General features: G+C 71.1%; 217 protein-coding genes, 5 tRNA genes, 1 pseudogene and 1 riboswitch (2 of these 224 only partly in view). Of the genes and pseudogenes, 109 read left to right on the top strand and 114 right to left on the bottom strand.

Annotated features, from left to right (window positions below):
* Together O7631_RS06590 and O7631_RS06585 are read left to right on the top strand one after the other, a co-directional pair.
* On the top strand, positions 1-1,879 hold the 3' portion of the coding sequence (locus tag O7631_RS06590) for a SpoIIE family protein phosphatase (RefSeq protein ID WP_278143458.1). 197 nt of this gene lie to the left of the window's left edge; the window shows 1,879 of its 2,076 coding nt (coding positions 198-2,076); its start codon lies beyond the left edge, outside the window; its stop codon occupies positions 1,877-1,879.
* Between the two features lie 148 nt (positions 1,880-2,027).
* Positions 2,028-2,459, top strand: a complete 432-nt coding sequence (locus O7631_RS06585) for a hypothetical protein (RefSeq protein WP_278143457.1) — start codon at positions 2,028-2,030, stop codon at positions 2,457-2,459.
* A gap of 3 nt (positions 2,460-2,462) precedes the next feature.
* Here the strand turns inward: O7631_RS06585 and O7631_RS06580 are convergent, their stop codons facing one another.
* The gene (locus O7631_RS06580; RefSeq protein ID WP_278143456.1) at positions 2,463-3,821 is read right to left on the bottom strand and encodes an FAD-binding oxidoreductase; all 1,359 of its coding nucleotides are present in this window, start codon (positions 3,819-3,821) and stop codon (positions 2,463-2,465) included.
* 96 nt (positions 3,822-3,917) lie between these two features.
* Here O7631_RS06580 and O7631_RS06575 point away from each other — a divergent pair, with 96 nt between their 5' ends.
* Together O7631_RS06575 and O7631_RS06570 are read left to right on the top strand one after the other, a co-directional pair.
* On the top strand, positions 3,918-6,014 hold the full coding sequence (locus O7631_RS06575; RefSeq protein WP_278143455.1) for a S9 family peptidase: 2,097 nt from the start codon (positions 3,918-3,920) through the stop codon (positions 6,012-6,014).
* Positions 6,015-6,090: 76 nt separating this feature from the next.
* Entirely contained in the window at positions 6,091-6,267 is a 177-nt protein-coding gene (locus tag O7631_RS06570; protein WP_278143454.1) for a hypothetical protein, read from the top strand.
* Between the two features lie 25 nt (positions 6,268-6,292).
* Here O7631_RS06570 and O7631_RS06565 read toward each other — a convergent pair whose 3' ends face one another.
* From O7631_RS06565 to O7631_RS06540, 6 genes are all read right to left on the bottom strand, one after another.
* A complete protein-coding gene (locus O7631_RS06565; RefSeq protein WP_278143453.1) occupies positions 6,293-8,416 on the bottom strand; it encodes a bifunctional polysaccharide deacetylase/glycosyltransferase family 2 protein in 2,124 nt (707 codons plus the stop codon).
* A 2-nt stretch (positions 8,417-8,418) separates the two neighbouring features.
* Positions 8,419-8,838 carry a hypothetical protein gene (locus O7631_RS06560; protein WP_278143452.1) on the bottom strand — a complete coding sequence of 140 codons (420 nt, stop codon included), beginning with the start codon at positions 8,836-8,838 and terminating at the stop codon, positions 8,419-8,421.
* Between the two features lie 112 nt (positions 8,839-8,950).
* Entirely contained in the window at positions 8,951-10,483 is a 1,533-nt protein-coding gene (locus O7631_RS06555) for an FtsX-like permease family protein (protein ID WP_278143451.1), read from the bottom strand.
* Positions 10,480-11,181, bottom strand: a complete 702-nt coding sequence (locus O7631_RS06550; protein ID WP_278143450.1) for an ABC transporter ATP-binding protein — start codon at positions 11,179-11,181, stop codon at positions 10,480-10,482. Before O7631_RS06550 ends, O7631_RS06555 begins: the two co-directional genes overlap by 4 nt.
* Positions 11,178-11,714, bottom strand: a complete 537-nt coding sequence (locus tag O7631_RS06545; protein WP_278143449.1) for a PadR family transcriptional regulator — start codon at positions 11,712-11,714, stop codon at positions 11,178-11,180. Before O7631_RS06545 ends, O7631_RS06550 begins: the two co-directional genes overlap by 4 nt.
* 173 nt (positions 11,715-11,887) lie before the next feature.
* Positions 11,888-12,472 (bottom strand): TIGR03086 family metal-binding protein, encoded by a 585-nt coding sequence (locus tag O7631_RS06540; protein ID WP_278143448.1) that lies wholly within the window; start codon positions 12,470-12,472, stop codon positions 11,888-11,890.
* 31 nt (positions 12,473-12,503) lie between these two features.
* On the opposite strand from O7631_RS06540, the gene O7631_RS06535 reads away from it, so the two are divergent.
* Positions 12,504-13,313, top strand: coding sequence for an AraC family transcriptional regulator (locus O7631_RS06535; protein ID WP_278143447.1), 810 nt, complete (start codon positions 12,504-12,506; stop codon positions 13,311-13,313).
* Positions 13,314-13,323: 10 nt separating this feature from the next.
* Here O7631_RS06535 and O7631_RS06530 read toward each other — a convergent pair whose 3' ends face one another.
* The 6 genes from O7631_RS06530 to O7631_RS06505 are packed head-to-tail and all read right to left on the bottom strand — an operon-like array spanning position 13,324 to position 18,921.
* A complete protein-coding gene (locus tag O7631_RS06530) occupies positions 13,324-14,853 on the bottom strand; it encodes a SpoIIE family protein phosphatase (RefSeq protein ID WP_278147862.1) in 1,530 nt (509 codons plus the stop codon).
* A 13-nt stretch (positions 14,854-14,866) separates the two neighbouring features.
* Positions 14,867-16,228: a sensor histidine kinase gene (locus O7631_RS06525; RefSeq protein ID WP_278143446.1), complete on the bottom strand. Its 1,362-nt coding sequence runs from the start codon at positions 16,226-16,228 to the stop codon at positions 14,867-14,869.
* Positions 16,225-17,238: a SpoIIE family protein phosphatase gene (locus O7631_RS06520; protein ID WP_278143445.1), complete on the bottom strand. Its 1,014-nt coding sequence runs from the start codon at positions 17,236-17,238 to the stop codon at positions 16,225-16,227. The genes O7631_RS06525 and O7631_RS06520 overlap by 4 nt, the downstream gene beginning before the upstream one ends.
* Complete coding sequence (locus tag O7631_RS06515; RefSeq protein WP_088986823.1) at positions 17,235-17,654, bottom strand: anti-sigma regulatory factor; 420 nt, start codon at positions 17,652-17,654, stop codon at positions 17,235-17,237. The genes O7631_RS06520 and O7631_RS06515 overlap by 4 nt, the downstream gene beginning before the upstream one ends.
* Complete coding sequence (locus O7631_RS06510) at positions 17,651-18,061, bottom strand: STAS domain-containing protein (protein ID WP_088986824.1); 411 nt, start codon at positions 18,059-18,061, stop codon at positions 17,651-17,653. The genes O7631_RS06515 and O7631_RS06510 overlap by 4 nt, the downstream gene beginning before the upstream one ends.
* Complete coding sequence (locus O7631_RS06505) at positions 18,061-18,921, bottom strand: STAS domain-containing protein (RefSeq protein WP_278143444.1); 861 nt, start codon at positions 18,919-18,921, stop codon at positions 18,061-18,063. Before O7631_RS06505 ends, O7631_RS06510 begins: the two co-directional genes overlap by 1 nt.
* Before the next feature lie 163 nt (positions 18,922-19,084).
* On the opposite strand from O7631_RS06505, the gene O7631_RS06500 reads away from it, so the two are divergent.
* Positions 19,085-19,441, top strand: a complete 357-nt coding sequence (locus tag O7631_RS06500) for an STAS domain-containing protein (protein ID WP_088986826.1) — start codon at positions 19,085-19,087, stop codon at positions 19,439-19,441.
* A gap of 13 nt (positions 19,442-19,454) precedes the next feature.
* Here O7631_RS06500 and O7631_RS06495 read toward each other — a convergent pair whose 3' ends face one another.
* Positions 19,455-20,735 carry an MFS transporter gene (locus O7631_RS06495; protein ID WP_278143443.1) on the bottom strand — a complete coding sequence of 427 codons (1,281 nt, stop codon included), beginning with the start codon at positions 20,733-20,735 and terminating at the stop codon, positions 19,455-19,457.
* A 50-nt stretch (positions 20,736-20,785) separates the two neighbouring features.
* Between O7631_RS06495 and O7631_RS06490 the strand changes: the two genes are divergently transcribed.
* From O7631_RS06490 to O7631_RS06475, 4 genes are all read left to right on the top strand, one after another.
* On the top strand, positions 20,786-21,493 hold the full coding sequence (locus O7631_RS06490; RefSeq protein WP_278143442.1) for a FadR/GntR family transcriptional regulator: 708 nt from the start codon (positions 20,786-20,788) through the stop codon (positions 21,491-21,493).
* A 39-nt stretch (positions 21,494-21,532) separates the two neighbouring features.
* Complete coding sequence (mscL, locus tag O7631_RS06485) at positions 21,533-21,994, top strand: large conductance mechanosensitive channel protein MscL (RefSeq protein ID WP_278143441.1); 462 nt, start codon at positions 21,533-21,535, stop codon at positions 21,992-21,994.
* Positions 21,995-22,075: 81 nt separating this feature from the next.
* Entirely contained in the window at positions 22,076-22,327 is a 252-nt protein-coding gene (locus tag O7631_RS06480; protein ID WP_278143440.1) for a hypothetical protein, read from the top strand.
* A gap of 244 nt (positions 22,328-22,571) precedes the next feature.
* Entirely contained in the window at positions 22,572-22,943 is a 372-nt protein-coding gene (locus O7631_RS06475) for a hypothetical protein (RefSeq protein ID WP_088951050.1), read from the top strand.
* A gap of 149 nt (positions 22,944-23,092) precedes the next feature.
* On the opposite strand, the gene O7631_RS06470 is transcribed toward O7631_RS06475, so the two are convergent.
* Positions 23,093-24,460 (bottom strand): benzoate/H(+) symporter BenE family transporter, encoded by a 1,368-nt coding sequence (locus O7631_RS06470; RefSeq protein ID WP_278143439.1) that lies wholly within the window; start codon positions 24,458-24,460, stop codon positions 23,093-23,095.
* 55 nt (positions 24,461-24,515) lie between these two features.
* Between O7631_RS06470 and O7631_RS06465 the strand changes: the two genes are divergently transcribed.
* The 7 genes from O7631_RS06465 (at position 24,516) to O7631_RS06435 (ending at position 30,405) form a co-directional block, all read left to right on the top strand.
* Positions 24,516-25,076, top strand: a complete 561-nt coding sequence (locus O7631_RS06465) for an XRE family transcriptional regulator (protein ID WP_278143438.1) — start codon at positions 24,516-24,518, stop codon at positions 25,074-25,076.
* A 92-nt stretch (positions 25,077-25,168) separates the two neighbouring features.
* Entirely contained in the window at positions 25,169-25,888 is a 720-nt protein-coding gene (locus O7631_RS06460) for a protein phosphatase 2C domain-containing protein (protein WP_278143437.1), read from the top strand.
* A gap of 100 nt (positions 25,889-25,988) precedes the next feature.
* On the top strand, positions 25,989-26,327 hold the full coding sequence (locus O7631_RS06455; protein ID WP_278143436.1) for a PadR family transcriptional regulator: 339 nt from the start codon (positions 25,989-25,991) through the stop codon (positions 26,325-26,327).
* Positions 26,324-27,169: an ATP-binding cassette domain-containing protein gene (locus O7631_RS06450; protein ID WP_278143435.1), complete on the top strand. Its 846-nt coding sequence runs from the start codon at positions 26,324-26,326 to the stop codon at positions 27,167-27,169. Before O7631_RS06455 ends, O7631_RS06450 begins: the two co-directional genes overlap by 4 nt.
* Entirely contained in the window at positions 27,166-27,858 is a 693-nt protein-coding gene (locus O7631_RS06445; protein ID WP_278143434.1) for an ABC transporter permease, read from the top strand. The genes O7631_RS06450 and O7631_RS06445 overlap by 4 nt, the downstream gene beginning before the upstream one ends.
* Positions 27,859-27,951: 93 nt before the next feature.
* Complete coding sequence (locus O7631_RS06440; RefSeq protein ID WP_278143433.1) at positions 27,952-29,142, top strand: GNAT family N-acetyltransferase; 1,191 nt, start codon at positions 27,952-27,954, stop codon at positions 29,140-29,142.
* 78 nt (positions 29,143-29,220) lie between these two features.
* On the top strand, positions 29,221-30,405 hold the full coding sequence (locus tag O7631_RS06435; protein ID WP_278147861.1) for a hypothetical protein: 1,185 nt from the start codon (positions 29,221-29,223) through the stop codon (positions 30,403-30,405).
* Positions 30,406-30,439: 34 nt separating this feature from the next.
* Here O7631_RS06435 and O7631_RS06430 read toward each other — a convergent pair whose 3' ends face one another.
* The gene (locus tag O7631_RS06430; protein WP_278143432.1) at positions 30,440-31,522 is read right to left on the bottom strand and encodes an NAD-dependent epimerase/dehydratase family protein; all 1,083 of its coding nucleotides are present in this window, start codon (positions 31,520-31,522) and stop codon (positions 30,440-30,442) included.
* Positions 31,523-31,832: 310 nt separating this feature from the next.
* Positions 31,833-32,135, bottom strand: coding sequence for a hypothetical protein (locus tag O7631_RS06425; protein ID WP_278143431.1), 303 nt, complete (start codon positions 32,133-32,135; stop codon positions 31,833-31,835).
* A 211-nt stretch (positions 32,136-32,346) separates the two neighbouring features.
* Here O7631_RS06425 and O7631_RS06420 point away from each other — a divergent pair.
* Together O7631_RS06420 and O7631_RS06415 are read left to right on the top strand one after the other, a co-directional pair.
* Positions 32,347-32,421, top strand: a tRNA-Lys gene (locus O7631_RS06420).
* A 120-nt stretch (positions 32,422-32,541) separates the two neighbouring features.
* The gene (locus O7631_RS06415; protein WP_278143430.1) at positions 32,542-32,715 is read left to right on the top strand and encodes a hypothetical protein; all 174 of its coding nucleotides are present in this window, start codon (positions 32,542-32,544) and stop codon (positions 32,713-32,715) included.
* A 168-nt stretch (positions 32,716-32,883) separates the two neighbouring features.
* Here the strand turns inward: O7631_RS06415 and O7631_RS06410 are convergent, their stop codons facing one another.
* Together O7631_RS06410 and O7631_RS06405 are read right to left on the bottom strand one after the other, a co-directional pair.
* On the bottom strand, positions 32,884-33,390 hold the full coding sequence (locus O7631_RS06410) for a hypothetical protein (protein ID WP_278143429.1): 507 nt from the start codon (positions 33,388-33,390) through the stop codon (positions 32,884-32,886).
* A 224-nt stretch (positions 33,391-33,614) separates the two neighbouring features.
* Positions 33,615-34,184: an NADAR family protein gene (locus O7631_RS06405; RefSeq protein WP_278143428.1), complete on the bottom strand. Its 570-nt coding sequence runs from the start codon at positions 34,182-34,184 to the stop codon at positions 33,615-33,617.
* A 153-nt stretch (positions 34,185-34,337) separates the two neighbouring features.
* On the opposite strand from O7631_RS06405, the gene O7631_RS06400 reads away from it, so the two are divergent.
* From O7631_RS06400 to O7631_RS06390, 3 genes are all read left to right on the top strand, one after another.
* Positions 34,338-35,108: an IclR family transcriptional regulator gene (locus O7631_RS06400; RefSeq protein WP_278143427.1), complete on the top strand. Its 771-nt coding sequence runs from the start codon at positions 34,338-34,340 to the stop codon at positions 35,106-35,108.
* A gap of 304 nt (positions 35,109-35,412) precedes the next feature.
* Positions 35,413-36,843, top strand: a complete 1,431-nt coding sequence (locus O7631_RS06395) for an extracellular solute-binding protein (protein ID WP_269681582.1) — start codon at positions 35,413-35,415, stop codon at positions 36,841-36,843.
* A 74-nt stretch (positions 36,844-36,917) separates the two neighbouring features.
* Entirely contained in the window at positions 36,918-38,882 is a 1,965-nt protein-coding gene (locus O7631_RS06390; RefSeq protein ID WP_278143426.1) for an ABC transporter permease subunit, read from the top strand.
* A gap of 75 nt (positions 38,883-38,957) precedes the next feature.
* Here O7631_RS06390 and O7631_RS06385 read toward each other — a convergent pair whose 3' ends face one another.
* From O7631_RS06385 to O7631_RS06370, 4 genes are all read right to left on the bottom strand, one after another.
* Positions 38,958-39,851 (bottom strand): CDP-diacylglycerol diphosphatase, encoded by an 894-nt coding sequence (locus tag O7631_RS06385; RefSeq protein WP_278143425.1) that lies wholly within the window; start codon positions 39,849-39,851, stop codon positions 38,958-38,960.
* 147 nt (positions 39,852-39,998) lie between these two features.
* Positions 39,999-40,889: a helix-turn-helix domain-containing GNAT family N-acetyltransferase gene (locus O7631_RS06380; protein WP_278143424.1), complete on the bottom strand. Its 891-nt coding sequence runs from the start codon at positions 40,887-40,889 to the stop codon at positions 39,999-40,001.
* Between the two features lie 9 nt (positions 40,890-40,898).
* A complete protein-coding gene (locus tag O7631_RS06375) occupies positions 40,899-42,062 on the bottom strand; it encodes a low temperature requirement protein A (protein ID WP_278143423.1) in 1,164 nt (387 codons plus the stop codon).
* Between the two features lie 73 nt (positions 42,063-42,135).
* Positions 42,136-42,924: an SAM-dependent methyltransferase gene (locus tag O7631_RS06370; RefSeq protein WP_278143422.1), complete on the bottom strand. Its 789-nt coding sequence runs from the start codon at positions 42,922-42,924 to the stop codon at positions 42,136-42,138.
* Positions 42,925-43,069: 145 nt separating this feature from the next.
* Here O7631_RS06370 and O7631_RS06365 point away from each other — a divergent pair, with 145 nt between their 5' ends.
* Positions 43,070-43,534: a hypothetical protein gene (locus O7631_RS06365; protein ID WP_278143421.1), complete on the top strand. Its 465-nt coding sequence runs from the start codon at positions 43,070-43,072 to the stop codon at positions 43,532-43,534.
* Between the two features lie 53 nt (positions 43,535-43,587).
* Here O7631_RS06365 and O7631_RS06360 read toward each other — a convergent pair whose 3' ends face one another.
* Positions 43,588-45,987 (bottom strand): glycosyl hydrolase family 65 protein, encoded by a 2,400-nt coding sequence (locus O7631_RS06360; protein ID WP_278143420.1) that lies wholly within the window; start codon positions 45,985-45,987, stop codon positions 43,588-43,590.
* Between the two features lie 170 nt (positions 45,988-46,157).
* On the opposite strand from O7631_RS06360, the gene O7631_RS06355 reads away from it, so the two are divergent.
* Positions 46,158-46,778 carry a phosphatase PAP2 family protein gene (locus O7631_RS06355; protein WP_278143419.1) on the top strand — a complete coding sequence of 207 codons (621 nt, stop codon included), beginning with the start codon at positions 46,158-46,160 and terminating at the stop codon, positions 46,776-46,778.
* 22 nt (positions 46,779-46,800) lie between these two features.
* On the opposite strand, the gene O7631_RS06350 is transcribed toward O7631_RS06355, so the two are convergent.
* A complete protein-coding gene (locus O7631_RS06350) occupies positions 46,801-47,481 on the bottom strand; it encodes an A24 family peptidase (RefSeq protein WP_278147860.1) in 681 nt (226 codons plus the stop codon).
* Between the two features lie 929 nt (positions 47,482-48,410).
* Here O7631_RS06350 and O7631_RS06345 point away from each other — a divergent pair.
* The 12 genes and pseudogenes from O7631_RS06345 to O7631_RS06290 form a co-directional block, all read left to right on the top strand.
* On the top strand, positions 48,411-48,872 hold the full coding sequence (locus O7631_RS06345) for a hypothetical protein (protein ID WP_278147859.1): 462 nt from the start codon (positions 48,411-48,413) through the stop codon (positions 48,870-48,872).
* An 83-nt stretch (positions 48,873-48,955) separates the two neighbouring features.
* Complete coding sequence (locus O7631_RS06340; protein ID WP_278143418.1) at positions 48,956-49,825, top strand: hypothetical protein; 870 nt, start codon at positions 48,956-48,958, stop codon at positions 49,823-49,825.
* A complete protein-coding gene (locus O7631_RS06335; protein ID WP_278143417.1) occupies positions 49,822-50,490 on the top strand; it encodes an SAF domain-containing protein in 669 nt (222 codons plus the stop codon). Before O7631_RS06340 ends, O7631_RS06335 begins: the two co-directional genes overlap by 4 nt.
* Positions 50,491-50,492: 2 nt before the next feature.
* The gene (locus tag O7631_RS06330; RefSeq protein ID WP_278143416.1) at positions 50,493-51,293 is read left to right on the top strand and encodes a ParA family protein; all 801 of its coding nucleotides are present in this window, start codon (positions 50,493-50,495) and stop codon (positions 51,291-51,293) included.
* Positions 51,283-52,824, top strand: a complete 1,542-nt coding sequence (locus O7631_RS06325; protein ID WP_278143415.1) for a CpaF/VirB11 family protein — start codon at positions 51,283-51,285, stop codon at positions 52,822-52,824. Before O7631_RS06330 ends, O7631_RS06325 begins: the two co-directional genes overlap by 11 nt.
* Positions 52,825-52,828: 4 nt before the next feature.
* Positions 52,829-53,728 carry a type II secretion system F family protein gene (locus O7631_RS06320; RefSeq protein ID WP_278143414.1) on the top strand — a complete coding sequence of 300 codons (900 nt, stop codon included), beginning with the start codon at positions 52,829-52,831 and terminating at the stop codon, positions 53,726-53,728.
* Positions 53,728-54,597, top strand: coding sequence for a type II secretion system F family protein (locus O7631_RS06315; RefSeq protein ID WP_278147858.1), 870 nt, complete (start codon positions 53,728-53,730; stop codon positions 54,595-54,597). Before O7631_RS06320 ends, O7631_RS06315 begins: the two co-directional genes overlap by 1 nt.
* Before the next feature lie 22 nt (positions 54,598-54,619).
* Positions 54,620-54,829 (top strand): hypothetical protein, encoded by a 210-nt coding sequence (locus O7631_RS06310; RefSeq protein ID WP_278143413.1) that lies wholly within the window; start codon positions 54,620-54,622, stop codon positions 54,827-54,829.
* Positions 54,830-54,837: 8 nt separating this feature from the next.
* The gene (locus tag O7631_RS06305) at positions 54,838-55,284 is read left to right on the top strand and encodes a TadE/TadG family type IV pilus assembly protein (RefSeq protein WP_278143412.1); all 447 of its coding nucleotides are present in this window, start codon (positions 54,838-54,840) and stop codon (positions 55,282-55,284) included.
* Complete coding sequence (locus O7631_RS06300) at positions 55,281-55,751, top strand: TadE/TadG family type IV pilus assembly protein (RefSeq protein ID WP_278143411.1); 471 nt, start codon at positions 55,281-55,283, stop codon at positions 55,749-55,751. Before O7631_RS06305 ends, O7631_RS06300 begins: the two co-directional genes overlap by 4 nt.
* Positions 55,748-56,200, top strand: a complete 453-nt coding sequence (locus tag O7631_RS06295) for a pilus assembly protein TadG-related protein (RefSeq protein WP_278143410.1) — start codon at positions 55,748-55,750, stop codon at positions 56,198-56,200. Before O7631_RS06300 ends, O7631_RS06295 begins: the two co-directional genes overlap by 4 nt.
* 14 nt (positions 56,201-56,214) lie before the next feature.
* A pseudogene (locus tag O7631_RS06290) lies at positions 56,215-57,249 on the top strand (LysM domain-containing protein); the annotation flags it as partial.
* 674 nt (positions 57,250-57,923) lie between these two features.
* Here O7631_RS06290 and O7631_RS06285 read toward each other — a convergent pair.
* Positions 57,924-58,778, bottom strand: a complete 855-nt coding sequence (locus O7631_RS06285; protein WP_278143409.1) for a DUF2231 domain-containing protein — start codon at positions 58,776-58,778, stop codon at positions 57,924-57,926.
* Positions 58,779-58,944: 166 nt separating this feature from the next.
* Here O7631_RS06285 and O7631_RS06280 point away from each other — a divergent pair, with 166 nt between their 5' ends.
* A complete protein-coding gene (locus tag O7631_RS06280; RefSeq protein WP_278143408.1) occupies positions 58,945-59,745 on the top strand; it encodes a crotonase/enoyl-CoA hydratase family protein in 801 nt (266 codons plus the stop codon).
* Position 59,746: 1 nt separating this feature from the next.
* Here O7631_RS06280 and O7631_RS06275 read toward each other — a convergent pair whose 3' ends face one another.
* From O7631_RS06275 to O7631_RS06235, 9 genes are all read right to left on the bottom strand, one after another.
* Positions 59,747-63,433, bottom strand: coding sequence for a discoidin domain-containing protein (locus O7631_RS06275; protein ID WP_278143407.1), 3,687 nt, complete (start codon positions 63,431-63,433; stop codon positions 59,747-59,749).
* A gap of 92 nt (positions 63,434-63,525) precedes the next feature.
* Entirely contained in the window at positions 63,526-66,417 is a 2,892-nt protein-coding gene (locus O7631_RS06270) for a discoidin domain-containing protein (RefSeq protein WP_278143405.1), read from the bottom strand.
* Between the two features lie 134 nt (positions 66,418-66,551).
* Complete coding sequence (locus O7631_RS06265; protein WP_278143403.1) at positions 66,552-68,189, bottom strand: glycoside hydrolase family 13 protein; 1,638 nt, start codon at positions 68,187-68,189, stop codon at positions 66,552-66,554.
* 101 nt (positions 68,190-68,290) lie between these two features.
* A complete protein-coding gene (locus O7631_RS06260) occupies positions 68,291-69,178 on the bottom strand; it encodes a carbohydrate ABC transporter permease (protein ID WP_278143402.1) in 888 nt (295 codons plus the stop codon).
* 11 nt (positions 69,179-69,189) lie between these two features.
* Positions 69,190-70,146, bottom strand: coding sequence for a sugar ABC transporter permease (locus O7631_RS06255; protein WP_278143401.1), 957 nt, complete (start codon positions 70,144-70,146; stop codon positions 69,190-69,192).
* An 89-nt stretch (positions 70,147-70,235) separates the two neighbouring features.
* On the bottom strand, positions 70,236-71,615 hold the full coding sequence (locus tag O7631_RS06250; protein ID WP_278143400.1) for an extracellular solute-binding protein: 1,380 nt from the start codon (positions 71,613-71,615) through the stop codon (positions 70,236-70,238).
* A 432-nt stretch (positions 71,616-72,047) separates the two neighbouring features.
* Entirely contained in the window at positions 72,048-73,052 is a 1,005-nt protein-coding gene (locus O7631_RS06245) for a LacI family DNA-binding transcriptional regulator (RefSeq protein ID WP_269681608.1), read from the bottom strand.
* Entirely contained in the window at positions 73,049-73,258 is a 210-nt protein-coding gene (locus O7631_RS06240; RefSeq protein ID WP_278143399.1) for a hypothetical protein, read from the bottom strand. The genes O7631_RS06245 and O7631_RS06240 overlap by 4 nt, the downstream gene beginning before the upstream one ends.
* 333 nt (positions 73,259-73,591) lie before the next feature.
* On the bottom strand, positions 73,592-75,067 hold the full coding sequence (locus O7631_RS06235; RefSeq protein WP_278143398.1) for an FAD-dependent oxidoreductase: 1,476 nt from the start codon (positions 75,065-75,067) through the stop codon (positions 73,592-73,594).
* Between the two features lie 91 nt (positions 75,068-75,158).
* Here O7631_RS06235 and O7631_RS06230 point away from each other — a divergent pair, with 91 nt between their 5' ends.
* Complete coding sequence (locus O7631_RS06230; RefSeq protein WP_278143397.1) at positions 75,159-76,223, top strand: serine hydrolase domain-containing protein; 1,065 nt, start codon at positions 75,159-75,161, stop codon at positions 76,221-76,223.
* Positions 76,224-76,229: 6 nt separating this feature from the next.
* Here O7631_RS06230 and O7631_RS06225 read toward each other — a convergent pair whose 3' ends face one another.
* Both O7631_RS06225 and O7631_RS06220 read right to left on the bottom strand, forming a co-directional pair.
* Entirely contained in the window at positions 76,230-77,555 is a 1,326-nt protein-coding gene (locus O7631_RS06225; protein ID WP_278143396.1) for a deoxyribodipyrimidine photo-lyase, read from the bottom strand.
* Positions 77,552-78,475, bottom strand: a complete 924-nt coding sequence (locus O7631_RS06220; protein WP_269681612.1) for a phytoene/squalene synthase family protein — start codon at positions 78,473-78,475, stop codon at positions 77,552-77,554. Before O7631_RS06220 ends, O7631_RS06225 begins: the two co-directional genes overlap by 4 nt.
* Before the next feature lie 64 nt (positions 78,476-78,539).
* On the opposite strand from O7631_RS06220, the gene O7631_RS06215 reads away from it, so the two are divergent.
* From O7631_RS06215 to O7631_RS06180, 8 genes are all read left to right on the top strand, one after another.
* Positions 78,540-79,682: a polyprenyl synthetase family protein gene (locus O7631_RS06215; protein ID WP_278143394.1), complete on the top strand. Its 1,143-nt coding sequence runs from the start codon at positions 78,540-78,542 to the stop codon at positions 79,680-79,682.
* Positions 79,683-79,710: 28 nt separating this feature from the next.
* Positions 79,711-81,192 (top strand): phytoene desaturase family protein, encoded by a 1,482-nt coding sequence (gene crtI, locus O7631_RS06210; RefSeq protein WP_278143393.1) that lies wholly within the window; start codon positions 79,711-79,713, stop codon positions 81,190-81,192.
* The gene (idi, locus tag O7631_RS06205) at positions 81,189-81,806 is read left to right on the top strand and encodes an isopentenyl-diphosphate Delta-isomerase (RefSeq protein ID WP_278143392.1); all 618 of its coding nucleotides are present in this window, start codon (positions 81,189-81,191) and stop codon (positions 81,804-81,806) included. The genes crtI and idi overlap by 4 nt, the downstream gene beginning before the upstream one ends.
* Positions 81,796-82,740 carry a MerR family transcriptional regulator gene (locus O7631_RS06200; protein ID WP_278143391.1) on the top strand — a complete coding sequence of 315 codons (945 nt, stop codon included), beginning with the start codon at positions 81,796-81,798 and terminating at the stop codon, positions 82,738-82,740. The genes idi and O7631_RS06200 overlap by 11 nt, the downstream gene beginning before the upstream one ends.
* 75 nt (positions 82,741-82,815) lie before the next feature.
* Positions 82,816-83,595 (top strand): polysaccharide deacetylase family protein, encoded by a 780-nt coding sequence (locus O7631_RS06195; protein WP_278143390.1) that lies wholly within the window; start codon positions 82,816-82,818, stop codon positions 83,593-83,595.
* Positions 83,596-83,749: 154 nt separating this feature from the next.
* A tRNA-Glu gene (locus O7631_RS06190) sits at positions 83,750-83,822 on the top strand.
* A 31-nt stretch (positions 83,823-83,853) separates the two neighbouring features.
* A tRNA-Asp gene (locus O7631_RS06185) sits at positions 83,854-83,927 on the top strand.
* Positions 83,928-84,026: 99 nt separating this feature from the next.
* Positions 84,027-84,100: transfer RNA gene (locus tag O7631_RS06180), tRNA-Phe, on the top strand.
* A gap of 368 nt (positions 84,101-84,468) precedes the next feature.
* Here the strand turns inward: O7631_RS06180 and O7631_RS06175 are convergent.
* Positions 84,469-85,509, bottom strand: coding sequence for a hypothetical protein (locus O7631_RS06175; RefSeq protein ID WP_278143389.1), 1,041 nt, complete (start codon positions 85,507-85,509; stop codon positions 84,469-84,471).
* Positions 85,510-85,665: 156 nt separating this feature from the next.
* Here O7631_RS06175 and O7631_RS06170 point away from each other — a divergent pair, with 156 nt between their 5' ends.
* Entirely contained in the window at positions 85,666-86,190 is a 525-nt protein-coding gene (locus O7631_RS06170) for an SRPBCC family protein (RefSeq protein ID WP_278143388.1), read from the top strand.
* Positions 86,191-86,225: 35 nt separating this feature from the next.
* On the opposite strand, the gene O7631_RS06165 is transcribed toward O7631_RS06170, so the two are convergent.
* Positions 86,226-86,933: a DUF2786 domain-containing protein gene (locus tag O7631_RS06165; RefSeq protein WP_278143387.1), complete on the bottom strand. Its 708-nt coding sequence runs from the start codon at positions 86,931-86,933 to the stop codon at positions 86,226-86,228.
* Positions 86,934-87,064: 131 nt separating this feature from the next.
* Between O7631_RS06165 and O7631_RS06160 the strand changes: the two genes are divergently transcribed.
* Complete coding sequence (locus tag O7631_RS06160) at positions 87,065-87,505, top strand: hypothetical protein (protein WP_278143386.1); 441 nt, start codon at positions 87,065-87,067, stop codon at positions 87,503-87,505.
* A gap of 53 nt (positions 87,506-87,558) precedes the next feature.
* Here the strand turns inward: O7631_RS06160 and O7631_RS06155 are convergent, their stop codons facing one another.
* Entirely contained in the window at positions 87,559-87,948 is a 390-nt protein-coding gene (locus O7631_RS06155) for a hypothetical protein (RefSeq protein ID WP_145778165.1), read from the bottom strand.
* A 156-nt stretch (positions 87,949-88,104) separates the two neighbouring features.
* On the opposite strand from O7631_RS06155, the gene O7631_RS06150 reads away from it, so the two are divergent.
* Entirely contained in the window at positions 88,105-89,448 is a 1,344-nt protein-coding gene (locus tag O7631_RS06150; RefSeq protein ID WP_278143385.1) for an ABC transporter substrate-binding protein, read from the top strand.
* Between the two features lie 66 nt (positions 89,449-89,514).
* On the opposite strand, the gene O7631_RS06145 is transcribed toward O7631_RS06150, so the two are convergent.
* Positions 89,515-90,258 (bottom strand): enoyl-CoA hydratase/isomerase family protein, encoded by a 744-nt coding sequence (locus tag O7631_RS06145; RefSeq protein WP_278143384.1) that lies wholly within the window; start codon positions 90,256-90,258, stop codon positions 89,515-89,517.
* The gene (locus O7631_RS06140; protein ID WP_278143383.1) at positions 90,255-91,112 is read right to left on the bottom strand and encodes a 3-hydroxyacyl-CoA dehydrogenase family protein; all 858 of its coding nucleotides are present in this window, start codon (positions 91,110-91,112) and stop codon (positions 90,255-90,257) included. Before O7631_RS06140 ends, O7631_RS06145 begins: the two co-directional genes overlap by 4 nt.
* A gap of 177 nt (positions 91,113-91,289) precedes the next feature.
* On the opposite strand from O7631_RS06140, the gene O7631_RS06135 reads away from it, so the two are divergent.
* The gene (locus tag O7631_RS06135; protein ID WP_091396025.1) at positions 91,290-91,577 is read left to right on the top strand and encodes a hypothetical protein; all 288 of its coding nucleotides are present in this window, start codon (positions 91,290-91,292) and stop codon (positions 91,575-91,577) included.
* Between the two features lie 44 nt (positions 91,578-91,621).
* On the opposite strand, the gene O7631_RS06130 is transcribed toward O7631_RS06135, so the two are convergent.
* On the bottom strand, positions 91,622-92,401 hold the full coding sequence (locus O7631_RS06130) for a class I SAM-dependent methyltransferase (RefSeq protein WP_278143382.1): 780 nt from the start codon (positions 92,399-92,401) through the stop codon (positions 91,622-91,624).
* 53 nt (positions 92,402-92,454) lie between these two features.
* Between O7631_RS06130 and O7631_RS06125 the strand changes: the two genes are divergently transcribed.
* Positions 92,455-92,844, top strand: a complete 390-nt coding sequence (locus O7631_RS06125) for a PPOX class F420-dependent oxidoreductase (protein WP_278143381.1) — start codon at positions 92,455-92,457, stop codon at positions 92,842-92,844.
* 77 nt (positions 92,845-92,921) lie between these two features.
* Here O7631_RS06125 and O7631_RS06120 read toward each other — a convergent pair whose 3' ends face one another.
* Entirely contained in the window at positions 92,922-93,131 is a 210-nt protein-coding gene (locus tag O7631_RS06120) for a BldC family transcriptional regulator (RefSeq protein ID WP_007073996.1), read from the bottom strand.
* Between the two features lie 251 nt (positions 93,132-93,382).
* The gene (locus O7631_RS06115; RefSeq protein ID WP_278147857.1) at positions 93,383-94,222 is read right to left on the bottom strand and encodes a hypothetical protein; all 840 of its coding nucleotides are present in this window, start codon (positions 94,220-94,222) and stop codon (positions 93,383-93,385) included.
* A gap of 193 nt (positions 94,223-94,415) precedes the next feature.
* On the opposite strand from O7631_RS06115, the gene O7631_RS06110 reads away from it, so the two are divergent.
* Together O7631_RS06110 and O7631_RS06105 are read left to right on the top strand one after the other, a co-directional pair.
* Positions 94,416-95,498 carry a Glu/Leu/Phe/Val dehydrogenase gene (locus O7631_RS06110; protein WP_278143380.1) on the top strand — a complete coding sequence of 361 codons (1,083 nt, stop codon included), beginning with the start codon at positions 94,416-94,418 and terminating at the stop codon, positions 95,496-95,498.
* 301 nt (positions 95,499-95,799) lie between these two features.
* Complete coding sequence (locus O7631_RS06105) at positions 95,800-96,015, top strand: DUF3073 domain-containing protein (protein WP_030332207.1); 216 nt, start codon at positions 95,800-95,802, stop codon at positions 96,013-96,015.
* 136 nt (positions 96,016-96,151) lie between these two features.
* On the opposite strand, the gene amcA is transcribed toward O7631_RS06105, so the two are convergent.
* The 5 genes from amcA to O7631_RS06080 form a co-directional block, all read right to left on the bottom strand.
* Positions 96,152-96,379 (bottom strand): multiple cyclophane-containing RiPP AmcA, encoded by a 228-nt coding sequence (amcA, locus tag O7631_RS06100; RefSeq protein WP_269681628.1) that lies wholly within the window; start codon positions 96,377-96,379, stop codon positions 96,152-96,154.
* Entirely contained in the window at positions 96,360-97,451 is a 1,092-nt protein-coding gene (gene amcB / locus O7631_RS06095) for a cyclophane-forming radical SAM peptide maturase AmcB (protein ID WP_347403537.1), read from the bottom strand. Before amcB ends, amcA begins: the two co-directional genes overlap by 20 nt.
* A gap of 131 nt (positions 97,452-97,582) precedes the next feature.
* Positions 97,583-98,737: a phosphoribosylformylglycinamidine cyclo-ligase gene (purM, locus tag O7631_RS06090; protein ID WP_088986889.1), complete on the bottom strand. Its 1,155-nt coding sequence runs from the start codon at positions 98,735-98,737 to the stop codon at positions 97,583-97,585.
* Positions 98,738-98,794: 57 nt separating this feature from the next.
* Positions 98,795-100,333 (bottom strand): amidophosphoribosyltransferase, encoded by a 1,539-nt coding sequence (purF, locus tag O7631_RS06085; RefSeq protein ID WP_278143377.1) that lies wholly within the window; start codon positions 100,331-100,333, stop codon positions 98,795-98,797.
* 158 nt (positions 100,334-100,491) lie between these two features.
* Positions 100,492-100,854 carry a sterol carrier family protein gene (locus O7631_RS06080; RefSeq protein WP_278143376.1) on the bottom strand — a complete coding sequence of 121 codons (363 nt, stop codon included), beginning with the start codon at positions 100,852-100,854 and terminating at the stop codon, positions 100,492-100,494.
* 161 nt (positions 100,855-101,015) lie between these two features.
* On the opposite strand from O7631_RS06080, the gene O7631_RS06075 reads away from it, so the two are divergent.
* Positions 101,016-103,046: a carboxypeptidase regulatory-like domain-containing protein gene (locus O7631_RS06075; protein ID WP_278143375.1), complete on the top strand. Its 2,031-nt coding sequence runs from the start codon at positions 101,016-101,018 to the stop codon at positions 103,044-103,046.
* Positions 103,047-103,322: 276 nt separating this feature from the next.
* Here the strand turns inward: O7631_RS06075 and O7631_RS06070 are convergent, their stop codons facing one another.
* The 4 genes from O7631_RS06070 to purS form a co-directional block, all read right to left on the bottom strand.
* Positions 103,323-104,078, bottom strand: coding sequence for a 2-phosphosulfolactate phosphatase (locus O7631_RS06070; protein WP_278147856.1), 756 nt, complete (start codon positions 104,076-104,078; stop codon positions 103,323-103,325).
* Between the two features lie 4 nt (positions 104,079-104,082).
* The gene (purL, locus tag O7631_RS06065; protein WP_278143374.1) at positions 104,083-106,761 is read right to left on the bottom strand and encodes a phosphoribosylformylglycinamidine synthase subunit PurL; all 2,679 of its coding nucleotides are present in this window, start codon (positions 106,759-106,761) and stop codon (positions 104,083-104,085) included.
* An 88-nt stretch (positions 106,762-106,849) separates the two neighbouring features.
* Complete coding sequence (purQ, locus tag O7631_RS06060; protein WP_278143373.1) at positions 106,850-107,533, bottom strand: phosphoribosylformylglycinamidine synthase subunit PurQ; 684 nt, start codon at positions 107,531-107,533, stop codon at positions 106,850-106,852.
* Positions 107,530-107,793: a phosphoribosylformylglycinamidine synthase subunit PurS gene (purS, locus tag O7631_RS06055; protein ID WP_030491392.1), complete on the bottom strand. Its 264-nt coding sequence runs from the start codon at positions 107,791-107,793 to the stop codon at positions 107,530-107,532. Before purS ends, purQ begins: the two co-directional genes overlap by 4 nt.
* Before the next feature lie 356 nt (positions 107,794-108,149).
* Between purS and O7631_RS06050 the strand changes: the two genes are divergently transcribed.
* On the top strand, positions 108,150-108,833 hold the full coding sequence (locus O7631_RS06050) for a trypsin-like serine protease (protein ID WP_278143372.1): 684 nt from the start codon (positions 108,150-108,152) through the stop codon (positions 108,831-108,833).
* Between the two features lie 24 nt (positions 108,834-108,857).
* Positions 108,858-109,421, top strand: coding sequence for a YbjQ family protein (locus tag O7631_RS06045; protein ID WP_278143371.1), 564 nt, complete (start codon positions 108,858-108,860; stop codon positions 109,419-109,421).
* 90 nt (positions 109,422-109,511) lie between these two features.
* Here the strand turns inward: O7631_RS06045 and purB are convergent, their stop codons facing one another.
* From purB to O7631_RS06025, 4 genes are all read right to left on the bottom strand, one after another.
* Positions 109,512-110,936 carry an adenylosuccinate lyase gene (gene purB / locus O7631_RS06040; protein WP_278143370.1) on the bottom strand — a complete coding sequence of 475 codons (1,425 nt, stop codon included), beginning with the start codon at positions 110,934-110,936 and terminating at the stop codon, positions 109,512-109,514.
* 60 nt (positions 110,937-110,996) lie between these two features.
* Entirely contained in the window at positions 110,997-113,486 is a 2,490-nt protein-coding gene (locus tag O7631_RS06035; RefSeq protein ID WP_278143369.1) for a hypothetical protein, read from the bottom strand.
* Positions 113,446-114,453 carry a glycosyltransferase family 2 protein gene (locus O7631_RS06030; RefSeq protein ID WP_278143368.1) on the bottom strand — a complete coding sequence of 336 codons (1,008 nt, stop codon included), beginning with the start codon at positions 114,451-114,453 and terminating at the stop codon, positions 113,446-113,448. The genes O7631_RS06035 and O7631_RS06030 overlap by 41 nt, the downstream gene beginning before the upstream one ends.
* A gap of 155 nt (positions 114,454-114,608) precedes the next feature.
* Positions 114,609-115,901 carry an acetyl-CoA C-acetyltransferase gene (locus O7631_RS06025; RefSeq protein ID WP_278143367.1) on the bottom strand — a complete coding sequence of 431 codons (1,293 nt, stop codon included), beginning with the start codon at positions 115,899-115,901 and terminating at the stop codon, positions 114,609-114,611.
* Between the two features lie 55 nt (positions 115,902-115,956).
* On the opposite strand from O7631_RS06025, the gene O7631_RS06020 reads away from it, so the two are divergent.
* From O7631_RS06020 to O7631_RS05995, 6 genes are all read left to right on the top strand, one after another.
* A complete protein-coding gene (locus tag O7631_RS06020) occupies positions 115,957-117,339 on the top strand; it encodes a 3-oxoacyl-ACP reductase (protein WP_278143366.1) in 1,383 nt (460 codons plus the stop codon).
* 140 nt (positions 117,340-117,479) lie between these two features.
* On the top strand, positions 117,480-118,343 hold the full coding sequence (locus O7631_RS06015) for a MaoC/PaaZ C-terminal domain-containing protein (RefSeq protein WP_278147855.1): 864 nt from the start codon (positions 117,480-117,482) through the stop codon (positions 118,341-118,343).
* 93 nt (positions 118,344-118,436) lie between these two features.
* Entirely contained in the window at positions 118,437-119,189 is a 753-nt protein-coding gene (locus O7631_RS06010; RefSeq protein WP_278143365.1) for an NUDIX domain-containing protein, read from the top strand.
* Positions 119,186-120,157, top strand: a complete 972-nt coding sequence (locus O7631_RS06005) for a serine/threonine protein kinase (RefSeq protein WP_278143364.1) — start codon at positions 119,186-119,188, stop codon at positions 120,155-120,157. The genes O7631_RS06010 and O7631_RS06005 overlap by 4 nt, the downstream gene beginning before the upstream one ends.
* Before the next feature lie 9 nt (positions 120,158-120,166).
* Entirely contained in the window at positions 120,167-121,126 is a 960-nt protein-coding gene (locus O7631_RS06000) for a hypothetical protein (protein ID WP_278143363.1), read from the top strand.
* Positions 121,123-122,391 carry an adenylosuccinate synthetase gene (locus O7631_RS05995; RefSeq protein WP_278143362.1) on the top strand — a complete coding sequence of 423 codons (1,269 nt, stop codon included), beginning with the start codon at positions 121,123-121,125 and terminating at the stop codon, positions 122,389-122,391. The genes O7631_RS06000 and O7631_RS05995 overlap by 4 nt, the downstream gene beginning before the upstream one ends.
* Here the strand turns inward: O7631_RS05995 and O7631_RS05990 are convergent.
* Complete coding sequence (locus tag O7631_RS05990; RefSeq protein WP_278143361.1) at positions 122,383-122,877, bottom strand: Lrp/AsnC family transcriptional regulator; 495 nt, start codon at positions 122,875-122,877, stop codon at positions 122,383-122,385. The genes O7631_RS05995 and O7631_RS05990 overlap by 9 nt on opposite strands.
* A gap of 107 nt (positions 122,878-122,984) precedes the next feature.
* On the opposite strand from O7631_RS05990, the gene O7631_RS05985 reads away from it, so the two are divergent.
* The 3 genes from O7631_RS05985 to O7631_RS05975 all read left to right on the top strand — a co-directional run bounded on the left by O7631_RS05985 (position 122,985) and on the right by O7631_RS05975 (position 125,493).
* Positions 122,985-123,914 carry an SMP-30/gluconolactonase/LRE family protein gene (locus O7631_RS05985; protein WP_278143360.1) on the top strand — a complete coding sequence of 310 codons (930 nt, stop codon included), beginning with the start codon at positions 122,985-122,987 and terminating at the stop codon, positions 123,912-123,914.
* Positions 123,911-124,795 (top strand): ammonia-dependent NAD(+) synthetase, encoded by an 885-nt coding sequence (gene nadE / locus O7631_RS05980; protein ID WP_278143359.1) that lies wholly within the window; start codon positions 123,911-123,913, stop codon positions 124,793-124,795. Before O7631_RS05985 ends, nadE begins: the two co-directional genes overlap by 4 nt.
* Before the next feature lie 77 nt (positions 124,796-124,872).
* Positions 124,873-125,493, top strand: coding sequence for a DedA family protein (locus tag O7631_RS05975; RefSeq protein WP_278143358.1), 621 nt, complete (start codon positions 124,873-124,875; stop codon positions 125,491-125,493).
* Between the two features lie 36 nt (positions 125,494-125,529).
* Here O7631_RS05975 and O7631_RS05970 read toward each other — a convergent pair whose 3' ends face one another.
* Positions 125,530-126,171 (bottom strand): response regulator transcription factor, encoded by a 642-nt coding sequence (locus O7631_RS05970; RefSeq protein ID WP_278143357.1) that lies wholly within the window; start codon positions 126,169-126,171, stop codon positions 125,530-125,532.
* Entirely contained in the window at positions 126,168-127,319 is a 1,152-nt protein-coding gene (locus O7631_RS05965; RefSeq protein WP_278143356.1) for a histidine kinase, read from the bottom strand. Before O7631_RS05965 ends, O7631_RS05970 begins: the two co-directional genes overlap by 4 nt.
* Before the next feature lie 167 nt (positions 127,320-127,486).
* On the opposite strand from O7631_RS05965, the gene O7631_RS05960 reads away from it, so the two are divergent.
* A complete protein-coding gene (locus O7631_RS05960) occupies positions 127,487-128,134 on the top strand; it encodes a DedA family protein (RefSeq protein ID WP_278147854.1) in 648 nt (215 codons plus the stop codon).
* A 10-nt stretch (positions 128,135-128,144) separates the two neighbouring features.
* On the opposite strand, the gene O7631_RS05955 is transcribed toward O7631_RS05960, so the two are convergent.
* On the bottom strand, positions 128,145-128,783 hold the full coding sequence (locus O7631_RS05955) for a TetR/AcrR family transcriptional regulator (protein ID WP_269681648.1): 639 nt from the start codon (positions 128,781-128,783) through the stop codon (positions 128,145-128,147).
* A gap of 67 nt (positions 128,784-128,850) precedes the next feature.
* Between O7631_RS05955 and O7631_RS05950 the strand changes: the two genes are divergently transcribed.
* From O7631_RS05950 to O7631_RS05940, 3 genes are all read left to right on the top strand, one after another.
* The gene (locus O7631_RS05950) at positions 128,851-129,303 is read left to right on the top strand and encodes an SCP2 sterol-binding domain-containing protein (RefSeq protein ID WP_278143355.1); all 453 of its coding nucleotides are present in this window, start codon (positions 128,851-128,853) and stop codon (positions 129,301-129,303) included.
* A 1-nt stretch (position 129,304) separates the two neighbouring features.
* A complete protein-coding gene (locus O7631_RS05945; RefSeq protein ID WP_278143354.1) occupies positions 129,305-130,519 on the top strand; it encodes an acyl-CoA dehydrogenase family protein in 1,215 nt (404 codons plus the stop codon).
* Between the two features lie 158 nt (positions 130,520-130,677).
* Positions 130,678-132,240 (top strand): AMP-binding protein, encoded by a 1,563-nt coding sequence (locus O7631_RS05940; protein WP_278143353.1) that lies wholly within the window; start codon positions 130,678-130,680, stop codon positions 132,238-132,240.
* Here the strand turns inward: O7631_RS05940 and purD are convergent.
* From purD to O7631_RS05920, 3 genes are all read right to left on the bottom strand, one after another.
* On the bottom strand, positions 132,231-133,496 hold the full coding sequence (gene purD, locus O7631_RS05935) for a phosphoribosylamine--glycine ligase (RefSeq protein WP_278143352.1): 1,266 nt from the start codon (positions 133,494-133,496) through the stop codon (positions 132,231-132,233). The two genes, O7631_RS05940 and purD, sit on opposite strands and share 10 nt — an antisense overlap.
* A gap of 87 nt (positions 133,497-133,583) precedes the next feature.
* The gene (locus O7631_RS05930) at positions 133,584-133,985 is read right to left on the bottom strand and encodes a DUF559 domain-containing protein (protein ID WP_278143351.1); all 402 of its coding nucleotides are present in this window, start codon (positions 133,983-133,985) and stop codon (positions 133,584-133,586) included.
* Between the two features lie 703 nt (positions 133,986-134,688).
* The gene (locus O7631_RS05920) at positions 134,689-135,978 is read right to left on the bottom strand and encodes an adenylosuccinate synthase (protein WP_088986913.1); all 1,290 of its coding nucleotides are present in this window, start codon (positions 135,976-135,978) and stop codon (positions 134,689-134,691) included.
* Positions 135,979-136,102: 124 nt separating this feature from the next.
* Here O7631_RS05920 and O7631_RS05915 point away from each other — a divergent pair, with 124 nt between their 5' ends.
* Positions 136,103-137,146, top strand: coding sequence for a hypothetical protein (locus O7631_RS05915; protein ID WP_278143349.1), 1,044 nt, complete (start codon positions 136,103-136,105; stop codon positions 137,144-137,146).
* Between the two features lie 70 nt (positions 137,147-137,216).
* Positions 137,217-139,448 carry a chromosome partitioning protein gene (locus O7631_RS05910; RefSeq protein ID WP_278143348.1) on the top strand — a complete coding sequence of 744 codons (2,232 nt, stop codon included), beginning with the start codon at positions 137,217-137,219 and terminating at the stop codon, positions 139,446-139,448.
* A gap of 211 nt (positions 139,449-139,659) precedes the next feature.
* On the opposite strand, the gene O7631_RS05905 is transcribed toward O7631_RS05910, so the two are convergent.
* Positions 139,660-140,088, bottom strand: coding sequence for a DUF3151 domain-containing protein (locus O7631_RS05905; protein ID WP_088986916.1), 429 nt, complete (start codon positions 140,086-140,088; stop codon positions 139,660-139,662).
* Between the two features lie 249 nt (positions 140,089-140,337).
* Here O7631_RS05905 and O7631_RS05900 point away from each other — a divergent pair, with 249 nt between their 5' ends.
* Entirely contained in the window at positions 140,338-141,531 is a 1,194-nt protein-coding gene (locus O7631_RS05900; RefSeq protein ID WP_278143347.1) for a hypothetical protein, read from the top strand.
* A gap of 51 nt (positions 141,532-141,582) precedes the next feature.
* On the opposite strand, the gene fbaA is transcribed toward O7631_RS05900, so the two are convergent.
* Entirely contained in the window at positions 141,583-142,608 is a 1,026-nt protein-coding gene (fbaA, locus tag O7631_RS05895; protein WP_145778202.1) for a class II fructose-bisphosphate aldolase, read from the bottom strand.
* A gap of 137 nt (positions 142,609-142,745) precedes the next feature.
* Positions 142,746-143,138: a phage holin family protein gene (locus tag O7631_RS05890; RefSeq protein WP_278143346.1), complete on the bottom strand. Its 393-nt coding sequence runs from the start codon at positions 143,136-143,138 to the stop codon at positions 142,746-142,748.
* A gap of 114 nt (positions 143,139-143,252) precedes the next feature.
* On the opposite strand from O7631_RS05890, the gene O7631_RS05885 reads away from it, so the two are divergent.
* Positions 143,253-143,465 (top strand): hypothetical protein, encoded by a 213-nt coding sequence (locus O7631_RS05885; protein ID WP_269681660.1) that lies wholly within the window; start codon positions 143,253-143,255, stop codon positions 143,463-143,465.
* Positions 143,466-143,469: 4 nt separating this feature from the next.
* Here the strand turns inward: O7631_RS05885 and O7631_RS05880 are convergent, their stop codons facing one another.
* On the bottom strand, positions 143,470-144,534 hold the full coding sequence (locus O7631_RS05880; protein WP_278143345.1) for an LCP family protein: 1,065 nt from the start codon (positions 144,532-144,534) through the stop codon (positions 143,470-143,472).
* Positions 144,535-144,536: 2 nt separating this feature from the next.
* A complete protein-coding gene (locus tag O7631_RS05875) occupies positions 144,537-145,016 on the bottom strand; it encodes a SigE family RNA polymerase sigma factor (protein WP_278143344.1) in 480 nt (159 codons plus the stop codon).
* A gap of 182 nt (positions 145,017-145,198) precedes the next feature.
* Between O7631_RS05875 and O7631_RS05870 the strand changes: the two genes are divergently transcribed.
* Positions 145,199-146,782, top strand: coding sequence for an LPXTG cell wall anchor domain-containing protein (locus tag O7631_RS05870; RefSeq protein WP_278143343.1), 1,584 nt, complete (start codon positions 145,199-145,201; stop codon positions 146,780-146,782).
* A 128-nt stretch (positions 146,783-146,910) separates the two neighbouring features.
* Positions 146,911-147,735, top strand: coding sequence for a DedA family protein (locus tag O7631_RS05865; protein WP_278143341.1), 825 nt, complete (start codon positions 146,911-146,913; stop codon positions 147,733-147,735).
* Between the two features lie 170 nt (positions 147,736-147,905).
* Here O7631_RS05865 and O7631_RS05860 read toward each other — a convergent pair whose 3' ends face one another.
* The 10 genes from O7631_RS05860 to O7631_RS05815 all read right to left on the bottom strand — a co-directional run bounded on the left by O7631_RS05860 (position 147,906) and on the right by O7631_RS05815 (position 156,977).
* Positions 147,906-148,283 (bottom strand): metalloregulator ArsR/SmtB family transcription factor, encoded by a 378-nt coding sequence (locus O7631_RS05860; protein WP_030332125.1) that lies wholly within the window; start codon positions 148,281-148,283, stop codon positions 147,906-147,908.
* 57 nt (positions 148,284-148,340) lie between these two features.
* A complete protein-coding gene (pyrE, locus tag O7631_RS05855) occupies positions 148,341-148,877 on the bottom strand; it encodes an orotate phosphoribosyltransferase (RefSeq protein WP_269681664.1) in 537 nt (178 codons plus the stop codon).
* A 169-nt stretch (positions 148,878-149,046) separates the two neighbouring features.
* Entirely contained in the window at positions 149,047-149,856 is an 810-nt protein-coding gene (locus O7631_RS05850) for an SDR family oxidoreductase (protein ID WP_278143339.1), read from the bottom strand.
* A 10-nt stretch (positions 149,857-149,866) separates the two neighbouring features.
* Positions 149,867-150,532 carry a hypothetical protein gene (locus O7631_RS05845; protein WP_278143338.1) on the bottom strand — a complete coding sequence of 222 codons (666 nt, stop codon included), beginning with the start codon at positions 150,530-150,532 and terminating at the stop codon, positions 149,867-149,869.
* Between the two features lie 72 nt (positions 150,533-150,604).
* Positions 150,605-151,369, bottom strand: a complete 765-nt coding sequence (locus O7631_RS05840; RefSeq protein ID WP_278143337.1) for a hypothetical protein — start codon at positions 151,367-151,369, stop codon at positions 150,605-150,607.
* Positions 151,370-151,459: 90 nt separating this feature from the next.
* A complete protein-coding gene (locus tag O7631_RS05835; RefSeq protein ID WP_278143336.1) occupies positions 151,460-152,044 on the bottom strand; it encodes a DUF4178 domain-containing protein in 585 nt (194 codons plus the stop codon).
* 170 nt (positions 152,045-152,214) lie between these two features.
* Positions 152,215-153,093 carry a hypothetical protein gene (locus O7631_RS05830; RefSeq protein ID WP_278143335.1) on the bottom strand — a complete coding sequence of 293 codons (879 nt, stop codon included), beginning with the start codon at positions 153,091-153,093 and terminating at the stop codon, positions 152,215-152,217.
* Between the two features lie 69 nt (positions 153,094-153,162).
* Entirely contained in the window at positions 153,163-153,543 is a 381-nt protein-coding gene (locus tag O7631_RS05825) for a hypothetical protein (RefSeq protein WP_278143334.1), read from the bottom strand.
* A 111-nt stretch (positions 153,544-153,654) separates the two neighbouring features.
* Entirely contained in the window at positions 153,655-156,246 is a 2,592-nt protein-coding gene (clpB, locus tag O7631_RS05820) for an ATP-dependent chaperone ClpB (RefSeq protein ID WP_278143333.1), read from the bottom strand.
* Between the two features lie 86 nt (positions 156,247-156,332).
* Positions 156,333-156,977, bottom strand: a complete 645-nt coding sequence (locus O7631_RS05815) for a TetR/AcrR family transcriptional regulator (protein ID WP_278143332.1) — start codon at positions 156,975-156,977, stop codon at positions 156,333-156,335.
* A gap of 85 nt (positions 156,978-157,062) precedes the next feature.
* Here O7631_RS05815 and O7631_RS05810 point away from each other — a divergent pair, with 85 nt between their 5' ends.
* The 3 genes from O7631_RS05810 (at position 157,063) to O7631_RS05800 (ending at position 160,098) form a co-directional block, all read left to right on the top strand.
* Positions 157,063-158,199 (top strand): epoxide hydrolase family protein, encoded by a 1,137-nt coding sequence (locus tag O7631_RS05810; protein WP_278143331.1) that lies wholly within the window; start codon positions 157,063-157,065, stop codon positions 158,197-158,199.
* Positions 158,200-158,386: 187 nt separating this feature from the next.
* Complete coding sequence (locus O7631_RS05805; RefSeq protein WP_088986935.1) at positions 158,387-158,887, top strand: TrkA C-terminal domain-containing protein; 501 nt, start codon at positions 158,387-158,389, stop codon at positions 158,885-158,887.
* Between the two features lie 5 nt (positions 158,888-158,892).
* On the top strand, positions 158,893-160,098 hold the full coding sequence (locus O7631_RS05800; protein ID WP_278143330.1) for a cation:proton antiporter: 1,206 nt from the start codon (positions 158,893-158,895) through the stop codon (positions 160,096-160,098).
* 9 nt (positions 160,099-160,107) lie between these two features.
* On the opposite strand, the gene O7631_RS05795 is transcribed toward O7631_RS05800, so the two are convergent.
* The gene (locus tag O7631_RS05795) at positions 160,108-160,572 is read right to left on the bottom strand and encodes a GNAT family N-acetyltransferase (protein ID WP_278143329.1); all 465 of its coding nucleotides are present in this window, start codon (positions 160,570-160,572) and stop codon (positions 160,108-160,110) included.
* Between the two features lie 172 nt (positions 160,573-160,744).
* Between O7631_RS05795 and O7631_RS05790 the strand changes: the two genes are divergently transcribed.
* Complete coding sequence (locus tag O7631_RS05790) at positions 160,745-161,176, top strand: hypothetical protein (protein ID WP_269681676.1); 432 nt, start codon at positions 160,745-160,747, stop codon at positions 161,174-161,176.
* Between the two features lie 155 nt (positions 161,177-161,331).
* Here the strand turns inward: O7631_RS05790 and O7631_RS05785 are convergent, their stop codons facing one another.
* The 5 genes from O7631_RS05785 to dnaK all read right to left on the bottom strand — a co-directional run bounded on the left by O7631_RS05785 (position 161,332) and on the right by dnaK (position 166,073).
* On the bottom strand, positions 161,332-161,514 hold the full coding sequence (locus O7631_RS05785) for a hypothetical protein (protein WP_278143328.1): 183 nt from the start codon (positions 161,512-161,514) through the stop codon (positions 161,332-161,334).
* 136 nt (positions 161,515-161,650) lie between these two features.
* Positions 161,651-162,091, bottom strand: a complete 441-nt coding sequence (locus tag O7631_RS05780) for a helix-turn-helix transcriptional regulator (RefSeq protein WP_088991285.1) — start codon at positions 162,089-162,091, stop codon at positions 161,651-161,653.
* Positions 162,092-162,121: 30 nt separating this feature from the next.
* Positions 162,122-163,303: a molecular chaperone DnaJ gene (dnaJ, locus tag O7631_RS05775; protein ID WP_278143327.1), complete on the bottom strand. Its 1,182-nt coding sequence runs from the start codon at positions 163,301-163,303 to the stop codon at positions 162,122-162,124.
* Between the two features lie 85 nt (positions 163,304-163,388).
* Complete coding sequence (gene grpE / locus O7631_RS05770; protein WP_269681679.1) at positions 163,389-164,147, bottom strand: nucleotide exchange factor GrpE; 759 nt, start codon at positions 164,145-164,147, stop codon at positions 163,389-163,391.
* Between the two features lie 48 nt (positions 164,148-164,195).
* Complete coding sequence (gene dnaK, locus O7631_RS05765; RefSeq protein WP_278143326.1) at positions 164,196-166,073, bottom strand: molecular chaperone DnaK; 1,878 nt, start codon at positions 166,071-166,073, stop codon at positions 164,196-164,198.
* A gap of 221 nt (positions 166,074-166,294) precedes the next feature.
* Between dnaK and O7631_RS05760 the strand changes: the two genes are divergently transcribed.
* The 3 genes from O7631_RS05760 to O7631_RS05750 are packed head-to-tail and all read left to right on the top strand — an operon-like array spanning position 166,295 to position 171,099.
* On the top strand, positions 166,295-168,136 hold the full coding sequence (locus O7631_RS05760) for an ABC transporter (protein WP_278143325.1): 1,842 nt from the start codon (positions 166,295-166,297) through the stop codon (positions 168,134-168,136).
* Positions 168,133-169,818 (top strand): GTPase, encoded by a 1,686-nt coding sequence (locus tag O7631_RS05755; protein WP_278143324.1) that lies wholly within the window; start codon positions 168,133-168,135, stop codon positions 169,816-169,818. Before O7631_RS05760 ends, O7631_RS05755 begins: the two co-directional genes overlap by 4 nt.
* Before the next feature lie 57 nt (positions 169,819-169,875).
* Positions 169,876-171,099: a hypothetical protein gene (locus O7631_RS05750; RefSeq protein WP_269681682.1), complete on the top strand. Its 1,224-nt coding sequence runs from the start codon at positions 169,876-169,878 to the stop codon at positions 171,097-171,099.
* Positions 171,100-171,290: 191 nt separating this feature from the next.
* On the opposite strand, the gene O7631_RS05745 is transcribed toward O7631_RS05750, so the two are convergent.
* On the bottom strand, positions 171,291-171,914 hold the full coding sequence (locus tag O7631_RS05745) for a phosphatase PAP2 family protein (protein WP_269681683.1): 624 nt from the start codon (positions 171,912-171,914) through the stop codon (positions 171,291-171,293).
* A 125-nt stretch (positions 171,915-172,039) separates the two neighbouring features.
* Between O7631_RS05745 and O7631_RS05740 the strand changes: the two genes are divergently transcribed.
* The 6 genes from O7631_RS05740 to O7631_RS05715 all read left to right on the top strand — a co-directional run bounded on the left by O7631_RS05740 (position 172,040) and on the right by O7631_RS05715 (position 180,605).
* Complete coding sequence (locus tag O7631_RS05740; protein ID WP_278143323.1) at positions 172,040-172,852, top strand: hypothetical protein; 813 nt, start codon at positions 172,040-172,042, stop codon at positions 172,850-172,852.
* A 636-nt stretch (positions 172,853-173,488) separates the two neighbouring features.
* Entirely contained in the window at positions 173,489-174,664 is a 1,176-nt protein-coding gene (gene pdhA, locus O7631_RS05735; protein WP_278143322.1) for a pyruvate dehydrogenase (acetyl-transferring) E1 component subunit alpha, read from the top strand.
* The gene (locus O7631_RS05730; protein ID WP_278143321.1) at positions 174,664-175,653 is read left to right on the top strand and encodes an alpha-ketoacid dehydrogenase subunit beta; all 990 of its coding nucleotides are present in this window, start codon (positions 174,664-174,666) and stop codon (positions 175,651-175,653) included. The genes pdhA and O7631_RS05730 overlap by 1 nt, the downstream gene beginning before the upstream one ends.
* Positions 175,650-177,131, top strand: a complete 1,482-nt coding sequence (locus tag O7631_RS05725) for a dihydrolipoamide acetyltransferase family protein (RefSeq protein WP_278143320.1) — start codon at positions 175,650-175,652, stop codon at positions 177,129-177,131. The genes O7631_RS05730 and O7631_RS05725 overlap by 4 nt, the downstream gene beginning before the upstream one ends.
* A 218-nt stretch (positions 177,132-177,349) precedes the next feature.
* A complete protein-coding gene (locus O7631_RS05720) occupies positions 177,350-177,487 on the top strand; it encodes a hypothetical protein (protein ID WP_167393602.1) in 138 nt (45 codons plus the stop codon).
* A gap of 343 nt (positions 177,488-177,830) precedes the next feature.
* Positions 177,831-180,605, top strand: coding sequence for a hypothetical protein (locus O7631_RS05715; RefSeq protein WP_278143319.1), 2,775 nt, complete (start codon positions 177,831-177,833; stop codon positions 180,603-180,605).
* Between the two features lie 142 nt (positions 180,606-180,747).
* Here O7631_RS05715 and O7631_RS05710 read toward each other — a convergent pair whose 3' ends face one another.
* Together O7631_RS05710 and O7631_RS05705 are read right to left on the bottom strand one after the other, a co-directional pair.
* Entirely contained in the window at positions 180,748-181,872 is a 1,125-nt protein-coding gene (locus O7631_RS05710; RefSeq protein WP_278143318.1) for an IS30 family transposase, read from the bottom strand.
* A 136-nt stretch (positions 181,873-182,008) separates the two neighbouring features.
* Positions 182,009-182,254, bottom strand: a complete 246-nt coding sequence (locus O7631_RS05705) for a hypothetical protein (protein WP_278143317.1) — start codon at positions 182,252-182,254, stop codon at positions 182,009-182,011.
* A 170-nt stretch (positions 182,255-182,424) separates the two neighbouring features.
* Between O7631_RS05705 and O7631_RS05700 the strand changes: the two genes are divergently transcribed.
* Positions 182,425-182,607 carry a hypothetical protein gene (locus O7631_RS05700; RefSeq protein WP_278143316.1) on the top strand — a complete coding sequence of 61 codons (183 nt, stop codon included), beginning with the start codon at positions 182,425-182,427 and terminating at the stop codon, positions 182,605-182,607.
* Between the two features lie 67 nt (positions 182,608-182,674).
* On the top strand, positions 182,675-184,513 hold the full coding sequence (locus O7631_RS05695) for an NHL domain-containing thioredoxin family protein (RefSeq protein ID WP_278143315.1): 1,839 nt from the start codon (positions 182,675-182,677) through the stop codon (positions 184,511-184,513).
* Positions 184,514-184,545: 32 nt separating this feature from the next.
* On the opposite strand, the gene O7631_RS05690 is transcribed toward O7631_RS05695, so the two are convergent.
* From O7631_RS05690 to O7631_RS05680, 3 genes are read right to left on the bottom strand one after another with little or no spacing between them, the layout of a single operon-like run.
* Positions 184,546-185,295: a 5-oxoprolinase subunit PxpA gene (locus O7631_RS05690; RefSeq protein ID WP_278143314.1), complete on the bottom strand. Its 750-nt coding sequence runs from the start codon at positions 185,293-185,295 to the stop codon at positions 184,546-184,548.
* On the bottom strand, positions 185,279-186,142 hold the full coding sequence (locus tag O7631_RS05685; protein ID WP_278143313.1) for a biotin-dependent carboxyltransferase family protein: 864 nt from the start codon (positions 186,140-186,142) through the stop codon (positions 185,279-185,281). The genes O7631_RS05690 and O7631_RS05685 overlap by 17 nt, the downstream gene beginning before the upstream one ends.
* Positions 186,139-186,903, bottom strand: a complete 765-nt coding sequence (locus O7631_RS05680; RefSeq protein WP_278143312.1) for an allophanate hydrolase subunit 1 — start codon at positions 186,901-186,903, stop codon at positions 186,139-186,141. Before O7631_RS05680 ends, O7631_RS05685 begins: the two co-directional genes overlap by 4 nt.
* A gap of 107 nt (positions 186,904-187,010) precedes the next feature.
* On the opposite strand from O7631_RS05680, the gene O7631_RS05675 reads away from it, so the two are divergent.
* Positions 187,011-187,688 (top strand): hemolysin III family protein, encoded by a 678-nt coding sequence (locus O7631_RS05675; RefSeq protein ID WP_278143311.1) that lies wholly within the window; start codon positions 187,011-187,013, stop codon positions 187,686-187,688.
* A gap of 424 nt (positions 187,689-188,112) precedes the next feature.
* On the opposite strand, the gene O7631_RS05670 is transcribed toward O7631_RS05675, so the two are convergent.
* On the bottom strand, positions 188,113-188,400 hold the full coding sequence (locus tag O7631_RS05670; protein WP_088986955.1) for a DUF6458 family protein: 288 nt from the start codon (positions 188,398-188,400) through the stop codon (positions 188,113-188,115).
* Between the two features lie 112 nt (positions 188,401-188,512).
* Here O7631_RS05670 and O7631_RS05665 point away from each other — a divergent pair, with 112 nt between their 5' ends.
* Positions 188,513-189,052, top strand: coding sequence for a histidine phosphatase family protein (locus O7631_RS05665; RefSeq protein WP_278143310.1), 540 nt, complete (start codon positions 188,513-188,515; stop codon positions 189,050-189,052).
* 52 nt (positions 189,053-189,104) lie between these two features.
* On the opposite strand, the gene O7631_RS05660 is transcribed toward O7631_RS05665, so the two are convergent.
* The 4 genes from O7631_RS05660 to O7631_RS05645 all read right to left on the bottom strand — a co-directional run bounded on the left by O7631_RS05660 (position 189,105) and on the right by O7631_RS05645 (position 193,497).
* Positions 189,105-189,374 carry a DUF6458 family protein gene (locus O7631_RS05660; RefSeq protein ID WP_030332052.1) on the bottom strand — a complete coding sequence of 90 codons (270 nt, stop codon included), beginning with the start codon at positions 189,372-189,374 and terminating at the stop codon, positions 189,105-189,107.
* A gap of 275 nt (positions 189,375-189,649) precedes the next feature.
* Complete coding sequence (locus tag O7631_RS05655; RefSeq protein ID WP_278143309.1) at positions 189,650-191,506, bottom strand: acyl-CoA dehydrogenase; 1,857 nt, start codon at positions 191,504-191,506, stop codon at positions 189,650-189,652.
* A 129-nt stretch (positions 191,507-191,635) separates the two neighbouring features.
* Positions 191,636-192,760: a PP2C family protein-serine/threonine phosphatase gene (locus O7631_RS05650; protein WP_278147853.1), complete on the bottom strand. Its 1,125-nt coding sequence runs from the start codon at positions 192,758-192,760 to the stop codon at positions 191,636-191,638.
* Between the two features lie 104 nt (positions 192,761-192,864).
* Positions 192,865-193,497: a septal ring lytic transglycosylase RlpA family protein gene (locus O7631_RS05645; protein WP_278143308.1), complete on the bottom strand. Its 633-nt coding sequence runs from the start codon at positions 193,495-193,497 to the stop codon at positions 192,865-192,867.
* Positions 193,498-193,684: 187 nt separating this feature from the next.
* Between O7631_RS05645 and O7631_RS05640 the strand changes: the two genes are divergently transcribed.
* The 3 genes from O7631_RS05640 to O7631_RS05630 all read left to right on the top strand — a co-directional run bounded on the left by O7631_RS05640 (position 193,685) and on the right by O7631_RS05630 (position 195,808).
* Positions 193,685-194,236: a phosphoribosyltransferase family protein gene (locus tag O7631_RS05640; RefSeq protein ID WP_278143307.1), complete on the top strand. Its 552-nt coding sequence runs from the start codon at positions 193,685-193,687 to the stop codon at positions 194,234-194,236.
* A 33-nt stretch (positions 194,237-194,269) separates the two neighbouring features.
* A complete protein-coding gene (locus tag O7631_RS05635; protein ID WP_278143306.1) occupies positions 194,270-195,310 on the top strand; it encodes a questin oxidase family protein in 1,041 nt (346 codons plus the stop codon).
* Between the two features lie 66 nt (positions 195,311-195,376).
* Positions 195,377-195,808, top strand: coding sequence for an ASCH domain-containing protein (locus tag O7631_RS05630; protein WP_278143305.1), 432 nt, complete (start codon positions 195,377-195,379; stop codon positions 195,806-195,808).
* Between the two features lie 8 nt (positions 195,809-195,816).
* Here O7631_RS05630 and O7631_RS05625 read toward each other — a convergent pair whose 3' ends face one another.
* Positions 195,817-196,698, bottom strand: coding sequence for an LLM class flavin-dependent oxidoreductase (locus tag O7631_RS05625; RefSeq protein WP_278143304.1), 882 nt, complete (start codon positions 196,696-196,698; stop codon positions 195,817-195,819).
* A 56-nt stretch (positions 196,699-196,754) separates the two neighbouring features.
* Here O7631_RS05625 and O7631_RS05620 point away from each other — a divergent pair, with 56 nt between their 5' ends.
* The 4 genes from O7631_RS05620 (at position 196,755) to O7631_RS05605 (ending at position 198,848) form a co-directional block, all read left to right on the top strand.
* On the top strand, positions 196,755-196,949 hold the full coding sequence (locus tag O7631_RS05620) for a hypothetical protein (RefSeq protein ID WP_278143303.1): 195 nt from the start codon (positions 196,755-196,757) through the stop codon (positions 196,947-196,949).
* Between the two features lie 31 nt (positions 196,950-196,980).
* Entirely contained in the window at positions 196,981-197,400 is a 420-nt protein-coding gene (locus tag O7631_RS05615) for a hypothetical protein (protein ID WP_278143302.1), read from the top strand.
* Between the two features lie 75 nt (positions 197,401-197,475).
* Positions 197,476-198,177, top strand: coding sequence for a dihydrofolate reductase family protein (locus tag O7631_RS05610; RefSeq protein WP_278143301.1), 702 nt, complete (start codon positions 197,476-197,478; stop codon positions 198,175-198,177).
* A gap of 26 nt (positions 198,178-198,203) precedes the next feature.
* A complete protein-coding gene (locus O7631_RS05605) occupies positions 198,204-198,848 on the top strand; it encodes a dihydrofolate reductase family protein (RefSeq protein ID WP_278143300.1) in 645 nt (214 codons plus the stop codon).
* Between the two features lie 24 nt (positions 198,849-198,872).
* On the opposite strand, the gene O7631_RS05600 is transcribed toward O7631_RS05605, so the two are convergent.
* On the bottom strand, positions 198,873-199,241 hold the full coding sequence (locus O7631_RS05600) for a VOC family protein (RefSeq protein WP_278143299.1): 369 nt from the start codon (positions 199,239-199,241) through the stop codon (positions 198,873-198,875).
* 156 nt (positions 199,242-199,397) lie between these two features.
* Between O7631_RS05600 and O7631_RS05595 the strand changes: the two genes are divergently transcribed.
* Together O7631_RS05595 and O7631_RS05590 are read left to right on the top strand one after the other, a co-directional pair.
* Positions 199,398-200,342 (top strand): ATP-binding cassette domain-containing protein, encoded by a 945-nt coding sequence (locus tag O7631_RS05595; protein ID WP_278143298.1) that lies wholly within the window; start codon positions 199,398-199,400, stop codon positions 200,340-200,342.
* On the top strand, positions 200,339-201,088 hold the full coding sequence (locus O7631_RS05590; RefSeq protein ID WP_145778250.1) for an ABC transporter permease: 750 nt from the start codon (positions 200,339-200,341) through the stop codon (positions 201,086-201,088). The genes O7631_RS05595 and O7631_RS05590 overlap by 4 nt, the downstream gene beginning before the upstream one ends.
* Here the strand turns inward: O7631_RS05590 and O7631_RS05585 are convergent.
* Entirely contained in the window at positions 201,072-204,209 is a 3,138-nt protein-coding gene (locus O7631_RS05585; protein WP_278147852.1) for a BTAD domain-containing putative transcriptional regulator, read from the bottom strand. The two genes, O7631_RS05590 and O7631_RS05585, sit on opposite strands and share 17 nt — an antisense overlap.
* A 239-nt stretch (positions 204,210-204,448) precedes the next feature.
* Between O7631_RS05585 and O7631_RS05580 the strand changes: the two genes are divergently transcribed.
* On the top strand, positions 204,449-205,735 hold the full coding sequence (locus tag O7631_RS05580) for a hypothetical protein (RefSeq protein ID WP_278143297.1): 1,287 nt from the start codon (positions 204,449-204,451) through the stop codon (positions 205,733-205,735).
* 199 nt (positions 205,736-205,934) lie between these two features.
* Here the strand turns inward: O7631_RS05580 and O7631_RS05575 are convergent.
* A tRNA-Gly gene (locus tag O7631_RS05575) sits at positions 205,935-206,008 on the bottom strand.
* Between the two features lie 204 nt (positions 206,009-206,212).
* On the opposite strand from O7631_RS05575, the gene O7631_RS05570 reads away from it, so the two are divergent.
* The gene (locus O7631_RS05570; RefSeq protein WP_278143296.1) at positions 206,213-207,193 is read left to right on the top strand and encodes a zinc metalloprotease; all 981 of its coding nucleotides are present in this window, start codon (positions 206,213-206,215) and stop codon (positions 207,191-207,193) included.
* A gap of 67 nt (positions 207,194-207,260) precedes the next feature.
* Here the strand turns inward: O7631_RS05570 and O7631_RS05565 are convergent, their stop codons facing one another.
* Positions 207,261-207,818 (bottom strand): pyridoxamine 5'-phosphate oxidase family protein, encoded by a 558-nt coding sequence (locus O7631_RS05565; RefSeq protein ID WP_278143295.1) that lies wholly within the window; start codon positions 207,816-207,818, stop codon positions 207,261-207,263.
* 99 nt (positions 207,819-207,917) lie between these two features.
* Between O7631_RS05565 and dcd the strand changes: the two genes are divergently transcribed.
* A complete protein-coding gene (gene dcd / locus O7631_RS05560) occupies positions 207,918-208,496 on the top strand; it encodes a dCTP deaminase (protein WP_030332009.1) in 579 nt (192 codons plus the stop codon).
* A gap of 59 nt (positions 208,497-208,555) precedes the next feature.
* On the opposite strand, the gene O7631_RS05555 is transcribed toward dcd, so the two are convergent.
* A complete protein-coding gene (locus O7631_RS05555; RefSeq protein WP_278143294.1) occupies positions 208,556-209,596 on the bottom strand; it encodes an NlpC/P60 family protein in 1,041 nt (346 codons plus the stop codon).
* 13 nt (positions 209,597-209,609) lie between these two features.
* Positions 209,610-209,745, bottom strand: a riboswitch (cyclic di-AMP (ydaO/yuaA leader).
* A gap of 236 nt (positions 209,746-209,981) precedes the next feature.
* On the opposite strand from O7631_RS05555, the gene O7631_RS05550 reads away from it, so the two are divergent.
* Entirely contained in the window at positions 209,982-211,961 is a 1,980-nt protein-coding gene (locus tag O7631_RS05550; RefSeq protein ID WP_278143293.1) for a peptidoglycan recognition family protein, read from the top strand.
* 55 nt (positions 211,962-212,016) lie between these two features.
* Here the strand turns inward: O7631_RS05550 and O7631_RS05545 are convergent, their stop codons facing one another.
* The 5 genes from O7631_RS05545 to O7631_RS05525 all read right to left on the bottom strand — a co-directional run bounded on the left by O7631_RS05545 (position 212,017) and on the right by O7631_RS05525 (position 218,300).
* Positions 212,017-213,030: a C40 family peptidase gene (locus O7631_RS05545; protein WP_278143292.1), complete on the bottom strand. Its 1,014-nt coding sequence runs from the start codon at positions 213,028-213,030 to the stop codon at positions 212,017-212,019.
* A 167-nt stretch (positions 213,031-213,197) separates the two neighbouring features.
* Complete coding sequence (locus O7631_RS05540; RefSeq protein WP_278143291.1) at positions 213,198-214,199, bottom strand: hemolysin family protein; 1,002 nt, start codon at positions 214,197-214,199, stop codon at positions 213,198-213,200.
* Positions 214,192-215,511, bottom strand: coding sequence for a hemolysin family protein (locus O7631_RS05535; RefSeq protein WP_278143290.1), 1,320 nt, complete (start codon positions 215,509-215,511; stop codon positions 214,192-214,194). Before O7631_RS05535 ends, O7631_RS05540 begins: the two co-directional genes overlap by 8 nt.
* A 111-nt stretch (positions 215,512-215,622) precedes the next feature.
* A complete protein-coding gene (locus O7631_RS05530) occupies positions 215,623-217,821 on the bottom strand; it encodes a (Fe-S)-binding protein (RefSeq protein WP_278147851.1) in 2,199 nt (732 codons plus the stop codon).
* Positions 217,822-218,036: 215 nt separating this feature from the next.
* The gene (locus O7631_RS05525; protein WP_278143289.1) at positions 218,037-218,300 is read right to left on the bottom strand and encodes a cell division protein CrgA; all 264 of its coding nucleotides are present in this window, start codon (positions 218,298-218,300) and stop codon (positions 218,037-218,039) included.
* A 223-nt stretch (positions 218,301-218,523) separates the two neighbouring features.
* Between O7631_RS05525 and O7631_RS05520 the strand changes: the two genes are divergently transcribed.
* From O7631_RS05520 to O7631_RS05505, 4 genes are read left to right on the top strand one after another with little or no spacing between them, the layout of a single operon-like run.
* Positions 218,524-219,324 carry a DUF881 domain-containing protein gene (locus O7631_RS05520; RefSeq protein ID WP_088986972.1) on the top strand — a complete coding sequence of 267 codons (801 nt, stop codon included), beginning with the start codon at positions 218,524-218,526 and terminating at the stop codon, positions 219,322-219,324.
* Entirely contained in the window at positions 219,321-221,084 is a 1,764-nt protein-coding gene (locus tag O7631_RS05515) for a class E sortase (RefSeq protein ID WP_278143288.1), read from the top strand. The genes O7631_RS05520 and O7631_RS05515 overlap by 4 nt, the downstream gene beginning before the upstream one ends.
* A 3-nt stretch (positions 221,085-221,087) precedes the next feature.
* Positions 221,088-221,369: a hypothetical protein gene (locus O7631_RS05510; RefSeq protein ID WP_278143287.1), complete on the top strand. Its 282-nt coding sequence runs from the start codon at positions 221,088-221,090 to the stop codon at positions 221,367-221,369.
* Between the two features lie 2 nt (positions 221,370-221,371).
* Entirely contained in the window at positions 221,372-222,022 is a 651-nt protein-coding gene (locus O7631_RS05505) for an aminodeoxychorismate/anthranilate synthase component II (RefSeq protein ID WP_278143286.1), read from the top strand.
* Positions 222,023-222,435: 413 nt separating this feature from the next.
* Here O7631_RS05505 and O7631_RS05500 read toward each other — a convergent pair whose 3' ends face one another.
* The 6 genes in view from O7631_RS05500 to O7631_RS05475 are tightly spaced (at most 30 nt apart) and all read right to left on the bottom strand, a layout consistent with a single transcriptional unit that may run on beyond the window.
* Positions 222,436-223,128: an ElyC/SanA/YdcF family protein gene (locus tag O7631_RS05500; RefSeq protein ID WP_278143285.1), complete on the bottom strand. Its 693-nt coding sequence runs from the start codon at positions 223,126-223,128 to the stop codon at positions 222,436-222,438.
* Positions 223,129-223,150: 22 nt separating this feature from the next.
* The gene (pknB, locus tag O7631_RS05495; protein WP_278143284.1) at positions 223,151-224,965 is read right to left on the bottom strand and encodes a Stk1 family PASTA domain-containing Ser/Thr kinase; all 1,815 of its coding nucleotides are present in this window, start codon (positions 224,963-224,965) and stop codon (positions 223,151-223,153) included.
* The gene (locus O7631_RS05490) at positions 224,962-226,371 is read right to left on the bottom strand and encodes a serine/threonine-protein kinase (RefSeq protein ID WP_278143283.1); all 1,410 of its coding nucleotides are present in this window, start codon (positions 226,369-226,371) and stop codon (positions 224,962-224,964) included. Before O7631_RS05490 ends, pknB begins: the two co-directional genes overlap by 4 nt.
* Positions 226,371-227,876 carry a penicillin-binding protein 2 gene (locus O7631_RS05485; protein ID WP_278143282.1) on the bottom strand — a complete coding sequence of 502 codons (1,506 nt, stop codon included), beginning with the start codon at positions 227,874-227,876 and terminating at the stop codon, positions 226,371-226,373. Before O7631_RS05485 ends, O7631_RS05490 begins: the two co-directional genes overlap by 1 nt.
* Positions 227,873-229,363: an FtsW/RodA/SpoVE family cell cycle protein gene (locus tag O7631_RS05480; protein WP_278143281.1), complete on the bottom strand. Its 1,491-nt coding sequence runs from the start codon at positions 229,361-229,363 to the stop codon at positions 227,873-227,875. The genes O7631_RS05485 and O7631_RS05480 overlap by 4 nt, the downstream gene beginning before the upstream one ends.
* Positions 229,364-229,393: 30 nt before the next feature.
* Positions 229,394-230,686, bottom strand: partial view of a protein phosphatase 2C domain-containing protein gene (locus O7631_RS05475; protein ID WP_278143280.1) — the 3' portion only. It continues 177 nt past the right edge of the window; only the last 1,293 of its 1,470 coding nucleotides appear in the window; its start codon lies beyond the right edge, outside the window; the stop codon is at positions 229,394-229,396.

The following is a 230,686-nucleotide window of genomic DNA, read 5'->3' as shown; positions in this document are numbered from 1 at the left end:
CGCCCGTACCGAGCTGGACATCGAGGTCGTCGCCGACGAGATCGGGCTGACCGTCACCGTCTCCGACTTCGCGCCCGGCTCCGGCGACGAACTGACCGTCGGTGCCCGCAACGACTCCACCGAGATCAACGAGGTCTCCGAGCGGGGCCGTGGCCTCCTGCTGGTCGACCACTTCGCCAGCCGCTGGGGCACGACGTACCTGCCCACCGGGAAGGGCGTCTGGTTCCGGCTGGACCGCCCCGGCGCCGAGGCGTCGGCCGAGGCCCTCGCCGCCGGCGCGTCGGCACCGACCAGCGCCGGCCCCGGTACGGCGGCGGACAAGTCCGCGCCGAGCGCCAGCGCGATGAGCGAACTCATGCAGACCGCGCCCGACCTGTACGCGGACGACCCCCTGCCCGACTTCGCCACCAGCCTCCTCAGCCGGGTCGCCGAGATGGTGGGCGCGGCCGGCGGCACGATCCGCCTGGACCGGGGCGACGGGCAGGGCCGGCAGGTGTTGGCCCGGTTCGGTCGACCGCCCCGCCCCGGCAGTGAGCTGCTGCGGGTGCCGCTGACCGTGCACCGCCCGTACGCCGGTGAGCTGGAGTTGGACGCCGCGCCGTCGGCGTACGCCCGGCCGTTGGCGGTGCTGACCGCCGAGCGCCTGTCGCTGCACCTGGAGAACGACAGACTGCGCCGGGCCGACGTCCGCCGGCAGGTGTGGCTGACGTTCCTGGCCGAGGCGAGTGAGCTGCTCGCCCAGTCGCTGGACGTCGACCTGACCATGGCGCTGGTGCCGCAGTTGGTGGTGCCTCGGCTCGGCCAGTGGTGCGCGGTGCACACCACCGACGAGTGGGGCCGGCTGCGGTTGGCGGCGGCCAGCCACGCCGACGAGTCGACGCTCCCGCAACTGCACAAGGTGTTGGCGGAGACCGGGCCGGATTCGATCCAGGCCCGCCTGCGCGAGGCGTCGCGCAGCGCGGCGCAGATCCCCCTGGGCGGGCCGATGGAGGGCTTCGCGGTCCCGCTGATCGCCCGTGGGCAGCGGCTCGGCACCCTGGCGGTGGGGCGGCACCAGCGGCACCGGCACGACCCGGACGAGGTGGCCGTGCTGGAGGACGTGGCCCGGCGGGCCGCGTTGGCCATCGAGAACGCGCGGATCCACGCCGAGCGCCGCCGTGTGGCGCAGACGCTTCAGCAGTCCCTGCTGCCGCCGGTGCTTCCCGTCGTGGACGGGATCGGTTTCGCCGCCGAGTACGTGCCGACCGGCGACGACGCCGAGGTGGGGGGCGACTTCTACGACGTGGTGCCGCTACCCGACGGGCGTTGGCTGGTGGTGATCGGTGACGTCTCGGGCAAGGGTGTCCAGGCCGCCGCGGTGACCGGGCTGGTCCGGGATGTGATCCGGGTGCTGGTCGGTGACGGTAAACCGTTGCCGGAGGTGTTGGCGCGGCTCAACGAGACGCTCGTCGAGCGCGGCGGCGGGCGATACTGCACGTTGGCGCTGGCGGCGGTGGGGCCCGGCGAGGGCGACACACTCGAGGTGTCACTGCACCTGGCCGGGCATGACCGTCCGGTGCTGCTGTCGGCGGCGGGCGGTGCGGGGTTCTTCGGCACCGGCGGCACCGCGCTCGGCCTGCTCGACACGATCACCTCACCGACGGCGCAGATCGCGCTCGCGCCCGGCGACTCGCTGATCTTCTACACCGACGGCGTCACCGAGCGGCGACGGGGTCGGGAGCTGTTCGGCACCGACCGTCTGCGGGATGCCGCAGCGCCTCTGGCCGGTTATTCGGCCGACGTGGTTGCCGCCCGACTGCGCTCCGCCGCGATCAACTTCTCGGCCGAGCCGCCCCGGGACGACATCGCCGTCCTGGTGCTGCGCAACGACGCCGCCTGACCCGCCGCAGTCGGCCTGAGCCCTCCGCACGCCGCCTGGCCCGCCGCACGCGGCTCGGCCCGTCGCACGCCGCCCTGACTCCCCGCACGCGGCTCGGCTCGCCGCACGCGGCCCACGAAGTCCGGGGCCGCTCGGTAGATTGACGCTCATGTCCATCGCCGCGCAGGCCACGCCGTACTCCCGGCGGGCGGTTCGGGCCCTGGTCACCGCGCAGCTGGCGACCATCGGCGCGTTCCTCGCCGTGCTGCTGCTCTACCTGGGTCGGATGGCGACCGCCGGCGTCGGCCCGGCCGAGATGGTGACCGGCGCCTACGACCCGAAGGACATGGTCCCGTTCGGGATGGACGGGGTGAACCCGTTCCTCTGGCTCTACGCCGTGGTCGGGGTGCTCTACCTGGCCGGCGCGGTGCTCGGTCTGCCGTTGGCGATCGCCGCGGTGGCGGTGGTCGCCCGGGAGCGCGAGGCCCTGCCCCGGGTGACGCGGGCGCTGCTGCTGACCGGGGCGGTTGGCGGCCTGCTGGTGCTGGTGGCCCGCTTCACCCCACCGCTGCTCGACATGCACAGCTGGTGGCTGGACTGACTGTCACAGACCACCCGGGAGACGCCCGGGCGCGAGCCGGTGCTCCGGATCGAGGTGCTCCTTGGCCGCCCGTAGTTGGGTCAGGCCGGCCAGCTCGCCCCAGAGGTCGACGGCGCGCCGCACCGCCGGCGGGGCGGAGACCACCACGCAGCGGCCCTGCCGGGCCAGCAGCACGCCTCGGACGGCGGCCAGGATGGACGCCACCCGGTCGGGGGCCAACGCTCCGGGCAGTGCCGCGTGCACCACGCCCAGGCCGGCGGACCCGCGCACCGGCACCGGCGCGCCGGCCGCGTCGCGCAACGCGTAGACGGCGGCGTGCAGGTCGCCGATCGGCACCTCAAGTCGTAGTGCGGTGTCGCCCGGGGCGAACGGGTACCGACGCCACCACGTCGGCGCGGAGTGGGCGATCGTCGCCTCCCCGTGCAGCAGACCGACCAGACGCTCGGCGCGTTCGGTGACGTCGGCGGGCCCGCCCTCCAACAGCACCACCAGGCTGCCCGCCCGCGACGGCGCACCGGCCCGGCCGGACATCGACGGGTGGCGCTCCCGAGCGGTGGCGGCCGGATGACCCGGCGGGTACGGATGGCGGGGTCGAGGCATGCCTCCGGGCAGGTCCAGTTCGATGGCCGCGGGCTCAAGTCGGGCGGCGAGGATCGTCCGGACCAGGTCGTGCACCTCCAACGGCGTCCACACCGGACGGGACACCCACAGCCGGCTCGCCGGGACCGGCTGCACCCGCAGTGTCGCCGAGACCAGCACACCGAGCGCGCCCTGGGAGCCGCAGAGCAGCCGGGCCAGGTCGAGCCCGGGCGCGCCACCGCCGGCGCTCACCAGCTCACCGTCGGCGGCGAGGTAACGGACACCGAGCAGTTGGTCGCACGGGCTGCCGTGACGGTGACTGAGTGGGCCCGCCTCGCCCGCGGCGAGCACCCCGCCGACTGTCGCGCCGGGCGAGGGGGCGTCCATCGCCAGCCGCTGCCCGGTGCGCTCCAACGTGGCCTGCACGGCCCGCAGCGGGGTGCCGGCGCCCACCTCGGCGACCAGCGCGCCGACCGGCTCGTGACCGATGCCGGCCAGCCGGCCGGTGTCGAGCATGATGTCGACCTGCACCGGCGTGGCCCCCCAGTCGATCTTCGTGCCGGCACCCCTGGGCACGACCGCCAGGTCGTGCGCGGCAGCCAGCCGCAGCACCTCGGCCGCGGCGTGCGGACCGCCCGGCACCGCCACCCAACGCGCCGGCCGCCCGGCGACCTCGTCGGCGGGCCCACCCGACCGGGAGAACGCCGGACCACAGATGGCCGCCAATCGTCGGGTGATGTCGAGGGCTCCGGACCGGCCGAGGGAACTCGCTGCTGCCGCCATGGCGGCTATCGTACATGTGTTCGAAAGACGTGGTGAGGGCTATCAGGATGCCGCTGGTACGGCGCACGACGGGTGGCTGCCGGTAACGTGGCCGCCGTGACCACCGAGACTGCCCCGCCCGCGGCGAAGCGGGTGCCCAGCGAGCGCACCCACCACGGCGACACCGTCATCGACGAGTACGCCTGGCTCGCCGCCAAGGACGATCCGGAGACGATCGCTTACCTGACCGCCGAGAACGCGTACACCGACGCGCGCACGGCACACCTGGCCGAACTACGCGCCGCACTGTTCGAGGAGACCCGCCAACGCACCCGGGAAACCGACCTGTCCGTGCCGACCCGCAAGGGCGGGCACTGGTACTACACCCGGACGGTCGAGGGGCAGCAGTACGGGGTGCACTGCCGTCGCGCGGTCCGCGACGGTGAGATCGACCCGCCGGTCAGCGCCGACGGCGCCCCGCTCGACGGCGAGGAGGTGCTGCTCGACGGCAACCTGCTGGCCGAGGGGCACGACTTCTTCTCGCTGGGCGCGTTCGACGTCAGCCCGGACGGTCGTTGGCTGGCCTACTCCACCGACTTCTCCGGCGACGAGCGGTTCACCCTGCGGGTGAAGGACCTGACCACCGGCGAGTTGCTGCCCGACGAGGTGCCCGACACCTTCTACGGCACCGCCTGGTCGTCCGACGCCTCGGTGCTGTTCTACGTGACGGTGGACGACGCCTGGCGGCCGAACCGGGTGTGGCGGCACAGCGTCGGCTCGGCCGCCGACGACGACGTGGTGGTCCACCAGGAGGACGACGAGCGGTTCTGGGTCGGCGTGGAGCTGACCCGCTCGGAGAAGTTCATCCTGATCGACATCCACAGCAAGGTGACCAGCGAGGTGCTGGTGATCCCCGCCGGCAACCCGACCGGCGCGCCGGCCGCGATCGCCCCCCGACGTCAGGGCGTCGAGTACGCGGTGGAGCACCACGGGCACCGTTTCCTGATCCTGCACAACGACGGCGCGGAGGACTTCGCTCTGGCGTTCACCTCGGCGGATGCCCCCGGCGACTGGGTGCCGGTGATCGAGCACACCCCCGGCACCCGGCTGGAAGCCGTGGACGCCTTCGCCAACCACCTGGTGGTGTCGCTGCGCACCGACGGACTCACCGGGCTGCGGGTGCTGCCCGTCGGCAGCGACGACTCGTACGACATCGACTTCCCGGAGCCGCTCTACAGCGTCGGGCTGGACGCCAACCCGGAGTACCGCACCGGGCAGGTCCGCCTGCGCTACTCCTCCCTCGTCACCCCCGACTCGGTGTACGACTACGACCTGGTCACCCAGCAGATGGTGCTGCGCAAGCAGAAGCCGGTGCTGCCCGGGCCGGACGGCCGGCCGTACGACCCCGCCGAGTACGAGCAGCACCGCGACTGGGCGCTCGCCGACGACGGCACCCGCGTGCCGATCTCCCTGGTCTGCCGCGTCGGTACGCCCCGGGACGGCTCGGCCCCGTGCGAGCTGTACGGCTACGGCTCGTACGAGGCCAGCATGGACCCGTGGTTCTCGGTGGCCCGACTGTCCCTGCTGGACCGGGGCGTGGTCTTCGCCGTGGCACACACCCGGGGCGGCGGCGAGCTGGGCAGGCGCTGGTACGACCAGGGCAAGCTGCTGGCCAAGAAGAACACCTTCACCGACTTCGTCGCCTGCGCCCGACACCTGGTCAAGGCCGGCTGGACGGCCAGCGACCGGTTGATCGCCCGGGGCGCCTCGGCCGGCGGCCTGCTGATGGGCGCGGTCGCCAACATCGCGCCGGACGCGTTCACCGGGGTGGTGGCGCAGGTGCCGTTCGTGGACGCCCTCACGTCGATCCTCGACCCGTCGCTGCCGCTGACCGTCACCGAGTGGGAGGAGTGGGGCAACCCGCTGGAGGACCCCGAGGTGTACGCGTACATGAAGTCCTACACGCCGTACGAGAACGTCACCGCCGTCGACTATCCGGCGATCCTCGCGGTCACCAGCCTCAACGACACGCGGGTGCTCTACTCGGAGCCGGCGAAGTGGATCGCCCGACTGCGGGCGGTCTCCCCGGGCGGTGACTACCTGCTCAAGACCGAGATGGGTGCCGGGCACGGCGGTCCGAGCGGTCGCTACGACGCCTGGCGCGAGGAGGCGTTCATCAACGCCTGGATCCTGGACCGGATCGGCCGCGCCTGACGTGTCTGATCGACTCCGGGTCGGGTTGCCGTGACATCCCGACCCGGAGTCGATCTGCTCCGCCTAGACTTCCGACGTGAGCGACGAGGCAGGCGAGGGGGCCGGCGACGCGGGCACCCGGGGCGCGGCCCGGAGCATGTCCGGTTGGATGATCCTCGCCGTCGTCGCCGCCGCACTGCTCGTCTGTTGTTGCTCGGCCGCCGTCGGGCTGCTGATCTCCTGGTCCGCCGGCCTCTTCCACGTCCCGACCTGAGCAGCGCGCTCAGCGTGGCAGGGTGTCATACGCGACCGGCACCCACCAGGGCGGCCGCCTCGCCGGTGCGCACCATCCGCTGCCAGCGCAGCCGGTTGCCGATCAACGCGGTGACCACCGACTGCACCACCACCAGATACATCAGCTGCCGGTAGACCAGTTGCTGCAACGGCAGCGCCCACAGTGGGCCGTACCGTTCCCGGTCCAGGTGCAGCGCGTAGCCGGCGGTGGCGGCCTGAAGCAGCAGCAGTCCGGCCCAGGCCAGCGCGAGGGTCGACCAGGGCAGGAAGAGCAGGCCGTAGACGGCGAACACGTCGACCGCCGGCGCGGTCAACGGCAGCACGATCTGGAACACCGTGAGGTACGGCAGGCCGCGCCTGCCGAGCTTGCCGCCGGCACCCGACTCGCGCAACGCGTGCCGGTGCTTCCACATCGCCTGCATGGTGCCGTAGCACCAGCGGTAGCGCTGCCGCCAGAGCTGGCGCAGCGACGACGGGGCCTCGGTCCAGGCGATGGCTGATTCCTCGTAGACCACCCGCCAGCCGGCCCGGAGCACCTTCATGGTCAGGTCGGTGTCCTCGGCCAACGTGTCCGACGGCACCCCGCCGACCCGCAGCAGCACTTCGCGACGGAACGCACCGATCGCGCCGGGGATGGTCGGCATGCACTCCAGCACGTCGTACATCCGCCGGTCGAGGTTGAAGCCGATCACGTACTCCAGGTGCTGCCAGCGGCCGAGCAGCCGACGGCGGTTGGCGACCTTCGTGTTGCCGCTGATCGCGCCGACGGACGGATCGGCGAAGCCCTGGACCAGCCGGTGGACGGTGTCCGGTTGGAACACGGTGTCCCCGTCCACCAGCACCAGCCGGTTCGCCCGGGCGGCTCGGATGCCGGTGTTCAGCGCCGCCGGCTTGCCAGCGTTCGGCTGCCGGATCACGCGTACCCCGCGCAGCCGCATTCGCTCGACGATGTCGGCGGTGCCGTCGTCGGACCCGTCGTCCACCACGATCACCTCCAACGCCGGGTACGCGCTGGCCATCAGGGAGCGGACCGTGGAGGCGATGTTCGCCGCCTCGTTGTACGCGGGAACGATCACCGACACGGGCACCCGCACCTCGGGCCGGCCTGGTCGGGCACGCCGGACCCGGCGTACGTGCCGCTGGGCGCAGAACACCTGCACCGCCAGGCGCGCCACCCCGAGCACGAGCGCGGTGGCGAGCAGCAGGTTCATCACACCGGCGGACCATCGGGCACCGGTCTGGGCCCACCGCAGCGCGGTGCCACTCAACCGGGCACCGGCACCCGCGGGGACCATCGACGACGAGGTGTCGATGCCGGCGGACACGGTGGTGAACCGGTAGCCACGATCGGCCAGCGCGGGCAGCAGCCGGTCCAACGCGGCAAGGGTCTGCGCTCGGTCACCGCCTCCGTCGTGCATGAGCACGACCGCCCCACGCCCTCGCTGCGGGGTTGCCGCTCGGACGATCTGCTCCGGGCCTGGACGCTGCCAGTCTTTCGTGTCCAGGTCGGCGAGTACCGCCACATGCCCGACCTCGGCGGCACCGCGCAGAGCCGTGTACTCGGGCTCGGTCAGAGCGCCCGGCACGGACGAGAACGGTGGTCGGAACAGCGTCACCTCGCGGCCCGTGGCCGCCGCGACGGCCTTGCGGGTCAGCGACAGCTCGAGGTCGCGCCGCCACGGCGACACGCTGGCGAGGTCGGCGTGGGTGAATGTGTGCGACCCGATCTCGTGGCCCTCGGCAAGAATCCGCCGGACGATTTCCGGGTGCTCGTTGACCCGGGAACCCACCACGAAGAAAGTGGCGTGCGCGCCGTGTCGGCGCAGCACGTCGAGGATCTGTGGGGTCCAGCGTGGGTCCGGCCCGTCGTCGAAGGTCAGCGCGATGGTCCGGTCCGGAAGCGTCCGACTTTCCGGTTCGGGCCGGTCCAGCCGCAGCACCGGCCCGCCCGAGCCGACGGCGGCCGGAACGTCAGGCGTCGGTTGGCCATCGGCGACGGGCGCACCGGAGCCACCGGCGAGACCGGTCACCAGGCCGTTCACGGTGAGCGCCGCGAGCAGCAGGAGCAGCCCGAGCAGGAGTAACAGCCAGTGCGCGCGAGGATCACGCCGGGCCACGTGTCTCGCCATCGTCACTGCGGCTTTCCGGGCGATCTGGTCGGTTTCGCGGTGTTGCGATGCTCGTCTCCACGACCCGGTCGGTCACTGGCCGGCGGCGTTCCGCCAGCCGTGACGGGGGTTCGGTCGCTGGCGGTCGGGGTTGGCCGCAGCAGAGGTGCCGAGGTACGGGGCGACGGCGACGGAGACGGCGGCTTGACCACCCGGGGCTGGTTGATCCCATCGACACCGGCCTCCACCGGGCGGGTTCCTCGCGGGGTGTCCGACCAGCCGGGCAGCGGCACCGAGGTGTCCAGGAAGATCCCGGCGATGATCAGCGCGAGGCTGGCGAGCAGACCGACACCCACTGCGGTGCCGGCGATGACGGTCAGCCGACGACGCCGCCCGGTGCCGTCGACGAACACCGGCGGGGCTGACCCCGATTGACTGTGCATTACGGTCTCCTGCCGACCACGCACCGCGACCGTCCGGCCCCGGCACCGGAGACCCGATGGGCCGAGCCTCCGGTGCAGACAGCGGTACCGCCAGCAGGGGTGTTACATCGACTCAGGTAGTGCGCAACTCGTCCAGCGCGGTGCTGGCGCGGAGGAAGAGCAGGCCGACGCCGACCGTCACCAGCACCGCGCCCACCCCGCCGGCACCGAGCCAGGCCAGGTGCTCCAGCGGTACGGGAACGGCGCGGTGCACTTCGGGGAAGTGCACGATCCGGGTGTACTGCCCACTGGTGGCGGGGTCGGCGCAGAGCGCCGCAGTGGCCTCACAGACCATGGCCGACCCACCTCCCCCTGACACCTCCGTGACGAGCCCTCGGCCGAGCAGGGCGCCCACGGTGAGCGCGAGCAGGATCGCCGGCACCGCCGGGGCGAACGCCTGCCAGGCCACCGAACGGCTCAGCGCGGCTCGGGGCACCCCGGCGGCGACCAACGCGGCGTACGCCCGCCGCCGGGCGACGATCCCCTCGACCAGCGCCACGATCAGGCCGCCGGCTGCGATCAGGATGGCCACCGCCACCGCCGCGTCGACCAGATCCATTGTGGACAGGTAGAACGAGTCGGAGAGTTCGGCCGCACCGGCGAGCCGGCTCTGCTCCCGATCGAGCTGGTCCTTGGTGGCGAAGTAGGCGCGCTGGACGGCCGCACCACCGCCGAAGATCAGGGCAGCGAGCAGCGCCGCGAACGTGCGGCTGCCCGCCCACGGGTCGGCCATTAGCCGGCCCGCAGCGAGCAGGGCCGGGGGCCGACTGGCGTATCGCCGCATCAGCTTCCCGCAGTGGTACGAGATCCAGCCGGTGCCGATCACCACACCGATCATCGCCGCGAGGGCACTCACCGCGAACATCAACGGGACCAGCCGGCCGAGCACCGCGGCGTTGTCGCCGAACCGCTCGTACATCGGGCGGATCGCCGCGAACGACACCACGCCGAGCCCGATCAGATAACCCGCCCACGGCCTCGGGCCGCGCTCGCGGGCGGCCTTGCGGCTCACGCCGAGCGGGCTGGTCGTGACCGTACGCAGCATCAGTGCGGTGGCCAGCGCGGCGACGACCGGCAGACCGAGCACCACTGCGGTCACCGCCCCGGATGACGGCAGCACATCGGTGGGCAGGGCCAGTTGGCCGCGCGCGTCCGGCCGGTGCAGCACCTCGCGGCCGACCAGGTAGACGCCCAGCCCGGCGACCGTGCCGAGCAGGGCCGCCAGGCCGGTCTCCAGGACGGCCAGCCGGGTGACCTGGCCGGGGGTGGCGCCGGCGAGCCGGATCGCGGCCAGCCGGCGGTCCCGCGCCGGCGCTCCGAGCCGGGCACACTGACCGGCCAGCGCCAGCACCGGAACCATCAGCATGAGCAGCGCGAACGTCGTGCCGCCGCGCAGTCCCGGTTCGCTCAACAGCGCGTTGTGGTACTGCTCGGACAACCTGTCCGGGTTCTCGGGCGTCGCCGCCGGCGTGCTGATGGCCAGCACGGTCAGCGCCGAGAGGCCGGCCAGGGTCGCCAACAGGGCGCTGAGTGCGGTGAGCACCACCCGGGCGACGTCGGTGCGACTCCCGGCGAGCGCCAGGCGCACCAGCGTCGCCGCTCTCACCGGGTGCCGCCGACCATCGGCACGTCGAGCCCCAGGCCCGTGTGGTCCACCACACCGTCCCGCAGCACAATCTCCCGATCGGCGTACGCGGCGATCCTCGGCTCGTGCGTCACCAGCACGACTGCGGTCCGCTGTTCGCGGGCGAGCCGGACCAGTTGGGTGAGGACCTGCTCACCGGTGAGCGTGTCCAGCGCGCCGGTCGGCTCGTCGGCGAAGAGCACCCGTGGCTCGGTCACCAGCGCCCGCGCCGTGGCGCAGCGCTGCTGTTGACCGCCGGACATCTCACCCGGTCGCACGTCGGCCACCTCGGCCACCCCGAACCGGTCCAGCCAGGTGAGCGCCGCCGCCCGTGCCTCTCGCCGCCCCGTGCCGGCGAGGAGCAGGGGAAGAGCGACGTTCTCCGCCGCGGTCAACTCGGCCACCAGCTGGCCGAACTGGAACAGCACCCCGAACTCGGTGCGCCGCAGCCGGGACCGGGCCGCCTCCGACCAGGTGTCGATGCGCTGGCCACGCCAGACGACCTCGCCGGCGTCCGGGCGGAGGATCCCGGCCAGGCAGTGCAGCAGGGTCGACTTGCCGCAGCCGCTCGGGCCGGTGATGGCGACGATCTCACCTTCGGCCACGTCGAGCGTCACGCCGCGCAGCGCGGGTGTCGGGCCGTACGCCCGAACCACGCCGCGAGCCTGGAGTTGCGTCACGGGTGCACCTCCCGGTGCCAGTCGGCGACCCGGCCCAGGGTGGTGTGCAACCACCGCAGGTCCGCGTCGAGATGGGAGATCGCGAAGTCCGCCGCGACCACGTCGCTGAGGGTGGCGGTCGGGTCGGCCTTGACGGTGGTCAGCTCACGCAGCCGCGCGGTGTGCGCGGCGCGCTGGGCGATCAGGTAGGACCGGGCCCGGTCGACGTCGGCGACCAGGAGCGCCACCACGACCTTGGCGAAGAGCGTGCTCGCCACGTACGGCATGGGCTGCTCCACAGTGGTCAGCCACTGGTCCAGTGTGGTCCGCCCGTGGTCGGTCAGCGCGTAGGCCGTGCGATCCGGTCCGCCCGCGCGATCCTGCCCGGCGGCGGCCACCAGGCCGTCGCGTTCGAGGCGACCGAGAGTGGCGTAGACCTGCCCGAAGGCCAACGGCCGCGCCCTCGGCAGCCGCTCGTCGTGCGCACGCTTCAGCTCGTAACCGTGCCGGCTGCCAGCAGCCAACAACCCGAGGAGAACATGCGGCGTGGACACGCCCCCCACTATTCACCCAGCGAATACCCGAGTCAACAACCCCACCAGACCCGCGCCACGCCGGGCCCCCGGCCCTCCGCCCCCGGTGATCAAGAGCTTTGCGTCAAGAACGAGCCGCAATCTGACGCAAACCTCTTGATCACCAGAGCGGGGGCGGGGCCCGGGGTTGGGGGTTAGGGGACTGGGGTGGGCCAGGTGGGGATGCGGCCGGTCTGGGTCAGGAGGTGGGCCAGGTCGGGGCCGTCGGTCGGGGTGGTGGGGTGGGTGACCGGGTCGGCGAAGACGCCCATCTTGCGGGCGGTCGGGCCCAGTCGCTCGACCAGCCCGTGCAGCTCGGCCACCGCCTCCGGGGCGGGCTGGTACGGCTGGTCGGTGGCGACGGCGAGGTCCCAGCCGTGCACGGTCAGGTCCAGCAGAGCCATCCCGCCCACGACTGTCTGCGGCAGGCCCATGCCCGGAGACACACCCTCCAGTGTGGACGGATCCGACCACGCCGCTACCAACCGGTCCGTCTCCATCTCGAACCGGTCCCGCCAGCCGTCACCGAGGTGATCGGGCTTCTCGGCCCATTCCACCGGCCGTTTCGCGGCCAGCCCCTGAAAGTTGACCACCACTTCGAAGAGGTGGTTGAGCAGGTCACGCACCACGTAGTCGCGGCAGGGCGTGGGCAGGTCGAGCTGGTCGTCGGTGATGCCCCGCACCACGTCGACGGTTCGCGGCGCGGCAGTCGCCAGCAGATCGCTAGTCTGAGTGGTCATAGGGCCAGCGTATGAGGGTGGTCTTGAACAAATGCGACAGCGACCGCGTGGCGACAGCCGGGGAATTCTCGACCCCGGGCGCATGCTGCGCGAGGTGCGCTTCCGACGGCACCTGCCGGCGGAGCCGCTACGCCCCTGGGTCGAGCACTACTGGTTGATCGACTGGGCGTTGCACACACCGTTCGAGCAACGGATCGTGCCGCACCCGGCGGTGAACGTGGTGTTCCGGCGCGACGGCAGCGGCAGCGGCGACGGGGCCGCGTCCGGCGAGGTCGCGGGTGTGGGTCGTGACTTGTTCCGGATCACCCTGACCGGCACCGGCCGCGTCTGCGGGGTGCAGTTCCGCCCCGGCGGCTTCCACCCGTTCTGGCAACGTCCGGTGAGTGAGCTGACCGGCCGGCGGGTGCCGCTGCCCACGGGCCGCCTGGCATCCCCCGGGATCGGCATGTGCGCGGGCACCGACGAGGAGCGTTGCGAAGCCCTGGACGCCCTGCTCAGCGCCTGGGAACCCACACCCGATCCGATGGCCGAGGAGACCACCCGGCTGGCCGAGGCGATCCGCACCGACCGGACGGTGCTGCGGGTCGGCGACCTCGCCGCGCGGCACGACGTCACGGTCCGCCGGTTGCAACGGCTGTTCCTGGAGTACGTGGGCGTCGGGCCGAAGTGGGTGATCCGCCGCTACCGACTCCAGGAGGCCGTCGAACAGGCCGCCGGCGGCCCTCTGAGCTGGGCGGACCTTGCCGCCGACCTCGGTTACAGCGACCAGGCCCACCTGGTGCGCGACTTCACCGCGGTGGCCGGGGTGTCTCCCGCCGCGTACGCCCGGTCGGTGCGCTGACCACCAGCGCTCAGCGGCGACGCAGGACGACCACTGCGACGTCGTCCTGGATCTCCGGTGGGGCCAGCTCCACCAGCAAGCGGGCGCAGAAGCGGTCCAGATCCTCGTCGACGGTGGTGGAGACCCCGGCGAGGGCCGCCAGCCCTTCGTCGATCGTCGCGTCCCGTCGCTCGATCAGCCCGTCGGTGTAGAACACCAGCGTGGCCCCGGCCGGCAGCACGAACTCCAGGTCGGGCGGGCGAGGTGCCCGGACGCCGAGCAGCGGCGCGGAGTGCTGCACGAACTCGACCTTGCCGTCCATGCTGAGCACCGGCGGAAGGTGCCCGGCACTGGCCAGCCGGACCCGACCGGTGGGTGGGTGCAGCAGCAGTACGCAGAGCGTGGCCAACTCGTTCGGCAGCAGTGTCCGCATCAGCTCGTTGACCCGGTGCAGGATCTCGCCGGGCTGATGCCCCTCGACCGCGTACGCCCGCACCGCGTGCCGCAGCTCCGCCATCACTGTCGCCGCGTGCAGCGAGTGGCCGGCCACGTCCCCGATCGCCAGCAGCAGGTGCCCGTCGAGCATCACCAGTTCGTAGAAGTCGCCGCCCACCTCGGTCTGGGCGCTGGCCGGCTCGTAGCGCACGGCGAGGTCCAGCCCGGCCACGTCGGGCAGGCCGCGCGGTAGCAGGCTGCGCTGGAGGGTCACCGCGATCCGGTGCTCCTCGTCGAACGAGCGCTGCCCCTCCACGGCGGCGGCGACCGCCTGCGCGAGCTGCACGAGCACCGGGGTCCGAGCGGTCTGGGTGGCGGTCGGCACCACCACGTAGAGCGGGGCCCGGTCCTCCCGCAAGCGGGCGGCGGCGACGGTCACCGTGTCGTCCGCCGGCCAGTCGACCAACGCCCAGGTCTCGGCCGTCTCGACCCGGACCGTGGAGCCGGTCGGCACGCCGGTGTCGTCGACCACCCACGGCACCACGGAGGCCGGGGTGCCGGGGCCGGCGCAGATCCCCGCGAGACAGTCCCCGTCGAACGTCTCCGCGATCACCGCCGCCGGACTCTTGAAGATCTGTGCGGCACCCTCGGCGGCCGCCTCCAGCAGGCGCGCGAAGGTCGGGGCGGCGTGCACCGCCACTGTCGTGTCGGCCAGGCCGAGCAGCCGCTCGGCGAGCAGTTCGGCGCGTTGCCGGGCCTGGTAGTAGCGCAGGACCGCCCGGGTGGTCGCGATCAACTCTTCCGGCTCGATCGGCTCGGTCAGGTACGCGTCCGCGCCCCGGGTCAGTCCCTGGGCGCGGTCGGCGACGTCGACGGCGTGCGCCGACACGTGGATCACCGGCATCGCCGGGTGACGAATCTTGATCTGTTCGCAGACCTCGTAGCCGCTGAGGTCGGGCAGCCGGACGTCGAGGACGACGAGGTCGATCCGGTCCACCTCGACCCGGGCCAACGCCTCGGCGCCGTTCTCGGCCTCGAGCACTGTGAACCCAGCCCGGGTCAGCCAACTGACCAGCAGGTAGCGCTTGGTACGACTGTCATCGACCACCAGGACGGTCGTCGGCATGCCGTCCACGCCGTCACGCTCCGCCAACGGGTAGCGAGACGTGGAATGTGCTGCCCCGGCCCGGCTCGCTGGTCAGCTCCAGTGTCCCGCCGAGCAGCGTCACCAACCGCCGGGCGTACGGCAGACCGAGGCCGGTGCCGCCGACCCGGGTGGCGCCCGGCACCTGGTAGAACTCCTCGAAGATCCGGTCGTGCAGCTCGGGCGCGATGCCCAGCCCGGTGTCGCTGACCTCGAACGTCCACCTGTCGCCCTGCTGGTGGGCACGCAGTCGCACCTCGCCGCGCTCGGTGAACTTCAACCCGTTGTGCAGCAGATTGCGCAGCACCTGGCCGAGCAGCACCTCGTCGGTGCGCAGCAGAGCCGGTGCGCTGGGCTCCTCCACCACCAGCTCCACCTCCGGACGGGTGGCCAGCGCGCGCAGTGTGCCGCGCAGTTGACCGAAGAGCGGGCGCAGGTCGACGTCCGACAGGTCCAGTTCGATCCGGCCGGACTCCGCCTTCGCCAGGTCCAGCAGCTCGTTGACCAGATTGAGCAGGTCGGCCGCCGACGAGCGGATCAGCTCGACCTGACGGCCCTGCTCATCGGTGAGCGGATCGGAGGCGGAGTCGGTGAGCAGTCGCCCCAACCCGATGATCGCGGTGACCGGGGCGCGCAGCTCGTGGCTCACATTGGCGAGGAACCGGCTCTTCGACTCGCTCGCCGCCCGCAGTTGAGCCGACTTCTCGTCCAGCTCGGCGTAGAGCGCGACGACCCCTCGGTTGGTCTCCTCCAACTCCTCGGTGAGCTGGTTGTAGAGCGCCAGCACACCACGGTTGGTCTCGGCCAGTTCTTCGTTGAGCACGGCCAGCTCGTCACGTTGGCTGCGCACCTCGTCGAGTGCCGCGATGAGCTGCCCGTTCTGCGCCGTCAACTCGTCCAACGCGCTGGCCGGGGCGATACGGCCGAGTTCGCTGCGGAACTCGGCCAACCGCTCCGGAGTCGGGATCGGCGCGTTGGCCGGGACTCGTCGGGACATCCTCACGACCGTAACCCCCTCGACGGTCGCCACGCCCAACGTGTCGACCAGCCGGGACACCGCACCGGACTGCGGCTGGTATTGACCGTCGGGCAACGGGGTCACCGGGGCGAGGTCGGCGAGCAGGTGGTATCGGCCGTCGGCACCTGCGTCGATGTGGAAGGTGACGTCCGCGCCGCCGACAGTCCCCAGCAGGTCCCGGGCCACCTCGCTGAGCGCGGTGGCGATCCGAACCTGGTCCTGGCGTTCGAGGCCCACCACGGCCGCCACCTCGCGGCCCCGCTGACGGATCACGAAGATGTCCTGCTCCACCCGCAGCGCCATCTGGAGCAGCGGCTGCGCGGCCGGCTCGCCGGTCATGCCCAGGACCTTGCCACGAGCACGCAGGCGTCGTCGCGTCGCACACCCGCGTCGCGCAGGAGGGTTGCCGCTACGACGAGCGGAGAGCGCTCCGCCAGACCCGGGTAGTCCTCCAACCGCCACCGGTCGGCCACCCCGTCGGTGTGCATCACCAGGCGGGAACCGGGACCGAGCGGGTAGTCGTACTCCCGGATCGCCGGCCGTTGGTGGCCGGCGATGCCGGGAAGCGACACCAGCCCGCGACGGCGGCCGTCCTCTTCGACGATCACACCGGCGATGTTGCCGAGCCCGGCGTAGCGCAGCACGCCTGCCTCCGGCGCGAGTTCGGCGACGGCGAGCGCGGCACCTCGGGTGTGCGACATGCTCCGGTGCAGGTGAGCGACCACCGTTGCCGGTGGGCCGGCCGGGGCGTCGCGGAACGCGGCGAGCGCCGCGTCCGTGGCGGCGGCGGCCAGCGGGCCGTGCCCCAGCCCGTCGCTGACCAGCACCTGGTGCCGCCCGTCGGCGACCCGGACGATGTACCCGTCGCCGCTGACCGTCTCGCCGGTGATCGGCCGGGTCAGGGCACCGGCCCAGGACGGCCGCGCGGGCTCCGCCGGCCAGACCTGTACGGCGAACACCGTCCCTCGGCCGGGCAGCGAGTATCCGTCGAACCAGCTCGCCTGCCGGACGATGGCGCCCAGACCGATGCCGAGCGTTCCGGTGGTGGAGTGCCCGTCCTGGGACGAGACGGTCAGGTCGGCCATCCCCGGCCCGGAGTCGATCGCCACCAACTCCACGCCGGCCTGCCCGGCCCGCCGCACCGGCCGGAGCAGCAGCATCCCTTCGTCGGCGTGCTTGACCAGGTTGCTGGTCAGCTCGGCGGCGACGATGGCCAGGTCGGCGATGCGGATCTCACCGATCCCGACCTGCGCACCGAGGCGTTCGGCGGCCCGCCGGACGGCACTCGCCGCGCTGCTGGCCTCCACCCGGAACCAGATGCCACTGTCGGTGACTGCCTCGGCGTTCACCGCGACCACTTGGTGACAGTGATGCGCGTGCCGGTCTCCGGCGAGGTCTCGATCTCGAACTCGTCGACGAGGCGGCGGGACCCGCTGAGGCCGAGGCCGAGGCCACCCCCGGTGGTGTAGCCGTCGGTCAGGGCCAGATCCAGGTCGGCGATGCCGGGCCCGGAGTCGGCGAAGACGATCCGGATGCCCTTGCGCCGGCCGTTGTCCACGGTCGCCACCTCGACCGAGCCACCGCCCCCGTACACGAGGGTGTTGCGGGCCAGTTCGCTGGCCGCGGTGACCACCTTGGTCTGGTCGACGAGGGACAGCTTGACGGCGACCGCCACCGACCGGACCAACTGCCGGACGCGTACCACGTCCTCGTCGCTGCGGACCGACTGCGCCTGCGGGTGGCCCAGGTCGATGCCCGCGGTCACGGCGTGGCCGTCTCGGCGTCCGGCTCGTCCTCAAGCTCGTCGTCGAACCCGTCGTCGTGCGCCGCCGCGATGAGCTCCATGCCGCGCTCGACGTTCAGCGCGGTACGGATGCCGTTCAGCGACAGCCCCAGTTCGACGAGGGTGATGGCCACGGCGGGGCGCATTCCGACCACCACCGTCTCCGCGTCGAGCACCTTGGAGATCGACGCGATGGTGGAGAGCATCCGGCCGACGAAGGAGTCGACGATGTCCAGCGCGGTGATGTCGATGATGACGCCGTGGCAGCCGGTGTCCACGATCCGCTCGGCGAGGTCCTCCTGGAGCGCGACCGCCGTCTGGTCGGACATGTCCACCTGGATGGAGACGAGCAGGATGTCGCCGATCTTGAGGATCGGTACGCGTTCCATCAGTTGCCCCGACGCGGTTGGCGGCGGGCCGTCTCCACCCCGGTCAGCCGCAGCACGTGGCGCAGCGCGTCGGCGAGGCTCGCCTTGGTGGCGATGTCGCCGAACTCGATGCCGAGCGCCACGATGGTCTGCGCGATCTGCGGCCGGATGCCGGAGATGATGCAGTCGGCGCCCATCAGCCGGGCCGCCACCACGGTCTTCAGGATGTGCTGGGCGACCTGGGTGTCGACCGCCGGGACACCGGTGATGTCGATGATCGCGTACGGGGAGCCGGTGTCGACCAGGGTCTGCAGCAGCCGCTCCATCACGACCTGGGCGCGGGCTGAGTCCAGCGTGCCGACCAGCGGGACGGCGACCACGCCCTCCCAGAGCTTGACCACCGGCGTGGAGAGTTCGAGCAGCTGCTCGGCCTGATCGGCGATCAGGCTCTCCCGGGTGCGGACGAAGCTCTCGAAGGTGTAGAGGCCCATGTCGTCGACCAGCTTGGCGAAGGCGACGAAGTCGCTCAGCGCGTTGCTGCCGCCGGCCTCCTGCAACAACTCGGCGAGCACGTCCTTGAGGGCGAACACGCTGATCGTGGTCTCGGTGGCGGAGAAGCCCTGCCGGGCGCGACCACGGGACAGTTCGGAGAGCGCGGCACGCAACTCGGCGGCGTTGTCCGCGGACAGATCGATCACGCCCTGCTCGCCGGTGACGAGGATGGCGCGGTGCAGGTCCTGGACCTGCCGGCGCAGTTCGGCCTGACTCAGCCGGCCTCGCAACGAACTGGTGACGATCTCGGTCCACCGAGTCGTGACCCGTTCGTCCTGCTCGCTGAGCAGCGCGGCGAGTCGACCACTTTCTTCGGTGCTCAACGCCATTTCGAACCCCCTTGACCTGGACCGGGCGGACTCTATCACCGGGGTCTGATCAACTACTTGCCCCGTAGCAACGGAATGACGACGGCCACCGGATACCGGCTCCCGTTCTGCGTTCGCCCCCCGTCGTGGGATACCGTTCCCCCGATAACAGGAGGTCTGGCGAATGTCCTTGACGGTGCACACGGAACAACGCGGCGACATGGTCGTCGTGTCGGTCGCGGGCGAGCTCGACATGGCCACCGCACCGCAGCTCCAGGACCAGATCACCGACCTGCTCGACAAGGGGCGTAGCCGGTTGGTGTTCGACCTGGCGGACGTCTCGTTCTGCGACTCGACCGGTCTGTCGGTCTTCGTCCGCGCCAAGAACAGCTGCGACGAGGCTGGCGGCGTGGTGCGGTTGGCCGCACCGCAGCGCGGGGTGCTGCGCATCCTCGAGGTGAGCGGGCTGGTCGAGGTGCTGCACACCTACCCGACGGTGGACGAGGCAGTCGCCGGCGAGTCGACGCCGGCTTCCTCCTGACCGCTGCCGTTCCTCACTCGTCCTCGACGTAGCGGGGACGGGCGATCGCCATGCCCGCCGTGGTCTGCACGGCGAGAGCGCCCAGCAGGAACCCGATCGGGGCGGTCCAACCGCCGGTAGCCTCGTAGAGGATGCCGACCAGCAGCGGGCCGAGGGCGGCGATCACGTAGCCGGTGCTCTGCGCGAACGCGGAGAGCGCCACGGTGCCCTCGGCGGTGCGGGCGCGCAGGCCGATGGCGGTCAGGATCATCGGGAACGCGCCCTGACCGATGGCCAGGAGAGCGACCCAGAGCAGCGCGGCACCGCGCGGAGCCAGCGCCAACCCCAGGTAGGCCAGCGCCGACGCGGTGGTCAGCCCCAGCACCAGCGGCCGCAGACTGCCCAGCCGACCGGCCAGGGTGGGCATCAGCAGCGCGATCGGCACGCCGAGTGCGGTCACCCCGGCGAGCAGCAGCCCGGCGGACTCCGGCTGGTAGCCGGCGTCGCGGAACAACTGGGCCAGCCAACCCATGATCGCGTACCCGCTGAGCGACTGCGCCCCGAAGTACACGGCCATCGCCCAGCCGAGCCGGGTTCGGGCCGGCCGGATCCGCGCCGGGGTGGCGACGACCGCCGTCGGGGTCGCCCGCCGCGCGCCGGTCCGGGTCCGCAGCGCCAGCGGCACCCACGGGAGTACGGCCACCGCGGCCATCGCGGCCCAGATGCCGAGCCCGGCCCGCCACGACCCGAAGGCGTGCGCGATCGGCACCGCGGTGGCGGCGGCCACCGTCGTGCCCACCGTCAACGCCATCGTGTACGCCCCGGTGACCAGGCCGGTGCGGTGCGGGAAGTGCTGCTTGACGAGCATCGGCAGCAGGATGTTGGCGACCGCGATGCCGGACAGCGCCAGCGCGCTGGTGAGCACGAAGACCCAGATCGAGTCGGTGACGACCCGGAGCACCTGACCGACGGCCAGGGCGAACATGGCGACCACCAGCACCCGGGCCGGCGCCACCCGGCGTACCAGCCACGGGGTGAGCGCGCCGAGACCGGCGAACGCGATGGTCGGCAGGGTGGTGACCAGACCGGCGGTGGCACCGGAGAGGCCCAGTCCGTCGCGGACCTCGTCGAGCAGCGCGCCGAGGCTCGTCACCACGGCACGGAGGTTGACCGCGACCAGCAGCATCCCGACCAGCACGAGCGCGCCACCGGTCGCCGGGTGCGTCCGTCGGACCGCACCGGGGTCGCCGGCCGGGCGGGTGTCGACGGCGGCGGGGGCGGGCAGCGCCGGAGCGGCGGTGGGTGGCGGGGTCATGACCTCTAACCTACAATCATGGGATGAATTTGGGACCGGTGATGTAACCAGTGCCACCGTCGGTCGATTCCTCCTCCGCGCCCCCAAGCGGCCAGCCCGCCGTGCCGCCACGCGGCCACCGCGTCCGGCAGACCATCGAGCAGCTCCGGGCCCGGATCCTCGGCGGTGAGTGGCCGATCGGCGGGCGCATCCCCACCGAGCCGCAGCTGGTCGCCGCGCTGGGCGTCGGGCGCAACACGGTCCGCGAGGCGGTCCGAGCCCTGGTGCACGCCGGGGTGCTGGAGTGCCGGCAGGGCTCCGGCACGTACGTGGTCTCCACCGATGAGCTGGCCCCGGTGGTGGCCCGCCGCCTCGGCGACGACCGGATGACCGAGGTGATCGAGGTACGCCGCGCCTTCGAGGTGGAGGCCGCCCGTCTCGCCGCGCTGAGGCGTACACCGGAGGACCTGGCGGCGCTCGACGGCGCGCTGGCGGAGCGCGAGGCCGCGTGGCACGACGGCCGGGTCGACGCGTTCGTCGAGGCCGACGCGGCGCTGCACACGGTGGTGGTCGCCGCCGCGCACAATGCCATGCTCGCCGAGCTGTACGCCTCGGTCGGCAGCGCCCTGCGCAGCACCGTCGCCCAGGCGATGGGTGACGCGCTCACCCCGGAGCGCTACGTCGACCACAGCCGACTGGTCGAGGCGATCCGGGCCGGCGACCCGGGCCGGGCCGCGCTCGAGGCCGGCGCTTTTCTGGAGCCCGCCGAGCGGGCATAGGTTGTCCCCGACAGAAAAGCGGACACCTCGGGAGTACGAATGCTCAAGGGCTTCAAAGACTTCATCATGCGCGGCAACGTCGTCGACCTGGCGGTCGGTGTCGTCATCGGCGCGGCGTTCACCGGCGTCGTCACCGCCTTCACGAACTCCTTCCTCAAGCCGATCATCAAGCTGGTCGGCGGCGGGGACGACCAGTTCGCCGGCCAGTGGGAGATCAGCAAGGGCAACCTGATGGACTGGGCGGGCTTCATCAACGCCCTGATCACCTTCCTGCTCACGGCTGCGGTCCTGTACTTCCTCGTGGTGTTCCCGATGAACAAGCTGGCCGAGCGGCGCAAGCGGGGCGAAGAGCCGCCGCCGGCGGCGCCGAGCGAGGAGGTCAAGCTGCTCACCGAGATCCGGGACGCGCTGGTCTCCGCCGGCCACACCACCCCGGGTCAGCAGCGTGGGGCGCTGGACGACGTGCTGGGCCGCCGGACGGAACCGCCGACGCAGCGCTGACTCGACCGGAAGCACATCGGCCCCTGTGGGAATCCCGCAGGGGCCGCACCTTCTCGTACGTGTGTTCGATAGAGTCCCGCCATGGAGCAGCGGAAGCACTGGTGGAACGGGAAGTGGGGGCGGCTGGCCCGGCGGGACGTCTTCCTGCGGGTGGACGCCGACCGGTGGCACGTCGAGCAGCGCGCCGGCGGAGCCGAGGGCATCTCACGGTTCTACGAGTACGGCAGTGCGGACGAGGCCGAGGACACCGTCCGGGCCCTCCTCGACGGTCCGGACACCTGGCGGGAGCTGTCCCCCCGCCCACCGGGCAGCTGGACCCTCCCGAACACCTGACCAACCACCACAGCCGCGCGACGTCGCCGTCAGCGCGATCCGGGTGGGTGGCGGGCAGCGCCGCCACCCGGCGCCATGTCCGATCCGGAGGCGGTACCGCTCTCAGCGGTGATGCCGCTGTGGCATCTTGATGCCACAGCGGCATCACGCTCTCCGGCCATCCCCGCGCGCCGCCGCCACGGGGCCGGCCGCCACCGGCATGCGGCCGCGTTTAGCGGCGCACCGCCCCGGGAACCGCTGTGGGATGGACCAGCAGGACGAGCAGCAGGCGACCATTTCGCGGATCACCACGGGGATGCCGGTGATCGACTCAGCCGGCACCGAGGTCGGAACCGTGGACCTCGTCCAGCGGGGCGACCCGAACGCGGTGACCGTCCAGACCTCGACCGCCGACCCGGGCAGCAGCCTGGACGAGCTGATCGAAGCGACCGCTGTCGAGGAGCCGGACGTCCCGGCCGACCTGGCCGCGCGGCTGCTGCACAGCGGCTACCTGAAGGTGTCGACGGAGTTGACCCGCACCGGCGCGGTCTACGTACCGGCCGACCGAATCGGATCGGTGGCCGACGGCCGGGTCCTCCTGGCCGTCGGCGTGGCCGACCTGCCGCCCGAGGAGTAGCCCGGCAGGCAGGTCGGACTGATGATCGACCCCCAGATCGCCGACGTGGCGGTATTCGAGCTCGGGTATACCGCCAGCTCGGCGACCTGGTGTGGATCATGGAGGCCGCAGCTCGACGGGAGCACCCAGCCTGACGGGAAGGGCGCGGTTCACTGTGGTTGCGGTGTCCGGTCGTCGTCGACAGCGCGGATTCCTTGATCGCGAGTGGATCTTGGTGGCGCGCCCGGCCCAGCCTGGTCCGGCGCGGGTTGGTCCGGCGCGGGCTGGTCCGGCGCGGGCTGGTCCGGCGCGGGTTGGTCCGGCGCGGGCTGGTCCGGCGCGGGCTGGTCCGGCGCGGGCTGGTCCGGCGCGGGCTGGTCCGGCGCGGGGCGGCGGCGGAAGAGCAGCAGCATCAGGCAGCCGGCGACCAAACCCCAGAACGCGCCGCCCACGCCGATCAGCGTCACCCCGGAGGCGGTCACCACGAAGGTGACCACCGCTGCCTCCCGGGTCGCCGGGTCGGCCACCGCCGAGGCGAGCGCGGTCGCCAGGGCGCCCAGCAGGGCCAGCCCGGCGACGGCCTCGATGAGGATCGGTGGGGCGACCGCGACCAACGCGGTGGCCGCTCCGGCGCCCAGCCCGAGCAGCGCCAGCCCGAGGCCGGCGGTGACCGAGGCGATCCACCGACGGTCCGGGTCCGGGTGCGCGTCAGGGCTGGCGGCAAGCGCGGCGGTGATCGCCGCCAGGTTCACGGCATGCCCACCGGCCGGGGCGGCGAGCAGGCTGGCCAGGCCGGTGGCCCGCAGGGCGGCGCCGAACGGCGGCCGGTAGCCGTAGCCGACCAGCACTGCCATGCCGGGCACGTTCTGCGCGGCCATGGTGACCAGGAACAGCGGAAGGGCCAGCCCGACCAGCGCGGACGCGTTCCAGGCCGGCGTGGTCAGCGTGACCGACGGGACCAGCGCGGCACCGGTCAGGCCGGCCGGCGGCGCGGTCAGCGCGATCGCCGCCACCGCTACCACCAGCGCGCCGGGCACCGCCCAGCGGCGGGCGAACCGGTGCAGCAGCAGCCAGGCCACCACCACCGGACCGGCCACCAGGGGCAGCTCGACCAGTGCGCGGACCGGGGCCGTACACAGTGGCAGCAGGACCCCGGCGAGCATCGCGCCGGCCACCGGCTTGGGGATGGCGGCCACCGCGCGGCCGAGGGGCGGGAACAGCCCGGCCGCGACGATCAGCGCTCCGGAGACGAGGAAGGCGCCCACCGCGACCGGCCATCCGCCCCGGGGCGGCCCGGTCGCGACCAGCAGCGCCGCGCCCGGTGTGGACCAGGCGACGCTCATCGGTATCCGGTGCCGCCAGCCCAGCCACGCGGCGGCGAGCCCGCACGCCACGCAGAGGGCGAGCAGCCCGGAGGCGGCCTGCGCGTCCGACGCGCCGGCCGCGCGGAGCCCGGCCAGCACGACGGTGAACGAGCTGGCGAAGCCGACGAGCGCGGTCACCACACCCGCCAGCAGTGGTTGCACACGTCCGGCCATCCAACTCCCCCGACTGTTCCGTTTACGGAACGACAGCGTGTAGCACCATAGTCGGGTGCCGCAGCCACCACCAGTCCGCCGACCGGGCCTCGACGTGGATCCCGTCGTCGTCGGCCGCCGGGTCCGTGCCCTACGCGAGGAGCGGGGCATCTCGCTGTCCACACTGGCCCGGCTCGCGGGTGTCGGGAAGGCCACCCTCTCCGGCCTGGAACACGGCACCCGCAACCCCACGCTGGAGACGCTCTGGGCGGTCACCGCGCAGCTCGGCGTGCCGTTCACCGCGCTGTTGGCCGAACCGGCGGCCGAGCCGATCGTGCACGGCACCGCCGTCACCGCCACCCTGCTGGAGGTGTTCGACGACACCGACGCGACCTACGAGCTGTACCGGATGCGCGTCGCGCCGGGCGTCGTGCAGACCTCCCCCGCCCACCAACCAGGCGTGACCGAGCACATCACCGTCTTCGCCGGAGTGCTGCGCGCCGGGCCGGCCGACGCGCCGCTGACCGCCCCGGCCGGTGGCCACCTCCGCTGGGTGTCCGACGTGCCGCACACGTACGCGGCGGTGGGTGACGAGGAGGTCGCCGCCAGCCTGCTGCTGCGCTACCCGCGCCACTGAGACCGGCTCCGGGCGCCCATATCTCAATCATTTTCGCCCCACGCAGTAGTGCGTAGAGACGAAGGCAGGGTCTTCTTGGCAAGCTTGACCCCATGACGCTGATCCTCCGCTCGGCCATCCTCAACGACATCGGCCTGGTTCGCACCAACAACGAGGACTCCGCCCTCGCCGGTGACCGCCTGATCGCCGTCGCCGACGGCATGGGCGGGCTGCCCGCGGGCGAGGTGGCGAGCGAGATCGTGATCCGGATCCTGGACGAGCTGGCCCCACCCACCGACCCCGACGGCGCTGCCGACGCCCTGCGCGCCGTGGTCAGCACCGCCAACCAGCGCATCCACGCCGCCATCACCGTCGACCCGACCCGGGAGGGCATGGGCACGACGCTCACCGCGGCGTTGCTGGCCGGGGAGACGCTGGTGCTGGCCCAGGTCGGTGACTCCCGGTGCTACCTGCTGCGCGACGCGGAGCTGACCCAGCTCACCCGGGACGACACGTTCGTGCAGGCGCTCGTCGACCAGGGCACGCTCTCCCCCGACCAGGCCCGTCACCACCCGCAGCGGTCGCTGGTGACCCGGGCCGTGCAGGGTGCCGACACCCCGCCGGCAGTCGGAGTCCTGACCGTGGTGCCCGGTGACCGGCTGCTGCTGTGCAGTGACGGGCTCTCCGACTACGTCGAGGACGACGCCATCGCGGCGGCGCTGGGCATGTACTCCGACCGCCAGCAGTGCGGCGAACAGTTGGTGAAGCTGGCCCACCACGCCGGCGCTCCGGACAACGTGACGGTCGTCGTCTCCGACGTCGTCGCCCGCTGACCGGTAGGACACACTCCGCGGTTCACGAACCCGCCGGATCGGGTCCGGCCACCCAAGTAGGTAGTTGTGCCATCTAGCTTGCACCGCTACTGTCCGACGGGTGGATTCCGACCGGCGCGGGCAGTGGCTGCGTGGGGTGCTCGACATCTGCGTGCTGGCCCTGCTGGCCGACCGCGAGTCCTACGGCTACCAGCTCGCCCAGGCGCTCGACGCCTCAGGTGTGGGGCCCATCCAGGGCGGCACGCTCTACCCGGTGCTGCTGCGCCTGCAGAAGACCGGCCTGGTCACCGCGCAGTGGCGGGAGGGCAGCGCCGGGCCGGCCCGCAAGTACTACCGGCTCACCGACGACGGGTACGCGGCGCTCCGCTCAGGCGGCAGCGCCTGGCTCGCCTTCGTCCAGCCGGTGAACGACATCGTCACGAAGGGGGTCACCCGGTGAACGCCGACGATTGGCTGCGGACACTCACAGCCGAGTTGCACCAGCGCCGGGTAGCGCCGGACGCCGCCCGACACGTGGTCGCCGAGGCCGCCACACACCTGCGTGACGGCGGCGGTGACCCCTGGGTCGTCTTCGGTCCACCCCAGCAGTACGCGGGCGCGGTCGTGGAGAGCATCGGCACCGCGCCCGGACCACGCCCCGGACCGGTCCGGCTGCACGCGACGGGCATCACCAAGCGGTACGGGCGACGAACGGTCCTGCGTGACACCACGCTCACCGTCCGGGCCGGACAGATCGCCGCCGTCGTCGGCGCCAACGGCTGCGGCAAGAGCACCTTCCTGCGCATCTGCGCCGGGCTGATGTCCCCGGACGCCGGAGAGGTGACAGTTTCGGGGCGGCTCGGCTACTGCCCACAGTCCGGCGGCACCGCCGACTTCCTGCTCGCCGACGAGCACTTCGTGCTGGTCGGGGCCGGTCAGGGCGTGGCGCGGGGTCCGGCCCGTCGCGCCGGTCGGGCGGCGGCACGTCAACTCGGGTGGGAAGCGGGCGGGGACGTGCAGGCCCGCCACCTGTCCGGCGGCACCCGGCAGAAGCTCAACCTGACCATGTCCACGCTCAGCGCCCCCGACGTCCTGCTGCTCGACGAGCCGTACCAGGGCTTCGACCAGAGCACCTACGTCAACTTCTGGGACCAGCTCAGCAGGCTGCGCGACGCCGGCACGGCGATCGTCGTGGTGACCCACCTGCTCAACCAACTCGACCGGGTGGACATCGTGCTCGACCTGACCCCGGCACGTGAGACCGAGTGGCACGCGCCCGGCGTCCAGGGAGGTCACCGGTGAACCGGCTCGTCACCGTCGCCGAGATGACAGTGCGGGAGTTGCTGCGGCGTCGGGGCGTACTCCTGCTGTTGTTGTTGATGCCGTTGACCTTCTACCTGATCCGGCGGGACGCCTACCTCGGGCAGTCGGTCCGGTCGCTGCTCCTCGGTGTGGGCTGGGCGGTGAGCACCGCCGCACTGTTCGCCACGACTGCGGCTCGTGAGGTGGAGCCCAGGCTGCGGCTGGCCGGCTACCGCCCACATCACCTCTACCTCGGTCGGGTGCTCGGTCTGTGGGCGGTGGGGCTGATCATCTCCGTACCGTTCTTCCTGCTGCCGATGATCGACGGTGCGGAGCTGCGGTACGGCGGCCTGGCCGCCGCGCTGCTCTGTTCCGTCGCGGTGGCGGCGCCGTTCGGGATGCTGATCGGCACGTTGCTGCCCCGGGAGATGGAGGGCACCCTGCTGCTGCTCACAGTGGTCACGGTGCAGATGTTGATCGACCCCGCCGGGTCCGGGGCGAAGCTGACCCCGTTCTGGTCGACCCGGGAGATCGCCACCTGGGCGGTCGACCACACCGACCAGGGCTACCTCTCCCGAGGGGTGCTGCACGGGCTCGTCGTCACCGCCCTGTTGGTCGTCGGCGTGGCGGCCGTGGCCAGCATCCGTCTGCGCCGCCGCCGGCACCTGCGGCATCTGCCGGTCGGCTGACCGCCGCGCTCGTTCGACGGCGGGTTGCCTGTCGACGCCGTGGATCGGGCCAATCCGGTTGCTGTCACCTGCACGGCAGGCTGAGATGGGCGAATGACCATCCGCCGGGTGACCGCCGACGACCGTCTCACCACCAGCTTTCCGCTGGCCGCGTACGCCTTCGAGTCCTCGCCGCTCGGTGCGGCACGAATCGACGAGTTCCGCGACTACCTGCCCTACCAGGAGGGCAACCGGACGTTGATCGCCGAGGAGGGCGGTGCCACGCTGGCCGCCGTCTCGTCCATTCCGATGCGGCAGAACCTGCGCGGTGCGGTGCTGCCGATGGCCGGCGTCGCCGGGGTGGCGACCCATCCGCTGGCCCGCCGGCAGGGGCACGTCCGGACGTTGCTGCACCAACTGCTCGACGAGGTACGCGACGACGGGCACACACTCAGCGCGCTCTATCCGTTCCGGCCCAGCTTCTACGCCCGCTTCGGCTACATCGGGCTGCCCAAGCCGCGTCGGGTCACCTTCACCCCGGCCCACCTGGGCTCACTGCTCCGTGTGGACCTGCCCGGCGAGGTGAGCTGGGAGCGCATCGCGGCCGGCTATCCGGCGTGGCGGGCGTTCACCGAGCGCAACCTCCAGGAACGGCACGGCTTCTCGATCTTCCCGGACTACCGGGCGGTCGGAATGCGCGACCGGGACGAGTACTGGCTGCTGACCGCCCGGGTGGGCGGGGAGGTCACCGGCGCGGTGACGTACCGGATCGACGGGCACGGCGGCACACTGCACGGCAACGAGATGCTGTGCGTCGACCCGCTCGCCCGGACGTTGCTGTTGCAGTTCTTCGCCCGGCACGTCGACCAGATCGAGCGGGTCAGCGTCCAGGTCCCGCCCGACGAGTTGCCGGAGCTGTGGCTGACCGACCTGGACGTGCACGTCGAGGCACGGACGGCCGTACCGGCTTCGTCGGCCCCGATGGCCCGTCTACTGGCGATGGACGCGTTACGCGGGCTGCCCGCCGGGCCCGGTCGGGTACGCGTCGAGCTGACCGGTGACCGTTGGCTGGCCGGCACCCACCTGCTGGACGGCACCACCGGCGTGTTGGAGCTGGTCGACGACACCACCGGCCGTACGCCCACCGCCACCCTCACCGCCGCCGGGCTCTCCGCCCTCGCGTACGGGGTGCTGGACCCGACCGAGCTGCCGTTGCGGGGCCTTGGTGAGGTGCCGGCGGACGCCGCCGCCGAGCTGCGCGGCATCTTCCCCCGCCGGGTGCCGTACCTCTTCGCCGACTTCTGATCTCCCTTAACCGGGGGTTAAACCGGCACGGCGGATTCGTCGTGGCACCGGCACGGCTCCTAGCATCACCTGGTGCGCATGACGTCGCTTGCCGCCCTGCTCGTCCTCGGTGTCGCCACCGCGACCCTGCCCGCCTGCGCGGCCGACGACCCGGCGCCCGCTTTCCAGTCCGGCTCCTCCGCCGCGCCGACGGCAGTGGCGACCGGCGACCAGAGCGCCTCGCCGGAGGCCCGTGACGGGCTCGGTGGTCCGGGTGCCAGCGCCAGCCCCAAGCCCGCCGAGAAGGTCCTCGCGGCCGGAAACCCGAACGGCAAGGCCAGCGTGCCGGCCGAGGGGCGGGCGGTGGACACCTCGAAGCCGACCCGGACCATCGGCACCGGCACCCCGGCCAGCTGCACCTCCGCGGCGGTCGTGAAGGCCGTCGCGGCGGGCGGCGTCATCACGTTCAACTGTGGCCCGGCACCGGTGACGATCAAGATGGCCGCCACCGCGAAGGTGCGCAACGCCAACGGGCCGAAGGTCGTGCTGGACGGCGGCGGCACCGTCACGCTGAGCGGCCAGGGCCAGCGCCGCATCCTCTACATGAACACCTGCGACGAGGCGCAGGGTTTCACCACCTCGCACTGCCAGAACCAGGATCACCCGCAGCTCACCGTGCAGAACCTGACGTTCGCCGACGGCAACTCCACCGGCGAGAAGGCCGAAGGTGGCGGCGGTGGGGCGATCTTCGTACGCGGGGGTCGGTTCAAGGTGGTCAACTCACGCTTCGTCCGCAACCGCTGCGACCGCACCGGCCCCGACCTCGGAGGCGCGGCCGTGCGGGTGCTGAGCCAGCACGAGAACAAGCCGGTGTACGTGGTGGGCAGCACCTTCGACGGCGGTTCCTGCTCGAACGGAGGGGCGCTGAGCAGCATCGGCGTGTCCTGGGTGGTGCTGAACAGCCTGCTCAGGAACAACGAGGCGATCGGCAACGGGGCCAACCCGGCCAAGTCCGGCACGCCGGGCGGCGGCAGCGGCGGCGCGATCTACTGCGACGGCAACGAGTTCACAGTGCGGATCGCCGGCACGATCATCGAGAACAACAAGGCCAACGAGGGCGGCGGCGCGATCTTCTTCGTGAGCAACAACCGCACCGGCACGATGCGGATCGAAGGCTCGACCCTGCGCCGCAACCCCAGTGGCAAGTTCGAGACCCGAGGCTTTCCCGGCATCTTCTTCCTGGGCGCCCGGAACCCCACTGTCACCGGCTCCAAGCTGACCTGACCCCCGCCCAGGTGCTGCTCCCGTGCGGCCCCGGTCAGTAGGGGTTGCCCTGGCCCGGAGGACGGGCCTTCAGGAGGGCGGTGGGGCGGCCGGGCAGGTCGCGGATGCCGGACAGCGGTGGGCTCCCCGCGTGGTCGCCCTCGGCCATCCCGGCGAAGAGTTCCTTGAGGGCCGCCAACGCATCGATCTTCGGCTGCCAACCCAGCTCGGTCTCGGCGCGTTCGCTGGACATCAGCGGTGCATTTAGCCCCAACTCCACCCACCCGGCGTCGACCGGTTGCAGCCGCGCCCGCCAGCTCAGCGCCGCCGCCGCCCGCAACACCGGCGCGGCGACCGGCACCGTCCAACCGTGGAAGTGCCGGGCCACCAACTCCGGAGTCAGCACCGGGTCCGCGGCGACGTTGAAAGCGCCGCGCGCATCACCCACCACCGCCCGGGTGTACGCATCTGCGACGTCGTCGGCGTGCACCGCCTGCATCCGCAAGCGGCGGTTCGTCGGCACCAGCGGAATCCGACCGAAGCGCAACAGCCGCACCGGCGCCAGCGGGCCCAGGAAGTAGCGGGTGATCTCCACCCCGGCGGCCCGCTGGAAGATCAATCCGGGTCGCATCCGCACCACCCGCAGCGTCGGGTGCTCCCGCTCGACCTCGTCCAGCAGCGCCTCCACCTCCGCCTTGTGCTCGCTGTACGACGAGCCGGGCACACCGGTGGCCGGCCATCGCTCGCTGATCGGGTGGTCCTTCGGGCCGGGCGCGTAGGTGCCGACCGACGAGGCGTACACCAGGGCCGGCACCCCGGCCCGGACCACCGCGTCGATCACCGCCCGGCTGCCGTCGACGTTGGTCCGCCGCAGCACCCGCTGGTCATGGCTGGGCTGGATCTGCCAGGCCAGGTGCACCACAGCGTCCGCACCCGCGAACACCTCGGAAAGCTGCCCCACCGCGCTCGGCGCGCCGATGTCGCAGGAGTGCCACTCCACCTGGTCGTACGGCTCACCGGCATCCGGGCCGGGCAACCGCCGGACCACCCCGGCCAACTCCACGCCTCGCTCCCGGCGCAGCCGCCGCAGCAAGGCCGTACCGACGTTGCCGCTGGCCCCCACCACCACGATCCGCATGCCCGACCCCGTACCCGCCCAGCAGCAGCTCAACCACCGACCCCCGTGCGGCTCGGCCCGGCGCTGGCCCCGGCGCGGCCTGTCTGCCGGGCGCGGCCTGCCTGCCCGGCCCGGTCCTGGGCCCGGCGCGGTCAGTCCGCCCGGCCCGGTCCGCCGGACGCGGTCCGTGCGCCCGGTGCGGTCCGCGCGGTGGCTTGATCCACTCGCCTTTCTGAAAGTCGCGGTATGCGGTGGCTTGATCCACTCGCCTTCCTGAAAGTCGCGGTATCCAGGTGGGGACGACAGCCCGACTTCCGGAAACCCGAGTCGATCAGGGTCGAGGGGAGTGCCGGACCCAGCCGTGCTTCTCCGTCCCCCGTCGGCCGGTGGTCGCGGCCAGACAACGTGGGCAGATCCAACCAACCGCGTCCGCGTCGGTGAGCACGTCGGTGCCCGAGTAGTCGAAGCGCACATGAGGGAAGCGACGCAGCCGGGTCCGACTGAGGGCCAGGCCGCAGACCGTCTGGTTCTGACCGGGCTGCCAGGCGTGCACCTCGCCACCCGGCTGGCGTACACCGTCCGGCCCGACCTCGTCGCCAGACGCCGCCACAGCCGGGCTGCCACTCCGTCTCATGCCCAACCGATTCCCCAGACGCCCCCGACCATGCGCATCCGCCCAGGGCGCACATGATCCACTCCACATCCCCGACCTGGCGGTTTCCCCCGTCGCGGACACCGCCAGATCGCCGACCTCGTGATGATCAGGTTCGCCTGACGACAGGCATCGACGCCCGGCCGGAAGCCGAGAGCCGGCATCGCTCACCGTCAGGTAACCTGAGCGCGCGGGGCCGCTAGCTCAATGGCAGAGCTGTGGACTTTTAATCCATAGGTTCAGGGTTCGAGTCCCTGGCGGCCCACCATTCAGCGCCTCTGAGCTGCGACAACTCGGACGTGGTGGCGCAGGAGTGCCGCAAGGAGTGGAAGAGTCCTCCCTTCGGCCACCCGGCCGCCTGACGCCAGTTCGCCCACAACTCCGACCAGTGGGTATCCGTCAGGAGCTTGCCGCGGGTCGAGGTGAACTGAACTGCCGCTGGCCGCGTCAGACGCTCGCCGGTGGTGATGCCGGGCAGCTCGAACTCAACGGCACCGACCTCATTGAGATCGACGGCAAGTTCCTCTGCGACCACCTCGTCCAGGTCGACCATCCTGGTTGATCCGCTATTGGGAGGCGACAGATTGAAGCCGCTGAAGTGCTCCGTCGAGTGCCATAGCTGCTGGACGCGCTGATCGCGGCATGACAGCAATCTCGTCGCCGGATCCAGGGCGGATAACAGACGGAATGCCGCCGCCCGAATAATGATCGCTATAACGTAGACGGAAGATCAAGCTGCGTCGGCGGCGACCGATTCCCGCGTCGACCGCGGTGCCCGTCGGGACTCCCAACGACCGGCCAGCCACACCAGGTTCCCCCAGTAACCTTCGACCCTGTACCTGTTGCGCAGCTCGACGATGTGCGGGCTTGCTATCTCCCGAATCTCCGAGATGGACGCTCCCCAGTTGTCGACGATGAAGTTCTCGTCGGCCATATTGGCGCGAACGAACATGCCCGCCACATCGAAGCCGTTACACCGAACCGTGACTGCTGTCTTCTGCTCCTCGGTCCATTGACTGTAAGGCACTTCGATGACCGACGGCAGCACCCGGGCGGCGGACCGCATTTCGGGCGAGGTAATCAACTTGACCACTTCCATCGTTCCTTGAACCTGTTGTGAACGGTACGCCGCCTCGACCTGTCGCCCGGCGTGCCGGGCCTGGCGAGCTCCGACCAGCAGCGCCAGTGCGACGATTAAAGTGGAAACGACTTGGGAGATGGCGATGACCATATTCACGCCGCCGATTATCGCTCACAACACGCCACGGAGGTAGCGCGGGGCGTGAGGCACTGCTGCTCAACAATGGTCGCCGGAGAAAGCCTGTCGGGCGACCCGTCCAGCCGGAACGAGGCAGCGGTGGACGGATACGCGGGCTCATCCGCCCGCCGTCGGCTCCGAACGAGAGCACTGGCGCGACGGGAGGTGGCTGGTCACGCGGGAGGCTTGAGTCAACCTTGCGGTCAGCGGGTGTCGAGGTGCGCGCGGGCGCGCATCAGCGCGAATCCGAGAAGGTTCGGGCCGCGCCACCGGGCAGGGTCCTCGGCACGCGGATCCGTGGCCGCCAGTCCGATGCCCCAGACGCGATCCAGAGGGCTGGCTTCGACGAGTACCCGGTTGGCCGTGCGGGACAGGTACAGCCCGAGGTCGGGATGCTGGCTGAACTTTGCCACATTGCCGGCGACGACCAGGTCGAAGCGGTGCGCATCCCAGATGGCCTGGTCGAAGTCGCGTACCTGCCGACCCAGGGCCTTGACGGCGTTCGGGTGCGACGCCGTCGCCATCCGCGAGGCGATCGCCTCGTCACCGAACAGGCGAGCCTTGCCGACCATCATGTAGTGCTCGGCCGTCGGGTAGCGGACGCCGTCCACTGTGAACGGCGCCGGCCACCACTGGCTCAGGCACCCCGAGCCGATGCTGCCGTCGGGTTGGGGCTGGTGGCCCCAGAAGAACAGGTACTTGGGACGCCCGCCATCGGCGACCAGCGCCTGCAGTGCGGGCAGGTCGTACGGCAGGGAATCCGTCTCGGGCACGTCCAGCAGCGTGCCAGACCCGTAGGACGATATTGAGCGCCAGGGTCGGGGTGCTGTGAAGCCTGGCGCCCAGGGCCGACGCCGTTATCCTCTTCAAGTGCCGGCTCGTGGAGATCGTTGACGCGGTGGCGGCACTGCGAAGGGACTATCGACATGCCCCGTGTGGTACCGGCGGTCAACCGCGCACTCGACGTCCTCGAACTGTTCGTGGACTGCCCTGAACTGTCGGCCCGCCAGGTGATGGAGCGGCTCGACCTGCCCCGCACCACCGTCCACGAGCTGCTCGTCACGCTTGAGGCTCGCTCGTACCTGATCTCCGTACCGGGGCAGCCGGTGCGTTATCGGCTCGGCATGCCGCTGTTCCAACTCGGTGCGGCGTTCGCCGGCCGGCTTGATCTGGTACGTGAGGCGCAGTGCGTCGCCCGGGACGTGGCCGCAGCGTGCGACGAGGCGGTCCACGTGGCAGTGCTCGACGGTGCGGATGTCATCTACCTGGTCAAGTTCGACAGCACGCACCCGGTTCGGATGGTCTCCGCGGTCGGGCGGCGGCTGCCGGCCCACTGCACGGCGGTCGGCAAGATCCTGTTGTCCGATCTCGATCCGGCCGGCCTGGACGCCGTCCTGACCAACGGTGCCCTGCCCGGGATGACGCCGGCCAGCATCACCGACCCGGAGCGCCTACGCGCACATCTCGCGCGGGTGCGGGCGGACAGCGTCGCCGTGGACATCGGGGAGTCCGACACGGCCATGCGCTGCGTCGCCGCGGCGATCCGAGACCACTCCGGTGCGGCCATCGCCGCGATGAGTCTGTCCGCGCCGATCATCCGTTGGACGGCGCAGGCGTACCGGGAGTGGACCGAGCTGGTTCGCGAGGGCGCGGCCACGTTGTCCACCCGGATGGGCTACCGGGCGTTGCCTCGGTAGCCAACCTCCCGTTTTCGGTTCGAAACATCATCGAAACATTGACATTCTTCTCAGGGCTGTTCTAGCGTCGCGTCCACTTGATGCGGTATTTCGAACTGAGTTCGAAATTTCGAACGGCGGTGGTTCCGTGGCCCGACCGAACTGGAACATCAGCGCCCCCTTCTCGGCCTGGTCGCCGATCGCCACAACGCACTGACCGATGCGGGCGACGCGCATCCGTGGTCGCCGTCATGAAGACACACCTGTTGCACGGCCTACGCCCTCGGCGTGCCGTGCCGCGGGGACTTGAGGGAGGCGAATGTCCATGGGATACAACCCAGCCTGGTCACGACGCGGCTTTCTGGGGATGGGAGTGGGGGTGCTCGGCGCGGCCGGTCTGGCCGCGTGTGGGGGCGAGTCCGACTCGCCCCCAAAGGTGCAGCCGGAGGTTCCGCAGGAGCTGATCGACGCCGCGGCGGCGGTGAAGGGCTCCTCGATGGGGATGCTGTCGCAGAAGCTGTACTCGACGGCGGCGAACGAAGCCCTCGACAGCTCGATCAAGAAGTTCGCCGACACCACCGGGACGAAGATCGAGAACAGCCTGGTCCAGGCCGACGCCGGGGACGTCGTGGCCAAGATCCACGCCGAGGTCGAGGGTGGCGTCGCTCGTGACCTCGCGTTCATGACCGACTCACGCTTCGTCGCCCAGTTCCAGGCGTTGGGTGACCTGGAGGACGTGACGGACGTCGTCCAGGCGCTGACGGCCAAGTACGGGGAGCCCTGCGCCGAGGCCAAGAACTTCTGCGTCTTCGATGGCAAGTGGTTCGCGATCCCGTACCACTTCATCGGGATCGGGTCGTTCCTGCGCAAGGACTGGATGCAGGACAAGGGCATCACCCCGAAGGACATCTACAGCTGGGAGGAGCTGCGGGACGTCTGCCTGGAGATCTCCGATCCGGCCAAGCGTCGGTTCGGCTGGGGCATGACGGTGAACCGGTCCGGTGACGGCAACGGCATGATCGAGGCGTTGATCAACGCGTACGGCGGGTCGATCGCCTCCAACGACGGCCGCAAGGTCACCTTCAACTCCCCCGAGACGGTGCAGGCCGTCACCTTCCTGGGCGACATCTACACCAACGAGAAGTACAAGCGGATGCTGCCGCCGGGGATCGCGAGCTGGACCGACACCAGCAACAACGAGAACTGGCTCGCCGGGATCCTCGGCTACACCCGCAACCAGTTCAGCGTCTACGCGGACTCCCGGACCAAGAAGAACCCGGTGCACGCCAACACCCACGTGTTCTCCGACTGCATCGGACCGGCCACCAACAACCCCCTGCTGCTCGGCCAGTCCCAGGGCTTCGTCGTCTTCAAGGGCGCCAAGAACCCCACGCTCGCCAAGCTCCTGGCGCAGTACCTGGTCAGCGCGCCCGCGCTGCTCGGCGTCGCGAAGGAGGCGCCCGGCCTGGTCATGCCCGCCTGGGAGAAGGTCTGGGACGCCGACCCGTTCTTCACCAGCGGCGACCCGGCGTTCCCCATGCTGCGCAAGATCACTGAACTCAAGCTGCCGCTGAACACGAAGAACGGCCTCGCCTTCCCGCAGAAGGCCAGCGCCGGTCAGCAGGCCGTCGGCTCGGCCTACGTCCTCACCGACATGATGCAGCAGGTCGTGCAGGGCACCGCGCCGGCGCAGGCAGTGACGACCGCCCACGCGAAGATGGTGCAGATCTTCAACCAGCAGGGGCTGCCGCAGTGAGCTCGGTCCGTCCTGCGCGGGTCCCGGCGGCAAAGAGAGCGAAAGCCTCGCCGTCGGGACCCGGATCGCTCACCGTGACCCAGCGGCGGCTGGGTCGGGACTGGCGGCTGGCGACACTGTTCCTGGCACCGATGGCCCTGCTGGTCGGCGTTCTCGTGCTCGTGCCGATCGGCAGGTCGATCCTCACCAGCACCACCGAACGGCACGGACCGGACACCGTGTTCGTCGGCCTGGACAACTACCTGGCGCTCGTCGGCGACGACCAGTTCCACACCGGCGTGGTGAACTCGTTCGTCTTCACCGCGTACGCCGAGATCTTCAAGGTCGTGCTGGGTCTGTCCGCGGCCCTGCTGCTGCATCATCGCCGTCGCGGGCGGGCCCTGCTGACCGGGCTGCTGCTGGTCCCGTGGGTGGTGCCGACGGTGGTGACGGCGTTCAGCTGGCGCTCCCTGCTGGACCCGATCTTCGGCAGTGTGAACACGCTGCTCACCGCGACCGGAATCGGGCCGTTGCTGGCCAGCGCGCACCTGGTCGACAGCTGGCCGGCGGGTTGGCTGTCCGACCCGGAGCTGGCCATGCCGTCGGTGATCCTCGTCAACGTCTGGAAGGGGGTGCCGTTCTTCACCGTGTGTTTCCTCGCGGGGTTGAAGGCCATCCCGGCGGACCTGTACGAGGCGGCGACCATCGACGGTGCCTCGTCGGTGCAGCGGTTCATGAACGTGACGCTGCCCGGGTTGCGTCACGTGCTCACCGTGACGGTGACCCTGTCGTCGATCTGGACGTTCAACAACTTCGACCTCGTCTGGCTGCTGACGCAGGGCGGCCCGGGCGACGTGACAGCGCCGTACGTGCTCATCGCCTACTCGAAGGCGATCCTCCAGTTGCAGTACGGCGCCGGCGCGGCGGTCACGCTCGTCATGCTGCCGATCATCGGCGGGCTGGTGTTCGTCCTGGTCAGGTTGTTGCGCCAGGACACCAACATCAGACTGCCCCGACAACGCCAGGCGGCGTGGCGGATCGGCGCGCGGCGGTGGGCCGGGACGGTGCGGAAGGCGCTGCCGTGGGTCGTCACCGCGGTGGTCACCGGCCTGCTCTTCTGGGCGTCGCCGGAGATCTTCTGGAAGGCGGCGGTGGTCCTCGGGGTGATTCTGCTGATCGCGGTGGCGGTCGGCCGGGTGGTCTCGACCCTCCAGTCCCGGGGCGGTCGACGGTCGTCGTCGGCGGTGTCGGGTCTGGGGTCCTGGGTGGCGCTGGCCGGGTTGCTCTTCTTCGTGCTGGGCCCGCTGTACTGGATCGCCGTCACCGCCTTCAAGTCCGAGGGCCAGGTCGTCATGCGCACCGACGACCTGTGGCCGACGCCGTGGACGATGGAACAGTTCACAGCGCTCTTCGCCAACCAGCCGTTCGGCCGCTGGTACCTCAACACCATCCTGGTGTCCGCGGCGTCCACCGCGGTGGCGCTGATCTGCGCCGCCCTGGCGGGCTACGCGCTGGCCCGGCTGCGGTTCCGCGGGGCGCAGGGCTTCACCGTCACCGTCCTGCTCACCTACGTGATGCCGGGCGCGCTGCTGTTCATCCCGCTGTACCAAATGCTCATCGGCGCGCGGCTCACCGACTCGTTGTGGTCCCTGGTGGTGACGTATCCGACCTTCACACTGCCGTTCGCCACCTGGCTGCTGGTCGGTTACTTCTCGTCGATCCCCATCGAGTTGGAGGAGGCCGCACTCGTCGACGGCTGCACCCGCCTCCAGGCGTTCGGCCGGGTGGTGCTGCCGCTGGCCAAGCCGGGGCTGCTGGCGGTCGCGCTCTTCACCCTGACCAACGCGTGGAACGAGTTCCTGTTCGCCTTCGTGTTCATCACGAAGGACGAGTACAAGACGCTCCCCGTCGGGATGCAGTCGATGATCGCCGGGGACGTCGTCCCACAGGGACAACTCGCCGCGGCGTCGCTGCTCGTCAGCATCCCGGTGGTGGTCATGTACGCCCTCGGGCAGCGCTTCCTGACCGAAGGGCTCACCGCGGGCGCGGTGAAGGGCTGATCGTCTGCCGTCGCGGCAGCACCTCGGGACCGCTGCTGCGTGCCGCCGTGGCGTCGGCGGCACGCAGCAGCCCGGTCAGGTGTACGCGAGCAGCAGGTCCACGGTGCCGGTACCGCCCGGCTGACCCGGTGGGGTCTGGAGGCCGGGTTCGCTGTTGAGGACGTAGAACCCGCCGTTGCCGATCAGGCGCGGGGTGACCGCCATCGCCTGGTTTCTCATGTCCGCACCGGTTGGTCGTACGACGCTGTCGCGCAGCAGCGTGAACAGGTTGGTGTTCAGGTTCGAGACCTGGAGAACGCGGTAGGACCGGGGCGCGGGCGCCCCGGTGCTCGTGAGGCCCCAGATCGGAATGATCTGGTTACGCCAGTTCGCCGGGTTGTTGGTGATCGCGCTGTCGTAGTTGTTGAGCTGCGTCTGGATGCCACTGTGGATGCCCGCCAGGTGGATGTGCAACTGGTCCTGCTGGCGGGCGTCGGCGGAGTTGATCCCGAGCCCGATGTTCGGGTAGACGACGTGTGACGGTCGCCCCGGTTGGGCGTTGAGCCAGGCGTCCAGCCAGTAGTTCGGCGCGGCGGGGGTCGCGATGAACGGGCACTCGATGCCGCTGACCCGGCAGGTCGGCACGAGCAGGAAGTTGTGGTTGTTCTGCGGTCTGCCGTTGAGCACCACGTAGTCGGATGTCGTGGTCAGGCACGTGGTCGGCGGCGTGGTCCGCGTGCCCAGGCAGACCTGCACCCGATCCCAGAGGTCGTACCTGCCACCGGTGTCGGCGCGGAAGCCGCACAGGGCCGATTCGGTCGGGCAGTTCGCGCCCCCGGGGGGCAGCGGTGACGGGTCGGGTGGCTGACCGCCGTCGGCCATGCCGCCGTCCGCGCCGGCCAGCGCGAGGAGTCCGCCGGCGCTGGCCACGCCGGACAGCTTGACGAACTGACGCCGGTGGATCAGATCGGTCCGCTTGTTGCTGCTCAATTGGCACTCCCGCACGACGAACGCCCCGCCCGAAATTCGGACGCGAGGGCCGGAATGCATTCACGTTAGGACGAATCACCACCACGCCACCGGGTCAGCGACGGGTGTCCCCTGATCGTGTCCCCCGTGCGGCAGCACCCCACAAGGTCAGAGTTCCTTCTCGAACCAGTGGTGCGCGTAGCGCTCGGCGTTGTACGCCTCGATCTCCCGGTAACCCGCCGACCGGTACAGGGCGATGGCCTCGGTGAGGTTGCGGTTGGTGTCCAGCCGGACGGCCCGTGCGCCCCGCTCGGCGGCGTACCGTTCCAGGTCGCCCAGCAGCCGCCGCCCGACGCCGAGCCCGCGTACGGTCTCCGCCACCCAGACGCGCTTGATCTCGGCCGGCGCGTCGCGGTGGAGTTTGACGGCGCCGCAGCCGACAGGTTCGGCGTTGAGGGTGGCGAGCAGGAACACCCCGGCGGGTGGGACGAGGTGCTCGTCGTGGACGGGATTGCTCAGCGTGGGGTCGAACCCGTCATCGAATCGTCGCGCGATCTCCCGTTCGTACGCGCGCAGGCACGCACGGGCCTGTGGATCGTTCGGCCGGCACGGTTCGATGACCACCATCGACCCCATGAGCAGCCGTTCGACCTCGGCCATGGCGGTGACGAGCCGATCGCGACGCGGCGCGGTGAGTGGTTCGAGGATCGAGGCCGCCAGTTCGTCGGATCGCTTGTCGAGCTGGGTCCATTCGGTCCGGCCGGCGTCGGTGAGCCGAGCTGTGCGTACCCGGCGGTCGCCACCGGTCTGGACGGCCGGTCCGACGGTGACCAGCCCTTCGGATTCCAGGGTGCGCAGAAGTCGGCTGAGATAGCCGGAGTCCAGGCCGAGCCGCGCACGCAGTGCCGCGACCTCGGCGCCCGCCGGGCCGATCTCCCACAGCAGGCGGGCCTGCCCGAGGGGCCGCCCCTGGGCCATGTACTCGTCGTCGAGGGCACCGACCCGCTGGGTGACCGTCCGGTTGAACCGCCGCACGGCGGCGATGAGTGCAGCGTCCATAACCTGACTTTAGTCAGGATTGTGGACCTGACGGTAGGACAGGATGCCGGCGCGGTCCAGGACGACCACCACGAGCACCACCACCAGGGCGACCGCGCTGAGCGCCAGCAGCGGGGGCCGCAGGGCGGCCGCCCCGCCGCCCAACACGAACAGGGCGGCCACCCGGGGCCAGGAGATCCGCCGGTGGATCGTCAGGGAGAACAGGATCCGCCCGACGAGGAACAGCGTGGGGCCGCCCAGAATCATCAGGGCCGCGGTCGTGTCGCTGGTCTCGGTGGGGTGGGCGATGCTCAGCTCGGCCCCGACGGCGGTGACCACCAGCCCGGCGATCATCACCAGGTGCAGGTGCCCGGTGATGACGCCGATCCGGGCCGGGTCGGTGTGCTCGATGGCCGGGCCCAGGCGCTGCCCGGCGGGCGTCACGTAGAGCAGACCGATCAGCACCGCAGTCGCGAAGACCACCAGGAAGGCGGCGGTCTCGGGAACGTGGAGTCGAGTGTCGGCGTACGAGAGACCGGCGACCAGCACGAGTTCACCGAGCGCAATGATCATGATCTGTTGGTACCGCTCCGCGAAGTGCTCGCCGACGAGATGCAGTTCCTTCCGTTCCGCACGACCCAACAGCGGCGTGGGCCAGCCGATCCGCGGGCCGGTGAGGTCGATCGAGAGGGCGAGCACCCAGAGCGGCACCCGCCCGTCCGCCCAGAAGCCGCCCGCCAGCCACGGTACGGCGGCGAAGGTGTACCAGCTGAGGATCCGCAGGGCCCGGCGTTGTCGAGGGTGCCCCCTCAACGTCACGGCGGTGACCACGCTCCGGCCGACGTGCAGCGCGACGTACGCGCCGGCGAAGAGCATCCCCCGGCCGTCGAAGGCCTGCGGAATCGCCACCCCGGCCAACAGGCTGGCCAACGCGGCGGCGATCAGCAACCCCCGAACCGCCGCGCTCTCCGGGTCGTACCAGTCGGCGAACCAGGTGGTGGTCACCCAGAGGGTCCAGACCCCGGTCAGCAGGAGGGCGGTACGCAGCGCACCGGCCAGGGTGAGGTCGTGCAGCAGGTGCTCGGCCAACTGGCTCAGAGTCAGAACGAACGCCAGGTCGAAGAACAGCTCCAGGAACGAGGCGCTCAGCGGCGCCTCGCTCCCGCGGAGCAGCCGTTCGGGCTTGCTGGCCATCGGCGGCTCCTCCCGGTGGCACGCCCTGCGTCCGTCGTACCACCCGGGAAGGACCACCGGAGGCGAAAGCCGGTCAGCGGCGCACACCCACCCCGGCGTAGCCGTGCGAGTCGACGAGGTCGCCCTCGCCGTCCGGCCGCCACCGGGTGGTCTCCACGAGACCGGGTTCCGCCAGGTCGTACCCGGTGAAGAAGCGCAACGTCTCGGCGTGCGCACGGGGTACCAGCGGCGCGCTGCTGTTGCGATAGACCGCCTGCCCGCGCTCGGCCAGCTCGGGCGGGATGCCGTCCAAGGTCAGGTGGGACAACACCAGGTGGCTGCCGGGCACGGTGGCGTCGCGCAGTCGGGCGACCGCCGCCCACGGGTCATCGTCGTCCGGCACGAAGTGCAGCACCGCGAGGAGGAGCACCGCCACCGGTTGGTCCAGGTCGAGCGTGGCCCGCACGTCCGGGTGCGCCAGCAGGTCGTCGGGCTCGCGCAGGTCACCCTGAACGACGGCCGCGCCGGGCACGTCCGTCAACAACTGCCCGGCGTACGCGACGGCCACCTCGTCGTAGTCGACGTAGACCACCCGGGCGTCCGGTGCCACCGCCCGCACCACCTCGTGCACGGGCTTCTGGGTGGGCAGCCCGGCACCGATGTCCAGGAACTGGCGTACGCCCTGCGCGACGGCGTGCCGCACGGCCCGGCGCAGAAAGTGCCGGTTGGCCTGGGCGGCGACCCCGGTCTCCGGGAAGATCGTCAACACCCGTTCGGCGGCGGCCCGGTCGGCGGCGAAGTTGTGGCTGCCGCCGAGGAAGTAGTCGTACATCCGGGCGACGTTCGGTGTGTTGGTGGCGTCGGGTGCCGGCTGCTCGCTCACGAGAGATCCCTTCGACAGCGAAGTCGGACCTCGATGTCTAACACCCGCGGCGACGACCCACTGCCCCCTCGTGTCGTTGATCCGGCAGCGCCCATGGTCGTCGCTGACCACGGTGGGGGCACCGACTCAACGAGGAGGTAAGCCGATGACCGCTCAGCGCGAGACCGTGCAGGTCGACCACGACCTGTTCCGCGCCGTGTACGACTCGCCCGCGTCACTGCCCGGCCGACACCGCTGGACCACCCCGGAGTCGGACGTCCGGCGGTTGGAGAAGCTGCTCGGCATGCCGGCGCGCAGCATCGGGGCGCCGCTCTGGGTCAGCGGCGACGAACCGGACTGCCCGAAGTGTGGCCGACGGGTCACCTGGTACGACATCGTCTCGTCGGCGCTCTCCGGGCTGCACGACAAGGCCATGATCGCCACGGTCATCCTCGGCGACCGCAAGTACGTCAACACTGAGATCCCCGATGCCATCGCCGGTGTGCGCTGCTCCGACTGCCACACCGCGATCGACGGCCTGCGCAGCTTCAAGTGCCACAACTGGGCGTACGCCTTCGAGGCGCTGGAGGCCGTCCGCGAGCGGATGGCCGGGGGTCCCGTGCCGGCCTGAGCCGGGGTCGGTCGGCCTGAGCCGGCGGCCCGTGCCGGCCTGAGCCGGGTGGCTCAGTCGGCCGAGCGACGGGTGGGGCGGCGGCCGGGCGGGGAGGCCGGTTCCGGCCCGGGGTCGGGCACCTGCGGCATCGGCACGGTGACCGCCTCGGCACCGGTGATCCGTACCGACTCGCCGTGGTGCCACACCTCGACCTCGGTGTCGGAGGCGGCGTCGGGCAGTTCGTAGCGGGCCTCGGTCGGAGTCAGCGTGACCCGCAGCCGGTGGCCGCGCCATCGCAGGCTGAACGCCAACCGGTCGATCCGACGCGGCAGCCGCGGGTCGAACGACAGCACCCCGCGGTCGTCGCGCAGCCCGCCGAAGCCCTGCACGAGTGCCAACCACGCGCCGGCCAGCGAGGCCAGGTGCAGCCCGTCGGCGGTCTTGTCGCCCAGGTCCGCCAGGTCCTGCAGGACCGACTCGGCGAACAGGTCGTACGCCAGGTCCAGGTGCCCGACCTCGGCGGCCAGGACGGCCTGCGGCGCGGCCGACAGCGACGAGTCGCGGACCGTGCGGGCCTCGTAGTAGGTCAGGTTGCGCGCCTTCTCCGCGGCCGTGAACTCGCCGGGGCGGAGCTGCATGGCGAGCACCAGGTCGGCCTGCTTCACCACCTGCTTCCGGTACAACTCCAGGTACGGGAAGTGCAGCAGCAGCGGGTAGTCGTCCTCGCCGGTGTTCGCGAAGTCCCACTCGGGCTGCTCGGTGAAGCCGGCAGCCTGCTGGTGCACCCCGCGCTCGTCGTCGTACGGGACGGCCATCGCATCGGCGGCGGCCCGCCAACCGACCACCTCGTCGTGGTCCACGCCGATCCGGCCGGCCAGATCGGGGTGACGCTCGGCGGCGTCCGCCGCGCCCCGCAGGTTGCGCTTCGCCATCAGGTTCGTGAAGACGTTGTCGTCGACCAGCGCGGCGTACTCGTCCGGGCCGGTCACCCCGTGCAGGTGGAAGCCGCCGTCGTCCGACCAGTGGCCGAAGCCGTGCCAGAGCCGGGCCGTCTCCACCAGCAACTCCAGCCCCGCGTCGGCGAGGAAGCGCTGGTCGTCGGTGGCCGCCAGATAGCGCAGCACCGCGTCGGCGATGTCGGCGTTGACGTGCAGCGCGGCCGTGCCGGCCGGCCAGTAGCCGGAGCACTCCCGGCCGCCGATGGTGCGCCACGGGAAGGTGGCGCCGGTCAGCCGCAGCTCGCGGGCCCGCTCCCGGGCCTCCGGCAGGTGCGCGTGCCGCCAGGTCAGCGCCGAACGGACCACCGCCGGGGCCAGGTAGGTGAGCACCGGCAGGACGTAGCTCTCGGTGTCCCAGAGGACGTGCCCGTCGTAGCCGTTGCCGGTCAACCCCTTGGCTGAGATCGTCCGGTCCGAGTCCGGCCGGCCGGCCTGAATCAGGTGGAACATCGCGAACCGAACGGCCTGCTGGAGCTCCTGGTCGCCGTCGAGCCGCACGTCGGCGACCTGCCAGGCCGCGTCCAGGGCGGCACGCTGGTCGGTGAGGAGAGCCTCGAAACCGTCCGCGCGGGCCGCGTCCGCCTCGGCGGAGACCAGGGCGGCCAACTCGTCGGCGGGTACGCCGTCGACAGCCGCCCACTCGTACGCGGCGAACTTCGTCAGCCGCAGCCGCTCCCCCGGGCGCAGGCGACCCGTCACGGTCAGCCGTACCCGGTCCGGGGTGCAGTCGCCGGTGGTGGTGATCGTGTCCGGCCCGTCCACGAGGTGACTCACCGCGACCGCCACGCGCTGGCCGCTGCGCTCGGTACGGTGCACCAGCACCCCGTCGAGGCCGCTCGCGTCGTACGACTCGGCGGTCAGCGGGTCGGTGGGCACCGAGGCCGCTCGGGGGTCGTCCGAGCGCTCCGGCACCTTCTCGTTGGCCAGCAGGTCGGAGCAGACCCGCAGCTCGACGGGGGTGTCCAGCGCCTCGACCTCGTACCGGACCGCCGCCACCGGGCGGCGCGGCAGGGACACCAGCCTGGTGCTGCGGATCCGCACCCCCTTTCCGGCAGGGGAGATCCACTCGGTGTCCCGACGCAGCACACCGGCACGCAGGTCGAGCACCCGTTCGTGGTTGCGCAGCGTCCCGGTGCGGATGTCCAGCGGCTCGTCGCCGACCCAGAGCCGGATCAGCGCGGCGTTCGGCGCGCTGATGACCGTGTCGCTCTCCTGCGGGAACGCGTACCCCTGCTCGGGGTAGCTCAGCTCGCGACGCTCGTGCAGGCCGTTGAGGTAGCTGCCCGGCATCCCGCACGGCGCGCCCTCGTCCAGGACACCGCGCCATCCGACCCACCCGTTGCCCAGCGCGAAGATCGACTCGGTCTCGCCGAGCCGGTCCAGATCAGCCGCCGTACGCCGGATTCGCCACGTCTCGTCGTCTCCCGTCCGGGCGGCGGGCGGCGGTTGCTCGGTGGCCGAACTGGTGTGCACGAAGCCTCCTGTGGGTGCCGACGTCCCTGACCAGCCAAGCAGAGCCGGCTGTACGAATGCTGGACGAAGGTCGTGCCGGTGGCCCGACCTTCGACAGCGGCGATGCCCTCTGCCGCGTTCCTAGGGTGTCTCCAAGATGAACGGGGTATGAACATGGAGTGAGGTGAGGCATGGCCGACAACGGCAGCATTGACGTTCCGGAGATCAGCGCCGAGTGGTACCGCGACGTCGTCGACGCCGCCGCCGCCAGCCCAGAGCCGGTGCAGTGGTTCGTCGGGCACGCGACCGAGGGGGTGATCCTGCTGCTCGGCGCGCTACTGCTGATCGCCGCGCTGGGTCTCCGCTCCGGCGGCCCGCGCGACCGGGCACTCGCCCTGATCTCGCCGCTTCCGGCCCTCCTGGCGTACGTGGGCAGCGAATGGTTCAAGACCGTGGTGGACGAGGATCGCCCCTGCCGGACGGTCGGCCGGGCGATCATCGCGGGTGCCTGCCCGCCCCCGGGTGACTGGTCGTTCCCCAGCAATCACGCGACGGTGGCCGGAGCGCTGGCGGTCACCACGCTGCTGCTGTCCCGCCGGCTCGGACTGGTCGCGCTGCCACTGGCCGCGCTCGGCGCCTTCTCCCGGGTCTTCGTGGGCGTGCACTACCCGCACGACGTGATCGCCGGCGTGCTGTTCGGCGCTCTGGTCGCCGTGGTGGCAACCCCACTCCTGGCCCGACCCACCACCGAGTTGCTGCGTCGCCGATCCCGGACCCCGATCCCCAAGCTGGCCGGCCGCCCCCACCCCTGACCGCCACGCGCCGGGCGGGGGGTCAGAGTGACAGCAGAAGTGCGCCCGCCGTGCCGAGCAGGAGGAACGGGCCGAAGGGCAGATGTGTGTTCCAGTGCGCCCGGCGGGCGGCGAGCAGACCCACGCTCAGCAGTGCGGACAGCCCGAAGGCGAGCAGCAGCCCGATGACCAGCACCGGCCAGCCGTACCAACCGAGCAGGGCTCCCACGCTGAGCGCCAACTTGGCGTCGCCCAGCCCGAAGCCACGCCGCCCGAGCAGCAACGTGGTGCTGGCGAAGAACAACGCCAGCCCGGCCCCGGCGAGGACCGCCCGCAGCCAGTGCCCGGGCTCGGCGTCGAGAGCGGCGAGGCCGAGCAGGAGCCAGGTCCCGGCAGCCGCCGGCAGGGTGAGCCGGTCCGGCAGGCGGTGCACGGCGAGGTCGACGAGGACCGCCGGGATCGTCCAGCCCAGCCACCAGGCCAGCGCCGGCAGCGCCCCGCCCGAGGCGCCCGCCAGAGCGAGTAGCAGCGCCACCGCGGCGAGCACTGACACCTCGACCGCGCCGGGAGGCGGGCCGACAGGCGCCCGGCAGCGACCGCACCGGGCCGTCGGACCGAGCGCCGGCCAGGGCCGGGTCAGGCCGATCGGCGCGCCGCAGGCGTCGCAGCCGGTCCGGCTGGGCATGCCCGGGGGTACGGCGTAGCGCAGCGCGGCCATGCGCATCAGCGGGCCGACCGCGAGGATCGCGAGCACCGTCGACAGCCGCGTGCGGGCCGCCGCCGGAACGTGGTCCGTCGGGCGGCCCCGACCAACCGCCGAAACGCCCTCCGTCGGGCGGCCCTGGCCTGTCGCCGGGCGAGCGGGTGCCGTCGTGCCGCCGGTCGGTGGGTCCGCCGGGCTCCGATCGGGTGGGTTCTCCCGCCCAGGGACGGCTGCCGGGGGGCCGGTCAGCGCCATGTCGCCTCCGGTACGCAGGCGCGCTCCCCCATGAAGGTGAACACGGATCGTGACTGGACGATCGCCACGGTGTGGCGGATGGCGCGGAAAGCGACAGTGCCGCCCGGTCGCCGACGGGCACCGTCGACCTGATCCGGGCCGGCCAGCTCGTCGCCCGAGCCAGACCCGCAGCGGGCCGACGACGCCGTTGGGATGCCGGGATCAGGCCGCGATGTCCCACTCCTGGGGACGACGACGGGGCATCGGCGACAACCCCCGCTCCGGCGACGCCCGATCTCCGAAGGCCCCTCGCCCGGCCATTGCCCGGTGCATGGTGCGGACACCCACCACCACCACCTGTCATCACTCAGAGTGTTCGCTTGAATTGCCTCTGTTGCATCGGCGAGCGTCAGCCTATGCTCGCCCCTTGGGTGTGACGCAAGCCTCACCTCGACAACCGGAAGACACGGGACCTTGCATTTGTAGAAGATCCGTAACGGTGAATGCAGAAGCGCAATGAACGGCTCCGGATGTGCTGATCCGGGCGCGTTTCCGCATGCCCGACGGCGGTGACCCCTCACCGCTGCGGGCGACCACGAGGAGGCTCGACGGTGCGCGGACGGCAGCTCAGAAGAGCGGCAATCTGCCTGCTGGCGGTCGTGGCGGCAGCGCCGCTCACCGCCTGCGCCAGCGGACGGGAGTCGGTCGAACGACCGGTGGCACCCCGTTCGGACGAACAACGGACCGATCCCGAGATCGATCGCCAGGCCGCCGAAAAGGCGGCACTTGACGCGTACTCCGGTTATCTCGCAGCCTCGCGCACGGCGAGCGGACGCAGCGATCCACGGGCACCGGAACTCACCCGGTATCTCGCTGATCCACTTCTCACCCGGGTCCAATTGTCCATTCGCGACGCTAAGGAGCACGGCGCTGTGCGTACCGGGACGGTGAAGTCGGACCCGGCCGTGATCGCGGTCAGTCTGGACGCGAAGCCGGCCACCGTGGAGATCCAAGACTGCCTGGACACGACCGGCTACCGGCTGGTCTACGCCAAGGACAAGCGAGTGGTCCCCGGCAGCGGAGGCGGCAAACACTTCGCCACCGCCACCGCGACCCGCTATCCCGACGGACGCTGGCTGATCAACTCTGGCACCACGCACCGGGACCAGCCGTGCTGACGCCCGGAGCACGCTCACGACGCTTCCGGGTAGCCTGGCGGGCCCTCGCCGGGGTCGGTCTCGCCCTGCTGCTAGTGGTCGGCGTGACCCCATCGGTACCTGCCGCTGCCGGACGCGCCGGCCCGGGGGGTAACTGCACGCCGGACCAGCCGGACTGCAACGTCTGGGACGACGAGCCCGGCAACCCGGGTGACCCGGGCGGCGGCGGTGACGACGGTGGTGGAGACGACGGCGGCGGCGGGGGCGGCGGAGGCGTCTGCCGGTGGGACGGCCGGACGGTCCCCTGCTACGACGAGTTCAAGGGCTGGTTCAACAGCGGGGACGGCTGCTACTACAAGCTGTCGGTGCCCCAGCGTGAGGCACCCGAGGGTCAGCAGTGGTACGTGCAGACCTGCAACGGCGGCGCGGACGTGGGCAACCAGACCGAGGTGTTGCTGGACGAGGCGCCGGCCGGCTTCGGCGCACCCCCCAACCCGGAGGAGCTGGCCCGTCGCGCCCTCGCCTCGATCAAGTTGCTGCCGGCGCCCCTGAAGGTCGCACCCCGCAAGAACATCGGCCCCGGCCTGGTCGGCCTGCCGGTCTGGATGTGGGCGGATCCGGGGCCGAACTACTTCGGCCCGATACACGCCGACGAAAGCGACCGTGGCCTGACCGTCTACATCGAGGCGAAGGTCGACCGGATCGTCTGGGACATGGGCAACGGCGACAAGGTCACCTGCGACGACGCCGGGACCGAGTACACGTCGACGGGTCAGCGGGCGGGTAGCACCTCGCCCGACTGCGGCTACGACAAGGGCTACCAGAAGGCCGACACCTACCGGGTCACCGCCACCACGCACTGGTCGGTTTTCTGGTGGACCAACACCGACCCCACCAGACGGGTGATCCCGCAGACCCGGAACAGCGGCGTCGTCCAGATCCAGATCAACGAACTCCAGGTGGTCACCAGATGAGCCTCGCGACGCGCAACGGCGACCCACCGGTCGACGCGCCGGTCACCCCGCCGACAGTGGTCCGGCAGCGGCGGGTACGCCCCGGGCTGCTCGGTCTCGCCGTACTCCTGATCGCCCTCGGTGGGCTCGGTGCGGCGTTCGCGGTCACCTCGGTCCGGGCCACCGGCAGCTACCTGGCGGTGGCCCGACCGGTCGAGGTGGGTCGCGAGATCAGCGCCGCCGACCTGGTCAGCGTGCAGGTCGCCGGTGGTCAGGGGTTGCGCCCGGTGCCCGCCGGGCGGCTCGACGAGGTGGTTGGCAAACGCGCCGCGGTGGCGCTGGTCCCCGGCACCCTGCTCACGCTGGGGCAGGTCACCGACGACCCGTTGCTCGGCCCCGGCCAACAGCAGATCGCGCTCGGTCTGAAGACCGCCCAGGTGCCGGCCCGCGAACTGCACCCCGGCGACAAGGTCCTGCTGGTGAGCACCCCCGACCGCAGCAACACCACCACCGGGGACGCGGCAGCCGCCGCCGGCACGAGGTTCTCGGCCACCGTGATCGACATGGTCAGCCCTGCAAACAACGACAAGGTCCTGTACCTGGCGCTGGTCACCCGCGACGTGCCGGCGGTGGTGGCGCTCGCCGCACAGAACCGGCTCGCCGTCGTACTGACCGAGACGGCCTGAGCATGGCGATCATCGCGCTGGTGTCGGCGAAGGGCTCGCCCGGCGTCACCACCTCGGCGCTCGCCTGCGCGCTGACCTGGCACCGACGGCTGGTCCTCGCCGAGTGCGACCCGGCCGGCGGCTCGATCCTCGCCGGCTACCTCGGTGGTCAACTGGACGGGCCACGCGGCCTCGGCGAGCTGGCCGTCGGGGAGCTTCGCGACGGCAACCTGGAGACCGCGTTCTGGTCGCAGCTCGTCGACCTGGACGCACCCCGTCGGGAACGACTGCTGCTGCCCGGGCTCGTCGACCCCGCCCAGGGCGGCAGTGTCACCCCTCTCTGGCAACGCTTCGCCGACTACTTCGACGCACTGGACCGTGGCACCCCCGGCTACGACGTCCTGGTCGACTGTGGTCGGCTGCACGTCAACGGGCCGCCCTGGCCGGTGCTCCGGGCCGCGTCGGTGGTGCTGCTGGTGACCCGGGCGCACCTGCCGGACCTCTCCGGCACCCGCGCGGTGGTCACCGCCATCGAACGGGACTTCGCCGAGCACCGGGTGCCGCCGGGCACCCTGCGGCTGCTGCTGGTCGGCGACGGACATGGACGAGCCGAGATCAGCCGCGCCCTGAAACTGCCGGTGATCGCACGGCTGCCGCAGGACCCGCGTACCGCCGGGGTGTTGGACCTGGGTGGAACCGTGCGGGCCGGACGGCCGCTGATGCGCGCGGCCGGCGCGCTGGAGGTGCCGATCGGCGCGCTGTTGGAGCGACGGCGCGCCCGGTTGGCGTGGCCCGTTCAGCAGGGGGTGCCGGATGCGGTTTGAGCCGGTCTCCGCCGACCCCCGTCAACAGCCACCGGGCGTCACCTCCACCACGCCGCCCCTGGCCGGCCCGAACGGCCGGCACCACCAGCACGGCCCGGTGCCGCAGCCGCAGCCCACGGCCACCGCGCAACCGGAACTGGCACCCCGACCCCGGATGGACTTCCAGGTGGTCCGGGAACTGCGTCGGGAACTCACCGAACGGCTCACCCTGTGGCAGCGTGGCCGGGAGTTCACAGTCGACGAGGAGGACACCGAGCGGGCCCGACTCGCCGTCGCTGTGGTCGCCGCGTACGCGGACTCCGTACGTCGGGCCGGCACTCCGATGGCCGCCGGCGAGGAACGACTGCTGCTCGACCAGGTGACCGCCGAACTGGTCGGGCTCGGCCGGCTACAGACCCTGCTGGTCGACGACACCATCGAGGAAGTGCACATCCTCGGCTGCGACCAGGTGCGCATCACCCGGCACGGCGGCGGGGTCGACTGGGCCGAGCCAATCGCCGACAGCGACGCCGAGTTGGTGGAGATCCTCCAGGCGGCGGCCCGTCGGGCGGGCGCTACCGAGCGGTCCCTGTCCACCGTGAAACCCACCCTCGACCTGCAACTGCCCGACGGCAGCCGGCTGGCGGCGGTCTTCCTGGTCAGCCACCGTCCGTACGCGGTGATCCGCAAGCACAACACCCTGGACGTGGGCCTGGACGACGTGGCGGGCGCCCGGGGCGACCTGGACGAGATGATCGATCCGCTGCTGCGCGACTTTCTCCGCGCGGCGATGCGCGCCGGCCTGAACATCATGGTCGCGGGCTTGGCGGGGGCCGGCAAGACCACGATCATCCGGGCCCTGATGAACGAGATCCCGCCGGACGAGCCGTACGTGCTGCTGGAGGAGAGCCGCGAGCTGCTACCGGCCCGCCGCCGGGAGCGACACCGGGCGGTGATGAGCTTCGAGGCCCGGGAGGGGCACGGCGAGCGCGGCTTCGACGGCCGCCCGGCCGGCGAGGTGACCATCGCCGACCTGATCCCGCTGTCGCTGCGGATGGGTGTGCTGCGCATCATCGTGGGTGAGGTGCGGTCCCGGGAGATCGTGCCGATGCTCCAGGCGATGACCACCAGCCGTGGCTCGATGTGCACCATCCACGCCCGCACCGCCGCCGGGGTGGGTGAACGGATCGTCGAGTTGGCGCTGGCGCACGGCCGGGAGATGACCGTCGACCAGGCCCGCCGGATGGCCGGCAACGCCCTCGACCTGATCGTCTACGTCACCGTCGAGGACGAGACAGCGATCGGCGGACGCAAGCACCGGTTCGTCTCGCACGTCGAGGAGGTGATCGGGGCCGGCGAGGCCGGTCGGATCACCACCACCACCGTCTTCGGGCCCGGCCCGGACGGCCGCGCGGTCCCGAGGCACCTGCCGGAGCGGGTCCGTGACCAGCTGCTGCGGGTGGGGTACGACGTGCGGCTGCTGACCAGGTGGATCGAGGCCGGTGCCGGTGCCTGGCGGCGACCCCGGCAGACCCGACTGGCCCGGCGGTGACGTGATGGGCAGCCTGGAACTGATCGCGGTGATCTCCGGGGCCGCCTGTGTGGCGGGCCTGCTGCTGGCCGTGGTGGCGTTGGTCGGCACCCGTCGACCCCCCGGGCCGCGGCCGGGTGGTGGGTCCAGCCTCGGTCGGCTGTGGCGCGGACCTGGCAGCACGCCCGCCGAGCAGAGGTCGTACCAGGCGCTGCTGGTCGCCGCGCTGGTCGCGGGGGCGTTGGCGTTCCTGTTGACCGGGCTGCCCGTGGTGGGTCTCCTGGTGGCCGTCGCGGTGCCCGGCACCCCGTGGCTGTTCGGCGTGGGCAAGGCCGAACAGCGGGCGATCGCCCGGATCGAGGCGGTCGGCGAGTGGACCCGCCGACTCAAGGACGTCTCCAGCACCGGGCAGGGCCTCCAACAGTCGATCATCGGCACGATCGGCAGTGTGCCGCCCGGCATCGAGGACGAGGTACGGCTTCTCGCCGCCCGTCTACAGGCCGGCTGGATGGCCCGCTCCGCGCTGCTGGCGTTCGCCGACGAGATCTCCGACCCCGTCTGCGACCAGGTGGTCGCGGCGTTGATCCTGCACCTCTCCGACCGGGGTGAACGGCTCGGTGACGTGCTCGGCTCGATCGCCGGCGCGGCGTCGGCGGAGGTGGCCACCCGCCGGGAGATCGAGGCCAAGCGCACCCAGCCCCGGTTCGCGGTCCGCTTCCTCACCGGAATGACCCTGGCGACCCTCGCGTACGGGCTGATCAACACCGAGTACATCGAGCCGTACGGCACGCCTGTCGGTCAGGTGGTGATGGCCGTCCTCGGTGCCGCCTTCATCGGCCTGCTGGCCTGGGTGCGGTCGATGAGCCAACCGCAGCGGCCGGCCCGGTTCCTCCCGGCGCCCGACCCGAGCGAGGTGATCGCATGATGGTCAACTGGCAGTTGGTCATGGCGGTCTGCGGCGGCGCCGGCGTCGGGTTGGGCGTGTTCCTGGTGATCCGGGAGTTGGTACCGGCGACTCCTGCGCTCGGTCCGGCGCTGCGCCGACTGCACCAGCCGCCCGGGACCGGCCAGGTCGCCGCGCCCACCTCCCGGCGGTTGGACTGGTTGACCGGGTTCTCCCGCTGGCTGCGGCCACCTCATCGGCAGCTCGCCCTGATCGGTCAGACCTCCGAGCAGTACGCGCTGTCGGTGCTGCTCTCCGCACTGATCGGGCTGGCCACACCGACCCTGCTCGGGGTGGCGATGTTGGCGGTCGGCGTCTCGATCCCGCTCGTCGTACCGGTGCTCGGCAGCCTCGGACTGGCGCTGATCGGCGGTCTGCTGGCCCACCGTGCCGTGTTGACCAAGGCCGACGCCGCCCGCGACGAGTTCCGCCAGGCGGTCTGCACCTATCTGGATCTGGTGGCGTTGCAGCTCTCCGCGGCGCACGGCCCGGTGCAGTCGCTGGAACGGGCCGCGGCGGTCTGCGACGGCTGGGTGTTCGACCGGCTCCAGGAGTCGCTGCGGATCGCCCAGATGCAGATGCACGCTCCCTGGGACGAGCTGCGCGACCTCGCCGACAAGATCGGCATCCCGGAGCTGGGGGACGTCGGCGCGATCATGCGCTCCTCCGGCAGCGAGGGCGCGCAGGTGCACGAGACCTTGCGCAGCCGGGCCGACTCCCTGCGAGACCAGATCCGCACCGACAACCTCGCTCGCGCCGAGGCGGTGACCAGCAAGCTCGACATCCCGGGCGCACTGCTCGTCTTCGTGCTGCTCGGGTTCGTCGTCTATCCGTTCGTCGCCCGTATCTGACCCCATCCCGAAGGAGTACGCCATGTCCATCATCAGCTACCTACACGTCGCGTTGACGACGCGCCTGGCCGAGCTGCGCCGCGACGGCGAGCGCGGCGACAGCCCGGTGCCGACCGCGGTGATCATCTTTGGTCTCGTCTTCGTGGCCACGGTCGTCACCGGAGTGGCCCTGAGCAAGGCCGAGAACTGGATGGACAACATCCCGGGCTTCTCGAACCCCACCGCCCAGTAGTAGCCAGCTTGAGCACAGCAGCGCGCCCGAGGTCACGCCGGACGGTCACCGCCGCCCGGCGTCACCTCGCGGGCGTCGACCGGGAGCGAGGGGCCAACCCGGTGGAGCTGGCCGTGATGATGCCGCTGATCCTGGTGCTGCTCTTCGCGTCGATCCAGATCGCGGCCGTCTTCCTCGCCCGCTCGACCGCGTTGAACGCCGCGCAGAGCGGCGTCAACGCCCAGCGGTCCTACCAGGCGGCGAACGGCGCCGGGGTGGACACCGCCACCCAGTTCCTGAACGCCGCCGGCGATTGGCTGGTGGGCTGGACGGCACCCGGCCCGAGCTGCGTGGTCATCGACGACGTCGAGGTGACCTGCACGGTCAGCGGCCGGTCCCTGTCGGTGATACCGGGCGTGGACTTCGCGGTGCAGCAGACCGCTCACGGGACTGTGGAAAGGGTGACCCCGCCGTGAACCGCACCACCGAGCGCGGCTCGGTCTCCATCGAGGTGGCGGTGCTCGCGCCCGCGTTCATCGCGTTGATGGTGCTGGCCGGCATGGCCGGGCGTACCGCGCTCGCCGCGGAGGCGGTCGAGGCCGCCGCTCACGACGCCGCCCGGGCCGCCTCGATCTCCCGGGGGTCGAGCGCCGCGGAGACCGCGGCGCGGGACGCCGCCCAGCAGCAGTTGGACTGGCACGGTCTGGCCTGCAGGGGCGAGTTGGATCCCGAGTTCAGCAGTTCGGTGGGCGCGGTGACCGCCGCCGATTTCGACCACGCTTTCAACAGCGATGTCGGTCAGGACGCCACAGTGACGGTGGAGATCGTCTGCCTGGTGTCGTTCGACGACATCCTGCTCGGCATCCTGCCCGGGATGCCCGGCGAGAAGGGGGTCTCCGCGACGTTCACCTCGCCGCTGGATCGCTACCGGAGCCGGCAATGACCGCCAGCGGGCCCGCATCCGACCACTCGCACTCGGGTGAGCACGGCCGGGTGAGCATCTTCCTCGCGGTGACGATGATCGGAGTGCTGGCCATCATCGGCCTCTCCTTCGACGCCGCCGGGCAGCTCCGCACCCTGCAACGCGCCCAGAACCTGGCTGCCGAGGCGGCGCGGGCCGGCGGCCAGGCCATCGACCGGGCCACCGCCATCGAGGGCGGACCGAAGCGGATCGACCAGCAAGAGGCGGTCGTGGCGGTCGACAACTACCTGGCCGTCGCCGGCACCGCCGGTCACACCGTGAGCTTCCCGCAGGTCGGCGGGGAAACCCGGATCCGGGTGACGGTCACCATCACCTACCACCGCTCGATGCTCGGACCGTTCGTCAGTAGCAAGACCGTCGCCGTCACCGGCGAGGCGACCGCGAGTGCCATCACCGCCGCAGCACCGTAGGAAGGAAGGCAGCCATGCCCGCATCGGGTGGGTCCGTCGTACGACGGACCGGACGGATCCTCACCGGCGTCGGCGCGCTGGCCGTGCTCCTGTTGCTGCTGGTCGGTGCGCCGATCGCGTTGCTGGCCTTCGCCGGTAACCCCCTGCCCGACCACCTCCCCACTATCGGCGAGGTAGGCAGCGCCCTGACCAGCCGGGACGACGGGCAACTCTTCCTGCGCGCGCTTGCCGTGGCCGGTTGGTTCGGCTGGGCCACCTTCGCCTTCTCCGTTGTCGTCGAGCTGGGCGCGCAGACCCTGCGTCGACCTGCGCCGAGGCTGCCCGGGATGGGCCGCCAGCAGAAGGCCGCCGCGGCGCTGGTCGGCTCGGTGGCGCTGATCCTCGTCGCCAGCCCGGCCGCCGCCAGCGCTGCCGCGATCTACGGCCCCCCGGCGTACACAGGCTTGGGCACGCCGACGGTGGCCACCCTGGCCGCGCCGACCCGCGCGGGCGCGACACCGGACACGGCAGCCCCGCTGGCCCGTGGCGGGCCACTCGGGTTGGCCGGGACGGAGGTGGCCGCACCGAGCGGATCGGCGGCGAACGGCGAGGCCGCACCGGTGTACCGGGTCGCCCGAGGCGACTACCTCGGTGAGGTGGCCGAGCGTTATCTGGACGAGTTCGGTGACTACCGACAGCTCGCCAAGCTGAACAAGCTCGACGACCCGGATCGGATCCGGCCCGGCCAACTGCTCCGGCTGCCGTCGGAGGCCGCCGACCAGGGGGCCCGCGAGCACGCGAGCGGCAGACTGGTCGGCCAGCCCGCAGCGCCCAAGCCGCCCGCGCCCCGGCCGGCGCCCGAACGGGCCGCACCGGAGCGGGTGGAGCCGGCACCACCCAGCGGTACGCAGTCAGCGGGCCAAGCTCCTGCGATGACTGTCGGCGCAGCCCGAGCCGGTGCGGACGACCGGGTGAACCGACCGCTCGCGGTCTCCGCTGTACTGGCCGTGGCGAGCATCGTCGGCGCGCAGATCGGCGCGGTCCTGGGTCTGCGCCGACGCCCGTCCACGGCCGGGGCGGCTCCCCGGTTGGCCACGTCCTCCCGCAAGCCCCGGGACAGCACGTCGCGGCGCACGGGCAGCACCTCGCGGAGCACGGGCGGCGGCAGCGCGACGCGGAGCAGCGGCAGCAGCGGCAGCGGGGGCCGAACCACGAGCGCCGCCGGACGGACCACCGGCGGAGCGGCTGGAAGCGGGGCGGCCTGGGCTGCCAGCCGGGCAGCCGCAGCCATCGAGGCTCCGACACCACCGACCGGTCGGACTGCCGCGGCGAGCGACATCGACACCACGCCCCGCGGCAACGGGATGGCTGCCCCCGGCAGCACGGCGTTCCCCGGCGGCGGGGTCGATCCCGCCGGCGCGCCGGATTGGGGTGATGACGACGGTTGGGCTGGTGACAGCAGCGAGCGTGGGCTGTTCACCGGCGGGCACGGTCTGGATTCCGTACCGGACGGGCCACCGGTAGGCCGCCACCGACGCAGCTGACCCGGGCCGGCCCGGGACAAGCCGGGCCGGGCGCGATCTGATGCCCTCGTCGCGCGACGGCCCTCGCCGCGGGCACCGGGCCGAGGTGCCTGGAGAGCGATATACCTGTGAGTCATAGATATGACTCACAGGTATAGGCGTGGAGAGCACCACCACCACGTCCCGGAGCGGCGCAGACCGCCGAGACGTGAAGGCAGCCGTCAGGGCAGGCGGGTCTGGAGCACGCCGTTCTGGATCCGGGTGGGCAGGATCTGCTGGTCGTTGCCGGACGGCCCCTGCACGACCTCACCGCCGTTGAGGCGGAACGCGCTGCCGTGCCACGGGCAGACCACACAGGCGTGACCGTCGATCTCCTGCACCTCGCCCTCGCCGAGGGGCCCGCTCTGGTGCGGGCAGCGCTCCAACATCACGGTCACCTCGTCACCGTGCCGGTAGAGGATCACCGAGATGTCGTCGTCCACCTCCCGGGTGATCAGGGTGCGCTGCGGCAGCGTCGCCATGTCGACGAGCGAGTGCCAGCCGTCGGTCATCCGGCGCAACTCGGAGATGCTCTGGTTGACCTGCGCTCCCTGCTTGTACGCGAGGTGACCCCCGATGTACGCGCCGAGGCTGACGGTGGAGAGGCCCAGGAAGCCGAGAGCTCGACCGACGCCGTGCCGGCCGGACATCCGCGCGGCCAACGAACCGGCGTAGAGCGTCAGACCGACGGTGTTGGCAGCGGCGTGCACCAGGCCGACGCGGCGCTGGTCCCGGGCGAGTGCCGCCCAGTCGTTCAGCCCGGCGATCGCCGCCGGCACCGCGCTGACGGTGCCCAGGCCGACCAGCATGGTGGCGGGTCGGCGTTGCCCGGGCATCAGGTCCAGGACCGCGGCGCTGATCCACGCGCCGACCGGCACCTGCACCATCGCCGGGTGCAGTGGATGCCCGATGGTCACCCCGTGCAGCAGGTCCCGCAGCCGGCGCGGACGCAGCGTGCTGAGGACGACTCGCTGCAACCGGTCACCCGTCCGGTCCAGCCTGGATGCCTGCTCAACTTTCGTCAAAAGTGCTCGCACCCGTACCGACTTCCCGGCGATGGGGGTCGCAAACCGGTCTCGGGCGACAAACTGTCACACAGTGCGATCATGTCGTCGCGGCTCGGCGATCACGGGCGCAACGGCGGCCGAGGTCGCAAGATCGATCGGGATTGTGGGCGCCGGACGACGCGGGCATGCTGAGCCGATGGGTGTACGGGTGGAGCGTTCCGGGCCGGTGACGACTGTCGTGCTGGATCGGGCTGCTGCTCGCAACGCCGTCGACGGGCCGACCGCCAGGGCGCTTGCCGACGCCTTCCGAGCCTTCGAGGCCGACCCGGACGCGTCGGTCGCCGTGCTCTGGGGCGCCAATGGCACGTTCTGCGCCGGGGCGGACCTGAAGGCGATCGGCACGCCGAGCGGCAACCGGGTGGAGCCGGAGGGAGACGGGCCGATGGGTCCGACCCGGATGGCGCTGAGCAAGCCGGTGATCGCGGCGATCTCCGGGTACGCGGTGGCCGGCGGGCTCGAACTGGCGCTCTGGTGCGACCTGCGGGTCGCCGAGTCCGACGCGACGCTCGGGGTGTTCTGCCGCCGCTGGGGGGTGCCGCTGATCGACGGCGGCACCGTCCGGCTGCCCCGGTTGATCGGTGAGAGCCGGGCGATGGACCTGATCCTCACCGGCCGCCCGGTGTCGGCCGACGAGGCGTACACCATGGGGTTGGTCAATCGGGTGGTGCCACCCGGCCAGGCGCGGGCGGCGGCCGAGGAGTTGGCGGCGACGATCGCCCGGCACCCGCAGACCTGCCTTCGCAACGACAGGGCGGCGGTGCTGACCGGCGCGGGGCGAGGAGAGGCCGAGGCGCTGGCGACCGAGTTGGCGTACGGGATGGACTCGCTGGCGGCGGACGCGCTGGCAGGTGCGGCCCGGTTCGCCGCGGGCGAGGGCCGACACGGCACGACGCCGCCGGGAGGGTGGGACTTCCCGACGGCGTCGGCTACCGGGTGACTCAGTTGCGGATGATGGTGAACGTCGAGGTGGGGTTCTGGATGTCCACCGCGTTGTTGCTCAACCGGAGGTTGTTGAAGGTGACCGAACCGACGGCCGGCCCCTGCCCGGCCTCCGGCATCGGGTTCGCCCAGATGGCGTAGCCGGACTTCGCGTCGTAGGCGTCCCCGCTCTTGCGGGCACCGCTGATCGAGACGTTGGTGAAGACCGTGTCGGTGATCGGGTTCTGCGGCTGCCCACCGACGTAGTTGGTCTGGAACATGATGCCGCTGTAGGTGGGATCGATGATGTCGACATCGCTGACCCGGATGCCCTGGAACACCTTCGAGGCGGAGAAGACCCAGATCGCCGGGAAGGTCTGCCCACCCCAGAAGTGCCCGCCGGCCCGCACGATCGAGATGTTCTCGAACCTCGTCGGCGGGTTGGCACCGAAGCCGTTCATCGGGTAGCCGAAGTCGAGCGAGCTGATGGTGATGCCGGAGTAGACAAGCGTGTCCGCGATGTAGATGTTGCGGAACGTGTTGCCGTAGCCGCCGTACACGGCGACACCGGCGGCCCGCCAGGTCAGGGTCGAGGTCAGGTTCTCGTAGATGTTGTCCTTCATGTCGGCGCCGCCCGCGTCGATGGCCGAGAACAGCGCGAAGCTGTCGTCGCCGGTGGCCCGGGCGTCGTTGTTGCTGACCAGGTTGTTGGTGCTCCCGTTGGTCATGTTGATGCCGTCGGCGAACATGTTCCGGATCCGGGAGTTCTTGATCGTCATGTAGTCGGTGTTGGCGCCCCAGTAGAGGCACACCATGTGCTCGTTCCAGATGTTGTCGATCACGATGTTCGACACGTTGGCGAAGTCGAACACCTTGCCCGGACCGTCGATCCGGGAGGTGTAGTTGCCGAAGTAGGCGAAGTTCTTGAAGGAGGAGTTCGCCGCCGAGGCCTCGGCCCGGAAGCCGATGTCGGTGTTGTCCTGGCCCGACGGAGCGTTGAACCGGGTGTACCAGGGGCCGGCGCCGGTCACCTGGACGGCCTTGCCGTACACCTGGAACTTCGACGAGGTGGAGTAGTTACCGGCCGGCAGGTACACCCCGACCAGGTTGCCGGTGGTGTCCATCCGCACCCGGTCCAGGGCGTTCTGCACATCCTGGTGGGTGAAGCCGGCCGGCGTGGTGTAACGGGTCGGGTCCGGGTTGGCGATCGGCGCCACCTGCTCGGTGTTGATGAAGTCGATCGCGTACGTGGTGGTGTTGGCCGGGTCCTTCTGCAGGCGGATCTTGCTGCCGGCCGGGACTGTGGAGTTGAGCATGACGTTGGCTTCGTCGTAGATGTGCCGTGGTCCGCCGGCGCTCGGCGAGTTGCCCGGGCTGGCCTCGTTGCCGTAGAGCCAGGCGTACCGGGACGTCAGGTCGATGGCCTTGTGGAAGGTGCCGTTGACGTAGACGTTCAGGGTCGAGTTGATCCCACCGCCACCCGGCGCATCCGGGATGGAGAACCGGGTGACCAGCGTGTTGGTGCTCGCCCGGGTGGTGAACTCGACGTAGCTGCCCGTCGAGTTGAGGGTCACCGCGCGACGGCCGGACGCCTCGCCGGCCAGGTCGCCGATCTCCCGGTTCGGTCCGACGACGCTGGCACCGCCGCCGATCGCACCGTCCTCGGCCTCGTACATGTCGTACGGCATGTTGGCACCGCGACCGACGAAGAGCGGTCGGTCACTGGTGTTGTTGGTCTGCTTCACCGGCAGCTCGTTGCCGTCCACGGCGAGCACCACCCGGACGGTGTACTTGCCGTTCGCGGCGGTCCAGGTGCCCAGGTTGATCGGGCCGACCGTCGCACCGGCGTTGATCACACCGGAGTACGAGCCGGTCAGGGTACGGACCACGGTGCCGGACTCGTTGAGCACGGTCAGGGTGATGCCGTGCGCACCGGACGCGGACGCCTGGTTGCCGGCGTTGCGGATCGACACGGAGAAGGTGACAGTGTTGCCGGCTGACGGGTTGCCCGGCGACCAGGCGACCGACGAGGCGACCAGGTCGGAGCTGGCGACCGCGGCGACCACCAGCGGGCTGGGGTTGGTGTAGCTGTTGTTCGTGTCGTCCTGCTCGACGACGGTGTTCGACTCGTCGACCTTCGCGCTGAGCGGGTAGCTGCCCGAGTCGCGGGTGCCGATGCTGGCGCTGACGGTGGTCGACGCACCGGCCGCGAGGCTGCCGACCGACGCGGTGCCGACCCGGGTGGAGCCCAGGTAGAAGTTGACGTTGGTCGCGCCGGAGGTCGCCGAGCCAGCGTTGCGGACGGTGGCCGAGAGGGTGATGGTGCTGGTCTCGACCGGTGCGGACGGGCTGAACGACATGCCGGTGACGGTCAGGTCCGGGTTCGGCGCCGGGGTGCCGAAGACCTGGAACTCGGCCACCTGCCCGGCCGGTGCGCCGGTGTTCGAGGCGATCGAGAGCCGGACGTCGGCCGCCGCGCCGGAGACCGGGATGGTCACCGTGTTGCCGCTGCCCGGGTTGAAGGCGTAGTTCGCCGCACCGACGAGGGTCGTGAAGCTCGACGAGCCCTGGTCCCGGCCGAGCACCGTGATGTTCTGCGTACGCGCGCCCCAGGCCGAGTCCGGGTTCAGCTTGATCACGACCTGGCTGAGGCTGGCGTTCGCGCCGAGCTGCACGGTCAACGTGCTCGGGTTGCCGTTGCCCTCCCAGTAGGTGGCCACGTTGTTGTCGTTGGCGTTGGTGGCCACGAACGTGTGCACGAACCCGGAGGCGGTGATCGGCTTACCGATCGCCAGGTTGGTCCCGGTCGGCGGGTTGCCGGTGCCGGTACGGGTCACCGAGTTGCTGTTCGCCGACTGGTTTCCGGCCGCGTCCTTGGCCCGGACGTAGTACGAGACGGTGGCGCTGTCCGCCTGGCTGTCGGTGTAGGTGAGCGTCGATCCGCTGACGCTGCCGCGCAGCGCGCCGTTGGCGTAGATGTCGTAGCCGGTCACTCCGACGTTGTCGCTCGACGCCGACCAGGTGAGCCGGATCTGCCCGCTGGCCGGCTGGGTGTACGCCAGGTTGCCGGGGGCGCTCGGGGCCTGGGTGTCGGTGCTGCCGGTGGCGCCGTACACCTCGACCTCGGAGAACTGCGCGGCCGGCCAGCCGGTGTTGCCGGTGACCTGCACCCGTACGTAGCGGGTGCTGGCGGCGGTGAAGCTGACGGTCGCGGTGTTGCCGCTGCTCGGATTGAAGGTGTAGCCGGCGGACGCCTTCAGGGTGGTGAAGGAGGAGCCGTTGGTGGAGCCGAGCACCGACAGCGTCTGGGTACGGGTCTGCCAGTCCGACGACGGCGGCAGCTTCAACACCACCCGGTCCACGCTGACAGTGGCGCCCAGGTCCGCCTGGATCCACTGCGGGAACGCGTTGTTGTTGCTCTCCCAGTAGGTCGAGGCGTTGCCGTCGTTGGCGTTGCCCGCCACGTAGTTCTGGTTGTAACTGCTGGCGGTCATGGTGGCGGAGAGCCCGGCGAGCAGGGCCACCCGCGCCGCGGCCGCCGACGCGTCGACGGCCGGTGCCGCGCTCGCCGCGGGGACGGCGACCGGGGCGGTGGCGAGGAGCATCCCGGCGAGCACGCCGGCCAGTAGCCGGCGGTGGCCGGTGCGGGGGACGGGATTGGGCGCGCCGGGTGGCGGCGTGCCTCGTCTGGTGCCGTTGCTGGACATGGGGTCGCTACACCTCTTTCGGGGGTGGGTGTGGGGTGCGTTGCCCGGTGACGGGTGCAGGGGTACGCCCGTCGTTCCGCGACAGGTGGGGGCTAGCTGGAATAGACCTCGAACTCGCTGAGCTGGCCGGCCGGCCAGCCGCTGTTGCCGGTGACGGTGAGGCGCAGGTACCGCTGGTTGGTCGCCGTGAAGGTCACGGTGGCCGTGTTGCCGCTGGCCGGGTTGAAGGTGTAGCCGGCGGACGCCTTCACGGTGGTGAACGTCGAGCCGTTGGTGGAGCCGAGCACCGACAGCGTCTGCGTACGGGTCTGCCAGGCCGACGACGGGGGAAGTTTCAGCACGACCCGGGACACCGAACGCTCGGCGCCCAGGTCCACCGTCAGCGACTGCGGGAACGCGTTGTTGGCGCTCTCCCAGTAGGTGTTCGCGTTGCCGTCCACCGCGTTGGGGGCGGCGTACACGTCGGAGTGGCTGGTCTCGGTGACCGATCGCCCGGCCGCCAGGTTGCCGCTGGGCGGCGGGGTGGTCGTGGGTGGCGGGGTGGTCGTGGGTGGCGGGGTGGTCGTCGGCGGTGGCGTGGTCTGCGTGCCGCCGTACACCTCGACCTCGGAGAGTTGCGCCGCCGGCCAGCCGGTGTTGCCGGTGACGGTGACCCGGATGTAGCGGCGGTCACCGGAGGGCAGCCCGATCGACACGGTGTTGCCCGAGCGGGGGGCGAAGACCCGACCGGCGGACGACGCCAGCGTGGAGTACGACGAACCGTCGTTGGAGCCGAGGACCGAGAGCGTCTGGGTGCGTTGCTCCCAACCGCTGGGCAGCTTGAGCACCACCCGGTCGACGGACCGGGACGCGCCCAGGTCGATGGTGACCGACTGCGGGAACGCGTTGTTGGCGCTCTCCCAGTAGGAGCCCGCGTTGCCGTCCACCACGTTGCCCGCCACGTAGCTCTGGTTGGTGCTGGTGGCGGTCGTCGACCGGTTCAGCGCCAGGTTCCCGCCGGTGGGAGGCGGCGTGGTCGGGGGCGGCGTGGTCGGCGGCGCGGTGGTGGGAGGCGGGGTCGTGGTGGGCGGCGGCGAGGTGGGTCCGCCACCCCACTGCGGGCTCGGCCACGGGCCGCAGTACGGGGTCGGGGTGTACCAGCCGGAGTTGCCCGAGCCCTGGGTGATCTGGAAGCCACCGCCCACGCAGTTGTGCATCGGGTTGCTCTGGGCGATGTTGGTGGCCCGCACGTTGGTGAAGGACACCTGGCTGGGTGCCTGCACCTGGAGCGCGTACGTGCCGGCGCCGTCGATCCGCACGTTGGAGAGGTTGATCCCGCTGGTCTGGCCCTCGATCCAGTGCAGCGCCGCGTAGGAGCTGTCCAGGATGTCGGTGTCGGTGATGTTGATGGTGGCCTGCTGGAACGACTCGTTGAGGGCGGAGAACCAGATCGCCCCGACACCGAAGTTCCAGTTGTAGTCCGAGTTGCCGTTGCGGATCAACGTGTTGCGGGCGATCGTCCAGGTGCCCCGGACCGCGGTGTCGCCCTGCACGCCCGGATAGCGGTTCGCGACGTGGATGCCGCCGCCGTTCGTCAGCGAGTCGGCCGTCACGTTGTCGGTGATGGTGATGTCCCGACCGCCGTAGCTGACCAGGTGGTTCGCCAGCAGCGTCACGCCGATGGTGTTGCGGGTGAAGGAGTTGTTGACGTTCGGCACGCTCTGGGCCCACATCGCCAACGCGTCGTCGCCCGTGTTGCGGACGAACGTGTTGGTGACCGTCGAGTTGGTCACGCCGGTGTGGAAGTTCACGCCGTCCGCGGTCTGGTCCAGGATCCGGCTGTTGCGGATGGTGAAGTTGTCCATCGGGCCGTCCATCCACGCCCCGACCTTGGTGTTCTCCAGCCACAGGTTGTCGACCACCGAGTTGGTCATCGCCCCGCCCAGCGCGTTCACCTGGTCGTCGTCGACCCGCTCGCGGATGTCGCCGATGATGGCGAAGTCCCGCAGGGTGACGTTGCGGCTCGGCCCGTTCGCCTCGTGCGCGCGGACCGGCCCGGTGTAGCCGCCACCGGGGACGTACTTGCCGTAGATGCCCACGGACCGGTTCCGCTCGGTGGGGTGCCGACCGCCGAGCACCGAGTACCAGGGGCCCGCGCCGCGCAGGGTCACCCCGTCGACCACCACGTGGTCCCAGAGGGTGAAGGCGCCGGTCGGGATCCAGACCGCCCGGCCCTGGGCCTTACCGGCGTCGACAGCTGCCTGGAACTTCGCCGTCGAGTCGGTCGCGCCGCTCGGGTCCGCGCCGAAGTCGGTGACCACGTCGATGACACCGGAGGGCTTGGCGATCGGCGCCACGAGCTCGAAGTCGGCCAGGTCGATGGTGAACGTGGGCGACTGCGCCGTCGAGGAGACCTGGAGCCGGATCTTCGTGCCGGCCGGCTGGGTGCTGCCGAACAGCGCCCGGGTCTCGTCGTAGAAGTGGTGCGGGTTGGTGTCACCCGGGTTGTTGTTGAACGGGTAGCCGCCGTAGTACCAGCCGTACTTCGACGTCACCGGGACCGACTTCAGCAGCGACCCGTTGGCCCGCAGGTCGATCGTGGCGTCCCGGCCGGTGCCGGCCGAGTTGTCCGGCAGGCTGTACCGGAAGGTGACAGCGTTGGCCGGGGCGGTGAGGGTGAACTCGACGTACTCGCCGACGGCGTCGAGGGTGACCGCCTCCCGGCCGGACGCCTCGGACGGCAGCGTGCCGTACCGCCGGTCCGGGCCGATCTTCGTGCCGTTGTGGGCGACCTTCTCCGCCTCGTGCTCGATGAACGGCACTGTCGCGCCCCGGTTGGGGATGTCGAAGGGGGACAACCCGGCCGCCGAGGCAGGAGTTGCCGTGCCGGTGACCGCGAGAGCTGTCAACGAGGTGGCGGCGAGCAGAGCGGCGGCAATGGCGGCCAACCCTGCCCGGGTCGGGTGTCGAAGGTGGTGCGGCGTGCCGGTGGTGTGGTTGGCCATGAGCTGCGCTCTCCCTTTCGTCAGGCAGGCCAGATCCCCCGTGTCGGTGCGGCGCGTCCCCCTCGTTCCTCCTTCCGTTCGGGTGGCGTGGTGCCGGCGGCCGGGACGGGCCGCCGGCACCACGACGAGCAGGATCAGGTCAGGTCGGCCGCCGTGGCGGTACGCAGCCAGACCGCGGTGTCGGACGGCAGCAACCCGTCGTCGAGTGGTCCACTGGCCAGCAACAACTCCCCCTGAGCTGGCATCGGCACCGGCGCGGCGGACAGGTTGACGACGCAGGCGAAGCCGCCACCGCGGCTGAACGCCAGCACCCCGTCCGGGGCGGGCAGCCAGGTAAGCTCCCCGTCACCGAGCGCCGGTTCGGCCCGCCGAGTCTGGATCGCGGCCCGGTACAGCTCCAGCATCGAAGCCGAGTCGCCGGTCTGCGCGCTGGCCGTCCGGTCCTTCCAGTCGGCCGGCTGCGGCAGCCAGGGCGCCGCGGCACCGGCCGGGCTGAACTCGAACGGCGGCTCGTCGCCAGCCCACGGCAGGGGTACGCGGCAGCCGTCCCGACCCGGGTCGATCCGGCCGGACCGTTCCCACATGGGGTCCTGACGCATCGCGTACGGGATGTCCTCGACCTCGTAGAGGCCCAGCTCCTCGCCCTGGTAGACGTAGGCGGCACCGGGCAGCGACAGCGAGAGCAGCGCGGCGGCCCGGGCTCGGCGGGTGCCCAGCTCCAGGTCGGTGGGGATGCCCTCGCGCTTGGCCGCGAAGCTGAACCTGGTGTCGGCCCGCCCGTAGCGGGTGACGTGGCGGGTGACGTCGTGGTTGGAGAGGACCCAGGTGGCCGGCGCGTTGACCGGAGCGTGCGCGCTGAGCGTCCCGTCGATGCTCTCCCGCAGGGCGGAGGCGTCCCAGGCGCAGCCCAGGAAGTCGAAGTTGAACGCCGCGTGCAGCTCGTCCGGGCGCAGGTAGTTGGCGAACCGCTGCCGGTCCGGCAGCCACACCTCACCGATCAACGCGCGGTCGTCGTACTCGTCGGCGACGCGCCGCCAGCCCCGGTAGATGTCGTGCACCCCGTCGAGGTCGTGGAACGGGTGCGGCTGGTCCGGGTGGACCTCGGGCAGCGTCCCGTCCTTGACCAGCAACCCGGCCGAGTCGATCCGGATGCCGTCCACGCCCCGGTCGAACCAGAACCGCAGGATGTCCTCGAACTCCGCCCGCACCCGGGGGTGGTCCCAGTTGAAGTCCGGCTGCTGCGGGGCGAAGAGGTGCAGGTACCAGTCGCCGGGGGTGCCGTCCGGGTTGGTGGTGCGGGTCCAGGTCTCGCCGCCGAACTCGCCGACCCAGTCGGTGGGCCGTTGGTCACCGTTGGGGCCCCGGCCGGGCCGGAACCAGAACAGGTCCCGCTCGGGTGCGCCGGGCCCGCCGGCGAGGGCCGCCTGGAACCAGGGGTGCGCGTCGGAGCAGTGGTTCGGCACCACGTCGACGATGGTCCGGATGCCCATCGCGTGCGCCTCGGCGATCAACGCCTCCACCTCGACGAGGGAGCCGAAGACCGGGTCGATGTCGCGGTAGTCGGACACGTCGTAGCCGGCGTCCGCCATCGGCGAGGGGTACCACGGGCTGAACCAGATCGCGTCGACGCCGAGCGCGGACAGGTGATCCAGCCGCGACCGGATGCCGGCGATGTCGCCGATGCCGTCGCCGTTGCCGTCGGCGAAGCTCCGGGGATACACCTGGTAGATCACCGCTCCACGCCACCACGGACTGCTGTCTGCTGTGGACACGAGCACCTGCTTTCTGGGTCAGTACGTCGGCGGGTTCGCCGGACCGGTATGTGTGTCGGACGAACTGTCGTTGTTCGCCGCGCGGGGTTTTGCGGTCGTGGCTAGCCCTTGATGCTGCCCGTGGTCAGACCGGACATGATGTTCCGTTGGAAGATCAGGAAGATGATGACTGTCGGGATCGCCGCGATGACCGAGGCGGCGATCACCACGTTCATCGGCGTACCGCCGGCGAAGGCGTAGATGCCGACGCTCACCGTCCGGGTCTCCGGCGACGGCATGACCAGCTTCGGCCAGAGGAAGTCCTTCCACACCGCCGTCACGGCGAAGATCGAGACGACGCCGAGGATGGGGCGCGACAACGGCAGGATGATCGACCAGAGCGTGCGCAGCGACGACGCCCCGTCCATCAGGGCGGCGGCCATCAACTCCTCCGGGATCGAGTCGAAGAACCGCTTCAACAGGAAGATGTTGAACGCGTTGGCGACCAGCGGCAGCCAGATGGCGAACGGCGAGTCGAGCAGGTTGATGTGCAGGATCGGCAGGTCGATCACCGTCACGTACTGCGGAACGATGAGCACCATCGCCGGGATCATCAGCGTTCCCAGCATCAGGGCGAGGATCACGTTGCCGAAGATCGGCCGAAGTTTCGACAGCGAGTACGCGGCGGCGGTGTCGAGGACCAGTTGGAAGAGCACCGCGCCGATGGCGTAGTAGAAGGTGTTGAACAGCAGCTTGGCGAGGGCCAGGTTGTTCCACGCGTCGATGTAGTTCTGCGGCTGCGGGTCCTTCGGGAACAGCGAGGGTGGGGTCTGCGCGATCTCCTGGCCGGACTTGAGCGCGCCGGTGACCATCCAGTAGAGCGGTCCGAGGAAGACGAGCGTGAACCCGGTCACGACCAGGACCAGCAGCGTCCAGTAGATGACCCGACCACGTCCCCGGCTGATCTGGGTCTGGGAGATGAGGGTCCGGGTTCCGGAATCCTGTGCCATTCCTCGCCGTCCTAGTCCTGTTTCGCAGTCAGCCGCACGTACACGGCGGAGAAGCCGGCCAGCACCACGAGCATGATCACGCCCAGCGCGGCGGCGCCGTTGAGGTCGTTCTGGAAGAACCCGTGCTGGTAGATGAGGTACGCCACCGAGGTCGCGGAGTCCTCCGCGCCCGCGCCGTTGGCGAGGATCAGTGGCTCGATGAAGAGCTGCATCGTGGCGACGATCTGGAGCATCGCCATGAGCGCGAGGATCAGCCGGGTCTGCGGGATCGTGACGTGCACGATCCGCCTCCAGATCCCGGCGCCGTCCAGCTCGGCGGCCTCGTACAGCTCACCGGGGATGTTCTGCAACGACGCCAGGTAGATCAGCACCGCCCCGCCCATGTTCATCCAGGTCGACGCGACCACCATCGCCGGCATCGTCATCTCGGGCGACTGCATCCACTGCGAGGTGGGCAGGTGCAGCGCCTTGAGGATCGCGTTGAAGAGACCCGCCTCGCTGGGGTCGTACGCGTAGAACTTGAAGAGGAACAGCGCGGAGGCCGGCGGCAGCATCACCGGCAGGTAGACCAGGATCCGCAGGTAGCCCTTGGCGTGGCGGAACTCGTTGAGCACGATCGCCACGAAGAACGGCACCACGTAGCCGAGGACGAGCGCGAGCACGGTGAAGTAGAACGTGTTCTTCCAGGCCGTCCAGAAGCTCGGGTCGGCGATGATGCGGGAGTAGTTGTCCCAGCCCACCCAGGTGGTCTCGCCGCGCCGGGTCCGCTGGAAGCTCATGACGATGCCGCGGATCATCGGGTACCAGGAGAAGACGACGAAGCAGAGCACGGCCCCGATCAGGAACGCGTGACCGGTGAGGTTGTCCCGTACCTTGCGGCCGAGGCTCGTGCGCTGCGGCCTCGCCGAGTACGGCGACGGCGGGCGGCCCGGTTTCCTGGAGGTCTCCGGGACGGTGGTGATCGCCAAGGCAACTCCTGGGTGAGTCGGTGACGTCGACGACGTGGTGCGGCTGGTGTGTGGGGGCCGGGTCGGCGTCCCGGCCCCCACACGCTCGGTCAGCTCTCCGCGGCGAGGAGCTGGTTGACCTTCTCCTCGGCGGTCTTGAGCAGTGCGTCGATGTTCGAGTTCGGGTTGGTCAGCACACCGGACATCGCCGCGTCGAGCACCGCGTAGATGGCCTGGGCGTTGCGCGGCTCACCCTTGATCGGCACCGGGGTCGCCTCGAAGATCGCGAAGTTGGTGGTGTCGACGTTGGCGTTCGCCTTGCGCAGCTCCAGTTCCTGCTTCTGCGCGTCACTCCCGTTGGCGAAGAGCAGCGGCTGGGGCAGACCCACCGGGTAGTTCTGCGGCTTGGCCCGGACGTAGTCGAACTGGCCCTTGCCCGGGGTGAGCTTCTGGTACGCGATCCACTTCAGGCCGGCCTTGACCTGCTCGGGAGTGAGGTCCTTCTTGAAGAAGTAGCCCTCGCCGCCGCCGAGCGTCCCCTTCGCCGCGCCGTCCTGGCCGGGCAGCGGAGCCATCGCCCAGTCCTGGAACTTGCCCTGGAACTGGCTGACGATGGCCTGGGTGGCGTCCGGTGCTCCGATGAACATGCCGACCTTGCCAGCGCCGGCGTTCGTCAGCAGGTCGCCCCACTGGAGCAGCTGACGGGCACCCATGCTGTTGTCGCCGTACCGCATGTCCTTGAGGTTCTGCAGGACCTGCTTGCCCATGGCGTTGTTGAAGTCGGCCTTCTTGCCGTCGGCCGTGAGCACCTGGCCGCCCTGCGAGTAGAGCAGCGAGGTGAAGTGCCAGCCGCCGGTGTTGCCGGCGCTGTACTCGGAGTAGCCGGCGATGCCGTTGCCGAGCGCGGAGATCTTCTTGGCGGCGGCCCGAACGTCGGCCCAGGTCTTGGGCGGGTTGTTCACGTCGAGCCCAGCCTGCTGGAACAGGACCTTGTTGTAGATCAGCCCCATCGAGTAGTTCTTCACCGGGACGGCGTAGAGCTTGCCGCCGTCGGTGAAGACCTCCTTCAGCGCGGGGTCGATGCTGTCCCAGGTCGGAACGGTGTCCTTGTTGGCGTACTGGGTGATGTCCATCGCCTGACCGGAGTCGAGCACCTGCTGGACGTCGGTCATGTACCCGTAGAACACGTCGGTCACGGTGCCGCCGGCCAGCCGGGCGGTGAAGTCCGGCGGGTTGTTGCACTGCTCGCCGACGCTGACGCTCTTGATGATGATGTCCGGGTTCTGCTTCTGGAACTCGGCGACATCGTCGTTCCAGTTCTTCAGCAGCTCTTTCTGGGCACCGACGGGCTGGCAGTCGACAGTGATGGTGACCTTGCCGCCGGCGGTCGCGCCCTTGTCGTCGCTCTTCGTGGAGCACGCCGTGAGGCTGAGCCCCAGGCCGGCCACGAGCGCGACCGCCGCAGCCTTTCGGTATTGCGGTACGGACATCTGTCCATCCCTTCGGGAACGGGTGTCTCCAATGACGTTCGCTGATCTGCGGTGATGCGACCTGACGCCCAGTAGCTGCGTCGGAGCCAGGTGTGAGTGGAGTCACTGTAGCGAGGCCGACTCATTTCAGCAAGGTGTCGACCCTGAGACGAAAGGACACGACGTGATTACGTCAGATGTTGGCAGACCATTGAAAGCACCCCAACAAAACAGGCCTTAAGCCGTCATACCGGCCCATTCGACAAGGTCGATACGGCAAGCCCTGACCAACCCCGTCGATCATGGAGTTGTGGTGCCTGATTCAGAGGCTTTACGGGCGTTATGCCACCCACCACAACTCCATGATCGACGGAGCATCGCATGGTGTGGAGACAGAGAACGGCCGCCGACCGCGTGGGCGGTCGACGGCCGGGGGCTTGTTCGGTGTGGTTCCTAGCGACCGGGGGCGGGCGCGGTCGAGCCGCGTACCACCAACTCAGGCTCGAACAGCAGCTCGTCCTGGAGCACACCCACACCTTCGATCTGGGTGACCAGCAGGTCGACGGCAGCCTGCCCCATCGTCTCGATCGGCTGCCGAACCGTGGTCAACGGCGGGTCGGTGCAGGTCATGAACGCGGAGTCGTCGAAGCCCACCACCGAGATGTCGGTCGGCACCGAGTGACCCAGCCGCCGGGCCGCACGGATCGTGCCCAACGCCAGTACGTCGCTGGCGCAGATGATCCCGGTGACGCCACGCTCGACCAGTTTCGTCGCGGCGACCCGCGCGCCCTCCATCGAGAAGCTGGAACGTTCGACGCACTCGGCGTCGCCCTCGCCCCAGCCGGCGGCCCGGGTCATCGCATCCAGCTTGCGGCGCGACGGCACGTGCCCCTCCGGACCGAGCACCATCCCGATGCGCTCGTGCCCCAGCGAGCGCAGGTGCCCGTACGCCTGCTCCACCGCCACCGCGTCGTCAGTCGAGACCCGGGGGAAACCCAACTCGTCCACACCCGCGTTGACGAGCACGACCGGAAGACCCCGATCGGTCAGCCGACGGTAGTGGTCGTGCCGGGCGTCCGCGAGCGCGTACGAACCACCGGCGAAGATCACGCCGGAGACCTGGTGGTCGAGGAGCATCTCCACGTAGTCCATCTCGGAGACACCACCGATGGTCCGGGCGCAGAGAGCCGGGGTATAGCCGCGCTGGGCCAGTGTCCCGGTGACGACCTCGGCCAACGCCGGGAAGATCGGGTTCTGCAACTCGGGCAGCACCAGCCCGACCAACCGGGCGCGTTCGCCACGCAGCTTGGTGGGTCGCTCGTAGCCGAGCACGTCCAGCGCGGTCAGCACCGCGGTCCGGGTCGCCTCCGAGACTCCGTCCCGGCCGTTGAGCACCCGGCTGACGGTGGCCTCGCTGACGCCCGCCTTCTTGGCAACTTCAGTCAACCGCTTGGTCACGGGCGCAATCGTACGTCGCTCTCATGAAAGAAATGAACAGCAAAATGCCCTACGCTTGCCGTCCAGCTGCCGCATTCTTCCCATCGGCCAACAAATAGGCGCTTCAGCAGGGGCACGCGGTAGGTCTTCGCGGTGGGCGCGACCAGGTCGAGCCGCCCCGTCGCCTGCATCGCCAGTGCCAGTACCAGTACCAGTGCCAGGCCCAACGCCACACTCCGCGCAGCGCCCGACACAGCCCGGGTCGTCCTCCGGCGGCCGCCCGCACCGCCACAAGCGGTATGACTCTGAGGCATAAATATGCCTCACAGTCATAGTGCCTTGCGACGTGTCCCGGCTGACGCCGAATGCTCCCTGCCTGCCAAGATCCGCGCAACAACAGGGATATTGGTGTCTCCCGACCGTCGGAGGCAGCAACATCCGGGAAGTTGCGCGGATCTTGGGCCGGCGCGCGGATCTTGGGCCGGCGCGCGGGGGCGCGGCGCGCGGGGGCACGGCGCGCGGGGGCACGGCGCGCGGGGGCATGCCGCGTGGGGCGGTCGTCAGGACAGGTCGCGCAGCGCGTCTCCGATGGCCCGGTGGAAGGTCGGGTACGCGTAGATCATGTGCCGGAGCTGGCTCAGCGGAACCGCCGCGTGCACCGCCACCACCAGTGCGGACAGCACCTCGCCGCCGGCCGGGCCGACGGAGGTCGCGCCGATCAGCACGCCCTGGTCGGCATCCGCGACGACCTTGATGAAACCCTCGTCGCCGACCTGGTGGATCCAGCCCCGGGTGGAGCTGCTCAGCTTGGTGAAACCGACCTGCACGTTGATGCCGCGGTCGCGGGCCTGCTGCTCGGTGAGCCCGACCGCGCCGACCTCGGGGTCGGTGAAGGTCACCCGGGGCAGCGCGCGGTAGTCGGCGCGGGGGATCGTGCCGGCCGAACCGCTCGAACCACTGGCGGCCAGCGAGCTGGACGCGCCCATCGCGCCGCCGACCACGCTCGACGTGCCGCTGGCGTCCGCCCCGGCCTTCGCCTGTCGGGCGCGGGCCAGGATGTCGGCGATCACGATCCCCGCCTGGTACATGGCGATGTGCGTGAAGGCGCCCTCGCCGGTCAGGTCGCCGACCGCCCAGACGTGGTCGGTGACGTGCAACCGGTCGTCGACCGGTAGGTAGCGCTGACTCGCGTCCAGGCCGATCGTGTCCAACCCCAACTCGCCCAGGTGCGCCTTGCGCCCGGTCACCACCAGCAGTTGGTCGGCGGTGTACGCCGCACCGCCGCTGCCCCGCAGTGTGAACCCGGTGCCGTCGTGTTCGACACGTTCGGCGCGTACCCCGGTGTGGATCTCCACGCCGTCGGCGCGCAGCGCGGCGGCGGCGACCTCGGACGCCTCCGGTTCCTCGACGGCCAGCACCCGGTCGAGCGCCTCCACCACAGTCACCCGGACCCCGAAGCGGGCGAAGACCTGCGCCAGTTCCAGGCCGATCGCGCCGCCGCCGAGCACCAGCAACGACTCCGGCAGCTCCTCGACCTCGATCGCCTGATGGTTGGTCCAGTACGGCGTGTCGGCCAGGCCGTCGATCGGCGGCACCGACGGGCGGGTCCCGGTGCTCAGCACGACCCCGTGCCGGGCCTCGAAAACCTGGTCACCGACCCGGACCCGGCGGGGACCGTCGAGACGGCCACTGCCCCGCACGAGCCGGCCGCCCTTGCTGGCGAACCGTTCGGCAGCGACAGTGTCGTCCCAGGTGTCGGTGGCTTCCTCGCGGATCCGCTTCGCCACCGGCGCCCAGTCGGGCTGGACCTGCGCCGTCCCGGCGAGCCCGTCGACCCGGCGGGCCTCGGCGAGGGCGTTGGCCGCCCTGATCATCATCTTGCTCGGGATGCAGCCCCAGTACGGGCACTCCCCGCCGACCAGGCCCCGTTCGACGCCGACAACGCTCAGGCCGGCTTCGGCGAGGCGTTCGGCCACCTCCTCGCCGCCCACCCCGAGCCCCACCACGACCACATCCACCAGCTCCGGATCTGCCACCGGAACAGCATCCCCCAGCGACACCGCCCGAACCACCGGGGTCGGAGAAAAGTCGGCGCGCTCACCGGTCCGGGCCTCCTACCGTGTCGGGATGCACTCACGCTTCGCCCCGGTCCGGGACTGCTTCCACGACCTGCTCAGCTCCGGCCGGGAGACCGGCGCCGGTCTGGTCATCTGGCACGACGGGCAGCCCGTCGTCGACCTGGTCGGGGGCCACCGGACCGGTGCCGAGCCGTGGCGACCGGACACGCTCGCCAACGTCTACTCGGTGGGCAAGCCGGTGGCCGCACTCTGCCTGCTGATGCTCGTCGACCGGGGGCAGGTCGACCTCGACGCGCCGGTCGACAGGCACTGGCCGGGTTTCCGCACCCCGGCCACCGTGCGTCAGGTGTTGACGCACACCGCCGGGCTCCCGGCGTTCCCGGTGCCCCGGCCGGCCACCGCTGTCGCCGACTGGGCGCTGCTCACCGACGACCTGGCCGCGGCCGAGCCCGAGTGGGCACCGGGCTCGGTGGCCGCGGAGCACGCCTGGACGTACGGGCACCTGGTGGGCGAGCTGGTCCGGCGGGTCGACGGGCGGTCGGTGGGCCGGTTCCTGGCCGAGGAGGTCGCCGACCGGTGGCAGCTCGACCTCGGTTTCGGGCTGACCGACGCGGACCAACGCCGCTGCGCGGAAATGCGCTACGGCGACCCGCGGTGGCCGGCTCGGAAGCTCGGCGAGCCGGGGTCACTGCGGGCGCGCGCGTTGGGCAACCCGGCCGGTGGGCTGGACCTGGCCGTGTTGAACAGCCCGCTGTGGCGAGCTGCCGAGATGCCCGCTGTCAACCTGCACGCCACCGCGTCCGGTCTCGCCCGGCTCTACGCCGGTCTGCTCGCCGGGGGCACCCTGGACGGGGTCCGGTTGTTCAGCCCGGAGCTGGTGACGGAGGCGACCCGGGTGCAGTACGACGGGCCGGACCTGCTGCTGGACCGCCAGGTCCGGTGGACGCTGGGCATGCAGTGGGAGCCGGACGGCAGTTGGGGCATGGGCGGAATCGGCGGCAGCAGCGCGTGGGCCGACCCGGAGCGCGGTTACGCCTTCGCGTACGCCACTGCGCACCTGGCCGAGCACGACCGGGTGGACGAGCTGGTCGAGGTGTTGCACTCCTGCCTCTGACGCGGGTCAGCGCAGCCAGACGGGGTCGGTGCCGGGCACCGAGAGTGGCGGCGGATAGTCGAGCGTCCGGCGGAGCGCCTCGGGCAGTCGCCACGGTTGGTGGATGGCCTTGCCCTGCACCCCCGCCAGCTCCGGCACCCACCGGCGTACGTAGTCACCGGCCGGGTCGTACCGCTCGGCCTGCCGGACCGGGTTGAACCCCCGGTACGGCTTGGTGTCGTTGCCGGTGCCGGCGACCCACTGCCAGTTGCCGGAGTTGTTGGCCACGTCCCCGTCGAGCAGCCAGCGGAAGAAGACCGCCACCCCGGGTCGCCAGTCCTGCCCGAGGTGCTTCGTCAGGTAGCCGGCGGTGATCAGGCGGGCCCGGTTGTGCATCCAGCCCTGCGTACGCATCTGCCGCATCCCGGCATCGACGATGGGCATCCCGGTCCGTCCTTCGGTCCAGGCCGCCAACGCGTCGTCGTCGTAGCGCCACTGCTCGGTGGCGCCCCGCCGGTACGCCGAGGTGGAGATGTCCGGGAACGCGGCGGTGACCTGGTAGTAGAAGTCCCGCCAGCAGAGCTGCCGGACGAACGGCCCGGACCGGTCACCGGCGCGGTTGGCCACGGCCAGTGGGGACACGCACCCGAAGCGCAGGTACGGGCTGAGCCGGGACGTGTCGTCGCCGGCCATGTCGTCGTGCTGGTCGTCGTACCGGTGCAGGTCGGGCAGCCAGTCGGTGAGCCGCTGGCGGGCAACCCGTTCCCCGCCGACCGCGGCGTCCGGCGAGTCTCCCGGCGGCGGTTTCGGTAGGCCGCCCACCCGCACACCGCCGGGCAGTGCCACCCGGTCCGGCGCGGCCAGCTCCTCGCGCCACTGCCGGGCGGCCCAGGACCTGTGGTACGGGCTGAACACCCGGTAGTGGTCGCCTCCGCCACCGGGCTGGAGGGCACCCGGCTCGACCACTGTCAGCCCGGGAAACAGTCGCAGGTGCAGCCGATGCTGGTCGCACTCGGCGCGTAACCGCCGCTCCCGACGGCGGGCGTAGTGGCTGACGTCGGCGGAGAGCGCGACGGCGGTGGCACCGACCTCGCCGGCCAACCGGATCGTCTCGGCCACCGGGTCACCGTGCCGTACCACCAGGTCACCGCCGCGCTCGCGCAGCTCGACGCGCAGGTCGGCGAGCGCCTGGTGCAGGAACCGGGTGCGGTTGGCCGACAGGCCGGCCAGCGCCGGGTCGAGGACGTACAGCGGTACCACCCGGTCGAAGGCCGCGCAGGTGGTGGCCAGCGCCGGGTGGTCGTGCACCCGCAGGTCGCGGGTGAGGAGCACGATCGCGGTGCTCGCGGTCACCGGGGCTCCGGTTGGACCGTCGGCCCGGGGATGGTGACCGGCGTACCGGTCGAGGTGAGCAGGGCACGGGCGGCAACCGCCATCCGCCGCCGCTGCGGCACCAGGGCCCGGCGGGCGAAGACGTCGTAGCCCTGCGCGGCCACCTCGTCGAGGATGCCGCCGTACAGGGCGTACGCGGTGCGCATGCAGGCCTGCGAGGCGGGCGCCAGCATGGTGATGCCCGGGGCGGCGGCGGCGTAGTGCGCCTGGGCGCGGGTCACCTCGTACTCGATCAGCTCACGGGTCCGCTGGGTGCCGCGGCCCCGGGCTCTGGCCTCGGCCAGCTCCTCGCGGGTCACGCCGAACTTCGCCAGGTCCTCGTCCGGCAGGTAGGTGCGGCCCCGGTCGAGGTCCTCGGCGACGTCCCGGATGAAGTTGGTGAGCTGGAAGGCGAAGCCGAGCTGCCGCGCCGGCTCCCGCGCCGCCGCCGGGTCGGAGCTGCCCAGGATCGGCAGCATCATCGTGCCGATCACCGCCGCCGAACCCTCCATGTAGTCGAGCAGGTGGTCGTACGTCGGGTACGCGGTGACTGTCAGGTCCATCGCCATGCTCTTCAGAAACGACGCAAAGTCGTCCCGGTCGAGATCGAAGACGGCGATCGTGTGCAGGACGGCCGGCAGCAACGGGTCGTCGACGGGGGCACCGTGCAGGCCGGACATGAAACGGCTGGCCCAGTCGTCCAGGAGGGCGGCCCGCTCGACCTGGGGAAGGTCCTCGGTGCGGTCCACGATCTCGTCCGCGTACCGGGTGAACCCGTAGAGGGCGTGCACATGTCGTCGTTTCCAAGCGGGGAGCAGGCGGGTGGCGAGATAGTAGGTGCGGCCATGGCGTTTGTGCAGCTCACGGCACCGGTCATAGGCAGCGGTGAGATCAGTGTCCACCGGCCCTCCTCAATTATCGACGCACCAATCGACGCAACTCGTAGCCTAGGGTACGCTGAATCGCATGGCCAACGACGCAGTTGCGGGCAACGCGACCCGCGTGGCGCCGACAGGGCCCGGGGACGGGGACGATCCGGTCCGCGCCGTCCTGGCCGCGTACACCCAGGACCTGATCGCGGCGGTGCACGAGACCCTGAGTACGTTCCTCAACGCCGAGGTCGACACCCTCGCTGAGATCGACACGTCGATGGGCCGCTTCGCCGCAGCCGCGCGGGACGCCGTCCTCGTCGGCGGCAAACGGATCCGCTCCACGTTCGCCTACTGGGGGTGGCGCGGTGCGGTCGGCGGCGTCGAGGCACTGCCCCCCGTGCTGCCCGCGCTGGCCGCGCTGGAGCTGCTGCACACCTTCGCCCTGGTCCACGACGACGTGATGGACGCGTCCACCACCCGCCGGGGCCGGCCCACCGCGCACGTCGCGCTCGCCGAGCAGCACGTCGCCGCCGGCCACCGAGGTGATCCCGGCCGGTTCGGCGAGGCGGTCGCCGTGCTCATCGGTGACCTCTGCATGGTCTGGGCCGATCGCCTGCTGGCCCAGGCCACGGTGCCGTCGGCCCGGCTGTTCGAGGTTCGCCGCTGCTACGACCAGATGCGGGTGGAGACGGTCGCCGGGCAATACCTCGACGTGCTCGGCGAGAACGACCCGGCCAACTGGTCGGTCGACCGGGCGCTGCGGGTGGCCCGCTACAAGACCGCCAGCTACACCGTCCAGCGACCATTGCTCTTCGGGGCCTGCCTGGCCGGCGTCCCCCTCGACGATCCACTGGTCTCCGCGTACACCCGTTACGGCCTGGCCGTTGGCGAGGCGTTCCAGCTGCGCGACGACCTCCTCGGCGTCTACGGCGACCCGGCCGCCACCGGCAAACCGGCCGGTGACGACCTCCGCACCGGAAAGCCGACCACGCTGCTCATGCTGGCCCGGGAGCTGGCCACGCCGGCGCAGTTCCAGGCGTTGGAACGGGCCGCCGACGGGCCGGTCGACCGGCTCGCCGAGCTGGTCGTCGAGACCGGCGCCGTGACCCGGGTCGAGCGGATGATCGCAGAGCGGGTGAGTGACGCGCTGGCGGCGCTCGACGCCGCACCCGTGGACCGGACGGCGCGGACCGCGCTGACCGGGCTGGCCACCGCCGCCACCAACCGGCGGGCCTGATGAGCGACTTTCTCGAGGAGGTGGTCACGTGCGGACGGTGACAGGACGGACGGACCGGGTGGTGGTCGTCGGGGCCGGGCTGGGTGGGCTCGCCTGCGCGCTGCACCTCGCCGGCAGCGGCCGGCAGGTGACAGTGCTGGAACGCGAGCCGGTGCCCGGTGGGCGCGCCGGTCGACTCTCCGTGGACGGCTACGAGTTCGACACCGGTCCGACGGTGCTCACCATGCCCGACCTGATCGCCGAGGCGCTCGGTGCGGTCGGTGAGGACATGCGCGACTGGCTCGACCTGACCCCGCTCGACCCGGCCTACCGGGCGTACTACCCGGACGGCTCGACCCTCGACGTGCTCACCGACACCACACGGATGGCCGCCGAGATCTCCCGGGTCTGCGGGCCCCGTGAGGCCGACGGTTACCTGCGCTTCGTCGACTACGCGCGGGAGCTGTGGCGTCTGGAGCGGGCCGACTTCATCGAGCGCAACCTGGACGCGCCGACCGACCTGCTCACCGGCAACCTGCTCAAGTTGCTCGCCGGTGGGGCCTTCCGGCGTCTCCAAACAAAGATCAACCAATTCTTCCGGGACCCGCGTACCCAGCGGATCTTCTCCTTCCAGGCGATGTACGCCGGCCTCGCGCCGCACGACGCGCTGGCCATCTACACGGTCATCGCGTACCTCGACTCGGTGGCCGGGGTCTATTTCCCGCGCGGCGGCATCCACGCGGTCTCCAGGGCGATGGCCGGCGCGGCCGAGAAGCACGGCGTGCAGATCCGGTACGACACCACGGTGACCCGGGTGGAGACCGCCAACGGCCGAGCCACAGGTGTGCTCACCGCGGACGGCGAACTGATCCGGGCGGACGTCGTGGTGCTCAACCCGGACCTGCCGGTCGCCTACCGGGATCTGCTCCCGGCCGCTCCGGCACGACGGCTCACCTACTCACCGTCCTGCGTCGTTCTGCACGTCGGCTCCCGACAGGCATATGACAAGATCGCCCATCACAACATCCACTTCGGACGCGCGTGGAAGGGCACCTTCGATGAGGTCATCCGGCGGGGTGAGTTGATGACCGACCCGTCGCTGCTGGTGACCAACCCGAGCCGGACCGACCCGTCGGTGGCCCCCGCGGACCGGCACACCTACTACGTGCTCGCCCCCGTGCCCAACCTGCACCGGGCCCCGTTCGAGTGGCGCGGCGACCTGACCCAGCGCTACAGCGACCAACTGATCGGCACGTTGGAGGAGCGCGGCTACGTCGGCTTCGGCGCCGGCGTAGAGGTGCTGCGGGCGATCACCCCGGCCGAGTGGGAGGAGCAGGGCATGGCCGCGGGCACGCCGTTCGCCGCCGCCCACACCCTCTTCCAGACCGGCCCGTTCCGTCCGTCGAACCTGCACCGCGACCTGTCGAACGTGGTCTTCGTCGGCTCCGGAACACAGCCCGGGGTCGGCGTGCCGATGGTGCTCATCTCCGGCAAACTCGCCGCCGGCCGGATCACCGGGGAAGGCCGATGAGCAGTCGCGAGGGGCATCTCGTCGAACTGGTCGACGAGACCGGCGAGGCGCACGGCGAGACGACGGTCTCCGCCGCGCACCAGCCGCCAGGGCAGCTCCACCGGGCCTTCTCGGTGCTGCTGGTGGACCCGGACGGTCAGGTGCTGCTCCAGCGCCGGGCCGCCGTCAAGACCCGGTTCCCGCTGCGCTGGGCCAACTCCTGCTGCGGCCATCCCCGTCCGGGCGAGTCACTCGCCGAGGCCGCCAACCGGCGGCTCCGCGAGGAGTTGGGCGCGGGCCCGGTCGAGCTGACCGAGGTCGGCGTCTACGTCTACTACGCCGAGGATCCGGCGACCGGTCGGGTCGAGTTCGAGTACGACCACGTGCTGCGGGGTGACTTCCTTCCCTCCGCTCCGCTGCTGCCGGACCCGGGCGAGGTGGCCGAGCTGCGGTGGGCCGACCCGACCGCACTGGAGACCGAGCTGGAGCGCGACCCCCGGTCGTACGCGCCCTGGCTGGGCGGGGTGGTGAACCGGTTGTTGCGCCCCTCGGGGTCCACGTCCGGCGCACCCGGCCTGGCCGTGACCCCGCCCGGCCCGGCGGACGACACGGCGGAGCGGTCGGGTGGTCGATGAGGCGCTGAGCGCGGGTGCGGTCGCACGCCGGCTGGGGGTCGCGGTCACGACCCTTCGCACCTGGCACCAGCGCTACGGGCTCGGGCCCAGTGAACACGTCCCCGGCCACCATCGCCGCTACACGCCGGCCGATCTGGCCCGTCTCGAAATCATGCGACGGCTCACCGCCGAGGGGGTGAGCCCCGCCGAGGCGGCCCGCTGGGCCCGCCAGGCACCGGACTCGCCACCAAACGGCACCGTCGCTCTCCGCCGCACCCAGCCGCCCAGCCGCGACGGCGGTGGAAGCATCCCGGTGGGCCGCGCCGGCCCGGCAGCCCGTGGGTTGGCCCGCGCCGCCCTGCGCCTGGACGCCGCGGCGATCAGCGAGACGATCGCGCACGCCCTGGCCACCAACGGGGTCGTCGCCACCTGGGAGGGCCTGCTGCGTCCGGTGCTCGCCGGCATCGGCGAACGCCACGCCGCGACCGCTGGCCTGATCGAGGTGGAACACCTGGTTTCCCGCTGCGTCTCGGAGGCCCTCGCGGCGGCCAGTCGGGCCCGGGTGCCCAACGGCCCGGCCCGCATCCTGCTCTCCTGCGCCGACGAGGAGCAGCACACCCTGCCGCTGGAGGCGTTGGCGGCGGCTCTCGCGGAGGCCGGGGTCAGCTACCGGATGCTCGGCGCCCGGGTGCCGGCGGCCGCCCTCGTCGAGGCGGTCAACCGGACCGGACCGGCCGCCGTGGTGCTCTGGTCCCACACCCGCGCCACCGCCGACCCGGCCCAGCTCAGCGCGTTGCTCGCCGCACCCCGCCGCCCGCTGTTGGCGCTCGCCGCCGGCCCCGGCTGGCGAGCCGACAGCCTGCCCGCCGGGGTCGTACGGCCGGTGGACCTGGCCGAGGCGGTCTCGCTCGCCGCCGCCGTCCGTGACTCCCTGGACCAGTCGGCGCGTGACTGATCGCACTGTCGCCCGCTGACCGTGTGAACTACCGTCGGGCGGGTCCGCCCTACCCCGACCCCCGGGAGCAAGCAGATGCAAGCGCGCGCCGTCCTGGCGTCCGTCCTCGCCGTGGCGCTGGTCCTGTCCGGCTGTGCGCAGCCGGAACGCACCATCGCGCCCGCCAGTGCGCCGCAGCCGTCGGTGACGCCGAGCACGTCACCGTCACCGCATCCGGCGGTCAGCAAGCCACCCAAGCCTCCGCTGCGTCCGCTGCCGGCGAAGCTCCCGGCCGGCCTGCGACGCAACACCGGCGAACGCCCGGTGGTCCTCACCTTCGACGACGGGCCCAGCCCAGCCTGGACACCCAAGGTGCTCGACCAACTGCGTGCCGCCAAGGTGACCGCCACCTTCTGCGTCGTCGGTCGCGAGGTGCAACGCCACCCGGACCTGGTCCGACGGATCGTCCGCGAGGGGCACCAGCTCTGCAACCACAGCTGGCGACACGACCTCGACCTGGCCCGGCGGCCGGTCGACGAGATCCAGGCCGACCTGGCCCGCACCAACAAGGCCATCCAGAAGGCGGCTCCCGGCGCCAAGGTGCCGTTCTACCGGCAACCGGGCGGTCGGTGGACCTCGGAGGTGCTGACCGTCGCAAAGGGTCTCGGCATGCGCCCACTGCACTGGTCGGTGGACCCACAGGACTGGGACAAGCCCAACGCCGCCACGATCGGCAAGCGCATCCACGCCGCCGCCCGCCCCGGCGCCATCGTGCTGCTGCACGACGGGGGTGGCAACCGGGCCGCGACCCTCGCCGCCTGCCCTCACCTGATCGCCGACCTGAAGAAGCGCTTCGGCATCACCAAACTCAGCTAGACCACCTTTGACCTGCTGTTATGCCCCATTCCCAGCCCTTGCCGATACCGATTTTGTCGACCGACCAGGCATCACGTATGCTTTCGAAGCCTCCGGCGGGGCCGGATGGGAGCAAGTCCGCTTGAAGTTGCGAGTGTGCAATGATGGCGGGGCCGCCCTCATCGTCTAGCGGCCCAGGACGCCGCCCTTTCAAGGCGGTAGCACGGGTTCGAATCCCGTTGGGGGCACGACCGGCGCAAGCCGGAGCAACACAAGCTAGGTCCTGTGGAGCAGTTGGAGTGCTCGCCGCCCTGTCAAGGCGGAGGTCGCGGGTTCAAGTCCCGTCAGGACCGCAGCGCTGACGCCGCGCCCCGCGCGGCGTTCTGCGTATCGGAGCAGGTCGCCCTGCCACCGGTTCGTCCGGTAGCCGGGTAGCATGAGCCGAGCGGCACGGCCAGGTAGCTCAGTTGGTACGAGCGTCCGACTGAAAATCGGAAGGTCGGCGGTTCGACCCCGCCCCTGGCCACATAGCCTTTCGCCGGGCTACAGAGGTCCCCACCAGCGAATACGCAGGTGGGGATCTTGCTGTTTGCGCCGGTACGCCCCGCGCTCCCGCCGACGGCCTCCACCCCGGGGTCCGTCTCTGCGTGATCCACACGGCCCAATGGGGTCCGTCTCTGCGTGATCCACACGACTTCCCCGAAATCGCGGTATCCCAGGGCCTCCGACACCGCAATTTCCCCGAACCCGTGTGGATCAGGGACCCCGGGGGGGCAGGGCGGAGGCCTGGATCGCCGGGGCGGGGCGGGGGTCTGGATCGCCGGATCGCCGGGGCATCGCAGGGGCGAGACGGACGCCGGATCGTCGAGGCGAGTCGCCGACCGGGTCGGGACGTCATTCGTCGCGGTGGCTCTGGGGGCGGTGCTGCGCGATGCCACCCTGGATCGCCTCCCACACGCTGCGTCCGGCCTGTCGCAGCGTCTCCCCGGCCTGCTCGGCGAACTGCGCCGCGTTCTGGGCGGCAGCCTGCGCCGCAGTCGACAGACCGCCGTCACCGTCGCCAGACGGAGCCGGACCAGACGGGGCCGGACCAGACAGGCCGGGACCAGACGGGGCCGGGGCGGACGGGCCAGCACCAGACGGGCCAGCACCAGACGGGCCAGGACCAGACGGGGCCGGTTGGTCGGGCCGGTCACCGGATCGCCCCGCTGTGCCTTCCGGCCGTTCCCCACTGCCCGATCGCTCCCCCTCGGGGCGACGCGGCGCCTCGTGCTCCGGACGCCGTTCCGCCGGTCGCGCCTGCCCGGGCCCTCCAGTGCGCGGCCCCGGACCCGCAGCCATCCGCTCCGAACCGACCGGACCCGGCTCCGAGCCGACCGGCCCCGGTTCCGGACGACTCCGCTCCGGTTCCGAACCGACCGGACCCGGTCGTTCGGGACCAGTGCGGTCAGCACCGGGCTGGGCGACACCGGGTAGCCCTCGGTCGGCGACCGCAGTCCGTTCGTCGAGTACGCCGTCCGAGCGCCGCGCCGACGCCCGGAACTCCGCCGCACCTGCCGCCAACTGCTGCGCGCTGCGGTTCACGTCGTCGACGGCGGTGGCCGTACGCGCGAGCGATTCGATGATCTGCGGGTTGCTGTCGAGGGTGTCCAGCGCCCGCCCCAGGATGTTGGTCAGCTGCTCCAACCGCACCCGTAGCTGCGCTTCGGCCTGCACCCCGTTGATGTCCAGCTCGACGCCGCTCAGGTGCACCCGTACGCCGGCGTCGACCTGGAGGAGGTTGGCCACCCGGGCTCGCAGCGACAGGTCGGCGTCCAGGCCGTCGACCGCCAGCCGGATCGAGTCGACGGACACCTTCGGAATGTCGAGCAGGACATCAGGGTCCACGTTGTCGACGTTCCGGTCCGCGCCCCGTTGCTGCCCGTTCTCGCTCATGATCTCCCGCCCCGCCTGCACAGACTTCCGGTCGTCGGCGCGGTTACCCGCTTTCCGGCTGGGCATCCCGTGCGTGACGGCTCGGCAACCCTCTGTCTGGAACCGGGCACCGCGCGAAGCTGCACACCCGGGCATCAGCCGGTATGGTCCGGGCCTATGGGACAGGAAATGACTGATCCGGCCGACATCCGGCAGGACGTCGACCAGTTCTCTCTGCGGTGCAGTCTCCTCGTCCCGAGTTCGGCCGAGCATGCGTTCGCGGTCTTCACGGCCCAGCTGACTGACTGGTGGGTCACCGAATACACCTGGTCCGGCCCGGACGCTCTCGACGAGCTGGGCATGGAGCCACGGGCCGGCGGCATGCTCTACGAGATCGGCCCGTACGGCTTTCGCGCCGACTGGGGTCGGGTGCTGACCTGGGACCCGCCTCGGCGGCTGGTCTTCGCCTGGCAGATCGGCCCCGACCGGGCACCGGTGCCGGATCCGGCCCGGGCCAGCGAGGTCGAGGTGCTGTTCCTACCGGAAGGGCCGGAGCGCACACGGATCGAGTTGGAGCACCGGCACTTCGACAGGCACGGCGAGGCTGCTGAGGGTTACCGCAAGGCGCTCACCGCTGGCTGGCACGAGCTGCTCACCCGCTATGTGGGCACGCTGTCGCACCACCCCGGCATCTCCACCTGACCGACCGCCGACCAGCAGGGGAACGGCGCGTCGGCTCACCGGCCGAGTCGCCGATCAGCAGCGGAATGACCAGCCAGGTCTCGGCCACCCAGGTTCGCGCGTTGGCCGGCCTCCGCACCCGAACCGAACCCGGTGCCGCCCAGTCGACGCGGTGGGGCGGTGCGCAGCCGTGGGTACTCCTCACTGAGCCGTCGCTGCACCCGGTCGGAGCGGTCGGCCAGCACCAGCGCCACCGACGGCGTGCCCGACTCGCTGGCCGCCGCCGTCTCCGCCTCCCAGAGTCGGCCCCCGATCACCTCCGCGAAACCGGCCAGCCAGGAGCGGCGGAAGGCCGCGGGATGGTCGTCCTCCGGCACCGGGGTGGCGGCCAGGCCGTGCGCCGCCTGCACGAGCAGTGAGGTGAAGAGCAGGTCGACCCGCTCCAGGTCACTGGCGAAGCCGAAGAGGTGCAGCGCGAAGCCGTTGCCCTGCCGGCGGCGTACGCAGCGACAGCGCAGCGGCTCGGCGACGGCGGCGAGCAGACCGACCTTGTCGCGGGCGTACGGGGCGACGACGTCCAGCACCCGGTCGCCGACCGGATCGGTGGTCGGGTCGTGGACGGCCAGCAGCGCTCGGTCCACGCCGTAGCGGGCGATCAACTCGGTCGCCTTGGCGGTGAACGCGGCGGCTTCAGCGGGCGTGCAGGCCGGGTCCTCGGCCTGGGCCAGCAGCTTGCGCACCTTGCTGAGCATGGCCTCGGACATGCCTACAGAGCTACCACATGGGGCGGACATCAACGGGGCCACGACAGCATCGATCGATACGTATCATCGTCACCGTCCGATGATCAGTCCGATCCGGACGGTCAGTTACCTGTTCCCGGAGGCTTGTCCGCATGCCATCCCCGACCGCACGCCTGTTCGCCGTCGCCACGGCCACCGCGCTGCTCTTCGCCGGCGCACCCGCACAGGCTGCCCCATCCGCGCCGGTCACGCTGGCCGCGCCCGGCACCAACGCCTTCGCCCCGCTCGCGACGTGTTACGGCGGGGCGGTCCGGTCGTACTTCGAGAGCGGCCGCTACGGCGGCTCCGCCGGCCAGTACCGGACGACGACCCGCTGTCGCGACATCAACGTCCGCAACGCGAGCGTGTACGCCACCGAGGCGTGCGTGATCTTCGTCGACAAGACGAGCGCCTGCAACTACTGGACGTACCTGCCGGCCAACTCGGGCTGGATCACGGTGGCGACCAACGTCCGGGACGGGGTCAACTTCCGGGTCCGCTTCGAGAACCTGCGGTACGAGTACGAGCCGCTGATCGCGTACCACGCGTTCTGAGTGCCGCGCGCGGTCGCGGCGTCCGCCCCCCGACGGACGCCGCGACCGCGCTGTCACCCGGCGCGACTGCGCAGTGTGGCGATCGTCGAGCCGGCGAGGGTGAGCAGGCAGTCGGGCAGCAGACCGTCGGCTGCCGCAGCCCCGAAGAGCGCCTCGCCGGTCGGCTCGTCCCGATTGGCGTACGCGCTGACGAACCGGGCCACCCACCGGGTGTCGTACTCCGCCTGGTCGATCCCCGGGAAGTCCAGCGCCGCCCCGCTGGCCGCCGGGGTGTCGCCGAGCATCGTCGCGGCAAGGCACCAGGCGACCCCGTACGCGCCGCTCAGGCCGGCCCGGTCGACGACCGCGTCGAACGCTCCCACCACCGCGTCTCCATCCCCGGTCAGCGCCGAGCGGAGCACGGCGGCTGCGTCGTCGAACGTCTGCTGTGGTAGGTCCGTCACCCAGCGCACAGTAGGACGGGCGGTCAAGCACTCCCACCAATCGCTACTCTCCGTGTTCAATGCGAGCTACCTGCGCTTTACGCCACCTCCACGGTCCCACCGTCGGCCTCGGCACGCTAATGTGCGCAGCGGACCTTCGCCGGAGGAAGGACGACCATGCTCGTTACACGCCGATCGCGGGTGGCCACACTGGCTGCCTGCGCGACGATCCTGCTCGCCACAAGCGCTTGCGGGGATGACAAGGCCAAGGAGGCCAGTGCCCAACAGGTGCGCCTCTACGGCACGGACGGCAACATGCTCAACTCCTATCCTGCGGAGTTGAAGGAACGCGCGAGCCTCGTGGACGGGATGAAGGGCACCACGCCACTCACCCCGCTGCCGGAGGACTTCAAGAGTCGGCTGAAGGCCGTCGATCCGGCGCTGACGGACTACCTGTATTCCGCCGAGTCGTACGACGCGGTGGTGATCGCCGTGCTCGCCGCCCAACTGGCCGGGAGTACGGATCCGGCGGCCATCGCGAAGCAGATCGTCGCGGTGACGAACGACGGGCAGCGCTGCGAGGATCCGGCGAGTTGCCTCGCGCTGGCCCGTAACGGGCAGGACATCGAGTACCGCAGCGTGTCGCTCACCCGGGCGGGCTTCACCGACAAGGGTGAGCCGGCCACCGCGAGCTACGCCACCTTGACCTTCGACGGCCAGCAGATCAACGACGGTAAGACCGAGTTCGTCGGCGCGGGCATCGAGTCGGCGGCGAGCACCAAGACACCTCCGAAGCCGAAGAAGCAGCGCCCGGGTGGCGACCCCGACCAGGAGCCGCTGAAGTTGGGCGGCCTGCTGCCCAAGACCGGTGACCTGGCGATCGCGTACCCGCCGATGGCCGCCGGTGCCGCGCTGGCGATCAAGGAGGTCAACGCCGCTGGCGGCGCGCTGGGCAAGCCGGTGACCTGGGTCGAGGGTGACGACGGCACCAACCCGGCGGTGGCCAAGGCCACGGTGGCCAAGCACGTGACGAGCGGCGTCAGCGTGATCATCGGCGCGGGTGGTTCCGGCATCTCCCGGGAGGTGCTGCCGGACGTGGTCCGGGCCGGGAAGATTCTCTTCTCCCCGTCCAACACCGACAGCGGCCTGACCGACGTCGAGGACAACGGCCTCTACTTCCGCACCGCTCCGCCGGACAGCCTCCAGGGCCGCGCGCTGGCCGACGTCATCCTCCGCGACGGGTCGCAGAAGATCGTGATCGTCGCGCGTAAGGACTCCTACGGTGAGGGCCTTCAGGCCACCGTCCGTGACGAGCTGGAGAAGGCCGGCGTCGCCGCCGACCGGCTCAAGCTGATGACGTACGACCCGCCGGCCGATGCCAAGGCGCCACCGGTCGACTTCGGTGGCGGGGCGAAGGAGATCAAGGAGTTCGGCGCGGACGCCGTACTCATCATCGGTTTCGGTGAGTCCGCCCAGGTGATCCGCGGCCTGGCCGACGCCGGGGTGCAGATCCGGCAGTAGCAGGACCACAGAACCACGACGGCCGCACCGGCGCTCTCGCCGGTGCGGCCGTTTCGTGTCGGGGAGTCACCGTGGCCGGCGGCGCTCCAGGAACTCGGTCATCCGCCGATGCTTCTCCTCGTCCTCGAAGAGCACCGCCTGACTGACCAGGTCGAGATGCGGGTGCGCGGCGGCGGGCGCGTCCACCGCGAGCTTGGTCAGCCGCAGCGCCAGCGGCGATCCCAGGGCGATCTCGTCCAGCAGGGCGTGCGCCACAGTCAGCAGCTCGGCGGGCTCGTCCACGACCCGGTTCACCAGACCGATCCGCAGCGCCTCCTCGGCGTCCACCCGTCGTCCGGTGAAGAGCAACTCCTTGGCCCGGCCCTCACCGACCAACGCGGGCAGCCGGTGGGTGGCGCCGGCGCCGGCCAGGATGCCCAACCGCACCTCCGGCTGACCGAAGACCGCCCGGGCCGTGCACACCCGAAGATCGCAGGCGTACGCCAGCTCCGCGCCACCGCCCAGCGCCGGGCCGTCGACGGCGGCCACGGTCGGCATCGGCAGTGCCCGGATCCGCGCGAAGGCGGCGGAGTTGATCGCGGCGAGGGCGTCCGTGCGGCCTCGTTCGCGCAGTTGGCCGATGTCGGCGCCGCCGGCGAAGATGCCCTCTGCGCCACCGGTCAGCAGCAGGAGCCGAGGGTGCGCCTCCAGTTCGGCGCAGACCTGGTGCAGCTCGGCGATCAGGTCGGCGTCGATGGCGTTGCGCTTCTCCGGCCGGTCCAGGGTGACCAGCAGCCGGTCCGGCCGTTCCTCGATCCGCAGACCGCTCATTGCTTGACACCGCCTTCCCACCGGTAGAAACCCTGCCCGGACTTCTTGCCCAGCCGCCCCTCGGCCACCATCTCCACGAGCAGGGGCGGCGGCGCGAAGCGGTCCCCGTACGCGGCCTGGAGGGTGCGGGCGATGTCCAGCCGCACGTCCAGACCGACGAGGTCGGTGAGTTCCAGCGGGCCGATCGGGTGCCGGTAGCCCAACACCATGGCCTTGTCGATGTCGCCCGGGCTGGCCACCTCGTCGGCCACCATCCGGATCGCCTCCAACCCGAGGGTGACGCCGAGTCGCGACGTGGCGAAGCCGGGCATGTCGCGTACCACGACGGGGTCCTTGCCCAAGCGGCCGGCGAGCGCGACGGCCGCAGCGGTGGTCTCGTCGGCGGTGGCCGGGCCGACCACGATCTCCAGCAGCGTCATCGCCCAGACCGGGTTGAAGAAGTGCAGGCCGAGGAAACGCTCGGGCGCGTCCAGCCCGGCGGCCAGCTCACCGATGGCGATGCTGGACGTGTTGCTGCCCAGCAGAGCCGGACGCAGCGCGGCAGCCTCCCGCAGCACCGCCCGCTTCAGGTCCAGCCGCTCCGGCACCGCCTCCACGATCACCTCGGGGGCGGGGGCGACGTCGGTGAGCGTCGGCCGCAGCGTGATCCGTTGCCGGTTCGCTGCGGCCTCGTCGGCGCTCAGCTTCCCGCGCTGCACCGCCCGCTCCCACAGGTCGGCGAGCCGGTTCAGCGCGGAGGCGCCCCGCTCGGGGTCGACCTCGACCAACTCCACGGCATGTCCGGCTCCGGCCGCCACGTACGCGATGCCGAGGCCCATCGTGCCGGCACCGACGACCACGAAACGATCGCTCATCACGCCTCCCTGTCCGACAAGTCGGCGCGCGGGGTCTCCGCCATGCCGACCCGGGTGTCCCGCCCGGTCCGCTCGCTCATGGTGCGACCCTATGCAGCACGCCGATCCTCGCCATGCGTGGGGGAGCGCGAGATCGGGTAATGACGGCTCGTCAACCGAGGGAAGGACCGCATCGACATGAGCCAGGCACCGGAGAGCGTCACCGACGGGGAGATCGTGGAGACCCGGGGCGACGAGCGGGTCGAGCTGCTGCGCGCCGACACCAACAACGACGGCAAGACCGACGTGTGGGTGGTGGACACCGACGGCGACGGCAAGGCCGACCTGTTCCAGTTCGACACCGACGGCGACGGCAAGGTGGACATCACCATGGTCGACATCGACGAGGACGGCCAGCCGGACGAGGTGGTCGACGGCGACGGTGGTCTGCCGCCCGAGCAGCTTCCCCCGACCGTCCAGGTCTGAGCGGTACGACGGCCTCTGCGCGGGTGAGGCGCAGAGGCCGTCGGTCAGCCGGCGAGGCGCAGGGTGGCGAGGTAGTAGGGCGCGTCCCGGTCGTCCACATCGGTCAGCCGCCAGCCGGTGCCGTGCACCAGCGAGGCGAACTCGTCCGCCGAACAGACCAGGTAGTCGAACCACTCGGTGCCCAGCTTCCGGTACCGAAGCCGGAGCCGGAGCTGACCGCCGAGCCGACCCCGGCGGCGGTTGCGTTCGTGGTAACCGGTGTGCACCGGGTCGCGGGTGCCGTAGGGGTCGGTGCCGTGCGCGATGATCTGCGCGCCGGGCCGGGCCAGAGCCGCGAGCGCGGCCAGGAACTCGGGGGCACGCTCCCGACCCTCGAACAGCCCGAGGTTGTTGCCGAGCAGCAGGAACGTGTCGTACCGCTGACCATCGGCCACGTGCGTGTCGACGGTGCCGTGCACCAGCCGACGGACACCGCGACGCCGGCTCACCGCCAGCGCGCCGGCAGAGGTGTCCAGGCCGGTGACGGGTACGCCGCGCTCCTGAAGCAGGAGGGCGATCCGACCGGCGCCGGTGCCGATGTCCAGTGTCTCGCCGCGGGCCCGGTCCACCGCGCGGTGGTCGTACGGCTGCCAGTCCTGCGGCCCGTCGAGGTAGTGCGCGGCCGGCGCACCGTTGATCAGCCCGTCGTCCCGTTCGATGATCTCGATGACCGGCCGGGGCAGTCGTCCACCCACCAGTGGCCGGGGGCCCACCCCGCTGGCCACCGCGAGAGTGTCCCGCAGCAGCTCACCGACCACGTCACCGATTTCAGGCTGCACCATCACGGCGTTCACGCTATCCGGCCACTCAGTAGCCGCAGCGGTCGTATCCTGGCGGCGTGACCATGCTGGACCGGCTGTCGGCCGAGAAGTACATCCTGCTCACGACCTTCCGCAAGGACGGTCGGGCGGTGCCGACCCCGGTCTGGTCGGTACGCGACGGTGACGCGTTGGCGGTCTGGACCCGGGCCGACTCGGGCAAGGTCAAGCGGATCCGCCACAACGGCGAGGTGACTGTGGCTCCGTGCGACGTGCGGGGCCGCCCACACGGGGCGGAGGTGCCGGCCCACGCGACGATCTACGGGAGCGGCGACACCGGTCGGGTTCGTGACCTGCTCAAGCACAAGTACCGCCTGATCGGTCGATTCAGCCTGCTGGCCAGCCGGTTTCGCCGGGGCGAGGGCGGCACGGTCGGCATCCGGGTGACGCTGGCCGAGTCGCGGCGCTGAGTCGGGTCGACGCGGGCGTGGAAAGGGGCGGCGGATCGAGATCCACCGCCCCTGACCAGAAAGAAAACTGTGCCGACTCAATCGCCCTGTCGCTGCTGCGGGATCTGACCCTGCAACAGCGCCCTGACCTCCGACTCGCGGTAGCGACGGTGGCCACCCAGGGTGCGGATGGCGCTGAGCTTGCCAGCCTTGGCCCACCGGGTCACCGTCTTCGGGTCGACACGGAACATCGACGCCACCTCGGCCGGTGTAAGTAGCGGCTCTGGTTCGTGCGTTCGCGATGCCATCGGTCACTCCTCCACATGTATAGACATCGGCCGGGGTCCCGCCGGCCGACGCGTCTCCCATGGTCCGGCTAGTCCCCGATGTCCGACATGGGCCGAACGGATGAAGGTCCCTAGACGGACGGATGAACCATGCCCGATTTTTACGACTTTTACACGGCAGAAAGTACCTTATTCGGACTCATGATCACGGTTCGTGATGCGTCAACTACGAGCACACCTCACCTTGGGAGCGCTCCTACGGCGATTTGCCCCTAGTTGCACCGCTCCAGCAGCTGCACCGCGCGCCAGCGGGCCACCAACTTGTCGTACGCGGCCGACGCCTCGTCGGCCTCACCGCGCGACAGCCCCGCGAGGCCTCCGGCAACCAACTCGGGAGAGTCGTCGGCTTCGAGCGTCTCGTCGGACAGAAGATCCACCAGACCGCCGTAGTCCAACTCGACCACCGAGCGGGGATGGAACTCCTCCAACCAGCGAGCCGCCTCCTCCACCGCCTCGGTGATCGGCGCGTCACCCACCGACTTGCGCAACACCGACAGGGCACGGGAGGACCGACGGCGGGCCTTCGAGATCTCCGTGCGGTAGCGCAACGCGCGTCGCCCCGGCTGGGTGACCAGGTCCCGTTCCGCCGGGTCGAAGAGCACGAACCACCGCAGCGGAACCCCCCAGGTGGCGATCTGCTCGTGCACACGGGGTACGCCGTGCTCCAGCACCCGCGCACCGCTGCGCCAGTCGTCGACGACCGCCCTGGCCTGCCCGGCGAGCACCGGTGGCACGAAGGCGTCGGCGAGCACCGAGGGCACGCCGTCCCGAGCGCTGAGCGCCGCCTCAGCGACCCTGATCCGCAGGTTCCACGGGCAGACCAGGAGGCTGTCGTCCGTCTCCAGGACGTACGCCTCCTCCGGCAGGTCGGGCAGCCGGGTCCAACCGGCGCCCAGCGCCTCGATCACCGCCGTCCGCTGCCGGCCGGGCCCCTCGACGGGGGCGATGGCCCGCCCCTCCGAGACGTATCGGCGCCAGTAGCTCTGCCGGTCCCGGTCGAAGGCGGTCAACGGTTCGTACACGCGCAGGTAAGAAGCGAAGAGCGACGGCACGGCGCGATCCTCCCACGAACCGCAGCCGTACGCGGTCAGCGGCCGGACCACGCGCGCCGCAACGTGGGACGGCGGCGGCGCGTCGAGCACCCGCACGGCGGCCGATACTAGGCTCGATCACACCGGCAGCATCCCCGCCGGGGTCCACCAGGTCCGCGTCCCACAAGGGCGCACACCACTCCAGGAGCCAATCATGGGCGTATTCGCGAGCACCGACGACCCGATATCGACAGGTCACGAACAGGTCGTGTTCTGCCAGGACAAGCAGAGCGGCCTGAAGGCGATCATCGGGATCTACTCCACCGCGCTGGGGCCGGCGCTCGGCGGCACCCGCTTCTACCCGTACGCCAGCGAGGAGGACGCCCTCGCCGACGTGCTGGACCTGTCCCGCGGAATGGCGTACAAGAACGCGCTCGCCGGCCTGGACCTGGGTGGCGGCAAGGCTGTCATCTGGGGTGACCCGGAGCAGATCAAGAGCGAGGCGCTGCTGCGCGCGTACGGACGCTTCGTGGAGTCGCTGGGCGGCCGCTACTACACCGCCTGCGACGTCGGCACCTACGTGGCGGACATGGACGTCGTGGCCCGGGAGACCCGTTACGTGACCGGTCGCAGCGTCGAGCACGGCGGCGCGGGCGACTCGTCGATCCTCACCGCCTGGGGTGTCTTCCAGGGCATGCGGGCCGCCGCCGAGCACGTCTGGGGCACCCCGAGCCTGCGTGGCCGCCGGATCGGCGTGGCCGGCCTGGGCAAGGTCGGCAAGTACCTCACCGGGCACCTGCTGGAGGACGGCGCAGAGGTGGTCGCCACCGACGTCAACCCGAAGGCGCTGGAGTGGGTGCGCAGCAACCACCCGCAGGTCACCCTAATGGACGACGCCAGCGCGCTGGTCGCGGCGGACATCGACGTGTACGCGCCGTGCGCACTGGGCGGTGCCCTGAACGACGACACCGTCCCGGCACTGCGCGCCAAGGTGGTGACCGGCGCGGCGAACAACCAGCTCGCCCACCCCGGCATCGAGAAGCTGCTGGCCGACCGGGGCATCCTCTACACGCCGGACTACGTGGTCAACGCCGGTGGCGTGATCCAGGTCGCGGACGAGATCGAGGGCTTCAACTTCGACCGGGCGAAGCTCCGGGCGACCCGGATCTACGACACCACCCGCGAGATCCTGCGTCTCGCGGACGCCGAGGGCGTGCCGCCCGCGGTGGCCGCGGACCGGCTGGCCGAGCGGCGGATGGCGGACATCGGCCGGCTCCGCGGGATCCACCTGCGCTGAGCCTTCCCGGAGGCGGGTCGACGGGATCCGCCTCCGGGCCACCCGTATGGGCGCGGCTGGGTAAGCTGAGGCCGGATCGAATTTTGGTGCGGTTTGTCCGGTGTCACGGGCGCTAACCGTTCCGCTCCTTACCCGGTACACTGGGTGACGGCCGGATCGACGCGACGCGCAGAGCCGGCTGACGGTAACCCGAGGTGCCGAACGGTGGCATCCCCATGTACCGTAAGAGCCACGAGAGATGCCTGACGTCATCGGGGCCCGCCTTCGGGCTGCCCCGCATTCTGTGCGAGGGGGTCGAGCCATGGGGCGCGGCCGTGCTAAGGCCAAGCAGACGAAGGTGGCCCGGGAGTTGAAGTACCACTCCCCGAACACCGACCTCACCGCCTTGCAGCGCGAACTGGCGGGTGCTGGTAAGTCTGAGCACCACTTCGACGACGACTCTAAAGAGTTCGTCGACGACGATGATGAGGATCACGCGGACGACGATCCGGATCCCTGGGTCCGTCCGACCCGCTGACCTCTCGACGCAGCTGAGCACGCGGTGATCCCCGCGTGCTCACGCACGTCCCGTGCAGGTGCAGTCGCCGACGATCAGGGGCCTGACCCGACCGGAAACACTCCGGCCGCCCGACAGGCCCCTGTTCACGGCCCCCTCAGCGCGGGCGGTTGTTCCAGTTGTAGAACGTCGGGATGTTCTCGAAGTGGTTCCAGGCACAGACCGCGCTCGCGCCGTCGCCGCCTGACACCTCCGAACGCAGACGTCGCGCAGCCTCAGCCTCACGCAACAGCGCGACGAGGGCAGGAGCAGCCTCCCGCACACGCTCGTTGACTCCGTCATCCGCTGTGCGCTCGGGCCGCCGGTCACTGGTGCTCTCGGGCATGCTCCAACACTCCCTCCAATAGACGGATCTTGCTGTTGCGGCAGTGCTCGGTCTCCGTACCGTCAAAACGCCCCAGCTCGAAGTAACGGTTGGCGGCATGACCACCGCCGCAGAAGCCGAAGTAGGGGCAGGACACCCGACACGCCTCCACACCGCTGAGGAACTCCCCCACCCACGGCGTCGCCGCCGCCGCGCCGAGGATCTCCGCCAGTGGGGTTCTCAGGACGTTGCCGCTGCTGAAGTCGCCGTAGCGGGGGTGGGTGAAGCCAGCCAACTCCGGGGACAGCACGGTCACCGAGCCGTCGTGACCGATCGTCGGGATCGGGTCCAGATGGCGGGGCAGCACACCGTCAGCCGAGCCGTCGAGCACCGCTGCGGCGTACCGCAACGACCACTCGACCTCGCGGAGGTGGATCCGGGGCGCACGCCGCCAGGCCGCGACCAACTCCGCCCAGAACGCGGTCACCTCCGACGCGTCGTGACGGTTGCCCCGGGTGTTGACGCCCTCGGTCTCCTCGATGTTGATGCCCAACACGTCGCAGCCGAGGTCGAGGAAGTAGTCGTACAGCTCGGTGGCCAACCCCCGCTCCGGGCGGGACACCACGGCCAGGGCGGAGAAGGGCAGACCGCGCCGGCGCAGCGCCGCGACACCGCGCACGATCCGGTCGTACGCCGGCTGGCCGCCCCGGTTGACCCGGTCACCGTTACGCGCCCGCGGCCCGTCGACGCTCACACTCACCCGCATCTCGTGCCGGGCGAAGAAGTCGCACCACTCGTCGTCGATCAGGGTGGCGTTGGTCTGCACGTGGTGCTCGACCTCGGGCCCGAACGGCGCGATCAGGTCGCCCAGGTGCTCCGGGCCGGCGGCCAACGGTTCGCCGCCGTGCCACACCACGGAGAACCGACCGGCCACCGCCCAGGGGTTGACCGCCACCGCCACCGCCTCGGCCACCGCCACCGGCATGCGCTGGTCGGTGGCCCGAAACGGCAGATAGCAGTACGCGCAGTCGAGGTTGCACAGGGTCGTCGGCTGCATGACGACGTACGACGGGACGGCGGCAAGGCCGCGCATCCCGCTGAACGACTGTCCCCGAGCAGCCATCGCCCTCCTCCGCCGGCTCTGAAGGGTGCCCTTCAGGCTAGGCGGCATTGGCCACTCGGGTGAAGCCCTGATCAGGTGCCCGTACGATCACCAGAGGGTGATCATCCCCGGGTGTGCTGACCCACCATCTGCACGTTGCCGGTGCCCTCGATGATCTCGCCGGCCTGCCACGCCTCGACACCACGGCCGGTCAGCGTGGCCAGCGCCCGGTCGGCGTCCTCGGCCGACACGATCGCGAACATGCCGACACCCATGTTGAAGGTGGACTCCATGTCCTGGTCGTCGATGCGACCCTTCGTCTGGATCAGGTCGAAGATCGGCTGCGGCTTCCAGGTGGACCGGTTGACCACCGCGTCGACGTGCTCGGGCAGCACCCGGACCAGGTTGCCGGGGATGCCGCCGCCAGTGATGTGGGACAGAGCCCGCACCTCGGCCTCGGCGATCAGCTTCAGGCAGTCCTTGGCGTAGATCTTGGTGGGGGTGAGCAGCTCCTCGCCCAGGGTCCGCTGCCGACCAAAGTCGTCGATCACGATGTCCAGGCGCATCCGGGCCGCACCGAGGAGCACGTGCCGGACCAGCGAGTAGCCGTTGGAGTGCAGGCCGGAGGAGCGCATGGCGATCACGACGTCGCCGACCTCGACCCGCTCCGGGCTGAGGATGTCGGCCTCCTCGACCACACCGACACCGGTCGCGGAGATGTCGTACTCGTCCGGGCGGAGTACGCCCGGGTGCTCGGCGGTCTCCCCGCCCAACAACGCGCAGCCCGCGTAGCGGCAGCCGTCGGCGATGCCCGCTCCGATCTCGGCGACCTTGTCCGGAACGACCTCGCCGGTGGCGATGTAGTCGAGCAGGAACAGCGGCTCGGCACCGCACGCCACCAGGTCGTCCACGACCATCGCCACCAGGTCGATGCCGACCGTGTCGTGGATGTCCATCTGCTGAGCGATCACCAGCTTGGTGCCCACCCCGTCGGTGGAGGACGCCAGGATCGGGTTCTTGTACTTCTTCGTGTCCAGGCGGAACAGGCCGGCGAAGCCGCCGAGGTCACCCAGCACCTCCGGCCGGCGGGTCTGGCGCACCTTCGACTTGAGCAACTCCACCGCGCGGTCACCCGCGTCGATGGAGACCCCGGCATCGGCGTACGAGACCGAGCGTTTGCGCGCCTGGCGGCCAGCACCGCCCGTCCACGGCTGACGGTCGCCGCCGGCGCCGGTCGGGCTGCTTCCTGCGCCGCTGCGCTCGGACACGTGCGTCACGGTTCTCCCCTTTGGTTCTCGGTGCCGCCGGCGGTAGCCGGGCCGCGCCGGTTGGTGCTACGGGCGGTTTGCGGTAACGCCACCCGGAGTGGCGACGGACGAGCCGTTCACGTGCGAGCCTTCGAGCGCCGAGTTGGCGACGCGTCGGCCCACACCTTCGAGCACGTGCTTGCCGATCAGGTTGCCGGCCGGCAACTCGATCGGGTACTCCCCATCGAAACACGCCCGACACAACCGGGTCTTCGGCTGCTCGGTCGCGGCGATCAGGCCGGGAAGCGAAACGTAGCCCAGCGTGTCGGCGCCGATGGAGCGCCGGATGCCGTCGTTGTCCAACCCGTTGGCCAGCAGCTCCGCCCGGGTGGCGAAGTCGATGCCGTAGAAGCACGGCCAGCTGACCGGCGGGGAGGAGATCCGGACGTGCACCTCCAGCGCCCCCGCCTCACGCAGCATCCGCACGATGGCGCGCTGGGTGTTGCCGCGAACGATCGAGTCGTCCACGACGATCAGGCGCTTGCCCCGGACGTTCTCCCGGAGCGGGTTGAGCTTGAGCCGGATGCCGAGCTGACGCAGGGTCTGCGACGGCTGGATGAAGGTACGACCCACGTACGGGTTCTTCATCAGGCCGGCGCCGTAGGTGATGCCGGACGCCTCCGCGTAGCCGATGGCGGCCGGAATGCCGGACTCCGGCACGCCGATGACGAGGTCCGCCTCGACCGGGTGCTCCTTGGCCAACTGCCGACCGATCTGCACCCGCGTCGCGTGGACGTTGCGCCCGGCGATCGTGGCGTCCGGGCGGGCGATGTAGACGTACTCGAAGAGACAGCCCTTCGGCTCCGGCGCGGCGAACCGGGTGGAGCGCAGGCCGTTCTCGTCGATCGCGATCAGCTCACCCGGCTCGACCTCGCGCACCACGCTGGCGCCGACGATGTCCAGTGCGGCGGTCTCGCTGGCCACCACCCAGCCACGCTCCAGGCGGCCGAGCACGAGCGGGCGGACACCGTGCGAATCGCGGGCCGCGTAGAGGGTCGACTCGTCCATGAAGACGAAACTGAACGCGCCGCGCAGCTGCGGCAGCACCTCCAGCGCCGCCGCCTCGACCGACAGGTCCGGTCGGCCGGCCAGCAGCATCGTCACCAGGGAGGTGTCGTTGGTCGAGCCGTCCGCGACCAGGCCGCGCTCGGCGACCTCCTTCTCCAGCTCGGCGGTGTTGACCAGGTTGCCGTTGTGGGCCAACGCGATGGTCGTGCCCGAGGTGGTGGAACGGATCGTCGGCTGGGCGTTCTCCCAGTTCGACGCGCCGGTGGTGGAGTAGCGGGCGTGCCCGATCGCCAGGTGGCCGCGCAGGCTCGCCAGGGTGGGCTCGTCGAAGACCTGGGCCACCAGGCCGAGGTCCTTGTAGACCACCACGCCGGAGCCATCGCTCACCGCGATGCCCGCCGCCTCCTGGCCCCGGTGCTGCAGGGCGTAGAGGCCGAAGTAGGTCAGATTGGCAACCTCTTCGCCGGGGGCCCAGACGCCGAAGACGCCACAGGCATCCTGGGGGCCAGGTCGTTGGGGGTCAAGGTCGTGGCTCAGCCGGCCGTCGCCTCGGGGCACCTACCGCTCCCTCATGCTGGTCTGGACCGGCCGGGCGGGATCACGGGCGGATCCACACTCCTCTGCCGGGACCACTGTCGTCGCCTGACAGTGTACGCGAATCGCCGTCAGCACAGAAAGTCACGGATTCTGCGCGGAGGGTCACGCTAAGTAGGACGTCATGACAATTCGAGGGGCAGATACGCCGAGAGGTCCGCCCGGACACCGCTCACCTGGACCCGACCCTCGGTGACCGCCTCCGCCCAACCGACCCTCCCGGTCGCCAACCGCAGCCAGGTGTCCGGCGCCATCTCGACCACGTTCGGCGGGTTTCCCCTGGTGTGTCGAGGTCCGGGTACGCACTGGATCGCCCCGTATGGTGGGACGCGCACCTCCACCGATCGGCCGGGGGCGCGCTCCGCGAGGACGGCCAACAACGACCGGACCGCCTCTCGGAACACCGTCCGTTCGGGCGTACGGCCCTCGTCGAGCGCCGACAATGCGGCAGTTACGGCAGCGGACTTACTGTGCGGAGAGGACACGACGGGACGATACGACCCGCAGGCCAACTACCCGACGCTGGCCCTGGGTCGCGCCGATCCAGTCGGACAAGGCATAGTTGCCGACGGCGTATTCGAACCGTGATGATCCCCGGCCCGGCGCCCCGCCGGTCAGAGGGAAGTCAGCCCGGAAGGCGGTGGACGTGTCAACACACCGACGTGCCTGGAAGCAGCGGGCCGGTGTGGTCGTAGCGCTGGTTGCCGGCGCTCTGCTCGCCGTCCCCGCCACACCAGCCTTTGCCGCAAGCGTCGAGGTCTCCCCGAACTCGGTCACCCTGAACGCCGGCAGCGACGCCACACTCACCGTGCGCGTCGCGGGCAGCAACGGCGACGAAAAGGGAAAGATCAGTCTCTCTGGTCTGCCGTCCGGCGTCAGCTGCGCCGGCGGTTGCGGCGATTTCGACTTCCCCGGCGGACTGGGTAACCCGTCAAAGACGGTGCTGGTCAGGATCGCGGCCAATGACAACGCCGGCGATGCGACAGCAACGATCACGGTCGCCGTCGAGGCCAACTCGGGTCCGGACACCAAAACCGTCGCGCTGACCGTCAAGGGCAAGGCCGCGCCGCCGCAGGCGCAGACCGTGCAGTCGGTCTCCGGCAAGGTGGTCGCGCAGGCCGACGGCAAGGCCGTGCCCAACGCTGTGGTCATGCTGCTGGACAGCACCGGTAAGCGCTTCGACACCACAAGCGACGGCAGCGGCAACTTCCGCTTCACCGGCACCACGGGCAACCCGATCGCGCCGGGTCGACTCGACCTGGGTGCCAGCTTCGACAACGTGGTGGCCCGCAAGACCGTCAACGCTGCGGCCGGGCAGTCCCTCACCGGTCAACGGATCAGCCTCGCGATCAAGACCGAGGTGACGCCCAGCCCCACCCCGTCGGCCAGCGCCGAGGCGACTCCCACCGAGGAGGTCGCCGAGGAGGGCGCCGAGGACGAGGCGAGCGAGGAAGCCAGCCCTGGCGCGCCGGCGAACGCCTCGAACAACGAGGACAGCGGCGGCGGCGCGGGCTCGTACCTGATCATCCTGCTCGGCGGTCTCCTGGTGGCCGCTGGTGTCGGCACCATCGTGCTGCTCTGGATGAAGCGCAAGGAGAACGGCGGCGACGACGACGCCGTGCCGGCGGCCGGTGGCCCGGTCCCGCCCACGCGCGGCGGCGGCTTCCGCGGCCCCGACGACCAGACCCGGGTGGTTGGTGGTCGACCCGGCGCGGACCCGACAATGGTCGGCGGCGCAGCGCTGAGCGAGGCGCCGACGATGATGCACCGCCCGGTCGTCGACGACGTTCCGCCGGACCCGTACGGTGCGCCGGCGCAGGCGTACGGCGGCGCGGGCCAGCAGGGCTGGGGCGGTGCCGGTTACGGCGACGAACCCGCACCCGGCGGCTACGGTGCCGGCGGCTACGGCAACGACCCGGCCTCCGGTGGTGGCTACGGCGCCGGTGACGGCTATGGCGCCGCGCCCGGTTCCGGCGCTGGCTACGGTGGTGCGCCGACCTCCGGTGGCAGTTACGGCAACGCGCCCGCCTCCGGTGGCGGTTACGGCAGCCGGGACTACACCGCCCAGGCCGGCGCGGCGGGCTACCCGCCGGCTCCCGCCGGCGGAGGTGCCTACGGGGAGCGGTACGACGAGCCGACCGGCCGTTACACCGGCGACAACACCCAGTACCCGGCGCCGGCCGACCCGTACGCGACGGGTGTCTACCAGCCCGAGCAGGGGCAGGGCTACGGTCAGCCGGACACGGCACCGTACGGCGGACGGGCGGCTGAGCCGACCGGAGGGTACGGCGGACAGGCGGCCGGCGGCTACGACCAGGGTGGCTACGGTCAACCGGCTGGTGGCTACGACCAGGGCGGCTACGGTCAGGAGCCCCCGCAGCAGGGCGGCGGTTACGGTCAGGAGCCTCCGCAGCAGCAGCGCGGCGGCTACGACGACCGAGGCTACGACCAGGGCGGCTACGGCCAGGAGCCCCCGCAGCAGGGCGGCTACGGCCAACCGGCCGGTGGCTACGACCAGGGCGGCTACGGTCAGGAACCCCCGCAGCAGCAGCGCGGCGGCTACGACGACCGAGGCTACGACCAGGGCGGCTACGGCCAACAGGCTGGCCGCGGCCGACCGGACACCCCGCCGCCCACCGAGCGGGGCGGTCGACGCCTCGACTGGCTGGACGACTGACCAAGAACAGCACGCGAACGGCCACCCGGAGATCCGGGTGGCCGTTTTCGTCTGTGGCAAGATCCACTCGCCTGACTGGATGGTCGGGGCATCCGCCGGACCTGGACACCCCCGACTTCGCGAAAGCCGAGTCGATCAACGCGGGCGGACCGGTCCGGCAGAGGGTGGCGGCAGGCGGAGCGGAGCCCGGGCATGCGTTGCGCGGGCGGCCGTTGGCCCGGCTGTCGTTACGCGGGCGGCCCTTGACCCGGCTGCCGTTGGTCAGGCTGCCGTTGGTCAGGCTGCGGAGAAGACGCCCTGGCGGAGCACCGGCACAACGTCCGACACGCCGAGCCGGACCGCGACGTCCACGTCCTCGGCGAAGCCGCCCTCGGTCAGCTCGCGCCCGGACACGCTGCCCCGTACGGCGGCGGACACGTCCGGAGTGCTCGCCAGCGCGGCGAGCGCCATGGCCGCCTCCACGGACAGCCCACCCGGCACTCCGGAGAGGGCGTCCAGCACCGAGGCGGCACCGAGTTGATCCTCCACCGACGGGCGCAACGACCCGTCCGGCCAGCGCTCCCCGGCAGCGATCACACCGATCGGGGCGTCCACGGTGCCGTACCCCTGGCGGCGCAGCCAACGCCCGACGGCGCCCGCGTTGCGCAGGCACGCCGCGACCACCGGTAGGCCGGTGGCACTGGCGGCGGCGCTGATGGCGGAGCCGTTCGGCGAGGGCAGGACCAGATCCGCCACCACCGGCGCGGCGACCAGCGCGGCGGGCGAGAGCGACCACGGATGCGTCGCGGTCACCTGCCGCCGACCCACTGCGGCGACCGCACCGACGCGTAGCGCGTACTCGGCGGCCTGCTCACCCCAGGGGAAGGGGTGCACCCGCATGCCCCGGGCGACCGCGACCTCCACCGAGGTGGTGAACGACAGGACGTCCACCACCACCAGCGCCGCACAGACCCGCCCGAGTTCGGCCGCGCCGGTCGGACCCCAGTCGAACCTGGCGCCCGAACCGGGTTGGCCGTAGACGGCGGCCGTCAACGCCTCAGCGCTCGTCAGGCGACGGCTCGGTGGCACCGGTCTCCGAGTCGGTGGGCCCATCGGAGGAGTCCGACCCGATCGGTTCGACAGCGCCGGTCTCCGGGGAGGGGCCTGAAGAGGCGATGGGCTCGGAGACCACCTCGGCCGGATCCACCGGTGCGGCCTCCTCGTCCGAGGTGACCGGCAGCGGTACGCCCTCGACCGCGCCCGCCACACCGGCGGCCGGCGCGGGCACCTCGACAGCGGCCGAGCCCCCGAAGAGGCGCGGCAACGTCTCGGTGTGCGCGGCGCGCAGCTCGTCCAGGCCAATCCGGAACTGCCCGTGCACCTCGAGCGCCCCGCCGGACGGGTCGGTGACACCGATCAGCTCGAACGGCACGCCCCGCTCGGCGCAGAGCGCCGCGAACGCCTTGTCGTGGCCGCGCGGCACCGACACCAGCGCCCGCGTGGCGGTCTCGCTGAACAGGTAGACGAACGGCATCGAACCCTCGGTGAACTGCTCCGGCACCGCGATCCGGGCACCGACGCCACGGCGAAGGCAGGACTCGACCAGGCTCTGGGCGAGACCACCGTCGGAGAGGTCGTGTGCCGAGCTGAGGTGCCCGACCCGGGCCGCCTCGGCCAGCAGGTCGGCGAGCGCCTTCTCCCGGGCGAGGTCGACCTGCGGCGGGATGCCACCGAGGTGCTCGTGCGTCACCCAGGCCCACTCCGAGCCGGACAGCTCCACGTTGGTCTCGCCGAGCAGGTAGAGCTGGTCGTGGTCGCCCCCGGCGCGCGGGACGAAGCCCATCGGCACCCGGTCGGCGACGTTGTCCAGCACACCCAGCACACCGACCACCGGGGTCGGGTGGATGGCCGCCGCGCCGGTCTGGTTGTAGAAGCTGACGTTGCCGCCGGTCACCGGGATGCCCAGCTCCAGGCAGCCGTCCGCGAGGCCGCGCACGGCCTCGGCGAACTGCCACATCACACCCGGGTCCTCGGGGGAGCCGAAGTTGAGGCAGTTGGTCACGGCGATCGGCTTCGCGCCGGTCACCGCGACGTTCCGGTACGCCTCGGCCAGGGCCAGCTTGGTGCCGTTGTACGGGTCCAGTCGGGCGTACCGACCGTTGCCGTCCACCGACAGCGCCACACCCAACCCGGTGCGCTCGTCGATCCGGATGACGCCGCCGTCCTCCGGCTGGGCGAGCACCGTGTTGCCCAGCACGTAGCGGTCGTACTGCTCGGTGACCCAGGTCTTGTCGGCCAGGTTCGGCGACGCGATCATGCGCAGCACGGTCTCCCGCAGCGCCTCCGGGTCGGACGGCCGAGGCAGGGTCTCGGCCCGGTCGGCCTGGAGCAGGATCAGGTCGGCCGGCTCCCGCATCGGCCGGGCGTAGACCGGGCCGTCGTCGACGAGCGAACCCGGCGGTACGTCGACGACCAGGTGGTCCTGCCAGGTGATCAGGAGCCGACCTGGACGTCCGTCCGGCTCCGGTGCGGTGACCTCGCCGATCGCGGTGGCGAGCACGCCCCACTTCTCGGCGGTCTTGAGCACCGCCTCCAGCTTGTCCGGCTCGACGACCAGCAGCATCCGCTCCTGCGACTCGCTGGCCAGGATCTCGTGCGGCTCCATCGAGGGCTCGCGCAGCGGCACCCGCTCCAGCCAGACCCGCATGCCGGTGCCGGCTGCGGCGGCGGTCTCGGTGAGCGCGCAGGTCAGACCGGCGCCGCCGAGGTCCTGGATGCCGACGACCAGCTGGCCGTCGTACAGCTCGAGGCACGCCTCGATGAGCAGCTTCTCGGTGAACGGGTCGCCGACCTGCACGGCGGGGCGGCGCGCCTCGCTGCCCTCGTCGAAGGTGGCGCTGGCCAGCACCGACACGCCGCCGATGCCGTCGCGGCCGGTCTTGGCGCCCATCAGCACGACAACGTTGCCCGGGCCGGCGGCGGCCTTGTTCTGCAGCCGGTCGACCGGCAGCACGCCGAGGCAGAGGGCGTTGAGCAGCGGGTTGCCCTGGTAGGAGGGGTCGAAGACCAACTCGCCGCCGATGTTGGGCAGGCCGAGGCAGTTGCCGTAGCCGCCGACGCCGGCGACCACGCCGGTGAGAACCCGGGCGGTGTCCGGGTGGTCCGCCGCACCGAAACGCAGCGGGTCCATCACCGCGACCGGGCGGGCGCCCATGGCGAGGATGTCCCGGACGATGCCGCCGACGCCGGTCGCCGCACCCTGGTACGGCTCGACGAAGCTCGGGTGGTTGTGCGACTCGACCTTGAAGGTCACCGCCAGCTCGTCGGAGATCTGCACGACACCGGCGTTTTCGCCGATGCCGGCGAGCAGCCGGTCGCTGTGCGGGGCCTTCTCACCGAACTGACGCAGGTGAACCTTGCTCGACTTGTAGGAGCAGTGCTCGCTCCACATGATCGAGTACATGGCGAGTTCGGACTGCGTCGGCCGGCGGTCGAGGATCTGCCGGATCCGGTCGTACTCGTCGTCCCGCAGGCCCAGCTCGGTGTACGGCTGGAGCTCGCCCGGGGTGCCACCGGCGCGCGGCACGGTGTCTACGCCCTCGGTCCAGACGGCGGCGGCCGGCTGGGCGGGGGCGGCCGCCGGGGCGACGGGCTGCGCCGGGCTCGGCTCAACCGGCTGCGCCGGGGCGGAGTACGCCTCCGGGGTGTCCCGTACCGGGTCCGGATGGGTGGTCATGACCTCTCCTCGCTGCGCTCGTGCCCGCCGGGACGGCGGTTGAGCAGACCGATGATCGTGACGCTGGTCACCGCGGCGCTCCTCGCACTCACGCGGGCGCCCCGACAAGGTGCTTGAGGACCGACGTGAAGAAGCCGAGGCCGTCCAGCGAAGGGCCGGTCAGCGCCTCCACCGCGTGCTCGGGGTGCGGCATGATGCCGACCACGTTGCCGGCGGCGTTGGTGATCGCAGCGATGTCCCGCAGAGAACCGTTCGGGTTGCCGCCGACGTAGCGGGCGACAACCCGGCCCTCGGCCTCGAGCTGGTCCAGGGTCGCGGTGTCCGCGACGTAGCAGCCCTCACCGTTCTTGACCGGGACGAGCACCTCCTGGCCGGGCTGGAACGCGTTGGTCCACGCCGTGCTGGCGGACTCGATTCGCAGGACCTGGTCCCGGTTGCGGAAGTGCAGGTGCTGGTTGCGCGTGAGCGCGCCGGGCAGCAGGTGCGCCTCGCAGAGGATCTGGAAGCCGTTGCAGATGCCGAGCACGGGCAGGCCACCCTGGGCGGCGTCCACGATCGTCTCCATCACCGGGGCGAACCTGGCGATGGCACCGCAGCGCAGGTAGTCACCGTAGGAGAAGCCACCGGGCAGCACGACAGCGTCGACCCCGTGCAGGTCCGCGTCGCCGTGCCAGAGCCGGACCGGCTCCGCGCCGGCGATCCGGACGGCCCGGGCCGCGTCTCCGTCGTCGAGCGAGCCCGGGAAGGTGACCACGCCGACCCGGGCGGTCACGAGCGGGCGTCCGCGGTCTCGTCGGCCTCGACCAGGCGGACGGTGAAGTCCTCGATGACCGGGTTGGCGAGCAACTTGTCGGCAATCTCCCGAGCGCGGTCCAGGTCCGGTTCACCGGTGAACTCGATCTCGATCCGCCTGCCGATCCGGACCGAGGCGACGTCACCGACGCCGAGCCGGGGCAGCGCGTTTGCGACGGCCTGGCCCTGCGGATCGAGGATCTCGGGCTTGAGCATGACGTCGACGACGACGCGAGGCACTGGGCACTCCTGACTGTGTACGCAGTTGGGTGCCGACCCACATGGGGCGAGCGCAGCCAGCGTACCTGGCAGATACGGCCGCGGACGCACCGGCCGGGTGGAGTTCAAGCAGTGATCGACATTGCCCGCGCTCACGGCGGCGCGACAGGCGGGGCAGGTGGCCTCAGCAGGGCATATACGGCGCAGCGGGAGGCCGAATCGTTACATTCAGTAACCTCGATCAAATCCTTGATAACACCCGGCCCGGGCCCTACTGTACATCGACGTAAGTCGATTGAGGTGTCGGCGGGGACCTCCCACCGGCACCCATCCGCACCCGGCGACCCCGGGTCCGCCCCGCCCAAGGAGTTCACCCGATGCGCATCCGCCCCCTGCTCGCCGCCGTCAGCATCGCGTTGGTCGGCGCCCTCGGTGCCACCTCCGGCGCGTCCGCCGCCCCGCCCGGCCCGCAACCCATCATCGGTGGCACCACCGTCTCGTCGGCGCCCTGGGCCGCCGCGGTGCTCAGCAACGGCTCGTTCACCTGCTCCGGCAGCGTCATCGCCGCGCAGTGGGTGCTCACCGCCCGGCACTGCATCAACGGCACCATGTCAGTTCGGATCGGCAGCGTGAACCGCACCTCCGGCGGGGTCACCCGTACGGTCAGCGCCACCTACACCCGCTACGACCTGGCCCTCATGCGGCTCTCCAGCAGCGTCAGCACCTCCACGGTGAGCCTGGCCAACAGCAACCCGCCGATCAACTCGACGAACTCGATCTACGGGTGGGGCATGACCTGCTACAGCGGCTGCTCGGCGTCGACAGTGCTCAAGACCGCCACCGTACGGGTGACCAGCAACAGCGTCACCGACGCGTACGGCGGGCAGGCGATCCGCAGCACCGAGATCAGCGGCAACGCCTGGCGGGGCGACTCGGGCGGCCCGCAGTTCTACAACGGCCAGCAGGTTGGCGTCGCCTCCACGGCCGACGGCTACAGCATCCAGAACTACGGCAGCGTTGCGTACAACCGGGCCTGGATCACCTCCGTGGCCGGTGTCTGACGGTTACCGCCCGGAGCGGCGCGGATGGTCGGCCCCGTGCCGGCCGTCCGCGCCGCGCCGTTTTGCAGCATCCGATCAGGTGAACAATGCGCCCGATCGGGTCAGGCCCCTCCTGACAGCATCGGAAACGTGCTGGTCGTGACCACGGAGCAACTGCCCGGCTACGAGATCCGCCAGATTCTCGGTGAGGTGGTGTCATCGATGGCCAGGACGCGCAACCCGTACCGCGAGGGGGTCAAGAACCTGCGCGGTGGCGCGTACGACCCGATGGCCCCGGACAACCTGACCCGGTGGCGCACCGACTCGGTGTCCCGGCTCGGCGAGGAGGCCCTGCGCCTCGGCGCGAACGCCGTGATCGGCATGCGGTTCGACAGCCGGGACTGCGGTGAGATGTGGATGGAGATCTGCGCGTACGGAACGGCGGTGATCGCCGTACCCGTCATGCCCGAGGTCATGCCGGCCGACCAGCCGGCGGTCGCCGCGGACACCGCCACCGACCCGGCCTTCGCCGAGTCCCTCGGCGGCATCGCCGAACCGGCCAGCGCCCCCAACCTGCGAACAGCCGCAGAAACCCCGACCGGCGAGTAGGGCCTCCACCTCCCTGTTGATCAAGAGGTTTCGGTCATCAGGGAGATCGAACTTGACGCAAACCTCTTGATCACCGCAGAGAGGTGGGGGTTAGAGGATGGGGGGTGGGCTGTAGGTGGCGGCGTTGGGGTGGGTTTCCACCACCTTGGTGATGCGCTTTGTTACCGCTGCCACTTGGGCTTGGGCGGCACCGACGAAGGCGCTGCGGTCGGCGACCAGGGTGTCGATGTCGGCGCGGGACAGGCCGAGCCTCCCGTCGGCCGCCAACCTGTCGAACAGGTCGTTCTCCGGGGAGCCCTTCTCGCGCATCGCCAGAGCCACGGCGACCGCGTGCTCCTTGATCACCTCGTGGGCGACCTCCCGGCCCACGCCACGCCGAACCGCCGCCACCAGGATCTTGGTGGTGGCCAGGAACGGCAGGAACCGCTCCAACTCCCGGTTGATCACCGCCGGGTACGCGCCGAACTCGTCGAGCACGGTGAGGAACGTCTGGAACAGCCCGTCGGCGGCGAAGAACGCGTCCGGTAGGGCGACCCGACGGACCACCGAGCAGGACACGTCCCCCTCGTTCCACTGATCGCCGGCCAGCTCGCCGACCATCGACAGGTAGCCCCGGATGATCACGGCGAAGCCGTTGACCCGCTCCGACGAGCGCGTGTTCATCTTGTGCGGCATCGCGCTGGAGCCCACCTGGCCCGGCTTGAAGCCCTCGGTCGCCAACTCCTGGCCGACCATCAACCGGATCGTGGTGGCCAACGACGACGGCGCCGCGGCGGTCTGCGCCAGCGCGGCCAGCACGTCGAAGTCGAGCGAGCGCGGGTACACCTGCCCGACGCTGTCCAGCACCCGGGAGAAGCCCAGGTGCTCGGCGACCCGCCGCTCCAGCTCGGCCACCTTGTCGGCGTCCCCGTCGAAGAGGTCCAACTGGTCGGCTGCCGTGCCGACCGGGCCCTTGATCCCCCGCAACGGGTACCGCGCGATCAACTCCTCCAACCGCTCGTACGCGATCAGCAGCTCCTCGGCCGCCGACGCGAAGCGCTTGCCCAGCGTGGTGGCCTGCGCCGCCACGTTGTGCGAGCGCCCGGTCATGACCAGCTCGGAGTGCTCGTACGCCAGGAAGGCGAGGCGGGCCAGGGTGGCCACCACACGGTCCCGGATCAGCTCCAGCGAGGCACGCACCTGGAGCTGCTCGACGTTCTCGGTCAGATCCCGGGAGGTCATCCCCTTGTGCACGTGCTCGTGCCCGGCGAGCGCGCTGAACTCCTCGATCCGGGCCTTCACGTCGTGCCGGGTGACCCGCTCCCGCTCCGCGATCGAGGCGAGGTCCACCTGGTCGAGCACCCGCTCGTACGCCTCGACCACGCCGTCCGGCACCGCGACACCCAGGTCACGCTGGGCGCGGAGCACGGCGAGCCAGAGCCGCCGCTCCATCCGGACCTTCTCCTCCGGAGACCAGAGGGCGACCAGTTCGGGCGAGGCGTACCGGTTGGCGAGCACGTTCGGGATCGTCGTCACGTACCTCATTGTCCCGCACCCGCTGACCGGCGCCTGGACCGGGCCGGAACCCCGGAGCGGTCAGGAGCGGGTCAGCTCGTAGACGGTGACCGGGCCGGCGACCAGCCGGACCTGGGCCAGCCGGGCCAACTCCGGCGACACCGCACCGGCCCGGCTGTCGGCGAAGAGCCAACGGACCCCGTACTCCGTCCGGAGCCGATCCAGGTCGGCCACGCTCGGTGAGGTGAACACACCGTCGTTGAGCGCGAGCAACTCCTGATCGGGAAAGTCTTGCCGGGCGTACCCCAGGTTGTCGACGCCGTGCGCGGCCACCACCGCGTCGGTGTAGCCCCAGCTCTCCACCACCGTGCGATGCCCGCCCAGCCCGGTCACCCAGAACGCCCGGGCGTCGCAGTGCGGGGTGGTCCGCACCGGCCGGCAGTGGACGTTGGTGGCGACCACGTCGTCGTCGGCGGCGTTGTCGTCAAGCCACAGGGCCGCGCGCATCTCGTCGACGGTCAGCGCGTACGGCTGCGGTCCGGTGGCAGGCGGCCCCGGCTCGGTCAGCACCGAGCGAACCGTCCCGCCCAGCACGACGGCGGCGCTGGCACCGAGCAGCGCCGCGGTGGCCCCGGCCAGGGCGATCGTCACCGTTCGCCGACGACCTGCTCCCGAAGCTGCCGGCGCCGAAACGCGGCGCCGCGACAGGGCCGCCACTGCGACGGGACGCCGCCACAGAGCCGCCACTGCGACGGGACGCCGCGACAGGGCCGCCACTGCGACGGCGAGCGCGGCGGCAACCGCCACGAACAGCACGTACCGCGCGGCCGAGAGACCCAGGACCCGCAGCCACCCCTCGATGGTCGAGGTGGTGGGGGTGCCGGGCCGGCTGATCCTCGGCACGGCGAAACCCACCACCGTGCCGGCGGTGGCGAGCCCCGCCAACGCGCCGGCCACGGCGGGCACCACCAGCACCGGCCAGGGCACCCGAGCCGCAGCGAGAGACCAGGTGGTCAGCACGACGCCGATCGGGATGACGCCCATCCAGAAGTAGATCTGACTGATCGACGGGTGCTGGAACACCCAGGTGGTGGCGGCCCCGGCGAGGACCGTGCCGGCGAGCAGCCAGACAGCCGGATCGGCCCGGTGCACACGCTCGCGGAGCAGGCCCATGCCCACCCACCGTGGCGACTGACCCAGCACCCACCAGCCGACCACCGAGAACGCCAGCAGCCATCCGAGGACACCACCGTCGTTGATGCCCGGTGGCAGCGGTGCGCTCGGCCAGATCCCGTCACCCGGCCCGAGCGTCTCGGCGTACGGGGCGACGAAGTGCAGCAACGCCAACGCCTGCACGCGCAGGGTGGAGGCTCCGCCACCGGCGAACAGCCGGAAACCGAGCGCCATCGCCGCCACCAGACAGGCCAACGCCACCAGGGCAGGTCGTGGGATCTGCCGCTTGCGCCACCAGAACACCACGGCGGTGAGACCCAGGCCGGCGATCAGCGGCGGCAACGCGCTGGACTTCGCGCCCGCACAGACCAGCCCGAGCGCCGGGACCAGCGGCCAGGCCGGGCCGAGGGAACGCCCCCGGGCCGCGTCGACAACGAGCCCGGCCAACAGCAACAACGGCACCAGCACGTACGTCTGGGAGGGGCTGGCGTAGGAGAGCGGCATCTCGCCGGACACACCCGCGGGCGAGCCGAGCGTGACCGCCGCACCGGTGAAAGCGGTGAGGGCGGCCACCGGGCCGGCCCAGACCGCTCCACTCAGGTCGCGGGCGAGCCCGGCCGCGAGCACCACCGCCACGCCGACCACCGGTACCAGCCAGAGTCGCAGCAGCACCGTCGTCGGCGCGATACCAGTGATCATGCTGCCGCTGGCGATGTGGGCGTCGGAGAGGTAGTGGTAGCGCAACGCCTCCCCCGCGACGTGCGGCAACTCGAATGGCATCGCCCGCGTCAACTCCTGCACCAGACCCAGGTGGTAGAGCACGTCCTGGTAGTAGCCGCCGAAGACCGGAGGCAGCGGAACCATCCGCCACTGGACGTACCCCCAGGCCAGCACCACCAGCAGCGCCGCACCCATGCCCCAGTGCCAGCCGACCGGCAGCGGACGGCGCTCACCGACCCGCCAGTGCCGGCGCAGCCGGGGCGCGGCGGCGAACGCGACGAGTACGGGTAGCGGCCACCACCGCAGCAGGGTCTGTTGGCCAGTCGCCGCTGCCGACGCCCAGGCGACGATCTCCAACAGCAGGCCGGTGGCCGCGCCGAAGCCGAGGTCCTCGGGGAGGTTGCCGCGACTGCCGCGCAGCGCGCGGTGCACCAGGGTCCCGGGGAGCACCAGCGCGAACACCCAGTACGCGGAGAACGCCGCGAGGTCCGGCACCGGCACGCTGCCGCGTGACCACACCACGGGCAGTGCGCCGATCACGAGCACCCACGGGAGCGTGCTGAGAATCGGCACGAGAGCATTCCGGCGCGGGGCCGCGGCGGGGGCCGGACCGTCGACCCGCTCGGCCAGCAGGGCGTCAGCCACGGAGGCGGACAACGTCGTCACCGACACGTGCATCTGCCTCCGCGCCCGGAACCCCGTCCCGGGAGTCGAACCCGATGTGGAAGGCGGGCCGGTTCTGCACTGTGGCGTAGATCCGGCCGACGTACTCGCCCAGCAGGCCGAGACAGACCAACTGCACCCCGCTGAGCAGCAGCACCGCGACGAACATCGAGGTCCAGCCGGGGATGGTGGCACCGGAGACGTGCACGACCATGCCGAACACGATCAGGGCCAGGCAGAGCAGGAAGCTCGACATCCCCATCCAGGTGGCCAGGCGCAGGGGCGCGGCCGAGAAGTTCGCAGTGCTCTCCCACGCCAGCGCGACCATCCGGCGCAGCGGATACTTCGTCTCCCCGGCGGCACGGGCCTCGCGGTCGTATCGCACCTCGGCGCTGGGGAAGCCGAGCGACGGCACCAGCAGCCGGTAGACCGGGGCACGCTCGGGCAGTCCGCGCAGAACCTCGATCACGTCCCGGCTGAGCAACCGGAAGTCACCGGCCTGCGCGGGCAGGTCGGCACCGACGATCCGACGCATCGTCCAGTAGTAACCCCGGGCGGTGTTGCGCTTGAAGGCCGTGTCGGTGCTGCGGTCGGCGCGCACGCCGTAGACGACGTCCACCCCGTCCTCGCGGGCCACCCGAAGCATCTCGGCGATGGTCTCCGGCGGATCCTGGAGATCGGCGTCCAGGCTGACCACCCAGTGTCCGACGGCCCGGTGCAGGCCAGCGGTCAACGCCGCCTGGTGACCGCTGTTGCGCCGCAGTCGGAGCACTCGGAGTTGGGGCCAGTCCCGGCCGTGGTCGAAGAGCACCGACACGGTGTCGTCCCGACTGCCGTCGTCGACGGCGACCACCTCGTACTCGACGCCGAGCGCGTCGAGCACCGGCCGCAGCCGGGCGACCAGAGCCGGGATGACAGCGGTCTCGTTGAACATCGGGATGACCACCGAGAGGGTGACCGTCCGTGGAACGACAGACTCCATGGTGATACGGCCCCGATCCGCACGCAGGAGTGATCAATTGCGCGCCGAGGGCGCGGCGACGATCACCATCGCGCGGTAAACCCTCCACCAGCGGGCCGGCTTCTGAACGACTCGTTAACGCCCGCTGCCAGGTGACTCGGTAAGCGACGTTCCGCTCAGCGCTCCAGGATCGCCGTCACGCCCTGGCCGCCGGCCGCGCAGATGGAGATCAGCCCGCGTCCGCTGCCCTTCTCGGCCAGCAGCTTGGCCAGGGTCGCCACGATCCGCCCGCCGGTGGCGGCGAACGGGTGCCCGGCGGCCAGCGAGGAGCCGTTCACGTTGAGCCGGTCGGTGTCGATCGCGCCGAGCGGCGCGTCCAGGCCGAGCCGGTCCTTGCAGAACTCCGGCGACTCCCAGGCGGCCAGGGTGGCCAGCACCTGCGAGGCGAACGCCTCGTGGATCTCGTAGTAGTCGAAATCCTGCAACGTCAGCCCGGCCCGGGCCAGCATCCGGGGCACCGCGTACGCGGGGGCCATCAGCAGTCCTTCGTCGCCGTGCACGAAGTCCACCGCCGCCGTCTCCGACCAGCTGAACCAGGCCAGCACGGGCAGGTTGTGCGCGGCGGCCCACTCTTCGCTGGCCAGCAGCACGGCGGATGCTCCGTCGGTGAGCGGTGACGAGTTGCCGGCGGTCATGGTGGCCTGCTCGGCGTCCGGGCCGCGGGTGCCGAAGACCGGCTTGAGCGAGCCGAGCTTCTCCACGCTGGTGTCCGGGCGCAGGTTCTGGTCGCGGGTCAGCCCCAGGTACGGCGTCATGAGGTCGTCGAAGAAGCCCCTGTCGTACGCGGCGGCGAGCCGCTGGTGCGAGCGCAGCGCCAGCTCGTCCTGGGATCGCCTGTCGATGTGCCAGCGCAGCGCGGTTTGGGCGGCGTGGTCACCCATGGACAGGCCGGTACGTGGTTCGGCGTTGCGCGGGAGGTCGGGCTTGAACGGCTGGAGCGGGCGCAGCCGGGCGGCGACCTTCAACCGCTCGCCGAGGGTGCGGGCGCTGTTGAGCTTGAGCAGGGTGCGGCGCATCTCCTCGTTGACCGCGAGCGGCGCGTCGGAGGTGGTGTCGACACCCCCGGCGATACCCACGTCGAGTTGCCCGAGGGCGATCTTGTTGGCGACGAGGATCGCCGCTTCCAGGCCGGTGCCGCAGGCCTGCTGGAGGTCGTACGCGGGGGTGTGCGGGTCCAGCCGGGAGCCGAGGACCACCTCGCGGGTGAGGTTGAAGTCGCGGGAGTGCTTGAGCACCGCCCCTGCCACTACCTCGCCGACCCGCTGCCCGGCCAGACCGTACCGGGCGATCAGGCCGTCCAGCGCCGCGCCGAGCAGGTCGGCGTTGGACGCGTCCGCGTAGCGGGAGTTGGAACGGGCGAAGGGGATGCGGTTGCCCCCGATGACCGCGACCCTCCGGATGTTCTGCACGATCCGCCTCCTCGCAAAGTGTTGCTCGAACCCTACTCGCCAGTAGGCTACGCCCATGACCGACAGGTACGCGAGCTTCGTCCAATCGGCCGCCGGCCGCACGGTGGTCAAGCGCCTCGGGCTTCCCGATCCGCCTCGACTGCGCCGGCACCACCTCGGCGACCCGCTGCTGCCTGGTCCGGCAGTGCTCGGCGCGGCCACCGGTGGGCGGCTCGCCGAGCCGGTCGGCACGATCCTGACGGCCGCCGGGGTCGAGCTGCGCGATGCCGCCGACGCCGGACCCCAGGACCGCTTCGGAGCCCTGGTGTACGACGCCAGCGGCATCAGCGACTCCACCCAGCTCCGCCAGCTCTACGACTTCTTCCACCCGCACGCCCGGGCCGTGCTGCCCAGTGGCCGGGTGATCGTGCTGGGCACCCCGCCGCAGGAGTGCCCGACGTCCCGCGAGGCGACCGCCCAGCGCGCCCTGGAAGGGCTGGTCCGTAGCATCGGCAAGGAGTTCGGTCGGGGCACCACCGCCCAACTCGTCTACGTGACCCGGGCCGGCAGTATCGCGACGGACGGCCCGGCCCACTCAGCTGGCACAACCACGAGCCTCGCATCGACTATCCGGTTTATCCTCTCCGGGCGATCCGCGTACGTCTCGGGTCAGGTGATCCGCGTCGGCACCGGCGAGGCGACCGTCCCGGCCGACTGGGAGCGCCCACTGGACGGGCAGGTGGTGCTGGTCACCGGTGCCGCTCGGGGGATCGGCGCGGCGCTGGCGAAGGTGCTCGCCCGGGACGGGGCACAGGTGGTCGCCCTGGACATCCCCGCCGCCGGGGACGCGCTCGCGGCGGTGGCGAACGACATCGGCGGCACCGCCGTCCAGCTCGACCTGACCGCACCGGACGCGCCGACCCGGCTCGCCGACCACCTGGCCAGCAGGCACGGCCGGGTCGACGCGGTGGTGCACAACGCCGGCATCACCCGGGACAAGACGCTCGGCCGGATGGACGCCGACCGGTGGGACCAGGTCCTCGACGTCAACCTGTCCAGCCAGGAACGGATCAACGACGTGCTGCTGGAGCGCGGGCTGATCCCGACCGGCGGGCGGATCGTGTCGGTCTCCTCGATCGCCGGGATCGCCGGCAACCGGGGTCAGACCAACTACGCCACCAGCAAGGCCGGAGTGATCGGGCTGGTCGACTCGCTCGCCCCGACCCTGCGGGAGCGGGGCATCAGCGTCAACGCGGTGGCCCCCGGCTTCATCGAGACCCGGCTGACCGCGCGTATCCCGCTGGTGGTCCGTGAGGCGGGCCGGCGGATGAACAGCCTGGCCCAGGGCGGCCTGCCGGTGGACGTGGCCGAGACGATCGGTTGGTTGGCCTGGCCGGCGAGCGGCGCGGTCAGCGGAAACGTGGTCCGGGTGTGCGGCCAGAGCCTGCTGGGGGCGTGATGCGGGGCAAGAGGGAGCCGGACGACGACCTTTCCCTGCACGAGCTGATCGACGGCCCGACCGAGGCGCTGACCGCGGAGACACTGGCCGCGGCTCTCGAACCGGGGTCGGGCAGCCGCACCCGGATCGACCTGTCCCGGATGCCGGCGGTCGGGGCGTCGAACCGACGGGCGTTGCTCGGCGCGCTACCGGGTGTCGGCGGCGGGCGGCGCGGAAGCGGCCTGCCGCCGGTCGAGCTGGCCGTCAGCGGGGTGACAGCCGACCGGGCACGGCTGGCCGACTACGACCGGGTCTGCGGGTTCCGGCTCAGCGATCGGCTGCCGGGGACCTTCCCGCACGTCATGGGCTTTCCGCTGACCCTGCGGCTGATGACGCTGCCGGCGTTCCCGATCCCCCTCACCGGCCTGGTGCACGTCGGCAACCGGATCGCCGTGCACCGTCCGATCACCGCCGACGAGTCGGTCGACTTCGTCGCGTACGCCGAGAACCTGCGCCCGCACGACCGGGGGCGGCAGGTGGACGTGGTGCTGGTCGGCTCGGTGGACGGCGAGAAGGTCTGGGAGGGTATCTCGACGTACCTGGGTCGGGAACGCAAGCCCGGCGGCGGCGACCGGGGTGGACGGCCCGACGCGCCGGCCGGCACGGCCCGCTGGCGGGTGGAGCCCCGCGTCGGCACGGAGTACGCGCGGGTGTCCGGCGACCACAACCCGATCCACACCTCCCGGCTCGGTGCGCGACTGTTCGGCTTCCCCCGGCCGATCGCGCACGGCATGTGGAGCAAGGCCCGCTGCCTGGCCGCGTTGGAGAACCGGCTGCCGGACTCCTACGCCGTCGAGGTCGCCTTCAAGCTGCCGGTGCCGCTGCCGAGCACTGTGAGCTTCGCTCTGCTGCCGGACGGCGGGTTCGCAGTGCACGACTCGCGCGGCCGACCGCACCTGGCGGGCTTCGTGCGACCGCACCCGGCTGGCTTCGTGCGACCGCACCCGGCGGGTCTCGCGCACTGAAGCGCCCCTGCTGAGTAGTTCGGGCTTGGCAGGGGTGCGTCCATGCGCTAGGTTGTTCTCACATAGAGATGTTCTCACAGTGAGAGGGACGCCGTGAACGAGCAGGAGTTCCTGGACGCGTACGACCCCCGGGCCTATCCGGCGGTCGCGGTGACCGTCGACGTGGTCGCATTCACCATCCGCGACGACGCGCTGCACCTGCTGCTGATCCGACGCGGTCAGGCACCCTTCGAGGGCCACTGGGCGCTGCCCGGCGGCTTCGTCCACCCCGACGAGGATCTGACCGCCGGCGCCCGACGCGAGCTGGCCGAGGAGACCGGGCTCGGCGGCGAAGGGCTGCGCCGCGTACACCTGGAGCAGTTGGGCAGCTACGGCGCTCCCGACCGCGACCCGCGCATGCGCATCGTCTCGATCGCCCACCTCGCGTTCGCCCCCGACCTGCCCGACCCGGCCCCCGGCACCGACGCCGACGAGGCGATCTGGCTGCCGGTGACCGCGCTGAGCAGCCGGCAGCTCGCCTTCGACCACGGCCGGATCATCGACGACGCGCTGGAGCGGGCCCGGTCCAAGCTGGAGTACACCCCGCTCGCCACCCGCTTCCTCCCCGCCGAGTTCACCATCAGCGAGCTGCGCGCCGTCTACGAAACGGTCTGGGGTCACCCGCTGCACGCCGGCAACTTCCACCGCAAGGTGCTGTCCGTTCCCGGCTTCGTGGAGAGCACCGGCACCAGCACCGAGCGCGGCGGCAGTCGGGGCGGCCCCCGCGCCCGGCTCTACCGGGCCGGTGACGCCCGCCTTCTGCACCCGGCGCTGCTGCGCCCGGCCCGCGAGGAGACGGTGCGATGAGGACGGCGGAGGCCATCGGCCTGGTCGCGGCGGCACGCACCGACGCCGACCTGTTCGGCGCGGACCAGCCGGCACGGCGTTACCGCGAGCTGGTCGCGGCCCTGCACCCCGACCACCTGCCGGCCGACCCGGCGGTACGCGCCGAAGCCACCGAGGCGTTCATCCACGTCACCACCAGGTGGCGAGCCCGGCAGGTGACAGTCCTCGGCGACTACCGGCTCGGCGCGCTGGCCCACTCCGGCGACCTGGCCGACCTCTACGACGTGGGCGACGACCGACTGCTCAAGCTGCCCCGGCGGCCCACCGACAACGACCTGATGACCCGCGAGGCACACGCCCTGCGCACCATCGCCGAGCGCGGCGACCCCCGCTACCTGCCGTACGTGCCCCGTCTGGTGGACGAGTTCCGGCACCGCGACGCCGCGACCGGAGCGGAACGTCGGGTCAACGTGCTGGCCACCGCACCGGGGCTGCACGACCTCGACGAGGTGCGGCGCGCGTACCCCGACGGGTTGGACGCCCGGGACGTGGCCTGGATGTGGCGGCGGCTGCTGGTGGCGCTCGGCCTGGCCCACCGGGCCGGCGTGGTGCACGGCGCGGTAGTGCCGCGACACGTGCTGATCGAGCCGGACGGACACGGCGTGGTGCTCGTCGACTGGTGCTTCTCGGCCCCCGTCGGCGGCACCGTCCCGGCGGTCGTGCCCGGCCACGAGGACTGGTACCCGCCCGAGGTCGTCCAGAAGCGGCAGTCCGGGCCGGGCACCGACATCTGGATGGCCTCCCGCTGCATGACCTGGCTGCTGAACCGCCACGCGCCGCGTGAGCTGCTCACCTTCGCCCAGGGCTGTCGGCAGCGGTTGCTGGACAAGCGGCCCGACGACGCCTGGCGCCTGCTGCGCGAACTCGACCAGGTGCTGGACCGGCTGTACGGGCCACGCACCTTCCGACCCTTCACCCTCAACCCCTAAGGAGCTGTCATGGGCAGTGGAATCTGGTCCACCGACGTGTACGACGCCGCCGACCGCTACCGCCGGTCCACCGGCAGGAGCGCCTTCTCCTACAGCGACAGCGGGGCGCGCACCGTGCACCCCGCGCTCGACCCCCGCGACGCGATGCGGGAGAGCCGCGACTCCGACGAGCACCCCCGCTCGACGCCCGTCGCGGTGCTCTTCGACGTGACCGGCTCGATGCGCACCGTGCCGCGCGTCCTGCAGACCAAGCTGCCGCAACTGCTCGGGCTGCTGCAACGGCAGGGTTACGCCAGCGACCCGCAGATCATGTTCGGCGCGATCGGCGACGCCACCTGCGACCGGGTGCCGTTGCAGGTGGGCCAGTTCGAGTCGGACAACCGGATGGACGACGACCTCGGCCGGATCGTCCTCGAAGGTGGTGGCGGCGGGCAGATGAGCGAGTCGTACGAGCTGGCCATGTACTTCATGGCCCGGCACATCGTCACCGACAGCTGGGAGAAGCGCGGCCGGCGCGGTTACCTGTTCATCATCGGCGACGAGCTGGCGTACAAGCAGGTGAAGGCCCGGGAGGTGGCCCGCCTGATCGGCGACGACCTGGCCGAGGACGTGCCGCTGCGGCAGATCGTGGACGAGGTGACAGGCCGCTGGGACACGTACTACCTGCTCCCCGCCGGCAGCCACTACGCCGGCAACGCCACGGTGCTGGACTTCTGGCGGGACCTGCTCGGGCAGAACGCCGTCGTGCTCGACGACCTGGACGCGGTGTGCGAGACCATCGCGCTCACCATCGGCCTCGGTGAACAGGCCATCGACCTGGACGAAGGGTTGCGTGACCTGGACCGCGCCGGCTCCGGCGCAACCGGCACCGTGTCGAAGGCGCTGGCCCGCCTCGGGCGGGGACGGCGGGCCGAGGTGTCGACGCTTCCGGCGTTCCGCGACAGCGCCGGCGGGGTGACCCGGCTGTGAAGCACGTGGTGGTGGTCGACCTCGGCTACGGCGACGCCGGCAAGGGCACGGTGGTGGACTGGCTCTGCGCCACCCGCCCCGTGCACACGGTGGTCCGCTTCAACGGGGGCGCGCAGGCGGCACACAACGTCGTGCTGCGCGACGGGCGGCACCACACGTTCGCGCAGTTCGGCGCCGGCACGTTCCACAGCGGGGTCGGTACGCACCTGTCGCGGCACGTGGTGGTGGACCCGCTGGCCCTGGCCGCCGAGGCCGACCATCTCGCCACGGTGGGGGTGACCGACGCGCTCGACCGACTGACAGTCGACGGGGAGGCGCTGCTCGCCACCCCGTACCACCGGGCCGCCAACCAGGCTCGGGAGATCGCCCGGGGAGCCGACCGGCACGGCTCCTGCGGGCTGGGGGTGGGCGAGGCCGTCGCGTACGGTCTCGCCCACCCGGACGACGCCCCCCGGGTCCTCGACTGCCACAGCCCGGCGCTGCTGCGCCGCCGGCTGACCGTCCTGCGGGACCGGTTGACCGCCGAACTCGGCCCGCTGGACGCGCCGCCGGTCGAGGACTGCCTGCCCGCGTACACCGGATTCGCCGGGCGGGTCGCCATCGTCGACCGGAGCTGGCTCGCCGGTGCGCTGCGCTCCGGGACCTGCGTCTTCGAGGGCGCGCAGGGGGTGCTGCTGGACGAGTGGCACGGCTTCCACCCGTACACGACGTGGAGCACCACCACGTTCGCCAACGCCGACAGCCTGCTCGCCGAGGCGGGCCGGGCCGGCGACGTGACCCGGGTCGGGGTGCTGCGGGTGGTCACCACCCGGCACGGGGCCGGCCCGCTGGTGACCGAGGACCCGGCGCTGCCCTTCGCCGACCCGCACAACCCGACGAACCCGTGGCAGGGCCGGTTCCGGTTCGGCCACTTCGACGCCGTCGCCCACCGGTACGCCCTCGCGGCGGCCGGTGGGGTCGACGGCCTGGCGTTGACCCACCTCGACCTGGCCGGCCCTGACCTGCGGTTCTGCCGGCGCTACGACACTACCGACCACCTCACCCCCGGCCCGCCCGGTGACCTGGACCGGCAGGCCGCGCTCACCGCCCGACTGCTGCGTTCCCGCCCGGTCTACGACGACCCGCCGACGGACTGGACGGAGGCGGTCGGCGCGGAACTGGGCACGCCCGTGGCGCTGACCTCGCACGGCCCCACCGCCGCTCACAAGACCGCGCACGGTCCGCTGCTCACCACACCGACACTGGTCGGCTCGGTCTTAACGTAGCGGCGCGTCGGCATCCGCCGGGTGCGGTTCGCCGGGCTGGTCGAGGACGCTCACCGGCCGTTCGAAGAATGTCTCCAGCACGACCATGGCCTGGGTGCCGGTGACGCCGTCGATGCCGAAGATGCGGCGCAGCGCCGCTTGCAGGTCTTCGGTCGTCGCGGTACGGATCTTCACCAGCAGTGATGCCGCGCCGGCGATGATGTGCGCTTCCTGAATCTCGGGTATGGCCGCAAGGGCGTCGCGAGTGGGGGCGTCGCCCATCCACGAGTCGGCGTCGACCATCACGAAGGCCGCCACGCCACGGCCGACGGTTGCCGGGGCGACGTCGATGGTGGTCCGCCGGATCACGCCGCGTTCGCGCAGTTTGCGTACCCGATCATGGGCCGAGCCGGCGGACAGGCCCACCGCCTTGGCCAGCGCCGCGTAGGACTGGGTGGCGTCGCGCTGCAGGTGCGCCAGCAACGCGCGGTCGATGTCATCTACCACCGGGGCATCTCCATCGAATGAGGTTCGGAAGATTTACTGTAGAACATATCAGGTACGGTACTTATAGGATCCTGCCGAACAACACTCCGGCATTAGGAGGCGCGGCGATGACCGAGACCGTTCCCGCTGAGTTTCACCCGTTGGACGAGCGGTTCCGCGGCTGCGACGGCGACTTCGTGGTCGAACGGCTGCACAGCGGCGCACGCAAGACTGAGGGGCCAGCGTATTTTCCGGCTGGCCGTTACCTGGTGTGGAGCGACATCCCCAACGACCGGATGTTGCGTTGGGATGAGACCACGGGCGCTGTCGGCGTCTACCGCCACGGCTCTGGCTACGCCAACGGCAACACCGTGGACCGACAGGGTCGGCTTGTCACGTGCGAGCAGGGCAATCGGCGGATCACCCGCACCGAGCACGACGGCACGATCACAGTGCTCGCCGACGGTTTCCACGGCAAGCGGCTCAACAGCCCCAACGACGTGGTCGTCCGCGCCGACGGCACGATCTGGTTCACCGACCCGAGTTACGGCATTCACAACGACTACGAGGGCAACAGAGGCGACAGTGATTTCGACGGCGCCTGTTATGTATTTCGCCTGGACCCTGCGACCGGCGACATGCAGGTCGTCGCGGATGACTTCTGCCGCCCCAACGGCCTGGCGTTCTCGGCCGACGAACAACAGCTCTACATCGTGGACACACGACAGGACCCCAGTCACATCCGCGTCTTCGACGTCATGGCCGATGGCACCCTCAGCGGTGGGAAGATCTTCGCTGAGTGCGACTTCGGCCGTTTCGACGGCATTCGTCTCGACGACGCTGCTCGGGTGTGGGCTGCGGCCTGGGACGGTGTGCACTGCTTCGACCCCGACGGAACCCTGATCGGCAAGCTGCTACTACCCGAACCGGTAGCCAACCTCGCCTTCGGTGGGCCGAAACGCAACCATCTGTTCATCACCGCCGGAACCTCGGTATACGCGCTGCGAGTCACATTCAACGGCGCCCATTACCCCCCGGCTGGCAGCGAGAAGCGATGATCGAGGCGAGCCCTTCCGATACGCCCGTCCCGATCACGATGACCCCGGCAATCCAACAGTGCATCGCCCGCGAGTTGCAGGTGGAAGCCGCATTCGATCCGGGCCACGAGATCGAGCGCAGGGTCGCCTTCCTGACCGACGCACTGGCCGACATCGGCCACGCTGCCTTGGTACTCGGCATCAGCGGGGGCATCGACTCCACCACAGCGGGACGGTTGTGTCAGCTCGCCGTCGAGCGGGCACGCCACAGCGGACACCACGCCACCTTCGTCGCGATGCGTCTGCCCTACGGCGACCAGCGTGACGAGCACGACGCCCAAGCCGCGTTGGCGTTCATCCAACCCGACCAGTTGCTGGCCGTCGACATCCAACCGGCCAGCGACGCAAGCCTGCAGGCGCTGCTCAGCGGCGGCCTAACCCTGGCTGACGCGCACCAGCAGGATTTCATCCTCGGCAACATCAAGGCCAGACAACGGATGATCGCCCAGTACGCCGTGGCCGGAGCCCTCGGTGGGCTTGTCGTCGGCACCGACCACGCCGCCGAGGCCGTCATGGGCTTCTTCACCAAGCATGGTGACGGGGCCGCCGACCTCGTGCCGCTGGCCGGCCTGACCAAACGACGTGTACGCGCGATCGCCCACACGCTGGGTGTGCCACCCTCGCTGATCCGCAAGACGCCCACAGCTGATCTGGAGTCCCTGCAACCGAGCAAGCCCGATGAAGAAGTTTTCGGATACGGCTACGACGACATCGACGACTTCCTGGAAAGCCAGCCCGTGCGGCCCGCCGTCGCCCAGGCCATCCACCACCGATACCGCGCCACGGCCCACAAGCGTCGGCTTCCAGCAGCCCCGGCAGTGTCGTTTGACGCAACGAGTTGAGGCGGTTATCGGCTGACCATTCGGCGCAATGTCGGCGAAGCGCCACCGACCGCCGCCGAGCCATCAAGCATGGGGGGATGGACACCCTGCTCGACCTCCTCCGTGGGACGGTCACATCGCCGTGGGTGTACCTGGTGATCTTCGGGCTCACCGCGATCGACGCGTTCTTTCCGGCGGTGCCCGGCGAGGCGGCAGTGATCACCGCTGGGGTGCTCTCGGCGAGCGGAGGACACCCCAGCCTGACGCTGGTGATCGTCAGCGCCGCCGTCGGCGCGCTGGTCGGCGACCACATCTCCTACGCGATCGGTCGGGGCGGCGGCGCGCACCGGCTGGCCCGCCTACCGGACGGCAGCCGGCGACGGGCCGGCTCCGACTGGGCCCGCCGGGCCGTGGACCGGCGCGGCGGCATCATCCTGACGACCAGCCGGTACGTGCCGGGCGGTCGTACGGCGGTCACCCTCACCATGGGCGCGGTGCGCTATCCCCGCCGGGCATTCCTGCTGTACGACAGCATCGCGGCGGTCACCTGGGCGCTGTACTGCGGGCTGCTCGGTTACTTCGGCGGGTTGGCCTTCGAGCGCGATCCGGTGAAGGGCGTACTGGTCGGGGTGGGGGTCTCGCTGGTCATCACGTTCGGTCTGGAGGGGATCCGCTGGCTGCGCCGCCGGGCCCACCGCCGCGCGGCCTCCCGCCGCTGACCGGGCCCCGCCTCCCGCCGGCGTCGCCGCGGCGCGTCACAGCAGGTCGGCATCGTGCACCAGGATCGCCAACTGCACCCGGTTGCCCGCGTGCAACTTCGCCAGCGCCCGGCTGACGTGCGCCTTCACGGTGGCCTCGCTCATCGTCAACCGCCGGGCGATCTCCGCGTTGCCGTGCCCGCGCGCCACCTCCCGGACGATCTCCAACTCCCGCGTGGTGAGCGGTGCGAGCCGCTGGCGAGCCGCGTCCCGCCGGGCCGGGCCACGGTCGGCGAACGAGCTGATCAGCCGCCGGGTCACGGTCGGGGCGAGCATCGCGTGCCCGGCCGCCACCGTCCGGACGGCGGCGGCCAACTCACGGGGCGGGGTGTCCTTGAGCAGGAACCCGACAGCGCCGGCACGAAGCGCCCGGTGCACGTACTCGTCGAGGTCGAAGGTGGTCAGCATGATCACCTTCGCGCCGGCGGCGACCACCTCCGGCGCGACGGTCAGCCCGTCGACGCCCGGCATCCGCACGTCGAGCAGAACCACGTCGGGGCGTAACCGGTGGGTCTGCTCCAGCGCGCCCGCGCCGTCCGCCGCCTCGCCGACCACTGTGACGTCCTCGGACGCCTCCAGGATCAGCCGCAGCCCGGCGCGGACGAGCTGCTCGTCGTCGACCACCAGCACCCGGATCACGCCGCGTCCCCCAGCGGGATCAGGGCCCGGACCAGGAAACCGCCGTCCGCCGCCGTCGCCTCCAGCCGACCGCCGAGCAGCTCCACCCGCTCGCGCAGCCCGAGCAAACCCTGCCCGGCGCCGGGCAGCGCCGACCCGCTCTCGGACGGGCCGTTGCGGACCAGCACCTCCAGCCCGTCGGGCAGATAGCGCAGGCGAACGACAGTCTCGGCGTCGGCCGCGTGCTTGCGCACGTTCGTCAACGCCTCGCGGACCACCCGGTACGCGGTCCGCCCCAACGTCGCCGGTAGTGCTGTCGGCTCGCCCTCGTCCTGCCGGGACACCTGGAGACCTGCGGCACGGGACTCCCCGATCAGCTCGTCCAACGCGTCGAGCCCTCGCTCCGGCACCACTGCCGCCTCGGCCTGTCGCAGCACACCCAGCACCTCGCGCAGGTCGGTGAGCGCCTGCCGGCCGGTCGTCCGGATCAACGCGGCGGCCTCGACGGTTGCCGGGTCGGCAGCGGTCACCTCCAGGGCACCGGCGTGCACCACCATCAACGAGACCCGGTGTGCCACCACGTCGTGCATCTCCCGGGCGATCCTGGTCCGCTCCTCGGCGCGGACCCGGTCGGCGTGCGCCTCCCGCTCGCGTTCCAACCGTTCGGCCCGGTCCCGCAGAGCGGCGAGTGTGTCCCGGCGCGCCCGCACCCACAGGCCGACGACCAACGGAAGTCCGACCAGGCAGGCGGCGAGCAGCAGCACATTGCCGGTGCTGGCGGTGGTGATCCGGCGTACGCCGCCCACCTGCACCCCGACCACGACCCCACCGGCGAGCACCACGGCAGCCCCGACGAGGTAGGTGGCGAGTCGCCGACCCCGCAGCCGCAGACCCGCCTGGTACGAGGCGACCACCCCGGCCGCCGCGGCGGCGAGCACCAACCAGCCCAGCGCCGCAGCCAGGAACACGGGCCAGCGGCGGGTCCGGACCGTGCTGGCGGCCCAACCCGAGAACACCGCGAGCACCAGCACTGCCGCGCCCGGCAGCGGCGAGCGGACACCGATGTCACCTGTCGCGCTGGCCCAGACGGCGGCGGCGACCACGACAGCGAGCAGCAGCACCCCGTAGCGCTGGACGAACCGCCGAGGAGCGGAGCTGCTGGAGGCCACCCAGCGAGCGTAGGGCTCCACGAGCGAACCCGGCCGTCCCGCGCCGTCAGACCGGGGTGTGGTGGGGGAAGACCCCTATCTGCTATCCGGGCCGGTCACTACCTAAGTAGTGCCGCCCACCTGACCACTGGCCGATGGCTGGCACCGCCGCGCGCACCAGCATCAGGATCATGGATTTGTTGGACCTGCTGCACGACACGATGTCCTCGCCCTGGGTGTACCTGGCGATCTTCGCCATCGCGGTGCTCGACGGCTTCTTTCCGGTGGTGCCGAGCGAGACGGCGGTGATCACGGCCGGGGTGTTCGCCGCCTCGGGCGCGCCGTACCTGCCCGCGGTCATAGTGGTGGCCGCCGCCGGAGCACTCGTCGGCGACCACGTCTCGTACGCCATCGGTCGAAGTGGTGGCGCGCGACTGCTCGATCGGCTGCCGCCCGACGGCCGCCGCCGGAGGGCGACCGACTGGGCACGCCGTGGGATCGCGACGCGCGGGGGCCTGATCCTCACCGTGGCCCGCTACGTGCCGGGCGGTCGGACCGCCGTCACCCTCACCATGGGTGCGGTGCACTTTCCCCGGCGTCGGTTCCTGGCCTTCGACGCGCTGGCCGCCGGCTCGTGGGGGCTCTACTCGGCGTTGGTCGGCTACATCGGCGGGTTGGCGTTCGAACAGGACCCGCTCCGCGGTCTGCTGCTTGGTCTGGGCCTCGCCCTGACGGTGACGGTGGTCGTCGAGGTGGTCCGCTGGCTCGGCAACCGGCGCCGATCCGCACGGCCGGCACCCGTGTCCGAGCCGGTGGGCCGGACCCCGGTGCGGTGACGCCGGGGAGTCAGTGCGTCGGCGGACGCCAGGTCACCCCGTGCAGGAGCTGGGCCGCACCCAGCCAGGCCACGTTCATCATCCGGGTGGCCGTCTTCTCCGGGTCGGCCTCCGGGTGGTCCGCGAGCCAGTCGGCCAGCGACTCGGTCGCGCCGACGAGGGCGTACGCGACGACCTCCAGGTCGGTGGGCGCGATCTCGCGACCCTCGGCGCGCAGCGCGTGGTCGAGCATCCCGGCGACCACCTCGACCAACCGGGCGCGCATGGTGGCCAGCTCACCGGCGAACGGCTGCTCGCCCCGCGCCTGCCGGTAGAGCACCGCCCAGCCGTCGCGGTGTGCGCCGACGAAACCGAAGAAGGCCCGCAGCCCACGCCAGAGTCGCTCGTCGGCCGGCAGGTCGGGGGCCGCCGCACCGGCGATGGCCTGCATCATCCGGGTGCCCTCCCGGTGCAGGCAGGCGACGAAGAGTTCCTCTTTGGTGCCGAGGTACGCGTACACCATGGGTTTGGAGATGCCGGCGTCCTCCGCGATCTCGTCCATGCTGGCGGCGTGGAAGCCGCGCCGGGAGAAGACCTTCACGGCCGCGTCGAGCATCTGCTGCTCGCGGACGGCGCGTGGCAGGCGCTTGAAGGCGGGAGGGGTGGACACCTTGCGAGCATACCTACTCGTGCGTAGGGTTACGCGCGAGTAGCCAATCTTCCGGAAGGCACACCTGATGACTGACTTCGACCCGGCCACCTTCGCCAACGTGGGCCCCAAGGAGTTCGCCCAGCTGGTCAAGTCCACCCCGGACGACAAGATCGCCCAGGTGATGGCCGGTGACATGCGCGGCAAGATCCTCGGTGAGGTGTTCAACCGGATGCCGTCGCTGTTCCGCGCGGACCGGGCCGGCGCCACCAACGCGGTCATCCACTGGGTCATCACCGGCCGCCCGGACGGCGGCAGCGACACCTACGAGGTGGTCATCGCCGACGGCACGTGCGTGGTCAACGAGACCCCGCAGCACGACCCGAAGCTGAGCCTGACCATGGGCCCGGTCGAGTTCCTGAAGATCGTCTCCGGTGGCGCCAACCCGGTGATGATGTTCATGACCGGCAAGCTGAAGGCGAAGGGCGACCTCGGCCTCGCCGCCAACATCGCCAACCTGTTCGACATCCCCAAGGCCTGACATGGCTGAGTTCTCGCTCGACCTGAACGAGGAACAGCGGGATCTACGCGACTGGGTGCACGGCTTCGCCGCCGAGGTCGTGCGCCCGGCCGCGGCCGAGTGGGACGAACGCGAGGACACCCCGTGGCCGGTGATCCAGGAAGCCGCCAAGGTCGGCCTCTACGGCTTCGAGTTCCTCGCGACCTGCTGGGCCGACCCGACCGGCCTCTCCCTGCCGATCGCCAGCGAGGAACTCTTCTGGGGTGACGCCGGCATCGGCCTCTCCATCTTCGGCACCTCGCTCGCCGTCGCCGCCATCTACGGCGCCGGCACCCCGGACCAGATGGTCGAGTGGGTGCCGCAGTGCTTCGGCGACGCCGACTCACCGGCCGTCGCGGCGTTCTGCACCACCGAGCCGGAGGCCGGCTCCGACGTCGGCGCGATGCGCACCCGCGCCGTCTACGACGAGGCCACCGACGAGTGGGTGCTGACCGGCCAGAAGGCGTACGCCACCAACGGCGGGATCGCCGGCGTGCACGTGGTCACCGCATCGGTCGACCCCACGCTCGGCTCCCGCGGTCAGGCGGCGTTCGTCGTACCGCCCGGCACCCCCGGCCTGGCCGCCACCCGCAAGCTGCGCAAACTCGGCCTCCGCGCGTCGCACACCGCCGACGTCTTCCTCGACGGGGTACGCGTGCCCGGTCGCTGCCTGCTCGGCGGGCGGGACGCCCTGCTGGAACGCCTCGACCGTGCACGCTCCGGTCAACGCGCCACCGGTCAGGCGGCCATGCGGACCTTCGAGCTGTCCCGACCCACTGTGGGCGCGCAGGCACTCGGTGTGGCGCGGGCCGCCTACGAATACTCCTTGGACTACGCGAAGGACCGGGTCCAGTTCGGACGGCCCATCATCGAGAACCAGGCGGTCGCGTTCACCCTGGCCGACATGCGGATGGAGATCGACGCGGCACGGCTGCTGGTCTGGCGGGCCTCGTGGATGGGGCGCAACAACCGCCCGTTCAGCGCCGGCGAGGGCTCGATGTCCAAGCTCAAGGCCGGCGAGGTGGCGGTGTCGGTCACCGAGAAGGCGGTGCAGTTGCTCGGCGGGGCTGGCTTCCTGCGCGACCACCCGGTCGAACGCTGGTACCGGGACGCCAAGATCTACACCATCTTCGAGGGCACCTCCGAGATCCAACGACTGGTCATCTCCCGGGCGATCTCCGGGATGCAGATCCGCTGAACCCGACTCGTCCATCCCACCAACCGTGCTGTCTTCATCACCCCGAGCCGCCGCCGACTGGGCCCTCAGCCACGCCCGGTGCATGATCAAGGAGAGAAGCCCTGATGGACGGGGAACCGCACCGCCCGTCCGCGTACCACCCGTAGGAGGTCTGCGGCATGGACCTGCCGTTCGTCGTCGCCACGCTGACCCGTCGCGGCCTGCTCACCCCGGGCAGCCCGATCCGGGTCGCCTCGCAGCTCAACGCCCTGCGTACCTGGGGATGGAGCCTGGCGGGCGAGTTGCGTCAGGCCGCTGCCCGGGACCCGGGCCGCACCGCGGTCATCGACGAGGCCGGCGTCGAGCTGACCTACCACGACCTGCTCGACCGGGCCGAACGGATGGCCCGGTCCATGCGGGCCGGCCTCGGTGTGCAGACGGGTGACCGGATCGGCGTGCTCTGCCGCAACCACCACGGACTGATCGAGACGATCGTCGCCGCCACCCTCCTCGGCGTCGACGCGGTGCTGGTCAACACCGGGCTCTCCGCAGCCCAACTGGGCACCGTCGCCGAGGAGCAGCGACTGCGGCTGTTGGTGCACGACGACGAGTTCGCCGACCGGGTCCTCGGCCTTCCCGCCGAGCTGCACCGGCTCGACGAACGCGCCCGCGAGGAACTGGTCGCCGGGGCACTGCCCGGTGACCTGTACCCGCCGGAACGCGACGGCCGGATCATCGTGCTCACCTCCGGCACCACCGGTACGCCCAAGGGCGCCCGCCGACCCACACCGGGCGGCTTCGGCCCGCTGGTGTCCATCATCGACCGGATCCCCCTGCACGCCCGGGACCGGGTGATGATCGCCGCACCGATCTTCCACACCTGGGGACTGGCCGCCCTCCAGGTGTGCCTGGCCCTGCGGGCCACCATCGTGCTGCACCGCCGCTTCGACCCGGCCGCCACGCTCGCCGCCCTGACCGCGAACCGGTGCGACGCGCTGTTCGCCGTACCCGTGATGCTGCAACGGCTGCTGGAGGTGCCCCCGCCCGACCCACGCCCCTCGCTCACCGTCGTCGCGGTCAGCGGCTCGGCCCTGCCCGGCGGTCTCGCTCCGAAGTTCATGGACGCCTACGGCGACGTCCTCTACAACCTGTACGGCTCCACCGAGGTCTCCTGGGCGTCCATCGCCGACCCACAGGACCTGCGCCAGGCACCCACCACCGCCGGGCGTCCCCCGCACGGCACCCGGCTGGAGCTGCTCGACGACGACGGCCGACCCGTGCCGGACGGACGGGTCGGGCGGATCTTCGTCGGCAACGAAATGCTCTTCGAGGGGTACACCTCCGGCGCCAGCCGGGAAACCCGCGACGGTCTGCTCGACACCGGCGACCTCGGCCGACTCAACGCCGACGGACTGCTCTTCGTCGACGGTCGGGCCGACGACATGATCGTCTCCGGTGGGGAGAACGTCTTCCCCTCCGAGGTGGAGGATCTGCTCGCCCAACTGCCCCAGGTCCGCGAGGTGGCCGTGATCGGCGTGCCCGACCCCGAGTACGGCCAGCGCCTCTCCGCGTTCCTCGCCCTCCATCCCGGCGAGACACTCGACCCCGAGGCGGTACGCGAGTACGTCCGGCACTACCTGGCACGTTTCTCGGTGCCCCGGGACGTGGTCTACGTCAAGTACCTGCCCCGCAACGCCACGGGCAAGGTGCTCGCCCGTGAACTACGCCGCTACTACGGCTGAACCGTCCCGCCGGGGATGGTGATCCGCCCCTCGATCGCGGTGGCCGCGATGTCGGTGCGGTGCTGCGAACCGGGCAGGCCCACCCCGTCCACCAGCGCGTACGCGGCGTCCCGGGCGGCGGCCAGGTCGGCGCCGGTGGCCGTACCGCAGAGGACCCGGCCGCCCGCGGAGACCAGGGCACCGTCGTCGGCCCGGCGGGCGGTGCCGGCGTGGATGATGCCCGGCGCGGCCGCGCCGGTGATCACATCGCCGGTACGCGGCGCCGCCGGGTAGCCCTCGGAGGCGAGCACCACTGTCACGGCGCTGCCGTCGCGCCACCGCAGCGGCGGATGCTCGGCCAGCGTGCCGGTGGCAGCGGCGTGCAGCAGCCCGGCCAGCGGGGTCTCCAGCAGCGCCAGCACCACCTGGGTCTCCGGGTCGCCGAAGCGCGCGTTGAACTCGATCACCCGAGGGCCGGCCGCCGTGATCGCGAGCCCCACGTAGAGCAGACCGGCGAACGGCGTGCCCCGGCGACGCATCTCCGCGAGCGTCGGATGGACCACGTCGCGCATCACGTCGTCGACCAGGCCGGACGGGGCCCACGCCAGCGGCGCGTACGCCCCCATGCCGCCGGTGTTCGGCCCGGTGTCACCGTCGCCCAGCCGCTTGAAGTCCTGAGCCGGCAGCAGCGGCAACGCCGCCTCACCGTCGGTGACCACGAAGAGGCTGACCTCCGGGCCGTCGAGGAACTCCTCGACAACGACCCGTCCGCACTCGCGGGCATGCGCCAGCGCTGCCGACCGGTCGTCGGTCACCACAACGCCCTTGCCGGCGGCGAGCCCGTCATCCTTCACCACGTACGGGGCACCGAACTCGTCCAGCGCCCGCGCGGTGCTCTCGTCGTCAGTGCAGACGTACGCCCGGGCGGTCGGTACGCCGGCAGCGGTCATCACGTCCTTGGCGAACGCCTTCGAGCCCTCCAGTTGGGCGGCCGCGCCGGACGGGCCGAACACGGGGATGCCCTTGGCACGTACCGCGTCGGCGACCCCGGCGACCAGCGGCGCCTCCGGCCCGATCACCACCAGGTCAGCCGCGGTCTCCACGGCCAGCGCCGCCACCGCCGCAGGATCTGTCGGAGTCACCGCCCGCAGCTCAGCGAGAGAAGCGATACCCGGATTACCCGGCGCGGCAATCAGCGCCGAGACGCCCGAATCCGCCACCAGCCCGAGCGCAAGCGCATGCTCCCGCCCGCCACCACCCACCAAAAGAACGCGCACGCCGGCATCCTACTGCCCCCGCAGCTAGCCCCGTTGATCAAGAGGTTTGCGTCAAATCAGGGCGGGATCCTGACGCAAACATCTTGATCACCTGCGCTGGGCGGCTGCGATGGCCTGACGGACCGTCTCCGGGATGTATTCCGGGTGCAGGGTGTCCTGCCAGGTGAAGCGCAGGATGGTCCAGCCGGCGTTGACCAGGCGATTCTGTCGGCGGCGGTCGGCGAAGGCAGCTTCAGGCGCGCCATGGGCGTCTCGGCCGTCCGCCTCCGCGATGACCCTCGGACCGCGCCAGCCCAGGTCACCAATCCCGAGCAGATAGCCGTCGTCGTCGCGTACCTCCAACTGCAGCGCGTCCGGTGGCACCCGACCGTCCACGCACCGCAGCCGGCTGCGGGTCTCCAGCGGGGACTGCGCCCGACCGTCGGCCTCGGCGAGGTAAGCCCGTGCCGCGACCGCGCCCCGCCGCCCTCGGACGAGGCTCGGGATCACCCTCAGTTGAGATGGGGCGATGCGGCGTCGATTCAACGCCGAATCGAGGACCGAGACCGCCGGGTAGCGATCGACCAGGAGAACGACGTCAGAGACAGTGCGGAGCGGAGCCGTCACACGAATGCCCGCAACCTCCGTGATTTCACCGGGGTCGACAGTCATCTGATGCACGGTCAGCCACGGCACCGGGACGCGCTGATGCCTCGGTCGATCCACCGGCACCGAGACGTGGACCTGCGCAGTCCGCCGGAGGCCCGCGATCCCGTGCAGCTCCAACGCGGTGTCCAGAACAACGAAGGCACCTGGACCAAGGCTCACGACCGCAGCGCGGATCCGCGCCCGTCGTCGCGTCGAATCACCCAACTCCGCGTCCGGCACGAAGCAGCCGCGCAGAAGCCGCTGCCACCTGCCGGACCGGCAGAGCTGTCGGACCTCGTCCCTGGTCAGGCCGGCGCGCAACGCCTGAGCCAGGGTGACCATCCCGTCCTGCCCGGCCGCGACGTCACGAAGAAGCTGGTGTGGTCCCACACCAACACCCTGCCTACCCACCCCATCCCACCGAAGCCCCTGTGGACAACCCACGGGGCCCTGTGGATAACCCCGCCCTTCGCCCCGGTGATCAAGAGGTTTGCGTCAAAATCCGGCCTGGATTTGACGCAAACCTCTTGATCAACCGAGAAAAGGCGGGGCGGAAGGCCCGGGGTTAGGGGAGGAGGGGGTGGTATTGGACGTTTTCGTCTCGGCCTGGGCCTACTCCTACGACGCTGACCCGGGCGTTGCAGAGTTCCTCGATCCGCGCGATGTAACGGCGGGCGTTCTCCGGGAGGTCCTCGGCGGTTCTCGCCTTGGTGATGTCCTCCCACCAGCCGTCGAGTTCCTCGTAGACCGGCTTGGCGTGGTGGAAGTCCGTCTGGCTCATCGGCATGTCGTCGACCCGCACGCCGTTGATCTCGTAGCCGACGCAGATCGGCACCTTGGGCATGCCGGTGAGCACGTCCAGCTTGGTGATGACCAGGTCGGTGACACCGTTGAGGCGGCAGGCGTACCGGGCGACGACCGCGTCGAACCACCCGCACCGGCGTTCCCGTCCGGTGGTCGTGCCGTACTCGGCACCGATCTTGCGCAGGTGGTCACCGTTGGCGTCGAACAGCTCGGTCGGGAACGGCCCCGCGCCGACCCGGGTCGTGTACGCCTTGCTCACCGCGATGACCTTGCTGATCGCGGTGGGCGGGATGCCGGCGCCCACGCAGGCACCACCGGCGGTCGGGTTGGACGAGGTCACGAAGGGGTACGTGCCGTGGTCCATGTCGAGCATGGTGGCCTGCGCCCCCTCCAGCAGCACCGTCTCGCCCTGGTCCAGGGCGTTCCAGAGCATTGCCCGGGTCTCCGCGATGTACGGCTTGAGCCGCTCCGCGTACTCCAGGTACTCCTCGACGGTCGCCTCAAGGTCGATCGCCTTGCGGTTGTAGACCTTGAACAGAATCTGGTTCTTCTCGCGCAGGGCGAGTTCCAGCTTCTTGCGCAGGATGCCCGGGTCGAGCAGGTCCTGCAGTCGGATGCCGATCCGGGCGACCTTGTCGCCGTACGCGGGGCCGATGCCCCGGCCGGTGGTGCCGATCCGGGACGAGCCGAGGTAGCGCTCGATCACCCGGTCCAACGCCCGGTGGTGCGGCATGATCAGGTGCGCGTCGCCGGAGATCCGCAACCGGGACACGTCGACGCCGCGCTCGGCCAGGCCGTCGATCTCGGCGAGCAGCACCTTCGGGTCGACCACCACACCGTTGCCGATGACGATCATCGCGTTCGGTGAGAGCGCTCCGGAGGGCATCAGGTGCAGTGCGTACTTCTGGCCGTCCGGGGTGATCACGGTGTGACCGGCGTTGTTGCCGCCGGAGTAGCGCACGACGTAGTCGACCCGCTCACCCAGCAGGTCGGTAACCTTGCCCTTGCCCTCGTCGCCCCACTGAGCGCCAAGGAGCACGATCGCTGGCATCTTTTCCGCCTCCAGAAGGCTCGGGTGCCAGGTGGCGACCGGTTGGCGAGCCCGGGGTGTCAGGTTAACAAGTAGTGACGGCGCGGCCGGCAGGGGTCGCGTCGAGAGGCAGGAGGCTCCTTCCGTGTACGACGTGGTGCTGCTCACCCTCGGTTCGGAGCGGGACGCTCCCGGGGGTTGTGGCAGCGGAGGGGCCTGCTGCGGCGGTGCGGCCGAGGCCGACACCGACAAGACCAGCCAGACCGACACCGACAAGACCAGCGGGACCGGCGGTGACGCCGAGCACTGCGCCACCGAGCGCCCACGGGTGCCGGTGCTGGCCTGCGCCGATGCGCTGACCATGCGGGGCGCCCGGGTGGAGACGGTCACCGCCCGCTCCGACGCGGAGATCGACGCGGTGTTGGCCCGGCTCGACGGTCCGGCCCGCCCCGACGGGCTGACCTGGCCGGATCCGGACGGCAAGACCCGACTGGTCGTCGCGACGGCCAGCGACGGGCAGTTGCGTGCCGTGCTGCGCCGGCTGGTGCGGCGGTACGCCCCGGCGCCGAGCCGGCGTCCGGTGGATCTGCCCGGCGACCGGACCTTGCCCGACCTGCCGCCGGTGGCCGTACTCCCGCTCGACCCGGCCCGTGGCGGCACCCAGCGGGACCTGGCCGCGCAGCTCGGGCTGCCCCGTGACCCGGCGGCGGTGGCCGCCGCGGTGGTGGACGGCACGCCTCGCCGACTGGATCTGCTGCGCAACGACGCTGGTTCGGTGACCCTGGACGGCGCGTTGCTCGGCGCCGCCGACGACGCCGGCCGGCCGTTGCGGTGGCGTGCCCGGGTGGAGGTGGACGACACCATCCTCACCGACGGTGACGAACCGCTGCTGGCCTGTGCGGTCGGCAACGCCGGCGGGTACGCGACGCTCGACGACGTGACGCTGCTGACCGCGCCGGACCCGGCCGACGGCCAGGTCGAGGTCGCCGTCGCCGTGCCGGTCGTCGTCCGCTCGGCGTTGGGTCGCAAGCGGGTACGCCTCGAAGTCCGCCGGGCCCGGGGCCGGGCGGTTTCGGTGCTGCCCCGGGAGGGGAAGGTGCCGTACCTCGACGATGGTGTCGAGGGCGAGCTGACCCGGAAGCGTTCCTGGTGGGTCGAGCCGGGGGCCTGGGCGGTCTGGTCGAGCTGACCTCGGCTGCGCCGACCGGCCTCCGTGGGCGGTTGCGCCTATCCTCGCAGGAGGACTGGGGAGGGCCGTAATGGACGAGAACGCCGACCGGGCACAGGTGCACGGCCAGCAGCCGGCGCCGGAGCGGGACATCGAACCACTCTGGCCACCGGATCCGACCGACCGGGGCGCGGGGACTGTCGTGCCGCCGTGGGCGGCGGTCGCCGAGCAGCGGACCGCTCCGCCGCCGGTCGCGTCCGGGCCGGTGACGCCGCCGGTGGCCGCGCCGCCGATCAACCGGCCGCCGGTTCCCGGCCAGCCGGGGGCAGCGCCCCTGCCGCCGCCGTCTCCGGCCGACTATCCGTCGCTCAGCGGTGCCGTTCCACCGCCCGGTGCGTGGGGCTCAGGCGCAGGGTCGGGGTGGGCGCCTGCACAGGCGAGCTGGCCACCGCCTGCTGATCCGCCCGCCGCGTCGACGCCGCCCGGTCCGCCGGCCACCGTCACGCCGCAGGCGGACAGCCCTCCCAGGAACAACGGTGTTCCGGGCGGCGGCGGGGTTTCCGGCCCAGCTGCGGGCACGGGCACACCAGCCACGACCGCACCGCCCACGGCCTTCGCACCGGCGAACCGACCCGAGTCGACGGGCACGGCGGCCGGTACGGCGCAGGTGCCGACCGGTGATCGCGGCACGGCCGCCGTCCCCGCCCCGCCGGGCACGAGCACCCCGGGCGGCGTCGACCTGGATCTGCCCTTCACCCTGGACCGCCCCACCGCCGCCGGCACCCCTACCCCAGCTGGCAGCCCTGCCCCGGGCACCCCCACCACGGCCGGCACGCCTGCCGGCAACCCCACCACGGCCGGCACGCCCTCGGGCCGGAGCACCGCCGCGGATGCCGCGCCGCCGACGGACTCCGCGCCGACGCCGCCGGCCGAGGGCAACGGCGGGGAGGGCGCGGCGGCACGGCCGGCCAACGAGTCGCCGTGGGCGTACCCTCCGCAACGCCCAGCGGGGGCACCGGCCACCGACGAGAGCACCGGGACGCCCCCGATCCCCGCCCCGCCGGCGCCGCACCCCGGCGTGGCGCAGGCCGGTCCCGGTCCGGCCGGGCAGTCGGTCGCCCCGGCGATCCCGGGTCAGGTCAGCCCGGCGTCGATTCCGCCCCCGCCCGACCTGACGCAGTTCAGCAGCCCGCCGCAGCAGGCTGCTCAGCCGGCCGCACCGCCCGGCCCGTACCCGCCGTCGCCTGGTTGGTACCCGCCGCCGTGGCAGCAGGGCCCGCCCGGCGTCCCGCCTGGCCAGCCGTTCCAGGAGGCCGAAGGGGCGGCGCGCGTGCCGACCACCGGCTACCCGGACGCCACCGGATACCCGGACGCGAGCTGGACTCCGGAGTCCACACCGGTGCCGACCGCCGAGGACTTCAGCCGACGCCGACAGGTCCGACCCGCCGACCCGGTCGCCACCATGGGTGTACGCGCGGTGGTCAACAAGATGGGTCTGCTCCGGCTCTCTCCAGGCCGGCACGAGCAGGAACTCAAGCGGGACATCGAGATGGTGCGCCGCAACTTCGGCGGGCTGCGGCAGGTGACAGTGGTCAATCCGAAGGGCGGCGCCGGTAAGACGGTGGCCATCCTGCTGCTCGCGATGACGTTCGGCCAGAAGCGCGGCGGCTACGTGCTGGCGTGGGACAACAACGAGACCCAGGGCACCCTGGGGATGCGCGCCCAACAGGACTTCCACTCCCGGACGGTCCGGGACATGCTGCGTGACCTCGGGCAGTTCCAGGGCGCACACGGGCGGGTCGGTGACCTGTCGCAGTACGTGCGCTCGCAGGGCGAGGGCATGTTCGACGTCCTCGCGTCGGACGAGTCGGCCACCGGTGGCGAGATGTTGACAGCTGCCGCGTTCGCCGAGATCCGCGAGGTGGTCAGCCGGTTCTACAAGCTGATCTTCGTCGACACCGGCAACAACGTCCGGGCGCAGAACTGGCAGGCCTCGATGGACGCCACCGACCAGTTGGTGGTCACCATGTCGGCCCGTAACGACTCGGCGGAGACCGCCGCCCGGATGCTCGACCACCTGGAGCAGAGTGGCCGGCAACGGCTGGTCCGCCAGGCCGTGACGGTGGTGTCGATGCCGCCGTCCCGCAAGGAGATCGACCTACCGGCCATCCAGGAGCACTTCGCGGCCCGCACCCGGGCCGTGCTGCTGGCCCCCTACGAACGGCTCATCGACACGGGCGAGCCGATCCGTTACGGCGGGCTCTCCTCGGCCACCCGGGACGCCTGGCTGAAGATCGCCGCCGCGGTCGCCGAAGGGCTTTAGGGCCTGTGTCAAAGCCCCTGGCCGGCCTGCGGCGGGCCCAAACGACGACCGGCCGCGTTGGAAGTTCGTCCGGATACAACACCGGTATCCGGACGAACTTCCGCCTTACCGGACCGCCGTCTGGACTCCGCCTCGGCTCGACCGAGGGCCTTGACACAGGCCCTAAGCCACCGACGGCCGGCCCGGGACCGGGCCGGCCGTCGGAGCGGGGTCAGTTGCTCGCCAGGGCGTCCGCTGCTTCCGGGTCGCAGTCACGCAGGAACTGGGCGCAGCGGGCCGCCTCGTCGGCCTCGCCGATCTCGTCCGCCGCCCGGGACAGCACGTAGAGACAGCGGAGGAAGCCCCGGTTGGGCTCGTGTGACCACGGCACCGGGCCGTGCCCCTTCCAACCGCTGCGACGCAGCTGGTCGAGGCCGCGGTGGTAGCCGGTGCGCGCGTAGGCGTACGCCGTCACCACCTGGTCCTGCGCGAACGCCCGGGCCGCGAGCTCCGCCCAGGCCGCGCTGAAGGTCGGGAAGCCGGCCGCCACGCTGGCGAACGCCTCGTCGGTGCCGGCCTCGTCGGCGGCAGCCAGGGCGGCGTCGGCCGCGTCGTTCGCGGGCAGCCGGGTGGCTGGTGGCTCTGGCAAAAGGTTCTGCATCGCCCCATTCAACCCGCTGGACAGGGCGACACGCGAGCGGGTCGGCCGACACGTTCCGCTGAACGGCTGAGGAGTTGGTCACGCCTGCGGCCTATGCCGCCGCCAGGTGTTTTCCACTACAACTAATGGTCCGGAGCCTCCCCAGGAACCGGTAACGCAGAAGCCCGGTGGCCACGGTCACCGGGCTTCTGTCGTCTCCCGCCGGTCCCGCCGTTTGGCCAGCCCCGGCCGAAGGGGCAGGATGGCCCGGTGCCGACCCCACCTCCCGCCGACGTCATCGAGCCGCACCTGCACGCCGGCGAGATCCAGACCCCGGACGAGCTGCGTCAGCAACTGGCCACCGGTCGCCTGACCGGGTTGACGGTGCAGGGCCTGCGTCTCGACCTCGCGCCGGTGCCCGACCTGACCGGCATCGACGTCGCGGGCACCCTCTTCGTGGGCTGCCGGTTCGCGTCCCGGGAGGTCGGCGCCGACCTGGTCCGGCGCGGCGCGAACGTGGTGCCACCGTTCTCGGGTCTGCCGTACCCGACCCAGCCGACGCACCTCTACACCCCCGAGGACCTGGCCGCCGGGTTCGTCGAGGGCGGGTTCACCGGGATGTACGACACCCGGGTGTACGACCACTACCGGGCGCACGGCGGCGCGTTGCCGGACGTCAAGGAGGCGCTGGGCCAGCGGCTGCACGATCACGGTGTGGACAACGCGCTGGCCGACGCCACCCGAGCCTGGCTGGCCGGCCACGGTCCGCAGTCGGTGGTGGGCATCATGGGCGGCCACGCGGTACGGCGTGGCAGTCCCGCGTACCGGATGGCGGCGGTGTTGGGTTGGGAGCTGGCACGGGCCGACCGCCTGGTGGTGACCGGCGGCGGACCCGGCGTGATGGAGGCGGCGAACCTCGGCGCCTACCTGGCGGACCGGCCGGCGACCGACGTGACGGCGGCGATCGACCTGTTGGCCACCGCTCCCGACTTCACCGACCACCACCGCTACACGGCGACGGCGCTGACGGTCCGACAGCGGTACGCGGGCGTACCCCGCCAGCGGGGTGACGACCTGGGCTGGGCGCGTGCGGGTGGACTGGCCATCCCGACCTGGCTGTACGGGCACGAACCGGCGAACCTGTTCGCCGGGCGGATCGCGAAGTACTTCTCGAACGCGATCCGGGAGGACACCATCCTGCGGCTGGCCCGGGGAGGCATCGTCTTCGCTCCGGGGCGGGCGGGCACCGTGCAGGAGGTGTTCCAGGCGGCCACCAAGACCTACTACGGCACCGACGGCGTCAGTGGCGCGTACATCTTCCTGGACCGGGCCTACTGGACTCAGGAGCTGCCGGTGGAGTCGTTGCTGCGTCCGCTGCTGGCCGCGTCCCCGTTCGGCGACCTGTCGGCGTCGATCCACCTCACCGACGACGTGCACGAGGCCGTCCGCCTGTTGACCGCCTGACGACGAAACGGCCGGCCCCCACGCGGGGAGCCGGCCGTCGGTGGTACGTCGTTACTTGGTCATCGTGGTGCCGGTGGAGCGCAGGTGCTCGCACGCCTCGACGACCCGGGCGGCCAGGCCGGCCTCGGCGGCCTTGCCCCAGGCGCGCGGGTCGTACTGCTTCTTGTTGCCGACCTCGCCGTCGATCTTCAGCACGCCGTCGTAGTTGCGGAGCATGTGGTCCGCGACGGGCCGGGTGAAGGCGTACTGGGTGTCGGTGTCGATGTTCATCTTCACCACGCCGTAGTCCAGGGCCTCGCGGATCTCGCTCAGGAGGGAGCCCGAGCCGCCGTGGAAGACCAGGCTGAGCGGCTTGTCCTTGCCGTACTTCGCGCCCACCGCCTCCTGGATCTGGTTGAGGATCTCGGGGCGGAGCTTCACGTTGCCCGGCTTGTAGACGCCGTGCACGTTGCCGAAGGTCAGGGCCGCCATGTAGCGGCCCTTCTCGCCGAGGCCGAGCGCCTCGACCATGGCCAGGCCGTCCTCGGTGGTGGTGTAGAGCTTGTCGTTGATGGCGTTCTCGACGCCGTCCTCCTCGCCACCGACGACGCCGACCTCGATCTCGAGGACGATCTTGGCCTTGGCGGCCTCGTCGAGGAGCTGGGCGGCGATCTGGAGGTTCTCCGCGACCGGCACGGCCGAACCGTCCCACATGTGCGACTGGTACAGCGGCTCCTCGCCGCGCTTCACCCGCTCCTGCGAGATGCCCATCAGCGGACGGACGAACTTGTCCAGCTTGTCCTTCGGGCAGTGGTCGGTGTGCAGCGCGATGTTGACCGAGTACTTCTTGGCCACCTCGTGCGCGTACGCGGCGAACGCCACAGCACCGGTGACCATGTCCTTGATCGACGGGCCGGACAGGTACTCGGCACCGCCGGTGGAGACCTGGATGATGCCGTCGCTCTCCGCGTCGGCGAAGCCCTTGAGCGCCGCGTTCAGCGTCTGCGAGGAGGTCACGTTGATCGCGGGGTACGCGAACCGGCCAGCCTTGGCGCGGTCCAGCATCTCCGCGTAGGCCTCGGGGGAAGCGATGGGCATGTGATGCGCTCCTTACTTACCACTCTCGGCCGTGCTGGCCGCTGTTGTTCACGTGTGCGCCGGACCGCGCTGTCCTCCGCCCGGCAGTATCCCGCAGGTGGCGTGCGCCGGAACAACCGACCCTGGGTGTCAGCCCTTCAGCGACGGTCCAGGTTGTCCGGCACGATGACGCTGATCAGCCAGGTGACCACTGTCATCACGATGGCTCCCCAGAACGCCGCCCAGAAACCGTCCACCTGGAACGGCAGGTCGAGCCCGCGCGCGATCCGGTCGGTGAGCAGGAACAGCAGGGCGTTGACCACCAGCGCGAACAGGCCCAGGGTCAGCAGGTAGAACACACAGCCGACGACCTTGATCACGGGCTTGAGCACGGCGTTGATCACACCGAAGATCAGCGCCACCACGATCAGGGTGAGGACGGTGTTGCCGCCCGAGCGTCCGTGCACGTCCACCCCGGGCACGATCAGAGTGGTTATCCACAGCGCGACCGCGGTGATCGCCAGTCGGATGAGGAAGCCCACGTCACCCATCCTGGCACCGGGTCGCGTCGTCGAGGGCTGATTCCGCCTACTCCCTTCCCGGCGCGGGCCCGCCCCACCCCGTACGGTGGGTGGAGACCGTGCCCCGAGACCCCGGGAGGGACGATGGGTCAGCCCGACGAGGACTTCACGCCCGGCGACCACCTCGCCCCGGACGAGCGGGACCCGGAGGCCGAGCCGGCCGACGCGGTCGAACAGGCCACCAGCGTCGGCCCGGACGACGTCGACGGCGAACCGCACCGTGGCCTGGAGGTCGGCGACTGGGACGCGATGGAACAGGCCCGGGTGGTCACCGGGGACGAGGACGACTACCGCTGACGACTCAGCGGGCCCTGTCGACCAGCTTGGGGTTGCGGGCCGCCCAGTCGCCGAGCCGGTCCTCGCGCAGCGCGGTCAGCAACTCCGGGGCGGCATCCGGGTCGGGGTGCAGGTAGTAGCCCGGCCCGATCGGCTCACTGATCGGCAGGGTGAGCCCGACCGGGTCGACCGACCGCAGGGCGGGGACGAGCCGCAGCAGGTCCGGCAGCGCGGACCGGTCAGGTGACACCACGATGTCCGGGCCGACGACGGCGAGCAGCTTGGCGAGGCGTACCGGATCGGTGAGCACGTCCCGGTCGGACGCCGCGCGGACCAGTCCGGCCGCGAAGAGCCGGCCGTTGCGGTCGCGGTCCTGGCTGCCCCCGGGCAGCCCACGCCGCTGACGCAGCAGGTCGACGGCGGCGGCACCGTCGAGGCGCTGGCATCCGGCCGGGAAGACCCGCCGGGTGTGGGCCGACCCCACCTGCTGGGGCAGGCACACCGGCACCCCGCCCACCTGGTCGGTGAGCGAGCGCAGAGCGGAGTACGTCAGCACCACGCCGGCCTGCACGTCGACGCCGGTCAGGTCGGCCACCGTCCGCCGGGTCAACTCGTACCCCTTGGCCAGGTCCGGCTCGTCGCCCTTGGCACCGAACACGAACGCTGAGTTCAGCTTGCCGGCACCGTGCCCGGGGATGGGCACCTTCAGGTCACGGGGCAGCGAGATCAGGTACGGGCGGCTGCGGTCGGCCGGGATGTGCAGCAGCAGGACCGAATCGGCCAGCGGCGGCTGGGTCGTGTGGCGGTCGATGCCGAGCACCAGGATGTTCACCGCGCCGGACGCAACGGGCCGACCGGACTCGCCGATCAACTCGGCGGCCGACGGCGGCCCGACCCGCTCCGGGGTGAGCAGCGGCACCCCGATTCCCAGGACGCCGAGCACGGCCAGAGCCGCGCCACCCGCCTGCCACCGGCGACGACGCCTCCGCCGGACGGTCGCCAGCCGGTCGATCGCGGCCCGCAGGGGACCGGTCGGCGGGGTCAGCGGCTCGTGCCGGCTGAACGCGGCACGCAGATCGTCCTCAATCATGTTCACGCCTCCACGTACTCGGCCCGGAGCGTGGCCAGGGCCCGGGAGATGGACGAACGGACGGTCCCGACGGCGCAACCGAGGACGTCGGCGATCTCCGCGTCGGGCAGGTCCTCGTAGTAGCGCAGCACCAGGGCGGCGCGCTGCCGACGCGGCAGCCGGGCCAGCCAGGACCAGACCTGGTCCCGATCCACGGCGGACTGGGCGTGGTCACTTGACGCCGGCACCGACGCGTCGGGCTCCTCGCGCAACAGCACCCGGCGAACCCAGGAACCGCGCCGCCAGTCGACGTACTGGTTGGTGAGCATCCGGCGTACGTAACGCTCGGGCGAGTCCGCTCGGGATACCCGTCGCCAGTTGAGCTGGACCCGGACCATGGTCTCCTGGACCAGGTCCTGGGCGTGGTGCGGATCGCCGGTGAGCATCACCGCGTACCGCAGTAGCGGGGCCAGCCGCGTGTCCGCGAACTCCTCGTACGTCACTGCACCTCCCGGGGCTCCTGCCTCAGATGACGGGTGCGAATGCACGGAACATTGCGGTTGGGTTGATCAACCTTTCGGCTGGTCTTCATCGCCGAGCGACGTCCGGGGCGGCGGCGAACCTTAACGGATCCTTAAGATCCACGGGCTCCACCTGAATCCCCCTCACTGGAGGAACCCCTCTCATGCTCAACCACTCCGCCCGGCGTTGGCTCGCGGGAGTCGGCGTAGCAGGCGCGCTCGTCGCCGCCTCCGCCAGCCCGGCCGCAGCCAAGGAAGCGCCCGTCGAACTGGGCGTGTACTTCAGCGACAACACGCTTGCCGCCGGATCCGAAGGCAAGATCGACTCCCCGCTCCTGTTCGCCTCCGAGCCGGTGGTTGTCGAAGGCCTCACCGTCACGTACGACTACCGGAACCTTGACGGGATCGTCGACATCAAGGCCGACACCTCGACCTGGGGCTGCGAGACGCCGGAGACCGGCGTTCTGGCCTGCACCGACCCCTTCGAGATCGACCTCTACGAGTGGGCCTACGGCGGCCTCTTCAGCGTGGTGATGACGCCGACCGCGAAGGCGGCCGACGGTGCCACCGGCAACCTCAAGGTCACGGTCAGCGCCGAAGGTATCGCTCCGGCCAGTCACACCGCCAAGGTTCGGATCGGTGAGGGCGTCGACCTGGCAGCTCCAGGTGAGGAGCACAAGGTGTCGGCCGCTCCCGGCAGCACGTTCAGCGCACCGCTGACGCTCAGCAACGCTGGCAAGACCGACGCCAAGGGAGCGGTCGCGGTCTTCGACCTGGACTACTCGATCCGCCCCGACCAGCAGTTCAGCAACTGCACCTACGACGATGGTCGGCTGCGGACCTGCTCCTTCTCCGAGGTGACTGCCGCCGGATCGGCCCGGTCGGCATCACTGTCCTACCTGCTTGGCAAGGACACCTACGCGCCGGGCAACGAGTACGGCGGCTACCAATGGTTGACCGTCGCCGAGTTCGAGGACTTCAACGCGTACCTCCAGGCCGGGGGCTTCTCGGTGGGCAAGCCCGGCAACGGTCCGATCCTGACCCTTCCGGAGGTCCCGTCCAAGGTGGCGGCGCGCGGCTTCCAGGCCGACACCGACCCGATGAACAACTGGTCCAGCATGACCATCAAGGTCAACGGCAAGAACGGCGCTGATCTGGTGGCGCTCGGCGCCCAGCTGACCGGCGAGGCCGGCGACGTGGTCAAGGCCACCGTCGGAGTCCGCAACGACGGCCCGGCGGCGCTGGACTTCAGTCGGGGTGGCTCGCCGGTCACGAAGATCGACATTGCCGTTCCGGAGGGCACCACCGCGGTCGAGGTCCCCGAGGTCTGCGCACCGCTCAACGGTGACCAGCAGGACTGGGAGAACGCCGGAAAGCCGGGCGCGAAGCTCTACCGCTGCTACCCGGACATCTTCATCGGCGTCGGCGAGGAGCAGACGGTCGAGATCGGCCTGCGGATCGACAAGGTGATCGCGAACGCGGCGGGCACCGTCACCATCAACGCCAAGTGCGAGTGTGACGGCTTTACCGAGGACCTGAAGCCGGCCAACGACATCGCCAAGATCCTGGTGAACGCCGCCGACAGCGGTAACGGCGGCAACGGTGGCGGCCAGGGCGACGACAACGGTGGTCTGCCGGTCACCGGCCAGTCCACCGGTCTGATCGCCGGTCTCGGCGCGCTGCTGCTCGCGGCCGGCGTCGGCGGTTACCTGGTGGCCAAGCGCCGCCGGACCCGCTTCGTGGCCTGATCCACCCAGCACCACCGGTGCCCCGCCGACCGCCACGGTCGGCGGGGCACCGTCGTTGAGCCACCCGCACGGGCGGGTGGCGACAGGCCGGTCCGGCGCGGCCAGGGCCAGGGGCTTCGGTACCCTATGTGGCCGTGGACACAGCTGAGAACATCCGCGCTCTCGGGGAGAGCGTCGCCCTGAACCCGCTCGATCCCAAGGAGCTCTTGCAGACCTTCGGGCTGATCGGCGTCTGGGTGATCCTCTTCGCCGAGACCGGCCTGCTGGTGGGCTTCTTCTTCCCCGGCGACTCGCTGCTGTTCCTCGCCGGGGTGGCCTCGTCGCCGGTGGCGGACGCGATCTTCGGCGACGGCACCCGCCTCTCTCTGACCGGCCTGCTGATCGGCGGTCCGATCTGCGCGATCGTCGGCGCCCAGCTGGGGCACTGGCTCGGTGCCCGGTACGGCCGGCCGATGTTCGAGCGGCCGAACTCCCGGCTCTTCAAGAAGGAGTACGTGGAGAAGGCCGAGTACTACTTCCAGAAGTTCGGGCCGGCGAAGGCCGTGGTGCTGGCCCGCTTCATCCCGATCGTTCGGACGTTCCTCAACCCGGTCGCCGGCGCGCTCGGCATGCCGGCCCGGAAGTTCCTGCTCTGGAACATCGTCGGCGCGGTGCTCTGGGTGGACGGCATTCTGCTGATCGGCTACCTGCTGGCGGAGCAGATCTACCAGGCCATCGGCGACAAGATCGACCACTACATCCTGCCGGTGGTGGCCCTGATCATCGTGATCTCGGTGCTGCCGATCTTCTTCGAGTTCCTCCGCGACCGGCGGGCTCGTAAGCGCGGCGAGGCAGTCGCGGTGGTCGCGGCGGCCAGTGCCGCCGGCGCCGTGGAGGCGGCGCGTGAGGCGTTCGACCACGACGGGCACCACCAGCACGACCGCCGACCCCCGGAGCACGGTCAGGATCGCTGACCTGGCATACGACGACGGCCGGCCCCCTGGCGAGGGGGTCGGCCGTCGGCATGTCGTACCCGGCCTCCGGTGGTGCGACCGGGGACGAGCAGGTGTCACCTACCGGTGACGCCACCCCTGGCTCGTCACCAGACGCCGTCCCCGACGCGGGACGGCGTGTTGTGCCTACGTCAGCGGGCCTTCTTGGTGGCTCGCTTACGCGGCGGGGTCAGCAGGTCGGCGATCGTCGCGATCGCACTCGGGACCAGGCTGTAGTACGCCCAGACACCGCGCTTCTCCCGCTGCAGCAAACCGGCCTCGGTGAGGATACGCAGGTGGTGACTGACCGTCGGCTGAGAGAGGCCGAGCGGCGCGGTCAGGTCACAGACGCACGCCTCGCCCTCGGGGGCCGACTGGATCAGGCTGAGCAGCCGCAACCGAGCAGGGTCGGCAAGGGCCTTGAGGACCCCGGCGAGACGCTCGGCATCGGCACGTTCGATCGGCTCGCCGTTAAGCGGCGAGATCTGAGGCATAGTCATTTCGGCCAACGCAGTTCCCACGTATTCCATCCTTCCACCAGCAGCATCGATCCGCCTGCATATCAGCAGATCCGAATCGGCAAACTTTTACGCCACAAGGCCGAGGTCAGCCAACGTAAAGGCCGCCCGGTACGGCAATCCGGCGGCTCGCACCGCGTCGCCGGCGCCTCGATCAACAATAACCGCCACGCCCACGACTTCCGCCCCGGCCTCGCGAAGTGCCTCGACAGCGGTCAACACACTTCCGCCTGTCGTGGACGTATCCTCCACCGCCAACACCCGACGGCCGGCCACCTCCGGTCCTTCGATCCGCCGTTGTAGACCGTGCGCCTTGCCCGCCTTGCGCACCACGAAGGCGTCCAGGGCTCGATCGGTCGGAGCGGCGTGCAGCATCGAGAGCGCGACAGGGTCCGCGCCCAGAGTGAGGCCGCCGACGGCGTCGTACTCCCAGTCGGCGGTGAGGTCCAGCAACACCCGGCCGACCAGAGGAGCGGCCCGGTGATGGAGCGTGACGCGCCGCAGATCCACGTACCAGTCGGCCTCACGCCCCGAGGAGAGCACGACCCGTCCGTGGACCACAGCCAGGTCGGTAATGAATTTACGCAGGTCGTCGTGGTCCCCCATGGCGATAGAGGTTACTGCTCAAGTCTGAACGCCGTGTGCGGGGTCCACCCCGACCAACCCGGTGGGGGACCGATGATTGGCGATGTTCGACTACGCTCAGCTACTGGCCTGACAGCGGCGCGCCAGCAGGGCCTCGGCGGATCACTGGCCCCGGTGGGCGGGCCGAGGGTCAGCGTTCGTCGCGACCGATGCGACCGCGAGTGTCCTTCGCAACAGCCTGGAGCAACCGGCGCGGTGCGTGCCGCATGCCCGCGACGACGACCTTGTATTTCCACGCCGGAACGCTGACCATCTTGCCTTTGCGCAGGTCACGCAGGGCTTCGTCGACCACATCCTCGGCCCGTAGCCACAGCCATTCCGGCGTCTTCGACATGTTGATGCCGGCCCGCTGGTGGAATTCGGTACGCGTGTAGCCGGGGCAGAGAGCCATCACGCGAACACCGAATGGTCGCGCGGAAAGGCCCACCGACTCGCTGAAGTTGGTGACCCAGGCCTTGCTGGCCGAGTACGTCGAGCCGGGCATCGCCGTGCCGAAACCGGCGACCGAAGAGACATTTATCACTGCCCCGTCCCGCCGTTCGGTCATCGGTCGCAGCGCCGCCAGCGTCAGCCGCATGACCGCGTGCACGTTGAGCCGCAGCAGACGGGCTTCGTCCTCCGCCGTGGAACGCAGGAACGGCTTGTTCAGGCTGATGCCCGCGTTGTTGACGAGCAGGTGCACCGGGCTGCCGTCGGCGATCCGCTGCTCCACCACCGCACAGCCGTCGTCCGTGGACAGATCCGCCGGGATCGTCTCCACGACACGGTCGTGGGTCGAGCCCAGCTCGGTGGCCATCTCGGTCAGCCGGGCCGCGTCGCGGGCGACCAGCACCAGATGCCAGCCGTCGGCGGCCAGCCGCCGGGCGAACGCCGCGCCGATGCCCGCCGTGGCCCCGGTGATCAGGGCCCGGCGCTCAACGGTCGTGGGATCGAGCGGCACGGCGGATTCCTCACCTGGGCGGGTACGGGGGCGCGGGTGGCGCCGACGGCGGCTGGTACGGGGCAGGCGTGAACGCCTGTGGTGCGGACGGCGTGGTCGGCGCGGTCGAGCGGTGACGACCGAACCAGGCGTTGGCCGCCGGCAGCGCCAGCAGCGTAGCTACTACAAGGTAACCGAGCCCCTGCGCGACGGAAAGCCCGGCGTTCAACGGGATCCACCACGACGGGTACGCGTCGCCGACCAGCCCCAGCAACTCGGCGACAGCCTGCTCACCGGAGCCCAATTGGAGGGGTGCGGCTCGTTCACCGACCAGCACCGCCACAGTGCAACAGCCGGCAAGCAGGCCGAGTCCGCTGACCACCCAGGTGGCCACCCGTGCGCCGTTGCGACCCGCCAACAGCCCGAGGGCCAGGCCCGCGAGCACCGGCGCGGACAGCGCGGCCACCACCGCCGACAGCACAACGGACGCGCGGATCAGCGTCACCACGTCGGCGATCTGCTCCGGACCGGCCGAGGTGTCCCGGGCCGCGGAGCGGAACGCGTCGACAGTGCCGCCCAGCACCGCCAGGTCGACAACGGCGTACGCGAGCGCGGCGACCGCCATCACCAGCAGCGCGCACGCGGCCAGCAGGACGACGGCGGGCCGGCGGGCCGGTGCCGATTCCGGGTACGACACGACGAATCCCTCCGGTAGGCGTCGGGTTGCAACCTACTCGGAGGGATCGTCGGAGTCGTGCTTATCCCTCGGTCAACTCGTCGACGGCGGAGTCGACCCGGGGCGGTCCGTCGGCGGCGTGTCGTCCGGCCGGTCCGTGGCCTGCGGCGGGTAGCTCGGCTCGCCGCTCGACGGGTAGCCGGGCTCACCCGTCGACTGCGGGTAGCCGGGCTGACCGGGGGCCTGCGGCTGCCCCGGGTAGCTGGCGCCCGGGGTGGGCGGCTCCCAACCCGCGGTGGGCTTGCGGAAGAACTCGTTGGCCTTCGGCAATGCCAGCAGGATCAGCGCCACGATCAGCGCGATCAGGCTGACCGCGTTGAGCAGGAGGCTGACCGGGGTGACCCAGGAGGGCAGCGCCTCTTCCAGGCGGCGCTGGATCTCGTCGGAGCTCGGCCCGCCACCGCTGGCCTGCCCACCGGCGAAACCGCCGGCCGCGTTGCTGACCAGGCCACCACCGACGCAGCAGACCATGATGCCGCCGACGATCCAGGTGGTGATCCGGGCACCGTTGCGGCCCTGGTTGTTGAACAGAGCCAGGACGCCCAACACGATGGCGAGCAGCAACAGCACGACGCCGGCTCCGATGCCGAAGGCGACGAAGACGTCGACAACCTGGTCGGCATTCTCGACGGTGCTGCCCGCGTACGCGTCGCGGAGAGCGTCGCGCGTCTTACCGATGGTGCTGAGCGTGATGATCAGGCTGATCACCTGGCAGGCCAGGAACAGGTAGAGCAGATAACCGGAAATCGACACGATGGACGGCCGCTGACGGGCCGGCGTGTTCTGGGATTCGACCACGATTCTCCTTCCCTATGATCGGGCCCACACCGTATCGACAACCGGCCACTTCGGCATGCCGTCGTGTTCCGCGAGTCCTGTCCGTTCGGCTCAGCGGTCCTCGGTCGTGGGGCGGATCGTCAGGTCGGCGGGGTCGAGCAGCTCGCCGCGGGCCACCCGCCAGCTCTCCTCGCCGTACGCCTCGAAGGAGAGCCGCGCCCCACCACCCCCCTGGTAGTCGTGGTAGCGCACCGTTCCGGCCGACGGCAGCCCGGTCTCACCGGCGGCGGTGTAGCGCGCCTGTCCGGTCTCGGTCCAGGTGTAGCGCCGCCCGCCGAGTTCGATGCTCGGGGCGCCCGGGGCGACTGTCGCGCCCGGCTCGGCCGTCCAGAGCACCAACTCCACCTCGGGGCCGTCCTCCACGGAGAGCCGGTGGTGAGTGCCGGAGTCGTCGTCGAGCAGGTGCTGCACCCAGCTCCAGTCGCCCTCGACGAGGCGGATGGTCCCGCTCACCGCGTACTCCCGGTCGCGAATGCGGACGCGGTCGTGCAGCGCCAGGCGGAGCGGGCCGGGGCGCGGCGGCGCTGTCGCCTGGGCGTCGGTGCGGCTCGTCGCCCGCCGGCGGGCCCACACGAGGATCGCGACCACCGCGAGTACGACAAACACTGCCACCAGGCACGTCGTCAGCGCGTCCACCCGACCACCTCCCCAGGTACGTCGGCGCAGACGGTAACAACCTTCGGCACCTGGACGGCCCGCGCTGTGGCCGACAGCTCAGCCACGTCGGGTGGAGCCCTCGGGGGAGCCGGAGCGGAACCCGGGCGCTGCCCCGGCGGCAAGGACCGGCCAGTGGCGCTGACACCTGCCTAGCGGGGGGCGTCGGGTGCGTCCTCCGGTGACGTCGTCGACGGTCCGGTCAGCAGTGACGTCGTCGACGGTCCGGTCGGCAGTGACGTCGCGCCGGACGCGTCCGGCGGCAGGTGCGCGGCCGGGTCGGGGCAGATCAGGTAACCGGGTGGGAAGTGCTGGCTCGGTGGCGGGAAGCCCGGCACGAGCGGAACTGGCGGGTACCCGTAGCCGGTCATGGCGTAGCCGGGACCGGGCATCGGCCAGGCCGGGGCGGGTGGTGTCTCCTTTGCGCTGCCGGGCACGAACCACCGGTGCGCCGGCGGCAGCGCCAGCAACAGGACCACGCCCGCGGAGAGTGCCAGGACGGTGAGCACGCCCAGCCCTGCCACAGGGACGAGCAGTTGGTCCCAGGGGTCGGTGCCGGAGTAGAGCGTGTCGAAGAACGTCGAGGTCTCCCACTCGTCCCAGTCCGGTGGCGGCTCCCCCTCGAACTCGGGCGTGGTCAGCACGGGCACCAGAAACCCCGCGGAGCAGCACTGCGCGAAGCAGACCAGCAGCTGCGCGCCGCTGGCGACGAAGACCAGGATCCGCGCGACGTTGCCGCCCCGCCGGACCGGGACCGCGGTGACCGCCAGCCACACCGCGAGCAGCACCGCCGGTACGCCGAGGATCAGCGCCATCGCGACGTTGCCTCGCCGCTCGCCGGCCACCTCGTCCGGGTCCGCGTCCGGTACCAGTCGCACCGCACGGTCGATCTGCCCGTCGAAGTGCACCGCCTGGGCCACCGCCAGCGCGGCCAGGGCGAGCAACACCAGCACCACGGCGAGTTGCAACCAGAAGGCGACGGTCACGATGACCGGGCGGGGCGGGCGCGGCACGGTGGCGGGCGGGCTCATGGCTCGCAACGTACGGCGCGGTGTCGACAACTGGCAGGACCGATCGGGCAGCACCGATCGGCGAATGGATCATGCTGTGGCGAGCCGCTGGGTGGCGTAGTTGCCGATGGTCTCGCGGTCCATCACACAGCCGACGAAGGTGGTGAACTCGCTCGGGTCGTCCCGCAACGAGGTCCAGGCCGCTCGGGCCGCCGCCGGGTCGATCCGCTCCAGCAGAGTCGCCGCGTACGCCCGGCCGGCGGGTGTGCCGTCGGCGAGCACCCGGTCGAGCTGTCGGCGTACCTCCTCGGGGTGGTCGTCGAGGGTGGCCGCAACCTGGTGGTACGCCTCGGTCACCGGCAACAACGTGCCGGCGATACCGACCCCACCAAAGGCGAGCGTGTCAGCCGTGACCAACGTGTCGACAGCCGCGTTGAGGTCCCGCTCCCACTTCTTGCCGATACCAAACATGCCGAACCCTTTTCCCCGCTCACCTGCTCCCCACCCTGTTGATCAAGAGGTTTGCGTCAGAAGAAGGCAACTTCTTGACGCAAACCTCTTGATCACCGCGTTCGGGCGGGGTCAGGCGGCGGTTACCTCGAGGGTGTTCGGGTTGGTGCCGCGGTCGACCTTGACCGTGTCGCCGTCGCGGATCTGGCCGGCCAGGAGGGACTTCGCCAACTGGTCTCCGATCGCGGTCTGGACCAGGCGACGCAGCGGGCGAGCACCGTAGATCGGGTCGTAGCCGTGCTCGGCGAGCCAGGCCCGGGCCGCATCGGTGATCTCCAGGCCCAACCTGCGGTCGGCCAACCGACGCCGCATCCGATCCAGCTGGATGTCGACGATGGAACGCAGATCGTCACCCCGCAACGAGGCGAAGACCACGATGTCGTCCAGCCGGTTGAGGAACTCCGGCTTGAAGTGCGACCGGACCACGGCGAGGACACCCTCCCGGCGCTGCTCCTCGGCGAGCGTCAGGTCACCGATCACCGACGACCCGAGGTTGGACGTGAGGATCAGGATCGCGTTGCGGAAGTCCACGGTGCGGCCCTGGCCGTCGGTGAGCCGACCGTCGTCGAGCACCTGGAGCAGCACGTCGAAGACGTCCGGGTGGGCCTTCTCCACCTCGTCCAGCAGCACCACCGAGTACGGCCGGCGGCGCACCGCCTCGGTGAGCTGGCCACCTTCGTCATAGCCGACGTAGCCGGGCGGGGCACCCACCAGGCGGGCGACGGAGTGCTTCTCGCCGTACTCGCTCATGTCGATGCGGACCATCGCCCGCTCGTCGTCGAAGAGGAACTCGGCCAGGGCCTTGGCCAGCTCCGTCTTGCCGACGCCGGTGGGGCCGAGGAAGAGGAAGCTGCCGGTCGGGCGATCCGGGTCGGCGATGCCGGCACGGGCACGGCGTACCGCGTCGGAGACCGCGCCCACCGCCTCGGCCTGGCCGACCACCCGGCCGCCCAGCGACTCCTCCATCCGGAGCAGCTTGGCCGTCTCGCCTTCGAGTAGACGGCCGGCGGGGATGCCGGTCCAGGAGGCGACGACCGCGGCGATGTCGTCCGCGCCGACCTCCTCCTTGAGCATCGCGCCGTCGGCCTGGAGCTGGGCCAGCTCCTCCTCGGCCTGGGTCAGCTCGACCTTCAGCGCGGGGATCCGGCCGTAGCGCAGCTCGGCGGCGCGTTCCAGCTCGCCGTCGCGCTCGGCCCGCTCGGCCTCGCCACCGAGGCGCTCCAACTCCTCCTTGGCGGTGGAGAGCTTGGTGATGTGGCTCTTCTCGGTCTGCCACCGCTCGGAGAGCACTGTGAGCTGCTCCCGCTTGTCGGCCAGTTCCTTACGCAGCCGTTCCAGCCGCTCGGCGGAGGCGGCGTCCGGCTCCTTGGCCAGTGCCATCTCCTCGATCTCCAGCCGGCGGACCGCGCGCTCGATCTCGTCCACCTCGACCGGCCGGGAGTCGATCTCCATACGAAGCCGGGACGCGGACTCGTCGACCAGGTCGATCGCCTTGTCCGGCAGGAACCGGTCGGTGATGTACCGGTCGGAGAGCGTGGCGGCGGCGACCAGCGCGGCGTCGGTGATCCGTACGCCGTGGTGCACCTCGTAGCGCTCCTTCAGCCCGCGCAGGATGCCGATGGTGTCCTCGATCGTCGGCTCGCCGACGAGCACCGGCTGGAATCGGCGCTCCAGAGCCGGGTCCTTCTCGATGTGCTCGCGGTACTCGTCGAGCGTGGTGGCACCGACCATCCGCAGCTCGCCACGGGCCAGCATCGGCTTGAGCATGTTGCCGGCGTCCATCGAGCCCTCGCCCTTGCCGGCGCCGACGACGGTGTGCAGCTCGTCGAGGAAGGTGATGACCTGCCCGTTGGAGTTCTTGATCTCCTCCAGGACGGACTTCAGCCGCTCCTCGAACTGGCCCCGGTACTGCGCGCCGGCGACCATCGCGCCGAGATCCAGCGAGATCAACTTCTTGTCGCGCAGGGACTCGGGCACGTCACCGGTGACGATCCGCTGGGCCAGGCCCTCGACGATCGCGGTCTTGCCCACACCGGGCTCGCCGATCAGCACCGGGTTGTTCTTGGTACGCCGGGAGAGCACCTGGATGACACGGCGGATCTCGGAGTCCCGGCCGATAACCGGGTCGATCTTGCCGTCCCGGGCGCTGGCGGTGAGGTCGACGCCGTACTTGGTCAGGGCCTGATAGGTCTGCTCCGGGTCGGCGGTGGTGACCCGGCGGTCGCCACCCCGGACGGTCGGGAAGGCCGCGACCAGGGCCTCCTCGGTGGCACCGGCCGTCTTCAGCGCGCCGGACACCGCGCCGCCCACCCGGGCCAGACCGGCGAGCAGGTGCTCGGTGGACGTGTACTCGTCGCCCAACGGGCGGGCGATCTGCTCGCCGGCACCGATGGCGTTGACGAACTCCCGGGCCAGTGTCGGCTCGGCGATGCTCGAGCCCCGGGCTGCCGGGAGGGCGTCGACAGCGCGCTGGGCGGCCCTGCGCAGCTCGGTCGGGTCGGCCCCGACGGCGCGCAGCAGGCCGGTGGCGGTCGAGCCGTCGGTGTCCAGGAGCGACAGCAGCAGGTGCCAGGGCTCCACGGTGGCGTGGCCACGCTGATTGGCCAGCGCGACGGCGCCCGTGATGGTCTCGCGGCTCTTGGTGGTGAGTTTTTCGGTGTTCATGGGCTCCCCCGGATCGGCGATGTCCATTGGGTTGGACACAACCAGAGTTGAGCGTATTCCGCTCAACCTTAGCGCTGTGACACCTGTCACTCCCGGCGACGCCACCGCCAGTCGAACTCGCCCGCGGCGGGCGCCGGACCAGGCAACGGGTCCGTGGTCGGCGCGGCCGAAAGGCCCCCCACCAGCACCGCGAGCTGCCGGCGGCGCAGCTCAGCGGTCCGCTTCGAATCGGGTACGCGCACCGCGGCGCACGCCTCCAACAGCAGGCCCAGATCCTGTACGACGACGTCCGGGCGCAGCCGACCACTGGCGCGTGCCCGCTCGAACAGGGCGGCGGCCAACTCGCCGGCGCGCATCGCGTCCCGCCCCATCTCCTCGGTGGGCGTGAAGGTGCCGGCCAGGTGGACGGTGAGCGAGTGCACGTCGGCATCGACCACGCCGACCAGGAAGGTGCTGAACGCCGTCCAGACGTCCGGCTCGGCGAGGGCCGCGTCGGCCTCGGCGATGTACCGGCGCAACCCGTCGTGGCAGAGCCGCCGCAGCAGGTCCTCCTTGCTCGCGTACCGCCGGTATAGGGCGCTGATGCCGACCCCCGCGCGTTCGGCGACGGCAGCGATCGGGGCCTTCGGGTCGTCCAGGAAGACCGCGCGGGCGGCTTCGAGGATGACCTCGTCGTTGCGGGCGGCCTGGGCGCGGCGGCCGCCCAGCGTCTTCTCGGGTGACGTCGACATGACCTCAGACTATCAGTGGAACGGATCGTTCCGGTCTGCTACCGTGATTGCAGAACGAAACATTCCGTTCCGAAGGAGTTCCGAGATGACCGGCACCGCGATCCGCCCGTTCCGCGTCGAGATCCCGCAGACCGCACTCGACGACCTGGCCGCCCGCCTGGACCGCACGATCTGGCCCGCCGACCTGCCCGAATCCGGCGACACCTACGGAATGAGCACCGAGCGCGTCCGCACCCTCGCCGAGCGGTGGCGCAACGGCTTCGACTGGCGTGCGGTCGAGGCCCGCCTGAACGCCCACCCGCAGTTCGTCACCGAGATCGACGGCGAGCAGATCCACTTCCTGCACGTCCGGTCGTCCCGGCCGGACGCCACCGCGCTGGTGCTCACCCACGGCTGGCCCGGCTCGGTGCTGGAGTACCTCGACGTGATCACGCCACTCACCGAGCCCACCGACCCGAGCTCGCCGGCCTTCCACCTGGTCATCCCGTCGCTGCCCGGCTTCGGCTTCTCCGGCCCGACCCGCAGCGCCGGGTGGAACCACGACCGCACCGCCCGCGCCTGGGCCGAGCTGATGAACCGACTGGGGTACGACAACTACGGCGCGGTCGGCAACGACGCCGGCTCGATGATCGCGCCGAAGCTGGGCCGGATCGACCGGGAGCACGTGCTCGGCGTCCACGTCACCCAGCTCTTCGCGTTCCCCTCCGGCGACCCCGCCGAGTTCGCCGGGCTGACCGAGGCGGACCAGGCGGCGCTCGGGCACCTCCAGTGGTTCTACGAGAACAAGTTCTCCTTCAACCAGGTGCACAGCCAGCAGCCGCAGACCCTCGCGTTCGGCCTGGCGGACTCGCCGGTCGGGCTGCTCGCCTGGAACGCCCAACTCTTCGACGAGAGCCTGGACGCCGATTTCGTCCTGGCCAACGTGGCCGCCTACTGGTTCACCGGCACAGCCGCGTCGTCGATCCGGTTCTACTGGGAGGACGCCCACGCCGACCAGCAGCCGACCGAACCGACCACCGCCCCGACCGCGGTGGCCATGTTCCCCGGCGACTTCCAGTCCATCCGCCGCTTCGCCGAACGGGACCACGCGAACATCGTCCGGTGGACGGCGTACGAGAACGACGTCGACGGCCGCGGCGACGTCGGTGGCCACTACGCCGCCCACCAGGCCACCGACGTCCTGGTAGCCGACATCCGCGAGTTCTTCGCCAGCCTCGCCTGACGCACGAACGCTTGACCGACCCGACCACCAGGAGCGCTTGATCGACTCGACATCGCCGATGTTGCGGTATCCCAGCGCTGGGACACCCCGACTTCGGCGAAGTCGAGTCGATCAAGCGGGACCGGGTCAGGTTGAGCGCTGTCACTCCAAGATCTGCGCTTTGTTCACCAAGCGGTAGCCTTGGCGGGTGCGAGTACGTGTCGAGCAGACCGCCCTACCCGGGATCGGGGTACGCCACGATCTGGTGACGGAGTCCGGACGCCGCCTGGGCGTCGTCTCCCACCGCAATGGCCGCCGTGATCTGGTCCTCTACGATCCCGACGACCCTGACTCCTGCCAGGCGGACATTCCGCTGACCGACGACGAGGCCGAGGCTCTGGCCGACATCCTCGGCGCGTCGTTGATGCTCGGCCAACTCTCCGGCCTCCGCGAGCAGGCGGCCGGGCTGCTCACCGAGCAGATCGCCATCCCGGCCGGTTCGCGATACGTCAACCGCCAGCTTGCCGACACCAAGGCGCGTACCCGCACCAGCGCCTCCATTGTGGCGGTCCTGCGCGAAGGCGAAGTGATCGTCTCGCCACTCCCCACCTTCCGCTTCGCAGCCGGCGACGTGGTGGTCGTCGTCGGGACCCGACGGGGTCTCGACGGTGTGTCCGCCATCCTCGCCGACAGTGACCCGGACGGCTGAGGCGGATGCACGATTTCACCACGCTGCTCATCGAAGTCGGTGCGCTGCTGTTGTTGCTTGGCCTCCTCGGCCGGGTCAGCCGACGCTTCGGCCTCTCGCCCATTCCCCTCTACCTGCTCGCCGGGCTGGCGTTCGGGCACGGCGGGCTACTGCCGCTCGCCGCCAGCGAGGAGTTCTTCGCGGTAGGCGCCGAGATCGGCGTCATCCTGCTGCTGGTGATGCTCGGCCTGGAGTACTCGGCCAACGAACTGGTCGGCAACCTCCGCTCGGCGGCACCGGCAGGGCTGATCGACGGTGTCCTCAACGCGCTGCCCGGAGCGGGGTTCGCCCTGCTGCTCGGCTGGGACTGGGTCGCCGCCCTGGTGCTCGGCGGCATCACCTGGGTCTCCTCGTCGGGAGTGATCGCCAAGGTCCTCGCCGACCTGGGACGACTCGGTAACCGGGAGACCCCGGTGATCCTCTCGGTGCTGGTCATCGAGGACCTGGCGATGGCCCTCTACCTGCCGCTCGTCACCGCCGTACTGGCCGGCACGGGCCTGCTCGGCGGCGGGATCGCGCTCACCGTCGCGGTGGGCACCGTACTGATCGTGTTGGTCGTCGCCATCCGGTACGGCCACCTGATCTCGTCCGCCCTGTCGGCCAAGGACCCGGAGGCGCTGCTGCTCGGCGTACTCGGTCTGACGTTGCTGATCGCGGGCATCGCCGCGTCGCTCCAGGTGTCGGCGGCGGTCGGCGCGTTCCTCGTCGGCATCGCGCTCTCCGGCCCGGTGGCGCACCACGCCACCGAGTTGCTCTCCCCACTGCGGGACCTGTTCGCCGCTGTGTTCTTCGTCTTCTTCGGCCTGACCACCGACCCGCAGGACATCCCGCCGGTGCTGCTGCCGGCACTGGCGCTGGCCATCGTCACCATGGGGACGAAGACGCTCACCGGCTACCTCGCGGCCCGTCGGGTCGGCATCGCCGAACCAGGTCGATGGCGGACCGGTCTGGCACTCGTACCCCGAGGTGAGTTCTCGATCGTCATCGCCGGTCTCGCGGTCGCCGCCGGGAGCGTCGAGCCGCGGTTGGCGGCGTTGGCCGCGACGTACGTCCTGATCACGGTGGTGACCGGGCCGATCCTGGCCCGGCTGCCGGACTTCCCGTGGTTCAAGCGGTGGCTGCGTAACCGCGCGGCGGCCCAACGACAGGTGCCGGCGCCGATCCACGACTGACCGCGAGCGTCAACCGGTGGGCCCTCCGGTCCACCGGAACGCCGCAGCTGCGTGGGTCGCGCCCTCGCGAAGGTAGAAGCGGTGCGCCTCGGTCCGGGCCAGACCGGACTCCAGGAAGACGTAGTCGGCGCCCTGTTCGTGCGCCCACGTCCTGGCAGCGGCCAGGAGGTTCGAGCCGACACCCCGAGACCGCCAGTCGGGGTGTACGGCGAGATCCTCTATCGAAGCCCGTCGGCCGAAGCGCACCGAGAGGATGTCCACGTAGACGCTGATCACTCCGACCAACTGGCCCTCGTCCGATCGCGCCCCGAAGAGTGCGACGCCTTCGTGGTCGAGCAATTGCGCTGTCCGCTCGACGGCGCGGTCGTTGTCCCAATCCACGGGACGGCTACCGGGAGGGGCGAAAAGCCATTCCAGCCCCGTGACGAACTGAGTCTCGGCGCCTCGCTGGAACTGTCGAACGTGGATTGCCATAGGAGCATCATCGACCGCTCTGTCGATGCGGGGGACCCGCCCATGCCAACGGTTGCGGAATTGCTCCCCACGGGGACTACCGCAGCACCCGGCGGCGGGTTACCGTTTCGCCCCAGCAGCCAGGTTCCGCAGGCAGCGTTGCCACCCGCGGGCCAGAGCGGAAGGTTGGCCGGTGAGCGTGCAGGAGTCGACGTTCCACGGCTTCGCGAACCCCGTCGATCCGAGCCCGGCGGAGTTGCGAGCTTGGGCGTACAAGCCCGATTCGGTGCCGTTGGCCTCGATGCCACCCGACTGGGACCTACTGGTCTCCGGTGACCGACTGGTGCTGACGCTCTTCGAGTTAGCCATGGATCCGACCTGTCCGGCCCGCCGTTTCGCGTTGCACTGTCTCTACATCTACGCGGCCGACGGCATCCGGACGAACTTCCGCGCCCACCCCAAGCGCCGCTTCCGCAAACTCGTGGAACAGGCCGAGCGGGACGGCGACGAACTGATGAAGGTCTGGGCGCACAACGGCCGCGTGCTGTTGGCCCGGCCGGACCTCTTCGTCTATCGCGACTGGTGCGAAGGCGGCCTGGTCCGCGAGAACCGCCGCCTCGGCTGAGGCTCGGCTGGTCGAGATCGACAGCGTCCCGGCCCGCACTCTTCACGTGAACGGGCCGGGACCCCGCGCTGAGATCACCAGCGTCCCGGCCCGCACTCACCCACGTGAACGGGCCGGGACCCCCCGTGGGTCCCGGCCCGTACGTCGGTTGCCGTTCAGTCCTGCTTCTGTTCCTCTTCAGGTCGATTCCGGTCGCCCGCTTCGGCGAACCTGCCGCCGACGACCCGGTCCCGGTAGGTCCCCTTGGTCACCCTGTCGAACTTCTCGCGGACGGTTTCGGCCAGGTCTTCCAACCGGTCTTCCGTCTGCTGGGCCATGTTCTTCGCCGGCTCCGCCATCGCTCCCCTTCGCCATGCCGGTAGGTCCGGATTATCCGATTGGAACCGTATCGACAGGTTAACCGAAGCGGCCCGGGCCGCGCCGGGAAATCCGGTACGGCCCGGGCCGAGGAGGCAGATCCGGGTGAGCGGCGGGTCAGCGACCGGGCGTGCGGCGGGGCCGCCACACCACCAGAGCGGTGGAGGTGCGGTTGGTCGGCACGAGGTCACTGCCGGGGAAGCGGGCCAGGGACTCCAGTTCGGCAATCCGGCGGTACGCGGCGTCGAGCTCCGCCTCCAGCCGAGCCACCCGCTGCTGAGCCTGCTCCAGCAGTCGCTCCAGCCCGATGATGCGCTTCACGCCGGCCAGGTTGATCCCGTCGTCCTGGCTGAGGCGCTGCACCTCGCGCAACAGCACCACGTCGCGGACGCTGTACCGGCGGCCCCCGCCAGCGGCCCGGCCCGGCTGCACCAGCCCGAGTCGGTCGTACTGGCGCAGGGTCTGCGGGTGCATCCCCGCCATGCGAGCCGCAACCGAGATCATCAGCACCTTGGCCTCGTAGGCAGGGTCACCCGAACCGAGGAACTCGCCCGACATCCCGCTCACCTCCGCGTCCATTCCAACGCACTAACTGACCCGACGCACCCGAGCGTCGAGATGTTCCCGGGCAGCCGGCGGGCTCTGCTCGGCGAACGCCTCCAGTGCGGCGCGCGCCTCGTCCGACAACCGGGCCGGAACGGCCACGTCCAACGTGACCAGCAGGTCACCGGCCTGGCCGTCGCGACGAACCACACCCTTGCCGCGGGCCCGCAACACACGTCCGCTCGGCGTACCCGGCGGAACCCGTAGGGTCACCGCGCCGTCGAGCGTCGGCACCCGCAGGTCCGTGCCGAGCACGGCCTCCGCGAAGGTGACCGGCACGGACAACGTCAGGTCGTCGCCGGTACGCCCGAACAGCTCGTCCGGTCGAACCTTGACGTGTACGAAGAGATCGCCGGCCGGGCCGCCGCGCTCGCCCGGCTCACCGCGCCCGGCCAACCGGATGCGCTGACCGTCGGCCACCCCGGCCGGGAACCGCACGTTCATGGTGCGGGTCTTGGTGACGCCTCCGGTGCCGTGGCACTCCGGGCACTTCTCCTCGACGACAGTGCCGACGCCCTGACAGTTGCGGCACGGCTCGGAGAAGCTGAACGCCCCCTGGTCCCGGGTGGTGACCCCGGCGCCGTGGCAGACCGGGCAGGTACGCGGCTGGGTGCCCGGCTTCGCCCCGTTGCCGTGGCAGGTGTCGCAGACCCCCGGCGCGCGCAGTGTCAGGGGAAGCGTCACCCCGCGCACCGCGTCACCGAAGTCGAGCGCCACCTCGGTCTCCACGTCGCGGCCACGGGCCGGACCGCGCGGTGCCGCCTGACCACCGCCCTGGCCACCGCTGAAGATCGAGCTGAACAGGTCCTGGAAGCCGGCGCCGCCGAACCGACGGTCGCCGCCGCCGGCACCGCCGAACATGTCGGAGACGTCGAACGGCATTCCGCCCGGCTGGCCCCCGCCCCGGGCGTTGCGCCGGAAGGCACCCGAGCCGAACAGCGAGCGCATCTCGTCGTACTCACGTCGACGACCCGTGTCCGACAACACGTTGTACGCCTCGGACGCGGCCTTGAACCGCTCCTCGGCCTTGGCGTCGCCCGGGTTGTGGTCCGGGTGCGACTCGCGGGCCAGCTTGCGGTACGCCTTCTTGATGTCATCGGCGGAGGCGGCCTTGTCCACGCCGAGCACGGCGTAGAAGTCCTTCTCGATCCAGTCCTTGGAACTCACCGGTCCACCTCCTCTCGACCCTCGTGGCCCGGCCGTCCCGCCCACCGTTGGATGGTGGGCGGGACGGCCCGGTCACTGTCTTGCACTATTCCGGATCCGCGACCGCTACCAGCGCGGGGCGCAGCAGCCGCTCGCCGAGCTGGTAGCCGCGCCGCATGACCTGCACGCAGGTCGGCTCGCTGACGTCGGCCGAGGTCTGGTGCGCGACCGCCTCGTGCCGGGTCGGGTCGAACGGGTCGCCCTGCTCGCCGAAGGCGTTCAGGCCGAACTTGCCCAGCGCGGTGGTGAGCTGTTCCGCCACCGTGCCGAACGGCCCGACCAGGTCGCCGTGTTCCCGAGCGCGGTCCAGGTCGTCGAGGATCGGCAACAGCGCGGCCAACACCGAACCCGTCGCCTGCTCCTGCACCAGGCTGCGGTCCCGGTCGACCCGCTTGCGGTAGTTGGCGTACTCCGCCGACACCCGCTGAAGGTCCCTGGTGCGCTCGTCCAGGTCGGCCCGGAGCGCCTCCAGTTCGGCACCGAGCGAGGTGCCCGGGCCGCCGCCGTCCACCGGCTGCGCCGGGGCGTCCACCACCGCCGGACCGGACGGCTCCGGCCCGTCGGTGGAGTTGACCTCGACCTCGATCTCGTCGACCACGACCTCGGCGTCCTCGACGAGGCCCTCGGCCGGCACGCCGGTCTCCGCGTCGGCCGCGGTGCCCTCGGGCTCCGAGGTGTCGATGAGCTTGCGGTTGTTGCGGATGACGACCCCCTCCCCGTCGCCGGTGGTCGGCTCCGTGGTCGCGGAGCCACCCGGCGTCGACCCGGTGTCGTCCGGGTCGGCGGCTCGTGGCTTCTGCGTCATGCGGCTACCTCATCCCCTTGGCGGTGGAAACGTGTCGGAGGCCGACGGTCACTTCTTGCCGTCCTCGTCCACGATCTCCGCGTCGACCACGTCGTCGGCGCCGCCGGCCTGCGTGCCGGTCGCGCCCGCCGCACCGGTGGCACCGGCGGCACCCGGGCCGGGCTCGCCGCCCGGCTGCTGACCCTGCTCGGCCTGCTGCGAGTAGAGCAGCGAGCCGGCCTGCTGGGAGACCTGCGCCAGCTTCTCGTGCGCGGACTTGATCTTCTCGATGTCCTGACCGCCGAGAGCGCCCCGAAGCTCACCGAGCGCCTCGTTGAGCTGCTCCCGGTTCTCGGTGGGCAGCTTGTCGCCGCTCTCCGCGAGGAACTTCTCGGTCTGCCACTGGAGTGCCTCGGCCACGTTGCGGGTCTCGGCGTCGTCGCGGCGGCGCTTGTCCTCCTCCGCGTGCTCCTCGGCGTCCCGGCGCATCCGCTCGATGTCGTCCTTCGGCAGCGAGGAGCCGCCGGTGATCGTCATCTTCTGTTCCTTGCCGGTGCCCAGGTCCTTGGCGTGCACGTTGACGATGCCGTTGGCGTCGATGTCGAAGGCGACCTCGATCTGCGGCACGCCGCGCGGCGCCGGCGGGAGGCCGGTCAGCTCGAAGGTGCCGAGCTTCTTGTTGTACGCGGCGATCTCCCGCTCACCCTGGAAGACCTGGATCAGCACCGACGGCTGGTTGTCGTCGGCCGTGGTGAAGACCTCGGACCGCTTGGTCGGGATGGTGGTGTTGCGCTCGATCAGCTTGGTGAAGATGCCGCCCTTGGTCTCGATGCCCAGGCTCAGCGGGGTCACGTCGAGCAGCAGGACGTCCTTGACCTCACCTTTGAGCACACCGGCCTGGAGGGCGGCGCCGACGGCGACGACCTCGTCCGGGTTGACGCCCTTGTTGGGGTCGCGGCCGGTGAGCTGCTTGACCAGGTCGGTCACGGCGGGCATCCGGGTCGAACCGCCGACCAGGATGACGTGCTCGACGTCGGAGATCTTGATCCCGGCGTCCTTCACGGCCTGCTCGAACGGGCCCTTGCAACGGTCCAGCAGGTCCTGCGTCATCCGCTGGAACTCGGCGCGGCTCAGGGTCACGTCGAGGTGCAGCGGGCCGGCCGCGCCGGCGGTGATGTACGGCAGGTTGATGTTGGTGGTGGTGGCGGCGGACAGCTCGATCTTGGCCTTCTCGGCCGCCTCGCGGAGCCGCTGGAGGGCCATCTTGTCCTGGGACAGGTCGATGCCGTGCTCACCACGGAACGTCTTGACCAGGTGGTCGATGATCCGCTGGTCCCAGTCGTCGCCACCGAGCTGGTTGTCACCGCTCGTCGACTTGACCTCGACGACGCCCTCGGCCAGCTCCAGCAGCGACACGTCGAAGGTGCCGCCACCGAGGTCGAAGACCAGGACGGTCTGCTCCTTGGAGCCCTTGTCCAGCCCGTACGCCAGGGCGGCGGCGGTCGGCTCGTTGACGATCCGCAACACGTTGAAGCCGGCGATCTCACCGGCCTCCTTGGTGGCCTGCCGCTGGCTGTCGTTGAAGTAGGCCGGAACGGTGATCACCGCGTCGGTGATCTGCTCACCCAGGTACGCCTCGGCGTCCCGCTTGAGCTTCATCAGGGTCCGGGCCGAGATCTCCTGCGGGGTGTACTTCTTGCCGTCGATGTCGACGGACCAGTTCGTGCCGACCTCGCGCTTGACCGACCGGATCGTCCGGTCCGGGTTGGTCACTGCCTGACGCTTGGCGACCTCACCGACGAGCACCTCGCCGTTGCGGGCGAACGCGACGATCGACGGGGTCGTCCGCGAGCCCTCAGCGTTGGCGATGACGGTGGGCTCACCGCCCTCGAGAACGCTGACGCAGGAGTTCGTCGTGCCGAGGTCGATACCGACCGCACGTGCCATCTTCGCTTCCTCGCTTCGTAAGGTTGTGCAGGTGACGGGCTCTGCCCGCGGCTGCCTGGCGAGCACCGCCCGCAGCGGGCCCCACCACAAGTTGAGTGAACTTGACTCAATACTGCCACGCGTTGGCCAATCGTCAAGTCGACTTGAGTCAACCCGACGCAACCCCACTCGCAATTACCGTCCGGTTGTCTTCCCTTGCATCGGTCGGGCACGCTTTAGCGGTGACGACGCACGGCGATCCCGCCACCCGTTCCGGCGCGCCTGCCGTCGCCACCCGCACCGGCCCGCCGGACGCCACGGAGGAGCCGTCCGCCACCACCGGGGACGACAGCCTCCCCAGCGCGCTGTCGGGCCTCCGGGAGGCGATCGGTGCTACCCGGTACCCTCTCGCGCTGCCCTCGGCCAGCGCCTCCCGGCACACCGCCACGGCCCTGACCGACCAACTCGACGACTACCTGCTGCCCCGGCTCGCCCGATTGGATGCCCCCCTGCTCGTGGTGGTCGGCGGCTCCACCGGGGCGGGCAAGTCGACGCTGGTCAACAGCCTGGTCAAGGCCCGGGTCAGCGCCGCCGGCGTGCTCCGGCCCACCACCCGGTCCCCGGTGCTGGTCTGCAACCCGTCCGACGCGGCCTGGTTCCGGCAGGGTGACCTGCTGCCCGGGCTGACCCGCACCACCGAACCGAGCGAAGACCCGCGCGCCCTGCACCTGGTCACCGCGCCGGCCCTGCCCGCCGGGCTGGCCTTCCTCGACGCGCCGGACATCGACTCGGTGGTCGACGCCAACCGGGCCCTCGCCACCCAACTGCTGGCCGCCGCCGATCTCTGGCTCTTCGTCACCACCGCCGCCCGGTACGCCGACGCGGTGCCGTGGGAGCTGCTGCGCAGCGCCCGGGCGCGAGGCGCCGTGATCGCCATGGTGCTGGACCGGGTGCCCGCAGAAGCCGCCGACGAGATCTCCGCGCACCTGGCCGAGATGCTCGCCGAACAGGGCCTCGGCCAGGCGCCGCTGTTCGTGCTGCCGGAGACCTGGGTCGACGGGCAGGGGCTGCTGCCCGAGGCGGTGACGGCGTCACTGGCCGACTGGTTCGCCCGGCTGGCCGCCGACGCGGACGCCCGGGCGGCGGTGGTCCGCCAGACGTTGGACGGGGCGCTGGCCGCGCTGCACCCCGCCGTCGAGGAGTTGGCCGACGCCGCCGACGAGCAGATCGCCGCCGCCGACGCGCTGGACGAACGGGTTCGGGCCGCGTACCGGGGTGCCGAGCGCACCGCCGAGCAGGGGCTCCAGGACGGTCGGCTGCTCCGGGGAGAGGTGCTCGCCCGCTGGCAGGAGTTCGTCGGCACCGGCGAGCTGTTCCGCACCCTCGAAGCCCGGATCGGCCGCCTACGGGACCGGGTCGTCGCCGCTGTCACAGGGCGGCCGGCACCCGCCACCGAACTTCGCAACGCCATCGAGTCGCAGCTGGTGACACTGCTGCGCGGGGTGGCCTCGGAGGCAGCCGAATCCGCGTACACCGGGTGGAAGGCGCACCCGGCCGGCGCCGGGCTGCTCGACCCCGCGCTGGCCCACCCGAGCGACGACCTGCCGGAACGCGCCGAACGAATGGTCCGGGACTGGCAGCGCGGGGTGTTGGAGCTGGTCCGGGTCGAGGGCGGCGACAAACGGTTCGTGGCCCGCACCGCCGCGTACGCGGTCAACGCCACCGGGCTGGCCGTGATGATCGCCGTCTTCGCCTCCACCGCGTTCATCCCGACCGGGTTGGAGGTGGCCACCGGGGCCGGCACCACCGTCGCCGCGCAGGCCGTACTCCAGGCGATCTTCGGCGACCAGGCCGTGCGTACCCTCGCCGCCAAGGCCCGCACCGACCTGCTGAGCCGGGTGCGGACGCTGCTCGACGCGGAGGCCGACAGGTTCCTGAGTCGCACCGCGGACGCCCGCCCCGCCGCGGACGTCGGCGACGGCCTACGCCGGGCCGCCGGGCGGGTCGAACTGGCCCGACACCGCAGCGGCCTGTCCGCCGCAGGCGACAGCCGGCCGGCCGGCGACGAGGAGGGTGACCGGTGACGAACATCACCGGCCGGATCCGCGAGGCGTTCCGCGGAGACCAACGGGTCGACGCCGACGCGCTGATCGCCCGGCTGGACGCGGTACGTCGGTTCCTGGCCGCGGTGGACGGCCTGCTGCCGGACGCCGAGCTCGTGCCCGCACACACGGTGGTCGAGCGGGCCGGCACCCGGCTCGCGCTGTCCCGGGACCACACGGTGGTCGCTCTGGCCGGCGCGACCGGCAGCGGCAAGTCCAGCCTGTTCAACGCGTTGGCCCGGTTGGAACTGTCGCCGGTCGGGGTCCGCCGTCCCACCACCGGCGTCACCCACGCCTGCGTGTGGGGGCCGTTGGAGGGCGCCAACCGTCTGCTCGACTGGACCGGCGTGCTGCCCCGACACCGGTTCGTCCGGGAGAGCGCCCTGGACGCGGACGACGAGTCGGCCCTGCACGGGCTGATCCTGCTCGACCTGCCCGACTTCGACTCGGTGCAGCGGTCCCACCGGCTGGAGGTGGACCGGCTCCTCGGCCTGGTCGACCAGGTGGTCTGGGTGGTCGACCCGCAGAAGTACGCCGACCGGGTCATCCACGACAACTACCTGCGCGAGTTCCACCGGCACCGCGACGTCACGCTGGTCGTGCTCAACCAGGCCGATCGGCTACCCCCGGCCGAGTTGCCCCGGGTCATGGACGACCTGCGCCGACTGCTCGACTCGGACGGGCTGACCGGGGTGCCTCTGCTGGCCACCACCGCCATCGACCCGGCCGGGATGGTCGGGCTGCGCGACGCGTTGGAGCGGACCGTCGCCGAGCGGCAGGCCTCGCTACGGCGGCTGGCCGGCGACGTCGACACCGTCGTCGTCGGTCTGGACGCACTGGTCGGCTCGACCCGGCCCGCCGGCGGCCCGGACGACGGGGCTGTCGCCGGGTTGAACCGGGCGTTGGCCGACGCTGCCGGCGTGCCGGCGGTGAGCGAGGCGGTCGAGCGGGCGTACCGGCATCGGGCCGGCGCCACCACCGGCTGGCCGGTGGTCCGGGGCTGGCGGCGGTTGCGGCCCGACCCGCTGCGTCGGCTGCACCTACCCGGCCCGGTCGGCGCGGACGCCGACCCGGCGGAGAGCCTGGTGGCGGCGACCTCGGTGCCCGACCCCACCGTCGCGCAGCGCTCCGCCCTGGGCCTCGCGATCCGCGCGGTGGCCGACCGGGCGGCCGGCGACCTGCCCGCCGCCTGGCCGACGGCGGTGACCGCCGCGGCCCGGTCCCGCCTCGACGACATGCCGGACGCGCTGGACCGGGCGATCGCCGGCACCGACCTCGGCCTGGACCGTCAGCCGGTGTGGTGGCGGGTCGTGGGCGGTGTGCAGTGGTTGGTGACCCTGGCCGCCGCGGTCGGTCTGGGCTGGCTGGTGCTCGGCTACGCGCTACGGATACTCGGTCTGCCCGCGTTGGACAACCCGATGGTCGGGCAGGTGCCACTGCCGACGCTGCTGCTGCTCGGCGGGCTGCTGGCCGGGCTGCTGGTGGCCGCGCTGACCCGGCCGGTGATCCGCTGGGCCGCCCGGCGCGCGCGGGCCCGTGCCCGGCAGCGGCTGACGGTCCGGGTCGCCGAGGTGGGCGAGGAGTACGTGCTCGCGCCGGTGCGAATCGTGCTCGCCTCGTACGCGCAGGCACGCGACGCGCTGCGGGACGCCGCCCGCCGCTGACATCCGACGCGACTCGCTACCGCTCTGCGTACGCCCTGGGCGGCGTAGGGTCGAAGCATGGCCACGCCTCAGACCCCCTACGACGCGGTGCTGCACGCCGCACGCGACGTGACCAAGCTGGAGTCCGCCCTCGACGCCGAGATGCTCGGCAGCGCGCTGCTGGGCAGTGTCTACGCCATCGCGGAGACCGACCGCGACACCGCCGTACGGGAGTTCGTCACCGGGTTCCTCGCCGCCACCGCCCGCCGCCGGGTCGCGTCGGCGACCACCATCCGCCAGATCTTCGCCAGGCTCGTTCCGGACGCCGAGGGCACCGAGCGGGTACGCCCGGGCAGCCAGGCGCCCAGCTGGACCGGTCAGCTCGGGCGGGTGCACCTCACCGGCTCCTGGGCGTACGGCGACGTCTACGGCGACCAGACCTCCTACCTCGCCACCTTCGCCTACGACGACGCGTCCGGCGGCTCCGAGCACGCGCTGGTGGCCCTCGTGGACCACAACATCGGGATCACCAAGGACATCTTCGTCGGCGGCCCGGCCGAACGGATCCTGGACCAGGTCCGGCAGATGTGCGCGGACGACGAGCTGACCTGGTTCCGTACCGAGAACCCGGCCCGGCTCCGCGGTGAGGTGGCCCGCCACCTCGCGGTGACCGACGAGCTGAGCGAGTTGCCGGGCGAGGGTTCGCTCGCCACCGACCGGGCGCTCGTCGGCGCCCGACTGGCGATGCTGCCCACCGCGACCGAGCCGACCGGTCCGGCGGAGGTCGAGCCGCTCTCCGCCGCCGAACGCACCGACCTGGTCCGGCGGTTCCTCGCCGCGCCGGAGGCCACCCGTTTCGGCCTGGACTCCGTCGACGGCCCGGAGTTGGCCTCGCTGCACTTCTGCCTGAGCCTGCTGCTGGACCACTCGGCCACCTTCCCGGACGCCGACCCGATGCGTTGGAGCCCAGCGGTGTCCGGGCTCTTCCTGCTGGACTGGGTGCACCGTCGGGCCGTGCTCGACATGGACGACGCGGCGATGCTGCCCCGGGTGCTGCGGGCATGGGCGCGGTACGCGTCCCGCCAGCGCGGCCTGCCCGAGGCGGCGACGACCCGCACCGACGAGGCGATCGAGGAGATGGTGCCGGAGTTCGCGCGCCTCTACTCGACGGGTGAGCGACGCAGCGCCGCCACCGCCGCCGTGGCCCAACTGATGGCCGACGGGGTGGACCCGGACGACCCGGCCGCGCTGGACGCGTGGATCGAGGCGAACCGACACCGCCTCGCCGACGACGGCGCCTGACGACATCCGAGGCGGGCGGTGCGATGCCGCCCGCCTCGACCAGGCCCGGCGTTCCGCCGCCGGCGCGGCGTTGCGGCCGGCGCGGCGTTGCGGCCGGCGCGGCGTTGCGGCCGGCGCGGCGTTGCGGCCGGCGCGGCGTTGCGGCCGGCGCGGCGTTGCGGCCGGCGCGGCGGCCGGGCGGGCGGGCCCGTTCAGCGCAGCGGGCCGAAGACCGCCGCGGCGATCAGTGCGCCGAGCACGCCGCCGGCGAGCACCTGCGGCACCGTGTGGTCGCCCAACCGCACCCGGGACCAGCCGACCAACGCCAACAGCGGGGCGGCGACGACCACGCGCGTCCCGAAGCTCAGCGTCAGGATGACCAGGGTGCCGGCGGCCACCGCCGAGTGGATCGACATCTTCCACCAGTGGCTGACCGACACGGCTATCACCAGGCCGACCAGCCCGGCCAGGGCCAGCGCCAGCACCGGGCGGGGTGCGTCGAGCACGGCGAGCAGGGCGAGCCCTCCCGCAACTGAGCCGAGGCCTACCAGCAACGGAGCCCGACGCTGCTCCCGTCGGCCGATGTGATGGTCCGTGAGCCGGCCGCGGCGTACCCCGCCCACGATGTAGGCGAACGGGATGCCGGTGACGAAGAACGTGGCGAGCAGCCCCCAGACGAGACCCTGACCGGGGCGGCTCGCGCTGTGCCAGCTCACCGTGAGGATCAGCAATGACACGAGCACTGCCGGTGCGGTCACCTCGGTGACCAGCCGGGCGACCCGCTGCCCCGGGCCGGGTCGGGCGGTCACCGGGCGGAGTTCCGCACCGCCGCCCACGCCACCCCCTCCGGTACGCGCCTACCGTCGAACGCCCCGGCACCGGATGGACCACGGCTGTTCGTCACCGTACCGCCGGGGGCACCGCGGAGTGTGTCGGTCGGGCCAGCGGCACCGAGCGGATCGTGGGAGCAGCGGTAGCGGTCGGCTACGACGGAACTGCCGGGCCGGGCCGGCTGGCCGCTGCGGCGGTGGTCGCGGGCGTGGTGGACGGCGGCGGGGTCGCGGACGGCGCAGGCGTCGTGGACGGCGGCGCGGGCGTCGTGGACGGCGGCGCGGGCGTCGTGGGTGGCACGGACCGGGTGCTGGTCGGTGCTGCGGTGGCGGTCGAGGGGTCGGTCGGCGTGGAGGTCGGACCCGTCGTGGGGTTCGGGTCGAGGGTCGTCGTCGGCTCGGACGTGGGCGTCGGGTCCACCGTCAGGGTCGGGGTCGGATCAGGCCCGGTGGAGCCGGTCGGATCCGGGTCCGGCGAATCCGTCGGGTCCGGATCCGACGAACCGGTGGGGTCCGGGTCGGTCGGATCCGGGTCTGGTGAACCGGTCGGGCCCGGGCCGGTCGGCGAAGCGGTCGGCGGCGGCGGAGCGACGGGCGGTGGCGCGGCCGGCGAGGTGCCCCGGGTGGGTTTCGGTGCCGGCGGCCGGGTCGTCCCCCGCAGGGCGGGGCCCCGGTCGGCAGTGGCCGGTTGCTCCGGGGAACGGCGGGGAGCGGCGGGCAGCCAACCGCTGGGCGGAGCGACGCTGGGCGTACCGGGCGGTGGGAGCCCTGGCTGGCTGGTCATCGGCAGCGGGATCAGCACCGGCCCGACCGACGGGGTCGGGATGAAGGGGGTGCTGCTGTCCGGCAGCGCGGTGCTGCCCGGGGTGGCCGAGCCGGCGCTGATCGCGGCGAGGATCGGCATCGACGCGGTCCCGGCCAGCAGGGCGACGGTGAGCAGGTAACCCCGGGTGGGGCCTCCGCTGCCGGGGGCACGGTGCGCGCCGACCACCCGGCGGTAACCGCCTGCGGACCGGTGCCGGCCGAGCGCCGGTGTGCCGGGACCGTCACCTGGCTCGTGCACCGCACACCCCTTGTCGTAGCCGTCGGCCGAGATGGAGAGACGCCCCGTCAAAGCTGGCAAATAACCTGATAGGCGCGATCCTGCGGGAATCAGCCTTCCGCAGTCACCCTGCGTCAGCCAACCTCCACCGCGTGTCGACACGCGGAGCTGACCGAACGGTGACGAATCGCCACCGGATCGCCCTGGAAACGCAGCCCGGCATGATGACGACAAACGATGGCAAAGCGTGGCCGGTCGGGATGCGAGGCAGGCGTACTGTGGGCGCGCTCACCTGCTCTGCGAATATGGAGCACGACGGCAACGCAGCCGTGACCTCCGCGCACCCTCGCGGCAGGCGCGGTTGAGCGCCGGCACTCCCGATCCGGGTTCGGCCAGAACCCGGTTCACGCCGTGCGGCAACCCCCACCGGGGCTAGGCGCGGCCGCCAGGAACCGGTCCGGCAGCAGCCGGGCAGGCGCACGAGTTGCGCGGCCGGGTGATCCCCCGGTGCCGACGCAGACACGACAGGGAGAGACCGATGGCAAAGGGCGACCCCGGGGGCACCACCCGCAGCAGGCGGCCTGCACCCCGCTCCAAGAAGGGCGCGGCCGGTAATCCGGAGCTGGTACAGCTGCTCACCCCGGACGGTGAGCGCATCGACAGCGCCACCGGGCCGGACGGCACCGAGTACCGCGTGGACTTCACCGACGAGGAATACCGCGGGCTTTACCGCGATCTGGTGATGGTCCGCAAGCTGGACGCCGAGGCGACCGCCCTCCAGCGCCAGGGCGAGCTGGGCCTCTGGGCCAGCCTGCTCGGCCAGGAGGCCGCCCAGGTCGGTTCCGGGCGGGCGCTGCGATCGCAGGACATGGCCTTCCCGACCTACCGGGAGCACGGCGTCCTCTACTGCCGGGGCATCGACCCGATCATGCCGCTCGGCCTGTTCCGCGGTGTCGACCAGGGCGGCTGGGACCCGAACGAGTTCAAGTTCAACATGTACACGATCGTCATCGGTGCGCAGACCCTGCACGCCACCGGTTACGCCATGGGCATCACCATGGACGGCAAGATCGGCAACGACGACGGCGAGGCCGCGATCGCCTACTTCGGCGACGGGGCCACCAGCCAGGGCGACGTGAACGAGGCGTTCGTCTGGGCAAGCGTCTTCAACGCGCCGCTGGTCTTCTTCTGCCAGAACAACCAGTACGCGATCTCCGAGCCGTTGGAACGGCAGACCCGGGTCCCGCTCTACCAGCGGGCCGCAGGCTTCGGTTTTCCCGGCGTACGGGTGGACGGCAACGACGTGCTGGCCTCCTACGCGGTGACCCGCACGGCGCTGGACAACGCCCGGCACGGGCAGGGCCCGAGCCTGATCGAGGCGTACACCTACCGGATGGGCGCGCACACCACCTCCGACGACCCGACCCGCTACCGGATCGCCAGCGAGGTCGAGTCGTGGCAGGCCAAGGACCCGATCACCCGGGTCAAGGCCTTCCTGGAGAAGCAGCAGATCGCCGACGCGGCCTTCTTCGCCGAGGTCGACGAGCAGGCCCGCCGCGAGTCGGTGCACCTGCGCGAGCGGGTGCTCAACATGCCCAACCCGGAGCCGGTGACGATGTTCGACCACGTCTACCCCAACGGCTCTCCGCTGCTCGACGAGCAGCGCGCGAAGTTCAACAGCTACATGGAGTCGTTCGAGGGGAGCGCCCACTGATGGCCACGGAGACGCTCACCATCGGCAAGGCCCTCAACACCGGCCTGCGCCGCGCCCTGGAGACCGACCCCAAGGTCATCATCATGGGCGAGGACGTCGGCAAGCTCGGCGGCGTCTTCCGGATCACCGACGGGCTGCAGAAGGACTTCGGCGACCAGCGGGTGATCGACACCCCGCTGGCCGAGTCCGGCATCATCGGCACGGCGGTCGGCCTGGCCATTCGCGGCTACCGTCCGGTCTGCGAGATCCAGTTCGACGGTTTCGTCTACCCCGCGTACGACCAGATCGTGTCGCAGGTGGCGAAGATGCACTACCGCTCGGGCGGCAAGCTCAGCATCCCCATGGTGATCCGGATTCCGTTCGGCGGTGGCATCGGCGCCGTCGAACACCACTCCGAGTCGCCGGAGGCGTACTTCGCGCACACCGCCGGTCTGAAGGTCGTGACCTGCTCCAACCCGCAGGACGCGTACGTGATGATCCAGCAGGCCATCGCCTCGGACGACCCGATCGTCTTCCTGGAGCCCAAGCGGCGCTACTGGGAGAAGGGTCAGGTCGACCTGGACGCGCCGCTGTCCGAGGCGTACCCCCTGCACTCGGCCCGGGTCGTGCGGCCCGGCACCGACGTCACGCTGCTGGCCTACGGGCCGATGGTGCGGACCTGCCTGGAGGCGGCGACCGCCGCCGCCGAGGACGGCCGGGAGCTGGAGGTCATCGACCTGCGCTCGCTCTCCCCGCTGGACCTGGGCGCCGCGTACGAGTCGGTGAAGCGCACCGGCCGCGCTGTCGTGGTGCACGAGGCGCCGTCGAACATCGGTCTCGGCGCGGAGTTGGCCGCCCGGATCACCGAGGAGTGCTTCTACTCCCTGGAGTCGCCGGTGCTGCGGGTGACCGGCTTCGACACCCCCTACCCGGCCGCCCGGGTGGAGGAGGAGTACCTGCCCGACCTCGACCGGGTGCTCGACGCCGTCGACCGCACCTTCGGCTGGTGAGCGACATGTCCCGGATCAAAACGTTCAACCTGCCCGACCTGGGCGAGGGGCTGACCGAGGGCGAGATCCTGACCTGGCTGGTCAAGGTCGGCGACACCATCGAGCTGAACCAGCCGATCGTCGAGGTGGAGACGGCGAAGGCGGCCGTGGAGATCCCGGCGAAGTGGGCCGGGCAGGTGCAGGCGATCCACCACCCGGAGGGCACCACCGTGGAGGTGGGTGCGCCGATCATCGCGATCGACACCGATCCGGGTGCCGGTCCGCTGGACGCCCCGTCGACCACGGCCACCCCCAGCGGCGACCTGCCCACCCCGTCGGCGGCTTCGCTGGCGGCGGTGGAGGTGGCACCGGCCGAGGGCATGGTGGAGCCCGGTCTGATCGGCGGTGCGGCCCCGGGTGGTCGGACCGCGGTGCTGGTCGGCTACGGCCCGCGCACGACGAGCGCGAAGCGTCGCCCCCGCAAGGGCGGCGTCCCGGCGCAGGCCGCCGCCACTGCGGCCGATCATGGAGTTGTGGTGGGCAACAAACCCACTCCAACCCCGACAACTCCGGCACCACTAGTCCATGATCGACCCAGCGCGGCGACGGGCGGTCTGGTGCTTGCCAAGCCGCCGGTGCGCAAGCTCGCCAAGGATCTCGGGGTTGACCTGAGGATGCTTTCCGGGTCGGGGCCGCTGGGCTCGATCACCCGGGAGGACGTGCAGCAGGCGGCGAACGGCGCCACGGTGGTGGCCGAGCCGATCGCGGCGACGGCCACGAGCGCCGCGAGCTTCGGCGCGGACCGCGAGCAGCGCATCCCGGTCAAGGGGGTACGCAAGCTCACCGCCGAGAACATGTCGCGCTCGGCGTTCACCGCTCCGCACGTGACGGAGTTCCTGACCGTCGACGTGACCCGGGCGATGAAGGCTCTGGAGCGGCTGCGCAACCGACGCGAGTGGCGTGACGTACGGGTCTCGCCCTTGCTGCTGGTGGCGAAGGCGGTGCTGCTGGCGGTGAAGCGTCACCCGATGGTCAACTCGACCTGGGCCGGCGACGAGATCGTGGTCAAGGAGTACGTCAACCTCGGTATCGCGGCGGCGACCGAGCGTGGCCTGATCGTGCCGAACGTCAAGGACGCCGGCCGACTCTCGCTGCGGGAGTTGGCGGACTCGCTGACCGACCTGGTGCAGACGGCCAAGTCCGGCCGTACCTCGCCGGCGGACATGTCCGGTGGCACGTTGACCATCACGAACGTCGGGGTGTTCGGGGTGGACACCGGCACGCCGATCCTGCCGCCGGGCGAGTCCGCGATCCTGGCCTTCGGCGCGGTGCGGGAGATGCCCTGGGTGCACAAGGGCAAGGTCAAGGTGCGTCAGGTGACCACGCTGGGGCTGAGCTTCGACCACCGGATCATCGACGGTGAGCTGGGCTCGAAGTTCCTGCGCGACGTCGGCGACTTCCTCGCCGACCCGGAGGCGGCGCTGCTCGCCTGGACCTGATCGTTCGTAGGGCCAGTCACGGCCGGTGTGCCACGGGTTAACGCCCGGCACATCGGCCGTGTCGTTTGGGCGACGGAACCGTCGGCCAAGGTGCCTGTTGACCTTTGATTGTTAGGTGGGTGTCCCAGCTCACCTAATAATCGATGGAATTTTACCGGCTCTTGCTGTTGAATAGATGCATCAGGGGCTGACAACCGAATAGCTAGGGGGACCCACCAATGAGCATGATCGAGCGAATCCGCAACCACCGCGACGCCAACCGCCGCGCACGTGCCATCGAGCACGCGCTGCGCTCGGCGAACTCGCCGGCGGTCCGCGAGGAGATCCTCGTCATCGCCCAGCGTCACATGAGCTGACGCTCCACGACATTCCGCACCTCCTCCAGATCGATGGCCCACCCGGCCCACCGGGTGGGCCATCGGCGTTTCCCAGCACCCACCACCGGGATTCCGCCCTGCCGCAGCGCCCGGTACGGTGGGCTTCGGTCGCCGCCCGCCGACCCGGCAGAGGCCGAGCTGACAGAAGCTGCTCGACACCGACCGGCCACGCGCAGTGACGACCAGTGCTCCTTGGACGCGCCGTGCCGCTACCCGATACCGTGCGGGGAGCCGGCACAGCGGTACGCCGGTGACGCCGGCAGCCATGCCGAGGAGACCGATCGGCACCGGCGAGCCGACATGTGATGGAGGAGGCGCACCCATGACGTCCGAGGGCCCGCACCGTCCCGGCCAAGAGCCGGACGAGGTGTCACCGGGCGCCGGCGGACCGGCGCCGTACGGCGACCGCCCGGCGCAGCCGGACAACGGCCAGAACGCCGCCGGCCCCGACCTGGGCTGGGCGCCCCCGCCGCCGACGCGGCCCAACCAGTCGACGCCGGCCTGGGCGACCCAGGCTGAGCAGCCGCCCGCCCCCGCCTGGGGTGCTGCCCCACAGCCCAACGATCCGGCGCAGCCGGCCTGGGCCGCAGGCGGTGGCACGAGCGAGCCGCCGCAGCAGCAGCCCGGCGGCTGGCCCGGCAACGACGGCGCACCAGCCCCGGCCCAGCCCGGCACGTGGGGGGCCGCGCAGCAGCAGGGTTGGACGCCGGCCGAGCAGACGTCGCCGGCACCCAACTGGACCTCCGGCGCCGCCGAGCAGCCCGAGTGGGTGCAGGCCCAGCCGGCCGCGAGGGGTGCCGCCCAGGTGCCTCCGGCCACCGCCGCCTGGCCCGCCCAGGAAGACCCGGCCCAGTCCGGCGGCTGGGGCAACGCCGCGCAGGCCAACCCGCCCGCTGGTGACTGGCGCGGTGCCGCGTCGCAGCAGCCCGAGCCGCCGCAGGCCGGCGCTTGGTCCGGTGGCGGCCAGCAGGACGACGCGGCCGGCAACGGCGGCTGGTCCGCCGGCACCGCCGCGCGTGACGACCAGCCGGTGTGGACGCCGGCCGAGCAGTCACCGCCGACCTGGGGCCAGCCCGCCGAGCCGCAGGAGCAGTCCGCCCCCGCCTGGGGGCAGGCAGCCCCGCCGAACGCCGCGCGTGGAGCAGCTCAGGTGCCGGCGCCGAGCCGGCCCGGCCAGGACGACCCGGCGCAGTCCGGCGGGTGGGCCGCACAGCAGCAGGCGCAACCCGCAGCCTGGAACGACGGCGGCGACGCACGCCAGGACCAGCCCGCGCAACCCGCCGCCTGGCAGGGCGCCGAGGGCCGTCCGCAGCAGCCCGACTGGGTGCTGGCACCCCAGGACCAGCCGACCGAGCGTCCGGAGCCGTCGGGGTGGACCCCGCCGGAGCAGAGCGGTCTGCCCGCTCGGGCCAGCGCCAGCGTGCCCGGCAACGACGGCGCGCCCGGCTGGCCTGCCAACCCGAACAACGCGGCACCGAACGCTCCCGCCGTGCCGCAGGCCGAACCGTGGGCACCCGGTGAGGTGTGGGGTCGCGCCGAGGCGGAAGCTTCCGCCCAGTCCCGCGGTGGCTGGGAAGCCGACCGCGCCGACGAGGCGCCCGCCTACCAGCCCGGGCCCGCACCGGGCATCTCGCCGGCGAACGCGGTGCCGCTGCCCCCACAGGAGCAGCGGGTGCCGGGCGCCAGCCTGGCCGCGATCCCGCCGGCCGACTACGCGCCGCCGCAGGCCCAGTTCGCCCCGATCCCCGAGCAGCCCGCGTACGCCGAGCGGGAGGCGTCGGACGCCGCCGCACAGTACGAGGCGGAGCCAGCCGGTTGGGGCCGCGCCGAGGACGCTTCCGCGAGCGGCGCGGTGGTGCCCGCCCCGCGTACCTCTCCGGAGTCCGGCGCGGGTCGTGCTGTCGTACCAGGGGCGGAGGCCGAGCCGGCGGCCGGCGTCGCCCGGGCCACGGCGAGCGCCTCGGTGCCGCTGGCCAGCCGGGTGATGCCCCCGACCGATCAGGCCGTCCGACCGGCCAGCACGGCCTCGCCGCAACCTCGGGTGTACGGGCGTCCGGCTCGACCCGAGCCGGAGAACGAGCCGGAGCCGGAGTCGTTCCAGGCCGACCCGGGAGCCGAGCGCCAGGCCGCACCCGATTGGCAGCACGATTCGCAACGGCCGGTAGCGCCTGAGTGGCAGCAGAACGACTCGCAACGCCCGGTCGTGCCGGAGTGGCAGCAGAACGACTCGCAACGGCCTGTCGTGCCCGAGTGGCAGGACGACTCGCAGCGGCAGGGCGTCCCCGGCTGGGGTGGCGAGCCCGCAGCCGACCCGCGCTTCGACGACCGGCAGCCCGCACCCAACGCGTTCGGTGAGGCACCGCCGGCGTTCCCGCCGGGCGTTCCGTCCTTCGTCGACACGCCCGGCAACAACAGGCCGGTGAACGGCAACCGGCCGCACGCCGGTGCGGAACGGCCGGCCGACCAGTTCGGCGGCCCCGGGTCGCCGGCCGCCGGCACCTCCGCGGTCAACGGCACCGCCGCCTTCGCCGGGCCGGACTTCGCTGGGCCGGGCTCCGGTGGGCCGGGCTCCGGTGGGCCGGGCTCCGGTGGCTTCGGGGGGCCGGGCTTCGGTGCCGGGCCGGCAACCGAGCCGGTGCCCGGCGGTAACTTCCCGTCGTTCCCGCCCGCGCAGCAGCCCTCGTCGTCCTGGGGGCAGGACGACGGCCAGGCGGACCAGGGCCGGTTCGACGCCTTCAAGCCGGACGCCGACGCGCCGAAGGTGGAACCCCCGGCGCCGAAGGTACGCAACGGTCGGGTGCTGGCCGCGGTCCTGATCGCCGCGGTCCTGATCCTGGCGGTGCCGCTCGGCCTGCTGATGCTGCTCGGCAAGTTCGGGGGCGACGACACTCCGGCCTTCGACCCGGCGGTCGGCACCTGTGTCAAGCAGTCCGGTCAGGGTGGCGCTTCGGCGGCGGACTGCGGCGAGGCGGACGCTTTCACGATCGTGTCGAAGGTGGACGCGAAGGAGAAGTGCACCGACACGACGCAGCCGCACGTGGTGCTGCCGGGCGACGGCACCAACCGGGTGCTCTGCCTCAAGCCGGCCGCAAAGTAACTCCACCGACGGCGGGGGCACGGGCGACCGTGACCCCGCCGTCGTCGTACCCGCCCCTGCGCCCGAGCCCGCCGCCGAACGCGCCTCACCGTCCAAGATCCGCACAAGATCGGGGATGTTGGTGTCTCCAGCGCCGGCGGTTTCAGGTGGCGGTTGCAACCAGGTGTTGGTGGAGTACCTCGGCGGGATTCTGCCAGTCGAGGGTTTGGCGTGGTCGTCCGTTGAGTTCGCGGGCGACGGCGTCGAGGTCGTCTTGGGTCCAGGTGCGGAAGTCGGTGCTGGAGCGGGGGAAGTACTGGCGCAGGAGACCGTTGGTGTTCTCGTTGCTGCCGCGTTGCCATGGGCTGTGGGGGTCGCAGAAGTAGACCTTGCAGTCGGTGGCCAGGGTGAAGATGGGGTGGTAGATCATTTCGATGCCCTGGTCCCAGGTCAGGGTTTTGCGTAGCTCGGCGGGTAGGCGGCGCATCAGGGCGGTGAGGGTGTCGATGACCTGTTCACTGACCCGCGATTCGGGCAGAGCGCCGAGCATTACGTATCGGGTGGCCCGTTCGACCAGGGTGATGATCGCGCTGGAGCCTCGGGCGCCGATGACCAGGTCGCCTTCCCAGTGCCCCGGCACGGCCCGGTCGGCGACCTCCGCCGGGCGAGTCGAGATGTGGAAGTCCCGCACCCACGGCCGGCCTCGGGCCGCGCTGGCCTGACGCGACTGCGGCCGGCGACCAGAACGCCCCGAGCGCAGCGCGACCTGCCGGGCGAGTTCTTGGCGCATCCCACCCCGGGCCTGAAAGTAGATCGCCTGGTAGATCGTCTCGTGTGACACCCACATCTCCGGCCTGTCAGGAAACTCCCGCCGCAACGACCGGGCGATCTGCTGCGGCGAGTGCCGCTGGCTCAGGCGATCCTTGACCGTCTGCCACAACGGCGGCCACGCCCGCCCCCACCTCGGACGCAACTTGCCCTCACGAGGACGCCGCGCCCGCCCGTCGGCCTTGGTCTGAGCGTTGCGGTGACAGTACTTCCACCGATACACCCCACCCCACCCCTTCGGGTAACCCACCCCCGCCACATACCCCGGAGCCGCACCATGCGGATGCCGCCGCCCCGACGGCACCCGACCCCCAGTGCCACAGTGATTACGCGACAACTCCCGCCACACCGTCGAACGATCCCGCCCAATCACCACCGCGATCTGCGGACAGTTCAGTCCCTGACCGAACAACACCTCAATCTGCGCCCGCTCCGCGCACGACAACCTCTGCCCCGGCATGACCCCTCATCCTGACGAGAATCCACCCCGTTGCAACAACCACTTGAGCCCAAGGCCTCGGAGGCAGCAACATCGGGGAACTTGCGCGGATCTTGGCTGGGGCTCGCAGGCGGGCCGACCCACGCAATCGGCTCGCCTACCGCTGGTGAGGGTGCTTGGACCGACGGGCGCGCAGGGGCACCGAGAGCAGGAACCGGGCGTACAGATCGATCACCGGCACCGCCGGCAGGTCGTTCACGGCTATCACGAACTGACCCGCCAGGTAGGTCGCCGCCGCCCACGGGTCGCTGGTCGCGATGGCAGCCCGCGCCTCGGGACACGGATAGGGCTGCGCACACACCGCGCAGTCCCACGTCGGGCGCTTCGGCCGGTGGTCGCTCACCAACGCCCACCCGTGCCGGTTCGGCGCACGTCAGCGCGACCAGGACGTATCGGCTCCACTCCTCGGCGTATCCGCATAGGCTCAACCTTGGCTGACCCGTTGGCAGGTCGGCAACCCCCTCGGTGACAAGTTGCCTACCTGTGTCACCGGATGGTCCGACAGTGCGCGTCATGGCCCTCTCGGAGGTCGCCGACTACCTCGGCGTCTCCCGTCAGCGCGCCGCGATCCTGGTTGATCGCCCAGACTTCCCGGCTCCGATCGAGACGCTGACCGTGGGCCGCATCTGGGACGCGGTCGAGGTCCGCGAGTACGCCGCGAAGCGTCGGGAACGCAACGAAGGCGGTGCGGGCTAGAAGCCACTCCGTCTGTTGTCGTCCGGGTCACGGCGATCGGGCCTGCGGGGCGTGGCAGGCTGAGGGCATGGGAACGACAGCGCGTGTACGGGCGCCCGAACTGCGGGGCCGGCAGTGGCTCAACACCGGCGGCCGGAATCTGACCTTGCAGGACCTTCGCGGCAAGATCGTGATCGCGGACTTCTGGACGTTCTGCTGCATCAACTGCCTGCACGTCCTCGACGAGTTGCGCCCGCTGGAGGAGAAGTACGGCGACGTGCTCGTCGTGATCGGCGTGCACTCGCCCAAGTTCGAGCACGAGAAGGACCCGGACGCGCTCGCCGCCGCCGTCGAGCGGTACGGAGTGCACCACCCCGTGCTCGACGATCCCGAGATGGACATGTGGCAGCAGTACGCCGCCCGGGCCTGGCCGACGTTGTCGGTGATCGACCCCGAGGGGTACGTCGTGGCCACCATGGCGGGTGAGGGGCACGCCGAAGGGCTCTCCCGGTTGATCGACGAGCTGATCGCCACCCACGAGGCCAAGGGCACCCTGCACCGGGGCGACGGGCCGTACGTTCCGCCGCCGGCACCGGAGACCGCGCTGCGCTTCCCGGGCAAGGCTGTGCAACTGCCGAACGGCAATCTGCTGGTGTCCGACTCGGCCCGGCACTCCCTGGTCGAGGTGGCACCGGACGGCGAGACGCCGGTGCGTCGGATCGGCTCGGGTGAGCGGGGCCGCGCCGACGGGCCGGCTGCCGCTGCGACGTTCTCCGAGCCGCAGGGGGTGTGCCTGCTGCCCACTCATGTCGCCGAGGTCGCCGGCTACGACCTGGTGGTGGCCGACACCGTCAACCACCTGCTGCGCGGCGTACGGCTGGAGTCCGGCGAGGTCGTGACAGTGGCCGGCAGCGGCCGGCAGTGGCGTGCCGAGGTCGACGACCACGCCCACGACGCGCTCGCCGTGGATCTCTCGTCTCCGTGGGATCTGGCCTGGTACGACGACAAGCTGATCATCGCGATGGCCGGCATCCACCAGCTCTGGTGGTTCGATCCGATCAAGCGGACCGCCGGCATGTACGCGGGCACCACCGTCGAGGCGCTGCGCGACGGCCCGCTGGCCGAGGCGTGGATGGCGCAGCCGTCCGGGCTCTCCGCCTCCGCCGACGGCACCCGGCTCTGGATCGCCGACAGTGAGACCAGCGCGGTCCGTTACATCGAGAACGGGGTGCTGGGAACTGCCGTCGGTCAGGGCCTGTTCGACTTCGGGCACGTGGACGGGCCGGCGGAGTCGGCGCTGCTCCAGCACCCGTTGGGTGTGTGCGCGTTGCCGGACGGCTCGGTGCTGATCGCGGACACGTACAACGGGGCGGTGCGCCGCTTCGACCCGGACAGCAACCAGGTCTCCACCGTCGCCGACGGATTGGCGGAACCCAGTGACCTGGTGCTCACCCCGGCCGGTGAGGTGCTGGTGGTGGAGTCCGCCGCGCACCGGTTGACGCGGCTCGCTCCGGGTGCCCTGTCGGCGGCGGGTGCCAGCACGGTGGACGGGCCCCGGCACCGCACCGAACGCAAGCCGACCGACGTCTCGGCCGGTGAGGTCACCCTGGACATCGTCTTCACCCCGGCGCCGGGGCAGAAGCTGGACGAGACGTACGGGCCGTCGACCCGGTTGGTGGTGTCCGCGTCGCCGCCGGAACTGCTGGTGGAGGGTGCCGGCACGGGCACCGAGTTGTCCCGTCGACTGGTGCTGAACGGCGAGGTCACCGCCGGGGTGTTGCAGGTGACCGCCCAGGCGGCCACCTGTGACGCGGACGTCGAACACGCGGCGTGCCACCTGACCCGGCAGGACTGGGGCGTACCGGTCCGAGTGGTCGACGGCGCGGTGACCCGACTCCCGTTGGTGCTCCGCGGCCTGGACGCGTGACGCGTGCGGAGGGGCCCGTCGGGCCCCTCCACTCACGCGAACGGTGCCAGGGACACGCCGGCGTCGATCAGGGTGGCGCGGACCAGTTCGGCGGCGGAGACGGCGCCCGGGGTGTCGCCGTGTACGCAGATCGAGTCGACCGAGCAGGGGATGACGGTGCCGTCCACCGCCACCACGACCCGTTCGACGGCCATCCGTACCGCCCGTTCGGCCACCTGCTCCGGGTCGCTGATCACGGCGCCGGGGGTGCCTCGGGGCACCAGCGCTCCGTTGGGCAGGTACGCGCGGTCGGCGAAGGCCTCGGCGACGACCGGCAGGCCCGCGCCGACGGCGAGCTGGGCCAGGGTCGAGCCGGGTAGGCAGAGGACGGGCAACTCGGGGTCGTAGCCGGTGACCGCGGCGACCACCGCCGCCGCCTGGGATTCGTCGGTGCTGGTCGCGTGGTAGAGCGCGCCGTGCGGCTTGAGGTAGCGGACCCGGGTGCCGAACAACCGGCAGAACGCGTTGAGCGCACCGAGCTGGTAGGTCACCTCGTCGCGTAGCTCCGCGAAGTCGTACGCGATGTGTCGCCGGCCGAAGCCGGCCAGGTCCCGGTAGCCGACCTGCGCGCCCACCGCGACCCCACGCCGCGCGGCGCCCTCGCAGACCCGTCGCATCGTGGACGGGTCGCCGCCGTGGAAGCCGCAGGCGACGTTGGCGGAGGTGACGAGGCTGAGCAGCGCGTCGTCGTCGCCGAGTCGCCAGATGCCGAATCCCTCGCCGAGGTCAGCGTTGAGGTCCATGGAATCTGACGGTAGTCCCTGGCCGGGCCTGCGCGAGCGGGGTCACGTCGGTGACCACCCCGACGACTGGGTATCCGCCGGTGGTCGGGTGGTCCGCCAGGAAGATCAACGGTTGCCCGTCCGCCGGCACCTGCACCGCGCCGAGCACGATGCCCTCGCTGGGCAGTTCGCCGGCGACCGCGCGGGGCAGGGGCGCACCGGCGAGTCGCGCGCCGACCCGGTTGCTCACCGGGCTGAGGGTGTACGCGGTGCCGAACAGCCGGTCGAGCGCGGTCGACGTGAACCAGTCGTCGCGCGGGCCGAGGCGCAGTGTCAACCGCAGCTCGGGCGGGGGTGTCGGGTACACGGTCAGGTCCACCGGGGCCGGTGCGCCGAAAGGCTGGCCGAGCGGCAGCCGGTCGCCGTCGCGCAGCGGGGGCGGGCCGAGCCCGGAGAGGGTGTCGGTGGCTCGACTGCCAAGCACCGGCGTCACGTCGATACCCCCCGCTACCGCCAGCCAGCTCCGTACGCCCTGTCGGGCGGGGCCGATCCGCAGCACCGTTCCGGCCGGCACTGTGAGCGGGCGTCCGGTGTCGGCGGGCCGAGCACCCGCCTGAACCGTGACCTCGGCACCGGTGAGCGCGACGGTGGTGGCCCGGGTCAGCCGCAGCGTGCAGCCGGTCAGGGTGATCTCCAGCCCGGCGGCGTGCTCGGGGTTGCCGACCAGCCGGTTGGCCAGCCGCAGGGCTGCCGGGTCGAGGGCGCCGGAACGGGGTACGCCCAGGTGCGCCCATCCGGGCCGACCCAGGTCCTGCACGGTGGTGAGCGCCCCGGCGCGGAGCACCTCGATGGTGGCCGGGTGGGTCACGTCGCCACCATCCGGACCGACGTGCCCGGGCCGAGTCGGGCCGGTGGGTCGGCGTGGACGTCGAAGAGGACCAGTTCGGTGCGGCCGACCAACTGCCAGCCACCGGGTGACGCGCCGGGGTAGATGCCGGCGTACGGGCCGGCGAGGGCGACCGAGCCGGCCGGCACCCGGGGGCGGGGTGTGGCCAGCCGGGGCAGCGCCAGCTCGGCGGGCAGCCCGGTCAGGTAGGGGAAACCGGGGGCGAATCCGCAGAACGCGACCCGGAACCGGGTGCCGGTCAGCCGGCGCAGCACGGCCGGCACGTCCACGTTCCAGTACTCGGCCACTGTCGGCAGGTCCGGCCCGTCGAAGCGGACCGGGACGACGACCTCCGGGGCGGCACGGTCGGCTGTTCTGGCAACGACGTCGAGGCCGGTGGCCCCGGCGACGGCGTCACGGTCTGCGGCCCTGGCGGCGGCTGTGGGGGCGGTGAGTCCGGCAGGACGGTTTGTCGCGGCGGCGACGTTGCCCGCCCATCGGGTCAGCTGCTCGGCCGTGGCGGTCGGGTCGGGCAGACCGTCGAGCAGGACGGTGCTGGCCGCCGGCACGATCTCGACGGCGACCAGGTCACCCTGCTCCCGGCGCCGCCACAGCTCGGCCCGCCATGCTTCGACCAGGTCGACGGGAGGTTCGCCGTCAGGCACATCGTCTGGCGCGTCGTCGTTGGTGGTGGTGGCGCAGTCGAGCAGCAGGGCGTGTGCCCCGACAGGCCGGATCCGCATCGGTTCATCTTCGCCGATGGCCCGGGGTAACGGTGTTCACGATGACGGTGCCAGGCGTCACCGACGCGACTACTTGAAAGTAACCTACGGTGCCGTAACCTAATGTCGTGACCACCTCCGCCCCGCTTCGCCTGAAGCCGGTCGACATCGGTAAGCCCCGGATGCGCGGCTGGCTACACACGTACGCCTTCTTCGTCGCCCTGGTCTGCGGCATCGTGCTCTGCTCGATCGCCGCCACCCGACCGGGGTGGGCACCCCTGGTGAGCTGCCTCATCTACAGCCTGACGGTCTGCGGACTCTTCGGCACGAGCGCGCTGTACCACCGCCGGGTGTGGTCGGAGCGCGGCTACCAGGTGATGCGGCGGATGGATCACTCGATGATCTTCGTGTTCATCGCCGGTACGTACACACCGTTCTGCGTGATGCTGCTCGCGCCCCGGCCGGCCACCGTGATGCTGGCCCTGGTCTGGGGTGGGGCGCTGGCCGGCGTGGCCCTCAAGGTGGTCTGGCCGCACGCGCCGCGCTGGGTGTCCGCACCGCTCTACCTGGCGCTGGGCTGGGTGTCGGTGGCCATGCTGCCGGAGATCCTGCACGGCGGTGGAGTCGCGGCGCTGGTGCTGCTGACCGTCGGCGGCGCGATCTACAGCGTCGGCGCGGTCTTCTACGCGTTGCGACGGCCCAATCCGTGGCCGACAGTCTTCGGTCACCACGAGTTCTTCCACGCCTGCACGCTGCTGGCGGCGCTCTGCCACCACATCGCGATCTACTTCGCGCTGTTCGCCTGACTAAAGACGGCGGAGGCGCAAGCGCCAGGCGACCACACACCAGCAACGCCTCTCGGCGAGCAACACCACGGCCGCAGCCACATGATCGTGCTCGATCAAGGATGTAGTGGCCTCGATCGCACCCCGAAGGCACTCCTTCCTGGATCGAGCACGATCATGGTGGCTGCGGCATCGGGCAGACCTCAAGATCCGCGCAACTTCGGTGAAACTGCTGCCTCAACGCGCCCCCACACAGCAACTTCACCGAAAGTGTGCGGATCTTGGGCGGCGCGGCGCGGCAGGCGCGGCGCGGCAGGGCGCGGCGCGGCAGGGCGCGGCGCGGCAGGGGCGGCGCGGCAGGGCGCGGCGCGGCGCGGCAGGGGGCGGAGTGAAAGCGAGCCGGGGCCCCGCGACGCTGCGGGACCCCGGAGTGCGCGAGCGAGGATCAGACCGGGTGGCCCGGGCGGCGAACCTCGCGGTACTCCCGCATGACCTGGTCGTCCTGGACCGGCACGACCCGGTCGGCCACGACGCGCTCCTCGCGCACCGGGGCGGCGACCACCGTGCGGCGGCGGCTGTTCCAGAAGTAGAGGGTGGCGAGCAGGCCGGCGACACCGGCCAGCATCAGCACCCAGCCGACCACGGACAGGTTCAACCAGCCCAGGTCGGCCTCCACGGCGAATGCGAAGATCGCGCCGAGCGCGATCAAGAAGATGCTGCCACCAATGCCCATGTCTCGCTCCTCGGCTCTAACCTGGCGTACGACGCGCCGCGGCCGTCGGTAGGGGTGCGGCAGGCATTGACTTACCCAGGCACGGAGATCGCCAATCGGGCAAGCTGGGGGCATGACGGACGCCGACCCCGACACACGGACACTGGTCCTGCTGCGGCACGCCAAGGCCGAGCAGGGTAGCGACGCGGCGGACGACGCCGAACGCCCGCTCAGCGCACGTGGAGAGTCGGACGCGGCTGCGGCGGGTGCCTGGTTGGCGCGCAACGGCCTGCTGCCCGACGTGGTGATCTGCTCGACCGCCAGACGCACCCGCCAGACCTGGCACGGGGTGGCGATGGGCATGACCGGTTCACCGCCGGAGGGTGGTCCGACCGGTCCTCGACCGACTGTCCGTTACGAGCCCGGTGCCTACGACGCCCACCCGGAGGAGTTGTTGGCGCTGGTCCGCACTGTCGACCCGGCGGCCCGGACCGCACTATTAATTGCCCACAACCCGGGCATTTCCCTACTCTCGGCCCTCCTCGATCCGGACGGGGCAGCCGAGGAGGGTCTGCGTACCGCCGAACTGGCTGTGCATCGTGGCCGATTCGACTGGGCGGGGCTGAGCCGGGCAGGAGCCCTGATCACTGCGGGGCACACCGCACGCGACTGAGCCACCCGCCGGTGGCCGGCGGGTGGCTCAGGGGTACGCGCCCAGGCCGTACTCAGGACGGCGGGGCGGTTGGTGGCGGCGGGTCTGGCGGCGGCGGCATCATCGCGGTCGGATGAGAGAGCCGGTTCTCCTCCACGATGAGGGTCCGGGCCCGCTTACGCCGGTCCTGCCAGAACCAGAGCGTGGTCAGCAGTACGGCCAGCCCGGCCAGGATGAAGACCCAGCCGACCGCCCGTACGTCGATCCACCAGACGTTGGCTCTCAGCGCGAAGGTCAGGATCGCGCCGATCGCGATGAGAAAGATGCCGCTTCCTACACCCATATGCGCTGCACTCCCCCGTGCGGTGGCTCTGGGCGTTCCCTTTCGAGGTCACGCGACGGTTACCCGTCACGGCGCCGGCATACCCGGCCGGGCTGGCCCAATGCGTGCCCACGTTGCCCGCGGCGTCAGCCGCCGGTGTGACACGGCGATGAACGCCACCGCCAGGGGCGTCCGTCCGGAAACGGCGGCGGCCGGCGGGGGCAGTTTGCCCTCGCCGGCCGTCGGTGTCGGCCCGGATGGTGCGACCCGGAACCGTCAGCCGTGCCGTGGCACGGTCAGAAGGCCTCTTCCGGGAGGTCCATGATGTCGAGGTCGGTGCCCTCGATGATCCGCCGGTCGGCGCCGATGCGGGGCAGCACCTCGCGGGCGAAGAAACGGGCAGCGGCCACCTTGCCGGTGTAGAACGCCTTGTCGCTGGTGGAGACCTCGCCGGCGAGGGCCTTCAGCGCCACGTCGGCCTGCCGCTGGAGCAGCCAGCCGACGACCAGGTCACCGATCGCCAGCAGGAAGCGACGGCTGCTCAGCCCGACCTTGTAGAGCGCCCGGGTGTCACCACCCTGCGCCTCGCCCAGCCAGCCGGTCATCACGCCCAGGATGTTCTGGACCTCGGCCAGGGCCTTACCGAGCGCCTGCCGCTCCTCCTTGAGTTGGCCGTTGCCGGCCTCGGAGGAGATGAACTCCTGGATCTCGCCGGCTACCGCCATCAGCGCCTTGCCGTTGTCCCGGACGATCTTGCGGAAGATGAGGTCCAGGCTCTGGATGGCGGTGGTGCCCTCGTACAGAGTGTCGATCTTGGCGTCGCGGACGTACTGCTCCAGCGGGTAGTCCTGGAGGAACCCGGAACCACCGAAGGTCTGCAGCGACTCGTGCCCGAGCATCTCGTAGGCACGCTCCGAGCCGACGCCCTTGACCAGCGGCAGCAGCAGGTCGTTGACCCGCTTGGCCAGCTTGGTGGCCTTCTCGTCACCGGCAGCCTCGGCGATCGCGACCTTGTCCTGCCAGGAGGCGGTGTAGAGGACCAGAGCACGGAGACCCTCGGCGTACGACTTCTGCAGCAGCAGCGAACGACGCACGTCCGGGTGGTGGGTGATGGTGACCCGCGGCGCGGCCTTGTCCGCCTGCTGGATCAGGTCGGCGCCCTGCACCCGGCTCTTCGCGTACTCGAGGGCGTTGAGGTAGCCGGTGGAGAGGGTGGCGATCGCCTTGGTGCCGACCAGCATCCGGGCGTACTCGATGATCATGAACATCTGCCGGATGCCGTCGTGCTTGTCACCGAGCAGCCAGCCCTTGGCCGGTACGCCGTGCTCGCCGAAGGTCAGCTCGCAGGTGTTGGAGACCTTCAGGCCCATCTTGTGCTCGACGTTCGTGGTGTAGACGCCGTTGCGCTCACCCAGCTCGCCGGTGGTCTCGTCGAAGTGGAACTTCGGCACCACGAAGAGCGACAGGCCCTTGGTGCCGGGGCCACCGACGCCCTCCACGCCGACCGGGCGGGCCAGCACGTAGTGCACGATGTTGTCGCTCAGGTCGTGCTCGCCCGAGGTGATGAAGCGCTTCACGCCCTCGATGTGCCAGGAGCCGTCGGGCTGCTGGGTCGCGCGGGCGCGGCCGGCGCCGACGTCCGAGCCGGCGTCCGGCTCGGTGAGGACCATCGTGGAGCCCCACTGCTTGTCGATGAAGAGCTTGGCCCACTGCTTCTGCCGGTCGGTGCCCTCGACGTGCAGCACGTGCGCGAAGGACGGGCCGGAGGCGTACATCCAGATGGGGGCGTTGGAGCCGAGCACCAGCTCGGCGAGCGCCCACCAGAGGGCACGGGGAGCGTTGGTGCCGCCCAGCTCGGGCGGCAGGTCCAGGCGCCAGAACTCGGAGTCCATGAATGCCTGGTAGGACTTCTTGAACGACGCCGGCAGGGGCGCGGTGTGCGTGGCCGGGTCGAACACCGGCGGGTTGCGGTCGCTGTCCGTGTAGCTGGCGGCGAGGTCCTCGCGAGCGAGACGGTCGAGCTCGGCGAGGAAGCTGCGGGCGGTGTCGGCGTCGAGGTCCGAGTACGGTTCCTGGCCGAACGCCCGGTCCGCCCCGAAGACCTCGAACAGGTTGAACTCAAGGTCCCGCAGGTTGCTCTTGTAGTGGGTCATGCTCGCTGGCCCCGCTTCCGGACAGGTGTTACCGATCAGTAACCCCAACTGTATTACTCGCGGGTAGGCAGCGACAAGCGGATCACACAAGTGACGGCGATTACACAGCTTCGGGGCTCGCGGGCGAGATCAGCTCTCGGCGGCACCGACCTCCCAGCTCGGAACGGCCGCGGCCGCGCCGGTGCGGGCGCCCACGTACTCCATCAGGACCAGCGCGATGTCGTCGTCCAGGCGTCCGTGGACCCACTCGATCAGGGCCGTCTCCAGCGAGGCCAACCCGTTGGCGACAGTGCCGTGGCCGAGCAGCCGCCAGGCCCGGTCGGCAGTGGGGAAGAACTCACCGTCCCGCCGTGCCTCGCCGAGCCCGTCGGTGAAGAGCAGCAGCCGATCCCCGGGCTCCAGGCGTTCGACCCGAGGGCGGACCACCGGCATGAACCCGAGCGGAGGCGCCGGGGCCGGCGGCTCCAAGGGGATCACCGCGCCGCGACGCAACAGCAGGGGCGGTGGGTGTCCACAGTTGACGATCGTGAGTGTGCCGCCGCGCTCCTCGACCAGCGCCGCTGTCACGAAATCCTCGTCACCGACGTTGCGGGCCACCGCGCGGTCCAGGTCGGCGACGACGGCCCGCAGATCGGCCCGCTCGTACGCCACGTGCCGGTACGACCCGAGGACGATGCTCGCCAGTCGGACGGCGTCCAGGCCCTTGCCGCGTACGTCACCGATGATCATGCGGACGCCGTAGGGCGTGTCGATCGCCTCGTACAGGTCACCGCCGATCTCGGCGGTCGCGGTGGAGGAGATGTAGCGACCGGCGACCGAGAGCGTGCCGACCTGCGGCCCGAGCGGGCGTAGCACCGCCTGCTGGGCGACCGAGGCGAGCCTGGTCAACTCGGCGATCTGCTCCGCCTGCCGCTGGCGTACCGACGTCACCGCCACCGCCAACCCGGTGGCGAGCGCGACCCCGACCACGTCGACCGAGGTGTCCAGCGACATCTTCGGCTCGGCCAGGGCGAAGGCGGCCCCGACCACTGTCGCGCCGACGCCCACCCCGAGCACCACCGGCCAGGAGGCCAGCGCGGCGGCCAGGAAGGGTGCGGCCGCCAACAGCCCGACGTAGTGCGCCCACCGGCCGTCCGCCGCCTCCACCGCCGACACGATCGCGAGCAGAACGAGGGCCGCGCCGAGGCCGGCGCGGGATCCGGGGCTCAGCGGGCGTCCGCCCGGCTGGAGGAATCGCGTGGATACGAGGGACAGTTTGCCTGATCCTCGTGAATCGGTGAATGAACCTGACCCGTCGTCCGAGGAGGTTCTGACCGGCCGGGCCAATCGGGCGACCAAATCGGCGTCACCCGCCCCGCTCAGCCGAGGACTTCGTAGCGGACGGTGAGCGCGCCGACGTCGACGGAGGCGATGGTGGCGAACGCGGCCCGGGAGAGGTCCAGGCAGCGGCCGTCGATGAACGGACCACGGTCGTTGATCCGCACCACCACCGACTTGCCGTTGGCCGGGTTGGTCACCCGGACCTTGGTGTTGAACGGCAGCGTCTTGTGCGCGGCGGTCAGAGCATTCGGGTTGAACGACTCACCGTTGGCGGTGAGCTGCCCGTCGGAGTAGAACGAGGCACCACACGAGCCGCTGTCCAGGACCTTCGCCGCCGCCGTGGTCTTCTTGGCGGTCGGGCTCGGCTTCGGCGACGCGGTGCGGGCCTTGCTTCGGGAGGCGGCCTGCTGCGAGCGGGTGGCCGACGGACTGGCGGACGCGCTCGGGGAGGCGCTGGCGCTCGGAGAGGCGGCCGGCGAGCTGGGGGCGAGGCTGCTGGCGGCGGTGGTCGGGGTGAGGTCCAGGGTCGTCTGCCCCGACTGGGCGGAACCGGAGGTCAGCTGCACGGCACCGAACGTGCCCCCGACGGCGAGGGCGACGCCGACCGCCGCGGTGGCCACGATGCCCGCCGGAGAGGAGAAGATGCGGGTACGGGAGTGCCTGCCTGCCACCGGCCCGGTCCTTTCGTCGACTGAACAAACCGGGTCGGACCGTAACGAGAGAAGCACTTCCGAAGTCAACGTGATCATAGTGGTATGCCCGCATTTACCCCGGTACGTGTAGCCGATCATCCGACACTGGATGGGCCGGCCGGCCCAGGTGCCGACACGTCGACAGGGCGTGCCGGAAGATGAGCGGATGCCCGCTGAGCTGACCGACCGCCTGGCCGCCCTGTTCCGGTGGATCGACCCCGGCCCGGGCACGAGTCACCTGGTCAGCGACATCTCCGGTTGGTGGCGGGACCCGTCGGTCCTCGCCGAACTGGGTCCGGCCCTGGTGACGCCGTACCGGGCCGCCCGGCCGACCGTGGTGCTCGCTCCGGCGGTCACCGGGCTGCTGCTCGGGCCACTGGCCGCCACCGCGCTCGGCGTCGGCTTCGTGGCCGCACACAAACCCGGCGACGGGCGACTGCCGGCCGGGCCGCTCACCTGGGCGCAGAGCCCACCGGACTACCGAGGTCGACAGGTCGACCTGGCCGTACGGGACCGGCACCTCGGCCCTGGCGACCGGGTGCTGGTGGTGGACGACTGGGTCCGTACGGGCGCGCAGATCCACGCCCTCTACGACATCTGCGCCGCACGGGGCGCCGAGGTGCTGGGCGCGGCCGTGGTGGCCGTCGACTGCACGGCAGAGATCGCGGCCGACCTGCGGATCACCGGTTTGATCGACGCTGCGGATCTGACGGCTTGACCTGAAGCGCGGTTCAGCTTCGACGATCGACACATGAGTGACGGAATCCTCGACGAGGCGTACGAGCGACTGCACCGCACCGGCCCCGAATTCGAGGGGTGGCTCTCCAACCACGGGCCGATGGCCGTCGAGGCGCTGACCCGACACGGGCACCAGCAGCAGGTGCACCGCTGGCTCGATGACTACCTCGGCCGACTCGACGAGTTGCCCCGAGGGCTGCACCCGATCACCGACTGGCGGAGCGCACTGGGCGACGCGAAGCGGGCCGGGGACTGGCTGACCTACTTCGACCGACAACTACGCGAACACCCGTGGCGCGACGTGCTCGGCACCTGGTGGCCCCGACTGCTGCCGGGCATCGCCGCCGGCGCCACCCACGGTGTGATCCGGGTCGGGCACGCGGTACGCGCGCTCGAAACGGACGACGCAACCCCGCAGCGGCTCACCGAACTGGGCCAGGCCCTCGGCTACTGGGCCGCGCGCTGGCAGCCGGTCCCGGGCGCCGACCGGATGCCCACCGACCTGTCCGCGGGCCCGCAACAGGTGGACGTGGACGCCGCGCTGGCCGGGGTACCCCGGATCGACGACCAGAGCGGAGGCGTCCGTGATCGGTTGAAGCGGCTGCCTGGCGTACCCGGATGGGAGCCGGCGCTCGCGGCGCTGCGCCCCGCGCGGAGCCCGGCCGAGGCGGAGCAGGGCCTCAGGGCGTTGGTGCACCGCGCCGGCCTGGACTATCTGCGCTTCGGCCACACCGAGCCGGTCATGCTGGTGCACGCGGTCACCGCACCGACCGCCGTGCTGCGTACCCTGCCGGCTCTGGACCGGGCGCTGTGGGCGCCGAGCCTCGCCGCGGCCTGGGCCGCGACGGCGGCCATGACCTCGGTGTACGCCCCAGCCGACGGCATCGCGCCGCCGACCGTGACCGCCGCGACCCCGGCGGAGGTCTTCGCCCGGGCGGCTCGGCACGGCGACGAGCACGTGGTCAAGCTGGCCGACGCGGTGCTCGACGCGCACGCGGTCAGTGGCGACGACCGCCTCCTCGCCGCCCCCGGCTACGCCGGGCAGATGATCTGACTGATCCGAGGCGGGCGGTGCGCGATGCGGCGGCGGTACGAGGCGCACTGGCCTAGCCTCGGCAGGATGTGGCCTCGGATCGGTGAACTGCGCACCCTCGCCCTCGGCACCCCCGGCGAGCTGCGGACGACCCTCAACACCCTCGTGCTGGCCGGCGTGAAGACCGCGACGGCCGGCCGGCTCGCCGAGTACGCGGAGGAGGGCGAGGAACTGGAGCACGTCGGCGAACGGTTGGCCCTGGTCGACGACGGCGACGCGCTCGCCGGCGTCGTGGAGATCACCGGCGTCGAGATCGTCCGCTTCGCCGACGTGCCGTGGGAGTTCGCCCGGGCCGAGGGCGAGGGGGACCGGTCGATCGAGGAGTGGCGGGCCGGGCACGCGACCTACTGGGCACGGCTCGGCACGCCTGTCGACGACGACACCCAGATCGTCTGCCTACGCCTGCGGCTGGTCTCCGGCGGCGAGGGTGGGGTGGCCAGCGGCGACCTCGGCACCTGACCATCGCCTCAGCCGCGCAGCTCCGGCAGCAGTCGGGTCGCCACGTCCGCCAGCACGTTCTCGTCGCCGGCGTACCAACTGCTCTCCCGTGGCCAGTGCGTCACCACGTCGGTGAACCCCAGGTCGGCGGCGCGGCCGACCTGGTCGGCGAAGAACTGCGCGCTGCTGAGCGAGAACACCGGCGCGGAGTCCAACGACAGATAGCGGTCCAGGGTCGCCGGATCGCGGCCGGCCTCGTCCAGCGCGCGGTCCATCCGTGTGGACAACGCCGAAACGCTGCCCCACCAGGTCTCCAGGTCGTTGTCGTCACCGGTGCCGGTGGTCACCCAACCCTGGCCGAACCGGGTCACCAGCCGCATCGACCGGGGCCCGTTGGCGGCCACCACGAAGGGCACCCGCGGCTGCTGCACGCAGCCGGGATTGTTGCGGGCGTCCACCGTGGCGAACCACTCACCCCGCCAGGTGGTGCCGTCCTCACGCAGGATCAGGTCCAGCAGCTCGGCGAACTCGGCGAACCGATCGACGCGCTGACGCGGCGGCAGAGTCTCACCGCCCAGCACGGCCGAGTCGAAACCGATGCCACCCGCGCCGAGGCCGAGCAGCAACCGACCGTCGGAAACGTCGTCCACAGTGGTGATCTGCCGGGCGAACGCGGCCGGGTGCCGGAAGTTCGGCGACGCCACGAGGGTGCCCAGCCGGATCCGGGAGGTGACCGTCGCAGCGGCGGTCAACGTGGCCATCGAGTCGAACCACGGGCCGTCGACCAGGTCCCGCCAACCCAGGTGGTCGTACGTCCAGGCGTGGTCGAATCCCCACTCCTCGACCTGCCGCCACCGACGCTGCGCCTCCGCCCACCGCTGGTCGGGCAGGATCACGATGCCAATCCGCATGATCGCCAGCCTAGACCGGGGCACCACCGGGGCCAGGTCGCCGCTACCGTTCCGTCATGGACCTACCGGCACGGCGGAACGACACGGTACGAGCGTTCGGCACCGTGTCGCTGGTGGCCGGCTTCATGACGACACTGCTCACCATGTCCTCCGGCTACGAAGGGCTCAAGCCACACATCCTCGCCGCCTTCCTCATCCTGACCGGCCTCGGCCTGCGGATCGAGGCGGCGATCGCCGATCGCACGATGTAGGCCGGTTGCGCAGGGCCGCTAGCCTGCGCACATGTCCCCTGAGCCAGCCGGTGCCCGCACCCCTGCGGCTGGACGACGACGCGTCGTCGTCACCGGGGCGATGGTGCTCGCGGTGCTCATCCCGACAGTCGTCCTCCGTGAGCTGATCGAATCCCGGTCCGGTCCCGGCCCGATGGCCGACCTCAGCATGGTCGCCATACCGATGGCGGCCACCGCCTGGCTCGCGCCGTACGCGTCCTATCGGCGGCGCGACGCACTGCTGTGGTTGGTCGGCCCGGGTCTCTACGTCTTCACTGTGATCGCCTGGCGGGTGGCCCTCGCCCCCTACCGGGACTGGAGGCCGCGCCCCGAGGAGGTGCCCCGGATGCGCTGGTCACGCGACCCAAAACACGCCGGACGGTGGTACCTGACCGAACCGGGCGGTGACCCACGTCACACTGCCGTCGGGTAGGGGCACCGAGTTCGGCTCCGACCCCTTGGCGAGCCGCACCCGTCCGGGGGTGCGACCAGGGAGAGGACCAGCCAGATGACGAAGGTGACTTCACAGCTGTCGGTGTCGGTGGACGGCTTCTACGCCGGCCCACTGTTCGAGGGCGACGGCGACTGGATGGACTCGGCCGAGAGCGCCGGGTTCTTTCGGGTCACCCGCTGGGTGACCGAGGTGTCGGCGTGGCGCGAACGACAAGGCTTCACCGGTGGCGAGCAGGACACCAACTCCGAGGTGATCGCCGAGACCTTCGAGGCGGCCGGCGCGTACGTGATGGGACGCCGGATGGCCGACGGCGGCGAGGTGCCCTGGGGTGACGAGCCGCCGTTCCGCGCGCCGGTCTTCGTCGTCACCCACCGCCCCCGCGAGCGTCTGCTGCGGCAGGGAGGCACCAGCTTCACCTTCGTCACCGAAGGGGTGGCCAGCGCCGTCGAGCAGGCACGTGCCGCGGCCGGCGGCAAGAACGTCGCGGTGGCCGGGGGCGGCAGCCTGGTGCGGCAGGTCCTCAAGGCGGGCCTGCTCGACGAGTTGGAGCTGCACGTCGTACCTGTGGTGCTCGGCACCGGCCTGCGGCTCTTCGACGCGGACCTCGACCTCGCCGAGAAGGAGGCGATCGAGCTGACGCCGACCCGCGTCATCCACACACCGGAGGTCACCCACATCCGGTACGCCGTGAACGGTCGAGCCCCGCTGGTGCTCGACGATCGGGGCAGCGGTGGCGGCCCGACGGTGACCAGGTGACACAGCCGATCCGGAAGGAGACGACGATGCCGCAACTGTTGCGGGTGCAGTGCTTCAACGTTTCGCGTGACGGGTTCGGCACCGGGGAGGGGCAGAGCCTGGAACGGCCCTTCGGCCACGCCGACCCCACCCCGTTGTTCTCCTGGCGGGCCGCCACCGCCAGCTTCGTCTACCGCACCGAGCCCGGCGGCAGCCGGGGTCTGGACGACTACCTGACCCGCGACGCCGAGTGCAACATCGGCGCCGAGATCATGGGCCGCAACAAGTTCGGCCCACAGCGTGGCCCGTGGGAGAACCACGACTGGCAGGGCTGGTGGGGGGACAACCCACCGTTCCACACGCCGGTCTTCGTGCTCACCCACCACGTACGCCCGTCGTTCACCCTGGCCGACACCACGTTCCACTTCCTCGACGCCAGCCCGGCCGAGGCACTGGCCCAGGCGAAGCAGGCGGCCGGCGGCCGGGACGTACGCCTCGGTGGTGGAGTCGCCACGATCCGGGAGTTCCTCGAGGCTGATCTGGTCGACACGATGCACATCGCGGTCGCGCCCGTCGACCTCGAACGGGGCGAGCGGTTGTGGCACAGCCCCGACGATCTTCTCGACCGCTTCCACCTGGAGTCGGTGCCCAGCACCAGCGGCATCACCCATCTGCTGTTCTGGCGACGATGACCGGCGATGCGGGGCGAGCCGCCGTCACGGCAGGCGCGACAGCACCAGCATGCGATTGCCGTCGGGGTCCATGACCCGGGCGGACCGTTCACCCCACGGCTGGTCGACAGGCTCCTCGGTGACCGTCGCCCCACCGGAGCGCAGGGCGGTCACGGCGGCGTCGCAGTCGTCGGCGTAGACGCACAGCTCCCACCGGTGCGAGTGCGCCGGATCGCCGGCGTCCGGGTCGGCGGCCAGGCCCAACTCGCTGTTGCCCAATCGCAGCGCGACGAACTCCGGTTCGCCGTGCTCGGGGAACCGGTAGGTCAGCTCGAAGCCGACCACGTCGCGGTAGAACCCGATCAGTCGTGGCAGGTCAGGTGTCGTCACGATCGGAAAGGCCTCGGTGAACACGGACCACCTCCACGCCGGACAGTAGCCGCGTCGGGGCCCGGGTGGAACTACCACTGTCGATCCGGACGGTGTCGTCGCCTGGTCGGATCTCCGTGTCAGTGGTCGTGTCAGAGCCGCGTCAGGGAGGTGACAGACCGGCCGCCGATGGTAGACCGCATGACGAGCTCAGCGATTGCGGTCTCCGGACTGCGGAAGGCCTACAAGGACAAGGTCGTGCTCGACGGCATCGACCTGGACGTCCCGACGGGCACCATCTTCTCCCTACTCGGCCCGAACGGGGCCGGCAAGACGACCACTGTAAACGTGCTGACCACGTTGGTGAAGGCCGACGGTGGGACCGTACGCGTTGCCGGACACGACGCCGCCACCCAGGCCAAGGCCGTCCGCGCGGCGATCGGAGTCACCGGCCAGTTCGCGGCGGTGGACGAGTTGCTGACCGGTCGGGAGAACCTCCAGCTGATGGTGGATCTCAGCCCGGTGCCGGCCAGGGACGGCAAGCGGGTCGTCACCGAACTGCTGGAACGGTTCGACCTGGCGGAGTCGGCGCAGAAGCCGGTGTCGACCTACTCCGGGGGGATGCGCCGCAAGCTGGACCTGGCGATGACCCTCGTCGGCGACCCGCGGATCATCTTCCTCGACGAGCCGACGACGGGCCTGGACCCGCGCAGCCGACGCACCATGTGGTCGATCATCCGCGACCTCGTCGCCGACGGGGTGACGATCTTCCTCACCACGCAGTACCTCGAAGAGGCCGACCAGCTCGCCGACCGGATCGCCGTACTCGACCAGGGTCGCCTGGTCGCCCAGGGCACGCCCGACGAGCTCAAGCGTCTGATTCCCGGCACCCACGTCCGGCTCCGGTTCGCGACCGTGGCGGAACTCGACGCGGCCGCCCGGGTGCTCACTGACGCCACGCGGGACGACGAGGCACTCGCCCTGCGGGTGCCCAGCGACGGCGGGACGGCCTCGCTGCGCGCCCTGCTGGACCGGCTCGACGAGTACGCGATCAGTGCCGAGGGGTTCTCCGTGCAGACGCCGGACCTCGATGACGTCTTCCTCGCCCTGACGGGCACCCGCACCCAGGAGGTAGCAGCGAAATGAGCGCCAAGTCCCACTCGATCGTCATGTTGCGCCGCAACTTCAAGCACATCGCCCGCAACCCGACCTCGGTGTTCAACGCGGTGCTGATGCCCATCGTGATCATGCTGATGTTCGTGTACATGTTCGGCGACGCTTTCAACGTCGGCGTCGACTACATCGACTACGCGACTCCCGGCCTGATGCTCCTGGCGGTCTGCTACGGGCTGGGAGCCACCGCGACAGCCGTGAACTCCGACATGACGAAGGGCATCATCAACCGCTTCAAGGTCATGCACGTCTCCCGGGGCGCGGTGCTGACCGGTCACGTCGTCGCCAGTGTGCTGACCAACCTGGTCGCCATCGCAGCCCTCGTCGGGGTGGCGTTCCTGCTCGGATTCAGCCCGTCGGCGACCCTCCTTGGCTGGCTCGGCGCGATCGGCATCATCGTGCTGCTCGGCTTCGCCGCAGGCTGGCTCACCGTCGCGCTGGGCCTGTCGGCGAAGTCGCCGGAGACCGCCGGGCTGGCCTCCGTACCGCTGGTCATGCTGCCGTTCTTCAGCAGCGCGATCGTGCCGGCCGACAAGATGGGGCCAGGGCTCCGGGAGTTCGCCGAATACCAGCCCTTCACGCCGATCATCGAGACCCTGCGGGGTTTCCTGAACGGCACGCCGTCCGCCGGCGACGTGATCCCCGCCCTCGTCTGGTGCGTCGCCATCGCGCTCGTCGGCTACCTGTGGGCGCGGTCCACGTTCACGAAGCGAGCGTGACCGCGACCAACTCACTCCAGTGCGACCGAGTGCCCTCCAGCGCCGCCTCTGCGAAACCCCCATCGCCGAGGCGGCGCCGCACTGTCTGCTCAATGCGGACCGCGTCCGGGTGGGAACGATCCGGCCGTCCGCGTACGGCGGTGCTCGCCGCGAGCAGCCGCGCGGCCTGGTCGAACTGCTCACGCCGCAGGGCGAGGTCCGCGACTCCGACGAGCACCTGCGCGATCGTCGGCGCATGCCCCGTCTCGGCCGCCGCCGCGCAGGCCGAGGAGCGGTGCCGACGGACCTCGTCGAGATCATCGGCGAGGTACCCGCGCAGGTCGTGCGTCACCGCGCGGATGTGCGCCTCTTCGGCCTCGTCGCGCAACAGGCCGGCCGCGACACCGATCTGCCGGGCCACCTCCTCGGCGTCGCCACGCCAGCGGGCGAGTTCCGCCTGCGACAGCGCCAGGACGGCGAGCGCACCCGGCCAGGTGACCCGACTCGCGTACCGGCGAGCCTCGGCCAGCGCCGACGCGCTGGACTCCCCGTCGCCCAACAACCAGTACAGCTGAGCCTGCCGCGAGAGCATCCGGATGATGTCCTCGACGGTGCCGACCTCCGTCACCACCGCGATCGCCTCGCCGTAGTACGCGCAGGCACTGGCGAACTCGCCGCCTACGGCGATCGACTCCGACAACTCGGTCAGGGCGAACGAGATCCCGAACCGCTCACCGAGGGCCCGAAACTCGGCGAGCGCCGCCTCGAAGTACGCGTCCACCTCCGGCCCGTGCTGGCCGAGAAGGATCCGCATCTTGCCGAGTTGCAGCCGTGCCAGCGCGCGCACCCAGGGATCCTGGTCGTCGAGTAGCGGCTCCCACGCGGCCAGGATCGCGGCCGGATCCCGCAGCATGCGTTCCAGCGGTACGACGAGCGCCACACCCGGGTGGCTGCCGCGACTACGCCGGCTGACCTCGTACGCCTTGTGGATCCACTCCGCCGCCTGGCGCTCGTCGCCCGGCCCGGAGTTGAGGAAGAGCACGACGAGTGCGTACACGGTTGCCCGGATCTCGTCGTTCACCTCGCCGGGCGCCTCGGTGGCCGCCATGATCAGCTCCATGCCCTCGGTCCGGTGACCGCCGAGCCACCAGTACCAGCCAGCGCCCGCAGCCAACCGCATCGCGGCGTCCGCCTCGCCGGCGGCGAGCGCACCGCGCATCGCGGAAACGATGTTGTCGTGTTCGAGTTCGAGGGTGGCGAGCCACCCCACCTGGTCGGCGCGGCGAAGGCGTGGCTCCGCCGTCTCGGTGAGATCGGTGAAGTAGGCCAGGTGCGCGTGGCGAGCCAGATCCGATTCGCCCGCCTCGGCGAGCCGCTGCGCGGCGTACTCCTTGATCGTGCCGAGCATCCGGTAGCGCGGAGCGTCGTCGCCCTCGGCGATCAGCAGTGACTTCTCGGCGAGCGCGGTGAGCAGTTCGAGCATCTCCTCCCGCTCGACCACGTCGTCGGCGCAGACCCGTTCGGCGGCTTCCAGACCGACCCCACCGGAGAACACCGAGAGCCGACGCAGGACCGTCCGTTCGGCGTCGGTCAGCAGCTCCCAACTCCAGTCGACGACGGCGCGCAGGGTTCGATGCCGGGGCAACGCGGTACGGCTGCCGCCGGTCAACAGGCGGAAGCGGTCGTCCAGCCGCCTGGCGAGCTGGTCGACGGACATGGTGCGCAACCGGGCCGCGGCCAGTTCGATCGCCAGGGGCATCCCGTCCAGCGCACGACACACCCGCGCCATGGTCGACGACGTGTGGGCGTCGACCGCCAGATCCCTACGCACCGCGCCCGCCCGGTCCCGCAGCAACCGGACCGCGGGGGAGGATTCGATCTCCGCGGCGTCGGCGTCGAGGGGCGGCAGGGCCAGCGGCGCGACCGGCCACAACGCCTCACCGGTGATGCCCAGCGGCTCCCTGCTCGTCGCCAGGATCCGCAGCCGCCGACACTCCCCGAGAAGCCGATGGGCGACCACCGCCGCCGACTCGATCACGTGCTCGCAGTTGTCCAGGATCAGCAGCGCCTCCCGCTCACGGATCGCGGCAACGAGCCGGTCGATCAGCTCCATGCTCGGCGCTTCGCCGAGCAGAGCATCCCGGAGCCCGAGCCCGGCGAGCGTCGCCTGCACCACGTCACCGTCCGCGCCGATCGCGGCGAGCTCGACCAGCCAGACCCCGTCCGGCAGGTCGCCGAGCATGAGTCGCGCGGTCTCCGTGGCCAGTCGGGTCTTCCCCGAGCCGCCCGGTCCGATCAGTGTCGTGAGCCGGTGTTCGGCGACGAGCGCGCCCACCTGGGCGACGGCGTCGTCCTTGCCGACGAAACTGCTCAACTCGGCCCGGAGGTTGGTCTTGCGGTCCTCCTCCCGGCGCCCCAACTCGCCCCGCAGCAACGCGACGTGCAACGCCGAAAGCTCCGGCGAGGGATCGACGCCCAACGTGTCGGCCAGGGCCTCGCTCGTGCGCTGGTGAACCAGCAGCGCCTCGTTGTCCCGACCGCTCGCGGCGAGCGCACGCATCAACAACATGACGAGTCGTTCCCGCACCGGGTGCGCAGCCACCAGGTCGGTCAACTCCTCGACCAGCTCCGGACCGTGACCGAGGCTGATCTCCACGTCGAAGCGATCCTCGACAGCGGTCAGGCGCAGCCTCTCCAGCCGGGCGACCACCGCCTCGAACGCCGCGCTGTCGGTCACACCGACGTCCTGCATGGCCGCACCCCGCCACAGGGAGAGTGCCTCGCGGAGCCGCCGGACCCGCTGCGGACCCTCGTCGTCGCGAGCCTGACCGATGAGGCGCTCGAACCGTACGGCGTCGACGGAATCGGGTGCCACAGTCAACTGGTAGCCGTCGGTCTGCCCCTCGATCGCACCGTCCGGCAGCAGTTTTCGCAGCCGGGACACCAGGCGGTGCAGGGCGTTCGCCGCATCGGCGGGTGGGTTCTCAGCCCAGATCCAGTCCACGAGGGTCGCTTTCGGGACCACGTGACCCGGGCTGAGCGCGAGAGCGGCCAACAGCCCGCGTAGCCGCGCACCGGGCACGTCGGTGACGATGCCGTCGTCAGTGCGAACCTCGAATGGACCAAGTAACCCGACCTGCACCTGGCAGATCTTGCCACGTACGCGAGAGCTGCCCGCGTTGTCGAGGTCCGCCGGTCGATCCATCCGGCGACTCACCCCCGAAGGCGTACGGATTCACCGTGATTACTCTTCCGAGGCACGACGACCGCGGCGCCACCGTAACGATGGTCTCGATCTTGGCGCTCTATCGGACAGACGCCGACGACGATCCCGAGGACGGGGTCGTCGACTCGGTCGATGCCCTCCGACGTTAGGACCTGATGTCCGTTCAATTCCGTTCCACTCGCCAGCACCTACTCCGTAGCAGTCTCCTGGTCGGCGCACTGGCCGGGCTCGCCACCGGCCTGCTGCCCACTGGCCCGGCGGGCGCCGCCCCCGCTCGGGCGGACCTCGTGGTAGCCGCCTCCGTCGACACCGTCGAGGTGCCGGCCAGTGGTGGCTGGTCGACCCTGACCCTCGACGTACGCAACTCCGGCACGAAGGCCAGCCAGGACGTGACCGTGGCGTTCACGCTGCCGGCGGGCGCCTGGTTCTCCTCCGACGGGTTCGTGATCCCGCCGAGCTGGAGCTGTGACCTGCAGGGCACCGCGACCTGCGCACACGCCCCCCTGGCCGCCGGGGAGATCGCCGACACTCTGAACCTGCCGTTCGGGCTGCCGCCCGGCACCGCCGGAGACGTGGTGAGCGTCACCGCCACGGCGAAGACCGGTACGGAGTCGTCGACCGCCAACAACATCGGCCAGGCGAGCGTGCGCTACATCCCCAGCACGATGGACCTCGAGTTCGTGCCCGCCGCGACCAGCCAGCAGCTCCTCCCGAACGAGTATGTGAGGGTCTCCACGTCTCTCCGGAACTCCGGGAACTCCCCCTCGGGCGAGGTGACCGTCACCATCCCGGTGCCGGCCGGGATGCAGGGCTCGGAGACGTGGAGCGAGGGGTGGGACTGCGCGTTCGGCGACGGCGTCGCCGACGGCCGGACTGGCTGGCGCTGCATCCACAGCCCATTGCGGCCGGGCGAGACGAGCGAGCAGCTGTCCTACGGCGGGATCCTCACCTCCACCACCGTCGGCGACGTCGTGACGATGGAGGCGACCGCGGCGACGACGTTGCCGGAGACGACCCTGGAGAACAACACGGCGCGGCACACCGTCACGGTCGAGCAGGGGGCGATCATCCGCGGCACCGTCTGGGTGGACGGCAACAACAACCGCCTGTGGGACACGTGCGAGGTGGGCGCCCCGGTCGGCTACGAAGGGATCTACCGCATTGAGGTGGTGACGCAACCCGGCTCGTCCGGCTCCGGCGGGCTGACCACCATCAACCCCGACGGCACCTTCACGACGTACGTCCGCCCGGGCACTTACCGGGTGCAGTTCCACGTGTACGACCCGCACGAGTTCATCGACTCGATCGACTCGGACCTGATCTACTACTGGAACGAGACCGGTGGCGCCAACTACGGCTACACCGACTGGGTCACCGTAGCTACGGGTGACGAGGTGACGCTGGACGCGGGCGTCAGGTCACGCTGGATCCAGACCTGCTGATACTCCTCGGCGCCGCCCCGGCGCACCCGGGCGGTCCGGCCTCCGCGGCCGGGCCGCCCGGGTCTCGTCGTGGGCCCGTCGGCACGGGGGCCGCTCGACCCTCTGCCTACCGGCCCGCGGATGGCCCGTCAGGTGTTCGTTGCCGGCGGAATATCGAAGGCCCTGACCGGGACTCACGTCCTGGTCAGGGCCTTCGCAGTGGAGCGGGTGACGGGAATCGAACCCGCACTGTCAGCTTGGGAAGCTGATGTTCTGCCATTGAACTACACCCGCAAGCGGCACCACTGTACCCGAGTGGTCGAGCCGGTGCACCCAGGTACCCCCGGCGAGCTCGTCACCCCGACGCACCAGAGGAAAAGTTTCCGGACGGCAACATATGCTCGTTCTCAAATACGTCGATGGGATGTAACGTCTGCCACACCTTGCCAGCCACGGCGTGACACACCCCCTGCCGCGCCGCCAGAAAGAGGTGGGCCCATGGGACCTCGTCCCAACCTGCTGACCCGGCGTGCCGCCGGTGTCGCATCGACTACCCTCGCGCTGCTGCTCAGCACTGCTGCGGTCGGTGTCGTTCCTGCCGCTTCGGCATTCTCCGCAGCGCCCGACGCCTGCGCGGAGCCGGCCGACGGCCACGCCAACGCCCGAATCAAGCCCGGCGCGGCGGCCAAGCACGACCCGAACGAGTTGACCGCGCAGCAGGTCCGTGAACGGGAGGCCGACCTGGCGGCGGCGCAGCGCGAGCGCGCCAACTTCCGCACCGGCGCCGGCGCGACGGCACTGGCCACCGTCACCGTCCCGGTGGTGGTGCACGTGATCCAGGAGAACAGCACCCGGGCCGGCGGCAACATCCCCGACTCGATGATCACTTCACAGATCACAGTGCTCAACCAGGCCTACGCCGGTGCGACGGGCGGAGCGGTCACCGCGTTCGCGTTCCGACTCGACAAGATCAACCGGGTGACGAACCCGTCCTGGTACCCGATCGTGCAGGGCTCGTCGGCGGAACGGTCGATGAAGTCCTCGCTGCGGGTGGGCGGCAAGAACACCCTCAACATCTACCTCGGCGAGCTGAGCAACGACCTGCTGGGCTGGGCTACCTTCCCGCAGCGGAACCTGAGCAGCATGGACGGCGTGGTCGCGCTGAACGAGTCGCTGCCGGGCGGCACCGCCACCAACTACAACCAGGGCGACACCGGCACCCACGAGGTCGGTCACTGGCTGAACCTCTACCACACCTTCCAGGGTGGTTGCGGCGGCTCGGGTGACAGCGTCAGCGACACTCCGGCCGAGGCGTCGCCGGCGTACCAGTGCCCGACCGGGCGTAACACGTGCTCGGCGACCGGGCTGGACCCGATCACCAACTTCATGGACTACACCTACGACTCGTGCATGTACCAGTTCACCGCCGGTCAGGCCAGCCGCATGATCACTGCGTGGAACGCCTACCGCGCGGCCTAGCCGCTCCGCGTACAACCGGTGTCGGCTCCGTCACGACGGAGCCGACACCGTCGCGCTGGAGCCCCGGTCAGGCGGCCGTGCACTGCACGTCACGGCTGAGGCGGGTCGGGCGCGTCTGTGGCACGGCGAGCGGCTCGGCCGTCGCCGACGGGGCGCGCGGGTCCAGCCAGACCCGGACGGCCGGCCGGCTCGGCGCGACACCCGGGACACCGACGGTGTGTTGCTCGCGGCGGGTCAGCATGGCCACGTCGACGGTGAACTCGAACAACCGCCAGTCGACCTGCTGCTCGGCCCGGGCACTCTGCGCCAGCCGCGCGACCCGGACCGGATCGGTCACCGGACGAGCGTGCCCCGCCAGGTAGGCCTCGTCGTCGCTCTCCTCCGGGGGGAACGAGTGCAACGCGTAACGGCCGTCGCGTTCGAGGTCACGGCGCTTCGGGGAGTCGATGATGAAGCAGAAGAGACCCTCGTCCGTGATGACCGGGGAGACCGGGTGGACCCGGGGCCCACCGTCTGCGCGGACCGTGGCCAGGTAGCCGAAGCCCGGCCCGTACTGCTGGAGGAGAACGCGGATCCCGTCGGCGAGTCGGGGCTCGTCGGCGGCGAAATCGGACCAGGAAGCCATGCGAGCATTCTATCGAACAAATGTACGACGGGCGACCTCGACGCGCTGGTCACCGGCACCGAATCCGGCCGGTTTCGGCAACGCGGCTATGGTGGTCCGATGCTGCTCTCCGACCGCGACCTGGTCTCCGAGATCAAGGCCGGCACGCTGGGCCTGGAGCCGTTCGAGCCCACCCTGGTCCAACCCTCCAGCATCGACGTCCGACTCGACCGGCTGTTCCGGGTCTTCAACAACCACCTCTACACCCACATCGATCCGGCGATGCAGCAGGACGACCTGACCTCGGCGGTCGAGGTGCCCGACGGCGAGCCGTTCGTGCTGCACCCGGGGGAGTTCGTGCTCGCCTCGACGCTGGAGGTCATCTCCCTGGGCGACCAGCTCGCCGGCCGACTCGAAGGCAAGAGCTCACTGGGCCGGCTCGGGTTGCTCACGCACTCCACCGCCGGCTTCATCGACCCCGGCTTCTCCGGACACGTGACGCTGGAACTCTCCAACGTGGCGAACCTGCCGATCACCCTCTGGCCGGGCATGAAGATCGGGCAGCTCTGCATCTTCCGGCTCTCCTCGCCGGCCGAGCACCCGTACGGCTCGGTGGTCTACGGATCCCGCTACCAGGGTCAGCGGGGGCCGACGCCCAGCCGCGCCTGGCAGCACTGGCGCACCTGGCCGACCCGCTGAACCCGTGACGACGAGGGCCCGCCGCGACGGATCGCGACGGGCCCTTCGGTCACTCCCGATCAGCCTGGACGGCCGTAGCTGTGGATCGGGCCGTCGTCGACCTTCTTCATCTTGACCGGTTGGCCGGCCTGCGAGGCGTGCACGACCCAGCCGCCGCCGACGTACATGCCGACGTGGTGGATGTCGCTGTAGTAGAAGACCAGGTCGCCGGGGCGCAGGTCGCCCTTGCTGACGTCCTTGGTGACGCGGCTCTGCTGGGCAGCGTTGTGCGGCAACGACACACCGGCCTTCGCCCAGGCGGCCAGCATCAGACCGGAGCAGTCGTACGAGTTGGGTCCCTCGGCGCCCCACACATAGGGCTTGCCGATCTGTGCGCAGGCGAACTTCACCGCGACACCCGCGGCCCCGCCGGGATAAGTGCCGGGGCAGGGCGCGGGGCGCAACGAGCCACCGCCACCGTTGCCGTACACCTTGAGGCGGAGCTTCTGCAGCCGGTCGATCTCTTCGTTGATCTGCTTCTTCTTCGCCGCCAACTGAGCCTCGGTACGGGTCAGCTGGGCCACCATGTCGTCCAGCGGCGCCTTCTGCGCGGCCAACTCGTCCCGCAGGTCGGCCACCTCGCGGACGTCCTGCTGCTGGTTGTGCGCGAACCGGTCGAGCATCTCGAGCTGACTGACCACCTCGCTCGGCGACCGGCTGCCCAGCATCGCGTTGACGGTCGAGACGGTCTCACCCTTGTACGCCCGCACGGCGAGGGCGCTGACCTTGTCCATCGCGGCGTCGACCTGCTGTTCGAGCGGGGCAATGCGGGCGGCCAGAGCGTCGGCCTGCTTGCGCTTGACGGCGAGGTCGGCCCGGGTGGCGTTGTGCCGTTCGATGATCGGTTCGAGTTTGTTCCAGTCCTCGTCGATCTGACGCTCGATCTCCGCGACGGACGGGTCGGCGTGGGCCGCCGTGGCGGTGCCCGTCAGGACGACGGCGACGCCGACCAGTGCGGCGAGAGCGGTGGTGAAGCGGGACCAGCGTGGGCGCGGCACGATCGGCGTCGGGCCGGCTGCTGCCGACCGCTCGGACGACGGCCGCGGGGCATGGAGTGCCACCGGGGTTCCGTACTCCTTCTTCCTGACCGCCTACCGGGTTAGCTGACGGGTTCGGGCGGGAAGTCGGCGCCCTACCGCAGTGGCTGCGGATTCACCCCGAGGGACCTGGGTCCCCGGTTCGCTCGGAAACGACTCGGCGGTGTCGGTCCGTTACCGCCCGGGCTGGGCGGAGCTGCTATCGGGCCGACGAATGACCAGAGTAGAGACGCCTGTTACCAATCCGCAACCCGTGGGGCCGTGACACTCCGTACCGATCGCGTGGGGGCCAGCGGCCCGGAATGAAGATTTCTTTCTGAACAAGTCGATACATGGAAAGCTATTGACGCGGACTCTCCAGCGGCGCGATGGTGACCTGACCTCTACCCGCGAGAATCTAGGGGGTTCGATGCACCATCCAACCCTGTCGACCGGCTGGCGCGCACTGCTCGCCACCACCGTCATCGCCGCCGCGAGCGCGGTGCCACTCTCGGCGGCGGCCGCCGCCGCACCCACCGCCAACCGCCAGCAGCAGTACGCCGCCGCGGCGAGCGAGTACGGCGTACCGACCGGTGTGCTGCTCGGCGTCTCCTACCTGGAGTCCCGCTGGGACAGCAACGCCGGCACACCGAGCACGAGCGGCGGCTACGGCCCGATGCACCTGACCGACGCCCGCCACGTCGCCGCTCTACCCGGGCGCGGCCACCACGACGCCGGTGCCGAGGACCCACGCGGCGACGACTCCCGGCCCGCCCTGGCACCCGCGCCCCGGCCCGCCGAGACTCCCGGGCCGGCCGCCGCCGCGTTGCAGACCGTGGACGCCGCAGCCGCGCTGACCGGCGCCGCCCCCGAGGCGCTGCGCACCGATGCGGAGGTCAACATCCGGGGCGGGGCCGCGCTGCTCAGCGCGTACCAGCGGGAGTTGGGTGCGCCGGTCGGCGCGGACACCGACCCGGCGGCCTGGTACGGCGCGGTGGCCCGCTACGCCGGTGCGGACAGCGCCGACGCCGCGGCGGCCTTCGCCGACGAGGTCTTCACCACCATCGCCGCAGGCGAGTCACGGGTGACCGACGACGGGCAGCGAATCACCCTGCCGGCGATCGCGGTACAACCCCAGCGCTCCTGGTTGGACCGGCTGGGCCTACGCCGGCTGGCCCGCCCGGACGGGGTGGAATGCCCGCGCACCATCTCCTGCGAGTGGATCCCCGCGCCCTACGAGGCGTTCGGCGACGGGGACTACGGCAACCACGATCTCTCCGACCGGCCCGCCCGGCAGAAGATCGAGTACATCGTCATCCACGACACCGAGGCGAGCTGGGCGACGACCCTGCAACTCGTCCAGGACCCGACGTACGTGAGCTGGCACTACTCGCTGCGCTCGGTCGACGGGCACATCGCCCAGCACGTGAAGACCAAGGACGTCGGCTGGCACGCGGGCAACTGGTACGTCAACGCCAAGTCGATCGGTCTCGAACACGAGGGCTTCGCCGCGCAGGGCACCTGGTACACGGAGGCGATGTACCGGACCTCGGCGAAGCTGGTCCGGCACCTGGCGCTGCGGCTGGGAATCCCGCTCGACCGCCAGCACATCATCGGCCACGACAACGTGCCCGGCACCGTCGCCTCGACCGTGCGGGGAATGCACTGGGATCCAGGCCCGTACTGGGACTGGACGCACTACTTCGACCTGCTGCACGCACCTCGGCTGGACACCGGCACCCCGGCCACCGGGCTGGTCCGGATCGACCCGGACTACGCCACCAACCAACCGGCGTTCACCGGATGCGTCACCGCAGGTGTTCCGTGCGCGCCGCGCGGCTCATCGTCGGTGGTGCTGCGGAGCGGGCCGTCCGCGGACGCGCCGCTGGTCAACGACATCGCGCTCCGGCCGGACGGCACCCCGAACACGATGGCCGTGTCCGACCACGGGGCCCGGGCATCCGCCGGGCAGACGTACGCGCTCGCCGGACGGCAGGGCGACTGGACCGCGATCTGGTACCTCGGGCAGCGGGCCTGGTTCCACAACCCCGCGTCCGCGCCGACCGCCAACTGGACCGTCGGCGTCGTGGCCACGCCGAAACCCGGACGGACGACCGTCCCCGTGTACGGACGGGCGTACCCGGAGCAGGCGGCGTACCCGGAAGGGGTGCCCTACCAGACGATCTCGCCGCTGCAGTACACCCTGGCCGCCGGACAGCGGTACGCCGTGGGCGCGGTGCTGGCCGGCGAGTACTACCGGGCCAGCACGTTCGACGGCTCGTCGCCGGGCGACTGGACGGTCATCCGCGGCAAGAACCGCTACGCGCAGATCCAGTTCGGCCACCGGATCATGTACGTCGACCTCGCTGACGTGCAGCTGATGCCCTCCCCGGTGGGCGCGCCCCGCTGACAACAACGACGGCCCCCGGTCGGTGACCGGGGGCCGTCGTTGTACGTGATCTGGATCAGCCAGGTCTGCGGAACCCGGCGACCGGCATCGTGTTGATGCTGGACACCTGCACCGGTTTACCGGCACGTGGCGCGTGCACCATCTGGTTGTTACCCAGATACAGGCCGACATGCGTCAGGCCGGAGTAGAAGAAGACCAGGTCACCGGGTCGGGCGTCAGCTCGCGCGATGGCCTTGCCCTCGTTCCACTGGTCACCGGTGTGGTGGGTGAGGTAGATCCCGGCCGACTTGTAGGCGTACTGGGTCAGCCCCGAGCAGTCGAACGAGTTCGGGCCGGTGGCACCCCAGACGTACGGATCACCGACCTGCTGGCAGGCGGTCCGGATCGCCTTCTGGGCGGCCGAGCTGGTCACACCGTTGATGGTCGGGCAGCCCGCGGTCTTGACGGTGGTCTTGGGCATCGACGCCTCAAGCTGCTTGATCTCGGCGTCGATCTGCTTCTTCTTCGCCGCCAGCTCGTTCTGCTGCGTGGTCTGGGTGACGATCAGTGCGTCCAGCTTCTGCTTCTCGCCGTCGTACTTGGCCCGCACGGCCAGCACACCCTCGACCTCCTTGCGCTCCTGCGCGGCAAGCCGGTCGAGCACGGTGAGCTGCTCGGTGAGCGTGTCCGGCTTGACGCTGACCAGCAGCGAACCGATGTCGTGCGACGGGCCGGAGATGTAGTAGCGGGAGGCGAGGTCGCCGACCCGGTTGAGCGCCAGCTCGCTCTGCAACGCGAGCGGCTCGATCTTCTTCTGCAGGTCGGCCGACTTCTGCCGGTTGACCTTCAGCTGCGCCCGAACCTTGTTGTACTGCTCGATCGTGGGCTCCAACTGCTCCCACTTCTTGTCGATCTGCGCCTCGATCTCGTCGACCGTGGGATCGGCGTGCGCCGGTGCGGCGAGCAGACCGGCGCCGACCGCGGCGGCGGCGACCAGGACAAGCAGGCGATGGGCGCCGCGGCGGAGGCGCCCTGGTCGAGCAGACGTCTTCAGGTCGTGACGATGAGGGGGCATGGTTGCCACCGGCACCGACTCCTTTGCAACCGACCGCCGGGCGCCTCGCGTGAGGGAAGGGCCGAGGCAGACGACCCACAGCGGTCGGTGCCCCACATTAGGGAAGCTCGCAGCGGTAATCAAGGCGAGCACAGGAACCATCACTGTCGTGCAACTGCTTGCACACCAAGGGTATTCGTCATTCAACCAACGATTGCGGTCAATACATCGTCGAGAGTGACCACACCCAGAGGGCGCCGGCCGTCGCTGACCAGCACCATGTGCCGCCGCTCGCGGCGCATGGCCAGCAGCAGGTCGGCCAGCGTACGCTCCGGCGGCACCACCGCCAGCGGCCGGTAGACGTGGGCCGGCACGGGCGACCGACGGCCTCGCCCGGCGTACCCCAGGACGTCCTTGACGTGCACGAATCCGAGCACCCGGCGGGTCGACCGCTGCACCACCGGGAACCGCGACCGGCCGGTCCGCGTCGCCAGCACCTCCAGTGACGCCGGCGACACGTCGTCGGCCACCGTGACCACCGTCGACCACGGTTGCAGCGCGTCCGCCGCCGTTCGGCTGTGCAGGGCCAGCGCGCCGGTGATCCGGACGTGCTGCTCCTCGTCGAGCAGACCCTCCGTACGCGCCTGGGAGACGAGCCCGGCCAACTCCTCGGCGGTGAACACCGTCTTCACCGCCTCGGACGCCTCGATGCGCCAGAACGCGAGCACCCGGCGGGCCGCCCACTTCATCGCCAGCAGCAGCGGCTTGGTCGCCACACAGAACGCCAACATCGCCGGGCCGAGCCAGAGCGCGGAAACCTCCGGACCGGCCAGCGTGATGTTCTTCGGCACCATCTCGCCGACGACCGTGTGCAGGAAGACCACAACGCCCAGCGCCAACACGAACGCCACCGGGTGCACCGCACGCTCGGGCAGCCCGGCCGCGTGGAACGGCGGCTCCAGCAGGTGCGCCAGGGCCGGCTCGGCGATCGCGCCCAGCCCCAGCGAGCAGACGGTGATGCCGAGCTGCGCGCCGGCGATCATCAGCGGAATCTGGTTCATCGCCGACAGTGCCCACCGCGCCCGCTTCGACAGTGCGGCCAGCGGCTCGATCACCGTCCTCCGGGAGGCGATGAGCGCGAACTCGCTGCCCACGAAGAACCCGTTACCGAGCAGCAGCAGCGCGGTCACCAGCAGTTCAGTCATCGTCGTCCGGCTCCGCCGGGCGTAACACCCGGACCTGCTCGATCCGGTGCCGCTCCACCTCCACCACGGTGAACTCCCAGCCGCCCGCCTCGACCGTCTCACCGGCCAGCGGAATGTGGCCGAGCTGGGCCATCAGGAACCCCGCCAGGGTCTCGTACGGCCCGTCGGGCAGCCGGAAACCGGTCTGCTCGGCCACCTCGTCGGAGCGGAGCATTCCGTCGACCAGCACGGTGCGCTCGCCACCGGGGACGGTCAGCTCGCCCGCACCGGGTTCGTCCACGCTCGCCGGGTCGAACTCGTCGGCGATCTCCCCCACCAACTCCTCGACCAGGTCCTCGATCGTGACCACGCCGTCCGTGCCGCCGTACTCGTCCACCACGATGGCCAGGTCGGCGCCGGCCGCCTTCAACGCGGCGAGCACGCCGTCCAGATCGAGGCTCTCCGGCACGTACACCGGCTCGCGGGCCACCGCGCCGACCATCGTCGACGTCCGGGCGGCCAGCGGCACGCCCAGAGCGTCGGGCACACCGGCCACCCCGGTGACCAGGTCGAGGGTCTCCTCGTACACCGGGAAGCGGGTCCGCCCGGTGCGCCGCGACGCCTCCAGCAGCTCGGCCACGGTGGCCGTGGCGCGCAGCGCGACCACGTCCACCCGGGGGGTCATCGCCTCGGCGGCCCGCTTGTCGCCGAACCGGATGGTGCGGCGCAGCAGCATCGCGGTGTCCGTCGGCAGTGCGCCGGCCCGGGCCGAGATGGCCGCCAGCAGCCCCAACTCCTCCGGCGAACGGGCGCTGGCCAACTCCTCCTGCGGCTCGACCCCGAATGCCCGGACCAGCCGGTTCGCCGACCCGTTCAACCCCCGGATCAACCAGCCGAACGCCCGGGAGAAGGCGTGCATCGGACCGGCGGTGGCCAGCGCCGCCGGCATGGGCCGGGCCAGCGCCGCGTTCTTCGGCACCAACTCGCCGAAGAGCATGGAGATCAGCGTGGCCAGGGCCAACGCGAGGAACGGGGTGAACCGCTCGGTGTTCTCCCCGACCAGCGGGCGCAGCAACGGGGTGAAGATCCGGGCCAGGGCAGGTTCGGCCAGGTAGCCGGTGAGCAGCGCCGTGATGGTGATGCCGAGCTGCGCGCCGGAGAGCTGGAAGGAGAGCTCACGCAGCGCCGTGCGTACCGTCAGAGCGGCCTGGTCGCCCGCGGCGGCCCGCCTGTCGATCTCCGCGCGATCGACCGTGACCAGGGCGAACTCGGCCGCGACGAAGAACGCGTTGCCCGCGGTCAGCGCGACGAAGCCGACCAGCGGCAACAGCATCGTCCAGAGTAGGCCGTCGATGTCGCCTCACCTCGGCGAGGATTCTTGCACGACGACGGCGGCCCGCAGGGGGCCGCCGTCGTCGATGTTCACATCCCAGGTGTACGCGTCTCAGCCGCCGATCGGCGCGGCCTCCCGGCCGCCCTGCGGCTGCTCCGGCTTGACCGAACGGAGCAGCACGCTCGCCACGTCGATGACCTCGACCTGCTCGCCGGCGCCCTTGCCGTTGACCCCGTCGTTGAGCATCGTCGAGCAGAACGGGCAGCCGACGGCCACCGTCTTCGCCCCGGTGGCCATGGCCTCCTCGACCCGGTCCACGTTGATCCGCTTGCCGATCTTCTCTTCCATCCACATCCGGGCACCGCCCGCGCCGCAGCAGAAGGAACGCTCGCTGTTCCGCGGCATCTCGGTGAGGTCGCCCGCGATGGCATCCCCGAGGACCTCGCGAGGGGCCGCGAAGATCCGGTTGTGCCGGCCCAGGTAGCAGGGGTCGTGGTAGGTGACACCGCCGTCGACCGGCTGCACCGGGGTGAGCTTGCCGGTGGCGACCAGGTGAGCCAGCAGCTGGGTGTGGTGGACCACCTCAAACTCGCCACCGAGCTGGCCGTACTCGTTGCCTAGGGTGTTGAAGCAGTGCGGGCAGGTCGCCACGATCTTGCGCTTGGCCTTCTCCCGGCCCTCGAACGCCTCGTTGAGCGTCTCCACGTTCTGCTGGGCGAGCATCTGGAAGACGAACTCGTTGCCGATCCGCCGCGCCGGGTCGCCGGAGCAGGTCTCACCCTCGCCCAGGATCGCGAACTTCACCCCGGCCTCGTTGAGCAGCGTGGCCACCGCGCGGGTGGTCTTCTTGGCCCGGTCCTCGAACGCGCCGGCGCAGCCGACCCAGAACAGGTACTCGAAGTCGTCCACCTCGCCGACCCGGGGCACCTCGAAGTCCAGGCCCTTGGTCCAGTCCTCGCGGGTGTTCTGCGGGGCACCCCACGGGTTGCCCTTGTTCTCCAGGTTGCGGAGCATCACGCCGGCCTCGGACGGGAAACTCGACTCGATCAGCACCTGGTAACGGCGCATGTCGACGATGTGGTCCACGTGCTCGATGTCCACCGGGCACTGCTCGACGCAGGCCCCGCAGGTGGTGCAGGACCAGAGCACGTCCGGATCGATGACCCCACCGGACTCGGCGTCGCCGATCAACGGCTTGTCACCCTCGGCGAGCGACAGCACGTCCAGGTGGGCGAGCTGGGCCTGGGTGGCCTTCTCCTCGCCGGTCAGGTCCTTGCCACCGCCGGCCAGCAGGTAGGGCGCCTTCGCGTACGCGTGGTCACGCAGGCTCAGCACGAGCAGCTTGGGCGACAGCGGCTTGCCGGTGTTCCAGGCCGGGCACTGCGACTGGCAGCGACCGCACTCGGTGCAGGTGCTGAAGTCCAGGAGGCCCTTCCAGCTGAACTGCTCGACGTGGGCGACGCCGAACTGGTCCTTCTCCGGGTCGGCCTCCTCGAAGTCGAGGGGCTTGCCCTGGCTCGTCATCGGGCGCAGCGCGCCGAGGCCGGAGCCGGCCGGCTTGGCCGGCTCGCGCTTGAAGAAGATGTTGGGGAACGCCAGGAAGCGGTGCCAGGCGACGCCCATGGTGACGTTCAGGGAGATGACGATCAGCCAGGTCATCGAGATGGCGATCTTGATGAGCGCGGCGACGCTGGCGCCGTCCGACCAGTCGGGCAGCACCGCGCCGACCGCATGGCTGACCGGGGTGGCCCAGAGCGGGTACTCGAAGTGGTCGGTGGCGACCTTGAAGCCCCGGATCACCAAGCCGAAGATCAGGACCAGCAGCACGATCCACTCGACGAAGTAGCCCTGCCACATGGTCGAGCCGGTGAACCGGGACCGCCCGCCGGGCCGGTTCGGCCGGTTGCGGAGTCGGATCACCATCAGCACCAGGATGCCGATCAGGCCCAGCACGGTGATGATCTCGGTGGCCAACCCGAAGATCGTCCAGTGCCCGATGATCGGCAGCCCGCCGGTCGGGGTGACCACCTCGAAGTACGCCTCGAGCACCAGCAGCGACAGCACGATGAAGCCGACCATCACGAACCAGTGCGCGGCGCCCACCACGCCCCACTTGAGCATCCGGGTGTGACCGGCGGTCTCCACCAGCATGGTCTTCGTCCGGGCGCCCTTGTCGGAGAACCGCTCCGGGGCGGGTTGCCCGAGCCGGATGACTGCCGTCATCTTCACGACCGCACGCACCGCAAGCCACACCGCCACGGCGGTGATGGCGACCGCGAGGATCGTGGTGACGATCTGGACGCTGCCCATCGAGTTGGCCTCCCCGGTCTGCTGCCTGATGACCTCGCTGCGCTCGGTCATGCAATGCAGCCTACGCGAAGGTTACCCAGCAGTAACGTGAGTCATCTCGCAGTAGGCCACGCTGCCTGCGGACACCATAGGTGGCTTCCCCCGAGCCTGCCGGTCAGGGGCTCGATGCGGCGGGTGCTGCGGAACCGCCGGAGCGGCGGCTCCGAGACGGGATCTCAGCGCCAGCGGGAGAGCAGCCCCAGCGAGGCGACCATCGCACCGAAGCCGACAGCGAGGTTCCAGTAACCCCACGCCATCACCGGGTACTGCTGCTCAGACAGGTAGTAGAGCACCAGCCAGCCGATGCCGACGACGATCAAGGCGACCGCGGTGATCGGCAACCACACCGGGCTAGGCTTGCGCGACGACGCCGCCGTGGTCGGACGAACGTCCGTCGGCGGGGTGTACACCTTCTTCTTACGGACCTGAGACTTGGGCACGGCGCTCTCCAGAGGGGTGACGACCTCGTCCGGCCTGACAACCGGGCGCGGGGGCGACGGTCCATGGCCAATAATGTTCGACAGCTAGCGTAGTCCCGATTGCCCGTCCGGACCATGAATGGGGTCAGGCCGGTGCACGGAGTGACCGAAAGAGGCGGGACTGTTCGCATCACCGGCGCAGCCGGGAGCGGCCCGATCCCCGACACGCGGAAGGAAACGCTCGGTGGAGTACACATCCGGCGCAACCTCCTGGCAGAAGGTCCTCCGACGGGCCGCCGCCGGGCTGCTGCCCCGGCGACCGCGTCAACGCCGACCCGGCTGGTCGATCGGGGTGCCTCTGATCGCCGCCGCAGCGGGGCTGCTCTTCACCACCAGCGCGACCACCGCCGACGGCACCGCCCTGCGCGAGGACCGGCGCCCTCAGCTCAACCAGCTCATCGAGGACCGGCGCGAGCAGGTCGCGGCGAGCGAACGACGGGCCGCCACGCTGCGCGGTGAGGTCGAACAACGGACCAACACCCTGGCCGGCTCCGATGCGCCGATCAAGAACCAGCAGAATCGCGCCCAGGGCAGCCTCCAGGCCGCCGGATTCACCGCCCTCGGCGGCCCCGGCGTCACAGTGGAGCTGAACGACGCCCCGCAACTCGACCAGACCCAGTCGGACGCGAGCAACGACGACCTGGTGGTGCACCAGGGGGACGTCCAGGCGGTGGTCAACGCACTCTGGGCCGGCGGAGCCGAGGCCATGTCAATCATGAACGTCCGCGTGCTCACCACCAGCGCGGTACGCTGCGTCGGTAACACCCTGCTGCTTCATGGCCGGGTGTACTCCCCACCGTTCAAGATCGTAGCAATCGGCGATCCCGCTGCCCTCCAGCAGGCCCTCGCCAGCTCTGAGGGAGTCCGGTTGTTCAAGGACGCGGTCGACGACTACCAACTCGGTTACAAGGAGACGGTTTCTACGGTGCGAGTGCCGGCATTCGAGGACTCGACCTCCCTGCGCTCGGCTACGGTGCCCAAGTGAGCGGGCCGGAGGAGCGCCGCGACGGGCGACACCGCAACCAGACCGACGAGCCGACCGACATCCTGCCGAAGGTCGACCGGCCCGAGCCGACACCTGGCCGGGCGACCCCGGCCGGCAACTGGCCGGAGCCGGTGCTTCCCGCGCGGCCCGGTGCGCCGCGCCCGCCGGTCACCCCCGAGCCGCCCCGCGCTTCTGAGCCGCCTCGCGCTTTCGAACCTCCCCGCGCGTCCGAGCCGTCCGGCGCTTCTGAGCCGCCTCGCGCCTCGGGCCGTCCGGGTGTCGAAGCCCCACCACCCTGGCCGGGTAACACCCCGCACGGGTCCGGCCGCCCCTCCGTTGCGAGCCGACCGGTGTCGCCCGCCGCGAGCCCAGGCGTGTCGCCAGCCGCCGCCCGGCCGGCGTCACCCGGAGCAGGCCCCGCCCGGCCGGCGTCACCCGGACCAGCCATCGGCGGGCCGACGTCACCCTCCACCCGGCCGTCGTCACCCGGGGCCGCCACGACCCGACCCGCAGCAACCAGCGGGTTGCCAGGTCCGACCTCGACCGGCTCCGCTGCGCCCGGCGGGGTACCCGCCAACCCACCCTCCGGCACGCCGAGCCGGGCCGTCCCGTCGACACCATCGGTGGCCGACTCGCCGACCGCGTTCATTCCGCAGGTCGCCGCCCGGCCTGGGCGTCCCACCGGCTCTCCGGCGGCGCCGGTCTCACCGGCCGCGCCCGACCGCGTCCCGGCAGCCGGCCAGGAGGGTTCCGCCGGTCGTGTCCCCCCGGGCGGTCCCGGCCGTGTCCCGTCCGCAGCGTCGGGCCAGGTCCCTCCGGTTGGCTCTGATCGAAGCTTCGACCCGGCCGCCACCGCGGTGATCCCGACCCTTCCCACCGCGCCCGCCGCCCGGCCGCCGGCGATGGACTCGACGGCGCTGATGGGCGCGGTCCCCCGCTCGTCCGTCCCCGGGGAGCCGGCCGACGACGACAACCCCGGCGAGCCGCCCCGACCCCGGCGGGGCGAACGGGTCGTTCAACTTCGGCCGCACCAGACCGGCGAGGGCTACAAGAGCGTCTACTCCGAGCTCACCCGGCCGTCGCTCGGCTCCCGGATACGCACCGGCATCCGCGTCACCGGCGAGGTTCTGATCACCTTCGGCCTCGTGGTGCTGCTCTTCGCCGGCTACGAGGTCTGGGGCAAGTCGGCCATCGTCGACGCCCACCAGAACGACCTCACGAACCAGCTCGCGCAGGAGTGGGGCCCGACGGACGACCCGACGGTCGTTCCGTCGGCCGGCCCGAGCGTCAAACCGTCACCGCCGGTACGCGGCAAGCCGATCGCGGGCCTCTACATCCCGAAGCTCGACAAGAACTGGGTAGTGGTCGAGGGCGTCACCCAGCAGGACATCCGCTACGCCCCGGGTCACTACCCGGCGAGCGCCTTGCCCGGCCAGGTCGGCAACTTCTCCGTTGCCGGCCACCGCAACCGGGCGACCTTCTGGCGGCTGGACGAGCTCGACGACGGTGACCCGATCGTGGTCGAGAGCAAGACCGACTGGTATGTGTACCGGGTGTCGCAGTCGCGGATCGTCCGACCGACGCAGGTCGAAGTGGTCGCGCCGGTGCCCGGCGAGCCGAACAAGAAGGCCACCAAGCGCATGCTCACCCTGACCACGTGCAACCCGAAGTTCGACAACTACCAGCGCCTGATCATCCACGCCGAACTGGACCGCACCCAGCCCAAGTCGGCGGGCCGGCCGACCGAGCTGGGAGGCTGACCGATGTACGCATTCATCTGGCGCAAGCTGCCGTTCGGTCTGGCCGGAAAGCTGGCCGGCTCGGTGCTCCTAGTAGCCGCCACTGTCGCCCTGCTCTGGTATGTCGCCTTCCCGTGGGCCGAGCCCCTGCTGCCGTTCGACGATGTGCAGGTCGAGTCCGGGGTCCCCGCGGAGTCGGGCAACGACGCCCCGGTGACCGGGGATACCCCGGCCGGCGACGAGCACGACCTGCCGTACGACACCGACCGCAACAACCCGGTCCCGTCCTCCTCGCCGAGCAGGTGACCGTGCGCGTCCTGGTGATCGACAACTACGACTCGTTCGTCTTCAACATCGTGCAGTACCTGGGCCAGCTCGGCGTGGACTGCGAGGTCCGCCGCAACGACGAGATCGACGTCGCCGAGGTGGGCAGAGTGGGCGCGGACGGCATCCTGCTCTCGCCCGGGCCGGGCAGCCCCGACCGCGCCGGCATCTGCCTGGACGTCATCCGGGAGTACGCGGGTGAGCTGCCGATCTTTGGTGTCTGCCTGGGTCACCAGGCGATCGGTGAGGCGTTCGGCGCGACCGTGACGCGGGCCCCCGAGCTGCTGCACGGCAAGACCTCAGAGGTACGGCACAACTCGGTGGGCGTCCTCGCGGGCCTGCCGGACCCGTTCACCGCCACCCGGTACCACTCGCTCGCCGTACTCCCCGAGACGCTGCCCGACGAGCTGGAGGTGACCGGCTGGACCGGCTCCGGCGTGGTGATGGCGATGCGGCACCGGACGCTTCCCATCGAGGGCGTCCAGTTCCACCCGGAGTCGGTGCTCACCGAGGGCGGCCACCTGATGTTGGCGAACTGGCTCGCCAGTTGCGGTCACCAGGAGGCGTTGGAGCGCGCACCCGCGCTCGCCGCCGAGGTCGACGCCCGCCGACTCGCCGCCTTCGCCAGCAACTGAGGTCGGCAGCCCGTCAGCTGCGTCGCCCACGCCCACGCCGACGCCGCAGCGGCCGGCGATGACCGTGTGCGCGGTCGCAGCCCCAACAACGCGCCCCCGAACAGGACGGCGGCCCCGAGCCGCTGACCGTTCACCTTCCCTTTGCTCTGCACCCTCCCATGCACCGATTACGGAACGTGAGTGTCGCGTGGGTGGGTGCAGAGCAAAGGCTGTGGTTGACCCTGTGGCGGCCGTCGCGGCGCCGCAGCCGACACAACCGCCGTGGCCGACAGGAACACCGCAGCCAGCACGGACTGCGGCGGCCGCAGGGACCGGGGCCGCCAGCACGGACTGCGGCGGCCAGCACCGACCTCCATGGCCAGCACGGACCGTAGCGGTTGTTCAGGCCGATCAGCAGGGCCCAGGCGGCTGTTTCAGCTACGCAGCGCGTTCTGAACCGCCGGGTCAGCAGGTGAATGGACCGCTGGCGCACGGCCCCGGGCCGCGTCCCACGCCGCCTTGCCACTGGCGAAGTAGTCCCGGACGGACTTCTCGGCTAGCAGGGCCGCACCGCAACCATCGCACCTGGCGACCACCCCAACGGCGTCGAGGCCGAGGTGCCGGCACAGCGTCACTGCCCGCGACAGGTGGTAGGACTGGGTCACGATGAGGGCCCGCTCGACGCCGTACACCTGACGGGCTCTGGCACAACTGTCGTAGGTGTCCAGGCCGAACGGGTCGGCCACGACGCGACGCGGGTCGACGCCACGCTCGGTGAGATACGAGGTCATCACGGCCGGCTCGTCGCCTGACGTGCCGCCACCGTCGCCCGACACGAGGACCACAGCGGCTCGTCCGCTGGTCACCAGCGCGGCGGCGGTCTCCAGGCGGCCGGCGAGGCGTTCCCCTGGCCGCTGCCGGTCCGCCGCCACTGCAGTGCCGAGGACGATCACCACGTCGGCGGAGGGGGCCTCGGCTTCGGTGTGCACGTGCCCACGGGCGGTGAACGTCGTCCACAGCCACGGGAGGCTGGCGAGAACCAGCGCGGCGACACCCAGGACGGCCAGGCGTCGGAGGCGGCGCACTCGTCCGCCCACCGGAGCGGCGAGCGCCTCCTCGTCGGTCATCGCGACGCCCGAACCCTGGGGTCTAGTCCTCGGGAAGCCAACTCGGCGGGGGCGGGAACGGCAGACCGCCGCCACCGCCACCGGGGGTGGTGGGCGTGGGCGTCGGCGTGCCGGTCGGCGTCGTGGAGGGCGGCGGCTCCTCGACCTTCTCCGGGATGCCGATCTCGATGGTCACCGTCTTGTCCTTGGCCAGCGAGGTGCCCGGATTCGGGTTCTGCTTCTGCACCCGGCCGGCCAGGCTGGCCGCCACCTCGTCGCCATCACGGACGTCGACCTTGTAACCCGCCTCGCGAAGCTCCTGGACGGCCTCGTCCCGCGTCGAGTTGATCACGTTGGGCACCTTGTTTACGTTGCCCTTGGAGACCTCGACGACCACCTTGGTGTCCTGCGGGACGGTGGTCCCGGAGGGTGGGGTCAGCTTGAGGACGATGCCCTCCTGCGCGGGGTTGTCGACCTTCTTCTCCTCGGCCACCAACCCGAGGTCCTCAAGCTGGGTCTTGACGTTGTCGAACTGCGCGTTGATCAGATTCGGCGGAATCTTCACGTCCGGCTTGCCACCGCAGAGCTGGATGGTCACCGTGCTGGCCTGCTTCAGCCGGGTGGCCGGCTCGGGATTCTGCTTCGCGACGGTGCCCTTGGTGCAGTCGTTGTCCAGGACGGATTCGCCCACCTGGGGTTGGAGATCGGCGGCACGGATCTCGGCGACAGCGGCGGCCTGACTCTTGCCGACCAGGTTCGGCACCGACTTGTTGGCCTTGTCCTGCTGCTGGCTCCAGAGCAGGGCGGCGACCAGGGCGATCACCGCCAGCACACCCACCGCGCTGAATGTCGCGATCAGCCAGGAGGACGCCTTGCGCTGGCGAGGGTCACCGACCCGAGCCATCTGCCCGGTCTGCGGCCCACGGGTAGGAGCCGGGTAGCCGCCCCCACCGCCGGCCGGGGCCATCGCCACCGTCTCCGCCTCACGCATCACCGGGGTGGCCAGCACCGGCCGACCGGCGGCGGCGCGGAGCAGATCGGCCCGCATCTCGCCGGCGCTCTGGTAGCGGTTCAGCGGGTTCTTCGACAGCGCCTTGAGCACGATCGCGTCGATGGCCGGGGTGACGTCCGGGTTGATGTCGCTCGGCGTCGGCGGCGTCTCCCGCACGTGCTGGTAGGCGACACTCACCGGGCTGTCCCCGACGAAGGGTGGGTGACCGCACACCAGCTCGAAGAGCACGCAGCCGGCGGCGTACACATCGGAGCGGGCGTCGACGGCCTCGCCGCGCGCCTGCTCCGGGGACAGGTACTGCGCCGTGCCGATCACCGCGCTGGTCTGCGTCATGGTGGTCGCACCGCTGGCGAGCGCGCGGGCGATGCCGAAGTCCATCACCTTGACCTGGCCGGTCTGGGTGAGCATCACGTTGCCCGGCTTGATGTCGCGGTGGATGATGCCGTGCCGGTGGCTGAACTCCAGCGCGGCGCACATGTCGGCGCAGATCTCCAACGCCCGGCGCGGCTGCAACCGGCCCTCGGCGCCGAGGACCTCCTTCAAGGTCCGCCCGTTGACGAACTCCATGACGATGAACGGCAGTGTCTCGCCGGTCGGCGCGGTCTCCTCGCCGGTGTCGTAGACCGCCACGATCGCCGGGTGGTTGAGCGACGCCGCGTTCTGCGCCTCCCGGCGGAACCGCATCTGGAACGTCGCGTCCCGGGCCAGGTCGGTCCGGAGCATCTTGATCGCGACGTCCCGACCGAGCCGGAGGTCGCGACCGCGGTGCACCTCGGCCATGCCGCCATAGCCGAGCAGCTCGCCGACCTGGTACCTGCCACCGAGCAGGCGGGCCTGCGCTGTCATCGCGTCTGTCGTCCTTCGCTCGTCGTCGTCCCGCCGCCGTCCGGCCGGAGTCGTACCTCCCGACGGTACGACGTCAGGGTCGGATCGTCGCGTCCGTCGAGTCGTAGCGCGCCGGACGTCACGGCGCGCGGAGTCAGCCCGGCGGGTTCACCGGCCTGCGACTGCTTCCGCAGGGTGTAGGAAATCATGCCGGAACAGACAAGGACCAGTACTGCCAGCAGGATGGCGAGCAGCACCATTCCTGGACGGGACCGGCGGGGTTCGGGTGACGGCACCGACGGTCCGGCCTGCCGGACGTACGCCGGCGGGTGTTCCTGGCGAGGCGGTGCCGACGGCACCGCTGCGGCGCCGCGCGGGTAACCGTTCGGTGTGACCGGTGGGCGGCCGGGCTGGACGGCCGGCGCGATGGCGGTGGGTCGCGGCTGCTGGGCCGGCGCGACGGCGGTCGGCCTCGGCCCCGCGACCGGCGGGCGGGCACCCGGCGGGCGCATGTGGTGCGCCTGCGGCACCTGCGCCCGGCCGGGTGCGGCGGGTGAGGCCGGCGCTGCGGAGATCGGCGCGGAGTTGGCACCGGCTCTGGCTTGCTGGGAGAGCGTGGCCTTGAGCTGGCGGGCGACGCCGGCGAGAGCGGCCGCGCTGGGCCAGCGGGCGGCCGGGTCCTTCGCCAGGGCCCGTTCCACCACGGCCCGCACCTGCGGCGGGATGTCCGCCGGCAACGGCCTGGGCTTCTCGCGTACGTGCTTCATCGCGATGTCGAGCGGATTGTCGCCCTCGAACGGCCGCCGGCCGGCGAGGCACTGGTACGCGACCACGCCGAGCGCGTACACGTCGGACGCCGGGGTGGCGACGCCGCCGGTCGCCTGCTCGGGCGAGATGTACGAGGCGGTGCCGAGAACCGAGCCGGCGGCGGTGAGCTGGCCGACCATGTCGGAGCGGGCGATGCCGAAGTCGGTGAGCACCAGCGTGCCATTCGGCCGGACGAGCAGGTTGCCCGGCTTCACGTCGCGGTGCACGATGCCCTTCTCGTGCGCGGCGTGCAGCGCGTCCGCTGCCTGGGCGACGAGCGCCATCGTTCGGGCCGGCGTGAGCCGCCCGACGCGGCTCAGCGTGGACGACAGGGCGTCGCCTTCGACGTACTCCATGACCAGGAACGCGATCTGCTGGTCGTTGCCGAAGTCGTAGACGTCCACCACGCCGGGGTGGTTGATGGTGGCCATGGTGCGGGCCTCGCCGCGGAACCGCTCGCCGAAGTCGGGGTCGTCGAGCAGCGCGGGGAGCAGGCTCTTCACCGCGACCGTACGGCCGAGCACCTGGTCGGTGCCGCGCCAGACGTCGCCCATGCCGCCGCTGGCGATCCGCTCGTCGAGACGGTAGCGGTTGCCGAGCTGGACGCCGGGGCTGAGCATCAGCGACCCCCGGGGTCGTTGATGGCGGCACGCATGATCTGGCCGGCGATCCGGGCCGCCTCGGCGCTGCCGCCGGGGCCGGCCTGTTCGAGCATCACGCAGACCGCGGAGACCGGGTTGCCGTTCTTGTCCATCGCGAAGCCGATGAACCAGCCGTGGTCGGGTCGGTCCGGGGCGGACTGCGCGGTGCCGGTCTTGCCACCGACCGTGTAACCGCTGATCGCGGCCTTCCGACCGGTGCCCTTCTGGACCACGCTGACCATCATGTCCCGCAGGTCGGTGGCGACCTGCGAGCTGACCGGCTGGCGCAACTCCCGGGCGCTGGCGGTGTAGTAGCTGGTGGTGCGGTCCGGGGCGAGCAACTGCCGGACCAGGTACGGCCGCATCTGGCTGCCGTTGTTCGCGATCGCGCCGGCGATCATGGCACCCTCGAGCGGGGTCATCCGGACGTTGTTCTGCCCGATCGAGGACTGGGCCAGCGCGGCCGGGTCGGTGGTGCCGTCCGGGTTCTGCATGTCCCCGGTCCGGCTGGCCGCCGTGGGCAGACCGTCCTCGCCGAGCTGGCCGACGGTGAGGTCGTCCTGCTCGAAACCGAACTGCCGCGCCTTCTCCTTGAGGGCATCGGCACCGAGCTGCACACCGAGCTGGGCGAAGCCGGTGTTGCACGACTCGGTGACCGCCTCCAGCAGGGTGACCTTCGCCTCGGGGCAGATCGACGGGGCGGCGTTACGGATCGGGGTGCCGGAGGTGGGCGGGGTGTAGCTGGAACCGGCCGGGATCTGGGTCGTCTTGGTGACGCCGTTCTCCAGCGCCGCCGCCGCCACCACGATCTTGAAGGTGGAGCCCGGCGGCAGCGTCTCGGAGAGCGCCCGGTTGTTCAGAGGGCGGTCGGGATCCTGTTCCAACTTGGAGTACGCGGCAGCCGCTTCCTTGCTGTCGTGGCTGGCCAACGGGTTCGGATCGAAGCTGGGCATGGACACCAACGCCTGCACCGCCCCGGTACGCGGGTCGATGGCGATGGCCGCGCCCTTCTTCGCCCCCACCTCGTTGTTGCGCAGCTGGTCGTACGCCGTGTCCTGGGCCCGCTTGGAGAGCGTGAGCAACACGTTGCCGCCACCGCTGTCGTCCCCGGTGAACATGTCCTTCAACCGGTCGCCGAGCAACTGGTCGCTGGTGCCGGCCAGGAAGTCGTTCTCCACCTTTTCGATGCCCTGGTCGGCCAGGTTGACCGGCTTGTAGCCGAGCACGTGAGCGTACTTGGCGCCGCCCGGGTAGGTGCGCAGGAACTTGAGGTTGCCGGTGGTCTCCTTGCTGGTGGCCAGCGCGGTGCCGCCAGCCTCGATGTTGCCCCGCTTACGCTTGTAGTCGGCGACCTGGACCCGACCGTTGTAGTCGCTGGTGCGGTATTCGTCGGCCTTCTGGAACTGGACCCAGTTGAGGTTGGCGAAGAGCAGGCCGAACAGGACCATGACGACGACGCCGACCCGGCGCAGTGGTGCGTTCACGGCTTGATCACCTCCGTGGGGGCACCGTGAATCTGCTCCGGCTGGCCACCGGCGGGCCGGGCCGCCTTCGCGGCACCCCCTGTCAGCGGCCGGCGGGCGCCGTCGGAGACCCGCAGCAGCACCCCGATGAGCAGCCAGTTCGCCATCAGCGACGAGCCACCGGCGGACAGGAACGGGGTGGTCTGACCGGTCAGCGGGATCAACTTGCTGATGCCACCGACGATCACGAAGACCTGGAGGCCGAGGGTGAACGCGAGACCACCCGCGAGGAGCTTGCCGAACGAGTCCCGTACCGCGAGCGCGGCCCGCAGACCCCGCTCCACGATCAGCAGGTAGACGACCAGCAGCGCGGAGAGGCCGAAGAGGCCGAGCTCCTCACCGATGCCGGCGAAGATGAAGTCGTTCTGCACCTCGGGCAGGATGTCCGGTTGGCCGCCGCCCGGCCCCGCGCCGAAGAGCCCACCGGTGCCCAGGGCGAGCAGCCCTTGGACGAGTTGGTAGCCCTTGTTGGTCGGGTCGGCGAACGGGTCCAGCCAGATCTCCGCCCGGAGGTAGAAGTTGGCGAAGGGCCCGCCGACAGTCGAGCCGAGCACGTAGGCGAGGTAGGCGCCGCCGAAGAAGAGGACCAGACCGATCAACAGCCAGCTGACCCGTTCGGTGGCGATGTAGAGGGTCACCACGAACATGCCGAAGTAGAGCAGCGAGGTGCCCAGGTCCTTCTCGAACACGAGCACCAGGAGGCTGACCAGCCAGACGCCGACCACCGGGCCGAGGTCCCGTCCGCGCGGGAAGTCGATGCCGAGGAAGCGTCGACTGGCCAGCGACAGCACTTCGCGTTTGCGGACCAGGTAGTAGGCGAAGAAGACCAGCAGCGCCAACTTGGCGAACTCACCCGGCTGGATGGAGAAACCGCCCACCCGGATCCACAGCTTCGCGCCGTTGATCTCGGAGATGCTCGACGGCAGGACCGCCGGGAGCATCACCAGCACGATGCCGGCCAACCCCAGGGTGTACGCGTACCGGGAGATCGACCGGTGGTCGCGCATGAGGGCGAGCAGGCCGGCGGCGAGGATCACCGAGGCGAGCGTCCACGCCAACTGCCGTCCGCCGATCCCGGCGAAGATCGCCAGTTCTTCCCGGTCGGCGACCGGCGCCTCACCCAGGTCGATCCGGCGCAGGAAGCCCACGCCGAGCCCGTTGAGCAGGGCCACCGCCGGCAGCAGGGCCGGGTCGGCGAACGGGGCGAGGAACCGGATGACCAGGTGCAGTCCGAGGAAGACCGCGCCGAGAGCGGCGGCGGGCATCCAGAAATCCGGTGTGACAGTGTCCAGCAGGTTCGCCTCGACGGTCGCCCCGTACGCGGCCACCAGCACCATCGCGAGCAGCAGCAGGGACAGCTCGGCGTTGCGGCGCGACCGCGCCAGGCGTACGCCGGACTGCTCGCCCGCGGTCGCGGGCGAGGGTGCCGGTGTGGCCGCTACGGTCACGGGTGGAGTCCTCGGTATCTCAGCCGACGCTCACTCAGGAGACCGGCAACCGGCCGGGTCGAGCGCCGGCGTGGCCGAGTCGGAGGGCGTGACGTCGGGTGTGGTGGTCGTGCCGTTCGCACCGACGGCGTCGGTGGCACCGACGGTCGGGCTTGCGCTGACGACCCCGTTGGGGGTCGCCGACGCGTCGGCACTCGGGCTGCCGTTCGGGGTAGGCGTCGTGACGGCCTGCGGGGGCGACGGAGTGCCACCGACAGTGCTGGTCGGGTCGAGCGGACAGAGCGGCTTCAGGTTGGGGTTGCTCGGGGTGTCACTGGTCAGCTCCGCGAGCTGCCGCTCGGCGTCCGGCTCGTTCTTGGCCCGGATGCCGACCTTGACGGTGTCCTGAGCGGCGACCGTGAGGTCGTCGAGTCGGGTGCCGCTGCGCCGGTGCACGGTGGAGAGGTCCATCCCGGCGATCTGCCCCTGGACGCCACGGAAGACAGCGACCTGCCCCTCCTCGGTGGCACCCACGTAGTACTGCCGCTGGGTGTACGTCCAACCGCCGAAGCCTGCCCCGCCGACGATGACCAGCAGGGCCAACGCCATGGCGGCGGTCCGCACCGGGCGGCGCTTCGGCCGGTCCGGTTCGTCGTCGGAGGCGACCGGCTCCTCGGGGGCGGGAGGGCGGGGCGCGGAGAGCGCCGAGGCCCGGGCGGCCGGCGTCGAGTCGTCGGCGGAGGTCGCCATGCCCCGGTCGCGGGCGGCGGCGCCACCGACGATCGGGGTCGCCTCGACGATGTCCTGATCCGTCGCGTCCGCGATGATCACCGTGATGTTGTCCGGGCCGCCGCCGCGCAGCGCGAGCTGCACCAGCCGTTCGACGCACTGCTGCGGGTCGGCGTACTCCCGCAGGGTCTCGCCGATGGTCTCGGCGCTGACCACACCCGAGAGGCCGTCGCTGCAGATCAGGTACCGGTCGCCGGGGAGGACCTGACGCACCGAGTACTCCGGGTCGATGTCCCGGCCGTCCAGAGCGCGGGTGAGCAGCGACCGCTGCGGGTGACTGCTCGCCTCCTCGGCGCTGATCCGGCCTTCGTCGACGAGCATCTGGACGTACGTGTCGTCCTTGGTGATCTGCGCGAACTCGCCGTTACGCAGCAGGTAGGCCCGCGAGTCACCGATGTGGACCATGCCCAGCTTGCTGCCGGTGAAGAGGGTCGCCGTGAGCGTGGTGCCCATCCCCTCCAGCTGCGGGTTGGCGTCCACTGTGTCGCGGAGTTGTTGGTTGGCGGTGCCCACGGCCGAACGCAACGCGTCGACGAGAGCGTCCCCCGGGACGTC

Origin of the sequence: Micromonospora sp. WMMD967 (genome assembly GCF_029626165.1) — a bacterium.
Taxonomy (GTDB): domain Bacteria; phylum Actinomycetota; class Actinomycetes; order Mycobacteriales; family Micromonosporaceae; genus Micromonospora; species Micromonospora taraxaci.
The sequence above is the reverse complement of the archived record's forward strand: the minus strand, read 5'-3'. Positions and strand labels throughout refer to the sequence as shown.

Coding starts and splice junctions, on each gene's coding strand:
- O7631_RS05870 (WP_278143343.1), top strand. CDS start 145,199: ATGCTCAACCACTCCGCCCGGCGTTGGCTCGCGGGAGTCGGCGTAGCA.
- O7631_RS05640 (WP_278143307.1), top strand. CDS start 193,685: ATGCCCGCTGAGCTGACCGACCGCCTGGCCGCCCTGTTCCGGTGGATC.
- O7631_RS06020 (WP_278143366.1), top strand. CDS start 115,957: ATGACCGACAGGTACGCGAGCTTCGTCCAATCGGCCGCCGGCCGCACG.
- O7631_RS06110 (WP_278143380.1), top strand. CDS start 94,416: ATGGGCGTATTCGCGAGCACCGACGACCCGATATCGACAGGTCACGAA.
- O7631_RS06275 (WP_278143407.1), bottom strand. CDS start 63,433: ATGTCCAGCAACGGCACCAGACGAGGCACGCCGCCACCCGGCGCGCCC.
- O7631_RS05610 (WP_278143301.1), top strand. CDS start 197,476: ATGACGAAGGTGACTTCACAGCTGTCGGTGTCGGTGGACGGCTTCTAC.
- O7631_RS05785 (WP_278143328.1), bottom strand. CDS start 161,514: ATGGCGGAGCCGGCGAAGAACATGGCCCAGCAGACGGAAGACCGGTTG.
- O7631_RS06375 (WP_278143423.1), bottom strand. CDS start 42,062: ATGGCCAGCAAGCCCGAACGGCTGCTCCGCGGGAGCGAGGCGCCGCTG.
- O7631_RS05665 (WP_278143310.1), top strand. CDS start 188,513: ATGACGGACGCCGACCCCGACACACGGACACTGGTCCTGCTGCGGCAC.
- O7631_RS05720 (WP_167393602.1), top strand. CDS start 177,350: ATGAGCATGATCGAGCGAATCCGCAACCACCGCGACGCCAACCGCCGC.
- O7631_RS05565 (WP_278143295.1), bottom strand. CDS start 207,818: ATGGCTTCCTGGTCCGATTTCGCCGCCGACGAGCCCCGACTCGCCGAC.
- O7631_RS06280 (WP_278143408.1), top strand. CDS start 58,945: ATGGGTGTACGGGTGGAGCGTTCCGGGCCGGTGACGACTGTCGTGCTG.
- O7631_RS06500 (WP_088986826.1), top strand. CDS start 19,085: ATGTCCTTGACGGTGCACACGGAACAACGCGGCGACATGGTCGTCGTG.
- O7631_RS06260 (WP_278143402.1), bottom strand. CDS start 69,178: ATGGCACAGGATTCCGGAACCCGGACCCTCATCTCCCAGACCCAGATC.
- O7631_RS06170 (WP_278143388.1), top strand. CDS start 85,666: ATGGGACAGGAAATGACTGATCCGGCCGACATCCGGCAGGACGTCGAC.
- O7631_RS06510 (WP_088986824.1), bottom strand. CDS start 18,061: ATGGAACGCGTACCGATCCTCAAGATCGGCGACATCCTGCTCGTCTCC.
- O7631_RS06320 (WP_278143414.1), top strand. CDS start 52,829: ATGGGCAGCCTGGAACTGATCGCGGTGATCTCCGGGGCCGCCTGTGTG.
- O7631_RS05670 (WP_088986955.1), bottom strand. CDS start 188,400: ATGGGCATTGGTGGCAGCATCTTCTTGATCGCGCTCGGCGCGATCTTC.
- O7631_RS06175 (WP_278143389.1), bottom strand. CDS start 85,509: ATGAGCGAGAACGGGCAGCAACGGGGCGCGGACCGGAACGTCGACAAC.
- dcd (WP_030332009.1), top strand. CDS start 207,918: ATGCTGCTCTCCGACCGCGACCTGGTCTCCGAGATCAAGGCCGGCACG.
- O7631_RS06565 (WP_278143453.1), bottom strand. CDS start 8,416: ATGGCGAGACACGTGGCCCGGCGTGATCCTCGCGCGCACTGGCTGTTA.
- purL (WP_278143374.1), bottom strand. CDS start 106,761: ATGACCACCCATCCGGACCCGGTACGGGACACCCCGGAGGCGTACTCC.
- O7631_RS06505 (WP_278143444.1), bottom strand. CDS start 18,921: ATGGCGTTGAGCACCGAAGAAAGTGGTCGACTCGCCGCGCTGCTCAGC.
- O7631_RS05810 (WP_278143331.1), top strand. CDS start 157,063: ATGACCGGCACCGCGATCCGCCCGTTCCGCGTCGAGATCCCGCAGACC.
- O7631_RS05780 (WP_088991285.1), bottom strand. CDS start 162,091: ATGTCGGGCGAGTTCCTCGGTTCGGGTGACCCTGCCTACGAGGCCAAG.
- amcA (WP_269681628.1), bottom strand. CDS start 96,379: ATGCCCGAGAGCACCAGTGACCGGCGGCCCGAGCGCACAGCGGATGAC.
- O7631_RS06195 (WP_278143390.1), top strand. CDS start 82,816: ATGCAAGCGCGCGCCGTCCTGGCGTCCGTCCTCGCCGTGGCGCTGGTC.
- O7631_RS05885 (WP_269681660.1), top strand. CDS start 143,253: ATGGGTCAGCCCGACGAGGACTTCACGCCCGGCGACCACCTCGCCCCG.
- O7631_RS05690 (WP_278143314.1), bottom strand. CDS start 185,295: ATGGACCTCAACGCTGACCTCGGCGAGGGATTCGGCATCTGGCGACTC.
- O7631_RS06400 (WP_278143427.1), top strand. CDS start 34,338: ATGCCCCGTGTGGTACCGGCGGTCAACCGCGCACTCGACGTCCTCGAA.
- O7631_RS06480 (WP_278143440.1), top strand. CDS start 22,076: ATGGAGCAGCGGAAGCACTGGTGGAACGGGAAGTGGGGGCGGCTGGCC.
- O7631_RS06160 (WP_278143386.1), top strand. CDS start 87,065: ATGCCATCCCCGACCGCACGCCTGTTCGCCGTCGCCACGGCCACCGCG.
- O7631_RS05800 (WP_278143330.1), top strand. CDS start 158,893: ATGCACGATTTCACCACGCTGCTCATCGAAGTCGGTGCGCTGCTGTTG.
- O7631_RS06325 (WP_278143415.1), top strand. CDS start 51,283: ATGCGGTTTGAGCCGGTCTCCGCCGACCCCCGTCAACAGCCACCGGGC.
- O7631_RS05945 (WP_278143354.1), top strand. CDS start 129,305: ATGGCTGAGTTCTCGCTCGACCTGAACGAGGAACAGCGGGATCTACGC.
- O7631_RS05860 (WP_030332125.1), bottom strand. CDS start 148,283: ATGGAATACGTGGGAACTGCGTTGGCCGAAATGACTATGCCTCAGATC.
- O7631_RS06315 (WP_278147858.1), top strand. CDS start 53,728: ATGGTCAACTGGCAGTTGGTCATGGCGGTCTGCGGCGGCGCCGGCGTC.
- O7631_RS05615 (WP_278143302.1), top strand. CDS start 196,981: ATGTCCCCTGAGCCAGCCGGTGCCCGCACCCCTGCGGCTGGACGACGA.
- O7631_RS05750 (WP_269681682.1), top strand. CDS start 169,876: ATGGCCACGCCTCAGACCCCCTACGACGCGGTGCTGCACGCCGCACGC.
- O7631_RS05510 (WP_278143287.1), top strand. CDS start 221,088: ATGTACGCATTCATCTGGCGCAAGCTGCCGTTCGGTCTGGCCGGAAAG.
- O7631_RS05880 (WP_278143345.1), bottom strand. CDS start 144,534: ATGATTGAGGACGATCTGCGTGCCGCGTTCAGCCGGCACGAGCCGCTG.
- clpB (WP_278143333.1), bottom strand. CDS start 156,246: ATGAACACCGAAAAACTCACCACCAAGAGCCGCGAGACCATCACGGGC.
- O7631_RS06120 (WP_007073996.1), bottom strand. CDS start 93,131: ATGGCATCGCGAACGCACGAACCAGAGCCGCTACTTACACCGGCCGAG.
- O7631_RS06440 (WP_278143433.1), top strand. CDS start 27,952: ATGACCATCCGCCGGGTGACCGCCGACGACCGTCTCACCACCAGCTTT.
- O7631_RS05620 (WP_278143303.1), top strand. CDS start 196,755: ATGGACCTACCGGCACGGCGGAACGACACGGTACGAGCGTTCGGCACC.
- O7631_RS06585 (WP_278143457.1), top strand. CDS start 2,028: ATGTCCATCGCCGCGCAGGCCACGCCGTACTCCCGGCGGGCGGTTCGG.
- O7631_RS05795 (WP_278143329.1), bottom strand. CDS start 160,572: ATGGCAATCCACGTTCGACAGTTCCAGCGAGGCGCCGAGACTCAGTTC.
- pyrE (WP_269681664.1), bottom strand. CDS start 148,877: ATGGGGGACCACGACGACCTGCGTAAATTCATTACCGACCTGGCTGTG.
- O7631_RS06230 (WP_278143397.1), top strand. CDS start 75,159: ATGCACTCACGCTTCGCCCCGGTCCGGGACTGCTTCCACGACCTGCTC.
- O7631_RS05680 (WP_278143312.1), bottom strand. CDS start 186,903: ATGCGGATCCGGCCTGTCGGGGCACACGCCCTGCTGCTCGACTGCGCC.
- O7631_RS05910 (WP_278143348.1), top strand. CDS start 137,217: ATGGACGAGAACGCCGACCGGGCACAGGTGCACGGCCAGCAGCCGGCG.
- nadE (WP_278143359.1), top strand. CDS start 123,911: ATGATCGAGGCGAGCCCTTCCGATACGCCCGTCCCGATCACGATGACC.
- idi (WP_278143392.1), top strand. CDS start 81,189: ATGAGCAGTCGCGAGGGGCATCTCGTCGAACTGGTCGACGAGACCGGC.
- O7631_RS06150 (WP_278143385.1), top strand. CDS start 88,105: ATGCTCGTTACACGCCGATCGCGGGTGGCCACACTGGCTGCCTGCGCG.
- O7631_RS05540 (WP_278143291.1), bottom strand. CDS start 214,199: ATGACTGAACTGCTGGTGACCGCGCTGCTGCTGCTCGGTAACGGGTTC.
- O7631_RS06295 (WP_278143410.1), top strand. CDS start 55,748: ATGACCGCCAGCGGGCCCGCATCCGACCACTCGCACTCGGGTGAGCAC.
- O7631_RS05815 (WP_278143332.1), bottom strand. CDS start 156,977: ATGTCGACGTCACCCGAGAAGACGCTGGGCGGCCGCCGCGCCCAGGCC.
- O7631_RS06460 (WP_278143437.1), top strand. CDS start 25,169: ATGACGCTGATCCTCCGCTCGGCCATCCTCAACGACATCGGCCTGGTT.
- O7631_RS06355 (WP_278143419.1), top strand. CDS start 46,158: ATGGCCGACAACGGCAGCATTGACGTTCCGGAGATCAGCGCCGAGTGG.
- grpE (WP_269681679.1), bottom strand. CDS start 164,147: ATGACGCAGAAGCCACGAGCCGCCGACCCGGACGACACCGGGTCGACG.
- O7631_RS06380 (WP_278143424.1), bottom strand. CDS start 40,889: ATGGACGCTGCACTCATCGCCGCCGTGCGGCGGTTCAACCGGACGGTC.
- O7631_RS05710 (WP_278143318.1), bottom strand. CDS start 181,872: ATGCCGGGGCAGAGGTTGTCGTGCGCGGAGCGGGCGCAGATTGAGGTG.
- O7631_RS05625 (WP_278143304.1), bottom strand. CDS start 196,698: ATGCGGATTGGCATCGTGATCCTGCCCGACCAGCGGTGGGCGGAGGCG.
- O7631_RS06525 (WP_278143446.1), bottom strand. CDS start 16,228: ATGACCGGCGAGCCGGCCGCGCAGCCGCTGCTCCAGATGGCGCTGCGG.
- O7631_RS05905 (WP_088986916.1), bottom strand. CDS start 140,088: ATGCAGAACCTTTTGCCAGAGCCACCAGCCACCCGGCTGCCCGCGAAC.
- O7631_RS05730 (WP_278143321.1), top strand. CDS start 174,664: ATGGCCACGGAGACGCTCACCATCGGCAAGGCCCTCAACACCGGCCTG.
- O7631_RS06215 (WP_278143394.1), top strand. CDS start 78,540: ATGGCCAACGACGCAGTTGCGGGCAACGCGACCCGCGTGGCGCCGACA.
- O7631_RS06335 (WP_278143417.1), top strand. CDS start 49,822: ATGAGCCTCGCGACGCGCAACGGCGACCCACCGGTCGACGCGCCGGTC.
- O7631_RS05500 (WP_278143285.1), bottom strand. CDS start 223,128: ATGACCGACGAGGAGGCGCTCGCCGCTCCGGTGGGCGGACGAGTGCGC.
- dnaK (WP_278143326.1), bottom strand. CDS start 166,073: ATGGCACGTGCGGTCGGTATCGACCTCGGCACGACGAACTCCTGCGTC.
- O7631_RS05580 (WP_278143297.1), top strand. CDS start 204,449: ATGTCCGTTCAATTCCGTTCCACTCGCCAGCACCTACTCCGTAGCAGT.
- pdhA (WP_278143322.1), top strand. CDS start 173,489: ATGGCAAAGGGCGACCCCGGGGGCACCACCCGCAGCAGGCGGCCTGCA.
- O7631_RS05535 (WP_278143290.1), bottom strand. CDS start 215,511: ATGCTGTTGCCGCTGGTCGGCTTCGTCGCGCTGACCGCGGGCAACGCG.
- O7631_RS05630 (WP_278143305.1), top strand. CDS start 195,377: ATGTGGCCTCGGATCGGTGAACTGCGCACCCTCGCCCTCGGCACCCCC.
- O7631_RS06045 (WP_278143371.1), top strand. CDS start 108,858: ATGGTCGGCCCCGTGCCGGCCGTCCGCGCCGCGCCGTTTTGCAGCATC.
- O7631_RS06050 (WP_278143372.1), top strand. CDS start 108,150: ATGCGCATCCGCCCCCTGCTCGCCGCCGTCAGCATCGCGTTGGTCGGC.
- O7631_RS05550 (WP_278143293.1), top strand. CDS start 209,982: ATGCACCATCCAACCCTGTCGACCGGCTGGCGCGCACTGCTCGCCACC.
- O7631_RS06495 (WP_278143443.1), bottom strand. CDS start 20,735: ATGACCCCGCCACCCACCGCCGCTCCGGCGCTGCCCGCCCCCGCCGCC.
- O7631_RS06005 (WP_278143364.1), top strand. CDS start 119,186: ATGAGGACGGCGGAGGCCATCGGCCTGGTCGCGGCGGCACGCACCGAC.
- O7631_RS06000 (WP_278143363.1), top strand. CDS start 120,167: ATGGGCAGTGGAATCTGGTCCACCGACGTGTACGACGCCGCCGACCGC.
- O7631_RS05590 (WP_145778250.1), top strand. CDS start 200,339: ATGAGCGCCAAGTCCCACTCGATCGTCATGTTGCGCCGCAACTTCAAG.
- O7631_RS06165 (WP_278143387.1), bottom strand. CDS start 86,933: ATGTCCGAGGCCATGCTCAGCAAGGTGCGCAAGCTGCTGGCCCAGGCC.
- O7631_RS06470 (WP_278143439.1), bottom strand. CDS start 24,460: ATGGCCGGACGTGTGCAACCACTGCTGGCGGGTGTGGTGACCGCGCTC.
- O7631_RS05940 (WP_278143353.1), top strand. CDS start 130,678: ATGGACCTGCCGTTCGTCGTCGCCACGCTGACCCGTCGCGGCCTGCTC.
- O7631_RS06140 (WP_278143383.1), bottom strand. CDS start 91,112: ATGAGCGATCGTTTCGTGGTCGTCGGTGCCGGCACGATGGGCCTCGGC.
- O7631_RS05595 (WP_278143298.1), top strand. CDS start 199,398: ATGACGAGCTCAGCGATTGCGGTCTCCGGACTGCGGAAGGCCTACAAG.
- O7631_RS05985 (WP_278143360.1), top strand. CDS start 122,985: ATGACCGAGACCGTTCCCGCTGAGTTTCACCCGTTGGACGAGCGGTTC.
- O7631_RS05530 (WP_278147851.1), bottom strand. CDS start 217,821: ATGGGCAGCGTCCAGATCGTCACCACGATCCTCGCGGTCGCCATCACC.
- O7631_RS06430 (WP_278143432.1), bottom strand. CDS start 31,522: ATGCGGATCGTGGTGGTGGGGGCCAGCGGCAACGTCGGTACGGCCTTG.
- O7631_RS06015 (WP_278147855.1), top strand. CDS start 117,480: ATGCCGGCGGTCGGGGCGTCGAACCGACGGGCGTTGCTCGGCGCGCTA.
- amcB (WP_347403537.1), bottom strand. CDS start 97,451: ATGCGCGGCCTTGCCGCCGTCCCGTCGTACGTCGTCATGCAGCCGACG.
- O7631_RS06475 (WP_088951050.1), top strand. CDS start 22,572: ATGGACCAGCAGGACGAGCAGCAGGCGACCATTTCGCGGATCACCACG.
- O7631_RS06330 (WP_278143416.1), top strand. CDS start 50,493: ATGGCGATCATCGCGCTGGTGTCGGCGAAGGGCTCGCCCGGCGTCACC.
- O7631_RS06530 (WP_278147862.1), bottom strand. CDS start 14,853: ATGCCGACGACCGTCCTGGTGGTCGATGACAGTCGTACCAAGCGCTAC.
- O7631_RS06105 (WP_030332207.1), top strand. CDS start 95,800: ATGGGGCGCGGCCGTGCTAAGGCCAAGCAGACGAAGGTGGCCCGGGAG.
- O7631_RS06145 (WP_278143384.1), bottom strand. CDS start 90,258: ATGAGCGGTCTGCGGATCGAGGAACGGCCGGACCGGCTGCTGGTCACC.
- O7631_RS05695 (WP_278143315.1), top strand. CDS start 182,675: ATGGGAACGACAGCGCGTGTACGGGCGCCCGAACTGCGGGGCCGGCAG.
- O7631_RS05660 (WP_030332052.1), bottom strand. CDS start 189,374: ATGGGTGTAGGAAGCGGCATCTTTCTCATCGCGATCGGCGCGATCCTG.
- O7631_RS06135 (WP_091396025.1), top strand. CDS start 91,290: ATGAGCCAGGCACCGGAGAGCGTCACCGACGGGGAGATCGTGGAGACC.
- O7631_RS06560 (WP_278143452.1), bottom strand. CDS start 8,838: ATGCACAGTCAATCGGGGTCAGCCCCGCCGGTGTTCGTCGACGGCACC.
- O7631_RS06250 (WP_278143400.1), bottom strand. CDS start 71,615: ATGTCCGTACCGCAATACCGAAAGGCTGCGGCGGTCGCGCTCGTGGCC.
- O7631_RS05605 (WP_278143300.1), top strand. CDS start 198,204: ATGCCGCAACTGTTGCGGGTGCAGTGCTTCAACGTTTCGCGTGACGGG.
- pknB (WP_278143284.1), bottom strand. CDS start 224,965: ATGACAGCGCAGGCCCGCCTGCTCGGTGGCAGGTACCAGGTCGGCGAG.
- O7631_RS06535 (WP_278143447.1), top strand. CDS start 12,504: ATGCGACAGCGACCGCGTGGCGACAGCCGGGGAATTCTCGACCCCGGG.
- O7631_RS05715 (WP_278143319.1), top strand. CDS start 177,831: ATGACGTCCGAGGGCCCGCACCGTCCCGGCCAAGAGCCGGACGAGGTG.
- O7631_RS05490 (WP_278143283.1), bottom strand. CDS start 226,371: ATGCTCAGCCCCGGCGTCCAGCTCGGCAACCGCTACCGTCTCGACGAG.
- O7631_RS05700 (WP_278143316.1), top strand. CDS start 182,425: ATGGCCCTCTCGGAGGTCGCCGACTACCTCGGCGTCTCCCGTCAGCGC.
- O7631_RS05975 (WP_278143358.1), top strand. CDS start 124,873: ATGGACACCCTGCTCGACCTCCTCCGTGGGACGGTCACATCGCCGTGG.
- O7631_RS05825 (WP_278143334.1), bottom strand. CDS start 153,543: ATGTTTGGTATCGGCAAGAAGTGGGAGCGGGACCTCAACGCGGCTGTC.
- mscL (WP_278143441.1), top strand. CDS start 21,533: ATGCTCAAGGGCTTCAAAGACTTCATCATGCGCGGCAACGTCGTCGAC.
- O7631_RS06035 (WP_278143369.1), bottom strand. CDS start 113,486: ATGCACGTGTCGGTGACGACGTTGTCCGCCTCCGTGGCTGACGCCCTG.
- O7631_RS05635 (WP_278143306.1), top strand. CDS start 194,270: ATGAGTGACGGAATCCTCGACGAGGCGTACGAGCGACTGCACCGCACC.
- O7631_RS06580 (WP_278143456.1), bottom strand. CDS start 3,821: ATGGCGGCAGCAGCGAGTTCCCTCGGCCGGTCCGGAGCCCTCGACATC.
- O7631_RS05950 (WP_278143355.1), top strand. CDS start 128,851: ATGACTGACTTCGACCCGGCCACCTTCGCCAACGTGGGCCCCAAGGAG.
- O7631_RS05655 (WP_278143309.1), bottom strand. CDS start 191,506: ATGACCCACTACAAGAGCAACCTGCGGGACCTTGAGTTCAACCTGTTC.
- O7631_RS06365 (WP_278143421.1), top strand. CDS start 43,070: ATGACCGCTCAGCGCGAGACCGTGCAGGTCGACCACGACCTGTTCCGC.
- fbaA (WP_145778202.1), bottom strand. CDS start 142,608: ATGCCCATCGCTTCCCCCGAGGCCTACGCGGAGATGCTGGACCGCGCC.
- O7631_RS06425 (WP_278143431.1), bottom strand. CDS start 32,135: ATGAGACGGAGTGGCAGCCCGGCTGTGGCGGCGTCTGGCGACGAGGTC.
- O7631_RS05830 (WP_278143335.1), bottom strand. CDS start 153,093: ATGAGCCCGCCCGCCACCGTGCCGCGCCCGCCCCGCCCGGTCATCGTG.
- O7631_RS06395 (WP_269681582.1), top strand. CDS start 35,413: ATGGGATACAACCCAGCCTGGTCACGACGCGGCTTTCTGGGGATGGGA.
- O7631_RS05890 (WP_278143346.1), bottom strand. CDS start 143,138: ATGGGTGACGTGGGCTTCCTCATCCGACTGGCGATCACCGCGGTCGCG.
- O7631_RS06310 (WP_278143413.1), top strand. CDS start 54,620: ATGTCCATCATCAGCTACCTACACGTCGCGTTGACGACGCGCCTGGCC.
- O7631_RS06435 (WP_278147861.1), top strand. CDS start 29,221: ATGACGTCGCTTGCCGCCCTGCTCGTCCTCGGTGTCGCCACCGCGACC.
- O7631_RS06540 (WP_278143448.1), bottom strand. CDS start 12,472: ATGACCACTCAGACTAGCGATCTGCTGGCGACTGCCGCGCCGCGAACC.
- O7631_RS05570 (WP_278143296.1), top strand. CDS start 206,213: ATGGGACCTCGTCCCAACCTGCTGACCCGGCGTGCCGCCGGTGTCGCA.
- O7631_RS06350 (WP_278147860.1), bottom strand. CDS start 47,481: ATGCGCATGGCCGCGCTGCGCTACGCCGTACCCCCGGGCATGCCCAGC.
- O7631_RS06270 (WP_278143405.1), bottom strand. CDS start 66,417: ATGGCCAACCACACCACCGGCACGCCGCACCACCTTCGACACCCGACC.
- O7631_RS05920 (WP_088986913.1), bottom strand. CDS start 135,978: ATGCCAGCGATCGTGCTCCTTGGCGCTCAGTGGGGCGACGAGGGCAAG.
- O7631_RS06030 (WP_278143368.1), bottom strand. CDS start 114,453: ATGGAGTCTGTCGTTCCACGGACGGTCACCCTCTCGGTGGTCATCCCG.